Source organism: Frondihabitans cladoniiphilus (genome assembly GCF_039544345.1).
Classification (GTDB): Bacteria; Actinomycetota; Actinomycetes; order Actinomycetales; family Microbacteriaceae; genus Frondihabitans; species Frondihabitans cladoniiphilus.
In genome coordinates this window covers 1-223,148 of the sequence record NZ_BAABLM010000001.1, presented here as the reverse complement: position 1 = coordinate 223,148, position 223,148 = coordinate 1, and the positions used below count along the sequence as shown (strand labels likewise).

Genomic DNA, 223,148 nt, shown 5'->3' with positions numbered 1-223,148 from the left:
CGCTCGAGGTACCAGCCGGACTCGCCGACGGGTGTCGCGGGGACGGCCTCGAAGGCGACCGGTCCGCTCGGCACGTCCGGCAACCCGAGCGACGTCCACGTGGGATCGACGCGGACGCCGTCGTGCGCGAGTGCCACGGCGAACAGGCGACGCTCCGGGACGCTGCCGAAAGCGGGGGCGACCCACGCCGTGACCAGAGCGTGTGTGAGGGTGCCGGCCAGCGAGCACCAGGGTTTGGTGCCGTGGAGCCGCCAGCCGTCGCCGGTCTGCGTGGCGGTGACGCTCATCCCACCGCCCTCGGCGGCGAAGACGCCCCAGGTGCTTCGCGGGGGATGCACGTCCGAGCCCGGCGCCACGCCCGCCTGGTGCAGGATCGTGACGGCGTCGACGTGCGGCTCGACGGCTCGGGCCAGCGAGAGGTCGGCGGCGGCGAGGGTGGCCAGCATCTCCCAGAGGTCGAGGGTGGTGCTGGAACCGACAGCCGCTCGCTCGCCCAGAGAGACCCCGCCGACGAACGGGTCGAGCGACTCGAGTGCCCCACCGAGCGCGAGGGCGTCGGCGACCGTGGCGGGGCGGGCGTCCAGCGTGGCGCCCACGATCGGCCCGACCGCAGACGCGAGCACCACACGCCGGAGCGCCGACCCGCCCGTCACAGATTCACCGCCAGGTACTCGGCGTAGCCCCCGGGAGTCCGGCCCACCCGGCGCCCCGACGTGAGCACCTCGGCCTCGTCGGAGGCGACCAGGACGGCCCCCTCCGCGCGGAGGCGGTCGACGAGCCGGTTGTCCTCGTGCTCGGGAACGGCGTCGAACCCGCCGGCATTCAGGTACGCCGAGGCCCGCACCCCCAGGTTCGCCCCGTGCACGTGGCCGTTCGGCCGACCGCGCTCGTGCGTCGCGAGCCAGCGCTCGTCCTCCTCGACGCTGAGATCGGCGGGATCCGGCCGCACGGTGCCGATCATGCCGTCGGCGCCCTGCGCGGCGAGCGCCACCTGCACCGTCAACCAGTTCGACGGCACGGCGGAGTCGGCGTCGGTGTTGGCGATCCAGACGCGGTCCGGTTCGATCGTGCCGAGCGCCTGAAGGCCGTGCGACACGCCGAGCGCTCGCGCGGCACCGACCCGCCCGAGCCCGGAGACCACGAGGTCGAGGCCGGCGACGTCGCGGCAGAGGTCGACGGTGCTGTCGGTGCAGGCGTCCGCGACCACGACGAATCGCACGGCGACTCGGGGATGCTCGACCTCGAGTCTCCGGACCGCCGCCGCCATCGCCACCAGGCACCGCCCGATCAGACCCTCCTCGTTGCGGGCGGGCACGACGACGACCAGGGCCGAGACGGGCCCGTCGCCGGCCGGGGCAGAACCGCTCGAAGCGCTGCCCGAGGGTGCGTCGCTCACCGCAGTCCCGTCCGCGTCGCAACGGAACGGTCGTCGCGGGAGAAGACCTCGAGAACGAAGTCGGCTTCTTCGTGGCGGACGAGTCGGGTCCACGACGATGTCTCGGCGAGGCGCAGATGCACGGCGTCGGCCGGCTGCCGGAAGTCGCCCTCGGCGTAGCGCCAGTGGCAGGCCACGAGCGTGCCGCCCGGGGCGAGCACCTCGTCGACGCGCGTCACGACCCGGTCGAGGTCGGCGGGGGTCAAGTAGTAGGCGACCTCGGAGAGGACCACGAGGTCGAAACCGCTCGTCGGCGCGGCGGGGAAGGACTCGACCATGTCGCGCTGCTCGAGGGTGACGTTGTCCCGCCCCTGCAGTCGCGCGCGGGCACGCTCGACGGCGCGCTCGGACAGGTCCACGCCGACGACGGCGTCGGAGCGCAGGGCGAGTTCGCCGGTCAGCACTCCGACCGAGCAGCCCAGCTCCAGGGCCGTGCCATAGCGCTCGTCGGGCAGCGACGCGAGCAGCACGGCGCGCTTGCGGAGCTCGTACCACCGGCTCGTGGCACCCCAGGGGTCCTCGCGGGCCTCGTGGGTGGCGTCGAAGTGGCGCCGCGCATCCCCCGTGCTCGACTCCCTGTCGGCGATCGACTCCATCTCAGCCCGAGGGGTTCTCGACGGGCTTGTCCTCGGCATCGGTGCCCGTTTCGGGGTCGACTTCGGCAGGATGCGTGACGGCCGCCTCGTCGTCGTCCTTCCTGTCGTTGTCGCGAGCGTCGCTCATGCTCATTCGCCTTCCGGGTCGCCGCCGGACGCGTAGTCCGTGTCTTCCGAGCCGGAGTCGCCCGACGTGCTGCCGTCCGAGAGGTTCTCGGTGTACTCCTTCTTCGTCTCGGTCGTCTCGGTCGAGCCGTCGGGGCTCTCGGAGTGGGTGGTGTGCTCGGTCTCGTGCGTGTCGTCGCTCATGGGCGAGACGCTATGCCGCGGCCGTGCATCCCGCCCGATCTGCTTCGACGGGTTGACACGGGCCCGCGGCGGCGGCTCCGGAACGCCTCAGGCGGAGAGCTCCACCACCCGGAACTCCCACGGCCGCAGCGGCGTCGCGGCCCGGGCGTCGACGCGGTTGCCGATCACGACGGGACCGGCCACCCCGAACACCGCCGGGTCGAGCCCGTCGAGCGACAGCACCTCGCCCGAGAAGTTGCCCGTCACGAGAAGCCGCGACGCTCCGAGCGTTCGCGTGAAGGCGTAGAGCGTGGGATGCTCGGCCTCCAGCAACTCGAACCGCCCCTGCGCCACGACCGCCGACTCGTGCCGCAGCGCGATCAGCCGCCTGTAGAACTCGAACACCGACGCGTCGCCCCGAGCCCGGTCGTCGACGACGTTGATCTCGCTGTGGTTCGGGGTGATCGCCAGCCACGGGTCGCCGGTCGTGAAGCCGGCGAGGGGCGTGGCGTCCCACTGCATCGGAGTGCGGGCGTTGTCGCGGCTGCGGAACGCGAGCGAGTCGAGCACCGCCGCCGGAGACGCGCCTCGCCCGACCTCCTCGGCGTACCAGTTGAGCGACTCGAGGTCCTGGTACTGGTCGAGCGACGTGAAGCCGGCGTTCGTCATGCCGATCTCGTCGCCCTGATAGACGTACGGCGTGCCGCGGTGGAGGTGCAGGATGCCCGCCAGCATCGTCGCCGACTCGACCCGCCACTCGGTGTCGTCGCCGAAGCGCGAGACCGAGCGGGGCTGGTCGTGGTTGCCGAAGTACAGGCTGTTCCAGCCGCGGTCGGCGAGGCCGTCCTGCCAGCGGGCGAGCGAGGCCTTCAGGTCGACCAGCGACAGCGGCACGTTGTCGAACTTGGTCCGCGGGCCGTGGTCGAGGCCGACGTGCTCGAACTGGAACACCATGTCCAGCTCGCCGCGGGCCTGGTCGGTGAACAGCTCGGCCTCCTCGACGGTGGCCCCCGGCATCTCGCCGACCGTGATGAGGTCGGCGGTGCGGCCGGCGAACACCTCGCGATGCATCTCCTGCAGGTAGTCGTGGATCTGCGGGCCCATCGACGCCGACGTGCTGTCGCCTACGAGGTCGTCCTGCACCTTGGCGATGACGTTGATGACGTCCATCCGGAAGCCGTCCACCCCGCGGTCGAGCCACCAGTTCATCATCGCGTAGACGGCGGCTCGAAGGGACGGGCTCTCCCAGTTCAGGTCCGGCTGCTCGCGGGCGAAGATGTGCAGGTAGTACTGGCCCGTCGTCTCGTCGAGCTCCCACGCGGGGCCCGAGAACACGCTCCGCCAGAGGTTGGGCTCGCGGCCGTCGTAGCCGTCGCGCCAGAGGTACCAGTCCCGTTTCGGGTTGTCGAGCGAGCTCCGCGACTCCTCGAACCAGGCGTGCCGGTCGCTGGTGTGGTTCACCACGAGGTCCATCACGAGCTTGATGCCGCGCTCGTGCATCTCGGCCAGGAGCCGGTCGAACTGCTCGAGGGTGCCGAAGAGCGGATCGATGCTCTGGTAGTCGCTGATGTCGTAGCCGTTGTCGACCTGCGGCGACCGGTAGATCGGCGAGAGCCAGACGACGTCGACCCCGAGCTGCTGCAGGTGATCGAGGCGCGAGCGGATGCCCTCGAGGTCGCCGATGCCGTCGCCATCGGAATCGGCGAAGCTGCGGGGATAGATTTGATAGACCACTGCATCGGTCCACCACGGCACTTCGACTTCGACTCGGTCGTTCATCCGTCCAGCCTTGCACGACCGGCCCCGCCCGACGAGAGAGCACGCATGAAGAAGACCCCCACGGTCTACGACGTGGCCGCCGACGCCGGGGTGTCGATCGCCACCGTCTCGCGCGTCTTCCGACGGCCCGACGATGTACGCGCATCCACCCGCGAGACGGTCCTCGCCTCGGTTCGGGCCCTCGGCTACGTGCCCAGCGCGAGCGCACGGGGCCTGGCGGCGCGGCGCACCGGCGTGCTCGGGCTCTTCTTCCCGGACTTCGACGTGGTGGACGAGGGGGATGCCCCGTCCGACGACCTGTCGGGCAGTGCATCCCGCGTGGAAGTGGTCCGCGACATCCCCGACACCGGGGGCGCCCAACGGGCCGACCTCTACTTCGATGAGGTCCTCCGCGGCAGCGAGCTCCAGGCCTGGCACGACGGCTTCACGCTGATGATCGGCGTCGGGCGCGGCTCGAACCCCGTCGAGGTGGTCACCGACATCGCCGGGCGGGTCGACGGTCTCGCGCTCCTGGCGGGAAGCGTTCCCGATTCCCTGCTCGAGCACGTCTCGCGGCGCATCCCGATCGTGCTCATCGCCGGCGCGCGACGCGACGACGACTTCGACCACGTGATGGTGGCGAACGCGGACGGGATGCACGCGCTCACTCGGCACGTCGTCGACGACCTCGGGGTGCGCGACCCGGTGTTCGTGGCCGGACCCTCCGCGACGGCGGACGACGTCGAGCGGCACGAGGGCTTCCGACGCGCCCTCGCCGAGAGCGGGATCGACGCCGAGGCGCTGCCGGTGCTGCACGGCGACTTCACCCGGGCGGGCGGACGCCGTGTCGCCGCCGACCTGCTCGAGACGCTCGCCGGGGCGGCTCCCCCGCGGGCGATCATGTGCTCGAACGACCAGACCGCCCTCGGGCTGATGGAGGTCCTGATCGCTGCCGGCGTCCGCATCCCCCTCGACACGATCGTGACGGGGTTCGACGGCATCGCGGAGTCGCGCATGTCGTCGCCGCGCCTCACCACGGTGCAGCAGCCGATGATCGCTCTCGGCCGAGCAGCCGTGGCGACCATGCGCAGTCGGTTGGAGGATCCGGAGCAGCCGCCGATGGCCCGACGACTGCCGGTCAAGCTGCTGCTGCGCGAGAGCTCCGAGGGTTCCGCCTAGGCCTCCGGCACGAGCATTCCACGCTTGCGCTGTTCGATGTATGCGCTTACAGTGGAGCCACGCCTCGCGGTGCCGCGGGGCGCGTCCCGAACAGAAAGACCGGAAGCAACGATGCTCCACGCCAAAGCCGTCGTCAGACTCGCAGCGCTCACCGCCGCTGTCGCCCTCGTGGTCTCGGGCTGCAGCATCCAGATCAAGAGCCGGCCCGATGCCTCCATCGGCGCCGACACCATGCTGATCGCCGCCGACACCGGGTCGCCCACGCTGACCCGCAACTTCAACCCGTTCCTCACGAACGCCCGCACGGCGACGCCGTACATCTACGAGCCGCTGGTCGTCGTCAACAACCTCGACGGGGCCGAGCATCCGTGGTTGGCGAGCAAGTACGCCCAGCCCGACGCCCAGACCATCGACTACACGATCCGCACGGGCGTGAAATGGTCCGACGGGGTCGCGTTCACCCCCGCCGACGTCGCCTTCACGTTCGCGCTGCTGAAGAAGTACCCGACCCTCGACACGACCGGCATCTGGCAGTACATCCAGTCGGTGACCACGGCGGGCGACGTCGTCACCGTGCACCTGAAGGGGGCGGATGCCCCGGCCGCCACGATCATCTCGCAGCTGCTGATCGTGCCCCAGCACCTCTGGAAGAGCGTGAAGGACCCCAGCACGTTCCTCAACCCCGACCCGATCGGCACCGGGCCGTACAAGCTCGGCAACTTCTACCCGCAGCAGTACAGCCTCGACAAGAACCAGACCTACTGGCAGGCGTCGAAGGTCGCGGCGGAGCACCTCGTGATGCCGGGAGTGAACACGCAGCTCGACATCGTGACCAAGGGCTACGACTGGGCTTACTCGTTCATCAGCGACGTCAAGGGCACCTGGCTCGCCGCCAATGCCGACAACAAGTACTGGTTCCCGCCGGGGGGCACGATCGTGCTCTACCCGAACCTGACCAAGGCCCCCTTCAACGACGTGAACTTCCGCGAGGGCATCTCCGACTCGTTGAACCGCAAGGCGATCGGCGACTCGGCCGCCGAGGGCTACATGCAGCCCGCCGGTCAGAGCGGACTCCTCCTGCCCGCGCAGAAGAGCCTCCTCGACCCGTCCCTGGCGAACGAGGGCGCGATCACGCAGAACACGCAGGCGGCAACCGCCGCCTTCGCGAAGGCCGGCTACACGCTGCAGAACGGCAAGCTCGTCGACTCGGCCGGCAAGCAGGCCACCCTCTCGATCATGACCGCCAACGGCTACACCGACTGGCTGCGTGGCGTGCAGGAGGTCCAGAAGGAGCTGAGCGCCGTCGGCATCGCGGTCAAGGTCAACCAGCCGCAGCCCGCGGCTTACCAGCTCGCGCTCCAGAACGGCGACTTCGACCTCGCCATGGGCGGCTTCGGCGGCACCGGCTCGCTCTACCAGGACTTCAACGTCGCGCTGAACAGCTCGTTCGTGAAGCCGATCGAAAAAGCCGCCCCGAGCAACTTCGAGCGGTTCAACGACCCGGCGACCGATGCGCTCCTCGACCAGTTCAAATCGACCACCGACAAGGCGGCACAGCAGAAGATCGGCTACCAGCTCCAGCAGGTCGTCTACGACCAATTGCCGTTCATCTCGCTCTACTACGGCGGCTCGTGGGGCCTGTTCAACTCCCAGAAGTTCACCGGGTGGCCGAGCGCCTCCGACCCCTACGCCAGCCCGAAGAACTACCAGTCGACCCCGCTCCTGATCTTCACCCACCTCAAGAAGGCCCAGTCCTCCTCGAACACCGCGAAAGGCAAGTGATGGCGCTCCTGCGCAAGTTCGGGCTCTTCGTGCTCACCCTGTGGGCCGCGGTCACGATCAACTTCATCCTCCCCCGGCTGATGCCGGGCTCCCCCGCCGACGCCGCGATCGCGAAGCTCTCCCAGAGCGGACCGGTCACGGCGGCCACCAAGAAGGCCATCGAGGCCCAACTCGGCGTCCCGACCGGCAGCATCCTGTCCCAGTACGGCTCGTACCTCCACCAGGTGGTGACCCTCGACTTCGGCGTCAGCTACACCTTCTTCCCGCAGCCGGTCGCCGAACTGGTCGGGCAGGCCCTGCCCTACACGCTCATCCTCGTCGGCGTCGTCACGATCATCGCCTTCATCGGCGGCACGCTCCTCGGCATCCTCGCCGCCTGGAAGCGCGGCACCTGGATCGAGGCGCTGCCCACCCTGGGCGGCAGCTTCGCCAGCGCGTTCCCCTACTTCTGGACCGCGCTCCTGCTCCTGTTCTTCCTCGGCTACGTCGGGCACATCTTCCCGACGTCGGGCGCAGCGGGAGTCACGGCGGTGCCGGCCCTCACCGGGTCGTACGTCCTCGACGTGCTGTACCACGCGATCCTGCCGGCCCTCACGATCCTCATCACGTCCCTCGGCGGCTGGATCCTCGGCATGCGCAACACGATGATCAACACCCTCGGCGACGACTACGTCACCTTCGCCGAGGCCAACGGCCTGAAGAGCCGCACCGTCGCCATCCGCTACGCGGCCCGCAACGCGATCCTGCCGAACCTCACCTCGTTCGGCCTCGCGCTGGGCGGCGTGGTCGGCGGCTCGCTGCTCGTCGAATCGGTCTTCGGCTACCCGGGCATCGGCTACCTGCTGCTCAAGGCCGTCACCAACCAGGACTACCCGCTGATGCAGGCCCTGTTCCTGATGATCACGATCAGCGTGCTGGTCGCCAACTTCCTCGTCGACATCTTGTACGGCGCTCTCGACCCCAGGACACGACGATGACGACGATCCTCTCCCCCCAACAGCCCACGAACGCGCCCGACGCCCAGGCCGAGATCGCGGCCGCCCCCTCCCCCTGGCTGGTGGTGGCCCGGGTCGCGAAGACGATCTGGAGCAACCGCAAGGCGCGCATCGGTCTCGTCATGCTGGCCGTCTTCGTCCTCGTGGCGATCTTCGCCCCGCTCCTCACCCCCTACGACCCGAGCGCCAACACGTTCGGCGGCAGCAAGAACGCCAGCGCCGCCCACTGGTTCGGCACGACGGCGGCGGGCGAGGACGTCCTGAGCCAGCTCATCCAGGGTGCCCGGATCAGCGTCCTCGTCGGCTTCACGGCCGGCATCCTCTCGACGTTCATCGCCGTGGTGATCGGCCTGAGCTGGGGCTACACCCGGGGCTTCGTCGGCGACGTGATCAATTTCGTCGTGAACCTGTTCCTGGTCGTCCCGTCGCTGCCGCTGATGATCGTCATCGCCGCCTACCTCCAGAACGGCGGCATCGGCATGATCATCCTCGTCGTGGTCCTCACCGGCTGGGCCTTCGGCGCCCGCGTGCTGCGCAGCCAGACGCAGTCCCTCCGCTCCCGCGACTTCGTCACCGCGGCGATGTTCTCGGGCGACCGCTCGATCCGCATCGTGTTCCGCGAGATCCTGCCCAACATGACGTCTCTGATCGTCGGCAGCTTCTTCGGCGCCGCGACCAGCGCGATCCTCGCCGAGGCGGGGCTCGAGTTCCTCGGGCTCGGCGACTCCTCGACCGTGAGCTGGGGAACAATGCTCTTCTGGGCGCAGAACTCCAACGCCCTCCTCACCGGCCAGTGGGTGCTGCTCTTCGCCCCCGGCCTCTGCATCGCCCTGCTCGCCACCTCTCTCACCCTGATCAACTTCGGCGTCGACGGGCTCAGCAACCCGCGCCTCCGGGAAGGAAGCGGACGATGACCGACACCCTCGTGGCTCCCACCACTCGCACCGACGACTCCGACGTGCTCCTCGACGTGCGCGGCCTGTCGGTCGTCTACGGAGACGCCACCGAGCATCCCGCCGTCGACAACGTCTCGTTCACCCTGAAGCGCGGCGAGTTCATCGGGCTCGTCGGCGAGTCCGGCTCGGGCAAGTCGACGCTCGGCTTCGCACTCACGCGCCTCTCGAAGGCACCGGCCCGGATCAGTCAGGGCCGCATCCTGTTCGACGGCCACGACATCGCCGGCATCGAAGGCGAGCACCTGCGCGAGCAGCGGCACGGCGGCTTCGCGATGGTGCTGCAGTCGGGCATGAACGCGCTCAACCCGGTCCGGAGCATCCGCGACCACTTCCGCGACATCTACCGGGCTCACGGGCACGTGCCCCGCGAGCGCTGGGAGAAGCGCTCCATCGAGCTCGTCGGCAAGGTCGAGCTGCCGGCGACCGTCCTCGACCGGTTCCCGGGTGAGCTGTCAGGCGGGATGCGCCAGCGCGTCTCGATCGCGCTGGCACTGTCGCTCGAACCCCAGCTCCTGGTGTTCGACGAGCCGACCACGGCCCTCGACGTGCTCGTGCAGCACGCGGTGATGGACACGATCACGCAGTTGCAGGAGTCCGAGGGCTTCACGGCGATCCTGATCAGCCACGACCTCGGCGTCGTGCTCGAGGCGACCGCGCGCGTGCTCGTGATGCACGAGGGGCGCATCGTCGAAGACGCCTCCGCGCACGACATCCTGAACTCTCCCCAGGACGACTACACGCGCATGCTCCTCAGCCACTACGCCGACCCGCGCGCCGAGAACATCGAGCTGCCGGGCTTCGAGAACCGGGCCGTCGCACCGACGACGTCCACCGGCTCCCGCGCCAGTGTGAACCGGCTCGCGACGACATCGCTCGTGGTCGACTCGATCGGCATGATCTACCCGCCCCCGCGCCGCGGCGAGAAGCCGATCACGGCCGTCGACGACGTCTCCTTCACGCTCGACCCGGGTGAGGCGCTGGCCCTCGTCGGCGCCTCCGGCAGCGGCAAGTCCACCATCGCGAAGCTCATCACCGCGGTCGAGAAGCCGACCTCCGGCACGGTGACCTTCGGCGACCTCCGCATCGACCGGCTGAAGCGCCGCGAGTTCCACCGCCTCCACCGCGACGTGCAGATGGTGTTCCAGGACCCCTACGCCGCCCTCAACCCGCTGCACACGGTCGAGTACGCGCTGACTCGTCCGGTCGTGAACTTCACGGGCCTGAAAGGGCGGGATGCCCGGCGCCGCGTCCTCGAACTGCTCGACACCGTCGGGCTCTCCCCCGTCGAGGAGTACGCCGCCAAACTCCCGCACCAGCTCTCCGGTGGGCAGCGGCAGCGCGTGGTCATCGCCCGCGCGCTCGCCAGCGACCCGCAGGTGATCATCGCGGACGAGCCGGTCTCGATGCTCGACGTGTCGCTCCGCGCCGGGGTGCTCGCGCTGCTCGACGACCTCCGCGTGCAGCGCGGAGTGAGCATGCTCTACATCACCCACGACCTCTTGAGCGCCCGCGTGGTCACCGACAACATCCTCGTGCTCAACTCGGGCCGCGTGGTCGAGCGGGGCCGGACGGCCGACGTGCTGCGGAACCCGACCGACGACTACACGATCCGACTGCTCGACGCGATCCCGAACCCGGTGCGGGACGGGGTCGCGTGAGCGGTCGTCACGACCGGCCCCGCGCATCCCCCGTTCTCTCGCCTCTCTCTTCTTCTAGGAGTTCTCTGTGCTGACCTTCCCCGACGGCTTCCTCTGGGGTGCCGCGACCGCCGCCCACCAGATCGAGGGCAACAACGTCAACAGCAACTGGTGGGTGCACGAGCACGAGGCCGGCACGACGATCGTGGAACCCTCGGGCGATGCGGCCGACAGCTACCACCGGTTCCGCGACGACATGCGGCTGCTCGCCGACCTGGGGCTCAACTCGTACCGGTTCAGCGTCGAGTGGGCGCGGATCGAGCCGGAGCGCGGCTTCGTCTCGCGAGCCGAGATAGACCACTACCGGCGGATGGTCGACACGGCCCTCGAGTTCGGCCTGAACCCCGTCGTCACGCTGATGCACTTCACCGTGCCGCGCTGGTTCGAGCGGGACGGCTTCTGGCGGGCTCCCGATGCGGCCGACCTCTTCGCCCGGTACACCGAGATCGCGCTGCCGATCGTGTCGAGCGGCGTCGACTACGTCTGCACGATCAACGAGCCGAACATCGCGGCCATGCTCGCAGGCGGGGAGGACGCGTCGAACCTGGTCGCGTACGGCCTGCCCAACCCCGACCTCGACGTGGCGGATGCCCTGCTCTCGTCGCACCGGCGGTCCCGCGAGGTGCTCTCCTCCGTCTCCGGCCTCAAGACCGGCTGGACCGTCGCCACCCAGGCGTTCGCGTCGACCGGCGAGCCCGGCGCCGACGAGAAGCTGCGCGAATACGGCTACCCGCGCGACGACTGGTACCTCGAGAACGCCCAGGGCGACGACTTCGTCGGGGTGCAGGCGTACACGCGCACGTTCATCGGGCCGTCGGGGCCGCTGCCCGTGTCCCCGGACATCGAGACGACCCTCACCGGGTGGGAGTTCTTCCCGCCGGCCGCCGAGCTCGGCATCCGCAGCGCGTGGGAGCTGAGCGGCCACACGCCCGTCATGGTCACCGAGAACGGCATCGCGACGGCCGATGACACTCGGCGGATCGCCTACACGACGGGTGCCCTCGCCGGGATCCACGCGGCGATCTCGTCCGGCATCGAGGTGCTCGGCTACCAGCACTGGAGCGCCCTCGACAACTACGAGTGGGCGAGCGGTTTCGCGCCGACGTTCGGCCTGATCGGCTGGGACAAGCAGACGTTCGAGCGCACCCCCAAGCCGAGCGCGGCCTGGTACGGGGCGGTGGCGCGGGCGAACGGGCTGGAGGGGTAGCGGTAGCGGCCGGGGTGGTGGTGCGGCCGGGGGCTGCTGCGGCTGGTGGTGCTGCGGCGGCTACCCTCGCTTGCGGCGAGCACCCTCGCTTGCGGCGAGCGATCCAGTCCGCGGACTAGATCGCTCGCCGCATGCGAGGTGCCGTCGGCGGCGGTGGCGGCCGGCCGGGCTCACCAGGGGGTGCCGCGCAGGACGATGGGTCCGGCGGGCCAGTCGGCGACCGGCCGCGTCCCGCCGCGGATGAGCAGCGGACCGGTACTCACCACGGGAGTCACTCCGTCGAGGCGGGAGAGGCAGACCTCTTCGGCGTGGATGCGGGTCCACCCGCACGCCTCGGAGAACGGGACGATCGCTTCGCGGCAGCCGAGGTAGCCGAACTCGGCGTCGGCTCGTTCGACGGTGGCTCGCGCTGCCGCCTCGAGAAGAACCTCGCCGAGGCCGGTGCCCCGTGCATCCCGCGCTACGAGGACTCCGCCCGTACCCGCGATCACGGCTTCGGCCTCGCCCACCCGGATCCGGCGGCGTTGGATTCCGACGTGTCCCACGATCCGCTCACCCGCTGCGTCGGTCTGCCGTGCGACGACGTGGAAGTCGGCGGGCGAATAGCCGTAGGGCCGATCCGGGTTCCATTCGCCGAAGTCATCGTGGTACTTGGCGTCGAAGAGCGCGCGGAGCCCGGCGATGTCGGGGGCGGTCAGGCCGGCATGGTCGAGCATGTCGATCGTCGGGGGCATCCTCCGATGCTGGCACGGTCGGGTCGTTCGGCTGCCTGCCGCGGGCACCCTCGCATGCGGCGAGCACCCTCGCATGCGGCGAGCACCCTCGCATGCGGCGAGCACCCTCGCATGCGGCGAGCACCCTCGCATGCGGCGAGCACCCTCGCATGCGGCGAGCACCCTCGCGTGCGGCGAGCGATCTACTCCGCGGACTGGATCGCTCGCCGCACGCGAGGTGCCGTCAGCCGCGCTCGGGCGCGAGCGCAGCGGCGTCCGTCTTCGCCGCCTCGACGAGCTCCTGCACCAGCGCCACCTGACGCTCGCACTTCTTCCGGCTCGCCACCAAGCCCTCGAGTCGGATGTCCTGGGTCCGACCCTTCACCCGGACCTGCACCGCGACGACCTTCGAGAAGGGCGTTGCCGGTCATCCAGTCGGCCTGCCCGACGTAGCAGAAAATGACGTCGGCGGGACTCCAGCGCCGCGTGCGGAACCAGGTCACAGCCACGATCTGCCCGTCGAGGGAGAGCCCCATCCGCAGGCTGCGGGCTGCGAACGCCGCGGGAATGCCGACGAAGACGAGGGTGGCCACCGCCCACGTCGAGAGGTCCCGTCTGTCGGTGTCGGTCAGCGTAAGAAGTTGCACGGCCGCGAAGACTCCCGTGAAGCTGAATGCCAGCACACGCGCACGAAGACCCGAACCGGCAACGTGGGATGCCCGGGCCGGCCTCGAGCGAGAACTCCTCATCCGGCGATCCTGCCAGTCGCGACGCCCCCTCGCTGCCCCTCGATCGGGACGGCCACGGCGCCGCGGCCCGGCGGCTCGAGCGAGCCCAACGGCGCGAGCGAGCCCGACTGGGTCGCGCCGACTCCAGAATCCGCGGCCGCCGCGGAAGATGAGCGGCATGTTCTGGAGTCGACGCAGGCTCGGCCCCGCGCCGACTCCAGAATCTGCGGCCGCCGCAGAAGATGAGCGGCATGTTCTGGAGTCGACGCGGAGCGAGCAGGCGCGAGCGGGCGCGATGCGCGTCGGGTGAGCCCGCGACCCGGAGCCGGCTGTCGAGACCGTCGAGACCGGGCCACTCGTGTCGGATCGACGCCGAGCGGGCGCCAACGGCCGCAGCGCCCACGCCCGGCGGCATATTCCGCCCATTCGAGCCCGAGCCCAGAGCGAACTGGAGCGAGCCGGCGCGAGCGCGAGCCGGCGCGGGCGCGAGCCGGCGCCAACCACCGCGAGCTAGCGCCAACCGCCGCGCCGCTCAGAACAGCGTCGGGGCGACAGCGCTCTCGGGCGACGGGGGCGCGGGCCGCTTGCCGCGCAACTGGAACAGCTCGTGCGTGTCGCGGTTCGGGATCGGCAGGCCGTGCCGCACCAGCGCGTCGCGGAGCCGGCGGTAGATCCGCTTCTGGTAGTCGGCGTCGGCCTGCGTGCCGTTCGCGTAGAGACGCCGGTAGCCGGGGACGAGGTCGGGACGCTCGCGCTGCAGCCAGCCGAAGTACAGCTCTTTGACGCCGGGCTGCAGGTAGAGGAGCGTCGGAAGCACGTGGGTGGCGCCGGCCTCGGCGAGCGCCCCCACCAGGGCGTCGATCTGCTGCTCGCTGTCGGTGAGCCCCGGCAGGAGCGGTGCGGCGAAGACGGTGCAGTCGAGCCCAGCGGCCCGGATGGCCCTCAGCGTCTCGAGGCGCGCCGTAGCGGACGGCGTGCCGGGCTCGATCGAGTGCTGCAGGTCGTCGTCGAGGACGGCGATCGAGAGTCCGAGCTGTACGTCGACCTTCTCGGCGGCGCGACGCAGGCGGTCGATGTCGCGTCGGATGAGAGTGCCCTTGGTCAGGATGGAGAACGGGACGCGGGCATCCCCCAGCGCATCGATGATGCCGGGCATGAGCGAGTAGCGCCCCTCGGCCCGCTGGTAGGGGTCGGTGTTCGTGCCGAGGGCCACCCGCTCGGGCAGCACGCGCTTGCGGGCGAGCTCGCGCCGGAGCACTTCGGCGACGTTGGTCTTGACCACGATCTGCGTCTCGAAGTCGGCGCCGAGCCCCATGCCGAGGTGCTCGTGCGTCGGACGCGCGTAGCAGTAGACGCAGGCGTGCGAGCAGCCCCGGTAGGGGTTGATCGTGTACTCGCCCGGCATGACTCGCGCCGTCGCCGGGACGTGGTTGAGCGCCGACTTCGCGAGCACCTCGTGGAACGTGATGCCCTGGAACTCGGGCGTGCGAACACTGCGGACGAGACCCGCGACCTGCCCGAGCCCGGGCAGCGCGCCGCTGTCGAACGCGTCCACGCGTTGCCCCTGCCAGCGCATGCCCGCGCCCGCACCTGCGCTCGCGCCAGCGCCCGCGCCCGCGCCAGCGCCGCCAGCTGCACCCGTGCCGGTCGCCCGGAACCCAGTCGTGTCACTCATGATGCGGGAACCGTACCTCGCACCACCGACACCGCCGGGCCCGTCGCAGGGGTACGACACCCAGCCGCCACCACCACCGAGGAATACAAGGGAGAGACCGACTCTGAGGAGAAGCATGACCACCGTCAGCGAATTCGTGATCCAGCGCATCAAGGACTGGGGGGTCAGCCGCGTCTTCGGATTCCCGGGCGATGGCATCGGCGAGTTCGACGGGGCACTCGGCAAGACCGAACGCGACGGCACGGGGATCGAGTACGTCCGCCCGACCCACGAGGAGATCTGCTCCCTCATGGCCACGGCCCACGCGAAGTTCACCGGCGAGGTCGGAGTCTGCGTCGCGACCTCGAGTCCCGGCGCCTTTCACATGATCAACGGTCTGTACGACGCGCAGATGGACAATCAGCCCGTCGTCGCCATCGTCGGCCAGCAGGGCCTCGCCTCGATCGGCACCTTCACGCAGCAGACGTCCGACCTCGAGCGCGTCTTCGCCGACGTCGCCTGCTACGTCGAGACCGTCACGACTCCCGAGCAGGTCCAGGCGGTCGTCGACACGGCTTTCCGCACGGCCATCCTGCGCAAGCAGCCCGCCGTCGTGATCCTCCCCCACGACGTCCAGGGGATGAAGTTCGACGGCCCTCCCGTCGCCCACTGGGTCTCCCGCTCCAGCGGTGCCGCGCCCTCGACCCGCATCGTCCCCGAGGCGTCCGTCGTCCGGCGGATGGCCGACATCATCAACGCCGGCGAGAAGGTGACCTTCCTCGTCGGGGCCGGCGCGCAGGGCTCCACCGACGTCGTGCTCGAGGCCGCGAAACGGGCCGGGGCCGGCATCATCACGGCCCTCCGCGGCAAAGACGTGATCTCCGCCGACGTGCCGTTCCACACGCAGCAGGTGGGGCTTCTCGGCTCCCTGCCGAGCCTCCACCAGATCCAGCGCTGCGACACCATCGTGTTGCTCGGAACCAACTACCCGTACGGCGAATACCTGCCGAAGGACGGCCAGGCGCGGGGCGTCCAGGTCGACCTGAAACCGGAGTCGATGGGCATCCGGTACCCGACGGAACTCAACGTGTGGGGCGACGTCGGCGCCACCCTCGAAGCCGTCCTCCCCCTCCTCACGCAGAAGACCGACCTCTCGTGGCAGGAGGGCATCGCCGACGAGATGCGCGGCTGGGAGGACGAGATGCGCAAGCAGGCCGAGATCGTCTACGACGACGGGGTCAACCCGCGGCGCGTCATCCAGGCGGTCAACGACCACCTGCCCGAGGGCGTGACGGTCACGGCCGACGCGGGCACGACGGCCGATTGGTACGGCCACCACATCCGATTGAAGCGGGGGATGCGCGGAGACATGTCCGGCCGCCTCGCCACCATGCTCGCTGCGATGCCGTACGCCGTCGCCGCCAAGTTCGCCCGCCCCGATCGTCCCGTCGTCTGCACCATCGGCGACGGCGCGTTCCAGATGCTCGGCATGAACGAGCTGATCACCGTGAAGAAGTACCAGAAGCAATGGGCGAACAAGCAGTTCGTCGTCGTGATCATGCACAACGACGACCTCGGGCAGGTCTCGTGGGAGATGCGCACCGAGGACGGCAACCCCATGTGGCGCGGCTCGCAGGACGTCGAGACGATGGACTACGCCGGCTACGCCGAACTGCTGGGCTTCCGGGGCATCCAGGTCCACAGCGACGACGAGGTCGAGGCGGCCGTCACCGCCGCCTTCGCCTTCGACGGCCTCACCGTGATCGACGCCTACGTCAGCCGCAACGTGCCGCCTCTCCCGCCGCACATCACGGCCGAGTACGCCATCAACACCGCCAAGGCACTGCTGAAGGGCGACCCGGTGGAGCTCGACGTGGTGAAGGACACCGCCCAGGCGTTCGCCTCCGAGACGCTCGACCGCGTCAAGGGCGCGCTGCACCTCGGCGGCGACAGGCACGACGACACGAGGCACGACGACACGAAGCACGACGACACGAAGCACGTCGGCACGGACGAGAAGTAGGAGAACGACATGAGCGACGACAGAGACCAGTACACCTTCGACGACCCGCGCACCCGGTTCCCGGACATCTCCCCCGAGGTGCAGCAGCAGCCCGAGCCTGGCCTCCAGTCGGAGATGACGCCGGTGCCCGATCTGGGCGAATCGACGTACCGCGGCACCGACCGCCTCCGAGGGCGCAAGGCGCTCATCACCGGCGCCGACTCCGGCATCGGCGCGGCGGTCGCCATCGCCTACGCCCGCGAGGGGGCCGACATCGCCCTGTCGTACCTTCCGGAGGAGCAGAAGGACGCCCAGCACGTCATCGACGAGATCGAGAAAGCCGGCCGGGTGGCGATCGCCCTCCCGGGAGATATCACCGACCCGGCCCATTGCCGCGCGCTGGTCGCCGCTGCCGTCGACGGGCTCGGCGGCCTCGACGCCGTCGTCAACGTCGCCGGCAAGCAGGTCTGGAAGGAGAAGATCGAGGAGATCGACGACGAGCAGTTCGAACTCACGTTCAAGACGAACGTCTTCGCCCCGTTCTGGATCATCAAGGCGGCCCTCCCCCACCTGGGCCCGGGCTCGACGATCATCAACACGGCCTCCCTCGAGGCCTACAAGCCGGCTCCCGATCGGCTGGACTACGCGACCACGAAGGGCGCGATCAACAACTTCTCGAAGGGACTCGCCCAGCAGCTCGTGGGGCGCGGCATCCGCGTCAACGTCGTGGCTCCCGGGCCGACGTGGAGCGTGCTCCAGGTGACCGGAGGGGTGAATCCGGAATCGCTGCCCGAATTCGGCTCCAGCGAGTCCCCGATGGGTCGCGCCGCACAGCCGGCCGAACTCGCACCCGCCTACGTGTTCCTCGCCTCGGCCGAGTCGAGCTTCGTCGTCGGCGACACGCTCAACGTCAACGGCGGCATGGTCACGCCCTAGCGGCGGAACCGGGCGGCTCGGGAACCCTCAGGCGGCTTCGTCGATGAGGTGGAGATGACGCGACTCGTTGCCCGAGAGCACGAGCCCCACGATCCGCGAGTTCGGAGGAACCGAGTCCTCCAGCTCGCGGATCAGTCGTTTGCGCGAACTCCGTTGGCCGTCGAGTCGGAGGAGTCGATCGTCGGAACCCCGGTAGAGGATGTAGCCGATCATCGTCAGCTCCTTCCTCTTCGCTGCGTAGACCACCTGAACGCTACGCTCCAGGGCCCCCCGACAGGTCTCAGGGTGGGATGCACGGCCTGTACCCCGTCGGGTCCGTACTCAGGCGGATCCCCGGCTCCTCATAGTCGCGGAGCCTAGCGTCGATGACATGTCCTGGTTGACCGGTAGCCCCCGCCGAATCGGAGGGCTCGTGGCCGGCGTCATCGTCGTCGCCGGCGCCCTCGTGGCCGGCGGCGTCGTCCACCAGAGCGCGGTGCGCAAGGCCTCGGCCAGCGAGACGGTGCAGACGCCCTCTCTCATGGGCACGAAGCCGGTCGCGGTCGCCATCGGCGACTCGATCATGGACGGCCACGGGCTCACCGCCGCCCAGGCCTGGCCCGCCCTCGTGGCCAAGACCCAGGGCTGGAGCCTCGACAACCTCGCCAGCGACGGGACGGGGTACGTGCAGCTCGGCAACGACGACGACACGTTCCAGGCCCAGGCCGATCAGGCCGTCAAGCTCGACCCGTCGGTGGTCCTGCTCTCCGGCAGCACGAACGACCTCGGCGAGAGCCAGACCGAGGTCGACGCGGCGACCGACGAACTGGTGTCGACCGTGAGCAAATCGCTTCCGGGCGCCGTCATCGTGGGAGTGAACACGTTCTGGGGCGACACGACGCCTCCCGCCCAGGTCGCCGCCATCGACTCGCACTTCAAGGCGGCCGTGCTTGCCGCCGGCGGCACCTGGATCGACGTCGGACAACCGCTCGCCGGGCGTGCCGACCTCATGCAAAGCGACGACGTGCATCCCACGGCCGCAGGTCAGAAGATCCTGGCGGCGACGATCTCGGCGAAGCTGGCCGCCTGACGCTGCTCCGTCAGGCCCGGCCGTACTCCTGAGCCATGGCCGCCACGGCGGCGACCGTCGACCGGAGCCGCTCGGCGAGGGGAGCATCGGGATCCTCGCCGCCCTTCTCGAGGTGCACGGATTCGCCGAGGGACGTCATCACGAGCGTGACGGCGAGCCGGGCGGTCCGGGCATCCGCCCGCTGCTGGGCCAGTGCCACGAGCTCCTGGTGGAGTTCTGCCATGCCGTGCATGAACGCGGGTGCCAGCTCGGGTCGGAGAGCGACGAGCTCGCGGACGGCTCGACGGTCGATGGGGGCGTCGAGGGCACCCGCCACGAGGACGCAGAGGTCGTCGATGAGGTCGAGTTTCGCTCCGGTCAGGAACTGCGCCTGACGATCCTCGCCGATGTGAAGCCCGGCCAGGCCGACGGCGGCCGCCGACTTCGACCGGTAGTAGTTGAAGAAGGTCCGCTGCGAGACGTCCGCCTCGGCGCAGATGGCCTCGATGGTCACCCCTGCGAGGCCGTGCTCCGCCACCAGGCGGAGCGCGACCTCGTGGATGGCCTGACGCGTGCGGCGCTTCTTGCGCTCCCGCAGGGTGGAGTCCTCCGAGGAGGCGGACTCCACCGCTGCGTCGTGGATCGACAGGGTCACGAGCGTCAGACCGCTGCCGGTGCCGCTTCGTTGGCCTGCTGCTGGAGGGCCGAGTGCTTGCGCAGCGGCGGCACCTTGAAGAACCAGCTGAGGACGAACGCGAGCAGGATCACCGAGAGGCCGACCCAGTAGATCCGCACGGCCGAGACGTTGAACCCGGTGAGGAACGGCTTCGTGAGGCGGGCGTCGGCACCGTTGAGGAACGACGTGTCGCTGGCGTCGCTCGAGGAGGCGTTCGAGCCGGAGGTGCCCTTGTGGAGCTCCTTGATCAGGGTCGGCACGACCTCGTTCACCACGTTCTGACGCTGCGCGGTGTCGGTGTAGTCGACGGCGAGCTTGCCGTTCACGACGCTGGCGTGGGCCTTGGTCGCGGCCGCCTGGAGCGCCTGCTCCTGCCCGGCGGCGGGGACGCTCGACGTGATCTGCGCGGTCGCCTTGTCGAGGCCGGCCTGGACGTTCTTCTCGACCGGGGTGACGATCGGGGTCCAGATCTCCTTCATGACGCCGGTGTTCTTCGAGGCGGTGGCGACCGTCGGGTTCATCGCGGCGTCGAGGGCGCTGGTCAGGTCGGTCTTGTTCGCCATGGCCGCGCTGATGTTGCCCGGCAGCAGCGAGAAGAGCACCGAGAGGAGGATGGCCGTGCCCAGCGTTCCACCGATCTGACGGAAGAACGTGGACGAACTCGTCGCCACGCCCATGTCGCGCGGCTCGACGGAGTTCTGACTGGCCAGGGTGATCGTCTGCATCAGCTGACCGAGGCCGAGGCCGATGAGGAACATGCCGATCATGAGGAACCAGAGCGGCTTCTCGATGGTCATGAAGGTCAGGACGAAGAACCCGAGCGAGGTGAACGCGGTGCCGATGACTGGGAAGATCCGGTAGCGGCCGGTGCGGGAGACGATCTGACCGGAGGCGATCGAGGCGATCATCAGACCGCCGATCATCGGCAGCGTGGCGAAGCCGGACTCGGTCGGGGTCAGGCCGGTGACGATCTGCAGGTACAGCGGGATCGTCAGGAGGGCGCCGAACATGGCGAAGCCGACGAGGAAGCCCAGCAGCGTGGCCATCGAGAACACGCGCGAACGGAACAGCTTCAGGGGGATGATCGCGTCGTCCTTCATCAGCGTCTCGACCACCAGGAACCCGACGAGGCCGATGGCGCCGACGACGTAGCAGGCGATCGCCCCGATCGAGGTCCAGCCCCAGGTGCGGCCCTGTTCGGCGACGAGAAGGAGCGGGAGGAGCGTGACGATGACGCTGGTCGCGCCGAACCAGTCGATGCGCGGCTTCTTCTTGGCCCCGAAGGCCGGAAGGTGCAGGAACGCGATGACCATGAGGAGCGCCGCGATGCCGATCGGCACGTTGATGAGGAACACCCAGCGCCAGCCGGTGATGAAGAGCACCTGGTTCGCCCCGGCGAAGAGGCCGCCGATCAACGGGCCGATGACGGAGGAGATGCCGAAGACGGCCAGGAAGTAGCCCTGGTACTTGGCCCGTTCGCGCGGAGCGAGGATGTCGCCCATGATCGCCAGCGGCAGCGACATCAGAGCGCCGGCACCGATGCCCTGGAACGCACGGAAGGCCGCGAGCATGATCATCGACGTCGAGAACGACGAGAGCAGCGAGCCGACGATGAACACGCTGATGCCGAAGATGTAGAGCGGACGACGACCGAAGAGGTCGGAGAGCTTGCCGTAGATCGGCGTGGTGATCGTCGAGGCGATCAGGTACGCCGTCGTGACCCAGGCCTGCTGGTTCAGCCCGTGCAAGTCGTCGCCGATGGTGCGGATGGCGGTGCCGACGACCGTCTGGTCGAGCGCGGAGAGGAACATGCCGGCCATGAGGCCGTAGATCACGAGCAGGATCTGCTTGTGGCTCATGATCGGGGTCGATGCGGTGGCGGGGCTGCCGCCGGACTGCCCTCGTGCGGGGGCGGAGGTGGTCGTCATGGAGTCCTTCAGGGGGAGGTCGAGATCGTGCGCCGAAAGATGCAACTCAGAAAGATTACACACTCCGCACAATTTCGTCGAGTGCAAAACCACCCCTCTTCGTGGGGATGCGTCGGGCCCCTGTCGGAGGGGGCTGACATGATGTTGCAATGAAGTGGCGCAGGATCCTCAAAGCCTTCCCGACCGTGATCCTCGTCGTCGACGTGATCATCCGAATCGTGGCCGTGCTCGCCGTGCCGCGCAACCGGCGCCCCAGCTCTGCGATGGCCTGGCTCCTGGCGATCTTCGTCTCGCCGATCCCCGGCAGTCTGCTGTTCGGCATCCTCGGCAGCTCCAAGCTCCCCAAAGACCGGCGCGACCGCCAGCGCGAGATCAACGGCCTGATTCTCGACGCAACCGCCGCCATCGACACGAAGTCCGACAAGGTCACCAACCCGCCGTGGTTCGGCTCGGTCGTCACCCTCAACCGCACTCTCGGTGCCATGCCGCTCATTCCGGGCAACACCGTCGAGCTGCACCCCGACTACCAGGAGTCGATCGCGGCGATGACCGCTGCTATCGGCGAGGCGACGGAGTACGTCCACGTCGAGTTCTACATCCTCGGCCTCGACAAGTCGACTCGGGCGTTCTTCGACGCCCTGGCGGACGCCAAGGCGCGAGGCGTCGTGGTCCGGGTGCTGTACGACCACTTCGCGACGATCCGGAACCCTGCGGGGCCGGAGGCGCGACGCTGGCTGCGCGAGTCCGGCATCCCGTTCGAAGAGATGCTGCCCGTGCATCCCTTCAGCGGCAAATTCCGTCGGCCCGATCTGCGCAACCACCGCAAGATCCTCGTGATCGACGGCAAGGTGGCCTTCACCGGCTCGCAGAACATGGTCGACCCCAGCTACAACAAGAAGGGCAACATCCGCCGCGGCCTGCAGTGGAAGGACCTCATGATGCGGATCGACGGCCCCGCCGCGCTGGGCCTCGACGCGCTCTTCATCACCGACTGGTACAGCGAGACCGACGAGCTGCTCCGCCCGAGCGACGAGAACGCCCCGAGCCTTCGCAACATCTCGCAGTCACCCGGCGCCGTCGAAGGGCTCGAGTGCCAGGTCGTGCCGTCCGGGCCCGGGTTCGACGGTGAGAACAACCTTCGCCTGTTCAACGCCCTCGTCTACGGCGCGCAAGACAAGCTGATCATCGCGAGCCCGTACTTCGTGCCCGACGACTCCATGCTCTACGCGATCACGACTGCCGCCCAGCGGGGTGTCGACGTGCAGCTCTTCGCCTGCGAGGTGGCCGACCAGTTCCTCGTCTACCACGCCCAGCGCTCGTACTACGAGACGCTTCTTCGGGCCGGCGTGCGCATCTTCCTCTACCCGAAGCCGACCGTGCTGCACTCGAAGCACTTCACGATCGACAACCACGTCGCCGTCGTCGGATCGAGCAACATGGACATGCGCTCGTTCAGCCTGAACTTCGAGGTGTCGCTGCTGGTTCGCGGCTCGCGCTTCGTCAACAAGATGCGCGAGGTCGAGGAGCAGTACCGCTCCGTCTCGCGCGAGGTCACCCTCGAGAACTGGTTGGCGCGTCCCGCTCCGATCCAGGTGCTGGACAACATCGCGCGGCTGACGGCTTCGGTGCAGTAGGGCGGCTGCCGCGGCGCTGGTCGCTGCGGCTGCTGCGGTGGCGGCGGCGCGGGCCGCTGCGGCCGGGGCGTGAGGCGACGCGGTTCGGCCATGGTGCCAGCGCCGCGGACCTGGCGGTACGGCCGAACCGCGTCGGGCCGGGTGTCTGCGGTGGGGGGGGCGGATCCGCTCCGAGCAGCGACCGGAACGCTCATGCCTCTACCCGCACCCCCGCAAGCGCAGCCGACCCGGGCCGAGGGCGGTGCGCCGCCGCCGCACCGGCCACACCCGCACCTCCGAACCCGCAAAGGATCCCCTGTCGACCGGGGTGCGGCGGCACGGCAGGGGTGCGGGTCCGCGCGGTCTGGGTGCAGCTCGCCGCGAGCGGGGTGCGGCGGCACTGCAGGGGTGCGGGTCTGCGCGGGCAGGGTGCGGCTCCACGGGAGCGGGGTGCGGCCTCTCGCAGGCACCCGCGGCCGAGGTCCCGGGCCGCCGTTCCGCAGCAGTGCCCCTTCGAACCGGCACCATCCCCCCGGAAAGTCGACGGGGGCACGCCGAAAGGACGGGCGATCCGTGCCGATCCGATGGGCGCTGGCCGAATCGTGGGGTGCTGGCCGATCCGACGGGTTCGCGCCGAAGTCGAACGCCGCGAATGAGCGCGCCGCCGCACCGGCCACACCCGCACCCCCGAACCCGCGGAGGACCCCCTGTCGACCGGGGTGCGGTGGCGCCACAGGGGTGCAGTTCCGCGCGAGCAGGGTGCGGCTGCGCGCGAGAAGGGTGCAGCTCCGCGCGACCGGGGTGCAGCTCCGCACGGGCAGGGTGCAGCTCCGGACGAGCAGCGAGTGACACCGCCCGGCACTCCCCTATGACTACCGCCAGAAGACCCGCGGCCGCAGGAGCCGATGGTCGGGATCGTTCGCCGACCCGTCGGGGTCGAACGAATCGCCGCGCGGCCCGACGGCGCGGAACAGTTCCAGCGCCGCCCCGGCCGCCTGCTCCAGCGGCTGCTCGACGCTCGAGAGCTTGACCGCAGCGGCCACGGGTGTGTTGTCGTACCCGACGATGGGCACCGACGTGCCGAGCACCATCAGAGCACCCAGGGCGAGCGAGTCGCTGGCGCAGACGACCGCGTCGACCCGGACGCCCCGCGCGAGAAGGGCTCGCACTGCCGTGGAGCCCTGTTCGACCCCGTCCTCGCAGGCGATCTCCAGGGCGTCGAGGTCGGGCTCCCGGAGGCCGAGGCCGGGTGCGGCGAGCATCGTGTCGCGCCAGCCGAGGCGGCGCTCGTCACCCGTGCCGGAGGGCGGGGGCCAGCCCAGGTAGGCCACGTGAGAGACGCCGAGCTCGAGCATCCCCCGGGTCGCTTCGGCCACACCGTGGTGGCCGTCGACGTCGACCCACCGGTGGCGCGGGTCGTACACGTCGGCGGCTCCCCACGGCCGGCCGAAGGTGACGAAGGGGGCGTCGTGCTCGAGGAGCCACTCGGTGCGCGGATCCTCGTAGGTGGTCGAGGTGAGCACGAAGCCGTCCACGTCGGCCCCGTCGAGGAGTCGTTCGAACTGGGCGATCTCGTCGTCGGGGTCTCTGGCCGTGAACAGCAGCACCCGCAGGCCGAAGGCGTCGGCCTGCTCGGTCAACGCGTGGAGAAAGCGATCGAGCACCGACCCGGAGATGCCGTTCGTGACCGGGTCGAGACGGATCCCGATGGTCGAGCTCTTGCGCGTGCGCAGCCGCCGGGCCGACGCATGCGGTCGGTAACCGAGCTGCTTGATGGCCTCTTCGACGCGCTCGCGGGTGTCGGGGCGCACGATGTGCGGCGAATTGAGCACGTTCGAGACGGTCTGGCGGGACACGCCGGCGATCTCGGCGACGTCGAGCACGGTGGGTTGACGGGTCATGGCCGCCTCCTCGTCGTCGCCTGAACTTCTCCCGTACGTTACCCGACCCTCGAAGGGCCGAGAACAGAGCGGGGGATGCACCGCCCGCGTCTTGACACGTGCGCGGATCCGATTCTATTGTCAGGGTGTTTGATCGTTCAAACACCCTTAAGGTTGAACGATCGAATTCGTCGCAGAGTCGCGCAGCCCCGCACCGAACAGGAGAACCACCATGCAAAGACGCACCCCCTTCCGCCTCCTCGCCCTCGGGGCGGTGGTCACGGCGACGGCCGTCGGCCTCACCGCCTGCGGGTCCGGATTCTCGAGCTCCACTTCCGGCTCGTCCACCGGCGCCAGCGCCGGCGCCCTCACCCACCAGAACACGGCCCTGAGCGTGCTCATCGGGTCCAGCGGCCCGGCCGAGACGAAGGCCGTCACCGACGCCGTCTCGTCCTGGTCGAAGTCGAGCGGCACGAAGGCCAGCGTGACCCCGGCATCCGACCTCGACCAGCAGCTCGCCCAGGGCTTCGCCTCCGGCAAGCCGGCCGACGTCTTCTACGTGGCCAGCGGCGCGGTCGCCGGGCTCGCGAAGAACGGCTCGCTGCTGCCGTACGGCAACCTGCTGAAGAACAAGAGCGACTTCTACCCGACGCTCGTCAAGAGCTTCACGGTGAACGACACCTTCTACTGCGCGCCGAAGGACTTCTCGACGCTCGGTCTCGTGATCAACACGGACATGTGGAAGCAGGCCGGCCTCACCGACTCCGACATCCCGACCACCTGGGCAGAGCTGAAGACCGTCGCGGCCAAGCTGACCACGTCCGACCACGTCGGCCTCGCCGTCAGCCCGCAGTACGAGCGCCTCGGCGCGTTCATGCAGGAGGCCGGCGGCAGCGTCACCAACGCGGCCGGCACCGACGCGACGCTCGACTCCAGCGCCAACGCCAAGGGCCTGTCCTACGTCCAGGACCTGCTGAAGAGCGGCGACGCGAAGTTCTCCACCGACCAGGGCACCGGCTGGGGCGGCGAGTCGTTCGGCAAGGGCCTCGCGGCGATGACCGTCGAGGGCAACTGGATCACCGGCGCCCTGCAGACCGACTACCCGGGCATCCACTACAAGGTGGCCGAACTGCCCGCGGGCCCCGCCGGCAAGAGCACCATGCAGTTCACCAACTGCTGGGGCATCGCGAAGGCGAGCCCGAACCAGGCCGCGGCCCTGAAGCTCGTCGAGCAGCTCACGAGCACGCAACAGCAGCTCAGCTTCTCGAAGTCGTTCGGCGTCCTGCCGTCCGTGCAGTCGGCCGCCACCACGTGGAAGCAGCAGAACCCGGCCCTGGTGCCGTTCCTCGACTCGGTGAAGTTCGCCAAGGGCGTCCCCAACCAGGTCGGCGCCGCCGACGTGATCACGGCGTTCGACGCCCAACTCCCCTCGCTCGCGACCGCGGACCCGAAGACCCTCCTGGGCACGTTCCAGAAGAACTTCCAGGCCCTGCTGACCAGCAAATGACCCGGGCGCGCAGGGCGCCCCGGCGTGAGGGACTCGCCGGCTGGCTCTTCGTCTCGCCGACGCTCGTCGTCCTCGGACTGTTCCTCCTCATCCCCGTGCTGATGGCCCTCTGGGTCAGCTTCTCGGACTGGTCGGGCAACGGATCGCCGTTCTCGGCGGGAGTGAACTTCATCGGCACGAAGAACTACCAGCAGCTCCTGTCGGGCGGGAGTCTCGCCGAGACGAACTTCGGCGTGAGCATCCGCAACAACGCCTGGTACGTCGTCTTCGTCGTGCCGATCCAGACGGCGGTCTCCCTGTTCCTGGCCGTGCTGGTCAACCGGAGCATCCGGCGCGGCCGTGGCTTCTTCCGCACGGCGTTCTACTTCCCGTCGGTCACGAGCTCGGTGGCGATCACCGTGCTCTGGCTGTTCCTCTTCTCGACGACCGGTGCCGTCAACAAGGCGCTGTCGTACCTCGGGCTGCACGGCCCGAACTGGTTCAACGACCCCGACGGCATCGTGCACCTGTTCCTCGGTCTGTTCGGCCTGAAGACCGGGCCGACGGCCCTCACCCAGCACACGGCGCTCGGCGTCTCGTGGTGGGACTGGTTCGCCGGGCCGTCGGTGGCGATGAGCGCGTTCATCCTCATGGCGATCTTCACGACGAGCGGCACGTTCATGCTCCTGTTCCTCGCGGCGCTGCAGAACCTCGGCGGCGACGTGACGGAGGCCGCGATGATGGACGGCGCGAACGGGTGGCAGAGGTTCTGGCGAGTCACACTCCCCCAGCTCCGCCCGACCCTGTTCACCGTGCTGACCCTCGGCCTCATCGGCACCTGGCAGATCTTCGACCAGATCTACACGGGCACGAAGGGGGCTCCTCAGAACACGACGCTGACGCCCTCCTACCTCTCGTACCAGTCGGCCTTCGGCAACCAGCAATGGGGTCAGGGCGCCGCGATCGCGTTCATCCTGTTCGTCATCATCGTCGTGCTGACCATCGTCCAGCGCGCCGTCCTCCGCGAGCACAAGGTGTCGCGGCGACGGCTGCGCGCCTACGATCCGGCCCTTCACGGCCCGACCACCGCCCCGCAGAAGGAGGCCGTGCGATGAGCACCCTCGTCCCCCCGGGCGACGTCGACGCCGTCGTCCTGCCCGGCACGACCACCGACCCGAGCAGGCACGCCCCGACGCCGAAGCGCGCGGGTCGGGGCGGTCGGCTGATCGCGGGTTCCGTCGTGCTGTACCTCGTCCTGATCATCATCGCGGTGATCTACATCTTCCCGTTCCTCATCAACGTCGCCACCGCCTTCAAGACGGAGCCCGACGCAGCCGTCGACCCGCTGTCCCTGCTGCCGCAGAACTGGACGACGGCGGCCTTCCACACCCTGTTCCTCAACAGCGACTTCCCGGTCTGGATCAAGAACTCGGCCATCGTCGCTGTCTTCGTCACGGTGGGGCGGGTGTTCTTCGACTCGCTCGCCGGCTACGCCCTGGCCCGGCTCGACTTCCGCGGCCGCAACGTCATCTTCGCCGGGCTCGTGGCCGTCATGGCCGTGCCCAGCGTCGTGCTGATGATCCCGAAGTTCCTGGTCCTGAACCAGCTCGGCATGTACGACTCGTATCCGGGGATGATCGTCCCGCTCCTGGTCGACGCGGCGGGCGTGTTCATCATGAAGAACTTCTTCGAGTCGATCCCGAAGTCGGTCGAGGAGCAGGCGTCCATCGACGGCGCCGGCACGTTCCGCATCTTCTGGTCGATCGTCCTGCCGATGGCTCGCCCGGCCCTCGTGACGATCATCATCCTGTCGTTCCAGGGCTCGTGGAACGAGCTCTCGCAGTTCATCATCTCGACGCAGAACCCGGCACTCACCACGCTGACCAAGGGCGTCGCCGGCCTTGCGTCGGGCTCGCTGAGCCAGGGCACGCAGTATCCGCTCAAACTCGCCGCGGCCGCGATCATGACCATCCCGGTCGCCGTGATGTTCTTCGTCTTCCAGAAGCGCATCATGAACACCAGCGACGGGGCGGTCAAGGAGTGACCGCCGTCGCACCGACGATCCTCGCGACCTGCGGCGGGCTCAACCCCGGCACCTGGACCGACGCCGTCTACGGCCCTCTGCTGTTCGAGGCGATCCGGCTCGCCCGGGTGCCCGAGAGCCGGGCACCCCGCGTGCTGCACGTCAACACCGCCGGCGGCGATCAGCGCTTCGTCGAGGGGCAGGAACTCGAGGCGGCCCGCCTGGCCGGGGTCGAGGCATCCCACCTCCGGTTCTTCCCGCGCGTCAACACCGCCTCGCTCGCCACCGCGGTCGGCACGGCCGACGTGGTCTGGGTCTCCGGCGGAAGCCTCGTGAACCTGCTCGCCGTGTGGCGGGCGCACGGGCTGCCGCAGGTGCTGCACGACGCGTGGCGAGCGGGGGTGGTACTGGCCGGGGGCTCCGCGGGAGGCCTCTGCTGGCACACCGGCGGCGTCACGACCTCGTTCGGCCCCACCGCCGACGTGGTCGCCAACGGACTCGGGTTCGTCGAGGGCTCGCTCGCGGTCCACTACGACTCGGATCCCACCCGCGCTCCCGCCTACGAGGAGGGCGTGAGAGCGGGAGTACTGGCCGGCGGGATCGCGCTCGACGAGGGGACCGGAGTCGTCTATCGCGACGACGGCGCGGGACCCGCCCTGGTCGACGTCGTCTCGGAACGCCCCGAGGGCCGGGTCCTCCGCGTGAGGCGCGACGGCGACCGCGTCGTCACCGAGGCACTCGACCCCCGCGTCCTCCGCTCGCCCCCTTCTTCTCTCGACTCGATCCAGGAGCCCCGCGCATGACCCCCGAACCCCTCCTCCAGCCGCTGCTCGACCAGGAGACCGTGGTGCTGCGCGCTCCCGTGCAGGTGTGGTCGGCCTCCGACGGCACCCTCGGCGGCGCGCCCATCCACGGCATCTACTCCGGCGACCTGCGACTCGTCGCCGGGCTCGGCCTCACGGTCGGCGGCGTGCATCCCGAGCTCATCGCCACGGTCCCGGTCGACGCCTCGACCGCGCGGTTCGAGTCGCTCGCCCGCGGCCTCGACGCTCCGGGCGCCGACCCCGACGTCCGCCTGAGCCACCGCCGCACGGCCCGGGTGGACGGCGTCGACGAGCGCGTCACCGTCACCTCGAGGCTGGCCGAGCCCATCGAGACCACCGTCGAGATCACCCTGCGCCCCGACCTCACCACCATGGAGTCGATCAAGGCCGGTCAAGCGGGGGATGCGCATCCCACCGTCTCTCTGGACCCGGCCGTCGCCCCCGACGCCCCGACGGGTGCCGGGCCGTACGCCGCCTGGCGCTCCGACACCGCCACGGCCACGGTGGATGCCCGGGGCGCCGCCCTGACGCAGCGCGAGGGGCATCTCGTCCTGATGTGGCGCGTGACGGTCCCGGCCCACGGCTCGACGACGGTCGGCTTCGATCTGCATGCCGCGGTCGCCACCGCCGTCGTGGCCGGCGTCGTCTCCCCCGCCCGTTGGCGGCCCCTCGACCCGGCCCCCTCCGACGACCGGCTGGCCCGCTGGCTCGGCCGCGCCCTCGACGACCTCGACGCCCTCCGTCTGACGACGACGGGCCGTCCCGACGACGTCTTCCTCGCCGCCGGTGCCCCCTGGTTCTTCACGCTCTTCGGCCGCGACTCGATCTGGGCGGCTCGCTTCCTGCTCCCCCTCGACGATGGCCTGGAGATCGCCCGGGGCACCCTGCGCATCCTCGCCCATCTACAGGGCACGACGACTGTCGCCGCCACCGCCGAGCAGCCCGGCAAGATCATGCACGAGTTGCGCTCCGACACGCTGAACCTGCCCGGCGAGGGCATCAGCCTGCCGCCGCTGTACTACGGCACCGTCGACTCCACCGCCCTCTGGATCTGCCTGCTCCACGACGCCTGGGCCTGGGGCCTGGCCGACGACGAGGTCGAGGCCCTGCTCCCCCACCTCGAGTCCGCCCTGGCCTGGATGCGCGACTACGGCGACAGCGACGGCGACGGCCTGCTCGAATACGTCGACGAGACGGGACACGGACTCTCGAACCAGGGCTGGAAAGACAGCGGCGACAGCGTGCAGTGGCGCAGCGGCGCCCTCGCCGAGGGGCCCATCGCCCTGGTCGAGGTGCAGGCCTACGCCTACGAGGCCGCGATGCACGGCGCCGAGCTGCTCGATCGCTTCGGGCGCTCCGGGGCAGACGACTGGCGCGACTGGGCACTCCGCCTCCGAGAGCGCTTCACCGAGTCGTTCTGGCTGCGCGACGAAGAGGGCCCGTATCTGGCGATCGCGTTGGATGCACGGAAGCACCCGGTCGACACGGTCACGTCGAACCCCGGGCACGTGCTCGGGACGGGCATCCTCACCCCCGACGAAGCCGCCCTCGTAGCGGCGCGCCTCGTCTCGCCGACGATGTCGTCCGGCTTCGGGCTCCGGACGCTCTCAACCGACGCCGCCGGATACTGGCCCCTGAGCTACCACGGCGGCAGCGTGTGGACCCACGACACGGCGATCGCGATCCGCGGGTTGGCGCTCGACGGCTTCGATGACGAGGCGGGGATGCTCGCCTCCGGGCTGCTCGCAGCCGCCGCCACGTTCGGCTACCGCATGCCCGAGCTGCACTCCGGCGAGAGTGCGAGCGACACCCCGCAGCCCGTGCCGTACCCGGCCGCGTGCCGGCCGCAGGCGTGGTCGGCGGCCGCAGCGGTCACGGTGTGGGGGGCGCTGCACGGGGTCGCCGCTCCCGTGCCGGCTGTGGCGGACGCCTGACTCGCGGCCTGGGCGTGCTCCGCCGCGACTTTGCCTGCCGATCTCGCGCACGCCGCCTCGGCTCGTGACCCTCGTTGCTGAGATCCCGCCCGCCCCTCGCCCGTCTCGATGCCCCGTCGAATCGGCAGAAACCCGCCCGGAAAGCGGCGGGCCCCTGCCGGAACGGCGGGCGTGCTTCGCCCGCCCTGCGGGCTCCCGCCGAAACGAAGGGGGCCGGCCGAACGCTCGGGCGTCGCACGGGGTCACTGCCACCGATCCGACGGCGACCGACGCCTTACCGCCGGCACGGGCATCCCCCGTCGTGGGCATCCCCCGTCATGGCATCCCCCCGTCGAATCGGCAGATACCCGTCGGGAATGCGGCGGGCCTCCGCCGAAACGAAGGGCGCACTTTGCCCGCCCCGCGGGCCCCCGCCGAAACGAAGGGGGCCGGCCGAACGCGCGGGGTCACTGCCACCGAACCGACGGCGACGGAAGCCTCACCGCCGGCACGGGCATCCGCCGTCGTGGGCATCCCCCGTCATGGCATCCCCCGTCGTGGCATCCCCCGTCGAATCGGCAGAAACCCGTCGGGAATGCGACGGGCCTCCGCCGAAACGAAGGGCGCACTACGCCCGCCCCGCGGGCCCCCGCCGAAACGAAGGGGCCGGCCGAACGCGCGGGCGTCGCACGGGGTCACTACCACCGAACCGGCGGCGACAGAAGCCTCACCGCCGGCACGGGCATCCCCCGTCTCGATCCCCCGTCGAATCGGCAGGAACCCGCCGGGAAAGCGGCGGGGTGCTGCCGGAACGGAGGGCGTCCTTCGCCCGAACGCCGGGGCCTTGCCGAAAGTGAGGGGGGCCGCCGAAAGCAAGGGGGCCGACCGGAGACTCGGGGGCTGACCCGGAGTGCGGGCCCGGCCGGAAGTGCGGCGCCCGGCCGAAATTGCTGCCCCCGCCGAGGCCTCGGCCCGAGGCGTCAGGCGCAGCGCACGGACACCGTGCCGATGCCGCTGATGCGCACCGAGACGGGCGTCGTCGAGGTGGCCGTCCAGTTCGTGGCGACCGGCGCGGCGTCGGCCCGGACGTTCAGCGGGAAGGCCAGCAGCCCCAGCCCGAGGACGCTGCTCGTCGTCACCACCGCCGAGGTCGTGGTGCTCGACGCGATCACGGTCGAGCCGTTCAGCACGTCGTAGGTCGTGCCCGGCGAACTGGCCGAGGTCCACGAGATCGTGACGCTGACCGTGTCGGCGTTGTTGGCACAGGTCAGGCCGGTGGGGGTCCCCGCGAACGCGGCCGCCGTCGTGGAGGTCGGATTCGACGTCGTGGTCGAGAACGAGGCTGCGAGAGCCGCAGGCGGGACGACTGCGGAGAAGGCGGTCAGACCGAGCAGCAGCACGCCGAGGGCTCCGGCGTGGGCGAGGCGTCGGGCCCGCCGAGCCCGGCGGCGGATCTCGCGCCGGGTCGGGGGAAGGTGGTGCGGGCCGGAGTGGCGGGCCCGGGGCAGCTCCGCGGGGGCCGCGTCGGACGCGATCGGCCGGGCGCGGCGCAACGAGCGGTCGATCGTCGTGAGGAAGGCGACCACCGCGAGACCGGCGACGAGGCCGGCCACGAGCATCCCCCGCCCCTCGCGCAGCCAGAGGACCGGCAGCCCGGCCAACGGCACCCGGATGAACGCGACCCCGCGCACTGCGGCCCGGGCCACCCGCGTGGAGTCGTCCTGACGGTTGGCGTCGCCCTTGGTGATCAGGGTGCCGCCCGGACCGGTCCGGACGAAACGATGGAGGCGCAGCTCGCCCGGGTGGTCCGGGTCGTCGAACAGGAGCACGCGGCCGACCGTGAGCGACGCGGCGGTCACGGGGCGCGACACGACGACGTCACCCGGTACCAGCCGGGGCTCCATCGAACCGGTCATCACCGTCGTCGGATGCCAGCCGATCACGGCCGGTACCGCGGCCCAGAGGGCGAGTCCGAGGATGCTCGCGAGGACTCCCCGGGCGACGGTCGCGACGATCAGACGGGTCCAGTCACCCGCGTTCGAGCGCGTCATGACCGTCCCTTCCGTTCAGCCGCCGCTTCTCGTCGATCAGCTGTTCTGGGCCTCCCAGGTGAAGCCGAGGGCTGCGGTCCCTCCCATGACGGTCGGGAGCGCGGTGGGCGAGAGCGTGTACGAGAACTGGAAGACGCGGGTCTCGCTGGCGGTGCCGGTCGGGGCCCAGGATCCGACGCCCGTGGCGAAGGTCGTGGCGGCACCGCCGAAGCCGGCCACCGTGCCCGAGTAGACGCTCGACCCAGTGGCGAGCGGGGTGAAACCGGTGCAGGTGCCGAAACCGCCGCCGGTGCCCTGGGTGATGGTCAGGCTGAGCTGGGCGGCCAGACCGTTGGTCGTGGCGTAGTTGGAGCCGTAGAGCTTCACCGTCGACGGGAGGTTGCCCGTCGAGGTCACGGCGATGCAGTTCGTCCCCGTGGAACCGGGCTTGAGGGGAACGGTCGGCGACACCGTGAACAGGGCGACGCCGTTGTCGTCGTCGGTCAGGGCCACGGACCCCGCCTGCCAGTTGCTCGTGGGGTTCGACGTGGTCGCCGAGAACGCCGAGTACGAGGCGGCGGAGACGATGACGCCGGAGGCGATCAGAGCGGCGGGGATGGCGATCCAGGCCGCGATCTTGGCGGTGAACGGGGTGACGAAAGGCATGACTGTACTCCCGAGAGGGGCTGATCCTGGCGACCGGACGGTCGCTCTACAGGTGATGCACGACGCGTTGGTGAGACGCGCCCGACGAGGCGGAGCTAGTGAGGCTCCGGACCGTCTGGTTCTGTCCAAATTACGCGCCGCGGAGACGGGCCACAAGCGCGCCGATGTCCCCTCTTCGGAGGTCGTGGCATTCGGCCTGTGGACATTCGCCTGAAGAGAATGCGATGATCTGCCATCCTGATGCGTGACAAGGAGGCCGCCATGACTGACGACCCCGCTCGCACGAGCCATCCGGGCGACATCGACCCGACCACCGTCGAGCTCCTCATCGCCTGGCAGAGCCTCGAGGTCGCCTCGCGCCTCGTTCGAGAGCAGTTCGCCCACGTCGCCGGCCTCGGGCTGACCGACTTCCAGGCCCTCGTGTACCTCTCGGCCGGCGACGGCAGCCCGACCAAGGCGGTCGGCGACTCCCTCGGCCTCACCTCGGGTGCGATGACCGCTCTCATCGATCGCATCGAACGCGCCGGCTACGTGACGCGGGTGCCGCATCCCCTCGATCGCCGCAGCACGCTCCTCTACCTCACCGCGAGCGGGGTCGAGGCTGCGATGGGGGCCGGAGCGCTCTACGCCCGCATCGCCGAGACCGTCGTCGCCCCGGCCGACCGTGCCGCCGTCACGGCGTTGTTCCGCTCGCTGGCGGAGCGGCTCGAGGCCGAGGAGATCGCCGGGGCCTGAGCGCGGCGCCTCCCGTTCTCGACGGCGCCGAGCAGCGCGGCGGCCGTTCACGTCGGCGCCGAACGGTGCTGCGGCCGTTCTCGATTGGGCCGAGCGGCGCGCCGCTCGCGGATCCCGCCGGGTCGGAGAAGGATGTCTGCGTGACTCACGACCTGATGACCCCCGAGAAGAACGTCCAGCGAATCATGTGGATCGGAGCCGCGTGGTTCGCCGCCGCCGTCACGAGCATCGCGGTCGTGATGGGTCTCCTGCTCGCCTCGGGCTGGCGTCCGTCGCTCCTCTCCGGCGGCGACGAGGTGTTCTGGTGGATCTCCGCCGGCGTCGTCGCCCTGAGCATCGGCCTCATCGGCTGGTCGGGCTGCCCCATCCTCGAGGTGAGCGTGCCCGTCGCCGACCGCAACAAGACCCGCACCATGCAGCTCGGCACCCTCCTGTTCATCGTCGGCGGGGCGGCGTCGCTCCTCGCGATCATGCTCGGGCCGGCGCACTAGCCGACCCGTGCATCCCCCGGCTCTGCCCGGCCCTTCCTGCCCTGCCCTGCCATGCCCGCCCCGTCCCCGCCCCGTCTCCCCGCTCCTCCCGACCGGGAGGGGCAGAGCCAGAACGGAAGACGCAGGAGCAGAGGCGGGCTAAGCGGCGGCGCGCGCCGGGATCGCCCGATCGAGCAGCGTCATGAGCAGCACCGCGACCCCGATCACGCCGATGACCACCGCGATCACGTGGAACCCGGCGTCGGTCGCCTGCGACCCGAACGCGATACCGATCAGGCTCGACGAGAAGATCGCTCCGAAGTAGGCGAAGGTCCGGTAGAGCCCCGACGCGACGGCGACGTCCGAGGCGGGCGTCTGCAGGTACAGCGTGGCCTGGTTGGCGAAACCCGAGAACCCGTTGGCGAAGCCGAAGAGCAGAGACATGCCGATCAAGACGAGGATGCTCGACGAGTGGTTCGTGAGCGCGATCACGACGCCGGTCAGCACGAGGGCCACCCCCGTCAGCAGCAGGGGCCGACGGATCCACCCGCGCGACGACACGAAGCGCGCCACCACGATGCTGATGCCCGAGAGCGGCAGGAGGATCAGCCCCACCTGCGACGCCGTGTAGTGCGCCGCGCCCTCCATCCACTGGCTCGTGCCGTACAGGGCGATGTAGATGCCGAGACTCACGAGCGCCTGGCGGAGATACGTGCGGAAGAGCGCCTGGTTGCGGGCGAGCATCCTCACGTCGATCAGGGGGGTGCGACTGCGGCGCTCCCAGGCGATGAGCGCCGCCCCGAGCACGACGGCCGAGGCGAGCAACCACCACGTCGGCGAGGCGAGGCTCGACAGGAACAGCAGCAGACCGACGATGGTGCCGGCGAAGAGGAGGATGCCCGGCACGTCGATCGTCGAGAACAGCGAGCCGTGGCGTTCCGTCGCGGCGGGGGCGTCCTTCGCCACTCCGACGAGCGTGAAGACGAGGGTGACGAGGGCGAGCGGCACGTTCACGAAGAAGATCGCGCGCCAGCCGAACGCTCCGGCGAGGACTCCTCCGAGCGGCAGACCGATGACGGTGGTGACCTGCGAGGCGATGGAGAAGTTGCCGAGCACACGGCTGGGCACCCCCATGCCGAGCGAATCGGCTCGCTTGCGGACCAGCGCCATGGCCGTCGGATAGGCGGCCGACGTGCCGACGCCGATCAGGGCCCGTGACACCAGCAGGAAGCCGAAAGCCGGGGCGAGGGTGCCGACGAGGCCGGCGACGAGCAGGATCACGATGCCCGTGACGAAGATCCGCCGCGCGCCGAAGATCTGCGCCAGCTTGCCCATCGTCGGCTGCATCACGGCGCTGCAGAGGTAGAGCACCGAGATGAGCGACGCGGTGGTGCCGGGCCCCTTGTGGAAGTCGACGCCGATGCCGACGAGGCCCGTGGCGATCATCGAGCTGTTGATCGGGTTCAGGCTCGAGCCGAGGAGGAGCGGGCTGACGAAGCGCCAGCCGAAGGGCTTGGCCTTCTCCACGGGCGTGGGTGGCTCGCCCGGGCCGCTCGCGGCGGCCTGCGCGGCGGAGCTCGCGGCGGCATGCGCGGCGGAGCTCGCGGCGCCCTGCGCGGCCGTCTCCGGCCCGGCCGTCACGAGCGGCTGGCGGCGAGGGCGCGGAGCACGTCGTCGGTGGTTCCGGTCTCGGCGATGCGCGGGAACACTTCGGCGATCGAGTGGTCGTGCTTCGCGAGAGACATGTCGGTCATGGCGTCGACCGGAAGGGTGACGTGGAAGTTCTGCTCGTGGGCGTCGCGGGCGGTCGACTCGACGCCGCTGCCGGTGGCGATCCCGGTCACCACGACCTGAGTCACCCCGAGGCCCCGGAGTCGTTCTACCAGCCCGGTGCGGGCGAAGGCGCTCCGGGCGTGCTTCGTGACGAGGAGGTCGCCCGGCTGCACGTTCAATTCGGGGATGAGCACGTCGAACCCCTCGGGGAACGAGCGCGGGCTGCCGTCGCTCTGGTCGGTGCGCCCGGTCGGGGTCCCGGCCACGTTCACGAGCACGACGGGCAGGCCCGCTGCACGGAACGCGTCCGCGAGGGCGGCCGACCGCTCGATGACGCCGGCCACCGGGTGGGCGAGCGGGTAGGCCGTGATCCCGACCTGGAGGTCGATGACGATCAGAGCGGTGGTGGGATCGAGAGTGGTGATGGGCATGGGAATCCTTAAGTGAGGTGCTCGGAGGGAAAAAGCAGGCCGCACCAGGCGTGCGCGAGGCGCCGGCGGTGCGTCAGGCGGTGGCGATCCGCCGGAGGAGATCGATGCTGGAGGCCAGCTCGGCGATCTCGGCGGGCGTCAGGGTCGCTGTGAGCGCGCCGGTGATCCAGTCCTCTTTCGCCAGGCGACCCGAGCGGTAGTGCTCGCGGGCCGTGTCGGTGAGGCTGAGGATCGTCTTGCGGCCGTCGCGGGGGTCGGGCGCACCAGTCACGTAACCGGCCTGCTCGAGAGCCGTGACGATGGCGCCCATCGACTGGGGGCGGATGCCCTCGGCGTGGGCCAGAGCGGTCGCCGTGGTGGGCCCGTCGCGTTCGATGCGCCCGAGAACCGCCGACTGCGACTTCGTCAGGTCGTCGCCCGGGCTCTGCTGGCGCATCCGGCGAAGGAGCTGCCCGAGCACGACCCGGAGGTCGGTGACGACCGTCGACACGTCGACCGGGGGATGCTCGTGCTTCGTCATGCTGCGACTGTATCACTTAATCAGTCAACTGTGCAGTTGCCTTACTATCTCCGCGCCAGGCGCCCCGCTGGCGCCGCCCGGCCCCCCGTGACGACGAAAGGCCGCTCCCGGGGCTCCCCTCCGTGGAGGGGGCCCCGAAAACGACCAGTCGATCGGTGGTGCGGTGATGCGGTGGTGCGGTGATGCGGTGGTGCGGTACGTCAGGCCTTGTGCGACGGGTGGTCGCGGTGCTCGACGGTGTGCGCGGGATGCTCGGGGCCGGCGTGGGCCCCGGCTGCGACTCCGGCGGACGCGAGTTCACCCTCCGGCGCCGCGACCTCGCCCACGTGGCCTCGTTCGAGCTTGGCACCCTCGACGTCGACGTCCGGGAGGATCCGGTCGAGCCACTTCGGGAACCACCAGGCCGTCTTGCCGAGCAGGTGCATGGCCGCCGGGATGAGCAGCAACCGGACCACGAACGCGTCGACGAGGACACCGAACGCCAGCCCGAAGCCGATCGGCCGGATGGTCGACGAGTCGGAGAAGATGAAGCCGGCGAACACGCTCATCATGATGATCGCGGCGGCCATGACCACCGGACGACCGTTGCGGAGGCCCCGCTGCACGGCGATCTTGGCGGGGGCACCGTGCGCGAACGACTCCCGCATGCCCGACACGAGGAACAGCTGGTAGTCCATCGCCAGCCCGAACAGCACGCCCACCTCGATGATCGGCAAGAAGCTCAGGATGGGGCCCGGGTCGTGCGTTCCGAACACCGCCGACAGCCAGCCGAACTGGTAGATCGCGGTCAGGCCGCCGAAGGTCGCCAGGAGCGACAGCACGAACCCGGCCGTCGCAGTGACGGGCACGAGGATCGAGCGGAACACGATGATCAGGATGATCAGCGAGAGGCCGACGACCACGACCAGGTAGAGCGGAAGCACGGCCGAGAGCTTCTCGGAGACGTCGATCTGGGCGCTCGCGTTGCCGGCGACGCCGAGCGTGGCCGTGCCGCCGGTGACCTTCACGCCGGGCAGGTCGCGGAGGTCGTGCACCAGGTTCTCGGTCGAGACGCTGGACGGGCCTCCGGTCGGGATCACCTGGAAGGCCACGACCGTGCCGTCCTTCGAGGCGCCGATGGGGGCCAGCGCCGACACGTTGTCGAGCGAGGCGATCTTCTCGCCGATCGTGACCTCGACGGCGGTCAGCGAGTCGCCGCTCACCTTCGACGGCAGGTCGGCGACGACGAGCAGAGGCCCGTTCTGACCGGCGCCGAACCTGTTCTCGACGGTCTTGAACGCCTTGTACTGGCTCGAGTCGGTGGCCTCCGCGGAGCCGTCCGGAAGGCCGAGGCGCATCTGCATCGCCGGCAGCGCGATCGAGCCGAGGACGGCGATGCCGAGGACGACCGTGACGATGGCGCGGACGGTGTTCATGGGCTTGTTGGGAACGCGCGTGGAGGCCGTGTTGCCGATGGCGGCACGCTCTTTCCTGCGCAGGATCTTCATCCCGACGAGGCCCATCATCGCGGGCGTGAAGCTGACGGCGACGAGGATGGCGACGGCCACGGCGACGGCTCCGACGGTGCCCATCAGGCCCAGGAACGGGATACCCGTGATGTTGAGCGCGAGGAGGGCGACGATGACCGTCGTGCCGGCGAACACCACCGCGTTGCCCGAGGTGCCGTTCGCGAGGCCGATGGACTCGTGCAGCTTCATGCCCTGCTTCAACTGGTTGCGGTGCCGGTTGAGGATGAACAGCGAGTAGTCGATTCCGACCGCCAACCCCAGCATGATGCCGAGGACGGTGGTGACCGAGTTGAACTGCACGAGGCCCGAGAAGGCCATCGAGCCGAGCACCGAGGCGCCGAGTCCGACGAGTGCGCCGAGGAGCGGGAGCCCCGCGCCGATGACCGTGCCGAGCATGATGAGCAGCACGATGGCGGCCACGATGATGCCGACGACCTCACCCGGTCCGACGATGCTCGGGACCCCCTGCGCGATGTCGTTCGACACGTACACGTTCACGCCCGAGATGTTGGCGTCGTCGGACAGCTGGACGATCTTCGTCTTGAGGTCGGGGTCGACGTCGTAGATGCCCTTGGTGAACTGCACGGTCGAGACGGCGGACGAGCCGTCCTTCGAGACGAAGCGGATATTGGCGGCGAGGTCGAGCAGCTTCGAGCCCTGCTCGAGCGTGGCGCTCTGCGCATCGATCTTCTTCGTGCTCGCGTCGAGCGTCGCCTGCTGCTGGTCGAGCTGGGCCTGCGCCGCCGCCAGCTGACCGGCGGCCTGCGCCTGCGCCTTCGCCGCGTCGAGCTGCTCCTGGCCGGCCGCGATCTGGGCCTTGGCGGCCGTGATCTGGTCCCGACCGTCGGTCACCTTCTGCTTCTGGGCCGTCAGCTGGTCCTGGGTCGTGAAGGGGTTCGTGGCCGCCTTCACGCCGCTCTGTTCGGTGTACTTCTTCAGGGTCGACTCGACGCCCGCCTTCTCCGAAGCGGTGAAGGCCTTGCCGTCTTTCGTCTCGAAGACGACGGTGCCGCTGCCGCCCGAGGCGGAGGGGAACTTGGCGGCGAGCTCGTCGGTGACGGTGGCCGTTGGGGTGCCCGGAATGGTGATGGCCGACGAGACGGGGCCCTTGAACAGCGAGAACGCGACCCCGGCGAGCGCGATGATCACGAACCACGCCACGATCACGACCCAGTGGCGGCGGGCCGAGAATCGGCCGAGGCGGTAGAGGAGACCGGCCATGCGGTGCCCATTCCTTTCAGAGGTGCCCCGAGGGGCGGGTGGGAGGAGTGGGGTGCGCCGGTGGACCCCGATGGTGGTGGAGAAATTCAGGAGGTCGGACGATATCCGGAGCGTACGCTTTCGATCATCGTCGTGAGCAGGCCCTGCCAGGCGTCTCGACCCTCGTCGTCGAGGCGGATTCCGGTCGACCGGACCCAGTGGCCGGCGACGACGATGATCCCGTTGATCAGCGAGCCGACCAAGATCTCGGCCTCGAGGCGGTCCACGCCCGGGTTGCGGGGCACGACCTCGTCGAGGAGGCGGGCGGCGACGCGGGCAAAGGCCTCGTCGCTCAACGCCCGGCCGCGAGGGTCGTCGGGGTCGGGCGGGCCGAAGACGATGGTGATGGAGGCGATGGCTCCGGGCAGGTCGGTCGACCGGATCGACGAGGCGATGTCGTCGAAGAGCGAGGCGCGGGTGCCCTCGCCGACGGGCGCGGCCGCCACGGTCGCGACGAAGTCGTCGATCAGCACGTCGAGGGCGTCGCCGCAGAGCCGCAGGAGCACCTCGTCGAGCGAGGCGAAGTGGTTGAAAATCGTGCGGCGCGCGACGTCGGCCCGTTCGGCGAGTTCGTCGACGGTGAACTGAGGACCGCCCCTCTCGTCGACGAGCTCACGGGCCGCCGCCAGAATGGCGCTCCGGTGTCGGGCCTTCAGAGCAGCTCGGCGGTCGGGCGCGACGGTCGGCGCGGGGACGGCGGGGCTGGTCACTCGTTCACACTAAGTGCATCGATGCATCGAGTGCACGCTTGAGTCTCGATTGCCAGCAGGGTCTCAGCACCGGGTGGGCTTGGAGGATTCCGCAATCGGCCTCCCGAGCGGGGCCGGAAAGTTCGTGGCGCATCCACCACCGTTTTCTCGTCGCGGTCCGAGCGTCCTAACGTTCCCGGTGGGGTCGACGCCGACTCCGGGAGGAAGGATTCACCGACGATGACACGACTCGACGACCGCACCCAGACCCCGGCGAAGAACCGATCGGGGGATGCCCTGCCCGGCGCCTCGGCCGAAGCCCCCCGTCTCGACGTCGAGACGCTCGGTCGCGTGCTGCTCGGCCGCTGGTCCGAGGCGCGACTCGCCTCTCGGGCCCTCACCCGCGATCCCGCCCTGCACTTCGTCGACGGCCTCTCGCTCGACGAGCACCGCGCCCGCGTCACGGGCCAGCTGCACCACCTCCTCGAGCACGACGCGGTCCTCCGGGCGTTCCCGACCCGGCTCGGCGGCCACGACGACCACGGCGGCAACATCGCCGCCTTCGAAGAGCTCGTCACCGCCGACCCGTCCCTGCAGATCAAGGCGGGCGTGCAATGGGGCCTCTTCGGGTCGGCCGTCCTACACCTCGGCACCCAGACCCACCACGACGCCTTCCTGCCCGGCATCATGAGTCTCGACGTGCCCGGGGCCTTCGCCATGACCGAGACCGGCCACGGGTCCGACGTCGCGTCCATCGGCACGACGGCGACCTACGACCCGGAGACCGAGGAGTTCGTGATCCACACCCCGTTCCGGGCGGCGTGGAAGGACTACCTCGGCAACGCCGCGAAGGACGGCCTCGCGGCGACGGTCTTCGCGCAGCTGATCACGAACGGCGTCAGCCACGGCGTTCACTGCTTCTACGTGCCGATCCGCGACAAGAACGGCTTCCTGCCGGGCGTCGGCGGCGAGGACGACGGGCGCAAGGGCGGCCTCAACGGGATCGACAACGGGCGACTGCACTTCGACCACGTCCGGATCCCCCGCACCAATCTGCTGAACCGCTACGGCGACGTCGCTCCGGACGGCAGCTACACCTCGCCGATCCCGAGCCCGGGCCGCCGGTTCTTCACCATGCTCGGAACCCTCGTGCAGGGCCGCGTCTCGCTCGACGGCGCGGCCGTGGTCGCATCCAAGCTAGCTCTGACGATCGCCGTCCGCTACGGCTCGGAGCGGCGGCAGTTCACGGCTTCCGACCCCGAGCGCGAAGAGGTGCTGCTCGACTACCAGCGCCATCAGCGGCGGCTGCTCCCCCGGCTCGCCACGACCTACGCGATGGGGTTCGCCCATGAGCGCCTCCTGACCGCCTTCGACGGCGTGTTCTCGGGCGAGCACGCGACCGACGACGACCGCCAGGACCTCGAGACCCTCGCCGCCGCCCTCAAGCCACTCAGCACCTGGAACGCCCTCGACATCCTGCAGGAGGCCCGCGAAGCATGCGGGGGTGCGGGCTTCCTGGCCGAGAACCGGCTCACGCAGCTCCGCGCCGACCTCGACGTCTACGCGACGTTCGAGGGCGACAACACGGTCCTGCTCCAACTGGTCGCCAAGCGGCTGCTCGGCGACTACTCGAAGCGCTTCCGCGGTGTCGACGCGCGCACGAGGGCGGGCCTCGTGGCGGGCCAGGTCGGCCAGACGGGCGTCGACCGCTCGGGGTTGCGGCAGCTCGCCCAGACGGTGACGGATCTCGGATCCACCGGTCGCTCGGTCGGCCACGTGCGCGACGCCGAGTCGCAGCGACAGCTCCTGACCGGACGCGTCGAGACGATGGTCGCCGACGTGGCCCTTCGACTCCGTGCCGCAGCACACCTGTCGGCGAGCGACGCCGCCCGGCTCTTCGACGCGAACCAGGACGAGGTGATCGAGGCCGCGCGCGCACACGCCGAACTGCTGCAGTGGGAGGCCTTCACCGACGCCCTCGGTCGGATCGACGACCACGGCACGCGAAGCGTCCTCACCTGGCTGCGCGACCTGTTCGGCCTCGGCCTGATCGAGAAGCACCTGGCCTGGTACCTGATCCACGGGCGCCTCTCGACGAAGCGGGCGGTCTCGGTGACGGACTACATCGACGATCGGCTGCTGCCCCGACTGCGACCGCACGCCCTCGACCTGGTCGAGGCGTTCGGCTTCGCGCCGGAGCAGGTCCGAGCCCCCATCGCGACCGGAGCGGAACGAGCGCGGCAGGACGAGGCCTTCGCGTACGTGCGTGCGCAACACGAGTCGGGTGCGGCGCCGCGCCCCGAGAAGGCTCCGCACCGATAGCCTGGACTCCTCTAGGGGAGGAAGACGCTTGAGCACCAGCACCACGCCGCACGTGATCATCGTGGGAGGGGGGTTCGCCGGTGTCGCCGCGCTGCGGGCCCTCCGCCACGCCCCCGTGACCGTCACTCTGATCGACCGTCACATCTACAACACGTTCCAGCCGCTGCTCTACCAGGTGGCCACCAGCGGGCTGAACCCGGGCGACGTCACGTTCTTCCTGCGCAGCCTCCGTCGCACCCAGCCCAACGCGTCGTTCTACCACGGCCTCCTCACGCGGATCCACGCCGACAAGCGGGAGATCGAGCTCCACGACGGCGAGACGATGGCCTACGACTACCTCGTGCTGGCCAACGGCGTCGGCACGAACTTCTTCGGCACACCCGGGGCCGAGGAGTACTCGAAGTCGCTCTACTCCCGCTCGCAGGCCATGCGGATTCGTGACGAGCTCTTCACCCAGATGGAGAAGGCGGCGGCCTCCGAGGGCGACGCCGAGGTCCGGGTCGTCATCGCGGGCGGCGGCGCGACCGGCGTCGAGATGGCCGGGGCCCTCGCCGAGCTGCGCGACCAGGCGCTCCGCGACGCCTACCCCGAGCTGCGAGCCGACAGCGTCACGATCACGCTGGTGCACCGCGGGGCCGAGCTCCTGAAGCCGTTCGCCGGCCGGCTCCGCCGCTATGCCGCCAAGAGTCTCCGCAAGCGCAACGTCGTGCTGCGCTTCGGCGCGGGCGTCACCGAGGTCACCGAGACCGGCGTCTGCCTGTCCGACGGCAACACCATCCCCGCCGAACTCGTCATCTGGGCGACCGGCGTCACCGCGCACCCCGAAGTCGCCGAGTGGGGCGTGCCCCAGACGCAGGGCGGCCGCATCACGGTCGACGCGACCCTCGCCGTGACGGGCCGCGACCGCATCTACGCTGCCGGCGACATCGCGGCCTCCCCCGACGACCTCGCCCAGCTGGCGCAGCCCGCCATCCAGGGCGGCGACCACATCGGCCGACAGATCGCCCGCGACCTCGAGGGGCTGGAGCCCGAGACCTTCGTCTACCACGACAAGGGCACCATGGCCACGATCGGCCGCTACTCGGCGGTCGTGCAGCTCTCGAGCCGCACCACGATGACGGGCTTCCCCGCCTGGCTGCTCTGGGTGGGCATCCACATCTACAGCCTGCTCGGCAACGGCAACCGGGTCGCCACGATGGTGCGCTTCTTCCTGCACTACGGCGGCCCCTGGTACAAGCGCGCCGTGCCGATCGTCGGCGAGGTGCGGCCGGTGCGGCCGAACGGCGACCGCCCCTAGCCGCGGCTCGGCGCCTGGCCCGCGCGCACCCGCACCGAGCGTCCGAGCACGGGGAGGCCGCCTCCTCCCGGTAGACCGCTCTGTCCTCTAGGCTCGTGCCGATCACCTCCACCGAGCTCAAGGATCTCCGATGACGAACTTCCCCCCGCCGCCCGCCTACCAGCAGCCCGCGCAGCCGTTCCCGCCGAAGGGCGAGCCGCCGCTCTGGGCGCCGCACTACGGCATCTCGTTCATCCCCGGCTGGCGTCGGGCCATCGCGAAGTACGCCGACTTCACCGGGCGCGCCGCGCCGTCGGAGTTCTGGTTCTACGTGCTCGGCAACGTCGTCGTGGTCATCGGCATCGAGATCGTCTTCAGCATCATCGGCGCCGTCGTGGGGCTGGCGGGCGGTAGCAACGGCACTGCCGCCGCCGTCGTGTCGGCGATCGCCGGCGTCATCGTGGGCCTCTACTCGCTCGCCGTCCTCGTGCCGACCCTCGCCGTCACGGTGCGGCGCCTGCACGACGCCAACTACGCGTGGGGCTTCATCTTCTTCTACTTCATCTGGATCGTCCTGCTGATCCTGCTGCTGCAGTCGCCGAAGCCCGAGGGGCAGCGCTTCGACCGTCCGCGCGGCTGATCACTCCTAGCCGGCGAGCTCGGCTACCGACGGCGGATTCGCACCCGCCCGCGACACCGTGACCCGCGCGCTTCGGAGTGCCACCTCGGCGATCCTCCGCACGTCGGCCTCGGAGAGCGAACGATCGAGCATCCGGGCGCGGAGCCCCTGCGAGAGGATCGCGAAGATCGCCCCCGACATGAAGGAGTCCCCCGCGCCGATCGTGTCGACGACCGCCACCGGGAGCGACGGCTCGGAGACGAGGACGCCCGGCGCCGCCACCAGGCACCCGTCGCCTCCCCGCGTCACCGCCACGAGAGCCGCTCCCGCATCGAGATAGTGGGCGACGACCGCCTCGAGCGACAGCCCGGGATGCAGCCACGCGGCGTCCTCGTCGCTCATCTTCACCACGTGCGCGAGTCCTGCGAGGCGGTCGACGCGGGCGACGACGGCGGCACGATCGGGTGTCACACCCGGCCGGACGTTGGGATCGAACGTGAGGAGGGTGCCGGGGGCGGCATGCTCGAACAGACGGAGCACGTCGTCGGCGCCGGGAGCGAGAGCGGTGGCGATGGAGCCCGTGTGGACGACCCGGGCATCCCGCGGCGCTTCGATCTCGCCCGTGGTCCAGTCGATCTCGAACTCGTACTCGGCGTGCCCTTCGGCGTCGACCGTGGCCAGAGCCGTCGAGGTCGGCTCGGAGGTGAGCGAGGCCGGGTCGAGGGCGACGCCGGCCCGGTCGAGGTGCTCTCGGAGCGACCGACCGCGGGCGTCGCGGCCGAACCGGGTCCGCAGGGTGGTCGGGACCCCGAGACGGGCCAGGCCGTACGCGACGTTCAGAGGGCTGCCCCCGGGATGCTCGTGGTGGCCCTCGGCGTCGTCCACGATGTCGACCAGAGCCTCGCCCACCACGAACACGGGGTCGGTCGGGCTGGTGGGGGCTGCGTCGGCAGGGGGCATCGCGGGACTCCTCGGGCGGGTCGACCCCGGTCGCGGAGAGCGGCTAGGCCTGCTCCCAGATCGCGACCCAGTCGATCTGGACGTGTCCGTCGGCACCCGACGGAACGGGGCCAGCGTACAACCAGGTCTCGGCCTGGAGGGTGACGCGCATGGGCTTTGTCGGGACGCCCTCCGACGTGGTGGCGAGCAGGACCCCGTCCCAGTAGAAGAGCACCTGGCCGGCGATCCACTCGGTTGTGGCCACGTGCCAGTCGCTCTGGTCGGTCGGCGCGAAGTACTGGGTCTCGGGCGAGAACTGCGGCGAACCCGTGGCCGGATCGGTCACCCCGACGACCTCGGACGCCGGCCGGGGCTTGTCGACGAGGTTCGCCTCGGGCCAGTCGATCTCGCCGTCGGCCCAGGAGTTCGACGAGGGCCACAGCATCCCGACGAACTTGTAGCCGTTGATCGCGTCGGCTCGGTAGCGGATCGACACCCGGGCGTGCAGGTGCGGCTCGTAGCCGTCGGGGAGGACGGAGGCGACGAGCGCCTGGCCGCCGACCGAGTGGAGGTGGAAGTCGAGGACCGAGTTCGACACGCTGAGCACCTGGTTCGGGGCGTAGAGCCCGTAGCCGGAGGTGTCCTTCTGGCCGCTGTAGGCCTGCATCTGCGGGTAGGTGGACAGGACCCGCCCGAGAGCGGCGTCGCGGTCGAAGTCCTCGGCGAACACCTGCTTCCAGGTGATGCCCGCACTGGTCACCGTACCCACCGGCATGGCGGCGCCGGCGGTGGCCACCGGGGGTGCGACCGTCGCTTCGGGAATCGGGGCCTCGGTGGGGGTCTCCGTGGGCGTCGGCGTCGGCGTCGCGCTCGGAGTGGCCGAGGCCGACGGCGTCGCGCTCGGGGTCGAGGAGCGGCGCGGCGAGGCGGTGGGTGCGGCCGTCGGATCGGCTCGGGAGCCGTTCGAGAAGGGCCCGAACAGGCTGAACGCGGTACCGGCGGCCACGACGGCGCCTCCGCCCAGCGCGCCGAGGAAGGCACGTCGAGTGGTGCGCTTCTTGGCCTCGGCCTCGGCGATGGCGTACGCCTGGACCTCGGCGGACTCCTCCGGGGTGGGCGGCAGGTACGTCTCGCGATGGCGGACGGACTCGGGACCGGGTTCCGGGGTACGAGGAGGTCGAGAGAAAGGCATGGGCGGGCCTTCGGGTCGGCAGGGCTTCGGCGAGCGGGCGGGAGACGTGACTCGCTGGGGCGGGCGGGTCGCGCCGGTCGGGCGGGGCGGGTCGTGCGGGCGGATCGGGTCGTGCACGTGCGGGTGAAACGGATGATACCCCCCGACCGAGGGCCAGAGTCTGTGAACGGCGCCAGGCGGGCGCAGGACGCCGGCCCTGTCGGTGGATCCGAGGGGCCGCTAGCCTGACCGGATGCGGCGACTTCCGGGTGAGGCGGACGACGCGGGTTCCGCGTCGTCCTCTCCGGGGCTCCCCCGGGGAACGAAGATCGACCAGGCCACCACCCCGCAGGAGGCTAACCGTGCTTCGCACGGCACGCCCCCCGCACCGACGGACGAGTCACCCGGAAGCCGTCTGCAGGCCCGGTCCGTGCATCCCACGCCACCTCATGTCGCCGCAGCCCTCGCAGATGCGTTCCTCGCAGCCCCCTCCTGGAACGCCTCCGGGCTCCGCGAAGCCGCCGCCGTCTGCCTGGGCGGGCCCCGCCGGTTCGTCGTGCCGGTGGTCGGGCACGTGCTCCGAGCCCACCACCGGCCGCCGCGCGACGCTCCTCGCGAGCTGAGCCGCCGCATCCTCGACTCTCCGGGTTTCGCCGAAGCCGTCGAGCGCTCGGCACGTCGCCTGCCGCTGACGATCGCCTCGTGGCGCGTCGAGCCGCCGTCGTCGCGGAACCCCGACGATCGGGGGATGCTCGGGCTCGCCACCGTGACGGACCTCGCCCGGGCCCTCGGCACGGATTCCTCGCGGCTCGCCTGGTTCGCCGACACGAAACTGTGGAACCGCCGCGCCCCGGCCGGCCCCCTGCATCACTACCGCTACGAGTGGCGGGCGCGACCGGGGCGGGTCCCACGACTTCTCGAGGTGCCGCAGGGCCTCCTCAAGGGGATGCAGCGCACCGTGCTCGACGAGCTGCTCGACCGGCTGCCGCTGAACGACGCCGCCCACGGATTCGTCCCCGGCCGGAGCGCCGTGACCGGAGCCGCCCTGCACACCGGGCAAGAGGTCGTGATCGGGCTCGACCTGGTGTCGTTCTTCGCGCGGGTGCCGGCGCGGAAGGTGTACAGCGTGTTCCGGCAGGCGGGGCTCCCCGAGGCGGTGGCGCACACGCTGACCGGACTCTGCACGCATTCCGTCCCGCCTCGCATCCTCTCGCTCATGCCCCCGGGAGGCTCCCCCGACGAGCGCTTCGCCCTCCGCCGCGCGCTGGCTCTCCCGCACCTGCCGCAGGGCTCCCCCACCTCGCCGATGCTGGCGAACCTCGCGGTGCGGCGGCTCGACTCGCGCCTCGCGGGCTGGGCGACCTCGGTCGGCGCCGTCTACACGCGGTACGCCGACGACCTGGCGTTCAGCGGCGGGTCGGCGCTGGCGTCCCGCGTCGACGCGTTCGTGCGCGGCGTCGACCGCATCGTGACCGACGAGGGGTATTCGCTGAACGTCCGCAAGACGCGCGTGCGCCGACGGGGTGTGCGGCAGACGGTGACCGGCATCGTCGTGAACGAGACCACGGGGTTCGGGCGGCGCGAGTACGACGCGGTGAAGGCCGAGCTGCACAACTGCGTCGTGAAAGGGCCCGGTACGCAGGATGCCCGGGGTCACCCCGACTACCGCGCCCACCTCCTGGGACGCATCGCCTGGGTGACGGCGCTGAACCCGGGCCGCGGCGCGCGCCTGCGCCGCGAGTTCGACCGCATCCGCTGGTGACCCGCCTGCCTGCGGAGTCCGGGCTGCCGGCCCGGGTAACGTGACTGGCCGACGAAAGGGGCGGAATGAGCGAGCTCGACGAGGCCGTGGAGCGGTTCGCCCGCCCGAGACGCGGGGTGACGGCGCTGCCGGAGGAGACCGAGGAGGTCGCGGGGCGCTGGGCGTTCGAGTCGCTCCTCGCCGAGACCGCCATCGCCTTCCGCCGTCGGGGAATCGAGCCGGTCGACACGGTCATGGCCGGCCGTGGCTCGCACGGGGCCGAGGTCTTCAAGACGGTCGCGGCCTGCTGGCCCCTCGAGCTCTTCGCCCTGACGACCCGCGGCGTCGCGCTCCCGTACACGATGCTCACCACGCGTCCACCGGCCCTCGATGCCGACCCGCGGCCCGACGCCCCGCTCCTCTGCGTGATCCCGAACCCGATCGTCGTCGGTCCCGGCGCGAACGACGTCGAAGTGAACCGCCGCGGCCAGCTCCTGTGGCGCTGGTCCACGCCCTACTCGTCCGGAGGCGTCACGCAGCCCTGGACCGCCGGCTTCCGCGAGCGCTTCGAGGCGAACTGGTCGGAGCACCGCCCCGGCCCTCTCGTCGAGCCGCTCGCCTTCGCCCTGGTCGATCATCTCGACGGTCGGATCGAGCGTGGCGTCGTCCACTGAGGTCGTGTAACACCGCTGTCACATGCGTGAGGCAGAGTGGATCGCACAGGATGAACCGAACGGTTCATCGAGCGACGACGAGAGGCCCGTCATGCCCCAGCCCCTGACCATCGGCATGTTCCAGACGATGGGCCTGTCGGGCTCGTGGCGCCTGCCGGAGAACACCACGCCGACCTTCCTCACCCTCGACTACTGGACCGGCCTGGCGAAGCGCTCGGAGGCGGCGGGCGTCGACTTCCTCTTCATCGCCGACGACTTCGGCTATCCCCTCATCCACGGTGAGGTGTCGCCCACGGCCGTCGAGCACGCCCTCCTCTTCCCGCGCGGCGACCCGTCCATGGTGATGGGCGCCATGGCCGCCGTCACCGACTCGCTCGGCCTCGTCGTCACGATGTCGACGAGCGTCGAGCGTCCCCCGGCCCTCGCCCGCCGCATGGCGACGCTCGACCACCTCGCGAACGGCCGCATGGGCTGGAACGTCGTCACCGGTGCCGGCCAGAACGCGTCCGCCCGCCTCTTCGGCGAGCCGATGCGCAACCACGACGACCGCTACACCGCCGCCGAGGACTACCTCACCCTCACGATGACCCTGTGGGAGGGCTCCTGGGAGGACGACGCCCTCCGGGTCGACCGCGAGGCGGGCGTGTACGCCGACGGGTCGAAGGTGCACGAGATCCACCACGAAGGGCCGTTCTACACGGCCGACGGAGTGTTCACGACTCCCCCGTCGCCGCAGCGCACGCCCCTGCTGTTCCAGGCCGGCGCGTCGACGAAGGGCCGCGATCTCGCAGCCCGCTACGCCGAGGCCGTGTTCCTGGCCGCCGAGCCCGATGCCGTTCGCGACCAGATCGCCGACATCCGCGCGCGGGCCGTGGCCGCGGGTCGAGAGCCCGACGCGATCAAGTTCCTCGTCGCCGGCACCTTCATCGTCGCCCCGACGACGGCCGAGGCGACCGCGCTCCGGGAGCGGATCACGGCCTTCGTGACGACCGAGGACGCCGGCGTGCAGTACGCCTTCTTCACCGGACTCAACCTGCTCGACATGGATCCGTCGAAGCCCCTCGCCTCGACCGAGAGCGAGCAGGGCCGCACCAACATCGAGCGATTCACGGGCGACGGCGTGACGGCGGCGCCCACCGTCGCGGAGATCCTCGAGGAGTTCCGCGTCAACGGCGTCATGGGCGATCCGTTCATCGGCACGGCCGCCGAAGCCGTCGACCAGGTGGAGAGCCTGATGGCGCACACCGGCGCCGACGGCCTCCTCGTCCAGCCCGGCCCCACGGGCGACTCGGCCTCCTTCTTCGACCTCGTCGTCCCCGAGCTGCGCGAGCGGGGGCTGCTCGCACCCCTGCCCGATGCGGAGACGGGGGATGCGCATCCCCCGACCCTGCGCGAGCGCCTGTTCCCCGGCGGCGGTCCGCACCTGCCGGCGACGCACCCCGGTCACACGCTGCGGGTCGGGCGCTCCTAGCCCGCCCCTGCCCTGGACACACCGAAGCGGCACGAACGCCCCTCCGAGGAGTGGTGTTCGTGCCGCTTTCGTGTGCCCCGAGGCAGGCGTGCGGGAGCTAGCGCACCTTCTTGATCGGGATCACGCAGAGCGCACCGATCACCGCGGCGATGCCGGCACCCCAGAGCATGAGCGTGTAGTTCGTGCCGGTTGCGCTGCCGATGCCGAGGAGCAGAGCGGCGAAGGCGGGAGCCAGCGACTGCGGCAGGGCGTTGGCGATGTTGATGACGCCGAGGTCCTTGCCCGGCTTGTCGGCGTTCGGCAGCACGTCCACGACGAGGGCGTTGTCGATCGACGAGTAGATGCCGTATGCGAAGCCCATGATGATCTCGGCCACGTAGAACCAGCCGAGGGTCGAGGTGTGGGCGAGGAGCACGAGCCCGACCGCGGTGAGGAACGTGGATCCCCCGACGAAGATCTTGCGCTGGTGTAGACGGTCGGAGAGCGGACCCGAGAAGGAGGCGCTGACGACGAGAGCGATCGTGTAGAGGAGGACACCGAACGCGACCGCTTCGGTGGCCGACTGCGTCTTCAGTCCGATCTGGTGCTGCATGTAGAACAGCCGGTAGGTGGTGAACATGAAGGTGGAGAAGATGATCAAGAAGCGCGACCACCAGGCCCACGCGAAGTCCTGGTTCTTGATCGGGTTGGTCCAGAACGAACCGATGATGTTGAGGAACGTGAACCGCTTGATCGGCACCGTGGGCAGCTCGTCGCGGCAGACGATCGTGTAGACGACCACGAGGATGATGGCCAGCACACCGGGAGCGATGAACAGCACCGGAAGGTTGAACGCGAACAGCACGGCCAGGTAGGTGCCGAAGAGCACGGCGCCGTTCTGCGCCAAGGCGATGACGGTGGATGCCCGACCGCGCTGGAATTCGGGCACGTTGTCGGCGAAGCTCGCGGTCAGCGTGGACAGCGTCGCGTTGGCCGCCACCTGGCAGACCAGCCAGCCGATCGCCATGGTGAACGTGTTCGGCGCGTAGGCCACGATGGCGAGGCCGACCAGGAGGCCCACCGTGCCGCCGATCAGCCAGGGGCGCCGACGGCCCCACCGGGTGCGCGTGCGGTCGGAGAGGGCACCGGCCAGCGGGTTGGCGAAGAGCGCTCCCAGAGCACCGATCGGCAGGACCGCCCCGATGATCGACGTGGCGTTCGACGGGTCGAGCGCCTGGGCCTTGAGCTGCATGCTCACGTACACCGGCGACAGGAGCGCGATGAACAGACCGAGTTGCGCGAGACCGAGGCCCCAGAGGTAGGCCTTCGAGACCTTCACCGTACTCACCGCCTGCGTGAGTGGTTCGTTCGTTTTCATCGTCTCTGATGAGGACATGACGCCTCCTTGGGCCATCTCGGGTGAATACCAACCAACGGTTGCTATTCGTGACGGTAACGCTCCGGCGCCGTTGTCGCAAGACGTCGTCCGAACATTTCTCGTTCCTTTGCACCGGACCCGCGATCGGGCATAGGGTCGTTCCGTCGCCGATAGCGCGACTTTTGCCCGATCTTCAACAGAAGTCTCGAACCAGGAGTTCACATGGCCAACGAACCGTCCGTCCAGCTCTACACAGTGAGGGACGCCATCGCCGACGACCTCGCCGGTGCGATCGACCGCGTCGCCGCGATCGGCTTCACCCGGGTCGAGCCGTACGCCTTCGTCGAGCAGGCCTCGGCCTACGCGGCGGCCCTCAAGGCCTCCGGCCTCTCCGCCCCGTCCGGTCACGCTGCTGTGATCGACTCGGCGAACCCGACCGAGATCTTCGAAGCCGCGGTCACGCTCGGCATCGAGACCGTCATCGACCCGTTCATCCCCTCCGACCGCTGGCAGACCGCCGACGACGCCGCGCGCATCGCCGAGCGCGTCAACGAGCTCAGCGTGCAGGCGAAGGGCTTCGGCCTGCGCTTCGGCTACCACAACCACCAGTGGGAGTTCGGCAACAAGGTCGACGGGCGCTCGATCTACCACCTCTTCGTCGATGATCTCGCTCCCGAGGTCGTCCTCGAGCTCGACACCTTCTGGTCGACCGTCGGAGGCGCGAACACCGTCGAGCTCCTGAAGGAGCTCGGCGACCGCGTCCAGTTCATCCACGTCAAGGACGGCCAGGTCTCCGGCGACATCGCCGACGCCCTCCCCTCGAGCGACAGCGCTCTCGTCGTCCCCGACGAGCTCATGGCCGCCTTCAAGCTGCAGGTCCCGGCTGGAAGCGGCGACGTCGACGTCGCGGGCATCCTCGCCGCGGCCCCCCAGGCCCTCCGTGTCGTCGAGTTCGACGGCTACGCCGGAGACGTCTTCGAGGGCATCGCCGGCTCGTTCGCCTGGCTGCGCGAGAACGACACCGTCGCCGAGCCCGCCGCATGACGGCGACCGGCCCCGTCGGCATCGGATTCATCGGTGCCGGCAACATCTCCACGCAGTACTTCGACAACCTGACGAAGTTCGAGGACGTCCGCGTCCTCTTCGTCGCCGACCTCATCGCGGAGCGCGCCGAGGCCGCCGCCACGAAGTACGGCATCCCGGGCTGGGGCACGGTCGACGAGCTCCTCGCCATCGACGAGATCGAGATCGTCGTCAACCTGACGCTCCCGGCCTCGCACGCCGAGGTCGGCCGGCAGGTCATCGCGGCCGGCAAGAGCGTCTGGAGCGAGAAGCCCCTGGCCCTCGAGGCCGACGACGCGGCATCGCTGCTGAAGGCGGCGTCGGATGCGGGCGTCCGGGTCGCGTGCGCCCCCGACACCGTGCTCGGCGCCGGCATCCAGACGGCCCTCCGCGCGATCGCTCGCGGCGACATCGGCGAACCCCTCACGGCGACGACCCTCTTCCAGGTTCCCGGCCCGAACTCGTGGCACCCGGACCCGGAGTTCCTCTTCGCCTACGGCGCCGGCCCGCTGTTCGACATGGGCCCGTACTACGTCACCACCCTCGTGCACGCGTTCGGCTCGGCCGAGCGAGTGCAGGCGGTCTCGTCGAAGTCGCACGAGACCCGGGTGATCGGCTCGGGCCCCCGCGCCGGTACCGAGTTCCCGGTCGAGGTGCCGACGCACCACGCGGCGCTGATCTCGTTCGAAGCGGGGCAGTCGGCGGCGTCGACGTTCAGCTTCCAGCAGGCGCTCCCCCGGGCCGGCTTCGTGGAGATCACCGGCACCGACGGCACGCTCGTGCTGCCCGACCCGAACACCTTCGAGGGCGACTCGAAGCTGTGGCGTTTCGGCGAGGCCGAGCCGACGACGATCGCGGCCGAGGGCTCCACCTGGGGCCGCGGCACCGGCATCGTCGACCTGGCGCGTTCGATCCGCTCCGGCACCCCCGAACGGGCGACCGGCGCCATCGCATCCCACGTGCTCGACGTGCTCCTCGCGATCCGCGACTCCGCCGCGTCAGGCGACTCCGTCACGGTGGCCAGCTCGATCACGAAGCCGGAGCCGCTCGAGGCGTCGTTCGACCCGGCGGCGCGCACGCTGTAGCCCGGCGGTCGCACGCCTCCCGCACCGAAACACCCCTGTCCGGCACGACCACCTCTCCTAGGAGGGGTGTTCGTGCCGGACAGGGGTGTTCGTGCGTGGGCCCCGCTAGACCATGTCCTTCGACCCGCGCCGCGACAGGGCGAGGTTCACCAGCACCGCACCGACGATGATCACGCCGCTCACCACGCTCTGGAAGAACGGGTTCACGCCGAGCAGGATCAGGCCGTTGCCGATGATGGCGATGAACAGCACGCCGAGCAGGGTGCCGAGCATCGAGCCGCGGCCGCCCGAGAGCGAGGTGCCGCCGACCACGATGGCCGCGATCACGTCGAACTCCAGCCCGGAGGCGGCGGTCGCGTTGCCGCCCGACAGGCGCCCCGCGGTGACGATGCCGACGACGGCCGAGAGGAGGCCGGTGCCGACGAAGACCAGGATCCGCACACGGGAGACCTTGATGCCGCTGAGGAGCGCCGCCTTGGCGTTGCCGCCGACCGCGAAGACCGAGCGGCCGAAGCGGGTCCGGCGGGAGATGAACAGGTAGATCACGAACAGGATCAGCATCAGCACCGCGTTGACGGGGATGCCGCCGGGGAGCGTGCCGCCGAGGAAGTCGAGGAAGTTGCTGTCGTTGATCGGCACCGGCAGAGCGTTGGTCATGAACTCCGCCTGCCCTCGGAGGGCGAGCCAGAGGCCGAGCGTCACCACGAACGACGGCACTCCGAACCGGGCGCGCAACCAGCCGGCGAACGCGCCGATCACGGCACCGCCGACCAGGGTGAGGACGACGGCGAGGCCGATGCCGAGGTGCCAGGGGCCCGCCATCTCGGCGAGCATGACGGACCAGAACGCCACGGCCGGGCCGACGCTGATGTCGATCTCGCCCGCGACGATGACGAGGGTGCCCGCCCAGGCGATGGTCCCGACGTCCGCCGCCGACTGGAGGATGCTGAAGGCGTTCCGGGTCGTGCCGAAGTTCGGTGCGACGATCGACAGCACGACGTAGAGCACGACGATGCCGACGACCAGGCCGACGATGTTGATCTGCTGCGGTCCGAACTGGAAGCGGATCCGCGGGCCCTTGTCACGGGGAGCGGTGGTGGGACCGGCCGGAGCCAAGGTCTTGGAAGGCATGGTGCGTCCTCTTCCTGAGCCGTTGCTCAATGTTCTGCCATGGCCGTGGCCAGGAGGGTGTCGGTGGATATCTGGGGAGCGACGAACTCTTCGACGATCTCGCCGCCGCGGAGCACGAAGACCCGGTCGCAGACCGCGGGCAGCTCTTCGAGTTCGCTCGAGACGAAGACAACGACCCGGCCGGAGGCGGCGAGCTCGCGGATGATCCCGTAGATCTGCGCCTTGGCCTCGATGTCGACGCCGCGGGTCGGCTCGTCGAGCAAAAGGATCTTGCTGTCGGCGTGCAGCCAGCGGCCGATGACGGCCTTCTGCTGGTTCCCGCCGCTCAACGTGGCGAGCTCGTCGTGGGTGGACGACGACTTGATCGACATCTGGGCGACGATCTTGCGAGCCGCCGTGGTGATCTTCCGGGGGCTGAGCACACCCGAGACGCTGACCGACTTCCAGTCGGAGACGACGATGTTCTCGTCGATCCCGAGCAGGGGGAAGATGCCGTCCTCCTTGCGGTTCTCGGGAGTGAGGCCGATTCCGTGCTTGAGCGCCCGGGCGTTGCCCTTGCCCGCCAGGTCGACACCGTCGACCACGATCGAGCCGGAGTCCGGAGTCGTGATGCCGGCGATGGCCTGGAGCAGTTCGGTGCGTCCGGATCCGAGGATCCCGGCGATCCCCACCACCTCACCCGCTCGCAGATCGAGGTCGACCCGTTTGAGCTTGGGTTCGAAGGCGAGGCCCGAGACCGACACCATGACGGCGCCGTCGCCGGGCGGCGCCTGGTCGATGGGGTCCATCTCGCCGGCCGCGTCGCCGAGCATCATCTGCACGACCTCCTGGGTCGACAGCTCGCCGATGGGCCGGGTGTCGATCAGGCGGCCGTCGCGCATGACGGACGCCGTGGAGGCGACTCGGCGGATCTCGCTGAGGCGGTGGCTGACGTAGACGACCGAGACCCCCTCGCGGGAGAGCTGGTCGACGACCGCCAGGACGCGGGTGACCTCGCTCGCCGAGAGCGAGCTCGTCGGCTCGTCGAGGATGAGGAGCTTCAAGTCGTCCTTGAGGGCTCGGGCGATCTCGATCATCTGCTGGTCGGCGATGCCGAGCTCGGAGACCGTCTGCTGAGGCCGGAACGAGAGCCCGAGCCGGTCGAGCGCCCTCTCGGTCTCGGCGGCCATGGCTCGGTAGTCGATCCCCGTGCCGTTCCGGAGCCACCGACCCATGAACATGTTCTCGGCGATCGTCATGGACGGGATCAGCGAGAGCTCCTGATAGACCGTCCGGACCCCGAGGGCACGGGCACCGTCGATGCCGCCGGAGCCGAGGAGGGTGCCGCCGAGGTAGACCTCGCCGCTGTCGGGAGCCTCGGCCCCCGACAGCAGCCGGATCATCGTCGACTTGCCCGCCCCGTTCTTGCCGAGGAGCGCCCGGACCTCCCCCGGGCGGACTTGGAAGTCCGCCCGGGAGAGCGCCTGGACGTTCGGGTACTGCTTCGAGACGTCGCGGACGTCCGCTACGAATTCGGTGGCTGCGTCCGTGGTGGACATAGTCGTGTCTCCCTGCACTTCATCGTGAGTGGTGTCGCCGTCGAGTCGAAGGGTCAGTCGATCACGGGATTCCGTTGGCGTGGGCCGCGAGCCACTTCTTGCCGTCTTCGCTCCCCGTGTAGAGGTCGATCGGAGCGGCGACGTTGATGTTCGACGGCTTCTTCTTGCCGTTGGTGGCGTCGATGGCCGCCTTGATGGCGAGCTTGCCGACGGCCTGGCCGGAGACGTCGACCTCGGCCTTCAGAACGGTGCCCTCGACGAGGGCGTTGGCGAGGTCGGTCGTCATGTCGGAACCGAAGACGACGGTCTTGCCGACGCGGTTGTTCTGTTCGACGCTCTTCACGCCACCGATCGTGGCTCCGCCCGATTCGCCGAAGAAGGCGTCGAGGTCGGGGTGCGCGGTGAGGATGTTCGTGGCCGTGTCGATCGACTTGGTCGGGTCGGTCGCGAGCTGGTTCGCGACGATCTTGTAGCCGGGGACCTGCTTCTTCAGCACGTTCTCGAAGCCCTGACGACGCTGCACGCAGACCTGGACGAACTCGCAGTTGAGCACGCCGATCTGCGGCGAGGTGATCTTGTTGGCGATGAAGTACTTGGCCGCGGCCTCGCCGATCTGCTCGCCGAACTTGACCGGGTCGCCGTAGATGTACGAGTAGACGTACTTCGACGCCGAGGCGCTGGCGATGCAGGTGTTGTAGCAGATCACCGGGATGCCGGCGTTCGAGGCCTGCTTGATCGCGGGGATCGAGCTCTGCCCGGAGGCCGCCGAGAGGAGGATCGCGTTCACGTTCGCCGAGATGTACGTGTTCATGAACGTGCTCTCTTTCGAGGCGTCGTCCTGCGCGTTCGACTCGAGGATCTTGACCGACTTGCCGTTCTCCGTGGCGCCGTCCTGCACGCCCTTCTGGACTCCGCCGTAGAAGCCCTGCGTGTCGAGGTAGATGGCCCCGACCGTGATGTTCTTCGAGGAGGCTCCGCTCGAGGCCGTGCCGCTGCCGGAACACGCCGCGAGGATGCTGATCGTCGCCGCCGCCAGTGCAACGGCGGCGATCACTCTCTTGTTCTTCTTGAGATCCACTTTGACCTCTTCCTGGCCGACGCCGGAGCATCGAACCTGCTGTGTGTGGTTGTGCGTCGAGGGGGTGTCGACGGTTTCATCTAAAACGTATAAATCACGGACACGGCGACACCTTATGGGCGATCAGCCGCGACCGTCAAGAAAAGCGCGCCGTAAATTTAAACGATTAATGCCGCTTTCTCTTGCTCAAGGCTAAGCACTCCCACAAACTCCGTGAAGGGCGGATCCTCGGGTCAATCTGGACAAAACGACGAACGCGGCCCATGCTGTCGTCGTGCTCAAAGAAGAGGGCTTCCCCGGCCAACGCCTCCGCGTGCTGCCCTGGCCGCAGGTGGATCTCGCCCTGTCCCGGCCCGCGACCTCGCACCTGCTCGTCACCGACGCGGGCTACTTCCCGCAGGCGCGATCCCACGGCATGAGTCGCCAGGTCGGCCTCGGCCAGCTCATCGTGATCGTCTGCACCCGGGGCCGCGGCTGGTGCACCATCGGCCGGACGACCTACGACGTCGAGCCGGGCCAGGCCCTCCTGATCCCGCCGGGCGCACCCCACGAGTACGGCGCCGACCAGGACGACCCGTGGACCCTGTGGTTCATGCACGTCGCCGGCGCCGACCTCGACGAACTCATCGCCGCCGCGAGGCTCGACGTCGACGCGACCCCCGTCCGCCGCCTCCGCGACCCGTTCCGGATCAGCGAGCTCCTCGACGACGTCGTGCGGGCGCTCGAGCACGACCAGACCGCCATGAGCCAGCTCGCGGCTTCCGGCGCCGCCTGGCACTGCCTGGCCCTCCTGGCGTCGGAACGTCCCCCCGACACCCCCCGCGTCTCGTCCATCGATCTCGCTCGCGACCACATCCGCCGCAACTTCGCCGAGACCCTGTCGATCTCCGACCTCGCCGCCGTGGCCCTCCTGAGCCCCTCGCACTTCGCCGCCCTGTTCCGCCGCCACACGGGCACGAGCCCTTTGAAGTACCAGACCCAGCTGCGGATGGCGCGAGCCCGCGAGCTGCTGGACACGACCGACGCCCCGGTGTCGACCATCAGCGAGCAGGTGGGCTACGCCGACCCCTTCTACTTCTCCCGGCAGTTCAAACTCGTCAACGGGACGACACCGCTCCGCTACCGGGCCAAGGCGAAGGGATGACGTCTCGTCGTCGTTTCGTCCAGGTTCTCCACGCGAATGGTCGTTCCCGGCACCCGTCCGGCCTTCCTACGATTGCGGCATGCTCAGCGAAGAGTCGTCGATCGACCTCCCCCGTCCCCCTGCGGATCAGGCGCCCCTCCCGGTCAAGGCGTGGTCCGAACCGATCGAGATCGACACCTACGAGCCGGCCGCTCCCGACCGGTACCCGCAGTTCCTCGACAACCGCGTCTACCAGGGGTCCTCGGGCAAGGTGTTCCCGCTCCCGTTCCACGAGCGCATCGCCTCCGAGAAGCACCCGCACCTCTGGCAGGCCGTCCACCTCGAGAACGAGTGGATGCGCGTGGTGATCCTCCCCGAGCTCGGCGGCCGGATCCACATCGCCTATGACAAGTCGACCGACTACGACATCTTCTACCGCAACAACGTCATCAAGCCCGCCCTGGTCGGGCTGACCGGCCCCTGGATCTCCGGCGGAGTCGAGTTCAACTGGCCCCAGCACCACCGTCCGGCCACCTACCTGCCCACCGACGTCTCGATCGAGCGCGACGACGACGGCAGCGTGACCGTCTGGTGCTCCGACCACGATCCTTTCGACCGCATGAAGGGGATGCACGGCATCCGCCTCCGCCCCGACTCCTCGGCCGTCGAGGCCCGCGTCCGGCTCTTCAACCGGTCGGAGCAGACCCGGACGTTCCTCTGGTGGGCCAACGTCGCGGCAGCGGTCGGCGACGGCTACCAATCGTTCTTCCCCGGCGACGTGCACCACGTGGCCGACCACGCCAAGCGCGCGGTCGTCACGTTCCCGCAGGTCGAGGGGCTGTACTACGGCGTCGACTATCCGTCGAGGGTCGACTCCGAGCATCCCGACGCCGACCGTCTCGACTGGTACCGCAACATCCCGGTGCCCACGTCGTACATGGTGACCGCCTCCGAGGACTCCTTCTTCGGCGGCTACGACCACTCCCGGCAGGCGGGTTTCGTGCACTGGGCCGACCGGTCCATCGCGCCGGGCAAGAAGCAGTGGACCTGGGGCAACGCCCCCTTCGGGCACGCGTGGGATGCGAACCTCACCGACACCGACGGACCGTACGTCGAGCTGATGGCCGGCGTGTTCACCGACAACCAGCCGGACTTCTCTTTCCTCGCCCCGGGCGAGACCAAGACCTTCAGCCAGTTCTGGTACCCGATCTCCGAGATCGGCCCGGCCATGCAGGCCACCCGCGAGGCGGCGATCCGCGTCGACGTGCTGGACGCGGCGACACTCCGGGTGGGAGTCTCCCCCTCGATGCCCGCGCCGGGCAGCACGATCGAGTTCGTCGGGGCCGACGGTGCCGTGCTCGATCGACTGGTCCGCGATCTCGCGCCCGGCGCCCCGGTCGTCGTCGACTGGACGAGCCCGCAACCGGTCGACCTCACGACCCTCCGGGTCCGGGTCGAACACCGCGGAACGGTGCTCGTCGAGCACTCCTGGCGAGCCGCCGACGAAGAGGCGGCTGCCCCCGCACCGGCCGTCGCTCCCCCGGCCCCGGCCGAGGTGGACACGGTCGAGGAACTCCACCTCGTCGCCACCTATCTCCAGCAGTACCGGCACGCGACTCGGTCTCCGGAGCCCTACTGGGCCGAGGCGCTCACCCGCGACGCGTCGGACGTCCGCTCGAACGTGGCTCTCGGATCCCTCCGCTACGAGGAGGCCCGGTACGACGAGGCGATCGCCCACTTCCGTCGGGCCATCGCCCGCGAGACCCTCTGGGCGCCGAACCCGGGCGACGGCGAGGCGCACTACCGCCTCGGGCTCGCGCTTCGGCGTGCCGGCCGCGAGGACGAGGCGCGAGCCGCCTGGGGGAAGGCCACCTGGAACGCCGCCCAGGCGATCCCGGCCCACCTGGCGCTCGCACGGAGCCTCGCCGTCGTCGACCCGGCGACCGCCCTCGACCACGCCCGTCAGGTCGTCCGGCGCGATGCCGAGCACCTCCAGGGGCGCGACGTCGTGACCGTTCTGCTGCGTCGCCTCGGACGCGAGGAGGAGGCCGAACAGGTGCTTCGAGAGACCCTGGCGTTCGACCCGCTCGACCACTGGGCCCGCGACCTCGCCGGGCTCGCACCGACGGACGACGCTCCCACGCTCCTCGACGTGGCGCTCGAGTACCGGTCGATCGGCGACGACGCAGCCGCCCAGCGCCTGTTCGACGCGGCCGTCGAGGCCGCGCCCCGCCGAGCCGCCGGACAGGTCAACGTCGGACCCCTGGCCGCCTTCCACGCGGCCGCTCTCGACCTCGCCCACGGCGACGAGGCGGCTGCCCGCGCTCGCATCGCCCGGGCGACCGACGACGCGACGAACTCCCTCCCCTCCCGTCTCGACGACGTGGACGCCCTGGTGCGCATCGCCGCATTCGACGGCGAACCCGTGGTGCGAGCGATGCTCGGGAGCTGGTACTTCGCTCGAGGCCGCTACGCCGACGCGATCGACGCGTGGACGACGGCCCTCCACGAGACAGTCGGTCGTGAACGGACCTCGGACGCGCCGCTGCGGGCGCTGCTCGAACGCAATCTCGGCATCGCCGCCTACAACGTGCAGCACGATCCCGAGTCGGCCGCGGCGCATTTCGAAGCAGCTCGCCTCGCGATGCCGGACGATGCCCGGCTGCTCTTCGAGAGCGACCAGCTGGCTGCGCGCAGGGGCGTGGACTCGGCCGACCGACTGCGGATCCTCGAGGAACGCCTCGATCTCGTCCAGGAACGCGACGACCTGAGCGTCGAGCGGGCCCGGCTCCTGACCCGCGAGGGTCGCTCGCAGGAGGCCGTCGCAGAGCTGCGGGCCCGCCGGTTCCAGCCGTGGGAGGGCGGCGAGGGTGTCGTGCTGTCGGCCTGGGACGCCGTCGCCCTGGATCTCGCCCGGCTCGCGCTGGCGGACGACGATCCGGCCGAGGCCATCGCGTTCGTCTCGAGCGCCCTGCATCCCCCGCGCAGTCTCGGCGAAGCCCGCCACCCTTTGGCCACCACGGCCGATCTGCACCTGGCTCTCGGCGACGCTCTCGATCGCGCGGAGCGCACCGACGAGGCCCGCGAGGCCTGGGAGACGGCGGCCCGAGCGCAGGGCGACTTCTCGGACATGGCCACGGCCGCCTTCACCGAGCGAAGCGTGGCCGCCATCTCGGCGCTGCGGCGTCTCGGGCGAGCGGCCGAGGCGGACTCGGCGACCGCGGCGCTGGCGCAGTGGATCGACGACGAGGCCGCCCGGCCCGCCGAGATCGACTTCTTCGCCACCTCCCTGCCGACCCTTCTGCTGTTCCACGACGACCCCGCCGTCGAACGCGACCGGCGCCTCGATCGACTCCGAGCGCTGCACGGCGACCTCGTCGCCGAAGCGGCGTCGTCGGCCCTCTGATCTCCCCTTCCATCGGCCCCTCCGGGCCCCCTCAGAAAGGCTTCTCCATGCACGGAGTGTTCCTCCCCGGCGACGAGACCGCGGTCGTCAAAGAGTTCCCGAAGCCCGAGCCCGGCCCCGGCCAGGTGCTCGTCCAGGTGGGTGCCTCCGGCATCTGCGGCAGCGACATCGGCTTCATCTACCGCGGCTACAAGACGCACAAGGGCCTCGACGGAGCGCCCGCCTACAAGGGCGTGGTCGCGGGGCACGAGCCGAGCGGACGCATCGTGGCGGCCGGGACGGGAGTCACCCGGTTCGGCGTCGGCGACGACGTGATCGTCTACCACATCCAGGGCTGCGGCCGCTGTCGCAACTGCCGCTCCGGCTACTTCATCAGCTGCACCGACCAGCCGCACAAGGCGTCGTACGGGTGGCAGCGCGACGGCGGGCACGCGGAGTTCGTCCTCGTCGACGAGTCCACGTGCATCCCCCTGCTGGGCGACCTGACCTTCGTCGACGGCGCCCTCATCGCGTGCGGCTTCGGCACCGCGTACGAGGGGCTCCGACGTACGGGCATCCACGGCGGCGAAGACCTCCTCGTCGTGGGCCTCGGGCCGGTGGGACTCGCCGCCGCAATGCTCGGCAAGCTGCTGGGCGCCCGCCGCGTCATCGGCGTCGAGCGCAGCCCGGAGCGGATCGAGTTCGTGCGTTCCACCGGCCTCGTCGACGACATCGTGCTCGCCGACTCCGACGCCGTCGCGAACATCCTCGCGCTGACCGACGGTGTCGGCTGCCAGGTGGCGGTCGACTGCTCGGGCACGACGCCCGGTCGCTCGACCGCCGTCGAGGCCGCTGCCGAATGGGGCCGTGTCGGACTCATCGGTGAGGGCGGCCGTCTCGAGACCGAGGTCTCGGACGCCCTGCTCCACAAGCAGCTCACCCTCACCGCGTCGTGGGTGACGTCGCTCCAGGGCATGGAGGACGTCACGAGGATGCTCGCTGCCGAAGGCCTGCACCCCGAGATCGTGGTCTCGCACACGCTCGGGCTGCTCGACGCCGACGAGGGCTACCGTCTCGCGGCGGCCGGCGCCGAGGGCAAGGTCGTGCTGATCCCCGACGGCGCGCCCGTCCGCTGATGCCGGTGACGATCCGGGAGGCCGGATCGACGGACCTCCCCCTGCTGGTGGTCGAGGTCGGGGCGGCCGAGGTGCGGGTGGTCGAGGTCGGGGCGACCGGCGGGGGTCCGACGCCGATCGGCCCGATCACGGCCGTCTTCGCCCCGTCGCGCGGAGGGCGCCTGCTCGCTCTCCGCGCTGGCGCCGAAGAACTGCTCTGGCAGAACCCGCGGCTCGTCGGCCCGGACGGCTCGGCCGTCCTGCCGGTCGATCGGTGGCCGCTCGGCGACGGCGGCATGGGCACCTGGGCGAACGTCGGCGGGTCCAAGACCTGGCCGGCTCCCCAGGGCTGGAGCGGCCCCGACGAGTGGGCGGGCCCTCCCGACCAGGTGCTCGACAGCGGCGCCTGGACCGCGCGCATCACGGGCGGCACCCTCGTCCTGACGAGCCCGGACGATCCCCGGTCGGGGCTCCGCATCACCCGGACGTTCGCCTTCGCCGATCCGGCACCCTCCACCCCCGTCGTCTTCACCGAACGCATCGCGTTCGCGAACGTCGTCGACCGTCCGGTGCGGTGGTCGTCGTGGGAGGTCTGCCAGGTCGACACGGCGCCGGGCGGCACGGTGTCGATCGACGGCGCACGCCTCGGCGACCTGCTCGACCTCGGCGTCTACGAAGGCGACGCCCTCGCCACCGAGACGACGGCCGGGGTCGAGCTCGCCACCGGCCGCGGCGTCACGAAGCACGGCTCGACCGGAGGCAGCGGCGGGGTGTCGTACCGACGCCCGTCCGGGCTCGGGCTCAGGCTCCGGGCATCGGCCGAGGAGGGCGCCGTCTACCCGGACGGCGGCTGCCGCACCGAAGTGTGGCTGCAGCGTCCCACCGCGGAGCCCATCGCCTCGCTCGGCGATCTGCACCCGGATGCGCACGTCGCCGAGCTGGAGGTGCTCGGGCCGCTCCGCACGCTGGCGCCGGGCGCCACGAGCGAGCTCCTCGTCACCTGGACGATCGACCGGATCGACGGAGCGGGGGCGGTCAGCCCGCTTCGGTGACCCGGATCATCGTCTTGACCTCGGTGGGCAGCGGCGCCGTCCAGGCGTCCAGGGCATCACCGAAGGGGAGCGTTCGTGAGACGAGCCCGTCGGCGTCGAGGAGGCCCGCCTCGAGCATGGCGATGACCTTGGGCCACGTGAACGCGTAGCGCATGACACCGTGGATGGTGACCTCGCGCTCGATGACGGCCGGCATGGGCACGCTGGCGTCCTGTGCACCCACTCCGATGAACACGACCCGTCCGCCCGGACGGACCGTCAGGCAGCCGTCGTGGCGCACCGAGGCGACGCCGGTGCAGTCGATGAAGACGTCGTAGTCGTCTCCTGCGGCCGTCAGGTCGGCGACCGTCTCGGCACCGAGGCCGCGCGCGGTCTCGCGCCGCGCATCCTGCGGCTCCACCAGCACGATGCGCCCGGCCCCCTTCGCCCGCGCGAGCTGCAGCACGAACAGCCCCACGGGTCCGCCGCCGGCCACGAGCACCCGCGCGCCCATGGCGAGGTCGGCCTTCTCGATGCCGTTCAGGGCGACCGAGATCGTCTCGACCATCGCCGCGGCGTCGTCCGAGATCGAGTCGGGGATGTCGTGCGCGTTCTCGGCCGGGACGGCGAGGTACTCCTGGAGGGCCCCGTCGAGGTCGGGGACACCGAAGAAGCGCTGCGACGGGTCGATGTTGTAGCGGCCCTCGCGCGCCTCGCGGGAGGTCCAGTCGGGCACCAGCGGCTCGACCGACACCCGCCGGCCGACGCGGGCGACGTCGATTCCCCGGCCGACGGCCACGATGGTGCCGCCGAACTCGTGGCCCAGCACGACGGGTTCGGAGATGACGTCGCTCGAGGCGCGGCCCTCGAAGTAGAAGTGCTTGTCGGAACCGCAGACCCCCACGGATCCGATGCGGAGGAGGACTTCGCCCGGGCCGGCCGACGGAACGGGGCGCTCTTCGAGTCGCATGTCCTCCTTGCCGTGGAGGACCCAGGCTCGCATGGTCGTGGGGAGGTCGGTCATGGCTGTACCCGTTCGAAGTCGGCCCCGAGGAGGGCGGCGAGGAGTTCGATGTCGTCGGCGAGGTGTCCGCGCGCCATCGCCCAGTGGTGCGTCGAGCCCGACATGGCCCAGCGCTCGGTCCAGAGCCCGGGGTCGCAGCCGAAGTCGACCCGAGTCGTCGTGTTGCCGATCCGGATGTGCGGACCGTCGACGGCCGTGCCCTCCGAGACGATGAACTTCAGGCGGCCGTTGCCGAGCTCGCCGATGGAGAACTGCGTGACCGGACCGAGCGCGATGCCGCACTCGATCGAGACGCCGCCTCCGCCCTTGCCGTGGAAGACGGCCAGGCTGCGGAGGGTCGGCACCGAGTCGGTGATCGCCATGTCGGCGGCGTCGTTGTGGCCGAGTTCGACGACACCCGCTTCGAAGTCGAGGGCCTGGCCCTCGGTCAGGCTCCCGCCGCCGCCCAGCGCCCCGGTGATGAGCATCGCGATCGCGGCCCGGAGTTCGAACTCGGTCACGGTGGGGACGCCTCGGCTCGAGAGCAGCGTGGCGCCGATCGGGAACCCGGAGGCCAGCCGGTAGTAGATGTCGCTCGGCTGGCCGAAGTGGAAGTAGGCCAGGGTGTCGAGCGCCTTGTCGGCGACAAGCCGGTCGAGGGCCGCCGAGACGCGCGCCTGGAACCGGACGTTCTCTTCGTCGGCCCCCTCGGCGCGCTGGAAAGTCGCGTCGACCGTCCGCACCACGGCATCGACCTCGTCGTCGGTCACGGCCTCGTAGCGGACCCGGAGATCGTCGTACTCGAGCACCTCGACATGACCGCCGAGGGTCGCAAGCACCGAGGTGAGGTTGCTGGCGATGTCGTACATCCCCGGGTACAGGTGGCCCATCATCCCGTGGCGGGCCGACCGGAGCAGCCTCGTGGTGCGGGCGACGGCGACGAACGAGCCGATCCTCCCCCACGCGCGCTCGTCGTCGACGTGACCGGCGACGGCGCGCACGGGCTTGCCGAGACGCTCGAGCGCGACTCCGATCTCGGGAAGCCCCGCGGACCCGGCGTAGGCGAGCCACTCCCCGGTGCCGAACGTCGCGTGGTCCATCTTCGGCGACGGCTGCAACGACACGAGCACGATCGGCACGGCGACGTCGCGCAGAACGGGAAGGATCTGGCCGGACGTCATGTACGTGGAGACCAGCACGAGGAGCAGATCGAGGTCGGACCCCTTAATGCGTCGGGCGGCCTCGGCCCCCTGGGGCACGTCGGAGACGAGGCCGAAGTCGACGACCTCGGCCCCGAGGGATCCGAGACGCGAGCGGATCTCCTCGTTCGTCCGCTCCACCTGATCGAGGAGGCCGTCGAACTGCGGCCAGTAGGCGCCGAGCCCGCCTGCGACGACCCCGATGCGGGGCGCCTCCACGGCAACGCGCTCCAGCGGAGCAGGCGGTGTCCGCAGCGGTCGTTCACCGCTCACAGCAGGATCCCGCCCTCGAGCACCTGCGTGCCCCGCACCTCGCGGAAGGGGACGCCGAGCAGGTTCGCCGCGGCCCGGAAGGTCTGAGCGTTGTGCCCGACCGAGAGCGCCCAGTGGTGGTCGACCCCGGTCGCGCTCCACACGTCGACCCATTCGCCGGGGTGGCAGCCGAAGTCGACGCGCGAGGTGGTGTTGCCGATCTGCAGCAGCGGGCCGGGAACGACGGTGCCCTCCGAGGCGACGAGGACGTAGCTGCCGTCGCGCTCCTGCCCGAGACCGAGGGTCGTGACGGGGCCGGGCTGCACGTCGAACTCGACGCTGACGCCGTAGCCGCGCTTGCCGTGGAAGACGCCGAGGCCACGCAGGATCGGCCGCTCGTTGCTGATCGCGAGGTGCGCCGGACCGTCGTGGCCCATCTCGACCACCCCGTCGTCGAAGTTGATGCCCTGGATCTCGGTGAACGAGCCGCCCGCCCCGATGGCGTCGCTGATCAGCATCGCCAGGCTGTTGCGGAGTTCGTACTCGCCCGCGGCCGGGATCCCCCGCGCGGTGAGCAGCGAGGATCCGAGGATGAACCCGGCCCCGAGGCGCTCGTGGATCTCTCCCGCGAGACCGCGGTGGTAGTAGGCGAGCGAGTCGAGCTGGAAGTCGTCGACGAGCCGGTCGAGCCCGACCGAGACCTGCGCGGCCCAGTCGAAGTCGCCCTCGTCGACGCTGTCGTCGACGGTGAAGATCGACCGCGCGAGTTCCTTGCGCGCGGCGGTCTCCTCGGCCGTGACCTGCTCGACCCGCACCCGGAGGTCGTCGGGCTCCAGCACCTCGACGTGCGAGCCGAACGTGGTCGAGACGCGAGTCAGGTCGGTGGCGACGTCGAGCATCCCCGGGTAGAGGTGCCCCAGGAGCCCGTGACGGGCACCCCGGAACCGCGCCCGGACGCCGGCGGCGAGCACCCAGCGCTCGATGCGCTCCCACGCGCGGTCTTCGCGCAGATGGCCGGTCACCGAGCGGAACTCGACGCCGGCCCGCCGGAACAGGTTGCCGACCTCGGGCACGGAGCACTGGCCGCAGTAGGCGAGCCACTCCCCCGTCGTGAAGGTCGCGTGGTCCATCTTCTCGGTGGGCTGCAGGTCGATCACGAGGATCGGCGCGGCCACCTTCTGAGCGATCGGCAGGATCATCGACGACGTGAGATAGGTCGTCAGGAAGATGACGACGAGGTCGGGGTCGGCCACTCGGAGGGTCTCGGCCGCCGCGGCCGCCTCCTGCGCGTCGGAGACGAAACCGACGTCGACCACCTCGGCGTCCATCGTCTGGAACCGCTGGGTGACGTAGGCCGTCGACTCCTGCAACTGCGGAAGGAGCTGCGGGAACTGCGGCCAGTACGCGCCGAGGCCTCCCGCGACGAGGCCGAGTTTCGTGGGAGTCGCCCGGCGCGGGGGGAGCCCCGCGAATCCGGACGGGGAGGCTGGAACTGAAGACACCGTCGTCTTGCCCTTCGTTGGGAGGATCTGCTGTGGTTGGAACGGTAGCGCGGTTCTTTAAACGATTCAAGAGCAAGAGCCGAAACGTGGGATGCACGCCCCGGCGATCCTCGGAGAACCGGCACTCGGCCGACTGCTATCGTCTTGGAACGATTAGATGACGGCGAGGCACCGATGGAACGAAACCCCCCTCCGCGAGTCGGGCTGGCCGCCGTCGCCCGAGAGGCCGGCGTCTCGACGGCGACCGTCTCGAACACGCTCAACCGGCCCGAGATCGTGGCCGCCGCCACTCGGGCTCGAGTCCTCTCCGTCATCGAGCGACTGGACTTCGTCCCGAACACCACGGCGGCCTCGCTCCGCACCGGCACGAACCGCCTGATCGGCCTCGTGGTGCCCGACATCACCAACCCGTTCTACTCGGAGATCGCCAAGGGGGTGGCCGCCGCGGCCGACGAACAACGCCTGGGCGTCATCCTCTGCAACAGCCAGGACGACCCGGTGCGCGAGCTGTCGCAGCTGGAGATGCTCGCCGAGCAGCGCGCCGCGGGCGCCCTGGTCGTGCCGATCACGGCGGACGCCAAGCGGCTCGCCCGCCTCCGATCCCTCGGCACCCATCTGGTCCTGATCGACCGCGAGGCCGACGACGGCTGCTCCACCTCCATCGACGACGTGGCCGGCGGACGCCTCGCCGCGCAGCACCTGCTCAGCACCCGCGGCGACGACTTCGTCCTCGTCAACGGCTCTCATGCGATCCCCCAGTGCATCGATCGTCGCAGCGGTGCGCGGGCGGCCCTGTCGGCCGCAGGCCTCGAGCCCGACGACCTGGTCGAGTACGAGGTCACCGAGATGACGACGGAGGCGGGCGTCGGGGTGGCGAGGCTCCTGCTGACGGCCGCCGAGGCGGGAGCACCCCTGCCGAGCGGCGTCCTGTGCACGAACGACCAGCTCGCGATCGGCATCATCCGCGGCCTGACCCAGCACGGCGTCTCGGTGCCCGAGCAGGTCGCCGTGGTGGGCTACGGCGACCTGGCCATCGCCGCCGACGCGCCGATCCCGCTCACCACCGTGGAGCAGCCGAAGTACGCCCTCGGCCACGCCGCGGTCGAGATGCTGGTCGCCGAGATCCGGGGCGAGCAGTCCGGGCACCGCCACTCGACGAGCGTGTTCCGCCCCTCGCTCGTCGTGCGCGATTCGGCGCCCTGAACGGCTGTCCTTCTCGATCCCCGTGCGGCGGTCAGTCATCGGCCACTGATTCTTAAGCGTTTAACTCATCTCTTGCTTAAACGTTTAAATGACCCTACAGTCGCGGTGAAAGGTCGAACTGGCTGACTGACGAAGGAGTCACGAATGAGTTCCGTTGCACCTACCGCCCCCGGGGCGAGGCAGAAGATCCCCGGCCGCTACTGGCGGGTCGCCGCCCTCTCGGGAATGGCCTCCTACCTCGACTCCGGCATTCTCGTCGGGGTCTCCGTGTCGCTCGCGATCTGGGCGACGCACTACCACCTGTCCGTCTGGATGCTCGGATCCATGAGCGCCATCCTGACCGTCTGCATCGCCATCGGGTCGCTCGTCGGGGGCCGTCTCGCCGACGTCTTCGGTCGGCGCCTCGTGTACGGCTTCGACATCGCGTTCTACGCGATCGGTGCCGTCGTCATCGTCCTGGCCCCGAACGCCGCCGTGCTGTTCGTGGGCATCATCGTCGCCGGGCTGGCGGCCGGTGCCGACCTCCCGACGTCGTTGGCCGTGGTCTCCGACGCCGTGCCCACCTGGGCCCGTGGTCGCCTGATCAGCTTCACCCAAGTGATGTGGACCATCGGGATCCTGGTGGCGATCGGGCTCGGACTGGTCACGTCGACGATGGGCTTCGCGGGCACCAAGATCGTGATCGGCCAGTTGGCGGTCGTGGCGATCGCGACCTGGATCCTGCGTTCGCGCCTGAAGCTCGAAGACCACAGCTCCGAGCAGGAGCAGGCCGTGGCCGAGACCGTGGGGCTCGAAGTCGTCAAGGGCATCTCGCTCAAGAACCTGCTCACCCGCTCGGTCATGATCCCCATGATCGCCACGTTCGGCTTCTACGTGCTCTGGGGCATCGCCGCCAACACGTTCGGGCAGTTCGGCACCTACTTCCTGGTCACGGTCAGCGGCGCGACGCAGACCCTCGCCACCGCGATCGGTCTCGCCGTCGTGCCGCTGGGGATCATCACGTCGCTGATCTTCGTGCGATTCGCCGACTCCAAGTGGCGCGACCGCATCTTCTTCATCGCCGCCGCCCTGCAGATCGTCGCCTTCGCCATCGGCGCCGTCTCGGCCGGCGCGATCCTCGGAGCCGTGCTGATCTTCTACATCCTCTACAACATCGTGAACGCCTTCGCCGGTGAGGCCAACTACAAGGTCTGGTCTCAGCTGCTCTTCCCGCCGGACACCCGCGGAACGGCCCAGGGCCTCACCTACGCCATCGCGCGCGGAGTCTTCGCGGTGGTCGCGCTCTTCACGCCGGCGCTGCTGGCCTGGAACCCGTCGGTCCTCCTGTGGGGGCTGGTCGTCTGCATCGCCGGTTCGTCGATCATCGGCGGGTTCATCGTCCGTCGTCTCATCCCGAACGCCCCCGCCGTGGTCGTCGCCGAGCTCGAGGGCGGCTCCGGCCCCTCGCCGATCTCGAGCGTCGTCCCCGTGATCAAGGTCCCCCGTCGTCAGCGCAGCCACTCCGGCCGCTGACCCACCCCCGCACTCCTCCACCCCGAAAGGACATCGATGTCTCTCGACACCTTCACCCGCAAGCGAGCTCCGCAGCTCATCCCCCGCGTCACCATCGACTGGAACGCCGAGAGCGGCGTCTCGAAGACCACCGCCACCCTGCAGGTGGTCGTCAACGAGAAGCTGATGCCCGGCGAGACCGTCCGCGAGGGCGCCTACTCGGCGTTCCGCGAGCTCGACGCCGACTACGTCCGTTACGTGCCCTGGTTCCCCTACCCGCACCAGTCGGTCGCCGAACTCGAGCCGCCGACCGCGACGAGCACGTCGTGGGACTTCACCCACGTCGACCCGCCCACGATCGACTTCTTGGAGGCGACGAAGGGTCGCAACCCCATCCTGAACTTCTCGACGATCCCCGGCTGGATGTTCGTCGACGGGCAGCCCGACTACCCGGCCGACCCTCGCGAGATCTTCTTCCCGTACAACCTCGGCGTCGACCTCGTCGACCCCACCGGCAAGCAGCTCGGCGACTACTTCGAGCGCCTCGTGTCGTGGTACACGAAGGGCGGCCTCACCGACGAGAACGGTGTCTGGCACGAGTCGGGACACCACTACGAGCTGCCCTTCTGGGAGGTGCTGAACGAAGCCGACTTCGAACACGAGACGACTCCGGAGTCGTACACCGAGCGCTACGACATCATCGTCGAAGCGATCCGACGCGTCAGCCCCGAGACGAAGTTCGTCGGCCTCGGCCTTGCGCGGCCGGGAGCCGCACCGGAATACTTCGAGTACTTCCTCGATCCCGCGAACCACCGGAACGGGATCCCGATCGCCTGGATCTCGTATCACTTCTACGCGCATCCCGCGCTCTCGGAGACCTTCGACGAGTGGCAGCACAGCCTGTTCGCACAGGCCGACGGCTTCGTCACCACCGTCCGGTGGATCGAGTCGGTCCGCAAGCGCCTCTCGCCGACCACGAAGACCATGATCAACGAGGTCGGGATCATCCTGGCCGAAGACGAGTTGACGGCCCACGGCGCCGAAATGGGCGAACCCGACTTCCCCGACGCGTACTGGAACCTGGCCGGCGCGCTCTACGCCCACCTGGTCGTCGAACTGACGAAGCTCGAGATCGACGTGATCGGCGAGTCGCAGCTCGTGGGGTACCCCGGCCAGTTCCCCAGCGTCTCGATGGTCGACTGGAACACCGGCGAGCCGAACGCGCGCTTCCGCGTGCTGCAGCTCCTGCGCGAGTCGCTGGTGCCCGGCGACGTCCTCGTCGCGGACCCTCTCGTCGCCGCGACCGGCGGGCGGGGCGACGCGCTCGGAGTACCCGACCGGCTGCCGTTCGTCCACGACGGCGAGCGCCGTGTGCTGCTCGTCAACCGCACGGGAGAGCCGGTGACCACCGAGGTGCCGGGTGCCGTCGGCGGCTCGCTCCGCACGGTCGACGAGGAGAGCGCGGGTGGGCCGATCCGCAGTTCCGGCGTCGACTCGGACACGATCGAGCTCGCCCCGTACTCGGTGGCGTGCCTGCGTCTGCCGACCGTCTGACGCGGTAGCGACACACGAAGCGGCCCGGCGACGAGAAGTCGCCGGGCCGCTTCGCTGCGCCCGCCCGTCCGCGGGCGGGACTGCGCCCACCCGTCCGCGGGCGGGACTGCGCCCACCCGTCGTCGGGCGGGACTCAGCGGACCAGCGCCGCCGAGGCCGCCCGGTCCACGTGCACGGCCCCGTCGTCGAAGACGAGGCTCCAGGCTCCGGATCCGAGATCGAAGGCCTTTCCACCCGCCCACTCGAGGTCGACCGTCGCTGTGGTGTTCGCCGGCACTCGCAGCAGGCAGGTCCAGACGGTGCGGGCGGCGTCCCACGACCAGTCCGACTCGACGCGCCCGTGATCGGTGACGACGGTCGCTCGAGCCGACTGCAGTCGCCCCGCCGGAACGGGATGGAAGACGAAGTGCTGCATACCGACCCGGGCGGGGTTCCGGTCGATGCCGCCGACGCGGTTGAGGAGCCAGGCGCCGACCGCTCCGAGCGAGAAGTGGTTGAAGGAGTTCATGGCGTTGTTCCCGCCGAACCCCTCCTCGGCCGTATAGGAGTTCCACCGCTCCCAGGTCGAGGTCGCCCCCTGGGTCACCGGGTACAGCCACGACGGGAAGGCCGTGTTCTCGAGCATCCCGAACGCCAGGTCGGAGCGCCCGTGGTCGGAGAGCACGTGCGTGATCATCGGCGTGGTGAACATGCCGGTGGTGATGCCGAACGCGACCCCGTCGTGACCCGCCACGACCTTCTCGCAGAGCGAGGCGAAGACCGTCGGGACGAACTCGTCGAAGGGCAGCCCGTAGAAGAGCGCAATCGTCGTCGACGACTGCGAGATCGGCGCCGAGGCGTCTCCTCGCAGAGTGCCGGTCGCGGAGTCGATGAAGCGGTCGTTCCATTCCTGGCGGGCGAGGGCGTACTCACGGGCGTAGTCCTCGGCGACGTCGGTGCGGCCGATCGCCGCCGCCATCTCGCCGAACGCCCTCAGCAGGAAGACATAGATGGCGACGTCGGTGTAGTCCGACGGCGGCTTGTCGAGCGAGAGCCAGTCACCGCAGATCCCACCGTCGACGGAGAGGTGCTCCGATCCGGGCAGCCTCAGGGTCGCCATCGCCTCGAGATAGGCGAGCATCGAGTCGAACGACTCCTCGATGACGACGGTCGAGCCGTAGTGGCGGTAGAGGTCGTACGGCACCAGGACGCCCGCCGAACTCCACGGGGTGCCCCACGACAGCGCCGCATCGTATGAGGGCGCGTAGCTCGGGTACATGCCCACGACGTACTCGCCCCCGAACGGCTTGCGGCCACCGGTGTCGGCGTTGCCGACGTCAGCAGTGTCGACGTCGTAAAAACCCGTCATGTCGCTGCGGCCGACCAGGAGCTCGTCGGTGACCTGCGAGTCGCGGAGCACCGACAGCCACCGCTCGGTGAACGTCGACACGTCGGCGGTGAAGCTCGCGGTACGGGCGAACTCGGTCACGGCCTCGGTCCATCCCATGCGCTCGTTGCGCTGCGGGCAGTCGGTGGGGATCGAGAGGAAGTTGCCGAGCTGCGACCGGGTGATGTTGGCCATGAGCCGGTCGACCAGGGGGTTCGACGTCTCGAGGGTGCCGGTGACCTCGTCGATGGAGCTCAGCACGACGCCCGTGACGGCGGTGTCGGGCAGCGGCCCGCCGGTGCCCGAGATCTCGAGGTACTGGAATCCGTGGAACGTGAACCGCGGCGTGTAGGTCTGGGCGCCGTCGCGGCAGATGTACACGTCGGTGGAGAGCGCTTCGCGCAGGTTCTCGGTCATCGGCAGCCCGTCGACGTCGCGTTCGACGTACTCGGGCAGCGCGGGGTAGAGCACCTCGGCCGTGCGGATCACGATCTCCTGACCGGCCCGGCCCTCCAGGGTGATGCGCGGCACGCCCACCATGTTCACGCCGAGGTCGTAGAGCCACGAGTCGGATCCGGGACGCACCTCGCCGATCAGGCGGGCCGGGAGCGTCTCGTACGCCTGCACCGGACGATCGACCTTCGCCACGAGGGCGGGTCGCGCGTTGCGCTCGAGCGGGGGGATGCTCGTGGCCGGCACCCAACCCCGTGCATCCTCGTCGAGATTCGCCTCGAGGCGGGCGTCGTAGCGCTCGCCCTGGAAGAAGCTGCCGCTGCGGACGGGACCCGAGACCGAGACCTCCCACTCCCCCGGCTTCGAGACGACGAAGTCGGTGGCGCCGTCCTCGTTGTCGATCCGCAGGTGGCAGAGGAGCGCGGGCCGGTCGCCGTAGAAGCCGGTGTTCGTCTCCTGGAACGAGACCATGTCGGCCCACCAGCCGGGGGCGAGAGCCGCGGTGATCGTGTTCTCGCCGTCGCGGAGGAGGTCGGTGAGGTCGTACACGGAGTAGTCGATCGTGTGGCGGTAGTCGGAACTGCCGGGGTTGAACCAGTCCTCGCCGACCCGGACTCCGTTGACTCGCAGCTCGTAGACGCCCCGGGCGGTGATCGACGCGCGGGCGTTCCGCCAGCCGGGCCGCGTGACGACCGTGCGGCGCAGCACCGGGAGCGAGTCGCGGCTGGGGTCGACTGCGGCGAGCAGTCCGTCGGCTCCCCCGTCGACCCGGATCGTGCCGCCGTCGACGGTCACACCGGGCAGGCCCTCGAACACGCCGTGGTCGCGCTCGTCGAACAGCGCCGTCTGCGGCTCGCGGTAGGTGAGCACCTCGTAGCCGCGCACGGCGAAGGTCTGTCCGGGCGCGGCCTCGAAGCCGATCGAGCAGAGGTTGGGGAACGACGCCACGTCGTCGAGGCCTCGCGGGTTGACCTGGAACTCGGGCGACCCGTCGGCCACGAGCTCGACTCCGTTGATCAGCACGTGGAACGTCGACGACTCGCAGACGAGCTCGATCGCGTTCTCGAGGTGCGCTCGTTCCGGTGGCAGCAGCACGCCGATGTTCGTGGACCGGGAGTCGTCGACGGTCGTCAGGAGCGTCTCGTCCGCCTCGCCGGGCGCGTAACCGCGACGGTGGATGCGCAGGGCCGGTCGCGCGGGATCGGCCACGTCGATCTCGAACCGCACGTGGTTCGCGCCTCGGATCCGGAACTCGTTGAAGAGGTCGTTGCCTAGACGGAAGTCGTCGGCGCCCAGCACCAGCGAGGCGCCGCTGCTGCCCTCGGGGACGGTGAGGCGCCCGCGGATCCGATAGACCACGAGACTCGCGGCATCGAGCGGGGGCCTGTCGGCGCCGATCCATCGAGCACCCCGCCAGGCGTCGACGGTCGTGCCGAAGAACGCCGTCTCGAAGGTCGACTCGGCGCCGAGGAGCCGACCCCGGTCGTCTTCGATCTCGACGCGCCAGCGGTACGCGGTCTCCGGCTCCAGAGCGAGCGCCTCGGATCCGCCCTGGCCGAAAGCGATCGCCTGCGAGACGTCCGAGCGGACCTCGCCCGAGTCCCACGCGGGATGCCCGGCGGCGGTCTCGACTCGGATCCGGTAGGCGACCTGCCGGTGGTCGTACTCCTCGGACTCGAGCCGCCAGCCGAAGCGAGGCGAGCCGTCGCCCACGGCGAGCGGACGCTCGAGGCGGTTGACGCGGAGGTGGGTCAGGCGGGGAGTGGACATGAAGGGGTGCTTTCTCACGGGTGGGAGCGGAAGGGGCCGGGCGTGGGGCGGGGCTCGGGGCGGAGACGGACGATTAGTGTGGAGCTACGTTTTTTGTCGGATCGGAAAGGCCCCGCGGGTGCGCAGACCTCGAGAACGCGCCGCAGGCGGGCCGCCGAGCATGCACGACGTGGCCGCGGCCGCCGGCGTCTCCATCGCGACGGTGTCGAACGTCCTGAACCACCCGGAGAAGGTGCTCGAGGGCACGCGCACGACCGTGCACGAGGCGATCCGTGAGCTCGGCTTCGTCCGGAACGACGCGGCACGGTCGCTGGCGAGCGGACGGAACCTCACCATCGGCTTCGTGGCGACCGACCTCGCGAACACGTTCTTCGTCGACATCGCCCGCGGAGCCCAAGACGCGGCCCTCGAGGAGGATCGCCACGTGCTCATCGCCAACAGCGACGTGAAGGCCTCGCTGCAGGAGACCCATCTGGCGCTTTTCGACGAGGCCCGGGTCGCCGGCATCGTGCTGGCTCCGCTCGGCGGGCCGCCGCCCGGAGTGGAGAGCCTGCGGGCACACGGTCGCCCGATCGTCGTCGTCAACCACGCCTCGGTGCGCACCGACGTCTGCAGCGTGCTCATCGACAACGAGGAGGTCGGATTCATCGCCGCCGAGCACCTCATCGCGCTGGGCCGTCGACGTCTCGCCTTCTGCAGCGTCGCCGGCGACTCGGACCAGGCGATCCGCGAACGACGCGCGGGCGTCCGGAGGGCCGTCGCCGCGCATCCCGGAGTCGTCCTCGAAGACATCGACACGATCGACCTGGAGACGCCCGGAGGGATCCAGGCCGGGCACGAGATCGCGTCGCGGCCCGCCGCCGAGAGGCCGGACGGTGTGGTCGCGGTGGCCGACGCCGTCGGAAGCGCGATCACGCGCGTGCTGGTCGGCGAGGCGCACCTCCGCGTGCCGGAGGACGTCGCGGTGATCGGCTGCGACCACAACCTGAGCGGACGCGAGGGCGGGATCCCGCTGTCGTCGGTGAGTCAGCGCGGCTACGACATCGGCGTCGAGGCCGTCCGACTGCTGGCTCAGGAGATCGCCGACCAGGGCGGGGAGCACGTGCATCGAACGGTCGTGCTGCAGCCATCGGTCATCGCGGACGAGAGCACGATCGGGCGCGACCGGGCCATCGGCGGCTGAGCCGGGCGTGGGGTCCGCAAGGGGTGCGCGGCCCGGCGCGTCCGCTTCGGATGCGCGGCTCGTCGCGTCCGCCTCGGGTGCGCGGCCGTCCCCCGTCACAACAGCACTCGGTCGAGGAACGGCCCCCGGAACTTGCCGCCCGGGTCGTGCGCCGCGACCAGTCGGCGGAAGTCGCCGAGCCGCGGGTACAGCGCCGCGAGGTCGAACGTCTCGAACCGGGCGACCTTGCCCCAGTGCGGCCGGGCATCGAAGGGGCGGAGGGCGGCTTCGATGTCGGGCAGGAGCTCCCCGATCTCGTGCGGGTGGTTCTTCCAGGTGAAGTGGATGCAGAGGGAGTCGCGCCCCTGCGTCTCGCCGAGCCACAGCGAGTCGGCGGCCACGGCACGGAGCTCGGTGACGAGGAGGTGCGGCTGGATGCGGTCGGCGAGCTTTCGCACCTCGGCCAGGGCCGCGGCACCGTCGTCGATCGAGACGAAGTACTCGGTCTGGATCTCGTCGCCGCTCGACGGCGTCCGGTCGATGCGGAAGTGCGGCAGCCGGGTCGACCACGGTCCGACCGAGCCGTCCATCGGAGTCGTGTTGTCGTCGGGGCCGCCGCGGTCGGGCCGTTCGGGCACCCTCCGGGCGCCGAAGAGGTCGTCGGGCACCGGCGCGTCGGCTTCGCCCTCGGGGATCCGGGTCTTCACCCAGACCTGGGCGACGTCGGCACCGTAGACGGTGAAGAGGCTGACGCTGTAGCCCGCCGCCATGACCGCTCGGAGCCCATCGCCCTCGAGCGCCCGCCACGGCAGGTGCGCGTAGACGTCCTGCCGCACCCGATAGTGCGGTTGCACGTCGAGGGTCACGCGCGAGACGACGCCGAGCGCCCCCAGCGCCACCACCGAACCCGCGAACTCGGGGTCGGCCCGGGTCAGCCGACGGATCGAGCCGTCGGCTCCGACCAGATCGAGGCCGCTCACCGCCGTCGAGAGCGATCCGAGCGCCGTCCCCGAGCCGTGCGTGCCCGTGGCCGTGGCGCCGCCGACGGAGATGTGCGGGAGCGACCCCATGTTGTGCAGCGCGAGGCCCTCCTGTTCGAGAGCCTCCGCGAGCACCGCGTACCGGGTGCCCGATCCGACGGTGACGGAAAGACGGTCGGCGGCGACCGCGACATCGGGCGCGATCGCCGTCGTAGTGACGAGCACACCGGGGCCGTCGGCGACGTCGTTGAACGAGTGCCGGGTGCCGAGAGCCCTGATGCTCCCTTCGGCGGCGACGGTCTCCTGCAACTCGTCGATCGAAGCGGGGGTGAGGATGCGTTGGGCGCGATAGGCGTACGTGCCCGACCAGTTCTGCGTGCGAGCCTCGGCCTCGCCGGGTTGCCGACCCTGGTGCTGCTGCTCGTGCTGCGTGGTGAACTCCATCGTTCCCGCCCTTCGTAGTTAAACGCTTAAATCCTAACCCGCCTCCGGCTCCGTCCGCATCCCGCAACCCCCGCCCTCGCCCTCCCCTCGAGCACACCTCTCCGGCACGGACCACCCGCCTAGGAGTGGTGCTCTCGCCGGTGAGGTGTGCCCACGGCCCGGCAGACGAGCAGCAGCAGCACCGCGGCAGCCGAGCACCAGAGCATCGCGGCCACGACGTCCGACACGTAGTGCACGCCGAGGTAGACCCGGGAGGCGGCGACGACCAGCACGATCGCCACGGCGAGGGGCGCGAGCATCCCCCGTCTCGCCGCCGGCAGCACGGCGAGCGCCGCGATGACGAGCACCGTCGCGATGGCCGTGTGCCCGCTCGGGTACGAGAACGAGCCGGGGGCGGGATCGAAGGGGTGAGCGAGGGATGCGCGGTCCGGCCTCGGGCGCTCGACCAGATCCTTCACGACCTGGTTCGAGTACCACCCGACGCCCACGACCACGGCGAAGGTGAGGGTCGGCCGGAGGCGCCGGGTGGCGAGGGCGACGAATCCCGTCGCCACGATCGACACGACGAGCCCGACGGTGGGGCCGAGGAACCAGTCGATCGCCACGGCGACCGCGTCGAGGGATGCCGTGTGGTGCGCGCTGAGCCACTGGTCGATACGGAGGTCTCCGGCCGTGAACGCCGGGGACTTCACCACGACGAAGCCGCACGTCAGCACGACCGCGAGCACGACCACGGCCGCCACCGCCCACACCGCGACGGCCGTGGGGCTCGGGTTGGGGCTCGGGCGACCGCGGATGGCTCGTTCGAGATCGGCAGCGCGTGTCATGCACCCCACCTTGGTGTCCGCGGGGTCAGAAACCGCTAAGACCGGCCGCTCGGGTACACCCTGGCGGCGCGAACCCTTCGCCTAGGCGTGGTGTTCGTGCCGCTGGAGGGTGTTCGAGGCGAGCGGGGGGATGCCCGGGCTAACGTCGAGGCATGGATCTCCATCTCGCATCCCGCACAGTCCTCGTCGTCGGCGGCAACGGCTACATCGGCCGAGCCGTCGTCGACCACCTCCGAGCCGAAGGGGCCGACGTGATCGTCGCCTCGCGCAGCGGCGGAGGGGACGCCCTCACGCTGGACGCCCGCGACCCCGCCTCCGTCACCGACGGCATCGCCCGGGCGCATGCGCGGAACGGCCGCCTCGACGGGCTGGTCGTCACCGCCGCGCCCAGCGCTCAGACCCTCGATCCCGCCCGGAGCTCCGACCCCGAGCAGGTGCTCCAGGCGTTCGAGGGCAAGGCGCTGACCTTCCTCCGACTCGCGAACGCCGCGATCCCCCTGATGCGCGAAGCCGGATTCGGCCGCATCGTCGGCATCAGCGGCCAGAACGGGTTCCTGACCGCCAGCATCGCGGGATCGGTCCGCAACGCCGCCCTGGCGATCTCGGCGAAGAACCTCGCCGATCAGCTGGCCGGCACGGGTGTCACGGTCAACACGATCCACCCGGGGACCGTCACCGACACTCCGTCCAGCACCGTCGAGCGCGGATTCCCCGGCGAGTCGAGCCCCGACCAGATCGCCGACCTCGTGACCTTCTTCACGTCGCCGCTGGCCGTCACGAGCGGTGAGTCCATCGCGATCGGCCACCGGATCCGCGGCGCCGTGAACTACTGATCCGCCGGCACCCGCCGTCAGGACGACGAAGGCCCGGCTCCCTCGCGGGAGTCGGGCCTTCTTCATGTCGACGACCGTCGGGTCGTCAGAGGGAGGGGATCAGGCGCGGACCTTCTTGACGTTCTGCGTGTAGATCGCGCCGGTGGTGACGTCCTCTTCGAGCTTCTCCAGCGAGCGGCCCCGGGTCTCGGGGACGGCTCTCCAGACGAAGAGGAGCGCCAGGGCGTTCACCACCGCGAATCCGAAGAACGTCCCTGTGATGCCGAACGCACTGATGATCGTCGGGAAGTACAGACCGAGGAAGGCGTTGGCGATCCAGAGGAAGAACACCGAGACGCCGATGCCGAAACCGCGCATCTTCAGGGGGAAGATCTCCGACAGCGTCACCCAGACGGCGACGTTGAGGAAGGTCTGGACCGAGCCGACGAACAGGACGATCAGGATCAGCAGGACCCACGGGCGCGCTGCGTTGCCCTGAGGGAGGGCATTCGACAGGATGCCGATGAGGATGTGGATGATCGTGGTCGACGCGAATCCGATGATGAAGGTGCGACGACGGCTGAAGTGGTCCATCATGCGCAGGGCGATGACGGCACCGATGACACCGACGATGCCGGGGCCGATGTTCACGATGATCGCGACATTGGCGGCGAATCCGGCCTGGATCAGAACGGTCTGACCGTAGTACTGGATCGCATTGATGCCCGTGAGCTGCTGGGCGACGCCCAGGCCGATGCCGATGAGGAGAATACGGACCAGCCACTTGTTGCGGAGGATCTCGCCGATGCGCATGCCCTTCTGCTGGGCTTCCTCGGCGGTGACCTGGTCGATCTCCGCGAGTTCGGCCGTGGCGCGCTCCTTGGTACGGAGCGTCGAGAGCACCTTGAGGGCTTCTTCGTCGCGGCCCTTGCTGGCGAGCCAGCGGGGCGACTCGGGCATGCGGAGCATGCCGATGAACAGGGCGATGGCCGGAAGGGCCTCGACCGCCAGCATGATGCGCCACACGCCGTTGCCTTCACCGAAAGCACTCGAGATGATCGCGTTGATGATGAAGGCGGCGAGCTGGCCGGCGACGATCATGAGTTCGTTGCGACCGGCAAGCGAACCGCGGATCTCGAAAGGCGCCAGTTCGGCGAGGAACACGGGAACGATGGTCGAAGCAGCACCGACGGCGAGGCCGAGGATGATCCGGCCGACGAGCATGACGCCGAAGTTCGGGGCGACCACGCAGAGCATTGCGCCGACGAAGAACAGGATCGACATCAGGATGATCGACTTGCGACGACCCCATCCGTCGGAGAGACGGCCACCGAGGATCGCGCCGACTGCGGCACCGAAGAGGAGACCGCTGGTCACGCCGCCCTCGGTCAGCTTCGTCAGGTGGAGCTCCGCGACCATCGGGTTGAGAGCACCGTTGATGACTGCGGTGTCGTACCCGAAGAGGAGACCGCCGAACGTGGCGATCAGTGCGACCTGGCCGAGGCGCTTGGTGTGCGGACCGTTGGTCAGCGGGGGCAGTGGAACGCGACTGCCCGACGGGCCCGAACTCGACCGCTCAGTGGTTGCCGACATGTGAACTCCCTTGTTCTATCAATAAGACACATGGAAAGTAACACGCCCTTCGCCCGGATGCCAACGCCTCGTCCGAACCGCGCCGGAAAAAGTTCCGTGGAGGCCCCTATTCCGGCTCGACTTCGCCCGAACCGATCAACTGGGCGATGTCGATCTCGCCGAGAGTCAGCTTGCGGACGTAGGCCAGACGCACCCGGCTGCCGAGCCACGACGTCCGAGCGAACTCGGCCAGCTCCCCCGTGGCGGCCATCCGCGACCGGGCGTGCACGACGATGAGGGGGATGTCCAGGTAGGAGTCGAGCAGTTTCGCCTGGAGAGAGGTGGCGAAGCCCACCTCCGCGAAGCAGTCGGCGACGACTGCCTCGGAGGCGGAACGGGCGCGAGGTGAACCGACGCCTGCCACGCCCGCACCCGCGACCGCTGCGCGCCACCGCTCCGAGTGCCACGACTCCGTCACCCCGATCGGTATCCCGTCCACGACGTGCACGGTCAGAGCGAACGTCAGGGGCTCGGACGGAACGCGGCCGTCGAAGGTCCGAGCGACGTCGTCGGGGAGGTCGACGCCCCGTCGTGTCTCGACCAGCCGGACGCGCGCCTCGTGTCCGTCGGCGAGCAGTTGCTCCCGCCACGGCCTCGCGAGGTCGAGGTCGCACACCAGCGCGACGGTCCTGTCGGTCACGTAGGTGCCGGAGCCTCGGCGGGTGCGCAGGTAGCCGTCGTCGATGAGAGCGCTCAGCGCGCGTCGGATCGTGACGCGGCTCACGTCGTAATGAGCCATCAGATCGACCTCGGTGGGGATCCGGGCTCCGGGCCGGAACTCGCTCGAATCGATCCGACGGCGCAGGTCGCGATGGATCTGCCCCCACACGGTCAACGGGGAGTCGTGCTCGACGACGAACGCGGTCATGCCGACCATTCTCGCCGGTTCCGGGAACCGACCGCACCCCATCCTCTTTGGTATCGACTTCAATACAACTTCGAGTTGTATCTGTAGCAATACCTATTTAAAATTGCCACTTTTATGTATGAATCAGCCGCTTCGGGTGATATCGTCGCCCTCGACTCGCACCACGTTCGAATTTCTGCAAGGGAGCAGCCTTCATGTCTCAAGCCGATCCGGGAGCGGGGTCGCCGACCGTCGCGATCGTCGGAAGCGGCCCCTCCGGTTGCTACACCGCGCAGTTCCTGCGCAAGCACTGGCGGGACTCCGAGATCGTCGTCTTCGACCGCCTCGATCTGCCCTACGGCCTCGTCCGCTACGGCGTGGCCCCCGACCACCAGGGCACGAAGGCCGTGGCCAAGCAGTTCGACCGCCTGTTCGAACGAGACGGCGTGCGCTTCGTGGGCCGGACCGAGGTGGGCACCGACGTCACGCTGGAGGCCCTTCGCGAGGCGTTCGACGTGGTCGTGCTGGCGACGGGCCTGTCCGCCGACCGCCCACTCGACGGCGCGGCCGACGGCCTCGCCGGCGTCTACGGCGCCGGCACCCTGACCCGCCTGGTCAACGGCCACCCCGACGAACTCGTCGACGGTATCGAGCTGGGATCCGTCGTGACCATCGTGGGCCAGGGCAACGTCGCCCTCGACCTGGTGCGCTTGTTCCTGACCCCGGCCGCCGATCTCCTCGCCCTCGGGGTGGCCCCGGAGGTCGTCGAGACCCTCGGCCGCGGCCCGATCGAGCGGATCGAGATCGTCGGGCGATCTGCGGCACCGATGGCGAAGTTCGACGTCGCCATGGCGAAAGAGCTGAGCCGGCTCCCCGACGTGGCCTTCCTGGCCGACGGGCTCGAACTCGATCCCGAGGACGGCGCCGGCGCCGGCGACGAAGCCCGCCGCTCGGCGATCGCCGACCTCGTCGCCGGCTCCCCCGAGGACGCCTCCCGCACCGTCCACTTCCGCTTCGGCTGGTCCCCCGACCACGTGACCGGCACCGACTCCGTCGACGGCATCGTCTTCCGCTCCGCCGACGGCCGCGAGCTCGCGGTCCGGACCGACTCGGTCTGCACGGCGATCGGCTTCGCGGAGGCCGAGACGGCTCCGGTCCAGCGGACCGCCCACGAGGGTCCCGGAGCAGACATCGGCCGGGGCATCCTCGACGACGGGCTCTTCGTGGTGGGCTGGCTGCGCCGCGGCCCCCAGGGCACGATCCCCGCCAACCGCGCCGATTCGAAGATGGTCGCCGAGACCATCGCGACCGCCGTCGCCGGTGGCGACCTGCCGATCGGCAAGCCCGGATTCGCCGCGATCGCCCCGGCGCTCGAGACCCCCGCCGAAGCCCTTCCCACCCTCATCTAGACCCCCTCACCCCCAGGAGAACCAGAATGTCCAAGACCGTCATCCTCTACGGAACCGAGTCCGGCAACGCCGAGATGGTCGCCGACGACCTCGTCGACGAGATCAGCGGCGACCGCGAGGTGGAGGCGTTCGACATGAGCGACTTCGACCTCGCCGACTTCGACCCGGAGAACTACTACCTCGTCGTCTGCTCCACCCACGGCGACGGCGAGCTCCCCTCGAGCGCGCGCCCGTTCGGCGAGGCGCTCGACGAGGAGAAGCCGGATCTGACCGGCATCCGCTACTCGATCTTCGGCCTCGGCGACTCCAGCTACGAGACCTACAGCCACGGCAGCGAGATCATCGACGAGAAGCTGACCGCCTTGGGCGCCACCCGCGTCGGCGAGTACGGCCGGCACGACGCCAGCGACGGCTCGCTTCCGAACGACAACGCCCTCGCCTGGCTGCAGGGCGTGCTCGAGCCCGCCTAGCGCTCCTCGGTCGCGCGCCGGGCGAACCACGACGACGCGACGGCCACGAGCATCCCCACGACCGCCCCGCCGGTGGTCTCGATCGCCCGGTCGCGCAGCAGCGTGACCGGCGAGGCGGGATGCGCGAGCTGCGTCATGATCAGGATCAGCGGCGTGAACCACACCAGCGCGAGCCCGTAGTGCCGGGTCATGAAGTACTCGGTCGGGAACTGCAGCACGACCACCAGCAGCCCGAGCACCAGTGGATCCACGGGCCCCCACGGCACCAGCACGAGGCCCGCCACGACGAGCCCGGCCAGCGTGCCGACGATTCGATGGAGCCCACGGGTGATCCGGTGCGAGATCCCGACTGCGGCGAGCGGCACGGCGGCGGCGGCCATCGCCCAGTGCGGATGCCCGATGCCCGTGGCGACACTCAGCCCACCGGCGACCGCGACGGCGACCAGGTACGACACCGCGTCGACCCGGAAGCCCACGAAGCGGCGGGCCTCGTCGCGCACCCTCGCCGAAGGGTGAGCGGGGGATGCCCGGACCACCGCCTCGACGCGGACTCCGCCGTCACCGGGCCGACCCCGCACCCAGCCCGCCGCACCGACCAGCATCGAGAACACCGACGCCGCCGCCGCCAGTCCGATCGCCGTGCCTGCCGAGACCGAGAGCGGCACCGACGCGCACGCCCCCAGCGCGAACAGCCCGAAGAACGGACCGGCGGGGCGCAACTGCGATCGGCTGGAGTGCAGCGACATCACGCCGGCGAACAGCGCCTCGACGAGCACGAGGGTCCAGAGGTCGGCGCGGTGGGCCGATTGCGCGACCGACAGGCCGACGCCCACGGCGACTCCCCCGACGAGCATGACGGCGGCGAGGAGCTGATGCGTCAGGCGCCGCGGATGCGTCTCGGCCCGCCCATACATGCCGGTGAACGCGCCGAACACGACGTAGATCAGGAGGTCGGGGCGGCCCGCCGCCAGGAGCGCCAGCGACGGGACGGCCACGCTCGTGCCCACCCGCAGCGCCGCCCAGTGGTCGTCCTGCGCGGGGCCCAGCGTGACGAGACGGCGGGCCTGGTCGCGCAGGAGCCCGGAGCGGGTGCTAGCGGGCTCCGTCACGTACCAGACCGCCGAGCCACTCCACGAGATGATCGTAGAGGGCCGGGGCGAGGCCGAGGTCGGCACCGCGGGGGTCCGGACCGAAGACGCCCCAGAGCGGATGCGACGGATCGTGCCGCTGAGGGCCGGCGACGTCGCCGGAGGGATCGATCGCGGGATGCTCGGCGGCACTCGGCAGGAGGTCGAGGTGCACGAGTTCCGGGGCGATGGCGGCCAGCAGGGTCGTCTCGAAGACTCCCGCGTGGTCGGGGGCCAGCGGGGCGGTGTCGCAGCGGTTCACGCCGGACGCGAGTACGTGCATCCCCCGCTCGCCCTCGTTCCAGGTCGCCGCGAGGGCGTCGACCATCGCCAGCTGCTCGTCGGCGAAGTGGCCGGTGAAGACGACGGCCGTCTTCACGCCGAACTCCTCGAGGCGGGTGAGCGTCGTCGTCAGGTGCGCGACGACGCCGTAGGGGGCCTCGACCATGATGGTCCAGGGGTAGGCGGTGTGGCCGCCGCCGAGGCCCTGGTAGACCGTGGGCAGCACGATGCCGCCGAAGCGCTGGGCGGCGCCGACGCAGACGCCGTGCGCGTTGAGCGAGTCGAGGCCGATCGGCAGGTGCGGGCCGTGGAACTCGAGACTGCCGAGCGGCAGGTACGCCACCGGGGCCTCGGCGAGGGCGGCGTCGAGCTCGGACGGGGCCAGGAGCTCGGCCCGCACCTCGCGAGAGGCCGGGGCCGGGGTCGCGTCGCTCACTTGTAGTAGTTCCGCGGCCAGTTGTGCTCGGCCAACTGGTCGAGGAGCTCCTGCGGGAACGGTTCTCCGTCGGAGTACGACACGTTGCGCTGGACGTTCCGGCTGTTGCTCATGCCGGCGATGACCGTGGAGACCTCCGGGCTGGAGAGCACGTATTTGATGGCGGCCTCGGCGAGCGACGAGTAGAACGGCGCGACGAGCTTCTTGAGCGCCTCGACGCGCTCGAGCGTCTCGGTGAAGCGCTCGCCCCGGAACATCTCCTTCTGCTGCGAGCCGTCCTCCCACTGGTCGTAGGTCTCGGGGGTCCAGAGACCGCCGAGGGAGCCCGAGTCGAAGGCGACCCGGTCGATGAACGCCGTCTTGGAACGGGCGCCGGCCGGGAAGAGCTCGTCGCGGGGACGCTGCTCGAAGAGGTTGTAGATGACCTGGATCGAGTCGATGAGGCCCAGTTCGGCGATGTCGACGCCCTCGTCGGGGCGGTAGTCGCGAATGGAGACGCCGATCTTGTCGACCTTGCCTTCGACCCGCAGGGCGTTCAGGGTCTCGAGCCAGTCGAGTTCGTCCACGCCGGATCTGAACCAGCCGTGGAGCTGGAGCAGGTCGAGCCGCTCGACGCCGAGACGCTGGAGTGCCGCGTCGACGCCCTGGCGCAGGTGCCATTCGGGGTAGCGACCGCGCATCGTCGGGTCGTCCTCGTCGGCGCTCGGCCAGACGGTCGGCTGGATCTTCGTGGCCACGTAGACCTTGTCGCCCTGCCAGCGACGGAGCGACTCCCCCACGACCTCTTCACTGTGGCCGACGCCGTACATCTGCGCGGTGTCGACGAAGTTGATGCCGGCCTCGTAGGACTCCAGCAGGGTGGCGATCGACTCCTCGTCGTCGACGGCGCCCCATTGGCCGCCGAGCTGCCAGGCCCCGAACGAGATCTCGCTGACGTTCCAACCGGTGCGGCCGAAGCTGCGGTAGTGCATGTGGTTCCTTTTCTTTCGTGAGGTCGTGAGGGCGCGGTGCGCGAAGGGAGGGCGCGTGGTCAGGACGCGTGCGGATTGTGCACGTTGGCAAGGGTGAAGTGCTGGTGGACGACCCCGCTGCCGGGCTCGGCGAACTCCACCGGCAGCTTCGAGAAGCCGCGCACCATCTGCTTCACCCAGCGCTCGGGCTGGCCGACGATGCGGATGTCCGGCCCCTTCAGCAGCTCCTCCACCGTGACCTTGGCCGCGAGGCGGGCGAACGGTGCGCCCATGCAGGCGTGGATGCCCTCGCCGAACGACATGATGCGGTTCTTCGGCGTGAACTCGCGCCCGATGTCGAAGACGTCGGGGTCCGGGTACACCCGCTCGTCGCGGTTGGCCGAGCCCTGCAGGAAGACGACTCGGGAGTCCGCGGGGATGGTGACGCCCGCGATCGTGATCTCCTCCGTCGTCTGGCGGGAGAGGTTCTGCCCGGGGGTCTCGTAGCGGAGCGTCTCCTCGATGAAGGCCGGGATCCGGTCGGGGTTCTCGCGGAGATAGCCCTGCAGCTTCGGGAACTTGTCGAGCACGTAGACGATGTTCGACATGAGTGCCGCCGGAGCGTCGCTCGCCGCGGAGAGCACGAGGTGCGCGAGGCCGTCCTGCTCGGAGTCGTAGACCTTGCCCTTCTGCGAGGCCAGCAGGATCTGCGTGTAGGCGTCCGAGCTCGACGAGTCGGCACCGTTCTCGATCTCGGCGCGGCGCGCGGCGAACCGCTGGGCGATCAGCTCTTCCGTCTCGCCGTTGGCGGCCTCGGCGTCGGCCGGCACGCCGAACTTGCCGACCGTGCGCTCCATCGCCCGCCACATGTGCTCGACGAGCGCCGTGTTGTCCTCCCGCGGCGAGCCGATCAGCGAGATGCCCATGCCGAGCGACATCGGCAGCGCGTAGCCGCTCGTGAAGTCGCCCGACCCGGACTCGTGCAGGTCTTTCAGGAGCGACCGGGCGAACTCGCGGACGCCGTCCTCCTTCGCGATGATCTCGCGGGCGGCGAAGGTACGGCGGACGGCCGCCCGGAGGGCCGTGTGACGAGGGGGATCCTGCGCGACGAGGAGCCCCTCGCCGTACGAGTTGTGGCTGCCGTCGATGTCGTTGCCGAGACCGTTCACGAGCTGCGTGTCGTTGGCGAGGCCGGCTCGGACGTCGTCGTAGCGCGAGACCACGTAGATCTCGCGGTCGGCGTTGTAGTAGACGGGGGCCGAATCGCGCAGACGCTTGTAGGTGTCGTACGGGTGGTCGTAGACCGCGTACGACAGCGGGTCGTAGTAGAGCGTCAGGTCGAGGGGAGGTGTGGGGCGGGGTTCGTCGACCGGCTCGCCCGGTTCGCGGGGTGCGGTGGCGTCGTCGGCCGGCACGTCGGCGGCGGCGGACGCCCCACCCGTCTCGGCCTGCGGCGTCGTCACCCCGAGCGAGGCGTGCACCTCCGGCGTCGTCACCCCGAGCGAGGCGTGCGCCTGCATCATCGACGCGAAGACGGCGGGATCCATGGCCTTGCCACCGGCGGCGTTGACGAGCTCGTGATACGGGCAAGCGGGGCCGACGAGATCGCTCGCGTCGGTCGGAGCGGGGGTGTCGGTGGTCGTGGTCATCTGCCGTCGCCTTTCCTCATTGAAAACGGGGGCCGGCTCTCTCGAGCGTCGGCTGCCGAGAGCCATTCCACCGCTCGCAGATCGCTCCGGTCAAGCTCAAAGGCTAAATGAAAACGAACTTTTCTATATTCAGGCCCGGCCGGTATTGCATCGAATACCCGTTGAGGTTAATTGGTATTCGGTTCAATACATTTGCACGATATCGAGCACGGGAACGGACGTCACACCACCGCCGCCATCGACGGGCTTCCCGACGTCTCCAGCGTGCCGACTCGCCGCCAGGCCCGTTCGAGGGCGCCCACGAGGCGTTCCCGATCGGCCTGTCCACCGCTGAAGGGGAGCCGCAGGAACCGCTCGAACCCGCCCTCCGGCCCGAACACCCCGCCCGAGGCCAGGGCGACCCCCTCGGACCGGGTCGCCAGCACGAGTGCGCTCGACACGGGCCGGCCGAGATTCACCCACGTCGTCAGACCGCCCGCCGGCGACGGGACGTGCCACTCGGGCAGTCGGGACCGGAGCTCGCCCACGAGGTGGTCCCGGCCTTCGCGAAGGTGCCGACGCCGCTCCTCCAGGATCGCATCGGTCAGCGGGACGAGTTCGCGCACGATGAGCTGCTCGAGCACGGGGGTGCCCAGGTCGCCGGTCGGACGAGCGAGTACCAACCGCTGGAGCAGTGGCCGGTCGGCCCGGATCCAGCCGATCCGGAGACCACCCCAGAAGTTCTTGCCGGAGGAGCCGATCAGGACGGCCGGGCCGAGAGCGGCGAGGGGCGGCTGGATCCCGCCGTCGATGCGGAGCTCGCCCATCGTCTCGTCCGCGATGACGAGGGTTCCGGCATCCCCCGCCTCGCGCAGCAGCACCTCGCGACCCTGGGGCGTCATGGTGGCGCCGGTCGGGTTGTGCAGGTCGGGCATGACATAGGCGACGGCCGGCGCCGTCCGTCGGATGGCCGTGGTCAGGGCGGCGAGGTCCCAGCCGTGGTCGGCGTCGACCGGCACGGACACCATTCGGCCGCCCGCTGCCCGGAACGCCTCGTGGGCGTGCGGGTAGGTCGGCGACTCGATGAGCACGCCGTCGCCCCGGCCGATCAGGGTTCGGGCGAGCAGCGAGATGGCGTGCTGCGCGCCGAGCGTCACCATGATCTCGTCGGGCCGAGTGGGCAGGCCCCGCGCCGTGTACCGGTCGGCGATGGCGGCCCGCAGCCCCGGGTCGCCGACGGTGTCGTACCCGCTGTCGGCGAGCGCCGCCGGCAGGTGCCGCATCGCCCGCTCGGTGGCTTCGGCGACGCCGGAGGCCGCATGCAGAACGGCCTTGCGGAGGTCGAGCAACCCGGCCCCCTCGCTCACGGGCCCGGAGAGCGCGTCGGGGTCGGGACGTCCGGCGAGCGAGGCGGGGAGCCGGACCACGCTGCCCGAACCGCGGAGGCTCTCGAGGAAGCCGTCCTCCCGCAGCCGCGCGTAGGCGTTGGCGATCGTCGTGCGGCTGAGGCCGAGCGCGTCCGCGAGGGCCCTCTCGGCCGGAAGCCGCGCGCCGAGCGAGATGCGGCCGTCGATGACGAGCATGCGGATCGCGTCGGCGAGCGCGTCGTAGGCCGGCGACGAGAGGCGGCCTTCGCGCCAGTGCGCCAGGAGGAGGGCTGCGGCGCGGGCGCTGAGGGTGGGGGTGACGGAGGCCATGCGGCCACCGTAGCGGAATTGGCTCTCGACGGAAGGGCCAATAGCGCGATTGGATCGCCTCATGCACAAGGCGACGACATGACGGCGACGAGGATGCTCGAACCCACCCCGACCCGGACGACAGCCGTCCGCCGCGCCCACCTCGGCGCCCGCGTGCTGCAGTTGCTCGTCGGCGTCGGCCTCTACGGGGTCGCCACCGCCCTGATGGTGCGCGCGGTCGTGGGCGTCTCGTCGTGGACGGTCCTCACCGAGGGGTTGGAGCGGCTCCTGCCCTGGTCGTTCGGCACGATCACGCTGCTGTCGAGCTTCGTGATCCTCCTCGCCTGGATCCCGCTGCGGCAGAGGCCCGGAATCGGGACCCTGCTGAACACGCTGATCATCGGCCCGGCGGCCGACGCGACCCTGGCCGTGGTGCCGACGCCTGCGGGGCTCGGGGCGCGCATCCTCCTGTTCGTCGCCGGGTTGCTGCTGCTCGGGGTCGCGACGGCCTGCTACATCGGCGCCGGACTCGGCACGGGGGCTCGGGACGGCCTGATGGTCGGGCTGCACGAGCGCTTCGGCTGGCCGATCTGGGCGGCGCGGACCGCCATCGAGCTGTCCGTCGTCGCCGGCGGCTGGCTGCTCGGGGGCGACGTGGGGGTCGGCACGGTGGTGGCGGCGTTCGCCGTCGGTCCGATCGTCGGTCGGCTCATGCCCCTGTTCGTCCGGTTTCCGTGGAGCCCTCCGGCTCGGGCCGGAGACCGGGAGACGAGAGATCGAGAGACGGGCTCAAGGCCTGCCGGGTCGGACGGTGCCGGTACTCGCGCACCGTGAGCACCACGATGGCGGCGTCGAAGAGCGTCAGTATCAGCAGTCCGATCGAGTAATGCACCACGAGTTCGTAGGCCTGATAGCCGATGAACGCGATCAGGATGCCGATCGCCCAGGGGTAGACGCGGTAGCGCTCGGTGAGCACGGCGAGGAGGAGCCCGATCTTCACGAGGCCGTGGACCAGCAGGTAGACGGCGGCGAAGGTCATCGCCGATGCCGTCAGCCCCGCGACCAGGTGCACGAGGCTGTGGGACAGGAAGTCGTCGGGGTCCTGGCTCAACCGCTGCTGCGTCAGGAACGACGCCCAGCCCTGCACGGACGCCGGACTGACGACGATCAGGAACACGCCGGCCAGGACCTCGCCGAGGCCGTACACGCCCTTGGCCACCACGCCCCAGCGGAACACGAGGTCGAGCAGGCCCCGCTTCGGCGACGAGACGGGCGCCACCGCCGCGGGCGGCGTCTGCAGGCTGGTCACGGGGCGAGGACCCGGGAGGCCCTGCCGACCACGCGTCGCGCCCGCTGCACCGAGAGCACGGCCACCAGCGCGCCGATGACCACCAGCAGCACGAGGCTGACCGGCCCGGTCCCCCAGCCGAGACCGCCGCGGTTCGGCTCGACGCCCATCCAGTCGGCGAACGAGGCGCCGAGCGGGCGGGTGACGACGTAGGCGAACCAGAACGCGAAGACCGCGCCGAAGCGGCCGAGCGTGTACCCGACGAGGGGGATGCAGATCACCACGGCGAACAGGATCCCGGAGGCGAGGTACCCGACGTGGAGGGTCGACGCGGTGAGGTCGCCCGTCGCGGTGCCGAGCGCGAAGGTGGCGAGGACCGCCACCCAGTAGAAGACCTCGCGTCGTCGCGTGACGATGCTGTGGATCGAGAGCGTGCCCTCGCTTCGACGCCAGAGGACGAAGACGACGGCCAGGATCACGGCGAAGGCGGGCGCGGAGACGGCGTACGGCACGTCGAGCCCGACGTGGAGCACGTCGGCGCACATCGTGCCGAAGACGCTCACCATGACCACGGCGAACCAGTACACGGTGGGGATGTACCGTTTGGCGCGGAACTGGAGGGTCATCGCGACCACGAAGAGGACGAAGCCGACGCCGACGCCGAGCACCGGTTCGACGTGCGTGACCAGGAAGTCCGAGCTCGTCTCGCCCGCGCCGGTGGTGAGGACCTTGACGATCCAGAACAGGACGGAGACCTCGGGGACTTTGGAGGCCGGGGTCGGGAGCAGGGTCCGGGTCATGAGCCGAGCATCCCCGCTTCCTTCCAAGAAATCACCCAGACGCGGGCCTGCCACCGAAAATACCTACCAATGGTGGGCATTCTCCTCGGGGTGCCGAGTAGAACGAATCCATGAGCAGCTCCCCCGTGCATCCCTGGTCCGACCCCGCCCTCTCCCCCGACGACCGAGCCCGACTCGTCGTCGAGGCCATGACGGACGACGAGAAGTGGTCGTGGATCTCGGGGCCCATGGCGATCCCGATGCCGGGTGGCGCGCCGCTGCCCGCGGAGGCGATCGGTTCGGCCGCCTACTACCCGGCGATCGAGCGCCTCGGCATCCCCGCGATGCAGCAGAGCGACGCCAGCCTGGGCGTGAGCAACCTCGGCGAGGTCCGGCCCGGCGACAACGCCACCGCGCTGCCCTCGTCGCTGCTGCTCGGAGCCTCCTTCGACGTCGAGACCGCGCGTGAGACCGGAGCCGTCGTCGGGCGTCAGGCCCGAGCGAAGGGCTTCTCGGTGCAGCTGGCCGGCGGCGCGAACATCGTGCGGGAGGCGACCGGCGGTCGCAACTTCGAGTACGTCTCCGAAGACCCGCTGCTCACCGGCCTGATCGCGGGAGCCTCGGTGGCCGGCATCCAGTCGGAGGGCGTCGTCTCGACCATGAAGCACTTCGCCGTCAACTCGCAGGAGACCGGGCGCGTCATGGCGAACTCGGTGCTGGGCGAGGCCGCCCTCCGCGAATCCGACCTGCTGGCCTTCCAGATCGGCATCGAAGAGGGTCGGCCCGGCGCGATCATGCCCGGCTACAACCAGATCAACGGCCACTACGCCACCGAGAACGCGCACCTCATCAGCGACGTCCTGAAGGGCGACTGGGGCTTCCGGGGCTGGGTCATGGCGGACTGGGGTGCGACCCACAGCACCGAGGCGGCCGCGAACGCCGGTCTCGACGTGCAGTCGGGGGCGAACCTCGACCCCGAGCCGTTCTTCGGGCAGCCGCTCCGTGACGCCGTCGCAGCGGGCCGGGTCGACGCCGCTCGCGTCGACGACATGCTCCACCGCCAGCTCCGCACGCTCTTCGCCCTCGGGGTGATCGATGCGCCGCCGACGACCGACGGGGCCGTCGACTACTCGGCCGACGACCTGATCGCCCAGCGCTCGGCCGAACGCGGTCTCGTGCTGGTGAAGAACGACGGTGGGATGCTGCCGCTGCCCCAGGCTCTCCCGAAGATCCTCGTCGTCGGCCCCCACGCCGACGCCGGAGTCCTCTCCGGCGGCGGCTCGTCGTCCGTCACCCCGATCGGAAGCCTCGTCCTCGACGGAACCGACGTCATGGGCATGCAGACGCCCAAGGTGTACCAGCCGTCGTCGATCGTGCGGGCGATCCGGGCCGAGGCGCGCACCTCGGGCGTCACGTTCCAGGACGGCAGCGACAGGGATGCCACACTCGCGGCCGCGAGGGAAGCCGACGTCGTGATCCTGGTCGCCGACGAGTGGCGGAGCGAGGGCCTGGACGCGTCGGGCCTCGGCCTCCCCGACGGGCAGGAGGAGCTCATCTCCGCCGTCGCAGCCGTGAACTCCCACGTCGTCGTGGTCGTCGAGTCGGGCGGCCCGATCACGATGCCGTGGGCCGACGAGGTGCCCGCGATCATCGCTGCGTTCTACCCGGGATCGGGCGGTGGCCCGGCGATCGCGGGCGTGCTGTTCGGCCGGGTGAACCCCTCCGGGCACCTGCCGGTCTCGTTCCCGCGCAGCCAGAGCCAGCTCCCCCGCCCCGAGCAGAACGACCCCACGACCACCACGTCGAACCCCGGCGAGGAGCGACGGGGCGAGATCTTCGACGTCGACTACGACATCGAGGGCAGCGACGTCGGGTACCGCTGGTACGACCGCGAGGGGCTCGAGCCCCGGTTCGCCTTCGGTCACGGCCTGTCATACACGACCTTCGCCGTGTCGGACGTCGTGGCCCGGGTCGACAAGACCGCCGTGACGGTCGACGTGACGGTCACCAACACGGGCGCGCGAGCCGGCGCCGCCGTGCCGCAGCTGTACGTGTCGCGGGCGTCGGGCGCTTCGGGAGCCTCGGGCGACGACTTCGTCTGGCGGCTCGGCGCGTTCGCTCGCGTGGAGCTCGAAGCCGGCGAGCGTCGGTCGGTCCGGCTCGTCGTCGACCCGCGCTTGCTCGCGCGGTGGGACGTCTCCGCCGGGGCCTTCCGGATCGCCGGCGGCACGTACTCGCTCCGGATCGGGGCCGACGCTCGCGACGCGTCGGGCCCGGCCTTCACGGTCGAACTCGCCGCCGCTACCCTGGCCTGACCCGCAGAACCCCCGGAGGCGCGCATGACCACCGACGACTGGTCCACGAACGATCTCGCCGATGCCGAAGGCTTCGACGTCGCGTCGTGCGACCTCCAGCTCCGGCAGCTCGGCGGGCGGCGCGCCTTCACCGGCACGATCGTCACGATCGAGACGTTCGAGGACAACACGCTGCTGCGCGAAGCCCTGAACGAGCCGGGGGCGGGGCGAGTCGTGGTCGTGGACGGCAGCGGCTCGCTGCACGTCGCGCTGATGGGCGACGACATGGCCGGCCTCGCCGCCCGGAACGGCTGGGAGGGCATCGTGATCAACGGCTGCATGCGCGACGTCGCCGTACTCGCCACGATCGACATCGGGCTCAAGGCCCTGGGCAGCAACCCGCGGAAGAGCAAGAAGGAGCGGGTGGGCGCAAGAGACGTGCCGGTCACGTTCGGCGGCGTCACGTTCCGCCCCGGCGACACGCTCTACTCCGACGAGGACGGGATCGTGGTGCTGCCCGCCTGACGACGCCCGCACGGCTCCTCCGGGTCGACTCCGCGAGCTGTCAGGCTCCCGGCCGCCCGAGCACGTCGAGCGCCGTCCAGGCCAGCCCGACGGCGCCGTCGCGGAGGGCCGCGTTCGCCGACGCTCCCACGCACGCGGCCGCGAACTCCGGCTGGTGGTTGCTGGCGCCCCGCGTCTCGATTCCGACGTAGGGGTGGATCGCCCGCACGACCTGACTCACGTTGCCCATGTCGGTGGACGCCCGGGCCATCCTCGAGGCACTCTCGTCGGTCGACGACGGGCGTCCCAGCAGGACGGCGTTCCTCTCCCACGCCGCGAGGGCCGCCTCGTCGGTGCGGAACGCGTCGTAGGGTTCGCTCTCCGGCGTGATGGTCAGCGTCGTCCCGCTCGCCAGGGCGCCCGCCTCGAAGCAGTTCGCGACGCGGCGCTCGACGGCCTCGAGCTCGGTCAGCGACGCAGCGCGCACGTACCAGCGCCCCTCCGTCCGCGCCGGGATGGCGTTGGGGGCCGAGCCGCCGAGCGTCTGGATCCCGTGCACGCGCGTGTCCTCGGGCAGCTGCTGCCGAAGGAGTCCGATCGCGACCTGGGCCACGACGAACGCGTCGTTGGCGTTCACTCCGCGATCGGGGTAGGCCCCCGCGTGGGCGGACACCCCGTCGTAGGCGACATGCGAGTGCGTCACGGCGAAGGGTCGTGCTCGCGCCACGTCGACCGGCCCCGGGTGCGTCATCATGGCGAGGTCGAGGCCCGCGAAGGCCCCCTGCTCGAGCATCCGGATCTTCCCGCCCCCGCCCTCTTCCGCCGGGGTGCCGTACACCTCGACGGTGAGGTCGAACTCGTCCGCGACCGAAGCCAGGGCCCGAGCCGCCCCGACGGCGGTGGCAGCGATGAGGTTGTGGCCGCAGGCGTGGCCGAGGCCCGGCAGCGCGTCGTACTCCGCGACGAGCCCGACCCGGCGGGATCCACTGCCGACCGTGGCGTGGACGGAGGTCTCGAGCCCGAAGGCCCCGGTGCGCGCCTCGAACCCGGCTGTGGCCAGGGCGTCGGCGACCCAGGCCGCGGCGCGGTGCTCCTCCCACGCGGTCTCGGGATGCGCGTGGATGGTCTCCGAGAGGGCCACCAGCGAGTCCAGCTCCCCGTCGACCACGCCGGCGAGGTGCGCCCGCGCGCGACCGACTCCGGCCTGCGACGGGTCAGCGATCGTCACCGGGCACCCCGTAGCCCGGCGAACGGGCCGGATCGAGCGCCCGCAGGACGTAGTCGTCACGCTGCGGCAGCCAGACGTCGAGCAGGCGCCCCAGGTCGCCGACCGGATCCTCGCTCCAGTCGACCCGCAGATCGGTGACCCGCCAGCCGGCGTCGGTCACCACCGACAGGCCGGCCGAGTGGATCGGCCCGGCCTCGCCGCCTTCGGCGAGTGCGGCGGCGAGCCCGGCCAGCAGGCGTCGTTCGAGGGGCCCGGAAGCGGAATCGAACCCCTCGACGAGTCGACGGGGCACGGCGTCGGTGGCCAGCATGTTCCCTGCGGCCACCGCGTCGCCTGCGGACGGCCTCCAGGAGGCGACGATCCCGAGCGAACGCTCGCCCGAGTGCAGCGCCGTCCGCCCGGCCGAGTCGACGACGGTGAGCTGGCGGAACTCCGTGGCGGTCTCCGCGGCGAGGAGGGCGGCCAGGGCATCCCCCGCTTCGAGCCCCGACTCGAGGAGGTCGAGCAGCGCCGGCCCGAGCCGCGGATCGGTGACGTTCTGGGTGTGCACCACGCCCACACCGTCGCGCAGATGGACGCAGCGCGCTGCGACGGACGGCGACGACGACGCGATCACCGAGCCGAATGCCCCGGTCTCGGGATCTCGCACGCCGAGGGAGAAGGTCATGACAGGACGGCGGTCGCGTCGATCTCGACCAGCCACTCGGGCCGGGCGAGTGCCGACACGATGATGCCCGTGGAGACCGGGTGGACGCCCGTGAGCCATCGACCCATGACCCGGTAGACGATCTCGCGGTAGCGCACGTCGACGAGGTACACCGTCACCTTGACGATGTCGTCGAGGCTCGACCCGGCCTCGTCGAGGAGCATCGCGATGTTGGCCATGGCCTTCTCCGCCTGGGCCTCGACGTCGCCGATGCCGACGGACTCGCGGGTGTCGAGGTCCTGCCCGATCTGGCCGCGCAGGTAGACGACTCCCCCGGCGACGACGGCCTGGCAGAGGTCGTTGTCGAGGTTCTGCTCGGGGTAGGTATCGCGGGTGTTGAACGGGCGGATGCGGGTGTGCGTCGTCATGAGGTAACTCCTGTGGTGAGGGGGATGCCGGGCGCGATTCCGAGCTCGACGAGGTAGCCGCGCTGGATCGCGATCTGGTCGGCCAGGTACGTCGCGTCGTGCCAGACGCCCCAGATGAACGACGAGCCGCGACGGGACTGCCAGGGCAGCCCGAGGAAGTAGAGGCCCGACTCGGCCGAGACCCCGCGCTGGTGCTTCGGTCGTCCGCCGTCGTCGAGAGCGGAGGCGGGGAGCCAGCCGTAGTCACCGGTGTAGCCGGTGGCCCAGACGACGGTGCGGATCCCGGCGGCCTCGAGGTCCAGGGCGAGAGTCGGCTCGGTGACGCACGAGGGGTCGGGACCCAGCACGTGCGCTTCCGGCTCCTCGGGGAAGTCGAGGCCGTTCCGCTCGATCCAGGCGTCCGCCTCCTGCAGCAGGGCCAGGTAGTTCGCGTCGCCGCCCGCGATGTTCGCGGCGAGGTCCGAGCCGAAGCGGAGAAGTCCCGCCTCGAGACCGAGGGTGCGACCGACGAGGTGGATGCCGGAGGCGGCCAGGGCACGGAAGTCGACGGTCCGGCCGCCGTTTGCACCGCTCACCGCGATGGTCACGTGCTCGGCGCCCTGGGGAGGCGTCGACGCCTCCCACTTGCCGAGGACGCCCAGCCACCAGACGAAGTCCTGACCGCGATAGCTGCGCGGCGGCCGATCGTGCGGGCCCACCGAGAGGTAGACCTGGCGGCCGGACTTCTGGATCTCGTCGGCGATCTGGACCCCGGACGATCCGGCACCCACGACGAGGACGGCCCCCTCCGACAACTGCGCCGGACGGTGGTACGAGCTCGAGTGGATCTGCTCCATACCGACGGCGTCGGGCAGCACCGCAGGGATCACCGGTTTCTGGAAGGCGCCGGTGGCCGCGACGACCGATCGCGCCTCGATGGTCCCGTCGGAGGTGGTCACCGTGAAGCCGAGCCGTCCGACGTTCCGCTCGACGCTCAGCACCTCGACGCCGGTGCGGATGGGAGCCGAGGTCATGGCGGCGTACTCGACGAAGTAGTCGGCGACCTGCTCCTTGGTGGCGAACCCGGCCGGGTCGACCCCCGCGATCTCGAGGCCGGGGAACCGGTCGTGCCACGCGGGGCCGTTGGCCACCAGCGAGTCCCAGCGCTCGGAGCGCCACTTCTCGGCGATGCGGGCCCGCTCCAGCACGAGGTGCGGAATGCCGCGCTCGGTCAGCTGGGCGCTCATCGCCAGTCCGGCCTGTCCGGCTCCGACGACGAGCACCTCGATCTCTTCGCTCGACATCACGATCTCCAATGGGTAGGCAACAGGTACGCACTCACCCTGGTGACCCGTGAAGCGTCGATCAAATAGATAGCTCTGGTGAATCGAATCGCATTCGCAGATGCGACTCCGTGACGAAACACGCTCGAAACGCGGGATGCCCGCCACCCACCTCGGGAAAGAACTCCGGTGTCATCTGCCGAACAGATGCGAACCGCGCCTTCTACGTCAGTGAGCCAGGGCCTGCGAGCGCTCCGCCACGACCACCCGGATGATCTCGCCGACGGCCCGGGCGCGGGCCGTGGTGCGCACCGATTTGAGGGTGGCGAGCACCATCGAGAGGGCGGGGACCTCGTCGGCGATCGGCCGCGTGACGACGGTGTGCCCGTCGTAGGTCGTGTCGCTCACCGGCCGCTGATTCAGGATCGAGAACCCGTGCCCCTGCGCCACGAACGACCGCACGGTCTCGTAGCTCTCGGAGCGGTGACGGATGTCGGGCTCGACCCCGACGCCGGCGAGGATGGCCAGGAAGTACTCGCGGCTGTGCGGGAGGTCGAGCAGGATCATCCGCTCTCGCGCCAGTTCGCGCAACGGGATGCGGGAGCGCGCGGCCAGAGGGTGCCCGACCGGCAGGACGATGTGGGCCGGCGCCTCGCCCACGACCTCCTTGCGGATGTCGTCGCCGAACGCGAAGTCGTAGCCGACGGCGAGCTCCGCCCGTCCCGTCCGAAGCGCGTCGCGGGTCCCCTCGGAGTCGAGCTCCTCGACCTCGACCACGAGGTGCGGATACTCCTCCTGCACGCGCGACACGATGGCCGGCAGGATGAACGGCGCCAGGGTCACGAAGCAGGCCAGCCTGACCGTCCCGCGCACCTGGTTGTCGAGACCCCGGGCCGCGTCGAGCGCCTCGTCGAGATTGGCCATGAGCACCCGCGCATCCCCCACGAGCTGCTGTCCGGCCGCTGTCAGCACGAGGCCCTTCGAACGCTGGCGGATGAAGAGCTGGGCCCCCACCTGCGCCTCGAGCTGCGCCACCGCGGCCGAGACGGCCGACTGCGCCACCAACAGGTGCGCGGCGGCCTGGGTCATGCTGAGGCACTGGGCCGCCTCGATGAAGTAGCGCAGTTGCGTCAGCGTGATTTCTGGTCGTCGAGTCACGACTCTCCCCTCGTCGAAGTGGAGCTTACGGGCCGCTTCATCTGTTTTGCAGATGTTTTACGCGATCGAAACGCGCCGACCGCGACAGCCGTCGGTGGCTGCGGATCAGCGCCGAGAGCCACACAAGACGGGGCAAGCGAAGCCGATTGTTTCTGTCGTGTTGCCGTCAGATTTCCGAGGTCCGTGCATCCCCGATTTCGATGCCCTTCATCTGTTCGCTCTGTTTTGATTGTGCCGCCGGGCGCTTCTAGGCTCCGAGTCATCGAGCGGCCCACCCCGGGCCGTTCCCCTGAGGAGGCGACATGGACGAGACGACCGCACGCGGCACGGAGCCGCAGCGCTACGCCGTGGATCTGTTCGCGTTCTGGCACCCGTCCGTCTGGGGTCTCGAGACGGTCGCCGACATCAAGGAGCTCGGAGCCCGCGACCCTCGTCGGCTCTGGGACCGCCTCCTCACGCTCGTGACCGACAGCGGCGTCCAGGCCATCGAGGTGACGTTCGCCCCCTTCGACTGGAGGACCGCGGTCGCCGCCTACGGCTCGCTCTCCGGGCTCCTCGCCGAACTCGACGCTCGGGGCCTCGCCATCGTGAGCGGCTACCTCCCCTCGCTCGAAGACCCCGTGGCTCTGCTCCCCGAGAACCGGGCGTCGCTCCTCGAGGCGGTCGGCGGCTACGTCGACTTCCTCGCCGCCGTCGGCGCCACGGCCCTGGTGGGCAGCGCTCCTCTGCGGGGTACCAGGGGTGCGATCACCGCCTCGTTCGTCGACCTCGCCACCGCGAGTCGACTCGCCGTCCCCTTCCACGAGATCGGGGCGATCTGCCAGCGGGCCGGAATCCGGTTCGCCCTCCACACCGAATCGCACTCGCAGATGTGGACCGCGCGCGACATCGACCTCTTCATGCTCGCCACGGACCCGTTCTACGTCGGGCTCTGCCCCGACGCCGCGCACATCGTCCTCGGCGGCGGCGACCCCGTCGCCATCGCCGCCAAGCACTCCGACCGACTCGTCACCGCGCACTGGAAGGACGCCACCGGGCCGATGTCGTGGGACCTCCCCATCGACAAGAGCATCCACGTCGCCCATCGCGAGTTCTGCCGCGTGCCCGGCGAAGGAATCGTCGACTGGGCCGCCTGGGCGGCCGTCATGAAGTCCGCCGGCCTCCTCGATCCCGTCCTCCTCGAGATCGACGCCATCGACACCCCCGTCGAGTCGATCCGGCGAGCGATCCGTCATCTCGACGGCGTCCTCGCCACCGTCTGACCGCTCCACCGCACCCGCACCTCCTCCCCGTCCGACACAGCCCGTTCTCCCCTTTCTCCGGAAGGAACACCATGAACTCGTTCACCCGTCCCGTCGGCCGCCTGGCCCGGCGCCGCACCCTCCTCGGGGCGACCGCCCTCGTCGGTGCGCTCTCCGTCGCCCTCGTCGGCTGCGCCGACGCCGGCGCCAGCTCCACGAGCGGCTCCTCGTCCAGCTCGGCATCCGTCGCCGGCCTCTCGTCGACCCTCACCGCCGCCGCCTCCAAGCGCGCGAGCACCATCACGGGCGGCAAGAAGATCGGCGGGACAGTCACGATGGTCGGCACGCTCGGCGGCACCGAGAAGGAGCGCTTCCTCGCGACGCTCAAGCCGTTCGAGGACGCCACCGGCATCACGGTCGACTACACCGGCACCGAGGACTACACCACGGTGATCCAGTCGGGCGTCCAGGCCGGCAACCCGCCGGACGTCATGGCCGTCTCGAGCCTGAACATGGTCCAGCAGTACGCCAAGGAGGGCAAGCTCGTCGACATCGGCAGCCTGGTGGGCGACTCGACCATGTCCAAGAACTTCACCTCGGGTCTCCTCGACTCGACCACGGTGAACGGCAAGAACTACGGCATCTGGACCATGCTCGACAACTACGCGGTCTACTACAACGCGAAGACCTACAAGGGCCCGAAGACCGGATCGTGGGCCGACCTGATGGCCTATTCCAAGAAGGAGGCCGCGACCGGCACGACGCCCTGGTGCCTCGGCCTGAGCTCGGGCTCGACGACCGGCTGGCCGGGTGCGTACATGATCCTGAACCAGCTCCTGAAGCAGTCCGGCCCGACGGTCACGAACGCGCTGTCGAACGGCACCGGCACCTGGGACTCTCCCGAGGTGAAGAAGGCGTTCCAGGCGTTCGGCGCCATCGCCACCGACTCCACCATGGTCGCCGGCGGTGCATCCGGCGCTCTCTCCGCCGACATGGCGACCTCCGGCTCCGGCATGTACACGACCCCGCAGAAGTGCTCGCTCTTCGAGTGGGGCTCCTACGCCACGTCGATCCTGCTGTCGGCCGACACCTCGCTGAAGCCCGTCACCGACGTGGACTTCTTCTCGATCCCCGCGAGCGACGCGAAGTACGCCGACACCGAGGGCTACACCGGCACCATCACCGCCGCCTTCTCGAAGAGCGCCGCCACCAAGGCGTTCCTCCAGTACGAGGCCTCCTCCGAGGCGCAGTCGCTGATCGCCGCGACCGGCAACTGGACCGCGGCGAACACCGCCGTGGCAGCATCGTCGTACCCCAACGAGATCTCGAAGCGCGTCGCCACCCAGCTCCTCGAGAACAAGGACCTCGTCGCGCTGCCGGTCACGAGTATCGACCCGGCCGTGAAGGCGGCCCTCTACACGGCGGTCGCGAACTACGTGCAGAACCCGTCCACCCTCGACGCCGACCTCAAGGCGATCGACACCGCGCAGGCCGCGGTCAAGTAACACCTCTCCACCCCCTCCCGGCTGCCGGGGCCCCACGGCCCCGGCAGCCGGACGATCGGAGGCTCGAACATGTCGTCGTCCTACTTCCTCACGCTGGCCATCGGCGTCGTCGCGATCCCCGCGGTGATCCTGGCCTGGCTCTTCTTCGGCGAGCGCGTCGTCCGCCTGCTGCCGAACCGACGGCAGGAGCCCGTCCGCGCCTGGGTCTGGCTGGCCTTCCCCGTCGTGCTCGGTGGCGGCGTCCTGCTCTACCCGCTGGTGCAGACCGTCGTGAACTCGTTCCAGGACAAGTCGTCGCAGGGCTTCGTCGGCCTCGCCAACTTCGCCTGGGTGTTCAGCCCGACCGTGGTGCCGGTCCTGCTCAACAACCTCATCTGGGTCGTCGTCCTCCCCGCAGTGACTCTGCTGCTCGGTCTCGTCATCGCCGGCCTGGCCGACCGGGTGCGCTACGAGGCGGTCGTCCGCACGGTCATGATCCTGCCGATGGCGATCTCCTTCTCGGCCGCGGCGGTCATCTGGCGCCTGATGTACGCCTATCAGCCGAAGGGCTTCGCCCAGACCGGCACCATCGACGGCATCGTCAACCTCCTCGGCGGCACCCCGCTGGCCTTCCTCTCCGATCCGAAGATCACCACCTGGGCGCTCATCGCGATCGGCGTCTGGATGTCGGTCGGGACGGGGATGCTCATGCTCTCGGCCGCACTCAAGAACGTCGACGCGTCGACGCTCGAAGCGGCCCGCCTCGACGGCGCCAGCGAGCTCGGCGCCTTCTGGCACGTCGCCATCCCGCAGATCCTCCCGACGATCACCGTGGTCTACACGACGCAGATCATCTTCTCGCTGAAGGTCTTCGACATCGTCTACACGATGACCAACGGGGCGTTCAACACCGACGTCATCGCCAACCGCATGTACGCCGAGCTGTTCCGCACCCAGCAGTTCGGGCACGCGAGCGCCATCGCGGTGCTCCTCCTCGTCGCGGCGATCCCGATCGTGATCGTCAACCTCCGCCAATTCCGAGAGGAGCGAGTCGTCGCATGACCGAGACACTCCGCACCCCGACCGCTGCCGTCCGCCCCGCCGCCGGCACCTCCGCCGCCGGGCCGACACGGGTCGTCCCCGCCCGCCGCCGACGCCCGGGGGCCGCGCGCCGCATCCCCCTCCACGTGTTCCTCATCGCCATCTGCGCGATCTGGGTCGTTCCGCTCGTCGGCCTGATCGTCTACTCCCTGCGCACGATCGCCGACTCCGCGGTCTCGGGCTGGTGGCACGCCTTCACGGCGCCGCTGTTCACGATCACGAACTACACCTCGGCGTGGACGACGGGCGGCATCGGGCAGGCGCTCGGGAACAGCATCCTCATCGCCGTCCCCACCACCGTCATCACGATCACGGTCTGCGCCATCGGCGCCTACACGCTGGCCCGGATGAAGTTCCGCGGCCGCATCGTCGTGCTGACCATCGCGGTGGCCCTGCTCGTGGTGCCGCCGCAGCTGACGCTCGTCCCCCTCCTCCGCGTGTTCAACGTGCTGCACCTGACCGGGCACATCCCCGGTGTCTGGGTCTACCAGGTCGGCTTCGTGGTGCCGTTCGGCATCTACCTGCTGTTCGGTTTCTTCCGGGCCTTCCCCGACGAGCTGATCGAGGCGGCCTCCCTCGACGGCGCCTCGGTGCCGCGCATCTTCTTCAGCATCGTGCTGCCGACCGCCACGCCGATCCTCATCGCCCTGGCCATCATCCAGTTCATGTGGTCGTGGAACGACCTCCTCATCCCGCTCCTCTTCCTGGGCGGCGGCGCCTCGGTCGCACCGACGACGGTCCAGATCGCGGGCCTCGTGCAATCCACCGGCGGCGGGCTCAACCTGTTGACGGCGGCGGCGATCGTGTCGATGATCATCCCGGTGATCGTGACCGTGGTGCTCCAGCGCTACTTCGTCCGAGGCATCCTGGGCGGGGCCGTCAAGGGATGACGGACGCCGACGTCCTGGTGATCGGCGGCGGCCTGATCGGCGCCGTGCTGCTGCAGCGGCTTCGCGAGCAGGAGCGGGGCGCGCGCATCCTCGTCGTCGATGCCGGTCCGGCCATCGGTCCGGTGCCGGGCGAGCACCTCCACGGCGTCCGCGATCCCGAGCTGCACCGCGTCTACAACGCCCGGGTCGGCCTCGGCAACCAGGCCCTCTACGTCGGCGCGGCCTCCAGTCCCCCGCTGCCCCAGGGGGTGACCCGGGCCGCCGGGGGCATCTACGAGCTGACCGCGTTCGGGGAGGAGGCCGCCTCGTTCCCTGGCGGAGCGGTGGCGTGGAACGCCGGCGGCATGGGGGTCCACTGGACCGCAGCGACGCCGACCCCGACCGGAGCCGAGATCCCGTCGTTCCTTCCCCGGGCGGAATGGGACTCCGACGTCGAGACCGCGCGCCGCCTGCTGCTGGTGGACGACGATCCGTACGGTCCGGATCCCCTGCGCACCGCCGTGACGGCCGCGCTCGACATCGAGTTCCCCGTCACCGCCGACACCGACCGTCCCGTCCAACCCATGCCGATGGCCGTCACCGCGACCGCGTCCGGGGTCCTCCTGCGCTCGGGGCCCTCCCGCGTCTTCCCCGCCTCCGTCGACGGCAGCGACCCGCTCGTCGAGCGTCGGGCCGAGACGCTCTGCGTGCGACTCCTGCACGAGGCCGGCCGTGTGACGGGCGCGGTCCTGCGCCACGTGCCGAGCGGCGACGAGACCCTCGTGACCGCCGACCGTGTGGTGGTGGCCTGCGACGCCGTCCGCACCCCGCAGCTCCTGTGGGCGTCCGGCATCCGGCCCGCCGCTCTCGGCGGCAACCTCAACGAGCACGCCTTCCTCACCGGCCGCCTCCGCGTCGACCTCGACAGGCTCGGGCTCTCCGTCGACGACCTGACGCCTCGACGCGAGGGCGAGTGGTGCATCGGCTCGTACTGGATCCCCCGCAGTGGCGACCACCAGCCCTACCAGGGCCAGATCATGGCGGCGCCGATCTTCGACGAGGCCACGGGCGTGGTCGAGGGATGCACGGTCTCGCTGTCCTGGTACGTGCCCCTCGCGGGATCCCCCGCCAACCGCATCGACTTCTCCGACGACGCCACGGACGCGGCCGGCCTCCCCCGCGCCACCGTCCACTTCGAGCGCACGCCCGCGGATCGAGCCGCCATCGCACGAGGTCGTGCCGCGCAGGCCCGGGCGGGGCGGGCCCTCGGCGACTACGACCCGGTGGCCCACTCGGTGCTGCTCGAACCCGGCGCCTCGCTGCACTACACCGGCACGACCCGCATCGGGCCGGCGGGCGACGACACGTCGGTGTGCGACGAGGATGCACGGGTGCGGTCGTTCGACAACCTCTGGCTCGCCGGCAACGGCGTCGTCCCCACGGCGCTCACGGCCAATTCGACGCTGACGGCTGCGGCGTTGGCGGTCCGCACCGCTCGCGCCGTCGCGCGGGCCCGCTGACCGACCGCCGCCCCGAACGCGTCCGGGCGGCGCGAACATGCCGCCTCGGACGTCAGTCGAGGGGCAGCCGCACGGGTTCGGCCCGAAGGGCGGGACGGTCCGGATCGGGCCAGACGAGCCGCACGGTGGTGCCCTCACCGGGTCGCGACGAGATCTCCGCCACGCCGCCGATGTTCCGGATCCGCTCGACGATCGAGACCCGGACGCCGAGACGCCCCGGCGTCATCGTCTCGGTGTCGAAGCCGACGCCGTCGTCCCGGATCGTGACGACGACCCCTCCGGCTCGGAACTCCGCGAAGACCTGACGCGCGACCGGCCCCGGCCCCGCGTGCTGCACGCTGTTCGTCAGGGCCTGGAGCGCGGCGCCGATGAACGTCTCGACGACCGCGACGGGAAGTCGGTGCTCGGACGGGCCGGTCGTCGTCACCTCGACGTCGATGCCGAGCTCACGGCAGGCGTCCTCGAACCGCCCCCGGAGCGCGTCGATGGTCACGAGCGTCTCGACGCCCGGCAGCGCGTGGGTGGCGACGACCTCGCTGAGGGCATGGGTCGCCATCGCCACGGCGAACTGCCGGTCGGCTGCCGTGTCGGCGCGGGAGGCCGTGATGAACGTGGTCAGGACGCTGTCGTGCAGGATCGAGTCGACCTGCACCCGCTCGACCTCGTGCTCGTGGGCGCGGACCGCCGCCGTGTACTTCGCCGTCGCGGTCGCGTGCGCCAGGTCGACGGCCGCGGCGACGCGGCGCAGCATCGTCATCAGCAACAGGACCGCCGCTCCGAGCACGAAGGCGTACCCGGCGTCGACCAGGGCGTGCGGCACCGTGACTCCACCGCCCGGAGGAGTCGACCGGACGGCGACGAAGACCGCGGGGGTGGCGACGATGAAGACGATCGCCCACCGCAGACGGAAGCCGAACGAGGCGGCGGCGAGGAGGACGCTGCACAGGTACCACGGCCACGGCATCCGCCCGAGCATCCCCGCGGGATCCCCCACCAGGATCGGCCACGCGAGAAGGAGCACGAGGTAGACCAGCGAGCCCGCCTGGGCCCACCGACGAGTGGCTCCGACCCGGCCGAGCAGGCCCGCAACCGTCAGACCCGCCAGAGTGCCGAAGGTCAGAACGACGAGGACCCAGGACCAACCCGGGCGTGCGGCGGCGTGCTCGGCGACCGTGTACGGCACGGTCTGAGCGGTGAAGACGATGCAGAGGGCGCCGAGGAACCGGGCGAGGATGCGCTCGACGCGGGCGGCGCTCCTGTTCGTCGGCTCGAGCGTGCGCCAGCGGGCGGGGTCCAGGTCCACGCCGATATTCTGTCAGGCGCCGACGCGGATCAGCTTCTTGTTCACGAACTCCTCGGCCCCCAGGCGCCCCATCTCGCGCCCGAAGCCCGAGCGCTTCACCCCTCCGAACGAGAGTTCGGCGGCGTCGGCGAGCACCACGTTGACGAAGACCATGCCCGCCTCGATCTGGTCGGCGACGCGCGAGGCCTGCTCGGAGTCGGTCGTGAAGACGTACGACCCGAGGCCGAACGGGGTGTCGTTGGCGAGCCGGACGGCTTCGGCCTCGTCGGCGACGCGGTAGACGGTGGCGACCGGGCCGAAGAACTCCTCCTGCGATGCCGGGTTCTCGCGCGTGACGTCGGTCAGCACCGCCGGGGCGAAGAACGTGCCGTCCCGCGACCCGCCGGAGGCCAGGTGCGCTCCTGCCGCGAGGGCCCGCTCGAGCTGCTCGGCCAGACGGTCGGCGGCCGCGATCGACGACAGCGGGCCCAGTTCGGTGGCATCGAGCGTGGGATCCTCGGGCTCGACTGCGGACAGGGCCTCCGTGAACTTGGCCAGGAACGCTTCGTACAAATCGTCGACCACGATGAACCGCTTGGCCGCGTTGCAGCTCTGCCCGTTGTTGTCGAGGCGGGCCGAGACGGCGGCGGCCACGGTCGCGTCGAGGTCGTCGGTGCTGAACAGGAGGAACGGGTCGGAGCCGCCGAGCTCCAGCACCACCTTCTTCAGGTGACGTCCGGCGATCTCGGCCACGGCGGATCCCGCGCGCTCCGATCCCGTCAGCGAGACGCCCTGCACTCGCGGGTCGGCGATGACCGACTCGATCTGCTCGTTCGCCGCGAACACGTTCGTGTAGGCCCCCTCGGGGAAGCCCGCGTCGAGGAACAGCTGCTGCAGGGCCACGGCGGTCTCGGGGCACTGCGGCGCGTGCTTGAGCAGGATCGTGTTGCCGTTGACGAGGTTCGGGCCGGCGAAGCGGGCGACCTGGTACAGCGGGAAGTTCCACGGCATGATGCCGAGCAGGGGGCCGAGGGAGGCGCGGCGGATGAACGCGGACCCCTCGCCGCCGTTCAGCTCGATGGGCTGGTCGCGGAGGAAGAGCTCGGCGTTGTCGGCGTAGTACCGGTAGATGTCGGCACTGAAGTCGGCCTCGCCCAGCGCCTGCTCCTTCGGTTTGCCCATCTCGCGCACGGCCAGGTCGGCGAGCTCCTCACGACGCTCGACGTGCAGGTCGGCGACCCGACGGACGAGAGCCGCCCGCTCGGCGACGGTCGTGCTACGCGACCACTCCCGGTGCGCGACGTCGGCCCGACCGATGGCGGCTTCGAGGTCGGCGTCCGAGATCGTGGCGAACTCGGAGAGGGTCTCGCTGGTGGCGGGGTTGACGACGCTGTAGATGCTCATGATCTCTTTCCGAGGAACGGGCGGGACGGGGCTGCTGGACAGCATTCTCCCCGGCGCGCTCCACCGCGTGCGCCGTTCCGGCGCGCGTCGCTTCTGCCGCCGCCACACTGGCAGGCCGCCGGGGGTTTGCGGCGGGCGGCCGAGGCTCGTGGCGGGCGGCCGAGGCTCGTGGCGGGCGGCCGAGGCTCGTGGCGGGCGGCCGGGGCTTGCGGCGGACCGTTGGGGCGTGCGGTGGACCGTCAGGAGCGCAGCGGCGCCGGCGCGGGATCCGGGATGATCGGCAGGTCGCGCATCCGCCGGGTGCGCGCCCAGACGAAGAAGCCGGTCAGGGTGAATGCCCCGTAGACGATGTACATGATTCCCGAGGCCCAGTAACCGGCGCTCAACAGCAGCGGGACGCCCACGATGTCGACCGCCACCCAGATCAACCAGAACTCGACCCAGCCCTTGGCCATGCCGTAGGTGGCGAGCAGCGATCCCATGAAGATCCAGGCATCGGCCCACACGGGCGCGTACGAGCCGAGCGCGGTGAAGATCGGCGTGAGGATCGCGGTGCCCCCGACGAGCGCGACCACGAGGACGACGCGCGCCCGGAGACCCGCCCACCGCGGCTCGACCGCGCTGCCGCCACCGCCCTGGCTGCGCTTCCAGGCGTACCAGCCGTAGATCGACACGACGATGAACATGATCTGCCGGCCGGCCTGGCCGAGCAGGTTGACCGGGTTGGGCGTGTCGAACACGGCGCCCAGGAAGACGGTGAAGAGCAACGCGTTGCCGACGATGCCGATCGGCCAGGCCCAGACCTTGCGGCGCATGCCGCCGAGGGCGCTGATGAGGCCGAAGAGGTTGCCGATGACCTCGCGCCAGAGCACGGTCTGGTCGCCGACGTGGAAGGTGGCGTCGAACAACCAGTGGATGGCCTGCATGCAGACGAGCGTAGTTGCCGCGGGCCGCGAGGCCGAGGCGCTAGCGTTTCCTCATGACCGTCCACGTCACTCCCGTCACCCTGCCGACGCTCCAGTGGGGCGAGCCGGATGCACCGCGAACCGTCCTCCTCCTGCACGGGCTCACCTCCGCCGCCGGCACCTGGTGGCGGGTCGCCGACTCCCTCGCGGCCACCGGTGTCCGCGTCGTCGCCGCCGACCTGCGCGGGCACGGCCGAGCACCGCGGACCCTCTCGTACCCGATCGCCGGGTTCGCCGCCGACGTCCTGCAGCTCCACCCCGCGCCGGGTGCGCCCTGGGACGCCGTCGTCGGCCACTCGCTCGGCGGAGCCACCGCCGCGGCCGCTCTCGGCACGCTCGGCGACGCGGCATCCACCTGGGCCCGCTCCGCGGTGCTCGTCGACCCGGCCCTCCGCCGCCTCGAACCGGCATCGGAGGCCCTCCTCGCCGGCATGAGCGCCGAGGCGGAGGACCCCGACGCCGCCCGGATCGCTTCGGAGAACCCCGACTGGCATGCGGAAGACGTGCACCAGAAGGTGGTGGCGGCTCGCCTGATCAGCAAAGACACCGTGCGCCGGGTGCTGTCGGACCCGTGGGACGAGTCTCCGGCGATCGCCGGCACGGGCATCCCCGTCACGCTTCTCGGTGCCGACGCGACCGCCCCCGACCTCGCGCTGACCCCGGCCCTCGGAGCCGAGCTCGCCGCCAACCCTCGGGTCACCTACGAGGAGGTCGTCGGCGCGCACCACTCGATCCACCGCACGCACCCCGACGTGGTCGTGGCGGCGGTGGTGGCCGCGCTCGCTGCGCTTCCCGCCCGCTCACCCTCCCCCTCCCCCTCCGCCTGACGCCTGACGCCGAGTGCGCCGCGACGCGACGCGAGTCGGTCGACCCGACGCGCCGCGGACGTGGCGGCATGGCCAGACCGCGTCGCGTCACCACACGGCGGCGGCCGCGCGTCGCTACGCCCGACGCGGCAGGTGCAGCAGCATCGTGATGCCGACGACGATCAGGATGATCCCGGCGACGATCACGAAAGCCGACAGCGCGAGGATCGGCAGGAAGAGCATGACGATGCCGGCCACGATCGCGACGACGCCCGCGACCAGGCCGAGCCCGAGGCCACCCGAGCGGGCGTGGATCAGACCGGTGACGCCCTCGAAGATCCAGCCGACTCCGATCACGACGCCCAGCAGCGACAGGGACTGGAACGGGTCGAACAGGCAGAGCAGCGCCGCGATGATGATGAGAGCAGCCAGGACTCCCGTCAAGACCCGCACCCCTGTCGGGAGCGCGGTCGCCCGGATCGCCACGAAGAGGCGGAAGAGCCCGATCACGAGCAGCGAGATACCGAACAGGATCGCGATGGTGACGAGGGATGCACGGGGGAAGAAGAGGGCGATCGCACCGAGCACGATAGCGACGATCGCGGCGACGAGCACCGGGGTACGGGCGCCTCGAAGGCTGGTGGTTCCGAAGGGCGGCGTGCCGGTCATCCTGATCTCCTGCTGTGTAAGGGACGCCCAGCGCGTCCCGACGCCCACCTTAGCGACGGGGCGCGCGCACGGCCGGTCGTCCTCCGCTACGTCGTTTCGCCTCGGGTCTTGCGTTTCGCGCCGCGGCGCGAAACGACCTCCCCAAGGCGAAAGGAAGCGTGCGCGCGGCGTAGCCGCACCAGGTTCACGAACGGGTAGATCAAGAACACCAGCCCGAGCATGATCGGTGCCACGAGACCGGTGCCGGCCGCCGACCAGTGCGGGTCGGGCCCCGGATTCGCCGACAGCGCGGCGAGGTTCACGGCCGCACGCACCGCTGCGACGAACTCGACGACGGCGAGGGCGACGAAGATCGCGGTGACGACGATGCGGAAGACCTTGCTCATCGTCGGCAGCACCTCGACGCCCCGGTCGTGATAGTGCTCGACGCGGTCCGGCGGGAGGTACGGCACTCCCCCGTACACGTCGCTCTGTCGAACACGCGGGTTCCCCGCATACGGCTGCTTGTCGCTCATGAGACCCCCCTCGATTCGTCGCGAGTCTAAGCCCGGCAGAGGTCGATCGCCAGGGCAGCGAGCGGGTCGGCGAGCGGGGCGCCGTCCGGCCGGCGCCGCCCCGTGCATCCCCCGTTTCGGCCAGGATGGACGCATGGAATTCAGCGTGGAAGCGATCCTCTTCGACATCGACGGCACCCTGGTCGACTCGACGGCTGTGGTCGAGCGGGTCTGGCGGACCTGGGCCGTGAGCCGCGGTCTCGACGGCGAGGAGATCCTGAGCGTCTCGCACGGGCGCCGCACCGAAGACACGGTGGCACTGTTCCTGCCCGAGGCCGAGCGCGTCGGCGGCACCGCCGAGGTGGCGGAGCTCGAGCTGGCCGACCTCGACGACGTCCTGGCGCTGCCGGCCGCCGCGACCCTGCTCCAGTCGTTGCCGCCCGAGCGCTGGGCCGCCGTGACCTCGGGCACGCACCGCGTGATGCGAGCGCGCCTCGCCGGAGCCGGTCTGCCCGTGCCCGAGGTGCTGATCGCCGCCGAAGACGTCCGTGCTGGAAAGCCCGACCCCGAGGGGTACCGACGGGCTGCCGAACTCCTCGGTGTCGCGATCGACCGATGCCTGGTGATCGAGGATGCACCGGCCGGCCTCGAAGCAGGGCACGCGGCCGGCGCCCGCACGCTCGCGGTCGCCACCTCGCACGACCCCTCCGCCCTGACGGCGGCCGACGCCGTCGTGCCCGACCTCACCCATGTCTCGGCCCGGGTGACGCCGGCGGGGCTGACGGTCACGACCCGCTAGCGCGGTCTCGACCCGGTGGCGAGGAGCCGCGCGGCGTCGGGTCAGTCGAGCGCGTCCAGCTCGCGGAGGGCGGCCCGGGCATCCCCCAGCCTGTCGCTCTCGGGGCGTTCCCACCAGGGGTCGCCCCGCTCGCCGAGTCCGTGTTTCGCCACGCCGACCCGGTGCCGCGCGGCCGCCACGGCGTCGTCGTCGCCGGCCCGCTTCGCCGACCGGACCCCCGAGCGGCCTCGCCCCAGGTGCGACTTCAGAGCCTCGACGACGTCCTCCGGCAGCGACGGGTCCGTCTTGCGCCAGCGCCGACCGTCGACGACCAGCCACTTCTCGTCGTCGCTCGCCTGCCCTGCCGCCGCCGTCGGATCCACACGCCCACGATAGGCGCGGGCCGCAGTCGCTATGCCGTCGGCACGCCCGCCGCGAGCAGCCCGCGGTCGAGGTCGGCGAGGATGTCGCGCGCGCTCTCCAGGCCGATCGACAGGCGGACGAGCCCGGGGGTGATCCCCGCGGCGAGCTTCTCCTCGTCGGTCAGCTTCGCGTGGATCGTGCTGCCGAGGTGGATGGCCATGCTGCGCACGTCCCCGATGTGGGTCATCGGGCTGACCAGGCGCAGCGCGTCGATGAACCGGCGCGCCGCCTCGCGGCCTCCGGCGAGGTCGATCGTGACGACCGCTCCGGCACCGTTCGGCAGGTACTTCTTCGCCCGCTCGTGGAACGGGTCCGACGGCAGCCCCGGGTACAGCACGGCCTTCACCTCGGGGCGGATGCTCAACGCCTCGGCCACCTCCTGCGAGTTGGCGACCTGCTGCGCCAGACGGACCGAGAGGGTCTCGATGCCGTGGAGGAGGAGGAAGGTGCTGTTCGCCGCGACGGTCGGCCCGTACTCGAGCACGACGACCGAGCGGAGGTACGCGAGGTACGCCCCGGCCCCGAACCGGTCGACGAACGACGTGGGGCCCTCGGAGAGCTGGGGGAACCGACCCGAGGCCTTCCAGTCGAACCGACCGCCGTCGACGATCGCGCCGCCGATCACCGAGCCGTGGCCGGCCAGCCACTTCGACGTCGAGTGGATGACGATGTCGGCGCCCCACTCGATCGGGCGACAGAGGTACGGCGTGGCCACGGTGCTGTCGACGACCAGGGGGATGCCCGCGGCATGGGCGATGCGGGCCAGCCTCTCGAGATCGGCGACCTGGTTGAGCGGGTTCGGGATCGTCTCGGTGTAGATCGCCTTGGTGCGGTCGGTGATCCGCGCCGTCCACTCCTCGTCGGTGGCGTCGTCGGGCACGTACTCGATCGTCAGGCCCTGCCGACGCAGGGAGCCCTTGAACATGTCGCGCGTGCCCTCGTACAACGACGAGGTCGCGAGGATGTGGTCTCCCGTCTCCGCCAGCGCGAAGAGCGCCACGGCGATCGCGGCCTGGCCGCTCGAGACGACGATGCCGTCGACCCCGCCCTCGAGATCGGCCAGGCGCTGGCCCGCCACCGCGTTGGTCGGGTTCTCGTTGCGCGAGTAGGCCCGGAAGCCGCTGCGCCCGGCGAAGCGGTCCTCGCCGTCGTCGAAGTCGTCGAAGACGTAGCCGGCCGTCTGATAGATCGGGGTGACACGGGCCTTCGTCTGGGAGTCGACGACGGCACCGGCGTGGATCTGACGGGTGGCGAAGTCCAGTGCCTCGGGGGCCGGCTGCTCGGGAACGGGGGCGGGATGTTCGGACATGGTCACAGGGTATTGGTCGGGGGTCATCCGACGTCATTCGTGTGTCGTCGTCTTGCGCCGTGCTACGTCTCGAGAGGGTTGCGCTACCGCTCGAGAGGGTCGCGCTACCGCTCGAGAGGGTCGCGCTACCGCTCGAGAGGGTCGCGCTATCGCTCGAGAGGGTCGCGCTGCCGCTCGAGCGGGTTGTCGCGCAGCTTCGCGGCGATGCCGCCGAGCACGAGGCGGTGCGCGGCGGTGGTCGGCTTCCGCTCGGCCTGGTCGGTGACGGCGGCGGTGAACTCGTCCGCGAGGGCCTGGCGCGGGTACGCCTGGAGCACCTCGGCGACGAACTCCGCCGGGAGCACGTCGGGGCGAGCGCCGGAGATGTCGAGGCCGGTCGCGATCTCGAGGAGGTAGCCCTCGACGTCCTGCTCCGGATCGACCGACGGCCAGTTGTGGCGGATGATCACGTCCAGCACCCGCTGGCGTCGTGCCGCCGGCCATCCCGCACCGGCCGTGAGAGCGACGGCGACGTGGCCTCCCGCCTCCTCGTACGACAGGGCGACGTTGTCGAACGCCGGGGCCACGCCGATGTCGTGCAACAGCGCGGCCACGTAGACCAGTTCGTGGTCGACGTCCGTGCGGCCTTCGACCTCGGCGAACGCCTCCGCCCAGAGCCACGAGCGGGTCACGTGATTCAGCAGCGACGGGGTCGAGTACGCCTCGGCCAGCTCTCGGGCGGCGGCGGCGGCAGGCGTGTTCGGGGCGGCGAAGTCGGCGAGGTGCATCCCGCCATCATCGCGCACGCGACGCGTCGGCCGCGGCGGCGCTGCCATCGCTGTGAACGATGCCGCCGTGGAGAGGGGTGGGAGGCCGCGTGATGCGGCCCGGGGTCAGAGGCGATGCTCGATGAGCACGTCCTCTGTGAGGGCGAGGTGGGCGTCGCTGGACTCGCTGCGACGGGAGAGGCTGACGAAGAGGGCGTCGAGCACGGAGAGGTGGACGATGCGGCTGGCCATCGCCTCGACGCGGTAGGACGTCTCGGCGCTGCCGGCGACGATCGACCGGTCGCTGATCTCGGTGAGAGGGGAACGGGAGAAGCTGGTCAGGGCGACGGTGGTCGCCCCGGCCGCCTTCGCGGCGCGGGCCGTGGCCAACGTCTCGAACGTGGATCCGGTGTGGCTGATGGCGAAGAAGACGTCGCCCGGGCGCATCATCCTGGCGGTGACGTGCTGGGTGTGGACGTCGGGCGCGAACGTCGCGTCGACGCCGATCGTCGCGAGCCGGTAGGCCGTGTCGAGTGCGAGAGGGGCCGAGGTTCCCACGGCTCCGAAGACGACGCGACGGGCGGTGAGGAGGGCGTCCACGATGCTCTCGAGTGCCGCTCCGTCGATGGTCCGCGAGGCCTGCGAGACCGCCCGCGCCGTTCCGTCCATCACCTTGTGGGCGATGTCCACGACGCTGTCGTCGGCTGTGATGTCGCCGAGAACTCTGCGGTCGCTGGGGATGGACTCGCTCGCCAGCGTGATCTTCAGGTCCTGGTAACCACGGAGTCCGACGCTGACGCAGAGCCGCACGACGGTCGCCGGAGACGAGTCGGCGATGGCCGCGAGTTCCGAGACGGAGAGGTGGATGACGGCCATCGGATCGTGCAGGACGGCCTCGGCCACGCGCCGTTCGGCCGGGCTGAACGACGGGAGCGCGGCTCGGATCCGCTCTCTGATGCCGATCGCACCCGGCATGGTCGACGGTGCCGTCGGCGCCTCGATCTCGGAAGGATTTTTCATCACGGAAGGCAAGTTACGGATGCCCCGTGAACGAGGGGGCGCAGCCAGGTTAACGACGGATGTTGGTTTCATGACGGGCCGCCTCCTGGAATTTTCTTCCACTGCACAGAGGGCCGTCCGGCGCCAGCCCCTTGCGGAGATCGGTGATTTGCGCAGGGCCGTTCGGGGGCCAGAATGAGCACGTGACCAAGAAAATCGACGCCGCCCTGAAAGATCTCACCAAGGCTCTCGAGCACCACGCGCAAGTGGTCAGCCTCAAACCCGTCCCGCAGAAGAAGGCCGGCCGGGCCGCCGCCGAACTGCGTGCCGCCGCCACCGCCTACGCCGCCATCGTCGAGAAGAAGACCGGTCAGACGAACCCCTTCATCGACTTCCTCGACAAGGCCACGATCGACTCCCTGATGCACGAGCGCGACGCCCTCGCGAAGAAGACGGCCAAGGAGGAGAAGGCCGCGGCCCTCAAGACCGCGTCCGCCGCCGAGGTCGCCAAGGAGGGCACGATCGAGACGCACGAGGCCTAGCGGCCCGGCCCGAGGGAGACTGAGGGCATGGGCACCCTGATGTGGCTGGTCGACCTCGATGCGGAGGGCGGCGACGAGGCCGCCGCGAGCGCCGCACACCCGTGGCTCGACGAGGCGGAGCGCGCCCGGGCCGCCGCGCTGACCGAGGCCGACGACCGGCGACGGTACGTCCAGGCGCACCTCGTGCTGCGTCGGCTGCTCGGCGAAGCGCGGGGCGTGCTGCCCGCCGAGGTGCGCATCCCCCGCTCGCCCTGCCTCGCCTGCGGCGACCTCCACGGCCGACCCGTCGTGCCGGGTGGGCCGCACTTCAGCCTCTCCCGCAGTGGGCGGTGGGCCGCCATCGCGATCGACGAGGATGCCCGGGTCGGCATCGACATCGAGATCGCGCAGGCGGCGTCCCGGCTCGAGCCGCTGCGGTCCGAGCTCCTCTCGGACGGCGAGACGGCCGGGCCGGACGGACTGCTGCGGCTCTGGGTGCGGAAAGAGGCGTACCTCAAGGCGACCGGCGCCGGCCTCACGCGGCCGATGAGCACGGTCGGTGCCGACGAGCTGCGGGCCGTCGTCGATCTCGAGCTGCCCGACGGGCTCGTCGGCGCCCTGGCGACCCTGCCGACCGGGACAGGTCGATGACGCCCGACGTCGCCCGGTTCACCGGCGCGACACCCGGCCCCGGTAGGGTGCGGCCGCCGTGGATCCTCCGGCACGATTCCCGAACGCCGCTCGAAAGGGCCTCATGACCCCGCCTCCCGCCGACTCCACCGAACCCGACGGCCGCATCCTCGGCTCTCAGCGCACTCCCGAGCCGCGCACGCTGGTCGACATGCTCCGCGCGACCGTCTCCGACAATCCCGACGCGTCGGCGCTCGAGGACGAGGCCGGCGCCTTGAGCTACCGCGAGCTCGCCGTCCGGGTGCGGGCGGCGGCGGCGGCGCTCACCGCTGCCGGCGTCGAGCGCGGCGACCGGGTCGGAGTGCGGATGCCGTCGGGCGACCGCGAACTGTACATCGCGATCCTGGCCGTGCTGACAGCCGGCGCCGCCTACGTACCGGTCGACGCCGACGACCCCGAGGAACGCGCGGCCCTGGTCTTCGGCGAGGCCGGGGTCGTCGGGGTGATCGGGGCCGGGGGCGTGCTCACGCCAGTCGTCCCCCGAGTCGCCGCCACGGGCATCCTCGTCGCCGCCCCGCACCCCAGCCGCTCGGACGCCGTGCCCCCGCAGGCCGACGCCACGAGCCCGCGACTCGACGACGACGCGTGGATCATCTTCACCTCGGGATCGACCGGCACCCCGAAGGGCGTCGCCGCCAGTCACCGGTCGGCGGCAGCGTTCGTCGACGCCGAGGCGCGGATGTTCCTGGCCGCGGCGGACGAGGGGCCGCTCGGTCCGGGCGACCGCGTGCTCGCCGGCCTCAGCGTCGCCTTCGACGCCTCGTGCGAGGAGATGTGGCTGGCCTGGCGGAGCGGCGCCTGCCTCGTGCCGGCGCCGCGCAGCCTCGTCCGGACCGGCGCCGACCTCGGCCCCTGGCTCGTGCTGAAGGGCATCACCGTGGTCAGCACGGTGCCGACCCTGGCGGCCCTGTGGCCGTCCGAAGCGCTCGAGAACGTCCGCCTGCTGATCTTCGGCGGCGAGGCGCTGCCGCCCGAGATCGTGGACCGGGTCGCCGGCGGCAGCGGCACCGGCGCGGGCACGGCCGAAGGCACGGGCACCGGCTCCGGCACCGGCGAGAGCCGCGAGGTCTGGAACACCTACGGCCCGACCGAGGCCACGGTCGTCACGACGGGCTCCCGGGTCGAGAGGGGGCAGCCGGTCAGGATCGGCCTGCCGCTCGACGGCTGGGACGTCGCGGTCGTCGACGAGACCGGCCGCCCGGTCGCCGACGGCGAGGTCGGCGAGCTGATCATCGGTGGGGTCGGGCTCGCCCACTACCTCGACCCGGCCAAGGATGCCGAGAAGTACGCCCCGCACGCGGGCCTCGGCTGGGAGCGCGCCTACCGGTCGGGCGACCTCGTGCGCTTCGAGCGCGAGGGCCTCGTCTTCCAGGGCCGCGCCGACGATCAGGTCAAGGTCGGTGGCCGCCGGATCGAGCTCGGGGAGATCGAGGCGGCGCTGCTCGGTCTCGACGGTGTCGCCGGTGCCGCGGCCTCGGTGCGGAAGACCGCCGCAGGCAACCAGGTCATCGTCGGCTACCTCGCCGTGCCCGACGCGGCCGCCTTCGCGAAGGCCCCGGCTCTCGCCCGCCTCCGAGAGGAGCTCCCAGCCGCCCTCGTCCCCCTCCTCGCGCTGATCGAGGGCGACCTGCCCACGAAGACGTCGGGCAAGATCGACCGCGACGCCCTGCCGTGGCCGTTGCCGGCGGACCCGGTGGATGCGACCGCCGGGGGCATGAGCGCCGACGAACTCGTCCTCGCCGCCGACTGGCAGGCCGTCCTCGGGCTCCCCGTCGCCGACGCCGACGCCGACTTCTTCGACCTGGGCGGCGGGTCGCTCGCCGCGGCGCAGTTGGTGGCCCGGATACGGATGCGCGATCCCGAGTTCACCGTGGCCGAGATCTACTCGCACCCCCGCCTCGGAGCCCTTGCCGACGCCCTCCGCGTCCGGGCCACGACGAACGTCCCCGCGCGCGACGACTACCACCGCGCGGCACCGACGCCCGTGCGGATGCAGTGGCTGCAGACCGTGCTCGGCCTGCCGCTCCACGTGCTGAGCGGGTTCCGCTGGCTCACCTACGCGGTGACGGCCTCGACGATCCTCCACTGGTCGACGGGCTTCGACGCCCTGCCCTCCGTGAACGGCTGGCTCGTCGTCGCACTGCTGATCGTCTTCGTCACGCCGCCCGGGCGGATGGCCCTCTCCGTCGTGGCGGCCCGGCTGCTGCTGGCCGGGGTGAAGGCCGGCGACTACCCGCGCGGTGGCGGGGTGCATCTGCGGCTCTGGCTCGCCGACCAGGTCGCCCACCAGATCGGGGCGGTCGGCCTGGCCGGAGCCCCGTGGATCAGCTACTACGCCCGGGCTCTCGGCGCGCGCATCGCGGCCGACGTCGACCTCCACGCGCTCCCTCCCGTCACCGGCATGCTCCGGATCGGCCGGGGCGCCGCCATTGAGCCCGAGGTCGACCTCTCGGGCTACTGGATCGACGGCGACGTCGTGCGCATCGGCGCCATCCGCATCGGAGCCGGCTCCACGGTCGGGATGCGCTCGACCCTCCTGCCCGGCACCCGCATCGGCAAGAACGCATCGGTCGCCCCGGGCTCGGCCGTCTTCGGACGGATCCCGGCCGGGCAGGACTGGGCCGGCTCCCCCGCAGCCCGGGTCGGCAAGTCGCGCGCCTGGTGGCCGGCCGACCGTCCGCTCCCCCACCGCGGCTGGCTCGTCGCCTACGGTGTGTCGGCGACGGTGCTCGGGCTCGTGCCCCTCGCCTCGCTGGCGGCCGGCGGCGCGGTGCTGGCGCTGGGCGTGCACGGGGCGACGTCCCTCGGGGACGCGCTCCGGGCATCCCTCGCTCTCGCGGTTCCGGCCGTGCTCGTGGCCGGCGCTGTCGCGGCCCTCCTGGTCGTCGCGTTCGTGCGGCTCCTCGCGATCGGCGTGACGGAGGGCACCTTCGCGGTCCGCTCCCGGGCCGGCTGGCAGGTCTGGAGCACCGAACGCCTCCTCGACCTCGCCCGCACCTTCCTGTTCCCGCTCTACTCGAGCCTCTTCACCCCCGTGTGGCTCCGGATGCTCGGAGCCCGGGTCGGGCGCGACGTGGAGGCCTCGACGGTCCTGCTCCTGCCCGCCATGACCACGATCCGCGACGGCGCCTTCCTCGCCGACGACACCCTGGTGGCCTCCTACGAGCTCGGCGGCGGGTACCTGCGGGTCGCGCGGGCGGAGATCGGGCAGCGCGCGTTCCTCGGCAACTCGGGCATGACCGGCGCCGGGCACAAGGTCCCGCGCGACGGGCTCGTGGCCGTCCTCTCGTCCGCACCCCGCAAATCGAAGGCGGGATCCTCGTGGCTGGGTTCACCGGCCGTGCGACTCCGACGCACCGTCGCCGTCGCGGACGAGGCCCGTACGTTCCGTCCTCCCGCCCGGCTCCGCGTCGCCCGCGTCCTCTGGGAGCTCGGGCGGATCGTGCCCGTGATCGGCACCTGCCTGATCGGGCTGGGCGTCGTGTTCGGGCTGTACTGGTCGGTCTCCGCCGTCGGGTTCGGCTGGAGCATCCCCCTGTCCGCCGTGGTGATGCTCGGTGCGGGCGCCGTCGCAGCGGCCCTTGCCACCGCCGCCAAGTGGGCCCTGATCGGACGGATCAAGGTCGCCGAGAAACCCCTCTGGTCGTCGTTCGTGTGGCGGAGCGAGGTCGCCGACACGTTCACCGAGATGTGCGCCGCCCCGTGGTTCGCGCAGCCGGCCGCCGGCACGCCCGCCCTCGTCTGGTGGCTGCGGTCGCTCGGCGCCTCGATCGGGAAGGGCGTCTGGACCGACAGCTACTGGCTTCCCGAAGCGGATCTCGTGCGTCTCGGCGACGGAAGCTGCGTCAATCGGGGCTGCGTCGTGCAGACGCACCTCTTTCATGATCGAATCATGAGCATGGACACCGTCACGCTCGACGCCGGTGCGACCCTCGGGCCGCACAGCGTCGTCCTGCCCGCCGCCGTCATCGGATCCCACGCCACCGTGGGGCCCGCCTCGCTCGTGATGCGCGGAGAAGCCGTGCCGGTGGGCAGCCGCTGGTCGGGCAACCCGATCGGGCCGTGGCGCGAGGTCCGGTTCGCCGACTATCACGCGGTGGCCTCCGCCTGATGGGGTCGTCCCCGCTGCCGGCTCCGTCCTCGTCGCCCTCGTACACGCCCGACTCCGGCAACTCGGGGTACCGGTCGCTCGCCTACGACCTCGACATCGCCTATCGCGTGGCCACCAACCGGCTCGACGGCACCGCCACGATCCGGTTGATCGCCACGGCCGATCTGACGCGCATCCCCCTCGATCTCGCCCGACTCCGCGTCTCCAAAGTGCGCGTCGACGGCACCAAGGCCGTGCGCTTCGTGCAGTCGGCGGCCAAGGTCGTCATCACGCCGGCGGCGCCGATCCCGGCCGGCGAGGAGTTCGTCGTGACGATCGAGTACGCGGGCGCGCCGACACCGCGGAACAGCACCTGGGGCACCGTCGGCTGGGAGGAGCTGACCGACGGGGCGATCGTCGCGTCGCAGCCGAGCGGGGCGCCGTCGTGGTTCCCGTGCAACGACGATCCGTCCGACAAGGCCTCGTACCGCATCCGCGTCACCACCGAGCAGCCCTACGCCGTCGTGTGCAACGGGGTGCTGGTGCGGCGGTCGACGCGGTCGGGCCGGACCACGTGGGAGTACGAGCAGACTCAGCCGACCTCGACCTACCTCGCCACCGTGCAGATCGGGCGCTACGAGCTCGTCCCGTTCACCGCCGGCGCCGTCCCCGGCGTGCTCGCCGGCCCGCCTGCGCTTCGGTCGCGGATCGGGCACGACTTCGGCGAGCTGCCGTCGATGATGGCCTGCTTCGAGGAGCGGTTCGGACCGTACCCCTTCGACGGCTACACGATCGTCGTCACAGAAGACGACCTCGAGATCCCGCTCGAAGCGCAGGGGCTCGCCATCTTCGGCGCCAACCACGCCGACGGGCACGGCTCGGCCGAGCGCCTCGTCGCGCACGAACTGGCGCACCAGTGGTTCGGCAACAGCGTCGGCGTCGCGTCGTGGCAGTACATCTGGCTGAACGAGGGGTTCGCCTGCTACTCCGAGTGGCTCTGGTCGGAGTATTCGGGCTCGCAATCCGCGGCGTCGCTCGCCGCGGCGACGCACGAGAGGCTCTCGAAGCTGCCGCAGGACATCGTCGTCGGCGACCCCGGCCCGAAGCTGATGTTCGACGACCGGCTCTACAAGCGCGGCGCCCTGACGCTGCACGCCCTGCGGCTCGAACTCGGAGACGACGCGTTCTTCGGGCTGTTGCGGTCGTGGACCGCCGAGCACCGGCACGGCGTCGTGAGCACGGCCGACTTCGTGGCGGCGGCGGGGGCTGCGGCCGGGGCTGGTGCGGGTGCTGGTGCTGGCGCTTCTCGCGTCACGGCGCTGCTGTCCGCCTGGCTCGACCGGCGGGTGCTGCCGCCGCTCTGACGGGCGTTACGCGTGCGTGCATGCATGCGCTCGCGCTGTTGCTCCTTCCCGCAAGGCGTCGCGTTTTCCGCACGGTATCGCGCCGCGTCGCGATGCCTTGCGTGAATGGCGCTGCCTCGTGGATGGAAGACCCGCGCGGACCGGCGACGTGCGACCCTTGTGCGCATGGACCTGGAGGTGTCGCCCGCGCTCACGATTCCGGCAGCCGAGCTCGGCTGGCGGTTCTCGCGCTCGTCGGGCCCCGGTGGCCAGCACGTCAACACGTCCGACAGCCGGGTGCAGCTCTCGTGGAACGTCGCGGAGTCGGTGGTGCTCTCCGACGATCAGCGACTCCTGCTGCTCGCGCGACTCGAGCGCCGCCTCGTCGACGGGGTGCTGACCGTCACGGCCGCCGAACAACGCTCTCAGCTCCGCAACCGCGAGATCGCTCTCGACAAGCTCGCCGAGCTGGTGGCCGAGGGCCTCGCACCGGCGGCGCCGAACCGACGGCCGACCCGGCGCACCCGCGGGTCGAACCGTCGCCGCCTCGCCGCGAAGGGCGCCCGGTCCGAGACGAAGCGGCAGCGGCGGCGGCCCGACGCCGAATAGCACCGAGGCCGCCGACGGGAACCGTCGTCGACGCCGAGGTCACCCGGTCAGCGACGCACCGTTCGTGGCGATGACTTCTCTAAACCAGTCGAAGGACTTCTTGCGAAACCGATCCAGCGTGCCCGAGCCGTCGTCGTTGCGATCCACGTAGATGAAGCCGTACCGCTTGCTCATCTGCGCCGTGGACGCGCTCACCAGATCGATGGGACCCCACATCGTGTAGCCGAGGACCTCCGCTCCACTCTCGACGGCCTCACCCACCTGATACAGGTGGTCGTTGAGATAGGCGATGCGGTAATCGTCGACGACGGTCCGGGTGCCGTCGACCTCGACGAGGGAGTCCTTGGCGCCGAGACCGTTCTCGACGACGAAGAGCGGTTTGCCCCACCGCTCCCAGAAGCTCTCGATGACGAGGCGCAGACCCACGGGATCGATCTGCCACCCCCACTCGGACGCCGGGAGGGTGGGATTCACGACGCCGCCGATCAGGTTGCCCGGGCCCACCTCCCGGTCGGGACCCGCCGTCTCGCACAGGCTCATGTAGTAGCTGAAGGAGACGAAATCGACCGTATGGGTGAGGTCCTGTCGATCCTGCTCGGTGACGTCGAGCTCCACCCCTTTCTCCCGGAGCATGCGGATGTAATAGCCCGGATAGCGGCCTTGCACGTGGATGTCGCCGAAGGCCAGGTTCTCGTGCTCGCGCTGCCGGACGGCGAGCGCATCTGCCGGTGACGGAGTCAGCGGGTACACCGGAGCAGCGATGACCATGCATCCGACGCGCACCTCCTCGACCAGCTCGTGCGCCAACCGGGTGACGCGCGCGCTGGCGACGAGTTCGTGGTGGATCGCCTGGTAGAGGACGCGCTCCGGGAGCTGCTCCTTCGGAGTCCAGATGGCACCCGACAGGAGCGGCTGATGCAGCACCGCGTTGATCTCGTTGAACGTCAGCCACCGTTTGACGCGTGTGCCGTAGCGCTCGAACAGCGCCCGACTGAAGGTTTCGTAGAAACCGATCATCTCCCGCGACGCCCACCCGTCGTACGTCCGCGCCAGGTGGAGCGGCGTCTCGTAGTGGCTGATCGTGACGAGGGGCTCGATTCCGAACCTCTCGAGCTCGTCGAGCACCCGGTCGTAGAACGCCAGCCCTTCCTCGTTCGGCTCGGCCTCGTCGCCGCGAGGGAAGATACGACTCCAGGCGATCGAGAACCGGTAGACGCGGAACCCCATCTCGGCGAAGAGAGCGATGTCCTCGGCGTAGCGATGGAAGAAGTCGATCCCCACCTGCTTGAGATTGGCCGGAGTGGGTTCCTCCGTGGGCGGACGAGAGACGCCCGAGGGCATGACGTCCTGGATCGACACGCCCTTGCCGCCTTCATCGAAGCCACCCTCGATCTGGTTCGCCGCGGTGGCTCCGCCCCAGAGGAACCCGTCCGGAAACCTCATACCGAGACCGACGAGTCGTGCACCGTGTAGCCCAGCGCTCGCAGTTCGCCGGCGGTCGAAGCCATGGTCTCGTTCCAGGTCTCGGAGAGCGCGTAGTCGATGGGGGTGTCCCCCGAGTACCACGTGCCGAACACGTTGCTCCAACCGGCCGGCTCGCCCTTCGGGTGGTCGGTGAAGCGTCGACTCCCCCATTTGCCGGTGAAGTGGATCTCTTTGTCCGCGAACCGCCAGGTGATGTTCTTGAACGCGCAGGTGGTGTCCCCCTCGTCGACCCAGCCGAGCGGGAAGTACTCCACCTCGATCTCGGACTGCTCGGTGACGATCGGCTCCTCGCCCTCGAGCCAGTAGACCGCTGTGCCGTAGCCGTTGGCCTTCCGCATGAAGCCGTAGAAGAACTCGCGTCGTCCGTCCTTCCTGATGCCGCAGTAGACACTGCTCGCCACGTAGTTGTAGATGAGTTCCATTCGTCCGTCGACGTCGTCGGCCGTGGCGAAGCAGTGGTCGAACTGTCCGATTCCGGTCACCGGTTTGCCCTCGTACGTGCCCGAGAAGGTGAACGGCTGCCAGATGTAGCCGCCGCCGAGTGCCGAGTTCTTGCCCGAGAACATGCCGACCGGCCAGTATTCACCGGTGATGTCGAGGACGTCGCCCTCCTTGATGACGATCCGATCGGCCGTCTTGCTCTGAAGGAGGTACGGCTCGGTCGTCTCACTGGCGTACGTCACCGGGGCGTCCGACACCTCCTCGTATCCCTTGAGGGGCACGCCCTCCTGGGCGAGGTCGCGGTAGTGGCCCTGACCGGGCTGTTGGGGCTCGAGCGGACCGTCGCCGAGTTTGACGATGCCGCCCCAGCGGATGGCACCGGGCTTGAAGTTCCGCATGTAGTAGTGCGGCTGCTCGTCGCCTTCCACGAGGAACTGCAGGTACACGTAGTGCTTGCACAACTCGTAGGGCGAGTCCCCTTCCACCTGGAAGATCTCGGGCCGGAAGCCGAGGTCGTCGTCGACCATGTGACGGACGACGTAATTGGTCTCGGCGAGCTGCTGCTGGTCTTTCGTCATGGGGTGTCCTTCTGTGTTTCGAGGGTGGGAGGGGTGTGTATGGGAATGAGGGGGCGGAGGCGGACCTGGTGGCGGGGCCCGGAATGCCCCACTGTCGGCCCCGTCCGCGCGGACGACCGCGCCGGCCGGTCCGTTCCCCGCTCTCAGGCGGCTCGCTCGGCCTCCTCCGCCCGCTCCTGGACTGCTTTCCGCGAGAACAGGAAGAATCGGGTGACGATGGCGCCGAGGACGAGGCCGCCGACGGCGAGGATCGCGAAGAGGAGGGTGCTTCCGTTCGCGGTCAACAGGGGCAGGGCGAAGAGGCTCAGGAGGGCGAAGCCATGGGCCTCGGCGTTGAAGAAACCGAAAGCGGCACCGATTGTCGCACCGGTGATGACCAACGGGGCGACGAAGCGCTTGTTGCGCAGCACGTAGCCGAACATGATCGGTTCCGTCACGCCCGAGAAGATGGCCGTGAAGAGCAAGCCGCCGGCAATGGTCCGTTCTCGAGCGACCTTTGTCCAGAGGAGGATGCCCAGGGGAAGGGAGATGGCGGCCAGGTTCGATGCACCCGCCAGAACGAAGAGCGAGCTGACGCCCGTCGTGGCGATCGCCGTGATCATGATGGGGATGAAGGCCCAGTGGATGCCGAACAGGACGAGGAACGAGAACACCGCTCCGATGACCAGGCCGGTGAGGATCGGGCTGAAATCGAACATCGCCGTGTAGCCCACCGAGATGCCCTGCGAGATGTAATAGGCGAGCGGCCCCAGGACGAGGAGCGTGAACGGAACGAAGACGACGAGGCCCACGAAGGGGATCACCAGCATCTTGAAGTCCTTGTGCACGACACGGTTGAGCCACTTGTCGGCGTAGCTGTAGACCCAGATCGCGACCAACGACGGGAACAGCGTGCTCGAGTAGTCGAACATGTGCGCCGGGATCCCGAGGAAGTCGACCACTTTCCCCGGAGACGTCACCAGGGCGGTGATCGTCGGAGCCATCAGCGCCGCCCCGATGGTGGCGGCGATGTACTCGTTGACGCCGAGGGTCCGCGCGGCGGTGAACGCGACGAGGATCGGGAGGAACGTGAACACCGCGCTCGAGATCCCCGCGAAGATGACGTAGGTGGACGACTTCGCGTCGAGGAGGCCGATGGCCACCGCGACGGCGAGGAAGCCCTTGAGGATGCCCGAGCCGACGAGGGCCGGGAGCAGTGGCGACATCGCGCCTGCGATGTAGTTCAGGACGGCGCTCGCGACGCTCTTCGCCCGCGACGCCCCCGACACCCTCTCTTTCATGAGTTCGGCGTCGACCCTCCTCTCCTCCAGGGTTCTCACCGCCTGGGGAGGGACGGCTCCACCGGCGAAGTCGACGCCGTGAGCGGCGGCGTATCGCACGACCTCCTGCCGGTACTTGGGCACGTCGTTGCCGATGACGATGTGATATTGACGGCCCGTGTTGACCGTGCCCAGCACCTCGGGCATGGCCTCGAGGCCGGCCGCGTCGACAGCGGTCAGGTCTTTCAGGGTGAGGCGGAGGCGGGTGGCGCAGTTCTGCACCTGCGTGACGTTCGGCAGGCCACCCACTTTCGCGAGGATCTCTTCGGTTGCGGTTTCGTAGGACATCGTGGTGCCTTTCTTCGAGGACCCCGAGGCGTCACTGCCTCGAGGGTCGGCTACCGGTTCCACGCCTTCGCGGAACCCGATGGTGCGGGGGGTGTCGTTTCGGACGAACTGCTGACGAGGGTGCCGTGGATGACACGCTCGATGTGGAGAGCGAGGTAGGCCGTCTCCTCGTCGGTGACCGCGGTCGGCTGCTGCCTCGACACGTGTCGCCGGATGCGCTCCGCCAGGGCCATTGCCCGAGGAGCCTGCTCGGCGAGCTGCGGATACAGGTGCGTCCCCTCGAGGAGCCGGCCCGTGAAGAGTCGCTCGACGAAGAACTGCACGTGCACGAGGAGGCGCCGGTGGTCGAGATCGCTGTGGGCTTCGAACTCGGGATGCTCGTCCCGGATGATCTCGACGATCTCCGCCATGAGGCCGGCCGCTGCGAATGCGTCGAAGGCGCCGTCCTGGTGCGTTCGGGCGTTGACGAGGTGATACGCGATGTTCGCTGCCTCGTCGTCGGAGAGGCGGACACTCACTCGATCGGCGATCATCTCGAGTGCCTCGCACCCGATCTGGTATTCGACCGGATAGTAGGTCCGGATCTCCCAGGCCAGCGAGTTACCGGGTCGGATGCCCTGCGACTCGCGTTCGACGGCGAACTGGATGTGGTCGGTCAGCACCAGGAGGAGATGGGGATTGAGCTCCACCTCGAGGCGCCGTTGGGCCAGCCCGACGATGTCCCGCGTGAGGATGGCGTACTCCGGAGCGATGTCGGACAGGAGGTCGAAGAGCGCCTGTTTGTCGGAGTCGCCCGATGGCAGGAAGACCCTGTTGACTTCGTCCTCGGACACCTGGTCGCCCGGCTTTCGCGCGTACCCGATACCCCGTCCGATCAGGATCACTTCTTTGCCGGACTCGTCGATTGCGAGCACCACGCTCGAGTTCAGGACCTTGACGATCCGGTGGCGCGGATTCATCTCGCCTTCCGCCTCAACTCGCCGCTTGGCGCGCCAGGGACGCGTCGACCGGCGTGCGGCGGCGAAGCGTGAACATCGGCTCCCCTGCCCTGATGGCTCCCATGGGCCGAGCCATGTCGAAGTCGAATTCGTCGGTGTTGGTGACGACGACCGGAATGACCGTGCTGAAACCGGCCTCCTCGATCTGCGCGAGATCGGCTTCGATCACGAGGTCGCCTGCGGAGACGTCTTCGCCGACCGCAAGCCTCGCCCGGAACGCCGATCCGTTCAGCTCGACGGTGTCGAGGCCGATGTGCACCAGGACCTCCGCCTGATCGCGACCGACCACGCCGATCGCATGCCCTGTCGGGAACGCGACCGCCACTTTGCCGCTGATGGGGCTGCGGACTTCACCATTCGTCGGGCTGATCGCGCAGCCCTTGCCCAACATGCCCCGGGCGAAGACGGGATCAGGGACCAGCTCGAGCGGCATCATGATGCCATCCACAGGACTCAGAACCTCGAAGACTTCTTCAGAATCACTCATCGCACACCTTTGTCGATTGTTGGAGAACCGGAAGAGGGCACAAAAAAAGGACCTAGCGGAAGGAATCGCACTTGCGATTCGCTCTGCCAGATCCTGCCCGCACTACCGGTTACATGTCCGTTGGAAGGAACGTACGCCCAGGTCCATTCCCCTGTCAACTACTGGCTCCATCCCCAGGCTCGGCCGACCACTCGCAATCCGCGTCGCAGTGCAGCAGGGTGGAGACATGCCCGAGCAGAAGAGCAGCAGCACACGACCGCGAAGCGCCGACGGCAGCGCAGGCGACGCCGACTACGGGGTCATCGCCTCCGACTACGCCCGGTACCGGCAGCCGGAGCAGGCCTTCGTCGCGGCGATCCAGAACGCCTTGGCAGACGCGAGGACGCTGATCAACATCGGTGCCGGCGCCGGCTCCTACGAGCCCACCGGCCTCGACGTCACCGCGATCGAGCCCAGTGCCGCGATGCGCGCTCAGCGCCCCGCCGGATCCGTCCCCGCGATCGACGCCGTCGCGGAGCACCTCCCATTCGCCGACGGCGCCTTCGACGCTGCCCTCGCGTCCTTCACCGTCCACCAGTGGCGAGACCTTCGGGCGGGCCTTGGCGAGGCGCGTCGCGTCACGCGCGGCCCCGTCGTCATCCTCACCTGCGATCCGAGCGGCCTGCAGGCCTCCTGGCTGAACGAGTACGCCCCCGAGGTCATCGCGACCGAAGCTCGACGCTATCCGGCCGTCGCCGACATCGAGTCCGGCCTGGGCGGCTCCGTCACGGTCACGCCCCTCCCCATCCCTCTGCAGTGCACCGACGGGTTCTCCGAGGCCTACTACGGCCGTCCGGAGGCGCTCCTCGACCCCGGCGCCCGCCTCGCGAACTCGGCGTGGAGCTTCGTCGATCCCTCGGTCGGCGCCCGGTTCGATGAGTCTCTCCGAGCCGATCTCGCCTCGGGCACGTGGGATGCACGGCACGGCCACCTGCGAACGCAGCCCACCTTCGCCGGCTCCCTCCGCCTGATCGTGGCCCGTCCCGCATGACCCGCCGCCCGAAGTGACCCTTCGGCGCTGAGTCGGGTGCCTGATGCGCTCAGCCGAGGGCGAGCGCGCCCCGAGCCGCCTTGGCCGTGCCACTCGAGCCCGTGAAGGCCGCGAGCCAGACGCGGAGTGCGGGATCGCTCACGGCTCGGTGGTGACGCAGGCTCTCGTCGAGGAGGAGCCCCACGAGGGCGCCGATCCCTCGAGCGGCGCGAGGGAGCCTCGGCAGCAAGTGGGTGAGCAGATCGACGACCGCGTCCGGCGCGAGCATGGCGGCGTCCGAGAGCGACGACGCCCAGCGACTGAGAGCGATGGCCGGTTGGCATCCCGCGAACCCGATCGCCGCTTGCTGCGGCGAAATGCGCGAAGGGATGGCTGCCGCGAAGAGCTCCGCGGCGTGGGTGCGATGCTCGGCACGAAGAGCCGCCATCCCGAGTGCGAGGACCTGCGCGGTCTCCGAGGTCCAGACTCCGGGGTGCGACGCGAGCGTGCTGAGACTCGTGCCGGCCGACAGATTCACCTCCGACGTGGCCGAATGCATGACGGGCACGGCGACTGCCGCGAACGGAAGGGTCGACGAGGGATCGACGAGCCCCAGAGCCCCCGCCACCAGCGGGCTCACCTGCCGTCGTTCGAGGTCCCATCGCGAGGTCGTGATCGACGGGATCAAGGCGGGCTGAAGCGGAGACGGGTCCGTGACGGGGTCCGCGACGATGACGGGGCTCCACCAGATCCACTTGGGAGAGCCGCTCGGGCGCACCGCGGACGACACTCTCGAGGTCCACTCGATCGACATCGCCTCGGTGATCACGGGCCTTTCTGCACCGAGGGCGCGAGTGATCCGATCTCGATCGGCCGGTCGGATCCGCAGGATCGCCTGAGTGAGGTCGACGGGCAGCGGGACCGGACCGGAGTCGAAGCGCTCGAGCAGGACGTCGGGATCGATCCATCCCTGCGTGTCGGTCGGTGTGGCGAGCAGGCGACGGCGGGGCGTGCGTCCTTGCAGGATCGAAGCGACTTCCCGAAGCCGAGTGACGAGACTGGGCAGTGCCGTCCTCTCCTCCTCGGTGCGAAGCGGCGTCGGTTGCCCGTCCGGACGTTCGACGTACACGCCGTCGACGAGCACCATTCTGGTCCGCTGCCAGATCGGGCGAGGAAGAAAGATCGTCTCGGGATCGACGGCCACCTGCACGAGCGGGCCGAGCCACTGATCGCCGCCGTCGGGTTGACTCCTGAGGGCACGCTTCAGGAGGGGCGTGAGAGTGGAAGCCGCGTTCTCCGTGATCGCCAGCCACGCCAGAGCGAGTTCGAGGTCGAGGGCGCTCGTCCGGAACTCGAGGAACTCGGCGAACCGCTCCCGTGCATCCTCGTCGCTCCAGGGCTGGACGGGCGCGGCAGCGAGCGACCGCCCTGGCGTCGCATCGCTGAGCCGAGCAACGGCGGCGACCGGGGCCGCACTCGGCAAGAGCTCGGCGACCACTGCGGGTGCGAGATCACCGGACGAATCCCGCGCGATGTCTTCGCGGCCCAGCCTCTGCAGGAGGCGGATCGAGGCCCGCTGAACGTCGACGTGCGGATGGGCGAGCCCCGAGGACGCAGCCGAGACCACCGCGTCGACCGAGACCGCATCGTCGCCGGCGATCGTCTCGAGGATTCGGAGGATGCCGACGGCGGCGGCCTTGGGTCCGGAAAGCGCGGCGGCGCACGCCTCCACGAACTGCGGCGCTTCCAGAAGGCCCTGCTTGTGGATGAGCGCGAGGTGCGTGGCTGCGAGCGAGACCGTCGCCGTGACCGACGAGCCGAGGCACTGCCTGAGCAGAGCTTGATCCGCCGCCGCTTCCGACGCGTCCGGCACCAGGGCGTTGTACGTCTTCGAGAACCAGCCGGCTCGGTACGAGGCGAAGTCGCGATTCAGGGCTTCGAGGCACGAGCGCAGCACACGCGCACGGTTGATCGTGCCCTCGTCGACGAGTCGAATGACGGTCCTGTGCCAATCGAGGTCGCGGCTCGAGTACTTGTCGACATTGGCGAGCGATATACCGGCATTACCCTCGACCTCGAAGATCCGCCAGAAGAGGTCGTCCCTCAGCTGGGAGTCGTGACGCAAGAGGTGCAGGCGCACCTCCTGCTCGTGCCTCCCGCCGAGGTGGCCCACCATGGCCAGCACGTAGTCCTCGCCGTGCGGCACCTCGAGACCCTCGAAGAGTTCGCGGAGTCGGATGGGCACGAAGGACGGCGACTGCGACCACCACTGACTCAACGACTGCAGCTCGGCCGGAGAGCCGTCCTCTCGTTGTCTCTCGTCCGCAGGAACCATGAGCAGGGCTTCGTAGAGGTCTCGGAGTGTCGCGCCCTCGCCAAGGAGACGCGACAGGTCGCGGTAGAAGTCCCAGAGGTGTTTGTACTCCGTCACGCGGTACACGCCGCCTCGGGCGCGTGACCCGCCCACGTCCGCGCAGCGAGCACGTGCTTGCACGGTCCGCGGGTACCCCGATGCCTGGTGTACCAGAGGCACGTGCATCGATCCTCGTCGACGCCGAGGACGACGCGGTATTGCGCCTCGGCGGAACGCACGACGTAGGAACTGTCGCCCCCGTCCGACACGCAGCCGTCTTCGACGAGCTTCCGAGCGTCCGAGAAACGGGGATGCAGGTCGTCGAGCAGTTCGGTCCGCATCGGAAGCGGCCGGTGGAAGTAGGCCTCGGCGCGGAAGTCGAACCCGAGCTGCCCGAACGAGGCCAGCGCCCCCAGAATCGGCGCGATGTCGTTCTCGGGAAGCCCGACGTCTGCGGCGAGGCGGCCCGGCTGGATTCGGGACTGGAAGGCCAAACGGTTCGAGACGAGGCGGAGGGCTTCCGGTTCGACGTCTGCCGCGAGTGAGGTGAGCAGCGCACCCTCCCCGGAGAAACCCCGCGACTTCTCGGGGCTGAGCCCGATCGTCACGCGCGCCCCCGGCATCTCCAGGACCCAGGCGCTCGACATCGGGAGCGAATCGGAATGCGCATCCGGCCCGTAGGCGCGGAGCCCCGTCGCGAACCGGAGAAGCGGTTCGAGGACCCGCAGCCGTTCCGGGCCCGCGACGCAGACGGCTCCGGGCGTCGGTCGCGAGGCCAGGCGCAGGGCGCGCCCTGCGTGGGTGGCCCACAACGCCGACTTCGTCGACGACGCCCGTGGCAGGGATTGGATGAACCGGGAGACGGCGATACCACTCAGTTCGTGTCGGAGCGACATGCCGGCGAAGAGCACCTGAGTCTCGGCGAACCCCTTGAGCCACCGTGTCGGAAGCGGGACGGATTCCTCGACGAGCTCGTCGTCGAGGGTGGCGACCCGAAGCTCCTCCTCCCCCACCCTCAGGTGCAACGGTTCACTGGGTCGCAGACCCGCGAGAGCCTGACGGAGGGGCGGGTTCACGTCGACGTTCGTCACCCCGGCCGCGAGGTGAGCGATGTCGAGGGCGCCGGCGTCGATGTCCAGACGCGCGTAGACACCGCAGCAGACGCTGAACGCCTCGAACCGAAGACCGTCGGGCGTCGCCGTGATCACCGGATCGGCGGCACGGAGAACCGCCGCCAGGGCGTTCGGGGGAACGTAGAACCGTGTTCGGGCGACGCGGGCCAGCAGCAGGAGAGCCTGGGCGACCACTGCCGGCCGTTCGACGAAACCCTGGAAGAAGTAGGGACTGTCCACCTCGCCGGCAGGGGTGCTGCCGCCACTCGTCGCCAATGACAGGCGCGAGCCGGTGCCATCGCTCGACAGGGCCGAGGGCGAGGCGTATCGGTAGCTGACGGACGGCGCTGCGATCATGCGCCCCGACCCGACCCCGACACGATGAGGTGATGATCCGTCATGAAGTCATCGTAGCCAGCGCTGAAAGACGACCCGTGTCGGCCGCCCGGGACGCGGTCAGCGAGCGGCGGGCCCGGCGTCGGGCGCGACGGGAGCAGGCTCGGCGGCGGGCACGACGGGAGCGGGCTCGGCGTCGGCCTCGTCGAAGTCGGCCTCGTCGAAGTCGGCAGGGGCGAAGTCGGCGGCCCGGGCATCCCCCGCGATCGGCGACGCCATGTGGCGCGTGATGGCCATCGAGGTCAGAGCGAGCAGGGCACCGATCACGCCGGCGGCGATGAGCAGCCCGCCGATGGTGCTGCCGGACTGCGCCGCGAAGAGCTTCGGGTAGTCGGCCTTGCCGGAGACGTACAGGGCGGCCTCCTTGCTGTTCGAGGTGGTCATGAGGAAGTATCCGACGACCGCGACGACGAGGGACGCCAGCCACAGCACCATGCGCGGGATGTTGATCTTCGAGGGACGGCTTGCAGTGGTGATCGACATAGACGCTTTCGGTTGGGAGGACGGCCCGGAACGGACCTCCGGCAGCCTAGGGAGGCGACCTCTCCATTCCCTATGATTCGACCCCGCACCTCCCGTTCACCCGCCGTTGGCCCGGCCGACCTACTCTCGCCGACATGGCCAAGAACATGGATCAGATCGTCGACGTGGCGATCGTCGGCGCCGGCATCGTCGGTCTCGGGCACGCCCTTGCGGCGATCGACCGGGGGATGCGCGTGCTCGTCATCGATCGGGGCGCCGAACAGACCGGGTCGTCGATCCGCAACTTCGGCCACTGCTGCATCACCGTCCAGTCGGGCGCGGCGCAGGTCCACGCCGAACGCACCCGCGAGCTCTGGCTGCGTCTCGCCGAGGAGACCGGCCTGTGGCTGCGCGAGGGCGCCTTCGTGGTCGCTCGCGCCGACGACGAGCTGGCCGCACTCCGGGAGTTCGCCGCCCGCCGCCCCGCGCAGGTCGAGGAGATCGACGCCGACGAGGTCACCGCGAGGACCGGCGTCGGCGCGGGCATCGCCACCGGTGGTGTGCGCCTTCTCGACGACGTCCAGGTGAATCCGCGGGATGCCCTGGCGAAGATCACGGCGTACCTCCGGTCGCGAGGCGTCGAGTTCCAGTTCCAGACCGCCGTCCGCACGATCCGCACCGGGCGCCTCCACACCACCCGCGGCCGCGTCGGCGCCGACACGATCGTCGTCGCCGTGAACCACGACCTCGACCAGCTCTTCCCCGACCTCGCCGCCCAGTACGAGGTGCGCCGCTGCGGCCTCGACATGCTGCGGGTGTCGATCCCGGGGCTCCGGGCACCACTCGAGGGTCCGGTGCTGACCGGCTGGTCGATGCTCCGCTACTCCGGGTTCGCGGGCTCCCCCTCGTTGGCGGGGGTGCGGGACCGGCTGTGGTCCGTGCATCCCACGCTCGCGGCTCTCGATCTGAACCAGATGTACACGCAGCTGCCCGACGGCACTGTGATCGTCGGCGACACGCACTACCGCGGCGACGCGATCGCGCCGTTCCAGCAGGAGGCAGCGTTCGACGAGCTGCTGCGGCTGGCGGCCGAGTTCTTCGGTCAGGCCCCGGACGGCATCCGGGTCGTCGAGCGGTGGCAGGGCGTCTACGCGTCGGCGCCAGCCGAGTTCCTGGTCGAGTCGCCCGTCGAGGGCGTGCACGTGGTCGGCGTCACGACCGGCATCGGCATGACCACCGGGCTCGGACTCGCGGACCGGGTGATGGCCGAGATCTACGAGCCGGTCGGGGCGTGACGGCGACCCCTGTCGCGGCGGGCGCGAACACTCACCGGCTGATCCGGTCGACGACGGCGGGCGAGGTGCTCGGGGTCGCCGAGCGCGGCGTGCTCGCCTGGCGCGGGATGCCCTTCGCCGCCCCGCCGATCGGGCCGCTCCGGTTCCGCGCGCCTCGGCCCGCACGCCCGTGGCACGGAGTGCGCGCGAGTCGCGAGTTCGGGCCTGCGGCGCCCCAGGACCGCGGCCAGTTCGTGGGCATCGACACTACGACGCCGCAGAACGAGGACTGCCTGACGATCAACGTGGTCGCGCCCGAGGGGTCCGCGCCGGGCGACGAGCTGCCGGTGCTCGTGTTCGTGCACGGCGGGGCGTACGCCGTCGGCTCCTCGCGGGAGTTCCCGCGACAGGGCGAAGGGCTCGTGCGGCAGGGCGGCATCGTCTACGTCAGCTTCAACTACCGACTCGGGGCCCTCGGGTACCTCGACTTCAGCGCCTGGGCCGACCCCGCGCATCCCCTCGACTCGAATCTGGGCCTTCGCGACCAGGTGCAGGCCCTCGAGTGGGTCCGCGACAACATCCGGGCCTTCGGCGGGGATCCTGCAGCGGTCACGCTCGCGGGCGAGAGCAGCGGTGCCAACGCGGTCACGACCCTGATGGCGGTGCCGCGGGCGCGCGGGCTGTTCGCGCGGGCGATCGCCCAGAGCTCGCCGACGAACGCGATCTACCCGCCCGACGTGACCGAGAGATGGGCGCAGGACTTCCTCGAGGACCTGAGTCACCTCGTCTCCGACGACGACCTCGAGTCGACTTCGCGCGAAGACGCCGCCGCTCTGCTGCTCTCCGCGCCGACGTCCGCCCTGGTCCGGGCGACGGCGCGCCTCAGCCTCCGGACCCCGGACGCCGAGCCCGGAGCGATCTGCCTGGCGCCGGTGATCGACGGGGAGTTCCTGCCCGAACGCCCCCTCGACGCGTTCAAGGCCGGGCGCGCGCATCCCGTGCCCCTGATCATCGGCACGAACGACCGCGAGGCGTCCGTGTTCACCGGGCGACGGGACATCCTGGCCACGACGCCCCCGCGCATCCGGGCGATCTTCCGCAAGACGCCGAAGAAGTCGCGCAAGGCGATCAAGCGGCAGTACCCGGGGCTGCCGGAGAAACGGGCCGCGGCCGACTTCGCCGGCGACTTCGCGTTCTGGTTCCCGTCCATCAAGGTGGCCGAACGCCACTCGGCCCACCAGCCCGTCTACTTCTACCGCTTCGACGCGGCCCCGCGCATGCTCCGCGTGGCCGGCGTTGACGCGTTCCACGGCCTCGACCTCTGGGCCCTGTTCGACGACCGCCACCACTCTCCGATCGGCCTCGGGCTCGGGCTGCTCGGCGGGCGCAGCGCGTTCTACAAGGCGGCGGGCCGGATGAGGATGCGCTGGCTCGAGTTCATCCGGACGGGCGCGGTCCGCGAGTGGCCGAAGTACGAGCGGCCCCTGCGGCGCACGCTGATCATCGACTTCCGCGACCGGATCGAGTCGGACCCGCGCCGGAGCCGTCGGAAAGCGTGGCAGGAGTTCGTGCCGCACCTGTGACCCCGGCGCGCTGCCTCGGCGGAGAGACCGCCAGACCCACCACGGCCGCGTAGTGCCCGAGGAGCTCGTCGCAGACGTGCTCCCAGGTTCGGTCGAGCACCACCCGCCGCCCGGCCTCGCCGAAGCGCGCGCGCAGGGCCGGATCCGCGACGAGCGTCCGCACGGCTCGCCTCAACGAGTGGTCGTGGCGCGGGTCGAACAAGAACCCGTCGACGCCATGCCGCACGAGGTCGAGGGGTCCGCCGGCGGCCGGTGCGACCACCGGCAGGCCCGCCGCGTGGGCCTCCTGCAGCGTCTGTCCGAAGGTCTCCAGGGTGCCCGGATGCACGAACACGTCGAGTGCCGCGTAGGCGGTGGCGAGGTCGTCGCCGTGGAGGGCGCCGAGGAAGGTGGGATCCAGGGCCGCGAGACGTCGGCCGAGCATCCGCCGGTCCGGGCCGTCCCCGACCACGACGAGACGGATGCCCCGCTGACCTCGGAGGGCGGCGAGACGGGTGAGCTCCTTCTCGGCGGCGAGCCGGCCGACGTAGCCCACGATGACCTCGGAGGGCAGCGCGAGCTGATCGCGCAGTTCGAGGGCCGCGGGGGACGAGCGCCTGTTCGGGTGGTACCGCACCGAGTCGACGCCGCGCCCCCAGCGGGCGAGTCGGTCGACGCCGGCCCGCTCGAGGTCGCGCCGGGACGCCTCGGACGGCACGAGGGTGAGGGTGGCTCCGGCGTGCACACGGCGGACGATCTTCCAGACGAGGGCCGCCGAGGCCGCGCCGAAGCCGTTGCGCGCGGCGTACCGGGCCATGTCGGTCTGGAACACCGCCACCGACGGGATCCCGAGCCGCTCGGCCACGACGATCGCCTGGGCCCCGAGCACGAACGGCGAGGCGGCGTGGACGACGTCGGGGGCGAACGCGGCGATCAGGCTGGTCATCTGCGGGCCGGGGATGCCCACGGGGAACTGCCGGTAGGCGACCGCCGGCATGCGGTGGACGGGGAAGCCGGCGTAGTGCGAGGGCCCGTCGCCGGCGGGGGCGATGACCATGGCCTCGTGGCCGCGGAGGGCGAGGTGGTCGAGGATCCGGAGCACGCTGGTGGTGACTCCGCTGACGGTGGGGAGAAAGCTCTCGGTCACGATCGCGACACGCATGGATTGCCCTTCGTCGAGGTGCTCTCGACGCTACGGACCCCCGGCGAACGGGCGGAGGCTACCGGGCGACGGCGGCCTGGCGGTCGGGTGAACCCTGCGCTTCGGGGGCGGCTTGTGCTTCAGGTGCGCCCTGTGCTTCGGGGGCGGCCTGTGCTTCGCGGGCGGCCTGGCACTCGGGCAGGCCCACGAGGTCGATGACGCCGTCGAGCACGTGGTCGTGCGGCAGCGCCTCGAGCGTCTCCCGGCCGACGGCGCCGGTCAGCACGCCGACGGCGATCACCCCGGCGTTCCGCGCCGCGAGCACGTCGACCGCGGTGTCGCCGGCCGCGAGAACGAGCCGCACGTCCTGCACGCCGGTCAACTCCATCGCGTGATGGATCAAGTAGGGAGCCGGTCGCCCGGCGGGCACCTCCGACGTCGTGACGAGGGCGTCGATCGTGTCGGCGGCGGAGGAGCCGACCGTCCACCCGAGGGTGTCGAGGATCCCCGTGGCGACCTCGCGGTCGAACCCGGTGGAGAGGGCGACGAGGATGCCCCGCCGACGCAGCTCGGCCAGGGCATCCCCCACGCCCGGCAGCGCCACGGGCGGCTCGGCGGCATACGTCGCTGCCAGAACCGCCTTGAAGCGGGCGAACCCCGCCTCGACGACGGCCGCCGTGGGCTCCACTCCCCCGAGCCGCAGCAGGTTCGTGATCGCGGTCACCTTGTCGGTGCCCATCCAGGTCTGGAGGTCGTCGGCGGTGAGCGAGGCGCCCGCGTCGCGGACGGCCTGCTCGAGGGCGCGGTACACGGCGCCCCCGTCGTCGATCGTCGTTCCGGCCATGTCGAGGACAGCGAGTTCAATCATGCTGCCGAGCGTAGGGCGGGCATCCCCCTTCGCTACACCCGGTGCGGGCCCTGCCGCGCGACGTCCTCCGAACGTTCTCGAACCATTCACCGATGAGGCGTGTCCCCGTAACGGGGGACGGCAACCATTGCCCCGATCGACCTGCGGATCCCCCTGTCCGGCACCACGGACTCCCGCTGTCGTTCCTGGAGGAAATACGTGAAGAGATCACGCATCGTCGCCGGCGTCGCATTCAGCGCCGCCGTCGTCGCCGTTCTGGCCGGCTGCTCGACCAGCTCGACCGCCGGTTCGTCGACGTCGAGCACCAGCAAGGTCGACGCCGCCACCGCAACGAGCGCAGCCGCTTTCGGCGGCATGGACGGCCTCGTCGCCGCGGCGAACGCCGAGGGCGCACTGAACGTCATCACCCTGCCCCCGTCGTGGGCCAACTACGGCAAGATCATCGCCGGCTTCGAGAAGAAATACCCCAAGATCAAGATCACCTCGGCCAACCCCAACGGCTCGAGTGCCGACGAGGTCGCCGCCGCCAAGTCGCTCAAGGGTCAGTCGACCGCTCCCGACGTCTTCGACCTCGGCACCGCCGTGCTGAACGCCAACACCGATCTGCTCGCGAACTACAAGGTCGCGAACTGGTCCGACATCCCCACCGACTTCAAGAGCGCCGACGGCACCTGGTACTACGACTACACCGGCCTCATGTCGATCGGCTACGACTCGTCGAAGATCAAGACGGCGCCGAAGTCGATCAACGACCTGCTCGGCTCGAGCTACAAGAACGAGGTGGCGATCAAGGGCGACCCGACGCAGGCCAACGAGGCCGCTTCCGCCGTCTACCTCGCGGCCCTCGGCAACGGCGGCTCCGCCGACGACATCCAGCCCGGCATCGACTTCTTCCAGAAGTTGAAGGCGAACGGCAACTTCATCTCGACGCTGCCGACGCAGGCCACCGTCAACTCCGGCGAGACGCCCGTCGTCCTCCAGTGGAGCTACAACAACCTCGCCTGGGGACCCGCCGCCGGCGGCGCCGGAAACCCGAACTGGAAGACCGTCGTCCTCCCCGGAACGGCCCTCGGCTCCTACTACAACCAGGCCATCAACAAGGACGCCCCGCACCCCGCGGCCGCCCGCCTCTGGGAGGAGTACCTCTACACGCCCGCCGTGCAGAACCTCTTCCTCGCCTCCGGCGCCTACCCGTCGACCCTCGCCGCCATGGAGAAGGCCGGCACCGTCGACAAGGCCACGCTGGCCAAGGTCGGCGGCGCCCCGTCCGACTTCGTCCAGCTGACGAGCGACCAGGCCACGAAGGCCGCCACCCTCCTCACGGCCGGCTGGGCCAAGGCGGTCAACTAGCACCATGACGACGCAGACGGTTCCGGACACGGCCTCCAGCGATCCCGCCTCGGGGTCGACCGGAACCACTGTGTCGTCACACCCCTCGGCGGGTCCCGGGCCCGCTTCGACCAGCTCGAAGCGGCCCCGGCGCCTGAGCCTCGCCTTCCTCGGCTTCACGCCCTTCGCGGCCTACGTCGTGCTCTTCCTCGCGATCCCCGCCGTCATCGCCGTGGCCAGCGGCTTCTTCAGCGGCACGGGCGCCTTCACGTTCGCGAACCTCAGGGCGTTCACCGACCCGACGATCCTCTCGGCGTTCCGCGGGTCGTTCCTGGTCTCCGCGATCAGCGCCCTCCTCGGCGCGATCATCGGCGCCGTCGTCTGCTTCGCCCTCCTCGGCACGCGCTCCGACGGCTTCCTCCGCACCACCATCGACGCCGCCTCGAGCGTGCTGGCGCAGTTCGGCGGCATCATGCTCGCCTTCGCCTTCATCGCCACGATCGGGTTCCAGGGCCTCGTCACGCTGTTTCTCAAAGACCACTTCGGCTTCGACCTCAACGCCCACGGCGGTCTGCTCTACAGCGTCGGCGGGCTGGTCATCCCCTACACCTACTTCGAGGTTCCACTCATGGTGCTCACGTTCATGCCCGCCATGGAGGGCCTGAAGGCCACCTGGGGCGAGGCCGCCGCCACCCTCGGCGCCACCCGCCGCTCCTACTGGCTGAAGATCGCCATGCCGGTCCTCGCGCCGGCGTTCTGGGGCAGCGTCCTGCTCCTGTTCGCCAACGCCTTCTCGTCGTTCGCGACCGCGGCGGCCCTGCTCAGCCAGGGCGGCATCGTGCCCCTGACGATCAAGCAGCAGCTCACCAGCGAGACGGTCGTCGGCGTCTCCAACACCGCAGGCGTCCTGGCCCTGGGGATGCTCGTCATCATGGTCGTCGTGATGGGCGCGTACTCGCTGCTCCAGCGTCGCGCGGCACGGTGGCAGCGATGAGCGCCGTGCCCCTGACTTCCGTCTCGGTCGAGCCGACCGACTCCGCCACGGCACCGCGCGCGCCGAAGAGTGGACGGCAGCCCCGCTTCGGCGCCGAGCCCTCCCCCACTGCCCGCCGCATCATCCTCATCATCGTCGTCGGCGTGTTCATTGTCCCCCTCGCCGCCATGTTCGAGTTCACTCTCCGGGTCACCGGCAAGTCGACGCTGGACTTCTCGCACTACGTCTCCATCGCGCATCCGGACGCCGCTACCGGAGTCGACTACAGCCCCCTCTTCCAGGGCATCGCCAACTCCCTGACGATCACCGTCCTCACCGTGGCGATCGTGCTGCTGATCCTCCTGCCGACCATGCTCCTGGTCGAACTGCGATATCCGAGGATGCGCCGCCTCCTCGAGTTCGTCTGCATCCTCCCCATCACGATCCCCTCGATCGTGCTCGTCGTCGGCTTCGTGCCGGTGTACCAGACGGTCGCGGCGATCTTCGGCAGCAGCCCCTGGACCCTCGCCTTCGCGGTCGGGATTATCGTCCTGCCCTACGCCTACCGGCCGATCGCCACGAACATCTCCGCGTTCGACCTCGTCACGCTGAGCGAGGCCGCCCGGTCGCTCGGGGGCAACTGGCTCACCGTGATCTGGCGGATCATCCTGCCGAACATGCGCCGCGGCATCGTGTCGGCGATCTTCCTCACCGTCGCCGTCGTGCTCGGCGAATACACGATCGCGTCCTTCCTCAGCCAGAACACGTTCCAGACGGCGCTGCTGCTGATCAGCCAGACCGACCCGTACGTGTCGACGATCTTCGCGCTGGCCGCCCTGATCTTCGCGTTCATCCTGCTGGTCGTCATCGGCCGCCTCGGCAACCGCAGCCCCGGAGCCGCGACCGCGCGCCGCGAACGCCGGGCCGCCCGCTCCGCCGCCGGCAGCGCATCCCCCACTCCCCTCACTCCCCTCACCCCCGGAGAGACCGCATGACCGTCACCAGCCCCGCCCCCACGCTCGCCCGACTCGGTGAGGGAGCCGTCGTCGAGCTCGACCGCGTGGTCAAGGAGTACGCGGGATCCCGCGCGCTCAACGAGCTGTCGCTGACGATCCGCCCGGGCGAGTTCATCGCCCTGCTCGGCCCCTCGGGCTGCGGCAAGACCACCGCGCTCCGGTCGTTGGCCGGCCTGGAGCAGATCGACGGCGGCTCGATCCGCATCGACGGCAAGGACGTCGCGTCGACGCCAGTCAACAAGCGCGACATCGGAATGGTCTTCCAGCAGTACTCGCTGTTCCCGCATCTGACGGTGCGGCAGAACGTCGAATTCGGGCTCGAGATGCGCCGCGTCGCCGGGCCCGAGCGCCGCGCGCGCGCCCTGGAGGCCCTCGAGATGGTCAGCCTCGACCACCTCGCCGACCGGTACGCGCACCAGCTCTCGGGCGGACAGCAGCAGCGCGTCGCCCTGGCCCGGGCGCTCGTCACCCGTCCGCGCGTGCTCCTCCTCGACGAGCCCCTCTCCGCGCTGGACGCCAAAGTGCGAGTCTCGCTGCGCGAGGAGATCCGCCGGATCCAGACCGAGCTCGGAATCACCACACTGTTCGTCACACACGACCAGGAGGAGGCGCTGGCCGTCGCCGACCGCGTCGCCGTCATGCGGGCCGGCGAGATCGAGCAGATCGGGAGCCCCGAGGAGCTCTACCTCACCCCCGCCACACCGTTCGTGGCCGACTTCGTCGGGGTGAGCAACCGGATGCTCGGGGTCAAGGAGGCCGGGACGGTGATCGTCCGCGGCATCCACCTCTCCGCCCTCGATCCGACGGCTCCGGACGGCCCGGTGCTCGCCTACGTGCGGCCGGAAGACGTCGAGCTCGAGGCGGCCTCCTCGGGAGCGGCGTCCGCCCTCTCGTCCGGCGGCGTGCACGGCTCGGTCGTCTCCACGAGCTTCCTCGGATCGCTGCGCCGCACGAGCGTCCGGCTCGACGACGACACGATCGTCGTGGTCCAGCACGACGTCTCGGTCGTCCACCGCCCCGGCGATTCCGTGCGTCTGACCTTGCGCGGTCGCCCGGTATCGGTCGCGCCCGCCCCCTGACACGACCGGTCACGCAAATCTCCGCGTGACGAAATCGCCGCTCGAACCGTCTCAGAAGGGAGTGAGAATTCTCCCCTCTGAAAGGAACCTGCGATGCGCGCCTCCGAGTTCGAGGCCTCCGACGACTCCCCGACGGACGCCTCGGCGGCCGTCACGACTGGCGAACCGTCGGGCTTCGGCGGTGAGGACGGCCCCGAGACCCTGCGTCCCGTCGTGCACCTCCGATCGCGCGCCCGGAACGTGACCCCGCTGGAGCTGAGCTACGAGGACCTGATCCGAGGCGCGAAGCCCACCTCCGACCCGCTGGACTCGTAGGGGTCGTTCACTCGCGACGCGGGTGCGCGCGGGGAGGTGTGACTGCGACGACGCTCACCGCACCAGACCCGCGAGCACGACATCGAGCATCCGCGCCGACCGCTCGTCGCGCCCCTCGGTCAGGTCGAGGCGCCACAGGAAACCGACGAGCAACAACAGCTCCTCGCCGGTGACGTCGGCACGGTAGAGGCCGTCGGCCTTGCCCGCGTCCAGCAGGGCGTCGATCGCACCGACGACCGGGGCGTAGCCCTCGCCGGCCAACTGCTCGTGCATGGCCGAGTGGATGGCCGAGCCGAGGCCCTTCTTGATGCGGCCGTATTCGGCGAGTCGGCCCAGCCAGATGCGCAGGGCATCCCGCGGGCTGTGGGTCTCCAGCAGTTCGGGAACCATGTCGACCAGCTCGCCGACGTCGGTGCGGTGGACGGCCAGGACGAGGTCGTCCCACGTGGGGAAGTGGCGATAGAGGGTTCCTTGGCCCACGCCGGCCGCACGGGCCACGGCGGCCATGGTCGGTGGCGGCTCGATCTCGAGCGCCTGCCGTGCGACGTCGATGAGCCGCTCGCGGTTCTGGAGGGCGTCGGTGCGCATCGGGAAACCTCTCGGTAGACAAGCGGACAGGTGTCCGTTACGGTGGATGTCGGATGCGGACAGCTGTCCATATCCTATCGTCGACGCGGCGTGATCGCGGCGGCGCACCGAGAAGGAGACCCCCGTGCACGAGAAGATCGACGGAACCGTCATCGCCATCACCGGCGCCAGCAGCGGCATCGGAGCAGCGACCGCGTACCACCTCGCCTCTCGCGGCGCGAGACTCGTGCTCGGGGCGCGTCGCCAGGACCGCCTCGACGAGGTGGTCGCCGCCATCGAGGCCGAAGGCGGCGAGGCCGTCGGAGTCGTCGTCGACGTCACCCGGCGCGACGACCTGGCGCGTCTGGTCGACACGGCCGTGACGACGTACGGCCGACTCGACGTGCTGGTCTCGAACGCCGGCACCATGGCCGTCTCCCCGTTCGACGCACTCGACCAGGACGGCTGGGACTCGATGGTCGCGACCCACATCACCGGCTTCCTCAACGGCATCGCCGCGGCCCTGCCGGTCTTCCGTCGGCAGGAGTCCGGGCAGTTCGTGACCGTGGGGTCGACGGCCGCCTATCGGATCATGAGCCCCCAGGGGGTGTACGCCGCGACGAAGACCGCAGTCACGGTGCTGAGCGAGGCCCTGCGCCAAGAGTCCGGACCCGATCTGCGCGTCACGCTCGTCTCCCCCGGCTTCACGCACACCGAGGGTGTCGGCAAGGGCACCACCGGTGCGATCCTCGAGTCGATGACGGCACAGCGGGACGCGATCGCCATGCCGCCGTCGGCCATCGCGACCGCGATCGGGTTCGCCATCGAGCAGCCGGACGGCGTCGACATCAACGAGGTGGTGGTGCGGCCGACCGTGCAGGGCTGATACCAGGCGCGGATCCTGAACGTCGACGGTGCGCGCCCTGGGAGACCTGCGGCGCGACCGTAACGGCAAGGTCACGTGGGTAGAGTGAGGCCAGGTTGCCCCAGTCCCTGGTCGCCTCGTCGACCGGAGCGTCACCGCTCCCCCGCAGATTGTGCAGCCTCATGACCAGCTTGGAATCACGCCCCCCGACGACGTCGGCGCCCATCACGTTCGCAACAGCTCCGGTCCGCAACCACAAGGAGCTTCCCGCCGGTTTCCGCGGGACCACCTCCGGCGAGACGTCGAAGCCCATCAGCACCTACACGGCCCTGCTGGCCAAGGTGCGCGATGCCGGCCTGCTCAAGCGCCGGACCGGGTTCTACATCACGATGTTCGTGGTCATCACCTCGCTCCTCGCTGCCGCCGTGACCGGGTCGTACCTCCTCGGGCCGTCCTGGTTCCAGCTGCTCATCGCGGCAGGCATCGGCCTCATCTTCACGCAGTACGGCTTCCTCGCGCACGAGACGGCGCATCGTCAGGTGTTCGAGTCCGGCAAGATGAGCGACCGCTACGGCCGGATCCTCGCCTCGGGTTTCGTCGGCATGTCGTACGACTGGTGGACCTCCAAGCACACCAAGCACCACGGCAACCCGAACACCATCGGCCGCGACAGCGACATCGCGCCCGGCCCCATCGCCTTCATCGAGGAGAACGCCGCGACGCGCGGCCCGATCACCCGCTGGCTCCGCGAACGGCAGGGCTACGGCTTCTTCCCGATCCTGCTTCTCGAGGGCCTGAACCTCCACGTCACGTCGTACAAGACGATGTTCGGCCGCAAGAAGGTCGACAAGCGCGCCTGGGAGATCGGTCTCGTCACCGTCCGCTTCGCCGTCTACCTGGGCGTCGTCTTCTCGTTCCTGCCCCTCGGCATGGCGTTCGCCTTCGTCGGCGTGCAGCTCGCCGTCTTCGGCTTCTACCTCGGGGCCGCATTCGCGCCGAACCACATCGGCATGCCGATCATCCCCGAGAAGTCGCGCGTCGACTTCCTGTCGAAGCAGGTCCTGACCTCGCGGAACATCCGGGGCCATGGGATGACGTTCGCGATGGGCGGCCTCAACTACCAGGTCGAGCACCACCTGTTCCCGAACATGGCCCGACCGAACCTGCGGGCCGCGTCGAAGCTGGTGCAGGAGCACTGCGGCGAGAACCTCGTGCCGTACACCGTGACGACCCTTCCGAACGCGTTCGGCATCGTCGTCCGGTACCTGAACACGGTGGGGCTCGCTGCGCGGACCTCGTTCGACTGCCCCATGGCCGCGGAGTACCGGCCGCGCTGAGGGGCGTGTGCACTGAGGACCGGCGCGGGCAGCCTGCGTGAGCGGGACATCCTGCGTGGGTGTCGGTGGCCGGAGCGATAATCGACGGGATCGATCCAGCACCGGCCGCGACGAAAGGGCACGCCGAATGACCGCACTCGAAGACGCTCTGCGCAGCCCGCACTCTTCCGCACGTCTGCAGGCCGTGATGGCGGCCGGCGTGAGGGCGGAGGCGAGCGACCTCGACGCCCTGATCGCCCGGTGCGCGATCGAGCCCGACTTCTCGGTGCGCGACACGCTGACCTGGGCGCTGACTCGCATCCCCCGCTCTCTGGCCGTGCCGGCGGTCGTCGCCGAGTTGGCTCGCCCCGAGGCGCAGGCCCGCAGCCAGGCGCTGCACACCCTCTCGAAGATCGGCGATCCCGCTGCTTGGCCGGCCGTGTCGGAATCCCTCTCCGACACCGACGACGGCGTGGCCCGCGCGGCCTGGCGAGCGGCCGTGATCCTGGCGCCCGGCGACGAACGGCCCGCTCTGGCCACTCGCCTGGCGAAGCAACTCGGGCACGGCAGCCGTGAGACGCAAGCGAGTCTGAGCCGGGCCCTCGTGGCCCTCGGCGCCGATCTGGTCGAGCCGCTGCTCGCGCGGGCCGCTGCGAGCAGGGTCGACACGGTGCGCGACCACGCCGAGGCCACCCTCCAGCTGCTGCGCGACCCCGACGTCGGGTCGAGTCTCGCCGTCGCCTATGCCCGTCGCGAGGTCGCGCTCGGGCGCACCCGTAGCGCCCGGGGCTGACTCGCGCCGTCTTGTCCGTGCGCTGACCTCTCCCAGCGCCGTCTTATCCGGGCGCTGACCTCTCCCGCGCCGTCTTCTCCGCGCGGCGCCCTCTCCCCGCGCCGTCCTCTAGCCGGCCGACACCGCCCGGATCGCGTCCACGATCCGCGTGACTCCGAAGTCCCATGCCGCGTCGACGTCGCCGCCGAGGTTGAAGCCGCCGTTCAGCTCCATGCTGACGAAGCCGGCCGCCCACGCGGTGAGGGTCCGGGCCGCCTCCAGCGCAGTGGCCTTGCCGGCAAGTTCCTCGGCGAGCTGCAGGATCGGGCGGCTCGCCGCGACCCCGAACTCGAGCCCGGGCGTCGGCACGCCCGGCCCCGGAGTCATGACCAACTGGAAGGCCGCCGGCCGCTCATGGCCGAAAGCCCGAAACGCATCCGCGAGCGCACGAGCGTGGGATGCCCCGCCCAGCCGCTCGCCGAGGTCGCTGAGCGTCGCCTCCGCCACCCGTCGGATCAGTTCGTCGCGCCCCTGCACGCGCTTGTAGAGGGACGGCGCCCGCACCCCGACGGCCTGCGCCACCGCCTGCATCGTCAACCCGGCCAGCCCCTCCGTCTCGAGGAGGTCGCGAGCGGCGGAGACGATGGCGTCGAGGGAGGTCCGATCCGGTGTGGGCATGAATCGAGTATAGCTATTGACCGTAGCCATGATGGCTAAGTACCATAGCCATCATGGAAATCACCTCGTCTCTCCACCGCATCGGCAACGACATCGTCGCGGCCTACCTCGTCGTCACCCCCGAGGGTGTGACCATCGTCGACGCAGGCCTGGCCGGTCACTGGTCCGACCTGCTCGCCGAACTGAAGGCCCTCGGCCTCAGCCTGGCCGACGTCCGAGGGCTGATCCTCACCCACGGCGACGGCGACCACGTCGGGTTCGCCGAACGGCTCCGCCGCGAGACCGGCGTGCCGATCTTCGTCCACGAGGCCGACGCCGCTCGAGCCAAGGGCGGAAAGAAGCCGGCCAACGCCAAGCAGACGATGAAGCTCGGCCCGATGCTCGGGTTCCTCGCGTACACCGTGCGCAAGGGCGGGCTGCGCACCACCTGGCTCACCGAGGTCGTCCCGGTCCACGGCGGCGAGACGCTCGACCTGCCGGGTTCGCCGCAGATCATCCCCCTTCCCGGCCACTCCGAGGGCAGCATCGCCGTGTTCGTCTCGGCTGTCGACGCCGTGTTCGTGGGCGACGGCCTCACGACGCGCGACGTCCTCACCGGCGCGACGGGCCCGGCGCCGGCACCCTTCACCGACGAGCCGGCCGAGGCCGTCGAGTCCCTCCGGGCCCTGGTCGCCACCGGCGCGAAATGGGTCCTGCCCGGCCACGGCGCGCCCTGGGGCGGCGGCGTGGAGGCTGCGGTGGCCGCGGTCGAGGCCGCCGCTCGCGCCCGGCGGTAGCCGCGCGTCGCCGCCGGTGAGGCGACGCGGTTCGGCCATGCAGCCAGGGCCGCGGCGCTGGCGCCATGGCCGAACCCCGTCGCCTTGCGAGGTGCCCGGGCCGAGCTGAGGCGTCGACGATGCGCCCGCTTCGGCGAACGCCGCGTCCGGTCAGGAGAGGTGCTGTGTAGTCCCGTCGACTCCGCCCATGGATTCGGGTGCGGCGTTCCGGATGCGAAGAGCGAGCACGATGCCTCTAACCGTGGTCACGATGAAGACGATCACGCCGGCCAGCAGGAGGCCGCCCATGATGTTGAAGAAGAGACCGCTGGGCCCGTCGCCGATCAGCAGGACGACTCCGACCGTCGTCCACAGGGCGAGGAGCAGGAAGAGCAGGAAGTCGCCACCGTCGAGAAGCGGGGTGGGCGTCGGGCCGTCTGAGGACATGGCACGAGCATAGGGCGATCCTCCGCCGCTGCGGCCCGGATCTCCTCGCGCCCGGCGGTAGCCGCGCGTCGCCGGCGGTGGGGCGACGCGGTTCGGCCATGCAGCCAGGGCCGCGGCGCTGGCACGATGGCCGAACCGCGTCGCGTCGCTGGGTGCCCGGGCGGAGGTCAGCGCCGCAGAGGCACCACGGCCCGCGTGCGGATGTGCTCGTAGACGACCGAGGTGCGCACGTCGGCCACCTCCCGCCGCTGCGTCAACTGATCGATCACGAACGCGTAGAGATCCTCGTTGTCGCGCACGCCCACGTGGACGATGAAGTCCTCGTTGCCCGTGGTGACGAACACCCCGAGCGTCTGCGGCAGCCCGCTCACCCAGTCGCGGAACGCCTCGATCACCTCGCGCGAGGGCGGCCGGATGCGCACCGCCACGAGCGCCTGCACCCCGCGACCGATCGACGGCAGGTCGACGTCGAGACTCGTGCCCCGGATCACCCCCCGAGCACGCAGACCTCGAGTGCGCTCCAGCGCGGTCGTGGGCGAGACGCCCACGGCCGCCGCGAGGTCTCGATTCGTCATCCGTGCATCCGACTGCAATTCGCGCAGGATCGCGCTGTCGAGTTCGTCCATGTCCGCCATTCTTTCGCTTTTCTGGTCACTAATGCGGCGAACGAGCAGCAGAGGAACCACATCTCCTAGTGTCGTGACGATCCCTGCACACATCACAGCGACACGAACCACCGAGGAGAACGATGAGCGACACGCAGCCGGCAGCCGTGGGTTTCGACCCCGAGGAGATCGACACGGCGGCTTCGACCCGATCGGCCCGCCTCAAGTGGGTCGTGGTCGTCGACGAGGCGCTTCCGGCCGGCCGAGCGGCGAACGCGGCGATCTGCGTGGCGGGCGCCACAGTGGCCGGGGTGTCGGGTCTGCTCGGGCCCGACGCCGTCGATGCCGAGGGGTTCGTGCATCCCGGGCTGCCCTGGGCCGGTTGCTCGGTGCTGGCGGCCGATGCGGCCACCCTCCGGGCGATCCGGGCGAAGGGCGAAGCCCACGAGGGCACGTTCGTCGCCGACATGCCCCGGCTCGCCCAAGAGACGCGCGTCTACGACGAGTGGCTGACGGGGATGCACGACAGCGCCCCCGACACGATCGAGTACCTCGCCGTCAGCCTCGTCGGCCCGAAGAACCGCATCGACAAGATCGTCGGGCGGCTGCCGCTGCTGCCCTGACGAGCCGGACGCCAGCTACACGAGACTTCTGAGAGCCCCCCGAAGGTTCAGCATGCGCCTCCTGCCGGTCAGTACCTTGCTGCCTCGTCGAGACCCGCGCAAAGCCGATCGACCGAGTCAAGCAAGGCCTTCCGGTGTCCCAAAACCGACGGCGAACACGCAAATTCGAGCAGACGCTTGAGGCGCAGGGTTTTGGGAGTTCGGCGTGGCGGAAATCCGGTCGTCGGTGTTGGCGAAACTCGGCACCCAAGGGACATCCCATATCCGTAGGGATATGAGACGCGAGTGTGGTCTTCTATCTACCCGCCCTGACCCTGCGCCGACCACGAACGCGCGATGACATCGATCTCTCATGAAGCAATTAAGAAGTGGTCATCTATTCGGGGTGCAGAACAGCGTCCAGGATCGCGGCAAGCTCTGGGGCAAGCCCATCAGGAACGAGGCGAATGAGGTGGCGCCGCACCGCTTCGGCATGAACCGCCCTGGATCTTTCGATGGCCTCGGTTCCGGCCGGCAGGATCGAGACCTCGACTCCGTCGCCGGAGGGTCCCCTGACAACCAGTCCCCGCTCCTCCATACGGGTCAAGTGCTTCGACAAGCGGCTCCGATGCCAGTGCATCGAACTGGCGAGCTCGTTCTGTCGTAGACAGCCACCGCCGAGATCGACCAGCCGACTAAGCACACCGAAGTCCCCGTCCGAGAGTCCTGTCTCAGCCAGCAGGTCGCCGGCGATCCGGCTGCGGACCGTCTCGGACGCCTGCTTCCAGAGATGCCACAGGTGCTTCTCGACATCGGTCAGTTCGCTCGTCATTAGCTCAGATTACGGGCAGGCTGTTGACATGGCAACAGCCCTGGCTCATGCTGTTGCCATGACAACACCAAATCAGTCACGTGTGGCATTGGTCACCGGCGGCAACAAAGGAATCGGATACGCGGTCGTGAAGGCTCTGGCGGCGGAGGGCTTGACCGTCTACCTGGGCGCCCGCGACCTGGATCAAGGTCGTGCTGCCGCGGCCACCGTCTTGGGTGACATCCGCCCGCTGCGGCTCGACGTCACCAACGAGTCAGAGGTCGACGCCGTCGCTCGACTCCTTGAAGACGAGGTCGGTCATCTGAGCGTGCTCGTGAACAACGCCGGCGCCAACACTCTGACGTTCCACCCCATGGACCACCTCCCGGTGCCCACCGAAGAGACGGCGGACGACATCCGGAACGTCTACGAGGTCAACGTGTTTGGCGTCGTCCGCATGACTCGGGCCTTCTTGCCCCTCCTGATGCGAGCTGAGTCTCCCCGGATCGTGAACGTGACGAGCAAGCGCGGGTCCATCGGCGAAGAGGGAGCCTGGGTGGGGCAGCCGTCGATGGCCTACTCCAGCTCGAAGACGGCACTCAACGCCATCACCGTGCACTACGCGCGGGAATTCGCCGACACAAAACTTCGAATCAACGGCGCCGCCCCCGGCCACGTCGCCACCGACTTCAACGGCTTCCGCGGCACCCGCACTCCCGAGGAGGCAGCACGAGGCATCGTGCGCCTGGCGACCATTCCCGACGACGGGCCAACCGGGCTCGTCTTCGAAGACGACGTCAGGCTCGCCTGGTGATCCCGGCAGGCCAGGCTCGCCAGCTCGACAACCCGGTCTGGTACTCCCTGACCGGTCGGCATCGGCGCTTCGCCGTCGGATCTTCGTCGGCGCTCCGCTACCCGGCGGACATGTCCCCGTTCTTCGCTCTCCCCGACGCGATGACCCCCGAGTCGTGGAACGCGGCAGCAGAACTTCTCGACGACCAGCCGCCCGGGCTCTTCCACCAAGACGTCGAGATCCCCGCCGGCTGGACGATCGACTCCACACTCGACGTGGTGCAGATGATCACCGAGAACCCCATTGGCGTCATTGACGCCCGCGCCACGCTCCTGACCGGTGACGACTTGCCGCCCATGCTGCGTCTGGCCGACGAGGCCAAGCCCGGACCATTCGGCCCTCGGACCCCACTGCTCGGCGACTTCCACGGCATCTTCCTCGACGGCGTGCTCGCAGCCATGGCCGGCGAGCGATTCCACGTCGACGGCTGGACCGAGATCAGCGCCGTCGCAACCTCGCCCCGACACCGAGGACAAGGTCTGGCCTCAGCGCTCATCAGACACGTCGCTGCCACAATCGAGACCCGACACGAGAGGGCCTTCCTGCACGTCGTCGAGTCCAACCCAGCCCTTGGCCTCTACGAGCACATCGGATTCACCCAGCGCCGCACCGCCCCGGTCCGCCGCCTCGCTCCACCCCGAACCTCCTGACAAGACCCAATTCCTTCACGGACATGTCCGTCCCCTCGGCCGGTCAAACGAACAGGACTGACGGTTCTCGTAGTCCACCCTTTTGTCGCTCTTTCTCTAGGCCCTGGGGCAGATGTGTTGCAAAGCAATCCATGGGGCCTTAAAACGACAGAAGCCCCGTTACAGCCGGACTGTCGCGCTGGGCTGTACCCCAGAGCAACAGCCTTGGTCTCGAGCGACCTTGGCCGGCGTTCACGCTATCCGAGGTGGACACGCGACGATCACGCACAGTTGGTTGTGTCCGTGTAGGCGAGCGGAATGCTTGTGCTTTGTGTCCCCGACGTGACCTGTCAGGCTCTTCAGCCAGCCGGCGGCGCCAGCAGAGCCGTTATCACGTCGCGCAGTGGACCTTCGAGGTCACCGGCCCCGGCGGACGTCAGCGGTTCGAGCCCAGTAGAGGACGCCCGCAAGAGGGCGATCCCGAGCATCGTCGAGAGGGCGATCTGAGCGCGGAGCATGAGGTCGTCGCTTTGGGCGCTGCCCGGTGCCCAGCCGGCCGCGGCGGACATCTGCTCGGCGAACGATCGAAGCGTGTTCCGCCGAATCCGGTCTGCGCCCTCGTCGCCGGACGACCTCAGAAGCAGAAGCATCATCAGCGTGCGTTCGCCGCTCGGCGGCCCGGAGATCTGCCTCGTGGTTTTCTCGACCAGGTCGCCCAACGAGGACGTGGCGTCGTCGGTTCGACCCAGCTCGTCGCGAGCGGTAGCCAGACAGGCTTCGAACAGCCCCTCCTTCGAGCCAAAATACCGATTGATGAGCGCGACGTTGACGCCGGCGTCCGAAGCAATGTCTCGAACCTTGGTCGAGGAGTAGCCGTCTTGAGCGAATCGACGGCGGCCGGCGGTCAGGAGATGTCGCCGGGTGGCCCCAGCGTCTCGAGACCGGACTGTGGTCTCCGAGTCGTCGTCAGTGACGACCGGGAATGGCGAGTCGGGTGACATCGATCTCCTTTCGTTGTGCGTCACGCTACAGGTCGATTCTGACAGAGGTAAACGGGCATTGACTTTGAGTAAAAACCCTCTAGAGTTTGCAAGTCAGCAATCGTTTACATTGACCGGAGACGACACATGTCGCACACACTTCAGGAGCCCGCCACCGGCTCCGTCCCCGCGACCAGCGGGCACAAGCCGAACACGACGCTCCTCGTCGTCTACCTCGCACTCGGCGGTCTCGCCTACGCCGTGCTGCAGTCGCTCGTCGCGCCGGCCCTGTCGACCATCGGCAAAGACCTCAACGCGACCACGTCGAGCGTCAGCTGGCTCATCACGGCCTACCTCCTGTCGGCCTCCGTGTTGACGCCGATTTTCGGCAAGCTGGGCGACATGATGGGCAAGCGCAGGATCCTCATCGTCGTCATGAGCCTCCTGCTCGTCGGAACGGTCGTCGCCGGGCTCGCCCCGAATCTCGGCGTGCTGATTATCGCCCGCATCTTCCAGGGCGCCGCAGGTGCGGTCCTCCCGCTCTCGATCGGCATCGTCCGCGACGAACTGCCCAAGGAGCGCGTCAGCGTCACCATCGGAATCCTCTCCGGCATCTTCGGTATCGGGGCGGGCGTCGGGATCGTTGCCGCTGGGCCCATCGTGCAACACCTCAACTACCACTGGCTCTTCTGGTTCCCCCTTGTGCTCGTGGTCATCGCCCTGGCCGGCATCATCTTCGGCATGAAAGAGTCGCCGATCCGGACCCCCGGCAAGCTCGACCTCGCCGGCACCGGCATCCTCACCATCTCACTCGTCTCGCTGCTGCTCGCCATCAGCGAGGGCGAGACCTGGGGCTGGAGCGACTTCAAGACCATCGGCCTGCTCGCCCTCGGGGCCGTCGCGATGGTCGTGTTCGTCTTCGTCGAACTGCGCGTCAAGAGCCCGCTGATCGACGTCCGCCTGTTCAAGATCCGCGGCGTCTGGACGGCCCACGTCGTCGCCCTCGTCTTCGGTTTCGCCATGTACGGCACCTTCGTGCTCGTGCCGACCCTGCTCCAGCTGCCGGCCTTCACCGGCTACGGCTTCGGCAAGACTGCCACCGTCTCGGGGCTGTTCCTGCTGCCGACCGTGCTGATGATGGTCGTCGTCTCCCCGGTGTCCGGCAGTATCGTGCGCAAGTACGGCCCCAAGCCTGCTCTCGTCATCGGCGCGATCCTCCTCACGGCTGCGTTCGTCCTGCCGGCGCTGTCTCACGCTCACACCTGGCAGATCCTCGTCTCGGGCATCCTGACCGGCGCCGGAATCGGATTCGGTCTCGCCGCCGCCTCGAACGCCATCATCGAAAGTGTCCCGATGACGCAAACCGGTGAAGCCATCAGCGCCAACACCATCGCCCGCACCATCGGCTCGAGCGTCGGAACGGCTGTCATCGCCGCCCTGATCTCGTCGCACACGAAGCTGTTCACCCTGCCCACCGGGAAGATCGCGCTGCCTTCCGATGACACCTTCATGATCGGCTTCTGGGCCTGCGCCGGCGTCGCAGCCCTTGCGATCGTGATCGCCCTCGCCGCCCCGTCGCTCAAGAACCGCATGGCTGCCGCGAAGAAGCTCGGCGTCGAAGACACCGACTCCATCGTCGTCGTCAAGTAAGCAGCACTATTGACACGAAGAAGGACCGTTCCCCTGAGGGATCGGTCCTTCTTTGTGGTGCGATTTGCGCAAGACCTTCTCGACCGTGAGGATTTGACCCATGGCAGGAGACCGTCCGGGGCGGAAGCGGAGTGAGGCGTCTCGGGCGGCGATCCTCGAGGCCACCCGAGACGAGCTCACTGCTGAAGGGTACGACCGGCTCTCCATCGACCGGATCGCGACAGCAGCCGGCGTCGGAAAGCAGACGATCTACCGCTGGTATCCGTCCAAGAGCGAACTCGTGGCGGACTGCATCCTGGCCGGCTACATCGTGCGTCCCGTCATCATGACGCCCGATACGGGTGATGTTCGTCGCGACATCGCCGCCTGGATCCGATCATTCGCGAAGGAGAGCAGGACGCCGTCGGCGGCATCGCTGACGCGAGCGATCACGGCCGCGGCCGCCGAGGACAACGCTGTTGCGGCGCATTTTCAGGACCAGGTCACAATCACACAGGAGACCCTCGTCACGCGGCTCCGCGCAGGTGTCGATGCCGGCCAGCTCCGCAAAGACACCGGGGTGTCCACCGTTGCGGAGACGGTCGTCGGAGCTCTGCTCTACCGGATCCTGACCCGGCAAGAACTCGATGATGTCTTCGTCGACGAGCTCGTGGAATTAATCTTCAGCGGAATCGCCGGCGACCAGGCACCCTGAACTGACAGCATTTATCGAGACTATTTGTCTCGTTTTATGAAAGGCTCGTTCTTTGGAACGGGATCGACACTCGTCGGTCTCCTGATCAAAGGACAGGTACATGACAAGTCGTCTCGCGGGTCGCACCGCACTCGTCACAGGCAGCGGAAACGGAATCGGCCGGGAGGTCGCACTCCGGCTCGCGGCCGAAGGAGCCAATGTCGTCGTCAACGACCTCGGCACCAGCGCGTTCGGCGAAGGCGTGAGCTCGGAAGCAGCCGACACCACCGTGGCCGACATCATCGCGGCCGGTGGCACGGCCGTCGCCAACTACGACTCCGTCGCCGACGCCGCGGGTTGTGAGAAAGCGGTCGACACGGCTGTGCAGAGCTTCGGAGCCTGCGACATCGTCGTCGCCAACGCGGGTGCGCTGGTCAAGGGAGCCCTAGCCGGCGTCCAGGCCGACGACGCATCGTGGGAGCTGATGCTGAATCTGTACCTCGGCCAGAAGTTCTGGCTGACGCGGGCGGCCCTTCCTGCCATGCTCGAGCGTGGCTGGGGTCGCATGCTGTTCGCCACCTCCGAGATCGCCCGCGGCACGCAGGCCAGCCCCCTCGGGGCCGTCGTCATGAATGGCAGCATCGGCCTGTCGCACGATCTCGCGAACACCCACCGCGGCTCGGGCGTGACGTTCAACTCCTACGCCCCCTCCGCCGGCACCCGCACCTTCGACCTCTACAAGGACGACATGGAGGAAGCCCTCCGCGCACAGGGTGTTCCGGAGGACGAGATGGGTGGGTTCTCCCTCCCGCCGGCCGAGCTGATTGCGCCCATGCTCGCCTGGCTCTGCTCCGACGCCGCCTCCGACGTCACGGGCGAAGTTTTCGGTGTCACCGGGTCGCAGGTGACCCGCTGGAAGGAACCCGTCGACGGGGCGTCCATCATGAAGAACGACGACCTGCGGGCGCTCTGGACGCTTGACGAGCTCGACAGCGCCGTTCCGTCGGGCCTCTTCCAGTAGCGGAGAGGCACGAAGAGGAGGAGGTCAGCAGCTACGTCGCTGACCTCCTCCTCTCTGTCACCCGCGCCTCAGCGGCGGCTGTGCCGCTCCAGGAAGAGCTGCAGCTCGGCATCCAGTTCGTGATCCTCTGGTGCACCCGCGAAGCCACCGTGCGGCATCGCCTCGCCGACATGCAGGACGGCTTCGACTCCTGCATTCCGGAGCTTCCGGTGCATGCGGACCGTGTTCGACAGGAACAGGTCGCGCGTCCCGGTCTTGAGGAACGTCGGAGGGAAGTGGCTCACGTCGCCGAAGAGCGGCGACAGATAGGGCTCGTCGAGTGCGTGTCCTGCCGCATACAAGACGTTGACCTCTTTCAGGGAACCGAGGATGTTGTCGAACTGGGCATTGGTGTGGAACGAGTCGCCCGATTCCGTCAGGTCGATTTCGGGGGTATTGAGCACGAGCGCCGCCGGCATCGGCAGCCCCTCGTCGTGCGCGCGGAGCATAAGGGCCGCGGCGATGTTGCCACCGGCAGACCCGCCACCGACGAAGACGTCGGCAGGATCGTGGTCTTCGAGGGCGTGGCGATAGACCGTCATGGCGTCGTCGAGGCCGGCCGGGTAGGGGTGCAGCGGAGGCATTCGGTAGTCGACGCCCCACGTCGTCAGACCACCCGACAGGGCGGCCATGCCGGTCATCGTCCGGGCAACTGCACCCCCGCCGGTGATCAGGCCACCGCCGTGAAAGTCGATGTAGATGCGGCGATCGTTTTCGGCGACGCCCGGACCGCGGACGACGAAGACGGGCACGCCGTCGACGGTGACGTCATCGGTCGTCACGGGGAGCTCGACGCTTAGGAACTGCTGAACGACGGCGGTGTCGGTCTGCTCGATCATCGAGAGCCACGCGGCCGTGTCGTCGGTGGGCGGATACGTCGGCGTCTGCTTGGGGATCTGGAGCCACTGCTGCGCCTGGGCGCTGACGGATTTCGGAACGTAGCCGGCTGATTCGTCGGTCATCTTCTTCTCCTTGTTTTCTTCTTGGTGAGGTTCGAGGGGTGGGGTGGGTCAGTCGTCGGAGACCGTGATGGTGACCTCGATGTTGCCCCGGGTGGCGTTCGAGTAGGGACAGACCTGATGGGCCGCGTCGGTAAGGGCCTGGGCCTGGGCGTGGTCCAGCTCGGGGATGACGACTTCGAGGTCGACTCCTAGGACGAAGCCGCCCTCGCCATTCGGGATGACATGGACGCGGCTCCCGACGGACGTGTCCGCGACCTTGATCTTCTGCACCCGCGCGACGCTCTGCAGTGCGGAGTGGAAGCAGGCGGCGTAGCCGGCGGCGAAGAGTTCTTCTGGGTTCGCGCCGGCGCCCGAGCCGCCCATCTCTTTGGGGATGGCCATGTCGAGGTCGACGTGACCCGAGACCGATGAGACATGACCGTTTCGGCCGGCTCCGGTCGAGAGCGCTTCGGCGGTATAGATGACGTCCATGGGGTGCCTTTCTTAATCGAGTGTGCGCGTGATGATGTTCAGGCGTTGAAGAGGTGGCCGGCGGAGGAGAGCAGCGCTCCGTAGCCGCCGTCGACGACGAGGTCTGCCCCGTTGATGTAAGACGCCTCGGAACTATTGAGGAACAGCAGGGGCGGGACCTGCTCTTCGGCGGTCGAAGCTCGACCGATCGGCTGCTCCGTCGCCGCGGACAGCTCTTTCGGGTAGGTCTTCTCGATGACGTCGAGCATCGGGGTGCGGACCGATCCTGGCGTCGTCGCGTTGATGCGGATACCGCGCTGGATCAAAGCGGCGGACTGCTGCATGGTCCAGAGGTCGAGCGCTTCCTTGCCGAAGGCGTAGGCGTGTCCGGCGACCTCTTCGTTCTGCTCGTACCAGGCTGCGCCGTCCTCGAACGACTCGACGTTCAGGAACTCCGTGAGCAGGGGCACGCGCTTGCGCCATGCAGCGCCGCCGTCCGACGAGGTGCTCACGACGGCGCCCCCGTCGGTCATGTTCGTCGCCACGAGCTCCGTGAGCAGTCGAGTGCCGAGGAAGTTGACCTTCAGAACGTCCATGGGCGGGAACATGGGCGCCAGGCCGGCGCAGTTGAAGAGCGCGTCGACGTGCTCGTCGCGGTTGCCGTAGGCGGCGCGAATCGCCTCCGGGTCACCGAGATCGACGGAGTCGAAGCCGGCGAGGTCGAGGCCCTCGGGCTTGCGTCGACTCACGCCGTGGACCTCAGCACCGAGGTCGATCAGGGCGCGAGCAGTCGCTTCGCCGATTCCCGAGGAGACACCCGTGACGACGACCCGCTTGCCCTCGTATTCCGTGAAGTTCATTGCCATCCTCTTCGATTCAAAAGACGAGACGGTTCGTCTCGTTTGCTGACGTTACCCCTGGGCTTCTGGCAAGTAGGGTCATTCCTCGACAATTCTCAGCGGCGCTCGTCCGAATCATGCATGGACGAATGGCCGGCTCAGCGGACGATGGTTGACGGTGGCACGATGGCGTCGTGTCCATCTCAGAGAAAGCCCCAGTCGCCGTGATCGCCGCCCTCGGAAGCTCCTTCGCGGCTGGTCCCGGCATCGAGCCGGTCGCCGATGCCGCCGCCATGCGGTCAGCGAAGAACTACGCGCATCAGCTCGCCGACCGACTCTCGGCCGAGCTCGTCGACCTCACCGTCTCGGGCGCGACGACGGCGAACGTCATCGACACTCCTCAGCAGAGCCCGGCCGGTTCCTCCTACCCGCCGCAGGTCGACGGAGTCCCGGCGAATGCCGACGCCATCACGGTGACGGCAGGCGGGAACGATCTTCAGTTCGCCGGCGCGATGCTTTACGTCGCGTGGCGGCGCCTCGAGCCGGAATCGCCCATGGTTCCCATGCTCGGGGCGATGTTCTCCGAAGGCATTCCCGCGCCGACCGACGAGGCCGTCGAGGCGGCGACGGCCGGCCTCGTCCGGGTTGTCGAGAAGGCCCGCGAGAAGGCGCCGGACGCTCGCATCCTGCTCGTCGACTACCTGACCGTCCTCGATGCGGACTCCCTCGACCAGACCCCGTTCGACCAGGACGAGCTCGAGCAGTTCTTGGTCATTCAGACGGCCATCGGCACGGTGTTCCGAGATGCGGCCGCCCGCACGGGCGCGGACCTGATCCTGGCGTCGGCCCTGAGCGAGGGCCACGCTCTCGGTTCGACCGAGCCTTGGGTGCAGCCTTTCCACCAGGACATGGCAACAACGGCTGGGTCGTTCCACCCGAACGAGGCCGGCATGACGGCGATCGCCGCCGAACTCGAACGCATTCTGACGGCCTGAGAAGAAGCAGGATCACTCGAGAACGTCTGCCCAGCCCGGGTATTTTCGGGTCAGTTCTTTCGTGAATTCAATGAGCGCTGCCGCAGTGGGCGAGGTGTGTTCCTTGCTCCATGCGAGGCCGACGGCGCGCGTCGCGTTCGCGTCGGCCAAGCGCACACTGACCGTGCGCGGGCTCAGCGTCGCGTCGGCGGGCAGGATCGCAATGCCAAGGCCCGCCGCCACGTAACCGCGGACCGTGGTCAGGTTGTCCGCCTCGAGCACGACGCGAGGCGTGAAGCCCGCGGCCGCGCACAGGGCGTCAGCGCGTTGTCGTGCGTCGAAACGACGATCGAGCACGAGGAACGATTCATCGCGAACATCGGCGAGATCCACCGTCTTGGCCTGCGCCGCGTCGTGTCCCTTCGGCACCACGAGGACGAACGACTGAGTTCCGACGGGGAGCCACCCGAAGCGATCTGGAGCCTTGGGAGCCGTGATCGCCACGTCGACGCGTCCCTCGTCGAGTCCGTCGAGAAGTTCGACGCTGGAACCCTCGACGTGCGTGATCAGGGTTCCGTCGACGGTTCCAAGGAACGAGGCGATCAGTTCTCCCGCCACGGTCGGACCGAGCGAGCGCAGGAAGCCCACCGCGACCATCTTTTCTGCTCGCCTGCCTCGGATGCGCTGAAGGGCGACATCGAGCCGTTCGAGAGCATCCGCTGCTGCCGCTGCGAGGATCCTGCCCTCGTCCGTCAAGACGACGGTGCGTCCGTGTCGCACGAGGATGTCGATTCCAAGGCCGAGTTCCCATGCTCGAAGCGACCGGCTCAGCGTCGGCTGGCTCGTTCCCGTCCGTTCGGCGACCCGGGTGATATTCGGGTCGAGAGCGAGAGCCGCTAACTGCGCCAAAGCCGGGGCCAGATTCGAGGCCGACGATTCATTCATCCCTGAATGGAACACCTCGGGGCTGGTGGACGCAATCCCGACCGAAGCGGAGAGTGGCACCCATGGCAGATACGGACACCCGCTGGACCACACGCCGGCGCGAGAAGAAGCGCCGACTCGACGCACTGGGCCTCTCGGACACGACCAAGAGCGTCGACGCCGACCGCATCGACACCCTCCTCACCACCCTCATCCAGCCCCACGACCGCGTCTCGCTCGAGGGAGACAACCAGAAGCAGGCCGACTTCCTGGCGCAGTCCCTGGCCGAAGCCGACCCGGCGCTGCTCCACGACCTGCACCTGCTCATCTCCTCCGTGAGCCTGCCCGCGCATCTCGACGTCTTCGAGCGCGGCATCGCCTCCCGCCTCGACCTCGCCTTCGCCGGGCCTCAGAGCCTTCGCCTCGCGCAGCTCGTCGAAGATCGGGTCGTCACGATCGGCGCCATCCACACCTACGTCGAGCTGTACGCACGGATGTTCGTCGACCTGCCGCCGAACGTCGCACTCCTCTGCGCCGAGGCGGCGGACGAGCACGGGAACCTCTACACGGGGCCGAACACGGAAGACACCCCGACCATCGCCGAGGCCACCGCGTTCCACGACGGCATTGTCATCGTCCAGGTCAACCGGATCCTCGACACCCTCCCCCGGGTCGACATCCCGGGCGACTGGGTCGACGTGGTCGTCGTCAGCCCACGGCCGTACAAGCTCGAGCCGCTGTTCACCCGCGATCCTGCAAAGATCGGCCGCGTCGAGATCCTGAAGGCCATGCTCGCAATCCGCGGCGTCTACGAGCGCCACGAGGTCGTCTCACTCAACCACGGCATAGGTTTCGACACCGCCGCCATCGAACTGATCCTGCCGACCTACGGGGAGGAGCTCGGGCTGCGGGGGCGCATCGCGAAGCACTGGGTGCTCAATCCGCACCCGACGCTGATCCCCGCGATCGAGAGCGGCTGGGTCGAGTCGGTGCACTGCTTCGGCGGCGAACCGGGCATGGAACGGTACGTCGCCGCGAGACCCGACGTGTTCTTCACCGGCCGCGACGGCAGCCTCCGCTCGAACCGCGTGCTGGCGCAGCTCGCCGGGCAGTACGCCATCGACATGTTCATCGGCTCCTCACTGCAGATCGACGGTGAAGGGAACTCCTCGACCGTGACCGCTGGACGTTTGGCCGGATTCGGCGGGGCACCGAACATGGGCCACGACCCGCACGGGCGCCGTCACGGCAGCGCCGCGTGGCTCGACCTCGCCTCGGGCGAAGGGGCGAGCCGCCGCGGGAAGAAGCTCGTCGTCCAGCTCGTCGAGACGTTCAAAGCGGGTGGCACGCCCACCTTCGTGGATCGCCTCGACGCCGTCGACGTCGGCACCCAGGCCGGCATGGCGCTGCCGCCGGTCATGATCTACGGCGACGACGTCAGCCACATCGTCACCGAGGAAGGCGTCGCCTACCTCTACAAAGCGAACAGCCTCGACGAACGCCGCGCCGCCATCGCGGCGGTGGCCGGAGCGACACCGATCGGACTCCGCCACGACCCCGAGGTCACCGAGCGGCTACGCCGAGACGGCGTCATCGCCTTCCCGGAAGACCTGGGCGTCGACGTGCGCCGCGCCGACCGCACTCTCCTCGCCGCGAAGAGCATCGGCGACCTCGAGGCGTGGTCGGGCGGCCTCTACGACCCGCCCGCGCGCTTCCGGAACTTCTGACGCCATGACACTCACACCGGACACCATCGCTGCGTTGGCCGTCAGCGCCCTCCGTGAGGAGGCACTGCTTACCCCCAAGCCAGGACTCGTCGACCGCAACGGGCGGGGCAGCCACCCGGACATGACCCTGGCCATGCTCCTCGACTCGGCCGACTCCCTCTTCGACACGTTCGCCGACCTCGCCCGGGCGGGCTCCGAAGAACCTGTCGGTCAGAGTCTCCGGAACCGGGTGGGCCTCCTTGGACGGGCCGGCGAGACCCAGATGCTGCAAACCACCGGCGGGGTGAACACCCACCGCGGGGCACTCTGGACCCTTGGACTGCTGGCGACCGCAGCCGGCGCAGCACGAGCGGAGACCGACATCTTCAGGATCGCAGGTGCACTCGCGGCCATCCCCGACTCCGCCGGCGCACCGTCGTCCTCCTCCCACGGGCAGCTCGCCATCCGGACGTACGGCGTCTCCGGAGCTGTCGGCGAGGCGGCCGCCGGATTCCCCCACATCCGTCTGAATGCCCTCCCCACACTCCGGTCGAGCCTGGCCTGGGGTGAGACCGTGGAACGGGCACAGCTCCGAGCGCTCTTGGCACTCGTGGCGACCCTCGATGACACCTGCGTCCTTCACCGAGGCGGCGCGGCTGGTCTCAGCTGGATGCAGGCATCAGCCCGCGCGGTCCAGCGGGCCGGACGCTTCGACAGCGCACTGAGTCGATTCGTCGCCCGCGTGCAGCGTCGACGCCTCTCCCCCGGAGGAAGCGCCGACCTGCTGTCGGGCGCGATCTTCGTCGACACCCTCTCCCTTCCCACGACCGTCTCTGCCGAGGAGCACGCCCATGCAGACGCTTGAATTCGATTTCCCGGGCGACCGACCGGCGATCCAGCGTGCCCACGTCGGCGTCGTGGCTTCGGCTGACCTCGAAGTCTTGGTCGTTCCGTCCGACGGAGACTCGGCGTCGGTGCGGATCCGCACCAGCGTCGACGGGTTCGACGACGTCTGGCGGAACGTCCTGGAGCGTTTCTTCACCCGCTACGGCCTGACCGGCTCCATCGAGATCAACGACTTCGGGGCGACACCGGGCGTGGTCTCCATCCGACTCCTGCAGGCGCTCGACCAGTCCACCGACGAACCGACCCGAGAGGTTCGAGCATGACAACGGAAACCGACGTCGAGCCCCTGGTACCCGAGAGTGCCTACGTCCGCCGCGACAGCTTCATCGAGCGCGACGCCCGCTCACGGGCGTTCGCGCTGGTCGACGAGGGATCGGGCCGTGAGCTCCTGGACCCGTTCGACCACCTCGAGTCGCCCTGGCTCGAACAGCAGGGAGTCGTCCCCGAAGCAGACGACGGCGTCGTCATCGTCAAAGGCACCGTGGCCGGCAAAGCGACAGTCGTCATCGGCATCGAACAGGGCTTCCAGGGCGGCGGCATCGGCGAGGTGTCCGGGGCGAAGATCGCAGCTGCACTCGGGCTGGCAGCCCGAGACAGCCGTGCCGGGACACCGACCTCGGCCGTCCTGCTCCTGGAGACCGGAGGCGTTCGACTCCAAGAGGCGAACCTCGGCCTGGCGGCGGTCGCCGAAGCCTGCTCCGGCGTGCTCGAACTCCGCGCACTTCAACCCGTCATTGCCGTCATCGCCGGCGGTCTCGGCAGCTTCGGCGGGATGAGCATCGTCGCCGGCCTCTGCTCGACGGTCGTCATGACCCGTGAGGCGCGGCTGGGGCTGAACGGCCCGGAGGTCATCGAGTCCGAAGGAGGGATCGCCGAGTTCGACTCCGGCGACCACGCCCTCGTCTGGTCGATCGACGGCGGAGTCCAGCGCCACGCGCTCGGCCAGGCCGACGTGCTCGTCAAGGACGACACCGACGAGATCGTCGGGGCGGTTCGCGGGGCAGTGTCCGGAGAGGCTCCCGCAGCACCCGCCTCCCGTGACCTGGCCCGACTCCGGGCACACCTGACGTCCCTCGATCCCAGCTCGCCGCCGACGCCGGCCGAGCTTCCGGCGCTGTTCGCGACACCCGTGGCCCCGGGGACGACGGAAGAGGCTCCCCGACCGGCCGAGTCCGCATCCACAGTCGAATCGACCGGCCGAGGGACCGCCTGGACGACCGCCCTGGCCGACACAGCCCCCAATGCGGTCGAGTCGACCGTCATCGAGGCGACGATGGCAATGCACGGGCTCTCGGCGATCCTGCTGACTGTCGTTCCCGACGCCGCCAGCCCCTACCGCCGGGCCCGCAACGGAGAGGTCGGGCTCCTGGAAGGCCTGGCCCTCGCCGAACGGGTCACCGCGATCGTGACCGAGGACGCCGATCTGGAGCCCGAGCGGAAGCGTCCCATCATCGCCGTCGTCGACCTCCCCAGCCAGGCCTACGGCCGTCTCGAAGAGATGGTCGGGATCCATCTGCACCTCGCGGCAGCCGCAGACGCCTACGCCACCGCGCGCACGCAGGGGCACCCGGTCGTCGCTCTCGTGGTGGGGACGGCTCTGTCCGGCGGATTCCTCGCCCACGGGCTCCAGGCCGACCAGATCCTCGCGCTGAACGACCCGGACGTCGAGATCCACGCCATGCACAAGCCCGCAGCCGCACGGATCACGCGTCGGACGGTCGCCGAACTCGACGAACTGGCCACCAGGATCCCACCACTCTCCTACGACGTCCGCGACTGGGCGACGCTCGGGCTCTGCAACGGCCTGCTGGAGGTCGCCGACGCCGACCACCCGACGGCCGACGACGTGGCGACCGTGAAGGAGCAGCTCCGGGCGGCGGTTTCTCGCGCCCGCGCCGGTGACTCCGGGCTGAGCGGACGCTGGTCGGTCGAGACGTCGGGCGACAACCGGGCCGCCACCCGGCGCGTGTGGGCGGCGATGACCGCGCAGTGGCAGTGACCGACGGGCGGATCCTCCGCGTCCACGATCTGGTCCGCTTCCGGGCCGACGACGACACCGGGCTGCCCCCGTGGGTCACGCGCGAGGGCACCACCGTCTGGGGTGTCGTCCGCCGCTCACCCGCGACGACGCCCGGCACGACCGCGCTGGGCCTCCGAGGCCCGCAGCGATCCGAACGCCTGCCCCTCGAGGTGAGAGTCCATGACATCGTCGAGGTCGTCGCCCCCGAAGATTTAGCGGGCCGCGCACTCGAAAGCACGGTGAGTCCCGAGCTCGCTCCGTCCCTAGCGATCCTCTCGAGCGCCAGTTCGGAGACCTTCGGCGGATTGCCGTGGGGCCCGACGGGTTCGGCGGGTTTCGAACTCGCCACGCGGCTTCCTGCGGTGCGAGCGACGAGCGACCTCGACTTGATCCTGCGCGCCGACCAACGCCTGGCTCGCGAGGACGCCGGCGCGATCCTGCGATTCCTCCGGACGCTTCCCTGCCTGGTCGACTGCTTGCTGGAAACCCCGCGCGGCGCCGTCGCGCTGGCAGAGTGGGCCGGCCCGGCCGGCGGGTCCGTGCTGCTCCGGACGCCGGCAGGTCCCGTCCTGACCCGCGACCCGTGGCAGGATGACGCCCGATGATCGCCTTCCTCTACCCCGGCCAGGGCTCGCAGCACGCCGGCATGATCGCCGCCCTGCCGTCGGAGCGGGCGGTGACCGAGACCCTCGACGCGCTGGGCGAGGCACTGGGGCGGGATCCTCGGGAACTCGACACGGCCGAAGCCCTGACCGACACCGTCGCCGCTCAGCTCGCCCTCTTCACCGTCGGCGTCGCGTGCACGCGCCTCCTGGCCGAGCGCGACGTCAGGCCGGACGCCGTCCTCGGGCACTCCATCGGTGCCTTCCCGGCGGCCGTCGCAGCGGGGGTCCTCACCTTCGACGAGGCCGTGGCGGCTGTACGCATCCGAGCCCGAGCCATGCGCGAGCTCTATCCCCGAGGCTTCGGACTCCTGGCGGTGCTCGGGAGTCCGCTCGCCGAGGTGCGCCGACTCGTCGCCGCGGTGCGTGCAGACGACGACCTGTTCGTCGCGATGGAGAACGCGGAAGACCAGATCGTCCTCGCTGGAAGCGACGCCGCCTTCGAGCGCGTCGCCTCGGCTGCGCCCCGATTCGGTGTCCGCGAGCTGCGGCGCCTGGACGTCGCCGTCCCGTCGCACTGCCCCTCATGAGCCCAGTAGCGGAAGCCGTACGGCGGCAGCTCGAATCGGCGTCCGCCCGGCGCCCGCAGGTTCGATACCTCTCGGCAATGACGGCTCGATCGGCAGCCACGGCCGAGACGGTCGTCGACGATCTCGCGGGAGGGGTCGAGCGGATGGTCCGGTGGCACGACGCCACCGACCTCCTCGCCGAACTCGGCACGACCGCCGTCGTTCAGATGGCGCCGGGACGCGCGACGGCCGATCTGTTCCGGACTGCCCATCCGGACGTCCCGGTCGTGTCGCTCGGCGACTCGTCGTTCGCCGACTCGCTCGTTCGCGCGCAGCGACTCGCGTCGCGAGCGTAGGAGGCCGTCAGGAGTTTCGGCGATCTCCGCGGAGACCGTTCAACAGAGTGTCGATGAGGCCGTCGGCCAGCTCCGGCCCCACATCCAAGCGGCTCAGAATCCGATACACGATGGTGCCGAAGAGCATCTCGATCACGGCGGTCGACGTGAGCGTGGAGTCGATCTCGCCGCCCGCCTCGGCGCGACGAAGGCGTTCAGCCATGGTCGCTTCCTGTGGGCCGGTCAGACGCTCGTAGAGCACCGCCGCAAGGTCCGGGTCATCTGCGGCGGCCGATACGAGGCCCCGAAGCAGGCTGGCGTTCGCAGGATCGCCGAGATCCTGCAGGGCCCGCCGCAACCAGCCGAGCAGGTCCTCCCGGAGGTCGCCGGTGTCTTCAGGCACGTCCTGCGACGGCAGGATCAGCCCCTCCAGTACGCACTCGGCCAGAATGGCGCTCTTCGAACGCCACCAGCGATAGATCGTCTGCTTGCCCACATGAGCTCGTGCTGCGATGCCCTCGATGCTCATCTGTTCGTAGCCGACCTCCGACACGAGATCGCGGGTCGCCGACAGGATCGCTGTTCGAGCCCGCTCGCTGCGCGGTCTCGTCGAACTCGGCTCACTCATAGGAGCAACGCTAGTCGAGGCGTATGCTCGCAGTATGCGAGACGGACCGTCTCGTCTCATATCCGTCGTATTGGAGCCACCATGTCCAAGCAAGTCGTCGTCGTCATCGGAGCGGGCGGGATGGGCGAGCAGATCGCCCGCCGTCAGGGCGCCGGAAAGCACCTGATCCTCGCGGACTTCAACGAAGAGATGCTGGCGAGCAAAGCCGCGGCCCTGCAGATCGACGGTTTCGAGGTCACGACGCACACGGTCGACGTCTCGTCGCGCGAGTCCGTCAAGGCACTCGCGGAAGCCGCTGCTGCGGCCGGACCCGTCGTCGAGGTCGTCGACACCGCCGGTCTCTCGCCGACGCAGGCCCCGATCGGCGCCATCTTGAATGTCGACCTCCTCGGCGTCGCGATCGTCCTCGAGGAGTTCGCCACCGTCATCGCCGACGGCGGGGCTGGCGTCGTGATCGCCAGCATGGCCGGTCAGACCTACCCGGGCCTGACGCCCGAGCAGGAGTTCGCCCTCGCCACCACCGACACGGACGCTCTTCTCGATCTCCCCTTCGTCGCAGAGGGCATCGCCGACCCCGGCGCCGCCTACGGCCTGTCCAAACGTGCCAACCAGCTGCGAGTGAAGTACGCCAGCATCGCCTGGGGCCAGCGGGGCGGCCGCGTCAACTCCGTCAGCCCCGGCATCATCTCCACCCCGATGGGCCAGCAGGAGCTCGAAGGGCCCTCCGGCGTGTATATGAAGGCCATGATCGAGGGCTCCGGTACTAAGCGCATCGGCACTCCCGCCGACATCGCCAACACCGTGTCGTTCCTCCTCAGCTCCGAGGCGTCGTTCATCACCGGCATCGACGTCCTCGTCGACGGCGGCGTGATCGCTTCGGTCACGACCAACCCGCCGGCGTTCCTCACGCAGGGCGCCTAAGCGATCTCGCAGACCCTCGGGCCGCTCACCAAGGGGTGAGCGGCCCTTGGTCCGTCGGACGCATGATCTGCCCTGGTTAGTCGGACTTGCGATCATGGCGTGGCCCTAGCCAGCATGCCTGCCCCGACTTGTGAACATTCGACAGGTACCGCTCGCACCACGTAATGGTCTTGCTCGAAAAGGGTTCCATGCGGCGTTTGATCCGGGATCGGCCTAGGGCGCTCCGGTGGTTGCGGTAAGGCCTCGACTCCGTCGCGCAAAGGAGCCGACCTCAAAGCCGCCCTGCCCCGTCAGCGCCGCGCCAGTTCGTCGGCGGATCAGCCGCCGACGAGCTCCAGCGTCAGCCGATAGTCGGCCTCGTCGTACGCCGAAGCCGTGTCAAATACCAGAGCGCCCGTGGGATGCACGGCGACGCTCGGCCACGCAGCCCGCCCCTCGGTCACGAACCGCACCCACGCCGAGTGCATCGCGTCGGCCAGCGCACGAGGCGGCGTCGCCCCGAGCTGCGCCTCCACTCCCTCGGCGTCGAGGAGGTCGAACACGAACGGGAGCTCGTGGCAGTGCGCGGCGTTGCCCGTGGCCGGGGAGACGTGCGCGTAGTCGTAGAGCCAGGTGCGGTCGCCCGCTCCGGCAGCGGACCGGACTGCGGCGAGGTGGAGCGCCGGGCCGCGGAACATCTGCTCGACGACGAGCTGGCTGTTCGCGTAGCCGCGTCCGACGACGTCGACCCGCTCGCGGTAGTCGCGCCGTGCATCCCGCGAGACGCCCGCGGCAGCGAGGTCGGACTCGATCGAGTCGGCCGTGAGGCGCGACGGGAACGTGAACTCGTTGCGGGTCGTGCCGAGCAGGAGCGGCAGTCCCGACGACGCACCGGCAGCCAGCGACGACGCGACGTCGAGAACGGTCTCGCCGTCGACGACCGGGGCGAACGCGACGGCAAGCGAGCCCGCGCCTTGCGACCGGGTCGCCGCGATGAGGTCCGTCGGCGGCGACTGCATCGTCACTCCGGTGTCGGCCGTGTTGAAGTCGCGCTCGTGATCGAGCACCCGGTCTTCGGCGATCTCGCGCCACGCGTCGAGAGTGGGCTCGATGCCGAGGGCGGACGCGAACCGGCGGCCGACCTCCTCGGCGTCGGCGGCGGTCGAGCGCCCGACCACTCCCGACTCCGAGATCGCCCCGTGGAACAGCCCCCGCGCACCCGGCGCCGCGAGCAGCGTGAGCACGCTGCCGCCGCCGGCCGACTGCCCCGCGATGGTCACGCGATCGGGGTCGCCGCCGAACGCCCGGATGTTCTCCTGCACCCACTCGAGGGCGGCGATCTGGTCGAGCACTCCGCGGTTCAGCGGGGCCCCGGCCATCCATCCGAACCCGTCGAAGCCGAGCCGGTACGAGACCGTCACCGTCACGACGCCGTCGCGGTTGAACGACCGGCCGTCGTACCAGGGGCTGGCGGGCGAGCCGGCGAAGTAGCCGCCGCCGTGGATCCACACGAGCACCGGGAGCCGTGCATCCCCCTGGCCCGCGGCCGGCGTGAACACGTTCACATTGAGGGTCGAGGGGCCGGGGATGCTCGGCTCGGGCACCGTCGTGAGGGCACCGAACGGTCGCCGCTGCGGTGTGGCGCCGTACGCCGTCGCCGGGCGCACGCCCTCGAACGCGGCGGCCCGCACCGGCGCACGGAAGCGTCGTTCGCCCACCGGCGCCTCGGCGAACGGGATGCCGAGGAAGGCGGTGGAGCCGGGGCGGACGAGGCCGGAGTAACGGCCTGCGGTGGTCGCGACGACCGGAGCGTCGCCCGCGGCTGCGGCGGCTGCAGCGGCTGCAGCGGCCGAGGCGGCCGCAGCCCCCGCGCTCACGAGAACAGCCCCTGACCGATGTACTGCCCCTCTTTCGGCGCCGGCGGCACCGCGAAGACGGCCGACCCGATGTGCGAGATGTACTCGTTCAGGCGATCGGACGCACCGAGCTTCGTCTGGATCCGGGTGAAATGCTCCGGGTCGTTCATGAAGGCGGTGAAGAGGAGCCCGGCGTCGAGCTGCCCGTATTGGTTCAGGCCGTCCGTGTAGTTGTAGGGCCGGCGATGGATCTTCACGCCGCCGTTGTTCTCGTGCGCGGCCAGGGCGATGTGCGACCGGGCGTCGATCTTCGTGTCGCCGTTCGAGGCCTTCGCGTGGAAGTCGGGCGTGGTGTGCTCGGTGCCGCCCGAGAGCGGGGCGCCCTCGACCTTCGTCCGTCCGAAGACGGACTGCTGGTCGCCCACGAAGTCGGCGTCCCAGATCTCGATGTTGATCTCGATCTTGCGCACGACCTGGTAGGTGCCGCCCGCCATCCAGCCCGCGTCGTCGCCGAGCCAGACGAACTTCTCGAACTCGGCTTCCGTCTCGATGTTGCGGGTTCCGTCTTTGAAGCCCATCAGGTTGCGCGGGGTCGTCTGATCCTTGCCGGCGGAGGCCCGGCCGAAGCCGAGCACGGTCCAGCGCACGGTCGCGGTGCCCCGGGCCATCCGGGCGAGGTCGCGGATCGCGTGGTAGGCCACCTGCGGGTCGTCGGCGCAGGCCTGCAGGCACAGGTCGCCGCCCGTCGTCGCCGCCTGGAGGTTGTCGCTCGGCAGGGTGGGGATCTGAGCCAGGTGCGCCGGCTTCTTCGACGCGAGGCCGAAGCGCTGGTCGAAGATGCCGGGGCCGAGGCCGACCGTCACGGTGAGCGACGCCGGGCCGAGATCGAGCGCCTCGCCGGTGTCGTCGCCGACGCCCGCCTTCGGATCCACCGAACCGACGGTCTTGCCCGCCTGCAACTGCGCGATCGCTGCCGACCAGCGCGCCAGGAGCACCTGGAGCTGGGTGGTCAGGGTCGTCGACATGTCGAAGGTCATGAGCACGCAGTAGCGCTGCGGCGAGGTCTGGATCCCGCCCTGCGGCTGCTTGGCGGCCGTCGCGTAGAAGGGGTGACTGTCGGAGAGGTCGATGGCCTCGTCGGCGGGAGGAGCTGCGGCGGCCTGGGCGGCGAGGGAGCCGCCGATGCCGGCCAGGGCTCCGGCGCCTGCGGCCGCGGCGGCGATCCCGCCACCGAACAGGGCACGACGAGACAGTCGGGGCGCGCCGGACGGCGCCGACTCGGTGGAGTCGACGCCGTCGTGGTGGTGCTGGTCGGTCACGCCGTGGCGACCTTTTCGGCCAGCTGCGACAGCGGGTCCTGGAGGGCCTGGACCTGCTGCGACAGGGTGTTGGCGTCGCTCGCCTTGAGTGCGTCGGTGTACGAGACGTAGCCGCCGAGGGCGTTCGCGTCGCGGTACTTGTCGAGCAGCGCGTCCGTCGCCTGGAACTGCGCGACGATCGACTTGGTGAGCGTGGGGTCGAGCTTGGTCAGGCCGGGCCGCAGGTAGGCGAACGCCTCCTCGGCGCCCTCGACGTTGGCGGCGAGGTCGACGAGGTCGATGTGGCTGAACGCCTCCTCCTCGCCGGTGACCTTCTCCGACTGCACCTCTTCGAGGAGCGAGGCAGCGCCGTTGGCGAGGTCCTCCGGCTTGTACGAGAGGGTCGGCGCGAGCTTCTTCAGCTCGGTGACGTTGGCGGTCAGCTCGGCCGCGAGCGATTTCGTCGAGTCGGTGATCGCCCCGGCCTGGAAGAGGTCGCGCTCGACGGCGTGGTAGCCGTGCCAGCCGACGGCGGGGTCGAGGTTCGACGCGCGCATGTCGATCAGGTAGTCGAGGTTGCCCGAGTTGTCGGTCGCCTTGAAGCCGGGCTTGATGAAGCCGTCGACGTCGCTCTCGATGCGCTCGTAGTAGGGGCGGGCCTTGGCGTAGGCGGTCTGCGCCGCGGTGAGGTCGCCGGAGTCGATGGCCGTCTGCAGAGCCGTGGTGGTGTCGACCATGGTGCTCACCTGGTCGTCGACGTAGGTGGCGTACTGCTTCGACCCGGTCTTGAGCAGGGTGGCGGCCGAGCTGTTCGAGGCCGACGCGGCCTTGCCCGTGACCGTGAAGTCCGTCAGCTCCTTCGACGCGTTGGGGCAGTACACCTGATATTTGCCGCCACCGAGGGTGACGGTGAACGACGCCGCGGCAAGGCCCGGCGCGAGGTTCTCCTTCTCGCCGAGGATCTTCTGGTCCTGCAGCAGCTCGACCTCGGAGATGCCGGTCGAGGACTTGTTCGTCACGGTGAACGTGACCGGGCCCGCCGGCACGGACGTCGTGGACACGGCGCAGGCATCGCTGCCGCCGCCGGTCAACGTGATGGCGACCTTGTTCACGCCGCTCGACGAGGTCGAGGCGGACGAGGCGGACGTGTTCGTCGCGCAACCGGCGAGGGCGAGGGCCGTCGCTGCGGCGAGAGCGGCGACGGTGACGAGCGATCGGGCCCTGCGGGGCCTCAGGTCACTGGACTGCATACGTGGAACTCCTAGCGGGTTCACCCTGCTCGACGTTCTGGCCGTCAGGGGTCGGGGTGGGGAGGGGGGTCGGAGGGGTCGAGAGAGCGTGGGATGCACGGCGCCGGTCACGCAGGGCGAGAGCCGCCTGCCACAGAGCCGCGATGCCGAGGGCGATCGGCAGCCAGGCGTTCCAGACGCGCAGCTCGGTGGCGGCCGACGTGGCGCTCAGGATGCTCGTGGCCGAGGCCTGCACGCGGCCGGCCGGAACGCTCCACGGCGTCTCGGCCATCGTGTACGTGCGCGAGGTGGTGAGCCCGCCGCCGGAGATCGTCAGCACCGTCGCGGTCGTCCGACGGGTGTCGAGCACTCCCCCGCCGACGGTCCAGAGCGTCGTCGTCGCGCTCTCCGACCAGCGGGCGGTGTAGGGCCCCGGCGTCGTGTCCGGCGAGATGCCGACGGGGATCCGGCCGAACAGCGAGACCAGGTCGTCGACGGTGAGGCTGGTCTTCTGCGACGCGGTGGAGACCGGCGTCTTCGTCTGCCAGCGGTCGGCTGTGACGCCGTCGCGGGTGACCATGCGGTGGGCCGATTCCGGGAACTCGACCCGGGCATCCCGCGCTCCGGAGATCGTGAGGACGGCTCGCGAGCCGGTCACCGCGGCCCGGGCGGTGCCGGCCGAGTTCGCGAGGGCGACGTTCTGCGGTGCGGTCGCGGCGGGAGCATGCACGCCGAGGGCCAGGACCAGCGCGGCGACGGCGAGGCCGCCCGCGAGGACGAGACGGACCCGGGGGATGCGCGCCCCGGTCGGACGCCACGCCCGCGGCCACACGGAGAGCAGCAGCACGGGCACGAGGTAGCAGAACCAGCCGAGGACCTCGATCACCCGCGGGTCGGGCTGGATGCCCAGCACGCCCGTGATGAGCGCGCCCAGAACGGTGCCGTTCGGGGCGAGCCACGAGAGGTCGACGGTGCGCTGCTGGCCGACGAGGATCCAGCCGGCCTCGTGGGCGGTACGGAGGGCGGTCATGACGAGGCCCGCCGCGACGAAGACCAGGAAGATGCCCGTGCCGGTGAAGAACTTCGCGAGGTTGAGCTTCACCCCGCCGGTGTAGAGGCCGAAGCCGATCACGATCGCGCCCGCGACCCCGATGACGGCGCCGAGGGCCGCGAGACCCGTGTTCGACGAGGCCTGAAAGGTCGCGAGGAGGAAGACGGAGGTCTCGAAGCCCTCTTTGAGGACCGCGAGGAAGGCCATGCCGGCGAGCGCCCAGGCGGTGCCCCGACCGGCGGCCGCGGTGGCCTCGGCCTCGAGGTCGCCCTTCAGGTCGCGGGCGTGCTTGCGCATCCAGACGATCATCGTCGTGACGAACACGACGGCGACGGCGCCGATGATCGCCTCCATGCCCTCCTGCTCCGCCTGGGGCAGTGCCTGCTCGACGAGGTCGAGCACGACGCCCACGGCGACGCTGAGGAAGACGGCCACGCCGACGCCGAGCCACATGGGCCACATCGGGATCCGGTTGCGCTTGAGGAACGCGGCGATGATGCCCACGATGAGCGTGGCTTCGAGGCCTTCGCGGAGGCCGATGACGAGGGTTGCGAGCATGACGATTCTCTTGCCGGGGTCGGGTGCTTCGCACGCCGAAACCACGGACCGCGGAGGCGCGGATCCAGACGAATGAAGGTAAGGCAAACCTTACCATGTGGGTCGGACGCGCCCGCTAGAGGTGAATCCGGCGATGTCTCGGGGCCGAGAGATACCGCTTCGATCGCCGGGGGATCGCCGCGTTGTCGGCGATTGGGGGGACTGTCTAGCGAACCCGTCGTGCCCTATTCTTTCGAGAAGGCTCCAACCAGGCCTCGACGACGACTCACCACCGGCGTCCGTCCGCCGCCACCCGGCGGCCCTTCCGATCAGGCGGGATCCTCGTGCTCGACTTCCTTCGCCGTACCTTCACGCGACCCCTCGTCGCCCTCTGGCTGGCCGGCAGCCGGCACTCGTGGAAGCGACGACTCCTCCCCCGCGACTCGCCCCACGTCCTCGCGCCCGGCACCAACCCGGAGCGCGTGCTCATCGTCGGAGACGGCGCCGCGTCGGGCCGCGGCGTCGTGACGCACGATCTGGGTCTCCCCGGATTCCTCGCTCGCAGCCTCAGTGCGCGGACCGACCGTGCGACCGAAGTGGACATCCTGGTGGACGACGCCATGACCGCCGACGAGTGCACGGAGGCGCTGGCCTCGCAGGACCTCCGCCGGTACGACATCGTCCTCGTCTCGTGCGGCGCGAACGAGGCCCTCGCGCTCCAGTCGCCGCGCGAATGGCAGCTCGCCATCCGCACCCTGCTCACGACGGCCCGGCTGAAGACCTCGCGCGACGCGAAGATCTTCGTGCTGGCGGCGCCGCAGTTCGGCGTGAACCCGCACTTCCCCCGCGCGTTGGCCAACGCCGTCGACTTCCACGGGGGCGTCCTGAACACCATCACGGAACGCATGACGGAGGAGCACCAGGGCGTCGTCTACGTGCCCGAGAGTCGGGACCAGATCTTCGAGGAGGCCGGGGCGGTGCGCTACCAGGCCTGGGCCGAGCTCATCGCCGATCGGATCGTGCGGAATCTCGACCCGCACCGACCGCAGGCGCCGAGCATGGCCGACGAGTACGAGCAGGCTCGGCAGCGGGCGTTCGAGCACCTCGAGTCGCTGGGCACCGCGAACGACGCGATCGTCGATCGGCTCACCGACAAAGCGCGCGACCGCTTCGGAGCCAAGATCGCGGCCGTGACGTTCCTCCACGCCGACACCGAGCACGTCCGGGCGGTCAGCGGCCTCGAGGTCGACGCCGTGTACCCGCGATCCGATGCGATCTGCGACGTCGCGATCCGACGGCGCGGCCCTCTCGTCATCGAGGACGCACGGCGCGATCACCGCTACACGGGCTTCTCCGTCGTCGCGGGCGAGCTGGGCATCCGCTTCTACGCCGGGTTCCCGATCGAGTCGCCCGACGGCTTCCGAGTCGGCGCGCTCTGCGTCATGGACGACCGTTCACGGCGCTTCTCCGGCAGCGACGCGATCGCCCTGCGCGACCTCGCCGCCGAGATCCAACGGCACCTGTACAGCCGCGAGGGGGTCGGGGTCGGCTGAACCCGTCGGCTCCGGTGCGAACTCCGCGTCAGGCGCGAGCGCGACGCCTGAGCTGCGCCGACTGGACGGACAGGTAGATCGCCAGTCCGTAGATGACGAAGGCGAGCACCACGTGCCACGGCGTGATCCAATCCATGCCGAGCCCGGAGATCGCGTGCCCGCTGAGCCATTGAGCGACCGTCGCGACGAAGAGCACAACTGCGAAGATCCGAACCCGTCCCGCGGCCCGCAGGCGTGCGACCGCGATGATCGCGGAGATCAGGGCGAACACCATGATCGGGTACGCGAGGACCCCGTGGATGTCCGTCCAGGTCTGCTTGGCGGAGTCCGGGATCCCGTCCTCGATGAAGTTCCCGGCGGTGATCGACTGCAGGAAGATGAAGAGGACGGTCACCCCGGTGAAGATCGCGTAGCTGCGTCGCGCCGAGGGGTCGATCTCGGGATACGCCGGAACGGGAGTGCTGCCGGTGGCAGTGTTCGAGGTGGTCATAGGTCGTGACGCTATGCCGCGTCGAGTGCCGGATGCGCGGTCTGCCACGTTCGAAAGCTCACATGTTCGAGAGGCCTCCCTCGTGTTCACGGGGCAGGCACGGTCAGGCATGCCGGCCCACGAACCCGTCGCGGCGATCGTCGTCGGAAGCGCCGTGGCCCTGACGGCGACGTTCGACATCGGTATGCTCCTGCACACCGGTGGCGTCGCGTCACGACACCCCGCCGCGACGACCAGCCGATCTGGAGGCACTCCCCTGGCGAAGATCCTCGTCGTGGACGACGACCCCGAGATGCTCGACCTCGTCCGCTCGAGCCTCGTCGACGCCGGTCACGAGGTCACGGCGGTCTCCGACGGGGTGGCGGCCCTCATCGCAGCGGGCGGGACCGAGTTCGACGCTGCGGCCATCGACGTCATGCTGCCGGAGATGACCGGCTTCGAGATCTGCCGACGCCTCCGTGAGTCGGGCCGGACGTTCCCCGTGATCCTCGTGACCGCTCGCGACGCCGTCGACGACCGGATCTTCGGTCTCGACTCCGGCGCCGACGACTACCTCACCAAGCCGTTCTCGCTGGCCGAGCTCCAGGCTCGGCTCCGAGCGCAACTCCGTCGGCAGGCGACTCCCACGACAGCGGCGCCCCTCGTCGAAGCCGGCGACCTCCGACTCGACACGACGGCCGTCCGCGCCCGGATCGCCGGCCACGTGGTCGCGTTCAGCGTCAAGGAGTTCTCGCTCCTCCGCTACCTCCTCCAGAGCATCCCCGAGACCGTCAGCCGGTCCGAGATCCTCGCCGAGGTGTGGGGGCCTCCCGAACACTTCGATCCCACCATCGTGGACCAGTACGTCAGCTACGTGAGAAAGAAGCTCGCCGCGGCCGGCTCGATCGTGACGATCGTCACCGTGCGGGGCGTCGGGTACCGCGCCGACGTGCCGGATCCGGCATGAGGCGCCTCCGATCGCTGCCGATCCAGCTCCGGATCACCCTCGGCAGTCTCCTCGTGTCCGGGCTCGTCCTCGTCGGCGTCGCCGGGCTCCTGGCCTTCCAGATCCGCTCCACGACGGCTGCCAGTGAGCAGACCCTGGCCGAGAGCGACCTCGCGCCGTTCATCTCCGACCTGCAGAACAATCCCGACGAGACGCCCGACAAACCGGCCGCGGGCATCCTCGTCGCCATTCGCGAGCAGTCGGGCGCGTTCCTCCGCAACACCCTCCCCGACGAACTCCAGGCCCATCTGGCCGACCGCGACCTGCACGACCACGCCTTCGTCGAGGCCGGCGATCCGGATCGCGACTCCCAGGCCCCGACGCGCCGCGTCACGAGCGCGGGCACCACCTACGTCGTCGTCGAGGAGCACATCACGACGCGCGAAGGCCAGTTCACCCTGTGGGCGGCCCGCAGCACGGCGTCGGGCGACCTCACGATCATGGCTCTCGACCGCTCCCTCGTCGTGGGTCTCGTCGTGGCGTTCCTGGCGTTCGGAGGGGCGTCGTGGCTCCTCTCGAGCCTCTCGCTCCGGCCCGTGCGGCGCCTCGCCGATTCTGCCCTTCAGATCAGTCGAGACGATTCCCGGGATGCTCTGCCCGTCTCCCGCGCCGGCGACGAGTTGTCCGTTCTCGCCGAGACCCTCAACGCCTTCATCGCCCGTCTCCGATCGAGCGCCGACCACGAGCGGCAGATCGTCTCCGACGCCAGCCACGAGCTGCGGACTCCCATCGCGGCTCTGACCGCCCGCCTGGAGCTGGCTCATCGCTCCTTCGGGGACGCCGACGCCCTCGAGCGGGAGATCGTCGCCGCCGAAGCGTCGGTCGCCCGACTGTCCGATCTGGCGACGACGCTGCTCGAACTATCACGCCTCGACCAGCGCGTCGGCGAGAGCGGGGAGCGGCCTCGATCGACCGCCGGGGAGTTGACACGCGAACTCCTCGACGCCGTCGACCGCACTCGCATCAGCCCGACCGCCTCCGGCATCGGCATCGACTTCGTCGTGGACGACATCGCGGATCCGGAGTCGGCGTATCCGATATCGGCCGCATCGTTCGGGCGGATCTGCGACAACCTCCTCGTGAACGCCGTCACCTTCAGCCCTTCGGGCGGAACGGTCCGCGCGACCTTCGAACAGGAGGGTGCCGAGGAAGACGATCCGCTCCTCCTCACCGTCACCGACGAAGGCCCCGGTCTGCCGGCGGACTTCATCGCCCACGCCTTCGACCGGTTCTCGCGAGCCGACGATTCGCGGCGGAGGGTGCGCGGTGGCAGCGGGCTCGGACTGGCCCTGGTCCGCGGGCTCGCCGAACAGGCCGGAGGCACCGCCGAGATCGACAACCGGGACACCACCGGTGCGGTGGCCACGGTGCGCATCCCGAAGATGTGAGATCTCGAACGACACGAGGGCTTTTCGAGAAGCTTCCGCATAGCCGGGGATCCCACTCTGGAGGCACGCCATCGCACCGCCCGTGCGAGCCGGCTTGCCGAGGAGACCATCATGACGAGCACGATCGAGCTGCACACCACGGTGCGGCTCCCCCCTGCGCCGGCCCCCCGCATCGAGGTGGCCACCCGGCTCCGCAGGCGTGACCGTCGCCGCCGCAACGCGGCCGTCGACGCCCTCGCCATTATCGTCTGGGTGTCCGCCGCCCTCGCCGCCGCACTGTACCTGGCGTCGCCGGGGGCACACATCCTCTCGGGCGGTGCCGCCTTCGTGACAGCGGCGGGCATCGTGGCCGGTCTCGTCGCCACCGACCTCGTCCTCGTGATGATCGTGCTCGCGGCGCGGGTGCCCCTGATCGACAGGGTCTTCGGGACGGACCGCGCCATCGCCGTCCACCGATCCCTCGGCAAGCCCGTGCTGTACCTGATCCTCGTGCACGGACTCCTGATCACGATCGGCTACGGACTGTCCGACCGGACCAATCCGGTCGCAGAGACGATCTCGCTCTTCACCACTCTGCCGGACATGCCCCTCGCCTATCTCTCGCTGGGCCTGTTCGTCGCCGTGGTCGTCACCAGCCTGGTCGCAGTCCGCCGTCGCCTTCCCTACGAGGCCTGGCACGTCATCCACCTGCTCAGCTATGCCGCGGTGGCAGTCGCCCTGCCGCACCAGCTCAGCGTCGGGAGCGTGCTCGCGTCGGGCACCTGGCAACGGGTCTACTGGATCGCCCTTTACGTGCTCGCTCTGGGCGCCATCGTCGTCTACCGATTCCTGCTGCCGATCCTGGTGACGTTCCAGCACCGGATCCGGGTGGTCGCCGTGGAGCCGATCGCCCCGGGCGTGGTGTCGATCCACCTCTCCGGCCGCGACCTGACCCGTCTCGGCGTGCAAGGCGGCCAATACGGTGTCTGGCGGTTCTGGACCACCGGCACCTGGTGGCACGCGCACCCTGTCTCGTTCTCGGCCGTTCCGAGCGAGAACCACGCCCGGATCACGGTCCGAGACCTTGGGGCCGGCTCGCGCCGCCTCAGTCGGATCCGCGCGGGCGCCTTCGTCTCGCTCGAGGGACCCTACGGTCTCTTCACCGCCAAGGCGCGGACGGCGCCCTACCTGACGCTCATCGCCTCGGGCATCGGGATCACCCCCATCCGCTCGCTGCTGGAGGACTCCGTGCTCCGCGAGGGCGAGGCGACAGTGCTCCTTCGCGGCTCCGACCCCGACCAGCGCTACCTCTGGAACGAGGTCGCCGACCTGGCCACCGTCACGAGGAGCGAGATCTTCGCGATGATCGGTCCGCGCCCCTCCGGAGCCGACGCCTGGCAGTCGGCCGAGGACTGGAACCGCGGCGTCACCCTCACCTCGACGTTCCCCCACCTCCTCGAGTCGGACCTCTACATCTGCGGGCCGCAGCCCTGGACGGACCTCGTCGTCCGAGACGCCCGACTGGCCGGAGTGCCCGAACATCAGATCCATCAGGAGAGGTTCAGTTCATGAGACCACGCGCCGTCGCCGGAGGCGTCTTCGCCTCCGCCTCCGTCCTCCTCATCGGCTGGCAGATCGGGGCCGCTCAGGTCTCCGCCACGACATCGACGAGCACGCCCGCCACCGGTTCGACGTCCGGGTCGAGCGGGTCGGCATCCACCGGATCGGGATCCACCGGATCGGCGTCCGGGTCGACCGGGACGTCCTCGGGGTCGTCGGCGTCCACGGCGACGCCCTCGGCGTCCGCGACCGCCACTCCGGCAGCGGGCTCATCCGTCTCCGGCACCTTCGACGGCGCCACGACCGAGACGCGCTTCGGGCCGGTCCAGGTCGAGATCGTCGTGTCGGCCGGAAAGATCACCGACGTCGTTGCGCTCCAGCTCACGAACGAGGGGGGCCGGTCCGTCGAGATCAGCAACTACGCGGCCCCGATCCTCCGAACGGAAGCCCTCAGTGCGCAGTCGGCGAAGATCCAGTCCGTGAGCGGGGCGACGTACACCAGCGAGGGGTACGTCACGTCGCTGCAGTCCGCTCTCGACAAGGCGGGACTGTGAGCGTCCACGTCTTCGAGACCATGGGCACCGTGGTGAGCCTGCGTGCGGACGACCTCTCGGCTGCTGCCGACGTCGAAGCGGTCTTCCGCGAGTACGACCGGACCTACAGCCTCTACGACGACGCCTCGCCGCTGTCACGGGTGGCCCGCGGCGAACTGCTCCTCGCCGAGACGTCGACGGCCGTCCGCGAGACGTACGCCGAGGCGCTCGCCTGGAGGGAGAGGACGGGTGGGCTCTTCACTCCGCACCGCCCGGACGGCGCCGTCGACCTCTCCGGCATCGTCAAGTCCCTCGCCATCCGCGACGCCGGGGCGATCCTCGACGATTCCTGCCCTTCTTGGCTCCTGTCCGTGGGCGGCGACGCCCTCAGCCGTTCAGGCGACAGCACGCCGGAGTGGCGGACCGGTGTCGTCGATCCGGACGACACCTCCCACCTTCTCGGCGTGGTACCTGTCGGCCGGAGTCGACGGGCCATCGCCACCTCCGGGTCCGCCGAACGGGGCGACCACATCTGGTCCCGCTTCGGACGAGCGCACTTCGTGCAGGCGACGGTGGTGGCCGACGACATCGTCACCGCGGACGTCCTCGCCACCGCCGTCATCGCCGGACGAGAAGAGGACCTCGACCGCATCACGAGCACGTGGGACGTCGACGTGCTCACCGTCGATCGGGACGGCGCCCTCCGGGCCACGCCCGGCGCCAGGTCGTGGCTCTCCGACACGCCCGTCCCGAGCATCTGAGAGGTTTCTTGGAGCGGGGACGCCAGGGTGGCGGCATGGCACGAACGACCGACGACGCACGCAGCACCCACCGACTCCCTGGAATGCTGCGCCCCACCAGCGGCCGTCGCCCCGACACGACCGCCTTCAGCATCACGGCCATCGTCGTCGTGGTCGCCTTCGGCTTCGTCCTCTCGAAGACGCACGGCGTGGTCCACCTCGACCTGCAGGGGGTGAAGGCGCTGAACCGCCTCCACACGGGTGCGCTCGGCACCCTCGGAGCGACCGTCTACAAAGTCTTCAGCCCCGCCGAGGCGATCATCCTCACCGTCGTCATCGTGGCAGTGATCTGGGCGGTCAGCAGAAATCTCCGGCTCGCCGCCACCTTCGCGGTCACCGTCGCCGTGACCTGGCTGTCGAGCGACATCGTGAAGCTGCTCGTCCACCGGGCCCGGCCCGACCGGTCGGCCTTCGCCCACCACATCACGGAGCACCCGACCGACCCGTCCTTCCCGAGCGGACACATGGTGTTCGTCGCCACCCTCGCCATGGCCTTCGTCTTCCTCACGCGCGACAAGCCGTACCGCGGCTGGGTCGTCGCCGCCGGGATCGTGGCCGTCCTCGTCGTCGCCTTCTCGCTGATCTCCGACGGGGTGCACTACCCGAGCGACGTCACCGCCTCAGTCGTCTGGTCGGTGGGCGTGGCCCCGCTCGTGCTCGGGCTCTGGAACCGGTACGTTCTGCCTCTCACCTACCGCACGCCGTCGAGCGTCGAGGCTCCCGCCTAGTCGACGCCAAACCCGATCGAAGAGGACCCCCATGACCGAGCCGCCGCGAGTCCTGTTCGTCTGCATCCACAACGCCGGACGCTCCCAGATGGCCGCCGGTTATCTGACGACGCTCTCCGGCGGGCGCGTCGTCGTCCGCTCGGGCGGATCGGAGCCCGGCCACGAGATCAATCCGATCGCCGTCCTCGCCATGGCGGAAGAGGGCATCGACATCTCGAGCGGGGTTCCGCAGTTGATGACGACCGAGCAGGTCCACGACTCGGACGTGGTCGTCACGATGGGATGCGGGGACGTCTGCCCGGTCTTCCCCGGAAAACGCTACGAGGACTGGGATCTCGCGGATCCTGCCGGGAAGGCACTCGAGGACGTCCGACCGATTCGAGACGACATCAGACGCCGCGTCGAGCAGCTCCTCGGCGAACTCGTGCCCGTCGGCGACTGATCCGTCGACGCCTGATCCGCCGAATCGTGGCGCCGTGGCCCGACAGACCCCGGTTGCTCAGGCCGGGAGGCGCCGGCCGTCGGCGTCGAGGTAGTCGCGCCACGATCGCTTGGGGGTCCAGCCGAGCATCCCCCGTGCCTTCGAGGTGTCGATGCCCGAGGCGTCGACGCGCGAGAGGGGGCGGAGCTCGATGGCGTCGCCGTAGTTCTCGTGCAGGAGCGCCGCGAAGTCGTGGCCACCGGCGTTGTCGGGTGAGGCGATGTAGAACACCTCGTGCCCGGGGAGGTCGGACTCGGCGGCCAGCACGAGCGCGTCGGCCAGGTCGTAGACGTCGATGTAGCTCCCGAAGTTCGCGCTCGACGGGTCGGGGGTGCGCACCATCGCGCCGAGGTTCGACTCGTAGTTGTCCTCGTTGTGGACGGTGCTGGGGCGGATCGAGATGGCACGGATGTCCGAGCGCCGCACCGCTGCGTCCATGAGCTGCTCGCCGAACGATTTCGAGAGCGCGTAGGGATCCTGCGGGTGCAGCGGGTGCTTCTCGTCGACGGGCAGGTAGTCGGGCAGGAACGGCCGCTCGGGGAAGAAGTTGCCCACGATGCTCTCGCTCGAGACGTTGACGAACCGCTTCACGCCGAAGCGGACGGCCGCTTCGATCAGGTTGAAGGTCGACATCAGGTTGGTCTGGAAGACCACGTGCGGCGGGTTGCCCGTCGGCTGCGGGATCGCCGCGACATGGACGACCGCATCGACGCCCGCGACGACGGCGTAGGCGGAGCCAGCGTCGGTGAGGTCGGCCTGCTGGTACCGGCCGGGCACGACGACGCCCGCATCGAAGACGGGCCGCACGAGGTCGACGCCGAGGACGTCGTGCCCTGCGTCGACGAACGCCTGGACGGCGGCGCGCCCCACTTTGCCTCGGGAGCCGGTGACGAGGACCTTCATGGCGTTCTCCTTCGAACCCGAAGGCGCGGCTGCGCGGACGGCTTCGTCGACCGTACTCGGGTGGGGCCGCTGTCGGTTCTAGAGGGCGACCGTCATCACGAGCAGGGCGGCGGACATCGTCGCGACCTCGACACCGGCGAAGGTCCCGGCCGACGTGCGAGCCCGGAACGCCGCCCGCGCGGTCCAAGCGGAGAAGCCGAGGTAGGCCACAGCGAGGGCGGAGAGGACGACCTCCACCCCGGTGGCGCTCGGCCCGACGGCGACCATCCGCATGCCGGACATCGTGCCGCCGGCCGCGAGGGCGTGACCTGCGCCACCGGCGCCACCGGCCGAGAGCCCCAGCCCGACGACGATGAAGGCCGCCATCAGAAGCGCCGAGAGGGCCCGGTGCACCTGCATGGCCGACGACGACACCTGCTCACGCGGACGGGAGACGCTGAGCGGCATCGTCACGACCAACAGGAGAGCCGCGATCAGGAGCGGTCCGCTCGCGACGCCGGGAACGGCCTGCAGGATCATCGCCGCCATCATCACGGCGGGCGCGACCCAGGTGCGCTTGAGGCGACGATGCTCCGTACCGGCCAGGCAGCAGACGGAGGTGCCGGACAAGCCGATTATCGCCGCCATGACGAGCGGGTTCATGGTCGTGCCGCTCCGTCAGTCGATGCTGCGCCCGATGCGGGCGTAGGTCTCGGGCCGGGTGCGCTTGTAGATCGCGGCGAGCACGATCCCCAGGGCGAGGACGAAGAAGCAGAGCCCGATGAGTACGGCAGCGAGCGCCGTCGATCCTGCCACCAGGAGACTGAGGTTCATGCTGGCGATGACGAGACAGGTGCCGATGGCCAGGGTCGCGATCACGGGGGCGACGACGGTGGTCCAGATGCCGACAGGGTGCTCCGGGTGCCGACGGAAGTACACGATGACCGCGATCGAGACGAGCACCAGCATGAGCAGGAGCCCGTAGAAGCCGAGGCTCGAGACGGCGCCGTAGAGAGCCACGCTGTCGACTCGCGTGAGAGCGGCACCGACGATGACGACGAGGAAGATCGCCGACACCACCATCGAGGCCCGCGAGGGCGAGCCGTGCTTGGGGTGCGTGACGCCGACCGCACGGGGGAAGACCCCGTCGACGCCGAGCGAGTGGGTGTAGCGGGCGAGGATGTTCTGGCCCGACAGGATCAGCGCCAGGATGCTCGTGACGAGCAGGACCGAGACGATGTCGCCGGTGACCTTGCCGAGGTAGGCGTTGAGGGAGATCCCGAACATGCCGGCCGGGTTGCTGGTCGCGTCGGCGACGGCCTTCGAGGCGCCGTGAGCGGTGACCAGGGCGTAGCAGGTGATGGCGTAGAAGACGCCGAGGAAGATGATGGCGCCATAGGTGGCACGGGGGACGGTCTTTTCCGGATTCTTGACCTCGTCTCGGTAGACGACGGTCGCCTCGAAGCCGACGAAGAGTCCGATGGCGAAGAGGAACAGGAGTCCGGTCGAGCCGTGGCCGAGCTGGCCGAAGCTCCAGGGAGTCGACGAGAGCCCTTCGGGGCCGCCCTTGGCCAGCACGACGGCGTCGAACACGATGATGATGACCATCTCGCAGGCCATCAGCACGAGGAGGAGCTTCGCCGACACCTCGATGTTGAAGTACGAGACGACCGAGACGACGGCCCACATGATCAAGGCGCAGATCCACCACGGCAGCGCCGACAGATGGAAGATCGTGCCGAGGAAGTTGTTCAGCGCCGTCGCGGAGAAGGCATACGAGCTGATCAGCGCGAAGAGGTAGGTGTACAGCGCGACGAATGCACCGCCGAGGCCCAAGGGCTTTCCCAGACCCTCGGCGATGTACGTGTAGAAGCCGCCGGCCCTGGGGACGAAGCGAGTCATCCGGGTGAAACCGAGGGCGAAGAGGAGGATCACGAGCGCTGCGATGACGAAGGCGAGGGGTGCCGCCACGTTGAAGCTCAGGTCGAAGGAGATGTAGCCGAAGGCGGCGACAAGGGGCCCGACGAACGCGAGCACCGTGAACATCAGCCCGAGCGTGCCCATCTTGCCCCGGAGCTTGAACGGGTCGCCTTCGGCGCCCGCGGTCACCGGAGACATCTCCGGGAGCTTGGTATCGGTCATTGTCGTCTGCCTTTCGCAGTGGGAACAGGATCGCAGGATCCGGGAAAAAAGTGAGTTGGTTGACCAACTTGTTGAGAGAGTACGGGCTGCATGTAACAGCTGTGTTGCCGCGGCGTGACGGTTTGCACACCGGTCGATCCGTAGAATCGAGTTGGTCGAGAGACCGGATTAGACGAAAGAGGCAGCGCGTGGCGTATGTGAAGACCGAGGTGCGATCGCAGCAGTTCGTGGAGGCGGCGCGGCGCGTCGCCGAGCGGGACGGAGTCGCCAAGCTCACGCTGCGGTCCGTCGCCAGCGAAGCCGGCGCCAGCCTCGGAATCCTGCACTACACGTTCCCGAGCAAGGAGGAACTGCTCGCATCCCTCCTCCAGGACGTCATCGACGAGGCGACCTTCGCGTTCCGCGACAATGCCGCCGACCCGAAAGACCTGGCCGCGACGATTCGCGCCGGCCTCGGAAGCTTTTGGAACGGCGTGATCCAGAGCCGCGACCAGCTCCAGACGATGCAGTACGAGCTCACGACGCACGCCCTGCGCACCGAGGGGCTGCGACCGCTCGCGAGGGAGCAGTACGAGCAGTATTCGGGGCTTCTGCGGTCCTGGTTGGTCGACGTCCTCGCGGCGTCGGCTCGCACTTCGCAGACCCCGGTCGACGTGGTGTCGAGGGTGCTGCTCGCGGCCCTCGACGGGCTGATCATCCAGTACCTGTGCGATCCCGATCCCGTGAGGTCCGTCGGCGACCTGAACGTGATCGCCGACGTGACCGTCCACATGCTGGGCGCGTAGCGGAGGCTAGGCGTCCAGGTACTCGCCCTTGAACTCCCGCTTCGGCCAGAAGTAGCTCAGACGGTACTGATTGATCTTCCAGCCCTCAGTGGTCTTGAGATAACGCAGCTCGTACAGACCGAGCAGGCACACCGGATTGGTGGGGCCGCCGGGGGTGACGAGGAGGGGCGAGTCCTCCTGGCGGTTCGAGAAGTCGACGAAGTTCCAGCGGCCGTGGGCTGTCGTGGGGCTGTCGAGCTTCACGCGCGGGTTCGTCATGAGATACAGGGAGTTGTAATTCTCTCCGGCCTCCTCGAACCACGCCGTGAACTCTTTGCGGATCTGATCACGACCCTGCCAGGTGCCGCCCCAGTCCTCGCCGACCTCCAAGTAGGCGTCCTCGGTGAAGAGGTTCACGAGCCCCTCGACGTCGTGCATGTCGTTGAACTCGGCGTAGTCGAGCTGGATGTTCTTGATCTCTTCGATCTCGAGCAGTTCTTCGATGGTCATGGTGGTCTCCGTCTCAGTTGTGGTCGTGGTCGCAGGTGCAGGTCGCGCCGTGGGCGCAGTGGTTCTTGAGCGTCGGCTTCGGCAGGTCCAGAGTGGGGTTCCGCTCGAAGAAGTTCACCGGCTTCAGCGTGAAACCGGCGTACTCGACCGGCATGATCGGCCAGTCCTCGGTACGCGGAACGTGCGTCGTGCCGAACGTGTGCCAGAGCACGACGTCTTCTTGCACCAGGTTCCGGTCAGCCGCCTGGAAGGCCGGGATGCCGGAACCGCCCGCATGCTGATTGGGATACTCGCCCGCCGCGTACCGCTCGGCGGGGTCGTACTGCGTGACCCAGAGGTGCTTGGTCGCGAAGGCGGCACGGTCGCGGACGGAGGCCCCGTCGGCGGCGAGCAGCACCGGACTCGCATGGGGCACCAGTTTGTACGACGCCGGCTGGCCGAGGCGGTTGGTGGATTCGGGGTTCACGACCTTCCAGGTGCGGGAGATCAGCGGGTCGGCCATGCGCCCCGCGTCCGCTTCCGACGTGATGGCGGTCGACTTCACCGTGAACGCGTTGCCGAAGGGGTTCTCGTCCGACCGCGGGAGACGGACGACCTCCGATTCTTCGACCGTGTTGGCGACGCCGTCGACGGTCATGTCCAGGCGCACGTTGAACAGGTGCTGATGGAACGGCGCGACGAGACCGGGTGCGATCTGTGTGGCGTAGGGGTTCTCCGTGCCCTCGAGCTGCGCGTTGGCGAAGACGATGCCGGTGAGCTTGGCCTCGTACTCGATGGTGCCATCCTGGTACAGGTACCAGAAGAAGCCGTAGTCGTAGTTGCCGATGGCGGTCCAGAAGGAGATCACCAGGCGCCGGGAGCGCCGGGTCTCGTCGTGCATGTCGTCGTAGAGCTCGGAGTGCTTCCACAGCACGCCGTAGTCCTCCTCGTGCAGGCAGACCACGTTCTTCGCCGTGTACGGCGCCCCGTTGTCGTCCGCCAGGACGGCGTCGAAGTAGTGGATCTCCCCCAGGCAGTCGCAGCCGTTCTGCAGGCTCGTCGTCAGCTTGCCCAAGCCGTACTCACCGATGTCGAAGTAGTTGATCCAGAACCGCATCGGGTTGGGATCGGCATAGGGCACGACCATCTCCGACAGCGAGCCGCGGTACATGATCGGGCGCTCCCGGTCGCCGTCCCGGAAGGAGAGCTGGTGCAGGACGAGGCCTTCCCGCTGATCGAAGCCGACACGGAACTTCCAGTTCTGCCACTCGACCAGGCGGCCGTCGACCCGGAAGCTGGGGCCCTCGGGCTGCACGATCTCCAGCGGCTTGAGGTCGGTGCGGCTCGGGCCCCAGTCGCCCTCGCGGAAGTTGCCGTGCTCGCTCGGCAGCGGCACGACGCCGTAGTCGAACAGCTCCACGACCTTCGCCGCAGTGAGGTCCACGTAGGCGATGAGCCCTTCGAGGGGATTGGCCCACGGGCTGTCCGTCTGCTTCTCGCGGAAGAGAGTGAAGGCCCGCATGATGCGCTTGCCCTTCTCGTTCTCGAAGCCGAAGTAGCCGGGAGCGAGCGGCAGGATGATCAGCTTGTCGTGATCGAGGAAGCCTCGCTCGGCCACGGCCTTCTGCCACCGGGCGTCCGACTTCACCGCGACGTCGATGCGCTCGAACTCCTCCATGATGACGGCGGGCTGACCGTACGGATGCGTCTCGGTGGGGATTCGGTGGAACGATTCGACTTCGGCCGCCGTCGCATTGACGACGGCCTCGTGAACGTCGCCGGCAGCGAGGTCCAACAGGACCACGAGAGCGCGGCGGTCGACCGCATCGCCCTCCTTGAACTCCAGAACCTCGCGCTTGTGCGGCTCGTGCAGCTGGACGGACGCGAACCGAGTGGTCTCTCCGATCCTGCCCGCTGCGACCAGGGCCTCGCGGACGGCGTCGACTTCTGCTGCCGAGATCGGGTCGAGCGGGTGCGCCGCGCGCCCGACGTGCGTCGAATCGACGTGACCTTCTGTGGTTGTCATGAGCGTTCCTTCCTCGGCAGCGGGACTGCCCGAGCATCCCGCCAAATGTTTGTCGGTTGACCAACTTGAACCAAGATATCGAACGAATGTGACGCGCGTGTTACAACCATGGGCCGCCCCTCGAGTCAACACACCTCCTAAGCAACAAAGGTTGACAAAAGCCTATTAAGCAACCAGGGTTGCTCCCATGAACCCGGTCACTCCCCCACCCGTCGGCGGCCCCGCCGACGGTCTCGCCGCGGTCGTGGCCCTCCGCGAGCTCGCCGACCAGATGGAAGACGCCGAGGTCGAGCGCGCCATGCGCGAAGGCTGGTCGTGGTCGCAGGTCGCGCAAGCGCTCGGCGTCACCCGCCAGGCCGTCCACAAGAAGCACCTGCGCCGCATCGCCGACGCCGGCATCGAACTCAGGAGACGAAATGGCTGACGCAGCCGACACGAACGACGCCGCGAACCTCGTCGGCGAACCCGCGGGGCCCCGCGCCGCCTGGTGGAAGGCCGCCCTGAAAGAGGCCGGCGAGCGTGGCTCGGCCACCGTCGAGAGCGAACACCTGCTCCTCGGCATCGCCTCGCACTCGAAGGGCAAAGCCGCTTCGGCCCTCGAGCGCCACGGCCTCGACTACGCAAGCATCGACGCCGCCCTCGCGGCCGAGCGGCAGCAGAGCCTCGCCGCCGCGGGGCTTCCGGCGATCACGTTCCCCGGCGCCTCCCCCAAGGTGCACCGCGGCCGCCCGAACGCGGGCGCCTCGCTGAAGGACGCCATGGCCCGACTGCGCCGCGCCCACCGGGACCGCCGGGGTCGGGTCACCGAGGTCGAGGTCGTGCAGAGCATCCTCGGTGCCGAACTCGGCCGGGTGCCTCGGCTCCTCACCCTCGCCCACGTCGATCGCGAGGCTCTGCTCGCCGAACTCGCGACGCTCTGACCGCGCGCCCGCGCATCCCCCGTTTCTCACCCGACCTGCAGAAAGCAGAACCCATGACCCCCACCACCCCGCCCGAATGGGCGATCGAGGCCGACGGTCTCGTCAAGACCTACGGCGCGATGCGGGCCGTCGACGGCGTCGACCTGCGCGTGCGCACCGGCTCCGTCTACGGCGTGCTCGGCCCGAACGGCGCCGGCAAGACGACCACGGTCAGCATGCTCGCGACGCTGCTGCGCCCCGACGGCGGAACGGCCCGCGTGTTCGGCCACGACGTCGTCCACGAGGCCCAGATCGTCCGGCAGCTGATCGGCGTCACGGCCCAGTTCGCCTCCGTCGACGAGAAGCTCAGCGCCACCGAGAACCTCGTCATCTTCGGTCGCCTGCTCGGTCTCGGCCGTGGCGAGGCCCGCCGCAAGTCGACCGAGCTGCTCGAGGAGTTCGACCTGACCGAGGCCGCCAAGCGCCCCCTGTCGAAGTTCTCGGGCGGGATGCGGCGCCGCCTCGACCTCGCTGCCAGCCTCATCGCCCAGCCGCCGCTCATCTTCCTCGACGAGCCGACCACGGGCCTCGACCCCCGCACCCGCGCCCAGATGTGGGAGACCATCCGCCGTCTCGTCGACAGCGGCTCCACGATCCTGCTCACCACGCAGATGCTCGACGAGGCCGACCAGTTGGCCGAGCGCATCGCCGTCATCGACCGCGGTCGCGTCGTGGCCGAGGGCACCCCCGACGAGCTCAAGGCCTCGGTGGGCAACTCGTCGCTCACCCTCCGTTTCGAAGGGCGGACCGAGACGCAGGATGCACGGCGCATCATCACCGAGAACCTCCACCTCTCTGCGACCGTCTCGCCCGAGGCCTCGCGCCTCACGGTCCCGATGGAAGACGTCGATCGCGTCGCCGACCTGCTGCTCGCCCTGCGCGAAGGCGGGGTCCGCGTCACCGAGATGAGCGTGCAGAAGCCGACGCTCGACGAGGTCTTCCTCACCATCACCGGCCACTCGGCCGAGGACTCGTCCTCGTCCGAGCCGTCGTCCGATTCCGACTCCCCCGCCTCGAAGGGCAAGGTCCGCGCATGACCACCACGATCGTCCCCGGCATCGACCGGCACCTGAAGAACCACACCAGCCTCGGCCAGACGATCCGCAACTCGCTGACCATGGCGTACCGCGGTCTGCTCAAGGTGCGCCGCACCCCCGAGCAGCTGATCGACGTCACGCTGCAGCCGATCATCTTCACGGTCATGTTCACCTACCTCTTCGGCGGGGCCATCTCGGGGAACGTCGCGAGCTACCTGCCGGTGATCATCCCGGGCATCCTCGTGCAGACGGTCATCACGGGCTCCGTCACGACCGGGGTGCAGTTGCGAGAAGACATGGACAAGGGCGTGTTCGACCGGTTCAAGTCGCTGCCCATCGCCCGCATCGCGCCGCTGGCCGGAGCGCTTCTCGCCGACACGGTCCGCTACGCGATCGCCACGACGATCACCTTCGTGGTCGGCTTCATCATCGGCTGGCGCCCCGACGGCGGCTTCGGCCTCGTCGTCGTCGCCGGGCTCCTGGTGATCGTCTGCGCCTGGGCGCTCAGCTGGATCTTCGCGTTCTTCGGGGTCATCGCCCGCAGCGCATCGAGCGTGCAGGGCATCTCGTTCCTGGTGCTCTTCCCGCTGACGTTCCTCTCCAACGCCTTCGTGCCGACCAAGACGCTGCCTTCGTGGCTCCGCGACTTCGCGCAGGCGAACCCGGTCTCGCATTTGATCACCGCCGTGCGCGACCTCACGAACAGCGGCCAGTGGACCAGCGACATCCTCTTCGCCCTGATCGGAGCCGCCGTGATCGTCGCGGTCTTCGCTCCGCTCACGGTGCGGGCCTACATGCGCCGCGCCTGAGGCGCCGGCCCGGAGAGCGCGCGATTTCACGGAAAGCGCGCCCTTTAACGGGCGCGTTCTCCGTGAAATCGCGCGTTCTTCGCGCTCTCGGGCGTGTACGCTCACGCGGCATGAACGGATGCGCCCGATGACCGACCTGCCGCCGCCGGCGACGCCGCCCGGCTGGTACCCCGACGGGGTCGCCGGGCAGGTGCGCTGGTGGAACGGCGAGCAGTGGACCGAGCGCGTCGCCCCCGCCGCCGCGGCCCCGCCGACCGCGGACGACGGGCCGCTCCTCGTCCGCGGCACGACCGGCTACGCCGAGCTGGCCGGCGGCCACCTGCTCTACCGGCCGAAGCCCGATCGGCCGCCGCTCCAACGGATCGACCTGCACACGGTCCAGGCCCTCCTCGTGTCGAAGAACGGCCAGACCTTCGACGTCGCGCTGGTCGGGAGTCGGGCCGCGAACCGCACCGGGTCGCGGCCCGGCCTGCTCTCCGAAACGTCGTTGCGCCGCGACCCGCGCACGCCCGCCGCCGACTGGCAGGCCTTCGTGACGCGACTGGAGGCGGCCGTCGTCGCCGCGGTCCCGAAGTTCGCAGGCGGACCGGGGCCGGTCTGAGCATCCCCCGTTCTCGGTCTGAAACCGACCGGGAGTAGGTCGCGACAGTTACCGAAAAGTGATCCGAGGGGTTTCTTTTCGGTCGATCGGTGCTCTACTGTTGCCCAAGTTGTTAGCGCTCACATAACCACCGCGGGCGCCGACGGAAGTACCACGAGACACCCAGCACGATCACATCCAACGAAGGATTCCCATGAAGACGAAGAAGTACTTCACCGGCGTCGCCGTCCTCGGCCTCGCACTGACCCTCTCGCTCAGCGCCTGCTCCGGCGGCCGCGCGGGCACCTCTGCCGGGGGCACCGCTGCCGCCGGCTCGAACAAGGGCGCTCTCATCGGCGTCGCCATGCCGACCAAGGTCTCCGAGCGCTGGATCAAGGACGGCAACGCCGTCAAGAGCGACCTCGTGAAAAAGGGCTACAAGGTCGACCTCGAGTACGCCGACAACAAGATCCCCACCCAGGCGCAGCAGGTCAGCAACATGATCACCAAGGGCGCCAAGGTGCTCATCATCGCCTCGATCGACGGCGGCTCGCTGAGCGACCAGCTCGACGCCGCCGCCAAGGCCGGCATCAAGGTCATCTCCTACGACCGCCTCCTCACCGGCGACAAGAACGTCGACTACTACGTGTCGTTCGACAACTACAAGGTCGGCGTCGACCAGGCCAACAGCCTCCTCACCGGCATGGGCGTCATCGACTCCTCCGGTAAGGCGACCGGTGCCAAGAAGGGCCTGAACATCGAGCTCTTCGCCGGCAGCCCCGACGACAACAACGCCACGTTCTTCTTCAACGGCGCGATGGCGACGCTCAAGCCCTACATCGACGACGGCACGCTCATCGTCGCCTCCGGTCAGACCGGCTTCACCCAGGCCGCCACCCTGCAGTGGGACCCGGCGACCGCCAAGGCCCGCATGCAGAACCTGATCGCCAAGTCGTACTCCGGCGGCGCCGAGCTCAGCGGCGTGCTCTCGCCCTACGACGGCATGTCGATCGGCATCATCTCGGCTCTCCAGGGCGCCGGCTACGGCACGGCCTCCAAGCCGCTGCCGACCATCACCGGCCAGGACGCCGAGGCCGCCTCGGTCAAGTCGATCATCGCCGGCCAGCAGTACTCGACCATCTACAAGGACACCCGCAAGCTCGCGACCGAGTCCGTCACGATGGCCGACGACCTGCTGAACGGCAAGACGCCGACCGTCAACGACACCAAGAGCTACAACAACAAGGTCAAGGTCGTCCCGACCTTCCTGTTCCAGCCGACCGTCGTCACGAAGGACAACTACAAGAGCGTCCTGATCGACAGCGGCTACTACACCGAGGCCGACCTCAAGTAGCTCAGCGTCACCGGGAGCGGGCGGCCGAGCGCCGCCCGCCTCCCCCTCCCCTGTCATGACCAACGAAGGTAAGGACACTTCCGTGGCGAACACCATCCTCGAGATGCGTGACATCACCAAGACCTTCCCGGGCGTCAAGGCTCTCCAGAACGTGTCCCTCGAGGTCGAACGCGGCCAGGTACACGCCATCTGCGGAGAGAACGGCGCCGGGAAGTCGACCCTCATGAAGGTGCTGTCGGGCGTCTACCCCGCCGGCAGCTTCGACGGCCAGATCCTGCTCGACGGGCAGCCCGTCGATTTCAAGAACATCAACGACTCCGAGGATGCGGGGGTCGTCATCATCCACCAGGAGCTGGCCCTCAGCCCGTTCCTCTCGATCGCCGAGAACATCTTCCTGGGCAACGAGCGCTCCAAGCGCGGCTTCATCGACTGGAACGCCACCAACCTCGAGGCCGCGAAGCTGCTGGCCCGGGTGGGCCTGCGCGACAACCCGGTCACGAAGATCACCGACATCGGCGTCGGCAAGCAGCAGCTCGTCGAGATCGCCAAGGCGCTCTCGAAGCGAGTGAAGCTGCTGATCCTCGACGAGCCGACGGCGGCCCTCAACGACGACGACTCCGCCCACCTGCTCGACCTGATCAAGAGCCTCCAGGGGCAGGGCATCACGTCGATCATCATCAGCCACAAGCTGAACGAGATCAAGGCGATCGCCGACAAGGTCACCATCATCCGCGACGGCAAGACCATCGAGACCCTCGACATGCACGCCGACGAGGTGTCGGAAGATCGGATCATCAAGGCGATGGTCGGACGCGACCTCGAGAGCCGCTACCCGGAGCACATGCCGTCGATCGGCGAGGAACTCCTGCGCATCGAGGACTGGACCGTCCACCACCCCCTCGACGCGACGCGCGAGATCGTCCACCAGGCGAACCTCAACGTCCGCGCCGGCGAGATCGTCGGGATCGCGGGCCTCATGGGTGCCGGGCGGACCGAACTCGCGATGAGCGTCTTCGGGCACAGCTACGGCACGAACATCTCGGGCACCGTCTACAAGCGGGGCGTGCCGATCAAGACGAACACCGTCTCGCGCGCGATCGAGAACGGTCTCGCGTACGCCACCGAAGACCGCAAGCGCTACGGCCTGAACCTCATCGACGACATCAAGCGGAACATCTCGGGCGCCGCCCTCGGCAAGCTCGAGCACCTCGGCTTCGTCGACGGCTCGAAGGAGACCACCGTCGCCGACGGCTACCGCAAGAGCATGAACATCAAGGCGCCGAACGTGTCGGTGCTGACGGGCAAGCTCTCCGGCGGCAACCAGCAGAAGGTCGTGCTGTCGAAGTGGATGTACTCGGATCCCGACGTCCTGATCCTCGACGAACCGACCCGCGGCATCGACGTCGGCGCAAAGTACGAGATCTACACGATCATCAACGCGCTCGCCGACCAGGGGAAGGGCGTCATCGTCATCTCCTCCGAACTTCCGGAGCTCCTCGGCATCTGCGACCGCATCTACACCCTCTCGGAGGGACGCATCACGGCCGACGTGCCTCGTGACCAAGCGACCCCCGAGTCCCTGCTCAAATTCATGACCCTAGAACGAGAGGCTCCCGTCAATGAGCGCTCCGAGTGACCTCAAGCCCACCCAGTCCCTCCCCGACCCGACGAACCCGGGTGCCGGCGGGCCCATCGGCACAGCCCTCAACTACCTGACCGGGCAGCTGCGGCAGATCGGGCTCTTCATCGCCCTGATCGTCATCGTGCTGTTCTTCCAGATCACGACGCACGGCATCACGCTGGCACCGATCAACGTGTCGAACCTGGTGATCCAGAACAGCTACATCCTGATCCTCGCCATCGGCATGGTGATGATCATCATCGCCGGCCACATCGACCTGTCGGTCGGCTCGGTCGTGGCCTTCATCGGCGCGATGAGCGGCGTGATGATCACGCAGTGGGGCCTGCCCTGGTGGCTGGCGATCATCCTCTGCCTGATCCTCGGCGGTCTCGTCGGCGCCTGGCAGGGTTTCTGGGTCGCGTACTTCGGCATCCCCGCATTCATCGTCACGCTGGCCGGCATGCTCGCGTTCCGCGGTGCGGCCCAGATCGCCCTCCAGAACCAGCAGATCTCGCCGTTCCCCGACGCGTTCCGCGCACTGGGCTCGGGGTTCCTGCCGTCGTTCGGCACCTCCGGCTACGAGCCGCTGACGCTCGTGATCGGTGCCGTCGCCGCCGTCGCCATCGTCCTCTCCGGGTTCCGGGGCCGTGCGGTTCGCCGCAAGTACGAGCTGGAGGACGAGCCGTTCGCCTGGTTCATCGTCAAGATGGCCTTCACCGTGGCCCTCGTGGTCTACGTGGCCTTCCTGCTCGCCAGCTACAGCGGCACGCCGATCGTCCTGGTCGTGCTCGGCGCCCTCGTCGTCATCTACGCCTCGGTGATGCGCAACTCGGTGTTCGGACGCCACGTCTACGCCATCGGCGGCAACCTGCAGGCGGCCTCGCTCTCCGGCGTCAAGACCAAGCGCGTGACCTTCCTCCTGTTCGTGAACATGGGCGTGATCTCTGCCCTCGCCGGCCTGGTGTTCACCGGCCAGCTCAACCTCGCCAGCCCGAGCGCCGGCTCCGGCTTCGAGCTGGACGCCATCGCCGCAGTCTTCATCGGCGGCGCGGCCGTCACCGGCGGCATCGGCACGGTGCCGGGCGCCATCATCGGTGGTCTGATCATCGGCATCCTCAACAACGGCATGTCGATCCTCGGCGTGGGCACGGAGTACCAGTCGCTGATCAAGGGCCTCGTGCTGCTGGCAGCGGTGGCGTTCGACGTGTTCAACAAGCGTCGCGCCGCATCCTCGCTCAAATAGCCCGCTTCACACCGTGACTGCGGTGGAGGGAGGCGGACGTCATGTCCGCCTCCCTTCCTCGTTCCGAGACCTAGGATCAGGCTGTGACGAACATCTTCGACGTGGCCGCCGAGGCCGGCGTCTCGCACCAGACGGTCTCGCGGGTGCTGAACGGCGACAAGAACGTCCGCCCGACGACCAAGGCCCGTGTCGAAGACGCGATCGCCAAGCTCAACTACCGGCCGAGCGCCGCCGCCCGAGCCCTCGCCGGCCGTCGGGCTCGGTCGCTGGGCCTCATCTCGACGGGGGGCCCGCTGTTCGGCCCGTCGAGCATCATGCAGGGCTTCGACGTGGCGGCGCGACTCGCCGGCTACCAGGTGTCGACGGCGACCCTCGGCCAGTCCGAGCCCGGGGCGATGCGAATCGCGGTGGATGCCCTGCTCGGCCAGAACGTCGAGGCCATCGTCTTGATCGCCCCCGATGCGGCGGCGATCGAGGCGATCCAGGCGGTCGACGTCCAGGTGCCCCTGGTGGTCGCGGACAGCGGCGACTACGAGGGCTTCCTCGGCGTCTCGCTGGACCAGTTCGGCGGCGCGGTCGCCGCCACCGAGCACCTCGTCTCCCTCGGCCACCGGTCGATCGTCCATCTGGCCGGCCCGGCGTCGTGGACGGATGCACGCGCCCGCGAGGAGGGCTGGCGATCGGTCGTCTCGCGCCTCGGATCCCCCGTTCCCCACGTCCTCCGAGGCGATTGGACGCCCGACAGCGGCTACCGGGTCGGGCTCGAGCTCGCCGACCGCGACGACTTCACCGCGGTCTTCTGCGGCAATGACCAGATGGCGCTCGGAGTGCTGCACGCCTTCGTCGAGAAGGGGGTCGACGTGCCCGGGCGGATCAGCGTCATCGGGTTCGACGACATCCCCGAGGCGGCGCACTTCCACCCGCCGCTGACCACCATGCGGCAGGACTTCGAAGGCCTCGGCCGCGACCTGATGCGCGCGGTCGAGGCCGTGATCCGGGGGGACGACCCGACGGTCGGCGACCCGGGGCAGCGGGTGCCCGACCTGATCGTGCGGTCGTCCACGCGGTCGCTGGCCGACTGAGCGGCCCGGGCATCCCCCGCTATCGCTACCGCACCAGCGGCGGATCGAAGGCGTGGAGATACGACCGGAAGGCCTCGACGGGATCGCGACCCTCCTGAGTCGCTGCAAGGAGGGCGAGCCGCGACGACGCCACGAGGGCGACTGCGGTGACGTCGGCGGCCAGGGAGAGGTCTGCCGCCGCCTGAGCATCCGCCGCAGCGGGGTCGCTCGGTGTCCGGTGTCGAAGCGACTCGGCGAACTCCCGCTCGCCGTCTTCGACCACCTCGAGGAACACCGACCAGAATTCGGCGTCGGCGCGGACGAGTTCGAACAGGCGCAGGCTCCGCGAGGGGTCGGGGCCCAGGACCACCGCCGCCCAGGCATGAGTCCAGGACTCGACCGAGTCGAGCCGCTCGGCCGCCAGGCTCTCGGCGAAGTTCGCCGTCATGGCCGCGTAGTGCGGACGGATCGCCTGCGCCTTGTAGGGGAAGTACCGGTGGAAGGTTCGCTTCGAGATTCCGGCCGCCGCCCGCAGATCGTCGACCGAGAGCCGCGTCGATCCCGCGGCGAGGATCGCTGCGACACAGGCCTCACCGGCGGCCTGCTGTCGCGCGTCGAGAATCTGCCCCATTCCTGAACGGTATCCGATTCATCGGCCGACAAGTGGCACTTTGTGCCAGAAAGCGTAAGGTGAGACCCGGCCGATGCAGAAGCCCGGCCGTGGACTCGAAGAAGAGGAGCCGTCATGGCCGCCCCCGTTGGATACGAAAAAGTCGACCTCACCGGCAAGAGCCTGATCGTGACGGGAGGCGGAAGCGGCATGGGCCTCGAGGCCTCGCTGCTGCTCGCCTCTCGCGGCGCCAAGGTGACGGTCGTCGATCTCGCCGAGGAGAACGGCCGGAAGACGGTCGCCCGGATCACCGAGGCCGGGGGCACAGCCCAGTTCGTCAAGGCCGACATCACGAACGAAGACGACGCGGCCGCGATGGTCGAGGCGGCCGTCACGGCCTACGGCGGACTCGACGGAGCCTTCAACAACGCCGGCATCATCGGAGCAGGCGGCAAGATCAGCGACTACTCGCTCGCCGACTGGAACAAGACCCTCACCATCAACCTCACCGGAGCGTTCGTCAGCCTGCGGGCCGAGCTCCGCTACATGGAGAAGCAGGGGTACGGCTCGATCGTCAACACGGCCTCCACCGCCGGCCTCATCGCCTACCCCAACCTCCCCGCCTACGTGGCGAGCAAGCACGGAGTCGTCGGCCTCACCAAGCAGGTGGCCGTGGACTACGCGCCGCTGGGTATCCGCGTGAACGCGATCCTGCCCGGGTCGACCATGACGCCGCTCGCCGAGGAGTCGTTCGCCGACCCCGAGTTGAAGGCCAAGGCGGAGTCGGCCCAGCCCATCGGTCGCCTGGGGCAGCCCGAGGAAATCGCCGAGATGGCCGCCTGGCTGCTCTCCGATGCCTCGTCGTTCGTCGTCGGCGGCATCTTCACGGTCGACGGCGGCGTGACGGCCGCCTGATCGAACCCCGGTGATCCGGACCCCGCTCGAGAGACTGCCGTCGTCCTGATCACCGAGGGCGGCGCGCAGTCCGCCCAGAGGGTGACGTTTCGCCACCGCCCGTTTTTGTGCCCTCGCGTCAGCGACTCCTGACGGGCCGGCTGCGCTCGATCTCGCCCGTGCGCTCCTCACGGAGTGCGCGGAGGTGGACGGCGGCCCAGCTGCGATAGGGCCGCCACTGATCGGTGATCTCGGCGACGGAACGCGCGACCCCGTACTGCTCCTCGATCTCGGCCGTGAGCCTCTTCTCGTTGCGGGGCAGTACGTCGGGAGAGTTCGCGCCGCGGATCACCACGAGCTCGGCGGCGAACGGGCCGAGGCCCAGGACGCCCTGCACCTCGTCGAGAGCCGTCTCGGGCGCGAGGCCGCGGAGCCGCTCACCCGACAGGACCCCGTCGAGGGCTGCTTCGGCGACGGCGTGCAGGTACTCGTTCTTGCGTCCGGGCAGGTCGAGCTCGAGGCCGCGGATCACGGCGGGGGCCGGGAAGGCGCCGCCTTCGCCGTGCTCGTCGGTGAGCCGCTGCTTGATCGCGGCGGCCTGCCTCATCTGGATGCGCTGCGACAGCACCGACCAGGCTGCGGCCTCGTAGGGCGAGTAGAAGCCGCAGGGTCGGAAGCCGGGGAGCCGCCGTTGCGCATCGGCGATGACGGGATCGCGGTCGGCGACGTCGCGCCACCCGCGCCCGTCGATGTCGATCGACAGGAAGCGGCGCACCTGCGACGTCGCGGCCGTCAGATCACCCGCTCCGGTCACGCGGATGCGCGCCGAGTCGCCCTCCTGGACGATCGTCGCCTCGACTCGATGCCAGTCGGTGTCGGACAGGAACACGGCCCTGATCTCGTCGGAGACCTCGCTCACCGCGAGGGCGGACGGGGAGAACCCCTCCCAGAAGCGGCGGCTCGTCGCGAGTGACCACGGCCCCTCGACCCAGTGCACGGACTCGAGAGTCGGCGGGGTGGTTTCGGTCGTCATGAGAGGCTCAGGCGCGGCTGTGCAGGGTGATGAGGTAGCCGTCGGGATCGGCGAAGGTGAAGGTGCGACCGAACGGCCCGTCGATCGGCGACTGGGTGATGGTCACGCCGTCGGCGAGGAGGGTGTCGTGGATGCCCTGGGCGTCGGGTGCATGCAGCCAGATGCCCACGCCGAATCCGAGCTGGTCGACGGAATCGAGGTCGACGCCGGGCAGCGGAGAGCGGACGGCGAACGACGCCGGCGTGGTGTCGAACACGATCGCGTGCGGCGGTCCGTCCTGACGATCGAACCCGAGGTACTTCTCATAGAAGGCCGCAGAGGCCTTCTCGTCGCGGACCTGAAGTGAGATGAATCCGGGGCCGGATGCGTGTGCCATGGTGTGTCTCCTCGTCGTGACGCGATGCGTCGGTGTCAGTTAGTTGACATGCAGAAGCGTATGTCAGACTATTGACATGAGTCAAGTGGAGTCGCAGATCGATTTGAGCACGTCGCTGGGGTACCTGCTGAAGGAGGCGTCCAGCACGCTCCATGCGTCGATGGACTCGGTGCTGCGACCCCTCGGGATGACCATCACGCACTACTCCTGCCTCGAGCTGCTGTCTCAGCGCCCGGGCCTGTCCAATTCCGAGCTCGCTCGCGGGGCCTTCGTCTCGCGGCAATCGATGAACGTGCTCCTCCAGTCGCTCGTCAAGGACGGCATCGTGACACGAGCCGAACGGCCCGAGTCGGGACGCGTGCTCCCCACCGCCCTGACGCCGAAGGGCCGGCGTCAACTCGCCGAGGCGAGCGCTGCGGTGAAGGCCGTCGAGGACCGCATGAAGTCGAACCTGAGCGACTCCAGCCGGTCGAGCCTCGCGGCCATGCTCCGCGCGTGCGTCGACTCCCTCGCCGACACCGACCCGAGCACGCCTCCCGCTCACCTCCGGTAGGCGCTGAGATCGGCCGTGTGAATCGCGGTGGGATCCGAAAGGAGCCGGTACCCGTAGGCGGCACAGTCACCGAAGGTGGCGATGCTGACTCGGCGCTTCGACCGCTCGAGCACTCCCTTCGACGGTCCGTCCGAGCCGATCCCCGCGCGGTGCACCATCCACTCGATGTCGCCGGCGTCGTCGGCCAGGTACCGCATCACGGCCTCGTTGTCCTCGTGCTGGCCGATGTAGCCACGCGCCAGCGTGTTGCGGATCGCCCAGAGCGCCGGCGAGAGTCGACGGTCGGGCGGAGCACTGAGGCCGCCCGCCTGGTACAGGAAGCGCGTCACGCCGTGCCGGCGCATCGCGGGGACGAGGTCGCGGACGAATGCGGTGTTGATCTTCCGATCGCGCTGCAGCCGGGCATCCCCCAGAAGCGACACGACGAAGTCGACGCCGTCGACGAGACCGTCGAGATCCGGGGAGTCGGTGATGGAGCCCCGATGGATCTCGAGGTCCGGGCTCGTGACGTCGAGCTTGGCAGGGTTCCGGGCCAGGACCCGGACACGGTGGCCGTCCGCGAGGGCCAGCCTGGTGAAGTGCTTGCCGGTCTGGCCCGTCGCGCCGAAGACGAGATAGGTGCTCACTGGTCGCGCTCCTGCTCCGCGGCATCGGCGGAGACGGCGTCGGCAGGGACGGCGTAGGGAGCGGGGGCGGGGTCGATCGCGACCACGATCTTGGTGGCCGAGACCCCCTCGCGGAGGGTCGCCAGAGCCCCGGGGATCGCCGCGAGCCCCGTTCCGACCACCCGCGGCTCGGGAGCGGGTCGGAACCGCCCATCGGCCAACGCCTGGGGCAGGAAATCGCGGTAGACCGCAGGCCCGACCGGCGACACCACCGGTGTGCCGCCCCAGATGCTCGAGATGCGGATTCCGCGAGGCCTCTCGACGAGCGACCGCAGGCGGGTGATCGGATCGGGGTAGGCGGAGGCGATCCCCTTCGTGCCTGCCGAGCGACGCACGATGCGAACGGCGTGAGCGAGGGATCCACGACCGATCGCGAGAGTGCCGACCAGCTGTCGGCTTCCCACCGCCCGGACGATCTGCTCGTCGACGTCGGCGTCGCGATAGTCGACCACCGTCTCGGCTCCGAGCGAGCGGGCGAAGTCGTGGTTCTTCCGGCCCGCGGTCGCGATCACCGTGTATCCGCTGGCTCGGGCGAGCTGCACGGCGTTGCTGCCGACGCTCGTCGAGGCGCCCCAGACGAGGACGACGCCGTCGCGCGATCCCCCGTCGCGAGGTTCACCGTCGCGCGACGTCCCCGGGGCGGTCGGGAACGGCAGGGCGAGCTGATCCGCCTCGTACAGCCCGGCCGCGGCGGTCGAGAGGCCGAGCGGCAGAACCGCGGCGCGCTCGAACGTCAGGTCGCCGGGCAGCTCGGAACAGACGCGCTCGAGGAGGGTGACGTGGTTCCGGAACGCCCCCTCCGCCGGAGTGTTGCGCACCCTCTCCTGCCCGGCCGCGTGGCCGACGACCCGGTCGCCCGGGCTGAAGCGGGTGACGCCGGCGCCCGTGGCCACGATCTCTCCGGCGACGTCGCTGCCGAGGACGGTCGGGTACCGCACCCAGGGCGTGACGAACCGCCGGACCGGGCCGGTCAGGGCATCCACCGGATTCACGGCCACCGCGCGGACGCGGACGACGACCTCACCCTCCCGGGGCGTCGGGCGCGAGGTCGATCGGACCTCGAACCGCCCGCGGGAGTCCAGGAGCCAGAGAGCTTCGTTCATTCGGGAGTCCTTCTCGTCGATGACATGTCGTGTCATCGTACAGCCGCATGTCATCTCGTGTCATCACCTACACTGAGACGATGCGATGGGCTCCGGATGCACGTGGTCGGCTCGTGGGCGCGGCGTTGGAGCTGTTCTCGGAACAGGGCTTCGGCGCGACCACCGTGCCGCAGATCGCAGCGCGCGCGGGGCTGACCACGCGCACGTTCTTCCGGTACTTCGTCGACAAGCGCGAAGTCGTGTTCGGCGGCGACGAGATCCCGGAGCGGGCCACCCGACTCATCGCCGACGCCCCGGCCGAGCTCGCGCCGATGGAGGTCGTGCGGCTCGTCCTGCACCGCGTCGCCACCGACCAGTTCGAAGGGCACCGCGAGCAGACCTCGGCCGTGCGCCGCCTCATCCACGCCAACGACCCCCTCCGCGACCGCGACGCTCGCAAGCGCGACGACCTGGTCCGGGCCGCGCGGGCCGCCTTCCTCGAGCGCGGCGAATCGCCCCTCCAGGCCACCGTCGTCGCCGAGCTCGGCATCCTCGTCTTCCAGGTCGCCCTCGACGAGTGGGCATTGGGCGACGGGGCGGGGCCGATGGTCTCCGTCATCGACGACGTGATGGCCCTGCTCGCCGCGGAGTCGCCGGTCCGGCGCACCCGCAGCTAGTCGACCCGGCCCCGACCGCCGACGCCGCAGCATGCTTGAACGACGCGGAGTAGCGAATGTGAGCGCTCACATGCCATGATGTGAGCGCTCACCTGATCTAGACGAGGACGTCCGATGACAGAGAATCCCGACCCGCCCCGCCCGGCCGACCCCGCCGCAGCCACCGCCGCGATCGCCGAAGGCCGCACCACGCTCGGCATCGAGCTCGGCTCCACCCGCATCAAGCTCTGCCTGATCGACGACGACTTCACCACGCTCGCGTCCGGCTCGCACGAGTGGGAGAACGAGTTCGTCGACGGCCGCTGGACCTACTCGGTCGACGCGATCCGCACGGGGCTCCAGGCCGCCTATGCCGACCTCGTCACCGAGGTGAGCGCCGACTTCGAGCTCGTCCCGACGACCTTCCGCGCCATCGGCGTCTCGGCCATGATGCACGGCTACCTCGCCTGCGACGCGGCCGGCGAGCTCCTCGTGCCGTTCCGCACCTGGCGCAACACGTCCACGGGGCCGGCCGCGAGCATCCTCACCGACGCCCTCGGCTTCGCCATCCCGCTCCGCTGGTCGATCGCGCACCTCTACCAGGCCGTGCTCGACGACGAACCGCACGTCGCCCGGATCGCCTCGCTCACCACCCTGGCCGGCTACGTCCACCGGGCGCTCACGGGCGAGAACGTCCTCGGGGTCGGCGACGCCTCGGGCATGTTCCCCATAGGCACAGGCCCGATCGGCACGGGCCCGACCAGCGCAGGCCCGACCGGCACACAGGCGAAGACCTACGACGGCGGGATGCTCGCCCGCACCCAGTCCCTCCTCGACGAGCACTCCCCCGGCCTCGACCTCGGCGCACTCCTGCCGACCGTCCTCGTCGCCGGCGACGACGCCGGTGCCCTCACCCCGGCAGGCGCGGCACTTCTCGATCCGACGGGCCACCTCGCCCCGGGCATCCCCTTCTGCCCTCCCGAAGGAGACGCCGGCACGGGCATGGTGGCGACCGCCTCGGTCGCGCCCCGGACCGGCAATGTGAGCGTGGGCACCAGCGTGTTCGCCATGGTCGTGCTGGACGGCCCCCTCGGCCGCGTGCATCCCGAGCTCGACGTCGTCACGACCCCGGCCGGCGACGCCGTCGCCATGGTCCACTGCAACAACGGTGCGAGCGAACTCGCCGCCTGGGCCCGCGTGTTCGGCCGGTTCGCCGAGGCGACGGGCACCCCCCTCGCCGCGGACGACGTTTACGCCGCCCTGTTCGCCGAAGCCCTCGCGGGTGAGGCGGATGCAGGCGGTCTCCTCTCGTACAACTACCTCTCCGGCGAACCGGTGACGGGCGTCGAGGACGGCCGCCCCCTCCTGATCCGCTCGGCGGAGAGCCGCTTCACCCTCGGCAACCTGATCCGCTCGGAGGTGTACGCCGCCTTCGCCACCCTCAGCATCGGCATGGAGACGCTCGCGGCCGAGGACGTCCGCGTCGAACAGCTCCTCGCGCACGGCGGCCCCTTCCGCACGCCGGGGGCGGCCCAGCAGTTGCTGGCCGCGGCCCTCGACGTGCCGATCGCCGTCGAGCAGACCGCGAGCGAGGGCGGAGCGTGGGGCATCGCCGTCCTCGCGGCGTACCTGGGTCGGGCGTCGGCCGTCTCACTGACGGACTTCCTCCGCGACGAGGTCTTCACCGGCGGAGCCGCCGTCGTCGTCGAGCCTTCCGCGGCCGACGTCACCGGCTTCGCCGCGTACCTCGAGCGGTTCCGCGCGGGCCTCCCCCTTCAGCGGGCGGCGGCAGCGGCCACGCCGGCCACGTCTCTCCAGGAGGTCTCCGCATGACGTCACCCCGCGCATCCCTCTCGCCCGACATCGACTCGGCGATCGCCCGCACCCGGGCCGACGTCGCAGCGCTGCACGCCGAGCTCACGCGCTACGGCCTCGTGATCTGGACGGGCGGCAACGTCTCGGGCCGCGTCCCCGGGGCCGACCTGTTCGTGATCAAGCCGAGCGGCGTGGGCTATGACGACCTCACGCCCGAGAACCAGATCCTCTGCGACCTCGACGGCAACGTCGTCGCCGGCAGCCCGGGCAGCGACAAGTCGCCCTCGTCCGACACGGCCGCGCACGCCTACGTGTACCGGCACATGCCCGAGGTCGGCGGCGTCGTCCACACGCACTCGACCTACGCCACCGCCTGGGCGGCCCGGGGCGAGAGCATCCCCTGCGTCATCACGGCGATGGCCGACGAGTTCGGCGGGCCGATCCCCGTCGGCCCCTTCGCCATCATCGGCGACGAGTCGATCGGCGAGGGGATCGTCGCCACGCTCACCGGCCATCGCTCGCGCGCGGTGCTGATGCAGAACCACGGCGTCTTCACGATCGGCCGCGACGCCCGCGACGCCGTGAAGGCCGCGGTCATGGCCGAAGACGTCGCCCGCACCGTCCACATCGCCCGCCAGCTCGGCGACCCCCTCCCCATCCCGGAAGAGAGCATCGACGCCCTCTTCGATCGCTATCAAAACGTCTACGGTCAAGCACCAGAACAGGAAATCCCCCGATGAGCACCCTCGACACCACCTTCGACTCCTACGAGGTCTGGTTCCTCACCGGCAGCCAGGGCCTCTACGGCGAAGACACGCTCCGGCAGGTGGCGGAGCAGTCGACGGAGATCGCGAGGCAGCTCGACGTCGCCCCGGGCATCCCCGTCCGCGTCGTCTGGAAGCCGGTGCTGACCGACTCCGACGCCATCCGCCGTCTGATCCTCGAGGCCAACGCCGACGACCGGGTCATCGGCGTAACGGCCTGGATGCACACGTTCAGCCCCGCCAAGATGTGGATCGCCGGCCTCGACGCGCTGCAGAAGCCGCTGCTGCACCTGCACACGCAGGCCAACGTTCGCCTGCCCTGGAGCGAGATCGACTTCGACTTCATGAACCTCAACCAGGCCGCCCACGGCGACCGCGAGTTCGGCTACATCCAGTCGCGCCTCGGCGTCGCGCGCAAGACGGTCGTCGGGCACGTGTCCGACCCCCGCGTCGTCGGCCAGGTGGGCACGTGGATGCGCGCCGCCGCCGGGTTCGCCGCGGTGCGCTCGCTCAAGTTGGCCCGCTTCGGCGACAACATGCGCAACGTCGCCGTCACCGAGGGCGACAAGACCGAGGCCGAGCTCGTCTTCGGCGTGAGCGTCAACACCTGGGGCGTGAACGATCTGACGGCCGCGGTCGACGCGGTCGACGAGAGCGCGGTGGATGCCCTGGTCGCCGTCTACGAAGAGCAGTACGACGTCGTCCCGGCCCTTCGGAAGGGCGGCGAGCGCCACCAGTCCCTCCGCGACGGCGCGGCGATCGAGCTGGGCCTCCGATCCTTCCTCGAGGAGGGCGGATTCGGTGCGTTCACCACGAACTTCGAGGACCTCGGCTCGTTGAAGCAGCTGCCCGGCCTCGCCGTCCAGCGCCTGATGGCCGAGGGCTACGGCTTCGGCGCCGAGGGCGACTGGAAGACGGCCGTGCTGGTGCGGGCGGCGAACGTGATGGGGTCCGGCCTGCCCGGCGGTGCATCCCTCATGGAGGACTACACCTACAACCTCGTGCCCGGGGCCGAGAAGATCCTCGGCGCGCACATGCTGGAGGTCTCGCCGACGCTCACCTCCGCCAAGCCCTCGCTCGAGATCCACGCCCTCGGCATCGGCGGCAAGGACGACCCGGTGCGCCTGGTCTTCACGGCCGACCCCGGGCCCGCGATCGTCGTCGCCCTGAGCGACCAGCGCGACCGGTTCCGGCTCACGGCCAACGTGGTCGACGTGGTCGTCCCGGACGCCGACCTGCCGAACCTTCCCGTCGGCCGCGCCGTCTGGGAGCCGCGGCCGTCGTTCGCCGTCTCCGCCGAGGCCTGGCTCACGGCGGGCGCCGCGCACCACACGGTGATGTCGACCGCCGTCGGCCTGGAGGCGTTCGAGGACTTCGCGCTCATGGCCGGCACCGAGCTGCTCGTCATCGACGAAAACACGCGTCTTCGCGACTTCCGGCGCGAGGTGCAGTGGAACGCGGCGTACCACCGTCTGGCCCGAGGGCTCTGACCGGTCGGGGGCGGCGCGACTCGATGCTCCGCCCCCACGCCGTCGCAACGAGGATCAGCGCGACGCCCGCCCAGCCGCCCGGGTCGAGGACGTCGTGAGCGAGGGATGCACCGACCACCGCCGCCCAGACCGGCTCGGTGCCCAGCAGCAGACTCACTCGCGTGGGCGAGGTCCGGCGGACGGCCCACATCTGCACGAAGAACGCGAAGACCGTGCAGACGACCGCGAGATAGAGGAGGAGCGCGACGTCTCTCGGAGTCAGCTGCCGCAGGTAGTCGGGGATCGACTCCCCCACGAAGGCCGACCCGACGGTGAAGACGACGGCGCAGGTCGCGAGCTGCACGGCGGTGAGGGTCGACGTGTCGAGGGGTCGGGCGGGGGCATCCCCCTCTCCTCGACTCCTTTTCGACGTCAGCCGGTGCATCACCGTGACGTGCACCGCCCGGACCACGGCCGCGCCGAGCACGAGCCCGTCGCCGAGGCTGGGCGTCGAGACGGCGCCGCCGCTGGTCAGCAGCACCGCCCCGAGCAGCGCGCCCGCCGCGGCCGCATAGAAGCGGACCGGCAGCGCCCTCCTCGTCACCGCGGCTTCGAGCAGCGGTGTGAAGACGATGGTGAGGCTGATGATCACGCCCGCGTTGGTCGCCGAGGTGTGGGCGATGCCGAAGGTCTCGAGCAGGAACACGGCCGACAGCAGTCCGCCGAGCAGGAGCCCGACGGCCCACTCGGGTCGCGTCGGCCCGCGGCGGCCTGCTCGCCTGGCGTCGGCGCGAGCGCCCCCGCCACCGTGGGCTCGACGGCCACGGCGCGACAGCGCCACGACCCCGACCATCAGCGGCGCCGCGACGAGCATCCGCACGGCCAGCAGCGCGAGCACCGAGCCGGGCCCGACGAGGTCCTTCGCGACGAGGTATGTCGTCCCCCACGAGATTGCCACGAGCAGGAGGAGACCGTCGACACGGAAGGCGAGCAGGCGAACGAGCATGCTCCGATGGTGGATGCTCGGCACACGATGGACAAGACCCGGGTTTCTCGCGTATTGCATTAGTTTCAACTAATGGAACTCGCTCACCTCCGCGCCTTGCGGGCTCTCGGCGACCGCGGCAGTATCGCCGCCGTGGCCGCCTCGCTGCGGGTCACCCCGTCGTCCGTCTCGCAGCAGATCGCGGCTCTGCAGCGCACCACGCGCATCCCCCTGACCGAGAAGGTCGGCCGTCGGACGACATTGACGGCCGCCGGACGGGCATTGGCCGATGCGGTGGCCGAGGTCGAGGTCGCGCTGGAGAAGGCGAACGAGGCGGTCGAGCGCTTTCACGAGGAGGCCACCGGCGAGGTGACGGTGGCCGCCTTCACGAGTGCGGCCCTGGCGGTGTTCGGGCCGCTGCTCGAGGCGACCGCCGGCACTGCTGTGGGAGTCTCGGTGAGCGACCACGACGTGCGGCAGGACGCGTTCCCCGGCCTCGTCCTCGACCACGACCTCGTGATCGCGCACCGGCTGCGGAACAGTGCGCCGTGGCCCGAGACGGTGGCCGTGGTTCCGCTGCTCGAGGAGCCCCTCGACGTGGCGATGCGGCCCGGGCATCCCCTCGCTCAGTTCTCGTCTCTGTCGGCCGACCGGCTGCGCGAGGCCGAGTGGGTGGCCGTGCACGACGGTTTTCCGCTGGAGGGGGCGATCGAGACCCTCTCGACGGTGGCGGGGATCGACGCCCGCGTGCGCCACCGGGTGAACGACTTCGTCGTGGCGGCGGCGGTCGTGGCGGCCACCGACTGCGTGGCGCTGATCCCGCGGCACCTCGGGGCGGACGCCCTGTCGCCCGGCGTCGTGCTGCGTCCGACCGAGGGCTTCTCGATCGCCCGGCACATCGACGTGCTCGCTCGCCCCGAGGCGTTGCACCGTCGCACCGTGCAGCGCGTGCTGTCGGAGTTGCGCCCCCTCTTCGCCCGCCCGTGACTGTCCCCGATCTGCTGATCGCAGCGCCTCACCATCAGCAGATCGGGGACAGTCACCGCACTCGCGGGGAGGCTAGAACTCCTCGTGCTCGTCGGGGTCCTGCCCCCAGATGCGGCCGCGGTCGAGAGCGGAGATGGCGGCGACCTCGTCGGACGAGAGCTCGAAGCCGCTCAGCTCGAGGTTCGCGCGGCGACGCTCGGGGCTCGACGACATCGGGATCGGCACGATCCCCTGCTGCACGTGCCAGCGCAGCACGATCTGGCCGGTGGTCACGCCGTACTTCTCCGCCGCCTCCGTGATGGGCTTCTCGTCGAGCAGGCCGGTGCCGCGACCGAGCGGGCTCCAGGCCTCGGTCACGATGCCGAGCTCGGCGTGGACCTTGCGCAGCTCCTCCTGCGTGAACATCGGGTGCAGTTCCACCTGGTTCACGGCCGGCGTGACCCCGGTCGCGTCGACGATCTTCTCGAGGTGCTCGGGGGTGAAGTTCGAGACCCCGATCGACCCGAGGACGCCCTCGTCGCGCAACTCGACCAGCGTCTTCCAGGTGTCGACGTACTTGCCTTGCTTCGGCAGCGGCCAGTGGATCAGGAAGAGGTCGATCTTCTCCAGGCCCAGGTTGGCCAGCGACAGACGCACCCCTTCGCGCGCCTCCTGGCGTCCGTGGTGCCGCCCGGCGAGCTTCGAGGTCACGACGATCTCGTCACGAGGCACGCGGGATGCCCGGACCGCGCTCCCGACCTCCTTCTCGTTCTCGTACCGGAACGCCGTGTCGATCAGCCGGTAGCCGAGGTCGAGGGCGTTCGTCACCATCTCGTCGGAGTCCTCGCCGTGGTGCGGGAAGCTGCCGAAGCCGATGGCGGGGATGCTCCGCCCGTCGTTCAGAGTGCGGCTCTCGAGTGCGGTGGCGGGCTGGATGTCGGGCATGTCTCCTCCTGAGGTCTTCGGCCGAGCCGAAGCGAATCGTCGGGCGGGCCGAAACCGAGCCCTCCCGAGACTTCACAGTAGGCAGCGGATGCCCGGTCCGTCACGTCTTCCGAGCAAATGTCCTGTCAACCGCACCTCACAGCCAGCGGCGTCGCTTGAACACGAGGTAGAGGCCTCCGCCGAACACGAGCATCAGGGCGAGCGCGAACGGATAGCCGAACTTCCACTGGAGTTCGGGCATGTTCGTGAAGTTCATCCCGTAGATCGAGGCGATGAGCGTCGGCGTGAACAGGATCGCCGCCCACGAGGAGATCTTCTTCACCTCCTCGTTCTGCTGGATCCCCTGATCGGTCTGACGCCTCGTCACGATGGTCGCGTGCACGGTCAGCGCGTTGTCGAGGATCGCGCGGAACGAACCGACCCGCTCGACGATCAGAAGCGTGTGGTCGAGCACGTCGCGGAGGCTGCGCTGCAGTTCGAGGTCGACCCCGTACTTCTCCGAGCCGCGCTGGAGCCCCTCCAGCATCTTGACCAGCGGCCCCACCGCCCGCTGGAAGTTGATGACCTCGCGCGACAGGTTGTAGATGCGCTCCGACAGCCCCGGGCCGGCGTCCATGTCGAAGAGGGTGTCCTCGATCTCGTCGATGTCGTTCTCGAGACCCGCGATGACGGGCTCGTACTCGTCCACGACCTGGTCGAGGATCGCGTAAAGGACGGACTCGGGGCCCTGGGTGAGCAGGTCGGGGGCCGCCTCCATGCGCTTGCGGACCTTCATCAGGTCGGGAGACTCCGCGTGCCGCACGGTCACGACGAAGTCCGGCCCCACGAACAGGTGGAGCTCGCCGAACTCGACGGTCTCCTCACGATCCACGTATCGCGCCGGTCGCAGCACCGCGAACAGCGTCGACCCGTAGCGCTCGAGTTTCGACCGCTGGTGGCCGAGCATCGTGTCCTCGACCGCGAGGGGATGCAGGTCGAACTCCGCGGCGACGGAGCGGATCTCCTCCGGGCTCGGCCGGTAGAGGCCGATCCACGCCATTCCGTGGTGCTCGTCCATGAGCCGGTAGGTCTCGTCGAGGCTCGTCGGGTCGTCGATGCGGTGGCCGGCGACGTAGACGCCGTTGTCGATCAGGGGCATGAAGGCAGGATGCCCGGCGGCGGTGAACTCGAGGTGACGCGATCGAGCCTCAGTGCTGATGGAACAGCGGCACGACCAGGTAGATCCCGTAGAGGACCGCAGCCCCGCCGACGCCGACGCACAGGTAGCCGAGGAGCGTGGCCCCGACCGGCCGCGACGAGAGCGTCCCCGCCGTCGCAGTCTCGCCGCCGTCGTCGGGCGAGCCGATCGAGAGGAGGCGGAGCCCGACCGAGAAGACGGTCACGATCACGACCGTCGCGACGAGGGTGACGATGCAGACCTCGGCGATCGAGGACCAGTTAACCCCGAGGAATCCGGTGGCGGGGGTGGAGGCGGCCGCGGCCGCGGCGAGAAGCGATGTGCTCATGAGGAGAGTCCTTTCACCGAGCTGATCGGGTCACGAGGCGGCGGAAGCCGAGGCGGCGACCACGGGCCGTCCCGTGGCCGTGGCCGAGTCGTCGTTGACCGTGTGCTGGCTGACCGGGTGGCGCCGGGCGAGCATCACGAAGGTGCCGCCGCCGCCGATCGCGAGGACCACGACGATTACGAGGCCGATCGGCCCCGTTCCGGCGAGCCAGGCCGCGACTCCCCCGGCCAGCGCCGCCGCGGGCAGGGTCACGATCCACCCGACCGCGATCTTGCTGACCGTGTTCCAGTGCACCGAGGCGAGCCGTTTGCCGAGACCGGCTCCGACGACGGCGCCCGAGGTGATCTGGGTCGTGGAGAGGGGGAAGCCGAGGTTCGACGAGATGAGCAGCGTGGCCGCCGAGCTGGTCTCGGCCGCGAAGCCCTGGGGCGACTCGACGTCGGTGATGTTCTTGCCGACGGTCCGCATGATCCGCCAGCCGCCCGTGTACGTGCCCGCCGCGATGGCCAGGCCGCAGATCAGGATCACCCAGAGCTGCGGACCGGTGTTCGTCGCCTGGTAGCCGCTCACGATCAGGGTCAGGGTGACGACGCCCATGGTCTTCTGTGCGTCGTTCGTGCCGTGCGCGAGCGAGACGAGGGAGGCGGACACCGTCTGCGCGTGCCGGAAGCCGCGCTTCGCGCCGTGCACCTCGGCCAGCTTCGTCACCTTGTAGGCGACGTAGGTGGCGATGAGTGCGACCGCGCCGGCGATGAACGGCGACAGGACGGCAGGCAGGACGATCTTCGACAGGACGCCGGAGAAGTCGACCGCGCTGAGTCCGGACCCGATGATCGCCGCTCCGATGAGGCCGCCGAAGAGGGCGTGGGTGGAGCTGGACGGAAGCCCCAGCCACCAGGTGCCGAGGTTCCAGAGAACCGCGCCGACCAGGCCCGCGAAGATCAGCACGGGGGTGATGTGCGGGAGCCCCTTGCCGTCCTCGGTGAGGATCCCCGACGACACGGTCTTGGCGACCTGCGTCGAGAGGAAGGCCCCGACGAGGTTGAGGACCGCCGAGATCAGCACGGCCACCCGGGGCTTGAGCGCTCCTGTGGCGACCGAGGTCGCCATGGCGTTCGCCGTGTCGTGGAACCCGTTGGTGAAATCGAAGATCAGTGCGATGGCGATGACCATCAGCACGACGATGAGAACGCTCATTCCGGATGACTCCAAGCTTCGTGGAGGCTCCGGCGTCGGTGTCGGAGCGGATGCCGCGACCGTACGCGTGGCCCGTGAACGGGGGGTGAATCATTCCAGGTGGGCGAGCAGGACCCCGGCGACCTCGTCCGGGCGGATCCGCTGGCGCGAGACCAGGGCCGTGGGATGCACGGACCCACCCCGCACGAAACGCCCCAGTGCCAGGAACGAAGCCGTGACGACCTCGTCGGCGCCGCCGTGCCCGCCCGCGTCCACGTGGCCGTGGTCGCTCGTGACGCCGATCAGCCAGTCCTCGTCGTGGGTCTCGGCTCGAGCCGCCACGGCGGCCACGATGCCGGCGAGATGCGCGTCGACCCGGCGGAGCGCTGCCGCGTACTCGGGCGAGGTGCCGCCGTACAGATGCCCGGCCTCGTCGACCTCCCCGAGGTACACGAAGCTCGCGTCGGGACCGGCGTCGCGAAGGGCGAGCCTCGAGAACGCCGCGATCTCGCCGTCGCCCGCGCGGTAGCCATACGTTTCGCCGTCCCGGATCACGAGGCGGTGCATCCCGGAACGCTGTTGATCCGATCGGGTGGCGATGACCGGGCCCGGGCCCGCGGGGTCGGCCAGAGGTGGCCAACTCACGGCGGCGAAGGTGCCCCTCGTCGGATCGGCGAAGAAGGCGCGGCTGAGGAGGTCGGCGTTCGCCGAGAGGGTGTTGCCGTGGAAGGTGTTGTCGAAGACGCCGTGCTGGGCGTGCGTCGTGCCGGTCAGGATCGACGACCAGCCGGGGCCCGACCAGGTCGGCACCTCCATCGTCATCGGGTGGAGGCTGCCGGCCTCGATCAGAGCGGCGAGCGCGGGGGCGGCACCCGGTCGGAGGGCGTCGGCGACGCGGAGGCCGTCGATGCCGACGAGGAGGAACTTGCGGCGGGTCACGCGCGGACGGTAGCACTACCGAGTGACGCGGCAGTGACGCCGGTGGCTCAGGCCTCGACGACGGCCTCCTGCGGAAGCTTCCGCAGCTTCGCTCGTCGACGGCGCCGCTCCGGCATCATCGAGCGCATCTCCTCCAGCTTGCCGAAGCAGAGCAGCCGGTCTCCCGCCTCCAACAGCACGCCGCTCCGGGGGTTCGGGATGACGGTGGCGCCGCGATGCAACGTCAGCACTGTGATGTCGCGATCCCAGAGCCCGGACTCCTTGATCGTCTTGCCGACCAGGTCGGCGTTGGAGTGCACGAGGAGCTCGGCGACCCCGTATCCGGTCGAGACGCTGAGGCGCTGCCGCACGTCGATCTCGGGGAACGCGACCTGGCTGTCGATGTAGTCGATGATCTCGCCCGCGACGTCGAGGCCGGTCGCCCGCTCGATGCCCTCGAGGCCGGGTGACGAGTTGACCTCCATGACGAGCGGGCCGTCGTTGCCCTCCAGCATGTCGACGCCGGCGACCCGGAGGCCCATGATCTGCGCCGAGCGCACGGCCGCCTCCTCGTAGGCGGCGTCGAGGGACACCTTCTCGACGGTGCCGCCGCGGTGGACGTTCGAGCGGAACTCGTCGCCGGTGGCCGTCCGGCGCATGGCCGCGACGACGCGGTCGCCGACGACGAGCGCGCGGATGTCGCGGCCTCGGCTCTCCGAGACGAAGCTCTGGATGAGCACGTTCTGCTTGGTCGACTGCAGCGTCTCGACGATCGACTCGGCGATCTTCGCTTCGGGCGCGAGGATGACGCCGATGCCCTGCGTGCCCTCGAGCAGCTTGATGACGACGGGCGCCCCGCCGACGCGCTCGATCGCCATCCGCACGTCGGCGCGACCGTTGACGAAGGCCGTGGCCGGCATGCCGATGTGGTGCCGCGAGAGGATCTGGTTCGCGCGCAGCTTGTCGCGCGAGTTGGTGATGCCGTTGGCGGTATTCGGCGTGTAGACGTCCATCTGCTCGAACTGCCGGACGACGGCGGTGCCGAAGTAGGTGATCGAGTTGCCGATGCGCGGCAGGATCGCGTCGTAGTCGGAGAGCAGACGCCCGCGGTACTGCAGATCGGGCTCGTCGCCCGAGAGGTCGATCGCGAACCGCAGAGTATTGAGCACCTTGACGGTGTGCCCGCGGTCGAGAGCGGCTGCCTGCAGTCTCTGCGTCGAGTACGCCTGCGGCGCGCGCGACAGGATGGCGAGTTTCACACTGCCAAGATAAGGGCATGGCCGACGAAACGAAGACCGCCGAGCCCTTCGTGGCCGGCTGGCGCGAATGGGCCGGGCTGCCCGGGCTCGGAGTGCCGTACATCAAGGTCAAGCTCGACACCGGCGCCCGCAGCTCGGCGCTGCACGCGTTCGACCTCGAAGAGCTCCCCGGCGACCGGGTGCGCTTCTCCGTGCATCCGTGGCAGGAGTCCGAGGCCGACGCCGTCACCGTCGAGCACGCCATCCACGACCGGCGCGTCGTCCGCAGTTCGTCCGGACACACCGAGGAGCGGATCGTCATCCTGACCGAGATCCGGCTCGCCAAGCGGACGATCCAGGCCGAGACGACCCTCAGCAACCGCACGCAGATGGGCTTCCGGATGCTGGTCGGCCGGGAAGCCCTCCGGCAGGGCTTCCTTGTCGATCCTGCGGGGTCGTTCCTCGCCGGGCGGGCGCCCCGCGAGGTCCGTCGCCGGAACCGCGGTCGGACGGCCTGACCGGCCCGGAGTCCGCCCGAGACCCCGTCAGACGATCGGGATCTCGACCGTCGGCGATGGCTCGAGACGCACGCCGCCCGCGAGCCGATCCGCGACGGTGAGCGACGTCGAACTCGGCCCGACGAGCAGCTCGCACAGCCGGAGGTCGCGCCGCAGAGCCGCCAGTCGCCGCGGGTCGCTCCCCCGCAGCTCGTCCCACTCGGCGAGCGTCATCCCCTCGGCCAGCGTCAGCCTCGTCCACGGCAGGCCCGGCCAGGAGAGCACGTCCGCGAGGCCGTGACCCGTGCGCTGGAAGGCCTCGAACCGGCCCAGCTCTCGACGGACGTCCCGGAAGACCAGGTCCTCGACGACCGACCCGCGGCGATCGACGTTCCGGGTCAGCTGCCCCAGCCAGCCGAGACGACGGTCGAGCCGGTCGGCGACGGCTTCGGAGGCGCAGGCGAATCCCACGACGCGGGCCGTCTGAGCGATGTCGCCCAGACCCCGCCATCCCTCGGTCCGCCACTGGTGCTTCCGGCTCGTCATGGGTCCGCTCCCGTCCTCGCTCGCAGTCCGCGAGCCTCTCGAGACCATTGGAGAGCAAATTGGACTGCCGGGAAAGATCCAATCCGAGGCAGGTGGATCCGAGGGCTCTCGGGGCGTGCATCCCCCGGCTTTCAGGTGTCCGACGACACCCGGTCGGACGCGGTCCGGCTCGCCTCCAGCAGCGCCGTCAACTCGTCGCGGACCCGCTCGAGCTGGTCGACCGAGACGCCGAGCCGTTCGACGATGCGCCCGGGCACCGCGAGCGCCTTCTGGCGGAGCGCCGCCCCCTCGTCGGTGAGGCGGATGTCGAGGGAGCGTTCGTCGACGGCGTTGCGCGAGCGCGTCAGGAGACCGAGCGACTCGAGGCGCTTGAGGAGCGGGCTGAGCGTGGCCGGGTCGAGGAAGAGCTGGTCGCCGAGGTCGCGGACCCGGAGCGGGCTCGCCTGCCAGAGCGCCAGCATGACCAGGTACTGCGGATGCGTGAGACCGAGGGGCTCGAGAACGGGCCGGTAGAGAGAGATGACGCTGCGGCTCGTGGCAGCGAGGGCGAAGCAGACCTGGCGGTCGAGGGCGAGGGGATCTTCCATGCACCCAATCTAGCGGGTACACTAACTGTTCGTGCGCAAAGTAAAAGCAGCGACCCCCTTCGACGACACTCCCGGCCTCGTCGGGCGGCTCAATCGGTTCCTCTACCCGATCGCCGGGCCGGCCTCCCTCGGCGCCGGGCACCCCGAAGAGCCTTACCGTGCGCCGGTCGACCCGGTCTGCCCGGTCTGCGCGAAGCCGCTCGCGGCGCACGCCATCGAGCGCGGCTCGGGGTCGAGCCGCACCTTCTTGAACTGCCCTCGCTAGCTCGAACCGCCCTCGATCGGTCGCCGCTCACTCGGAGAGCAGCGCCCGCATCGCCGCCTTGAGGGACTCGTTGCCCTGCCGGAGTCGAGCGATCTCGGATTCGAGGGATGCACGGCGGTCGTCGAGGGCGGCGGCGGTGTGCTCGGGCTCGGGAGTCGGCGCGGGTTCCGGGGTCGACGCTGGTGCGGGCTCGGGCGCAGGCTCGGCCGCCCCCTCGGAGGCGACGGCGGGCTCGACCCTGGTCCGGACCACGGGCGAGAACCGGGGGCGTGGTGCCCGGCGGGACCGCGCATCCCCCGCCGGCGTCGCCGCCTCGACCCAGCCCCGCAGGAGCCTCTCGCCCACCCCGAACTCGTCGGAGACGACACGGAACACGTTGCGGTCGCCCGGGTTGGTGAAGAGCCGTTGGACGACGCGCGCGGTGGCCGCCTCGCGGGTGGCGTCGTCGGTCTCGGTCTCGTGCGGCACGGCGCCCCTCTCCTGCGGCTCGTGGCCGCTGCTTGCGAGAACTATGGCACGTCGGCCCCTGCTCCCCGTCCCTCTCGAATTCGAGAAGGGGAGCTGGATCGGACTTGTCGACACCTGTCGAAAAGAGTAGGTTCATCTCGGTCCCACCGCTGCGACGCCAGCTCCGATGGCGCCTTCGACGACTCCCGTCGGCGGTCCCATTTCCGAGAAAGGCACTTCCATGTCCACTTCCGCACACGCAGCGGTCCTGCACGGCGTCAACTCCGACTTCGTCTTCGAAGACATCACCCTGGGCGACATCCGGCCCTCCGAGATGCTGGTCAAGATCGTCGCGACCGGCCTCTGCCACACCGACCTCGCCGTCCAGCACGGCGACCTGCCCGGCGTCTTCCCCCAGGTGCTCGGGCACGAGGGCGCCGGCATCGTCGAGCAGGTCGGCTCCAGCGTCACCGACTTCGCCGTCGGAGACCACATCGCCGTCTCGTTCGCCGCCTGCGGCCACTGCGCCAACTGCCTCGCCGGTCGCGAGGCCTACTGCCTCAAGTTCCTGCAGCTCAACATCGCGGGCACTCGCGAAGACGGCACCGGCACCATGACGGCGGCCGACGGCGGCCCGATGACCGGGTCGTTCTTCGGCCAGTCGTCGTTCGCCACCCACGCCATCGTCAGCGAGCGCAACGCCGTCAAGATCGCCGACGACATCTCGCTCGAGCTCGTCGGCCCCCTCGGCTGCGGCATCCAGACCGGCGCCGGCACCGTGCTCAACTCGCTGAACATCTCCACCGGCACGAGCATCGTCGTCTCCGGCACCGGAGCCGTCGGTCTCTCGGCGATCATGGCCGCCAAGGCCGCCGGCGCGACCACGATCATCGCCGTCGACGTGATCCAGGAACGCCTCGACTTCGCGCTCAAGCTCGGTGCGACGCACGCGATCGACGGCAAGTCCGACGACGTCGTCGAGCAGATCCAGAAGATCACCGATGGCCTCGGAGCCGCCTACGGCGTCGACACGACCGGCGTGCCCGCCGTCGTCACCAACCTCATCAACGCCACTCGATTCGGGGCGCAGATCGCCCTCGTGGGTGTGCCGAAGGCGACGGCCACGCTTCCCCTCGGGCTCGTCTCCGGCGCCGGCAAGACCCTCATCGGCGCCGTCGAGGGCGACTCGGTGCCGCAGAACTTCATCCCGCGCCTGCTCTCGATGTACCAGGCCGGCACGTTCCCGTTCGACCAGCTGATCACGACCTACCCGTTCGACCAGATCGAGAAGGCCATCGCCGACACCGCCTCGGGGGCCGCCGTCAAGGCCGTCCTCGTCATGCCGTAGCGCGTCGCCCGAATGACCGATCGCTCACAGGACCCGCGAAGTCTCCGCACCGTCGCCACGCTGCGGGCGGCGCTTCGCACGGCCCTGAGCGATCGGTCGCTCGACGAGATCAACGTCAGCGAGCTGTGTCGGATCGCGGGCGTCCGTCGCACGACGTTCTACACGCACTACCCCAGCGTCTCCGGCCTTCTGACCGAGATGCTGACCGCCGAGATCGACGAGCTGCTGGACGTCCCCGTCGGCCTCGACCAGTCGGTGTCGGAGATCTCCGCCGAGTTCCAGAAGACACTGGTCGAGGCGTTCGGTCTCGTGACGCGCGACCGGCCCCTGTTCCGCGCGGGCCTCGAGTCGTCGGTCGGCGCTCCGCTCCGACGAGCCCTGCTCCGGATGTTCGCCGACCGCCTCGAGATCGCCATCGGCGTCTGGCGGCGGTTGGGAGTCGAGGTGCCGACCGACGTCACGGTCGCGATCGCCTTCTCGGCCGGAGGCCTCTGCACCTCCGTCGAGGCGTGGGCGCTGTCGTGCGACACCGACTCGGTGGCGTGGGCCGACGCCGTCCGCGACCAGATGCCGCCGTGGTGGCCGCGGTACGCCTGAACGCACCGCGGCCCACCGGGCATCAGGCCCGCCGCACCGCGGCCCGCTTCTACTTCGCGAGGAACTCCAGCACGACGCGGTTCCACTCCTCCGGGTGGCTGACGGTGACACCGTGCGGCGCGCCCTCGACGACGTACAGCTCGGAACCGGGGATCGCCGCATGCGTCCGCGCACCCGACCCCTCGAACGGAACCGTCGCATCCCCGTCGCCGTGGATCACCAGGGTCGGCACGGTGACCTTCGTGAGGTCGTCACGGAAGTCCGTGTTGGCGAACGACGCCATCGCCTCGAGGGCGGCGAGCTTCGAGGCTTGCTTCGCGAGCCCGAGCGCCTCTTCGCGATCCGCCTCGCTGACCTTCAGCTCGCCGTCGACGGACAAGAACTGCGTGATGAAGTCGGCGTAGAAGGCGTCCTCGTCCTTCGTGAGCTGCGCGGTCATCTCGGCGGCCTGCTTCTTGGGCAGCGGGCCGTCAGGATTGTCGGAGCCTTCGAGGAGGTACGGCGGGACGGCCGAGGCGAAGACGACGCTGTGCAGTCGCTCCGTGCCGTACTTCGAGAACCAGCGCGCGACCTCACCGCCGCCCATCGAGAATCCGACGAGGGTGACGTCGTCGAGGTCGAGCTCGGTGACGATCGTGTGCAGGTCTTCGGTGAGGTGGTCGTAGTCGTACCCGGTCTTGGGCTTGTCGCTCCGACCGAAGCCGCGGCGGTCGTACGTGACGACGCGGTAGCCGGCGTCGACCAACGCGGGCACCTGCTTCTTCCAGGATTCGCCGGAGAGGGGCCAACCGTGGATGAGGACGATCGGACGACCGGACCCGCCGGTGTCGTCGACGTGCAGGTTCGTGTTCTTGAACAGACCGTGATGGGCAGTGATCTCGGGCATGGTGCTCCTTTCGGTCGCTGCATCTGCAGCGACCCCCATTCGTACCCGGATCGTCCCGAGCCCGCCCGGCCCGGGCATCCCCCGCTCTCGGATGGCGTCGTTTCGCCCTGGGTGCTCGCTTTCGCGCCGCGGCGCGAAACCACTCCCCCAAGGCGAAACCACGCCGGCGCCCACTCCGCGCGAAGCCCCGAACGCAGAGAAGCCCGCCGCGCCTTTCGGCGTGACGGGCCCCATCGGGCGCTCGGGGCTTCCAATCCCCGGGCTCCGTCTCTCGCGGCTGAGCCGTGGGAGACGTGTGGGGGCGGTGAGCCGGCGGGTGCTCCGGTGTCCCTGCTGGCTATTCCTGGATCTGGGCGGTGATGGTGGCGGTGCCGACGAGGAGCTGGCTCTTGACGGCGGTGGTGC

208 protein-coding genes and 1 pseudogene (1 of these 209 running past the window's edge) are annotated in these 223,148 nt (G+C 69.7%); 107 read left to right on the top strand and 102 right to left on the bottom strand.

The window, feature by feature from the left end:
• The 6 genes from ABEA39_RS01045 to ABEA39_RS01020 all read right to left on the bottom strand — a co-directional run.
• On the bottom strand, positions 1-596 hold the 5' portion of the coding sequence (locus tag ABEA39_RS01045; RefSeq protein WP_345372190.1) for an acyl-CoA dehydrogenase family protein. 439 nt of this gene lie to the left of the window's left edge; 596 of the gene's 1,035 nt are visible here — the first part of the coding sequence; its start codon is at positions 594-596; its stop codon lies off the left edge, out of view.
• 53 nt (positions 597-649) lie between these two features.
• On the bottom strand, positions 650-1,396 hold the full coding sequence (locus ABEA39_RS01040; protein WP_345372188.1) for a glycosyltransferase family 2 protein: 747 nt from the start codon (positions 1,394-1,396) through the stop codon (positions 650-652).
• Complete coding sequence (locus ABEA39_RS01035; RefSeq protein ID WP_345372186.1) at positions 1,393-2,031, bottom strand: class I SAM-dependent DNA methyltransferase; 639 nt, start codon at positions 2,029-2,031, stop codon at positions 1,393-1,395. Before ABEA39_RS01035 ends, ABEA39_RS01040 begins: the two co-directional genes overlap by 4 nt.
• Position 2,032: 1 nt before the next feature.
• Entirely contained in the window at positions 2,033-2,158 is a 126-nt protein-coding gene (locus ABEA39_RS01030; protein ID WP_345372184.1) for a hypothetical protein, read from the bottom strand.
• A gap of 2 nt (positions 2,159-2,160) precedes the next feature.
• Positions 2,161-2,340: a hypothetical protein gene (locus ABEA39_RS01025; RefSeq protein ID WP_345372182.1), complete on the bottom strand. Its 180-nt coding sequence runs from the start codon at positions 2,338-2,340 to the stop codon at positions 2,161-2,163.
• A gap of 87 nt (positions 2,341-2,427) precedes the next feature.
• Complete coding sequence (locus tag ABEA39_RS01020; RefSeq protein ID WP_345372180.1) at positions 2,428-4,098, bottom strand: glycoside hydrolase family 13 protein; 1,671 nt, start codon at positions 4,096-4,098, stop codon at positions 2,428-2,430.
• Positions 4,099-4,143: 45 nt separating this feature from the next.
• On the opposite strand from ABEA39_RS01020, the gene ABEA39_RS01015 reads away from it, so the two are divergent.
• The 6 genes from ABEA39_RS01015 (at position 4,144) to ABEA39_RS00990 (ending at position 11,893) form a co-directional block, all read left to right on the top strand.
• The gene (locus tag ABEA39_RS01015; RefSeq protein ID WP_345372178.1) at positions 4,144-5,256 is read left to right on the top strand and encodes a LacI family DNA-binding transcriptional regulator; all 1,113 of its coding nucleotides are present in this window, start codon (positions 4,144-4,146) and stop codon (positions 5,254-5,256) included.
• A gap of 111 nt (positions 5,257-5,367) precedes the next feature.
• On the top strand, positions 5,368-7,038 hold the full coding sequence (locus tag ABEA39_RS01010; RefSeq protein ID WP_345372176.1) for an ABC transporter substrate-binding protein: 1,671 nt from the start codon (positions 5,368-5,370) through the stop codon (positions 7,036-7,038).
• Positions 7,038-8,015 (top strand): ABC transporter permease, encoded by a 978-nt coding sequence (locus ABEA39_RS01005; protein WP_345372174.1) that lies wholly within the window; start codon positions 7,038-7,040, stop codon positions 8,013-8,015. Before ABEA39_RS01010 ends, ABEA39_RS01005 begins: the two co-directional genes overlap by 1 nt.
• Complete coding sequence (locus ABEA39_RS01000) at positions 8,012-8,947, top strand: ABC transporter permease (RefSeq protein ID WP_345372172.1); 936 nt, start codon at positions 8,012-8,014, stop codon at positions 8,945-8,947. The genes ABEA39_RS01005 and ABEA39_RS01000 overlap by 4 nt, the downstream gene beginning before the upstream one ends.
• On the top strand, positions 8,944-10,647 hold the full coding sequence (locus ABEA39_RS00995; RefSeq protein WP_345372170.1) for an ABC transporter ATP-binding protein: 1,704 nt from the start codon (positions 8,944-8,946) through the stop codon (positions 10,645-10,647). Before ABEA39_RS01000 ends, ABEA39_RS00995 begins: the two co-directional genes overlap by 4 nt.
• Before the next feature lie 67 nt (positions 10,648-10,714).
• Positions 10,715-11,893, top strand: coding sequence for a glycoside hydrolase family 1 protein (locus tag ABEA39_RS00990; RefSeq protein ID WP_345372168.1), 1,179 nt, complete (start codon positions 10,715-10,717; stop codon positions 11,891-11,893).
• A 170-nt stretch (positions 11,894-12,063) separates the two neighbouring features.
• On the opposite strand, the gene ABEA39_RS00985 is transcribed toward ABEA39_RS00990, so the two are convergent.
• From ABEA39_RS00985 to ABEA39_RS00975, 3 genes are all read right to left on the bottom strand, one after another.
• Positions 12,064-12,627, bottom strand: a complete 564-nt coding sequence (locus tag ABEA39_RS00985) for a GNAT family N-acetyltransferase (protein WP_345372166.1) — start codon at positions 12,625-12,627, stop codon at positions 12,064-12,066.
• A 223-nt stretch (positions 12,628-12,850) separates the two neighbouring features.
• Positions 12,851-12,991 (bottom strand): hypothetical protein, encoded by a 141-nt coding sequence (locus ABEA39_RS00980; protein WP_345372164.1) that lies wholly within the window; start codon positions 12,989-12,991, stop codon positions 12,851-12,853.
• A gap of 875 nt (positions 12,992-13,866) precedes the next feature.
• Positions 13,867-14,910 (bottom strand): Rv2578c family radical SAM protein, encoded by a 1,044-nt coding sequence (locus ABEA39_RS00975; RefSeq protein WP_425556910.1) that lies wholly within the window; start codon positions 14,908-14,910, stop codon positions 13,867-13,869.
• A 214-nt stretch (positions 14,911-15,124) separates the two neighbouring features.
• On the opposite strand from ABEA39_RS00975, the gene ABEA39_RS00970 reads away from it, so the two are divergent.
• Both ABEA39_RS00970 and ABEA39_RS00965 read left to right on the top strand, forming a co-directional pair.
• Entirely contained in the window at positions 15,125-17,011 is a 1,887-nt protein-coding gene (locus tag ABEA39_RS00970; protein WP_345372160.1) for a thiamine pyrophosphate-requiring protein, read from the top strand.
• Between the two features lie 9 nt (positions 17,012-17,020).
• A complete protein-coding gene (locus tag ABEA39_RS00965; protein ID WP_345372158.1) occupies positions 17,021-17,926 on the top strand; it encodes an SDR family oxidoreductase in 906 nt (301 codons plus the stop codon).
• 27 nt (positions 17,927-17,953) lie between these two features.
• On the opposite strand, the gene ABEA39_RS00960 is transcribed toward ABEA39_RS00965, so the two are convergent.
• Positions 17,954-18,139, bottom strand: a complete 186-nt coding sequence (locus ABEA39_RS00960; RefSeq protein WP_345372156.1) for a hypothetical protein — start codon at positions 18,137-18,139, stop codon at positions 17,954-17,956.
• A gap of 157 nt (positions 18,140-18,296) precedes the next feature.
• Between ABEA39_RS00960 and ABEA39_RS00955 the strand changes: the two genes are divergently transcribed.
• Entirely contained in the window at positions 18,297-18,995 is a 699-nt protein-coding gene (locus tag ABEA39_RS00955; protein WP_345372154.1) for an SGNH/GDSL hydrolase family protein, read from the top strand.
• Positions 18,996-19,005: 10 nt separating this feature from the next.
• On the opposite strand, the gene ABEA39_RS00950 is transcribed toward ABEA39_RS00955, so the two are convergent.
• Positions 19,006-19,629 carry a TetR/AcrR family transcriptional regulator gene (locus ABEA39_RS00950; protein WP_345372152.1) on the bottom strand — a complete coding sequence of 208 codons (624 nt, stop codon included), beginning with the start codon at positions 19,627-19,629 and terminating at the stop codon, positions 19,006-19,008.
• A 5-nt stretch (positions 19,630-19,634) separates the two neighbouring features.
• Positions 19,635-21,578, bottom strand: a complete 1,944-nt coding sequence (locus ABEA39_RS00945) for an MDR family MFS transporter (protein ID WP_345372150.1) — start codon at positions 21,576-21,578, stop codon at positions 19,635-19,637.
• A 149-nt stretch (positions 21,579-21,727) separates the two neighbouring features.
• Between ABEA39_RS00945 and cls the strand changes: the two genes are divergently transcribed.
• Positions 21,728-23,212, top strand: coding sequence for a cardiolipin synthase (cls, locus tag ABEA39_RS00940; RefSeq protein ID WP_345372148.1), 1,485 nt, complete (start codon positions 21,728-21,730; stop codon positions 23,210-23,212).
• Between the two features lie 851 nt (positions 23,213-24,063).
• On the opposite strand, the gene ABEA39_RS00935 is transcribed toward cls, so the two are convergent.
• A complete protein-coding gene (locus ABEA39_RS00935; RefSeq protein ID WP_345372146.1) occupies positions 24,064-25,092 on the bottom strand; it encodes a LacI family DNA-binding transcriptional regulator in 1,029 nt (342 codons plus the stop codon).
• A gap of 211 nt (positions 25,093-25,303) precedes the next feature.
• Here ABEA39_RS00935 and ABEA39_RS00930 point away from each other — a divergent pair, with 211 nt between their 5' ends.
• From ABEA39_RS00930 to ABEA39_RS00910, 5 genes are read left to right on the top strand one after another with little or no spacing between them, the layout of a single operon-like run.
• Positions 25,304-26,578: a sugar ABC transporter substrate-binding protein gene (locus ABEA39_RS00930; RefSeq protein ID WP_345372143.1), complete on the top strand. Its 1,275-nt coding sequence runs from the start codon at positions 25,304-25,306 to the stop codon at positions 26,576-26,578.
• Positions 26,575-27,672: a carbohydrate ABC transporter permease gene (locus ABEA39_RS00925; protein ID WP_345372142.1), complete on the top strand. Its 1,098-nt coding sequence runs from the start codon at positions 26,575-26,577 to the stop codon at positions 27,670-27,672. Before ABEA39_RS00930 ends, ABEA39_RS00925 begins: the two co-directional genes overlap by 4 nt.
• Complete coding sequence (locus ABEA39_RS00920) at positions 27,669-28,601, top strand: carbohydrate ABC transporter permease (protein ID WP_345372140.1); 933 nt, start codon at positions 27,669-27,671, stop codon at positions 28,599-28,601. The genes ABEA39_RS00925 and ABEA39_RS00920 overlap by 4 nt, the downstream gene beginning before the upstream one ends.
• Entirely contained in the window at positions 28,598-29,383 is a 786-nt protein-coding gene (locus ABEA39_RS00915) for a Type 1 glutamine amidotransferase-like domain-containing protein (protein ID WP_345372138.1), read from the top strand. The genes ABEA39_RS00920 and ABEA39_RS00915 overlap by 4 nt, the downstream gene beginning before the upstream one ends.
• Positions 29,380-31,338, top strand: coding sequence for a glycogen debranching N-terminal domain-containing protein (locus ABEA39_RS00910; protein ID WP_345372136.1), 1,959 nt, complete (start codon positions 29,380-29,382; stop codon positions 31,336-31,338). The genes ABEA39_RS00915 and ABEA39_RS00910 overlap by 4 nt, the downstream gene beginning before the upstream one ends.
• Positions 31,339-32,297: 959 nt before the next feature.
• On the opposite strand, the gene ABEA39_RS00905 is transcribed toward ABEA39_RS00910, so the two are convergent.
• Both ABEA39_RS00905 and ABEA39_RS00900 read right to left on the bottom strand, forming a co-directional pair.
• Positions 32,298-33,368 carry a S24/S26 family peptidase gene (locus ABEA39_RS00905; protein ID WP_345372134.1) on the bottom strand — a complete coding sequence of 357 codons (1,071 nt, stop codon included), beginning with the start codon at positions 33,366-33,368 and terminating at the stop codon, positions 32,298-32,300.
• A gap of 36 nt (positions 33,369-33,404) precedes the next feature.
• Entirely contained in the window at positions 33,405-34,013 is a 609-nt protein-coding gene (locus ABEA39_RS00900) for a hypothetical protein (RefSeq protein WP_345372132.1), read from the bottom strand.
• A gap of 261 nt (positions 34,014-34,274) precedes the next feature.
• Between ABEA39_RS00900 and ABEA39_RS00895 the strand changes: the two genes are divergently transcribed.
• Together ABEA39_RS00895 and ABEA39_RS00890 are read left to right on the top strand one after the other, a co-directional pair.
• Positions 34,275-34,748: a MarR family winged helix-turn-helix transcriptional regulator gene (locus ABEA39_RS00895; RefSeq protein WP_345372130.1), complete on the top strand. Its 474-nt coding sequence runs from the start codon at positions 34,275-34,277 to the stop codon at positions 34,746-34,748.
• A 140-nt stretch (positions 34,749-34,888) separates the two neighbouring features.
• Positions 34,889-35,239 (top strand): hypothetical protein, encoded by a 351-nt coding sequence (locus ABEA39_RS00890; protein WP_345372128.1) that lies wholly within the window; start codon positions 34,889-34,891, stop codon positions 35,237-35,239.
• Between the two features lie 138 nt (positions 35,240-35,377).
• On the opposite strand, the gene ABEA39_RS00885 is transcribed toward ABEA39_RS00890, so the two are convergent.
• The 5 genes from ABEA39_RS00885 to ABEA39_RS00865 form a co-directional block, all read right to left on the bottom strand.
• Complete coding sequence (locus ABEA39_RS00885; RefSeq protein ID WP_345372126.1) at positions 35,378-36,859, bottom strand: MFS transporter; 1,482 nt, start codon at positions 36,857-36,859, stop codon at positions 35,378-35,380.
• On the bottom strand, positions 36,856-37,422 hold the full coding sequence (locus ABEA39_RS00880) for a cysteine hydrolase family protein (protein WP_345372124.1): 567 nt from the start codon (positions 37,420-37,422) through the stop codon (positions 36,856-36,858). The genes ABEA39_RS00885 and ABEA39_RS00880 overlap by 4 nt, the downstream gene beginning before the upstream one ends.
• A gap of 73 nt (positions 37,423-37,495) precedes the next feature.
• On the bottom strand, positions 37,496-37,942 hold the full coding sequence (locus ABEA39_RS00875; protein WP_345372122.1) for a MarR family winged helix-turn-helix transcriptional regulator: 447 nt from the start codon (positions 37,940-37,942) through the stop codon (positions 37,496-37,498).
• Positions 37,943-38,142: 200 nt separating this feature from the next.
• Positions 38,143-40,671: an MMPL family transporter gene (locus ABEA39_RS00870; RefSeq protein WP_345372120.1), complete on the bottom strand. Its 2,529-nt coding sequence runs from the start codon at positions 40,669-40,671 to the stop codon at positions 38,143-38,145.
• An 86-nt stretch (positions 40,672-40,757) separates the two neighbouring features.
• Positions 40,758-41,420: a TetR/AcrR family transcriptional regulator gene (locus tag ABEA39_RS00865; protein ID WP_345372118.1), complete on the bottom strand. Its 663-nt coding sequence runs from the start codon at positions 41,418-41,420 to the stop codon at positions 40,758-40,760.
• A gap of 219 nt (positions 41,421-41,639) precedes the next feature.
• On the opposite strand from ABEA39_RS00865, the gene ABEA39_RS00860 reads away from it, so the two are divergent.
• From ABEA39_RS00860 to ABEA39_RS00850, 3 genes are all read left to right on the top strand, one after another.
• Positions 41,640-43,721, top strand: a complete 2,082-nt coding sequence (locus tag ABEA39_RS00860; protein ID WP_345372116.1) for an acyl-CoA dehydrogenase family protein — start codon at positions 41,640-41,642, stop codon at positions 43,719-43,721.
• Positions 43,722-43,749: 28 nt separating this feature from the next.
• Complete coding sequence (locus ABEA39_RS00855; protein WP_345372114.1) at positions 43,750-45,018, top strand: NAD(P)/FAD-dependent oxidoreductase; 1,269 nt, start codon at positions 43,750-43,752, stop codon at positions 45,016-45,018.
• A 130-nt stretch (positions 45,019-45,148) separates the two neighbouring features.
• Positions 45,149-45,637 (top strand): DUF805 domain-containing protein, encoded by a 489-nt coding sequence (locus tag ABEA39_RS00850; RefSeq protein ID WP_345372111.1) that lies wholly within the window; start codon positions 45,149-45,151, stop codon positions 45,635-45,637.
• A 6-nt stretch (positions 45,638-45,643) separates the two neighbouring features.
• Here the strand turns inward: ABEA39_RS00850 and ABEA39_RS00845 are convergent, their stop codons facing one another.
• Both ABEA39_RS00845 and ABEA39_RS00840 read right to left on the bottom strand, forming a co-directional pair.
• Positions 45,644-46,576 carry a carbohydrate kinase family protein gene (locus ABEA39_RS00845; protein ID WP_345372109.1) on the bottom strand — a complete coding sequence of 311 codons (933 nt, stop codon included), beginning with the start codon at positions 46,574-46,576 and terminating at the stop codon, positions 45,644-45,646.
• Positions 46,577-46,619: 43 nt separating this feature from the next.
• Entirely contained in the window at positions 46,620-47,747 is a 1,128-nt protein-coding gene (locus ABEA39_RS00840; protein WP_345372106.1) for a glycoside hydrolase family 16 protein, read from the bottom strand.
• 232 nt (positions 47,748-47,979) lie between these two features.
• On the opposite strand from ABEA39_RS00840, the gene ABEA39_RS00835 reads away from it, so the two are divergent.
• From ABEA39_RS00835 to ABEA39_RS00825, 3 genes are all read left to right on the top strand, one after another.
• A complete protein-coding gene (locus ABEA39_RS00835; RefSeq protein WP_345372104.1) occupies positions 47,980-49,488 on the top strand; it encodes a reverse transcriptase family protein in 1,509 nt (502 codons plus the stop codon).
• A gap of 65 nt (positions 49,489-49,553) precedes the next feature.
• Positions 49,554-50,141: a hypothetical protein gene (locus ABEA39_RS00830; RefSeq protein WP_345372102.1), complete on the top strand. Its 588-nt coding sequence runs from the start codon at positions 49,554-49,556 to the stop codon at positions 50,139-50,141.
• A gap of 91 nt (positions 50,142-50,232) precedes the next feature.
• On the top strand, positions 50,233-51,612 hold the full coding sequence (locus tag ABEA39_RS00825) for an NtaA/DmoA family FMN-dependent monooxygenase (protein ID WP_345372100.1): 1,380 nt from the start codon (positions 50,233-50,235) through the stop codon (positions 51,610-51,612).
• A 97-nt stretch (positions 51,613-51,709) separates the two neighbouring features.
• On the opposite strand, the gene ABEA39_RS00820 is transcribed toward ABEA39_RS00825, so the two are convergent.
• Entirely contained in the window at positions 51,710-52,987 is a 1,278-nt protein-coding gene (locus ABEA39_RS00820) for an MFS transporter (protein WP_345372098.1), read from the bottom strand.
• Positions 52,988-53,191: 204 nt separating this feature from the next.
• On the opposite strand from ABEA39_RS00820, the gene ABEA39_RS00815 reads away from it, so the two are divergent.
• Positions 53,192-54,013 (top strand): sugar phosphate isomerase/epimerase family protein, encoded by an 822-nt coding sequence (locus ABEA39_RS00815; protein ID WP_345372096.1) that lies wholly within the window; start codon positions 53,192-53,194, stop codon positions 54,011-54,013.
• The gene (locus ABEA39_RS00810) at positions 54,010-55,116 is read left to right on the top strand and encodes a Gfo/Idh/MocA family protein (protein ID WP_345372094.1); all 1,107 of its coding nucleotides are present in this window, start codon (positions 54,010-54,012) and stop codon (positions 55,114-55,116) included. Before ABEA39_RS00815 ends, ABEA39_RS00810 begins: the two co-directional genes overlap by 4 nt.
• Before the next feature lie 105 nt (positions 55,117-55,221).
• On the opposite strand, the gene ABEA39_RS00805 is transcribed toward ABEA39_RS00810, so the two are convergent.
• From ABEA39_RS00805 to ABEA39_RS00795, 3 genes are all read right to left on the bottom strand, one after another.
• Positions 55,222-56,247: an ABC transporter permease gene (locus ABEA39_RS00805; RefSeq protein ID WP_345372092.1), complete on the bottom strand. Its 1,026-nt coding sequence runs from the start codon at positions 56,245-56,247 to the stop codon at positions 55,222-55,224.
• A 26-nt stretch (positions 56,248-56,273) separates the two neighbouring features.
• Positions 56,274-57,785, bottom strand: coding sequence for a sugar ABC transporter ATP-binding protein (locus tag ABEA39_RS00800; protein WP_345372090.1), 1,512 nt, complete (start codon positions 57,783-57,785; stop codon positions 56,274-56,276).
• A gap of 61 nt (positions 57,786-57,846) precedes the next feature.
• Positions 57,847-58,863: a substrate-binding domain-containing protein gene (locus tag ABEA39_RS00795; protein WP_345372088.1), complete on the bottom strand. Its 1,017-nt coding sequence runs from the start codon at positions 58,861-58,863 to the stop codon at positions 57,847-57,849.
• A 274-nt stretch (positions 58,864-59,137) separates the two neighbouring features.
• Here ABEA39_RS00795 and ABEA39_RS00790 point away from each other — a divergent pair, with 274 nt between their 5' ends.
• The 4 genes from ABEA39_RS00790 to ABEA39_RS00775 all read left to right on the top strand — a co-directional run bounded on the left by ABEA39_RS00790 (position 59,138) and on the right by ABEA39_RS00775 (position 65,538).
• On the top strand, positions 59,138-60,007 hold the full coding sequence (locus tag ABEA39_RS00790; RefSeq protein WP_345372086.1) for a helix-turn-helix domain-containing protein: 870 nt from the start codon (positions 59,138-59,140) through the stop codon (positions 60,005-60,007).
• Positions 60,008-60,086: 79 nt separating this feature from the next.
• Positions 60,087-63,392: a DUF5107 domain-containing protein gene (locus ABEA39_RS00785; protein WP_345372084.1), complete on the top strand. Its 3,306-nt coding sequence runs from the start codon at positions 60,087-60,089 to the stop codon at positions 63,390-63,392.
• Positions 63,393-63,439: 47 nt separating this feature from the next.
• Positions 63,440-64,507: a zinc-dependent alcohol dehydrogenase family protein gene (locus ABEA39_RS00780; protein ID WP_345372082.1), complete on the top strand. Its 1,068-nt coding sequence runs from the start codon at positions 63,440-63,442 to the stop codon at positions 64,505-64,507.
• Complete coding sequence (locus ABEA39_RS00775) at positions 64,507-65,538, top strand: hypothetical protein (protein ID WP_345372080.1); 1,032 nt, start codon at positions 64,507-64,509, stop codon at positions 65,536-65,538. The genes ABEA39_RS00780 and ABEA39_RS00775 overlap by 1 nt, the downstream gene beginning before the upstream one ends.
• Here ABEA39_RS00775 and ABEA39_RS00770 read toward each other — a convergent pair.
• Genes ABEA39_RS00770 through ABEA39_RS00760 form a run of 3 tightly spaced genes read right to left on the bottom strand, consistent with a single transcriptional unit; the run spans position 65,522 to position 69,473 of the window.
• Entirely contained in the window at positions 65,522-66,541 is a 1,020-nt protein-coding gene (locus tag ABEA39_RS00770) for an alcohol dehydrogenase catalytic domain-containing protein (protein WP_345372078.1), read from the bottom strand. The genes ABEA39_RS00775 and ABEA39_RS00770 overlap by 17 nt on opposite strands.
• The gene (locus tag ABEA39_RS00765; RefSeq protein ID WP_345372076.1) at positions 66,538-67,992 is read right to left on the bottom strand and encodes an L-fucose/L-arabinose isomerase family protein; all 1,455 of its coding nucleotides are present in this window, start codon (positions 67,990-67,992) and stop codon (positions 66,538-66,540) included. The genes ABEA39_RS00770 and ABEA39_RS00765 overlap by 4 nt, the downstream gene beginning before the upstream one ends.
• Positions 67,989-69,473, bottom strand: coding sequence for an L-fucose/L-arabinose isomerase family protein (locus ABEA39_RS00760; protein WP_345372074.1), 1,485 nt, complete (start codon positions 69,471-69,473; stop codon positions 67,989-67,991). Before ABEA39_RS00760 ends, ABEA39_RS00765 begins: the two co-directional genes overlap by 4 nt.
• 174 nt (positions 69,474-69,647) lie before the next feature.
• Here ABEA39_RS00760 and ABEA39_RS00755 point away from each other — a divergent pair, with 174 nt between their 5' ends.
• The 3 genes from ABEA39_RS00755 to ABEA39_RS00745 all read left to right on the top strand — a co-directional run bounded on the left by ABEA39_RS00755 (position 69,648) and on the right by ABEA39_RS00745 (position 73,721).
• Complete coding sequence (locus tag ABEA39_RS00755) at positions 69,648-70,676, top strand: LacI family DNA-binding transcriptional regulator (protein WP_345372072.1); 1,029 nt, start codon at positions 69,648-69,650, stop codon at positions 70,674-70,676.
• Between the two features lie 144 nt (positions 70,677-70,820).
• Positions 70,821-72,188, top strand: a complete 1,368-nt coding sequence (locus ABEA39_RS00750) for an MFS transporter (protein ID WP_345372070.1) — start codon at positions 70,821-70,823, stop codon at positions 72,186-72,188.
• Positions 72,189-72,224: 36 nt separating this feature from the next.
• The gene (locus ABEA39_RS00745; protein WP_345372069.1) at positions 72,225-73,721 is read left to right on the top strand and encodes a hypothetical protein; all 1,497 of its coding nucleotides are present in this window, start codon (positions 72,225-72,227) and stop codon (positions 73,719-73,721) included.
• Positions 73,722-73,854: 133 nt separating this feature from the next.
• Here ABEA39_RS00745 and ABEA39_RS00740 read toward each other — a convergent pair whose 3' ends face one another.
• Positions 73,855-77,310, bottom strand: coding sequence for a family 78 glycoside hydrolase catalytic domain (locus ABEA39_RS00740; RefSeq protein ID WP_345372067.1), 3,456 nt, complete (start codon positions 77,308-77,310; stop codon positions 73,855-73,857).
• Between the two features lie 169 nt (positions 77,311-77,479).
• Between ABEA39_RS00740 and ABEA39_RS00735 the strand changes: the two genes are divergently transcribed.
• On the top strand, positions 77,480-78,493 hold the full coding sequence (locus tag ABEA39_RS00735; protein WP_345372065.1) for a LacI family DNA-binding transcriptional regulator: 1,014 nt from the start codon (positions 77,480-77,482) through the stop codon (positions 78,491-78,493).
• 95 nt (positions 78,494-78,588) lie between these two features.
• Here the strand turns inward: ABEA39_RS00735 and ABEA39_RS00730 are convergent, their stop codons facing one another.
• A complete protein-coding gene (locus ABEA39_RS00730; RefSeq protein WP_345372063.1) occupies positions 78,589-79,896 on the bottom strand; it encodes an FAD-binding protein in 1,308 nt (435 codons plus the stop codon).
• A gap of 119 nt (positions 79,897-80,015) precedes the next feature.
• Positions 80,016-80,723, bottom strand: coding sequence for a phosphatase PAP2 family protein (locus tag ABEA39_RS00725; protein ID WP_345372061.1), 708 nt, complete (start codon positions 80,721-80,723; stop codon positions 80,016-80,018).
• A 152-nt stretch (positions 80,724-80,875) separates the two neighbouring features.
• Between ABEA39_RS00725 and ABEA39_RS00720 the strand changes: the two genes are divergently transcribed.
• Positions 80,876-81,556, top strand: a complete 681-nt coding sequence (locus ABEA39_RS00720; RefSeq protein WP_345372059.1) for an SDR family NAD(P)-dependent oxidoreductase — start codon at positions 80,876-80,878, stop codon at positions 81,554-81,556.
• 99 nt (positions 81,557-81,655) lie between these two features.
• Here ABEA39_RS00720 and ABEA39_RS00715 read toward each other — a convergent pair whose 3' ends face one another.
• A complete protein-coding gene (locus ABEA39_RS00715; RefSeq protein ID WP_345372057.1) occupies positions 81,656-83,128 on the bottom strand; it encodes a sugar porter family MFS transporter in 1,473 nt (490 codons plus the stop codon).
• 106 nt (positions 83,129-83,234) lie between these two features.
• A complete protein-coding gene (locus ABEA39_RS00710; RefSeq protein WP_345372055.1) occupies positions 83,235-84,035 on the bottom strand; it encodes a GntR family transcriptional regulator in 801 nt (266 codons plus the stop codon).
• Positions 84,036-84,229: 194 nt separating this feature from the next.
• Between ABEA39_RS00710 and ABEA39_RS00705 the strand changes: the two genes are divergently transcribed.
• On the top strand, positions 84,230-85,423 hold the full coding sequence (locus ABEA39_RS00705) for an FAD-dependent oxidoreductase (protein WP_345372053.1): 1,194 nt from the start codon (positions 84,230-84,232) through the stop codon (positions 85,421-85,423).
• Positions 85,424-85,449: 26 nt separating this feature from the next.
• On the top strand, positions 85,450-85,893 hold the full coding sequence (locus tag ABEA39_RS00700; protein WP_345372051.1) for a flavodoxin domain-containing protein: 444 nt from the start codon (positions 85,450-85,452) through the stop codon (positions 85,891-85,893).
• Here ABEA39_RS00700 and ABEA39_RS00695 read toward each other — a convergent pair.
• From ABEA39_RS00695 to yczR, 5 genes are all read right to left on the bottom strand, one after another.
• Positions 85,890-87,002: an FUSC family protein gene (locus tag ABEA39_RS00695; protein ID WP_345372049.1), complete on the bottom strand. Its 1,113-nt coding sequence runs from the start codon at positions 87,000-87,002 to the stop codon at positions 85,890-85,892. The two genes, ABEA39_RS00700 and ABEA39_RS00695, sit on opposite strands and share 4 nt — an antisense overlap.
• On the bottom strand, positions 86,986-87,738 hold the full coding sequence (locus tag ABEA39_RS00690; protein ID WP_345372047.1) for a creatininase family protein: 753 nt from the start codon (positions 87,736-87,738) through the stop codon (positions 86,986-86,988). Before ABEA39_RS00690 ends, ABEA39_RS00695 begins: the two co-directional genes overlap by 17 nt.
• Positions 87,735-88,709 (bottom strand): aldo/keto reductase, encoded by a 975-nt coding sequence (locus ABEA39_RS00685; RefSeq protein WP_345372045.1) that lies wholly within the window; start codon positions 88,707-88,709, stop codon positions 87,735-87,737. The genes ABEA39_RS00690 and ABEA39_RS00685 overlap by 4 nt, the downstream gene beginning before the upstream one ends.
• Before the next feature lie 59 nt (positions 88,710-88,768).
• Positions 88,769-90,337, bottom strand: a complete 1,569-nt coding sequence (locus tag ABEA39_RS00680) for a cytochrome P450 (RefSeq protein ID WP_345372043.1) — start codon at positions 90,335-90,337, stop codon at positions 88,769-88,771.
• A 221-nt stretch (positions 90,338-90,558) separates the two neighbouring features.
• Positions 90,559-92,013, bottom strand: a complete 1,455-nt coding sequence (gene yczR, locus ABEA39_RS00675; RefSeq protein ID WP_345372041.1) for a MocR-like transcription factor YczR — start codon at positions 92,011-92,013, stop codon at positions 90,559-90,561.
• Between the two features lie 78 nt (positions 92,014-92,091).
• Between yczR and yczE the strand changes: the two genes are divergently transcribed.
• Positions 92,092-92,826, top strand: coding sequence for a membrane protein YczE (yczE, locus tag ABEA39_RS00670; RefSeq protein WP_345372039.1), 735 nt, complete (start codon positions 92,092-92,094; stop codon positions 92,824-92,826).
• 43 nt (positions 92,827-92,869) lie between these two features.
• Here the strand turns inward: yczE and ABEA39_RS00665 are convergent.
• Both ABEA39_RS00665 and ABEA39_RS00660 read right to left on the bottom strand, forming a co-directional pair.
• Positions 92,870-93,169: pseudogene (locus tag ABEA39_RS00665) on the bottom strand (DUF2127 domain-containing protein); the annotation flags it as partial.
• 128 nt (positions 93,170-93,297) lie between these two features.
• Complete coding sequence (locus tag ABEA39_RS00660; RefSeq protein WP_345372037.1) at positions 93,298-94,080, bottom strand: COG4705 family protein; 783 nt, start codon at positions 94,078-94,080, stop codon at positions 93,298-93,300.
• 110 nt (positions 94,081-94,190) lie between these two features.
• Here ABEA39_RS00660 and ABEA39_RS00655 point away from each other — a divergent pair, with 110 nt between their 5' ends.
• The gene (locus ABEA39_RS00655) at positions 94,191-96,374 is read left to right on the top strand and encodes a beta-glucosidase (protein ID WP_345372035.1); all 2,184 of its coding nucleotides are present in this window, start codon (positions 94,191-94,193) and stop codon (positions 96,372-96,374) included.
• A gap of 24 nt (positions 96,375-96,398) precedes the next feature.
• Positions 96,399-96,878 carry a ribonuclease E activity regulator RraA gene (gene rraA / locus ABEA39_RS00650; RefSeq protein ID WP_345372033.1) on the top strand — a complete coding sequence of 160 codons (480 nt, stop codon included), beginning with the start codon at positions 96,399-96,401 and terminating at the stop codon, positions 96,876-96,878.
• A gap of 40 nt (positions 96,879-96,918) precedes the next feature.
• Here the strand turns inward: rraA and ABEA39_RS00645 are convergent, their stop codons facing one another.
• The 5 genes from ABEA39_RS00645 to ABEA39_RS00625 form a co-directional block, all read right to left on the bottom strand.
• Positions 96,919-98,079: an amidohydrolase gene (locus tag ABEA39_RS00645; protein ID WP_425556909.1), complete on the bottom strand. Its 1,161-nt coding sequence runs from the start codon at positions 98,077-98,079 to the stop codon at positions 96,919-96,921.
• Positions 98,072-98,752, bottom strand: a complete 681-nt coding sequence (locus ABEA39_RS00640; protein WP_345372031.1) for a DUF1028 domain-containing protein — start codon at positions 98,750-98,752, stop codon at positions 98,072-98,074. The genes ABEA39_RS00645 and ABEA39_RS00640 overlap by 8 nt, the downstream gene beginning before the upstream one ends.
• Positions 98,749-99,159 (bottom strand): RidA family protein, encoded by a 411-nt coding sequence (locus ABEA39_RS00635; protein ID WP_345372029.1) that lies wholly within the window; start codon positions 99,157-99,159, stop codon positions 98,749-98,751. The genes ABEA39_RS00640 and ABEA39_RS00635 overlap by 4 nt, the downstream gene beginning before the upstream one ends.
• The gene (locus tag ABEA39_RS00630) at positions 99,156-100,442 is read right to left on the bottom strand and encodes a flavin-containing monooxygenase (protein ID WP_345372027.1); all 1,287 of its coding nucleotides are present in this window, start codon (positions 100,440-100,442) and stop codon (positions 99,156-99,158) included. Before ABEA39_RS00630 ends, ABEA39_RS00635 begins: the two co-directional genes overlap by 4 nt.
• Positions 100,443-100,649: 207 nt before the next feature.
• Positions 100,650-101,579 (bottom strand): LysR family transcriptional regulator, encoded by a 930-nt coding sequence (locus ABEA39_RS00625; protein WP_345372025.1) that lies wholly within the window; start codon positions 101,577-101,579, stop codon positions 100,650-100,652.
• 302 nt (positions 101,580-101,881) lie between these two features.
• On the opposite strand from ABEA39_RS00625, the gene ABEA39_RS00620 reads away from it, so the two are divergent.
• The 5 genes from ABEA39_RS00620 (at position 101,882) to ABEA39_RS00600 (ending at position 107,794) form a co-directional block, all read left to right on the top strand.
• The gene (locus tag ABEA39_RS00620) at positions 101,882-102,841 is read left to right on the top strand and encodes a sugar phosphate isomerase/epimerase family protein (protein ID WP_345372023.1); all 960 of its coding nucleotides are present in this window, start codon (positions 101,882-101,884) and stop codon (positions 102,839-102,841) included.
• Between the two features lie 71 nt (positions 102,842-102,912).
• Positions 102,913-104,325, top strand: a complete 1,413-nt coding sequence (locus ABEA39_RS00615) for an ABC transporter substrate-binding protein (RefSeq protein ID WP_345372021.1) — start codon at positions 102,913-102,915, stop codon at positions 104,323-104,325.
• A 69-nt stretch (positions 104,326-104,394) separates the two neighbouring features.
• A complete protein-coding gene (locus ABEA39_RS00610; RefSeq protein WP_345372019.1) occupies positions 104,395-105,366 on the top strand; it encodes a carbohydrate ABC transporter permease in 972 nt (323 codons plus the stop codon).
• A complete protein-coding gene (locus ABEA39_RS00605) occupies positions 105,363-106,295 on the top strand; it encodes a carbohydrate ABC transporter permease (RefSeq protein ID WP_345372017.1) in 933 nt (310 codons plus the stop codon). Before ABEA39_RS00610 ends, ABEA39_RS00605 begins: the two co-directional genes overlap by 4 nt.
• Entirely contained in the window at positions 106,292-107,794 is a 1,503-nt protein-coding gene (locus ABEA39_RS00600) for a GMC oxidoreductase (protein ID WP_345372015.1), read from the top strand. Before ABEA39_RS00605 ends, ABEA39_RS00600 begins: the two co-directional genes overlap by 4 nt.
• Before the next feature lie 52 nt (positions 107,795-107,846).
• Here the strand turns inward: ABEA39_RS00600 and ABEA39_RS00595 are convergent, their stop codons facing one another.
• The 3 genes from ABEA39_RS00595 to pnuC all read right to left on the bottom strand — a co-directional run bounded on the left by ABEA39_RS00595 (position 107,847) and on the right by pnuC (position 111,406).
• Positions 107,847-109,097 carry a sensor histidine kinase gene (locus tag ABEA39_RS00595; protein ID WP_345372013.1) on the bottom strand — a complete coding sequence of 417 codons (1,251 nt, stop codon included), beginning with the start codon at positions 109,095-109,097 and terminating at the stop codon, positions 107,847-107,849.
• Between the two features lie 12 nt (positions 109,098-109,109).
• Complete coding sequence (locus ABEA39_RS00590; protein ID WP_345372011.1) at positions 109,110-110,480, bottom strand: NAD-dependent succinate-semialdehyde dehydrogenase; 1,371 nt, start codon at positions 110,478-110,480, stop codon at positions 109,110-109,112.
• 239 nt (positions 110,481-110,719) lie between these two features.
• Complete coding sequence (gene pnuC, locus ABEA39_RS00585; RefSeq protein ID WP_345372009.1) at positions 110,720-111,406, bottom strand: nicotinamide riboside transporter PnuC; 687 nt, start codon at positions 111,404-111,406, stop codon at positions 110,720-110,722.
• A 53-nt stretch (positions 111,407-111,459) separates the two neighbouring features.
• Between pnuC and ABEA39_RS00580 the strand changes: the two genes are divergently transcribed.
• Positions 111,460-112,272, top strand: coding sequence for an alpha/beta hydrolase (locus ABEA39_RS00580; protein ID WP_345372007.1), 813 nt, complete (start codon positions 111,460-111,462; stop codon positions 112,270-112,272).
• Between the two features lie 114 nt (positions 112,273-112,386).
• Here ABEA39_RS00580 and ABEA39_RS00575 read toward each other — a convergent pair whose 3' ends face one another.
• Positions 112,387-112,920, bottom strand: coding sequence for an HdeD family acid-resistance protein (locus tag ABEA39_RS00575; RefSeq protein ID WP_345372005.1), 534 nt, complete (start codon positions 112,918-112,920; stop codon positions 112,387-112,389).
• A gap of 86 nt (positions 112,921-113,006) precedes the next feature.
• On the bottom strand, positions 113,007-113,435 hold the full coding sequence (locus tag ABEA39_RS00570) for a hypothetical protein (RefSeq protein WP_345372003.1): 429 nt from the start codon (positions 113,433-113,435) through the stop codon (positions 113,007-113,009).
• A 133-nt stretch (positions 113,436-113,568) separates the two neighbouring features.
• Here ABEA39_RS00570 and ABEA39_RS00565 point away from each other — a divergent pair, with 133 nt between their 5' ends.
• Positions 113,569-114,213, top strand: coding sequence for an HAD-IA family hydrolase (locus ABEA39_RS00565; protein WP_345372001.1), 645 nt, complete (start codon positions 113,569-113,571; stop codon positions 114,211-114,213).
• 41 nt (positions 114,214-114,254) lie between these two features.
• Here ABEA39_RS00565 and ABEA39_RS00560 read toward each other — a convergent pair whose 3' ends face one another.
• The 4 genes from ABEA39_RS00560 to ABEA39_RS00545 all read right to left on the bottom strand — a co-directional run bounded on the left by ABEA39_RS00560 (position 114,255) and on the right by ABEA39_RS00545 (position 117,690).
• Complete coding sequence (locus ABEA39_RS00560) at positions 114,255-114,575, bottom strand: biopolymer transporter Tol (protein WP_345371999.1); 321 nt, start codon at positions 114,573-114,575, stop codon at positions 114,255-114,257.
• 29 nt (positions 114,576-114,604) lie between these two features.
• A complete protein-coding gene (locus tag ABEA39_RS00555; protein WP_345371997.1) occupies positions 114,605-115,924 on the bottom strand; it encodes an O-acetylhomoserine aminocarboxypropyltransferase/cysteine synthase family protein in 1,320 nt (439 codons plus the stop codon).
• A 146-nt stretch (positions 115,925-116,070) separates the two neighbouring features.
• A complete protein-coding gene (locus ABEA39_RS00550; RefSeq protein ID WP_345371995.1) occupies positions 116,071-116,691 on the bottom strand; it encodes an HD domain-containing protein in 621 nt (206 codons plus the stop codon).
• Positions 116,692-116,796: 105 nt separating this feature from the next.
• Positions 116,797-117,690, bottom strand: a complete 894-nt coding sequence (locus ABEA39_RS00545; protein WP_345371993.1) for a MurR/RpiR family transcriptional regulator — start codon at positions 117,688-117,690, stop codon at positions 116,797-116,799.
• 182 nt (positions 117,691-117,872) lie between these two features.
• Here ABEA39_RS00545 and ABEA39_RS00540 point away from each other — a divergent pair, with 182 nt between their 5' ends.
• From ABEA39_RS00540 to arfB, 5 genes are all read left to right on the top strand, one after another.
• A complete protein-coding gene (locus ABEA39_RS00540) occupies positions 117,873-118,211 on the top strand; it encodes a hypothetical protein (RefSeq protein WP_345371991.1) in 339 nt (112 codons plus the stop codon).
• 27 nt (positions 118,212-118,238) lie between these two features.
• Entirely contained in the window at positions 118,239-118,841 is a 603-nt protein-coding gene (locus ABEA39_RS00535) for a 4'-phosphopantetheinyl transferase family protein (protein ID WP_345371989.1), read from the top strand.
• A 103-nt stretch (positions 118,842-118,944) separates the two neighbouring features.
• Entirely contained in the window at positions 118,945-122,991 is a 4,047-nt protein-coding gene (locus tag ABEA39_RS00530) for a Pls/PosA family non-ribosomal peptide synthetase (protein WP_345371987.1), read from the top strand.
• Positions 122,991-124,334 carry a M1 family metallopeptidase gene (locus ABEA39_RS00525; protein ID WP_345371985.1) on the top strand — a complete coding sequence of 448 codons (1,344 nt, stop codon included), beginning with the start codon at positions 122,991-122,993 and terminating at the stop codon, positions 124,332-124,334. Before ABEA39_RS00530 ends, ABEA39_RS00525 begins: the two co-directional genes overlap by 1 nt.
• A gap of 165 nt (positions 124,335-124,499) precedes the next feature.
• Positions 124,500-124,922, top strand: coding sequence for an alternative ribosome rescue aminoacyl-tRNA hydrolase ArfB (arfB, locus tag ABEA39_RS00520; RefSeq protein ID WP_345371983.1), 423 nt, complete (start codon positions 124,500-124,502; stop codon positions 124,920-124,922).
• 39 nt (positions 124,923-124,961) lie between these two features.
• Here arfB and ABEA39_RS00515 read toward each other — a convergent pair whose 3' ends face one another.
• From ABEA39_RS00515 to ABEA39_RS00495, 5 genes are all read right to left on the bottom strand, one after another.
• Positions 124,962-126,365 carry a glycoside hydrolase family 1 protein gene (locus ABEA39_RS00515; protein WP_345371981.1) on the bottom strand — a complete coding sequence of 468 codons (1,404 nt, stop codon included), beginning with the start codon at positions 126,363-126,365 and terminating at the stop codon, positions 124,962-124,964.
• On the bottom strand, positions 126,362-127,426 hold the full coding sequence (locus tag ABEA39_RS00510) for a hypothetical protein (protein ID WP_345371980.1): 1,065 nt from the start codon (positions 127,424-127,426) through the stop codon (positions 126,362-126,364). The genes ABEA39_RS00515 and ABEA39_RS00510 overlap by 4 nt, the downstream gene beginning before the upstream one ends.
• A gap of 143 nt (positions 127,427-127,569) precedes the next feature.
• The gene (locus ABEA39_RS00505; protein ID WP_345371978.1) at positions 127,570-129,033 is read right to left on the bottom strand and encodes a PTS transporter subunit EIIC; all 1,464 of its coding nucleotides are present in this window, start codon (positions 129,031-129,033) and stop codon (positions 127,570-127,572) included.
• Between the two features lie 50 nt (positions 129,034-129,083).
• Positions 129,084-129,992, bottom strand: a complete 909-nt coding sequence (locus ABEA39_RS00500) for a PRD domain-containing protein (protein ID WP_345371976.1) — start codon at positions 129,990-129,992, stop codon at positions 129,084-129,086.
• 13 nt (positions 129,993-130,005) lie between these two features.
• Positions 130,006-130,518 carry a PTS sugar transporter subunit IIA gene (locus ABEA39_RS00495; RefSeq protein WP_345371974.1) on the bottom strand — a complete coding sequence of 171 codons (513 nt, stop codon included), beginning with the start codon at positions 130,516-130,518 and terminating at the stop codon, positions 130,006-130,008.
• Between the two features lie 226 nt (positions 130,519-130,744).
• On the opposite strand from ABEA39_RS00495, the gene ABEA39_RS00490 reads away from it, so the two are divergent.
• Complete coding sequence (locus tag ABEA39_RS00490) at positions 130,745-131,548, top strand: class I SAM-dependent methyltransferase (protein ID WP_345371972.1); 804 nt, start codon at positions 130,745-130,747, stop codon at positions 131,546-131,548.
• Positions 131,549-131,597: 49 nt separating this feature from the next.
• Here ABEA39_RS00490 and ABEA39_RS00485 read toward each other — a convergent pair whose 3' ends face one another.
• The 3 genes from ABEA39_RS00485 to ABEA39_RS00475 all read right to left on the bottom strand — a co-directional run bounded on the left by ABEA39_RS00485 (position 131,598) and on the right by ABEA39_RS00475 (position 135,871).
• On the bottom strand, positions 131,598-133,967 hold the full coding sequence (locus ABEA39_RS00485) for a DUF6493 family protein (protein WP_345371970.1): 2,370 nt from the start codon (positions 133,965-133,967) through the stop codon (positions 131,598-131,600).
• On the bottom strand, positions 133,955-135,349 hold the full coding sequence (locus ABEA39_RS00480; protein WP_345371968.1) for an SWIM zinc finger family protein: 1,395 nt from the start codon (positions 135,347-135,349) through the stop codon (positions 133,955-133,957). Before ABEA39_RS00480 ends, ABEA39_RS00485 begins: the two co-directional genes overlap by 13 nt.
• A gap of 99 nt (positions 135,350-135,448) precedes the next feature.
• The gene (locus ABEA39_RS00475) at positions 135,449-135,871 is read right to left on the bottom strand and encodes a hypothetical protein (RefSeq protein WP_345371966.1); all 423 of its coding nucleotides are present in this window, start codon (positions 135,869-135,871) and stop codon (positions 135,449-135,451) included.
• A gap of 134 nt (positions 135,872-136,005) precedes the next feature.
• Between ABEA39_RS00475 and ABEA39_RS00470 the strand changes: the two genes are divergently transcribed.
• Positions 136,006-137,145 (top strand): TIGR03364 family FAD-dependent oxidoreductase, encoded by a 1,140-nt coding sequence (locus tag ABEA39_RS00470; protein WP_345371964.1) that lies wholly within the window; start codon positions 136,006-136,008, stop codon positions 137,143-137,145.
• The gene (locus ABEA39_RS00465; protein WP_345371962.1) at positions 137,142-138,707 is read left to right on the top strand and encodes a carboxylesterase/lipase family protein; all 1,566 of its coding nucleotides are present in this window, start codon (positions 137,142-137,144) and stop codon (positions 138,705-138,707) included. Before ABEA39_RS00470 ends, ABEA39_RS00465 begins: the two co-directional genes overlap by 4 nt.
• On the opposite strand, the gene ABEA39_RS00460 is transcribed toward ABEA39_RS00465, so the two are convergent.
• Both ABEA39_RS00460 and ABEA39_RS00455 read right to left on the bottom strand, forming a co-directional pair.
• Positions 138,625-139,848, bottom strand: a complete 1,224-nt coding sequence (locus ABEA39_RS00460; protein ID WP_345371960.1) for a glycosyltransferase family 4 protein — start codon at positions 139,846-139,848, stop codon at positions 138,625-138,627. The two genes, ABEA39_RS00465 and ABEA39_RS00460, sit on opposite strands and share 83 nt — an antisense overlap.
• 58 nt (positions 139,849-139,906) lie before the next feature.
• On the bottom strand, positions 139,907-140,695 hold the full coding sequence (locus ABEA39_RS00455; protein ID WP_345371958.1) for a phosphonatase-like hydrolase: 789 nt from the start codon (positions 140,693-140,695) through the stop codon (positions 139,907-139,909).
• A gap of 198 nt (positions 140,696-140,893) precedes the next feature.
• On the opposite strand from ABEA39_RS00455, the gene ABEA39_RS00450 reads away from it, so the two are divergent.
• The 5 genes from ABEA39_RS00450 (at position 140,894) to ABEA39_RS00430 (ending at position 145,407) form a co-directional block, all read left to right on the top strand.
• Positions 140,894-142,045 (top strand): ABC transporter substrate-binding protein, encoded by a 1,152-nt coding sequence (locus ABEA39_RS00450; RefSeq protein ID WP_345371956.1) that lies wholly within the window; start codon positions 140,894-140,896, stop codon positions 142,043-142,045.
• Positions 142,046-142,049: 4 nt separating this feature from the next.
• Positions 142,050-143,018 carry an ABC transporter permease gene (locus tag ABEA39_RS00445; RefSeq protein ID WP_345371954.1) on the top strand — a complete coding sequence of 323 codons (969 nt, stop codon included), beginning with the start codon at positions 142,050-142,052 and terminating at the stop codon, positions 143,016-143,018.
• Positions 143,015-143,992, top strand: coding sequence for an ABC transporter permease (locus tag ABEA39_RS00440; protein ID WP_345371952.1), 978 nt, complete (start codon positions 143,015-143,017; stop codon positions 143,990-143,992). Before ABEA39_RS00445 ends, ABEA39_RS00440 begins: the two co-directional genes overlap by 4 nt.
• Entirely contained in the window at positions 143,989-145,092 is a 1,104-nt protein-coding gene (locus tag ABEA39_RS00435) for an ABC transporter ATP-binding protein (protein ID WP_345371950.1), read from the top strand. The genes ABEA39_RS00440 and ABEA39_RS00435 overlap by 4 nt, the downstream gene beginning before the upstream one ends.
• A 93-nt stretch (positions 145,093-145,185) precedes the next feature.
• Entirely contained in the window at positions 145,186-145,407 is a 222-nt protein-coding gene (locus ABEA39_RS00430; RefSeq protein ID WP_345371948.1) for a hypothetical protein, read from the top strand.
• Between the two features lie 54 nt (positions 145,408-145,461).
• Here ABEA39_RS00430 and ABEA39_RS00425 read toward each other — a convergent pair whose 3' ends face one another.
• Positions 145,462-145,995 carry a TetR/AcrR family transcriptional regulator gene (locus ABEA39_RS00425; protein ID WP_345371946.1) on the bottom strand — a complete coding sequence of 178 codons (534 nt, stop codon included), beginning with the start codon at positions 145,993-145,995 and terminating at the stop codon, positions 145,462-145,464.
• A 124-nt stretch (positions 145,996-146,119) separates the two neighbouring features.
• Between ABEA39_RS00425 and ABEA39_RS00420 the strand changes: the two genes are divergently transcribed.
• From ABEA39_RS00420 to ABEA39_RS00410, 3 genes are all read left to right on the top strand, one after another.
• A complete protein-coding gene (locus ABEA39_RS00420) occupies positions 146,120-146,860 on the top strand; it encodes an SDR family oxidoreductase (protein WP_345371944.1) in 741 nt (246 codons plus the stop codon).
• A 161-nt stretch (positions 146,861-147,021) separates the two neighbouring features.
• Entirely contained in the window at positions 147,022-148,176 is a 1,155-nt protein-coding gene (locus tag ABEA39_RS00415; protein ID WP_345371942.1) for a fatty acid desaturase family protein, read from the top strand.
• A 127-nt stretch (positions 148,177-148,303) separates the two neighbouring features.
• Positions 148,304-148,948, top strand: a complete 645-nt coding sequence (locus ABEA39_RS00410) for a HEAT repeat domain-containing protein (protein ID WP_345371940.1) — start codon at positions 148,304-148,306, stop codon at positions 148,946-148,948.
• 108 nt (positions 148,949-149,056) lie between these two features.
• On the opposite strand, the gene ABEA39_RS00405 is transcribed toward ABEA39_RS00410, so the two are convergent.
• Positions 149,057-149,605 (bottom strand): TetR/AcrR family transcriptional regulator, encoded by a 549-nt coding sequence (locus tag ABEA39_RS00405; protein ID WP_345371938.1) that lies wholly within the window; start codon positions 149,603-149,605, stop codon positions 149,057-149,059.
• Between the two features lie 53 nt (positions 149,606-149,658).
• Between ABEA39_RS00405 and ABEA39_RS00400 the strand changes: the two genes are divergently transcribed.
• Complete coding sequence (locus ABEA39_RS00400; RefSeq protein WP_345371936.1) at positions 149,659-150,381, top strand: MBL fold metallo-hydrolase; 723 nt, start codon at positions 149,659-149,661, stop codon at positions 150,379-150,381.
• A 150-nt stretch (positions 150,382-150,531) separates the two neighbouring features.
• Here the strand turns inward: ABEA39_RS00400 and ABEA39_RS00395 are convergent, their stop codons facing one another.
• Both ABEA39_RS00395 and ABEA39_RS00390 read right to left on the bottom strand, forming a co-directional pair.
• Complete coding sequence (locus ABEA39_RS00395; protein WP_345371934.1) at positions 150,532-150,807, bottom strand: hypothetical protein; 276 nt, start codon at positions 150,805-150,807, stop codon at positions 150,532-150,534.
• Positions 150,808-150,974: 167 nt separating this feature from the next.
• Positions 150,975-151,433 (bottom strand): Lrp/AsnC family transcriptional regulator, encoded by a 459-nt coding sequence (locus ABEA39_RS00390; protein WP_345371932.1) that lies wholly within the window; start codon positions 151,431-151,433, stop codon positions 150,975-150,977.
• A 122-nt stretch (positions 151,434-151,555) separates the two neighbouring features.
• Here ABEA39_RS00390 and ABEA39_RS00385 point away from each other — a divergent pair, with 122 nt between their 5' ends.
• Positions 151,556-152,035 carry a DUF2000 domain-containing protein gene (locus ABEA39_RS00385; protein ID WP_345371930.1) on the top strand — a complete coding sequence of 160 codons (480 nt, stop codon included), beginning with the start codon at positions 151,556-151,558 and terminating at the stop codon, positions 152,033-152,035.
• 376 nt (positions 152,036-152,411) lie between these two features.
• Here ABEA39_RS00385 and ABEA39_RS00380 read toward each other — a convergent pair whose 3' ends face one another.
• Entirely contained in the window at positions 152,412-152,846 is a 435-nt protein-coding gene (locus ABEA39_RS00380) for a MarR family winged helix-turn-helix transcriptional regulator (protein ID WP_345371928.1), read from the bottom strand.
• An 82-nt stretch (positions 152,847-152,928) separates the two neighbouring features.
• Between ABEA39_RS00380 and ABEA39_RS00375 the strand changes: the two genes are divergently transcribed.
• Together ABEA39_RS00375 and ABEA39_RS00370 are read left to right on the top strand one after the other, a co-directional pair.
• Complete coding sequence (locus ABEA39_RS00375; RefSeq protein ID WP_345371926.1) at positions 152,929-153,639, top strand: SDR family NAD(P)-dependent oxidoreductase; 711 nt, start codon at positions 152,929-152,931, stop codon at positions 153,637-153,639.
• On the top strand, positions 153,636-154,328 hold the full coding sequence (locus ABEA39_RS00370) for a GNAT family N-acetyltransferase (RefSeq protein ID WP_345371924.1): 693 nt from the start codon (positions 153,636-153,638) through the stop codon (positions 154,326-154,328). The genes ABEA39_RS00375 and ABEA39_RS00370 overlap by 4 nt, the downstream gene beginning before the upstream one ends.
• A gap of 338 nt (positions 154,329-154,666) precedes the next feature.
• Here ABEA39_RS00370 and ABEA39_RS00365 read toward each other — a convergent pair whose 3' ends face one another.
• Positions 154,667-155,308: a TetR/AcrR family transcriptional regulator gene (locus tag ABEA39_RS00365; RefSeq protein WP_345371922.1), complete on the bottom strand. Its 642-nt coding sequence runs from the start codon at positions 155,306-155,308 to the stop codon at positions 154,667-154,669.
• 126 nt (positions 155,309-155,434) lie between these two features.
• Between ABEA39_RS00365 and ABEA39_RS00360 the strand changes: the two genes are divergently transcribed.
• The 3 genes from ABEA39_RS00360 (at position 155,435) to ABEA39_RS00350 (ending at position 158,631) form a co-directional block, all read left to right on the top strand.
• The gene (locus tag ABEA39_RS00360; RefSeq protein ID WP_345371920.1) at positions 155,435-156,937 is read left to right on the top strand and encodes an MFS transporter; all 1,503 of its coding nucleotides are present in this window, start codon (positions 155,435-155,437) and stop codon (positions 156,935-156,937) included.
• Between the two features lie 100 nt (positions 156,938-157,037).
• Positions 157,038-157,631 (top strand): TetR/AcrR family transcriptional regulator, encoded by a 594-nt coding sequence (locus tag ABEA39_RS00355; RefSeq protein WP_345371918.1) that lies wholly within the window; start codon positions 157,038-157,040, stop codon positions 157,629-157,631.
• A gap of 100 nt (positions 157,632-157,731) precedes the next feature.
• Complete coding sequence (locus ABEA39_RS00350; protein ID WP_345371915.1) at positions 157,732-158,631, top strand: SDR family NAD(P)-dependent oxidoreductase; 900 nt, start codon at positions 157,732-157,734, stop codon at positions 158,629-158,631.
• 68 nt (positions 158,632-158,699) lie between these two features.
• Here the strand turns inward: ABEA39_RS00350 and ABEA39_RS00345 are convergent, their stop codons facing one another.
• From ABEA39_RS00345 to ABEA39_RS00335, 3 genes are read right to left on the bottom strand one after another with little or no spacing between them, the layout of a single operon-like run.
• Positions 158,700-159,632: an alpha/beta hydrolase gene (locus ABEA39_RS00345; protein WP_345371913.1), complete on the bottom strand. Its 933-nt coding sequence runs from the start codon at positions 159,630-159,632 to the stop codon at positions 158,700-158,702.
• Between the two features lie 48 nt (positions 159,633-159,680).
• Positions 159,681-160,103 (bottom strand): organic hydroperoxide resistance protein, encoded by a 423-nt coding sequence (locus tag ABEA39_RS00340; RefSeq protein ID WP_345371911.1) that lies wholly within the window; start codon positions 160,101-160,103, stop codon positions 159,681-159,683.
• A gap of 38 nt (positions 160,104-160,141) precedes the next feature.
• Positions 160,142-160,942 carry a coniferyl-alcohol dehydrogenase gene (locus ABEA39_RS00335; RefSeq protein ID WP_345371909.1) on the bottom strand — a complete coding sequence of 267 codons (801 nt, stop codon included), beginning with the start codon at positions 160,940-160,942 and terminating at the stop codon, positions 160,142-160,144.
• Between the two features lie 173 nt (positions 160,943-161,115).
• Here ABEA39_RS00335 and ABEA39_RS00330 point away from each other — a divergent pair, with 173 nt between their 5' ends.
• Positions 161,116-161,916 carry an SGNH/GDSL hydrolase family protein gene (locus ABEA39_RS00330; RefSeq protein ID WP_345371907.1) on the top strand — a complete coding sequence of 267 codons (801 nt, stop codon included), beginning with the start codon at positions 161,116-161,118 and terminating at the stop codon, positions 161,914-161,916.
• Positions 161,917-161,928: 12 nt separating this feature from the next.
• On the opposite strand, the gene ABEA39_RS00325 is transcribed toward ABEA39_RS00330, so the two are convergent.
• Positions 161,929-162,840 carry a LysR family transcriptional regulator gene (locus ABEA39_RS00325; protein ID WP_345371905.1) on the bottom strand — a complete coding sequence of 304 codons (912 nt, stop codon included), beginning with the start codon at positions 162,838-162,840 and terminating at the stop codon, positions 161,929-161,931.
• A 62-nt stretch (positions 162,841-162,902) separates the two neighbouring features.
• Here ABEA39_RS00325 and mdcA point away from each other — a divergent pair, with 62 nt between their 5' ends.
• From mdcA to ABEA39_RS00290, 7 genes are all read left to right on the top strand, one after another.
• On the top strand, positions 162,903-164,546 hold the full coding sequence (gene mdcA, locus ABEA39_RS00320) for a malonate decarboxylase subunit alpha (protein ID WP_345371903.1): 1,644 nt from the start codon (positions 162,903-162,905) through the stop codon (positions 164,544-164,546).
• A gap of 4 nt (positions 164,547-164,550) precedes the next feature.
• Positions 164,551-165,390 (top strand): triphosphoribosyl-dephospho-CoA synthase, encoded by an 840-nt coding sequence (locus ABEA39_RS00315; protein ID WP_345371901.1) that lies wholly within the window; start codon positions 164,551-164,553, stop codon positions 165,388-165,390.
• Complete coding sequence (locus tag ABEA39_RS00310) at positions 165,377-165,694, top strand: malonate decarboxylase subunit delta (RefSeq protein ID WP_345371899.1); 318 nt, start codon at positions 165,377-165,379, stop codon at positions 165,692-165,694. The genes ABEA39_RS00315 and ABEA39_RS00310 overlap by 14 nt, the downstream gene beginning before the upstream one ends.
• A complete protein-coding gene (gene mdcD, locus ABEA39_RS00305) occupies positions 165,691-167,430 on the top strand; it encodes a biotin-independent malonate decarboxylase subunit beta (RefSeq protein WP_345371897.1) in 1,740 nt (579 codons plus the stop codon). Before ABEA39_RS00310 ends, mdcD begins: the two co-directional genes overlap by 4 nt.
• Entirely contained in the window at positions 167,421-168,056 is a 636-nt protein-coding gene (locus ABEA39_RS00300; RefSeq protein WP_345371895.1) for a malonate decarboxylase holo-ACP synthase, read from the top strand. Before mdcD ends, ABEA39_RS00300 begins: the two co-directional genes overlap by 10 nt.
• Positions 168,053-168,643, top strand: a complete 591-nt coding sequence (locus ABEA39_RS00295; protein ID WP_345371893.1) for an ACP S-malonyltransferase — start codon at positions 168,053-168,055, stop codon at positions 168,641-168,643. The genes ABEA39_RS00300 and ABEA39_RS00295 overlap by 4 nt, the downstream gene beginning before the upstream one ends.
• A gap of 77 nt (positions 168,644-168,720) precedes the next feature.
• On the top strand, positions 168,721-168,978 hold the full coding sequence (locus ABEA39_RS00290; protein WP_345371891.1) for an ACP S-malonyltransferase: 258 nt from the start codon (positions 168,721-168,723) through the stop codon (positions 168,976-168,978).
• 7 nt (positions 168,979-168,985) lie between these two features.
• On the opposite strand, the gene ABEA39_RS00285 is transcribed toward ABEA39_RS00290, so the two are convergent.
• Positions 168,986-169,585: a TetR/AcrR family transcriptional regulator gene (locus ABEA39_RS00285; RefSeq protein ID WP_345371889.1), complete on the bottom strand. Its 600-nt coding sequence runs from the start codon at positions 169,583-169,585 to the stop codon at positions 168,986-168,988.
• A gap of 81 nt (positions 169,586-169,666) precedes the next feature.
• Here ABEA39_RS00285 and ABEA39_RS00280 point away from each other — a divergent pair, with 81 nt between their 5' ends.
• Positions 169,667-170,506 carry an SDR family oxidoreductase gene (locus ABEA39_RS00280; protein ID WP_345371887.1) on the top strand — a complete coding sequence of 280 codons (840 nt, stop codon included), beginning with the start codon at positions 169,667-169,669 and terminating at the stop codon, positions 170,504-170,506.
• A 317-nt stretch (positions 170,507-170,823) separates the two neighbouring features.
• On the opposite strand, the gene ABEA39_RS00275 is transcribed toward ABEA39_RS00280, so the two are convergent.
• From ABEA39_RS00275 to efeU, 4 genes are read right to left on the bottom strand one after another with little or no spacing between them, the layout of a single operon-like run.
• Positions 170,824-172,362: a carboxylesterase/lipase family protein gene (locus ABEA39_RS00275; protein WP_345371885.1), complete on the bottom strand. Its 1,539-nt coding sequence runs from the start codon at positions 172,360-172,362 to the stop codon at positions 170,824-170,826.
• On the bottom strand, positions 172,359-173,660 hold the full coding sequence (gene efeB, locus ABEA39_RS00270; RefSeq protein WP_345371883.1) for an iron uptake transporter deferrochelatase/peroxidase subunit: 1,302 nt from the start codon (positions 173,658-173,660) through the stop codon (positions 172,359-172,361). The genes ABEA39_RS00275 and efeB overlap by 4 nt, the downstream gene beginning before the upstream one ends.
• The gene (gene efeO / locus ABEA39_RS00265; protein ID WP_345371881.1) at positions 173,657-174,889 is read right to left on the bottom strand and encodes an iron uptake system protein EfeO; all 1,233 of its coding nucleotides are present in this window, start codon (positions 174,887-174,889) and stop codon (positions 173,657-173,659) included. Before efeO ends, efeB begins: the two co-directional genes overlap by 4 nt.
• Positions 174,876-176,477 (bottom strand): iron uptake transporter permease EfeU, encoded by a 1,602-nt coding sequence (gene efeU, locus ABEA39_RS00260; protein ID WP_345371879.1) that lies wholly within the window; start codon positions 176,475-176,477, stop codon positions 174,876-174,878. The genes efeO and efeU overlap by 14 nt, the downstream gene beginning before the upstream one ends.
• Before the next feature lie 323 nt (positions 176,478-176,800).
• Here efeU and ABEA39_RS00255 point away from each other — a divergent pair, with 323 nt between their 5' ends.
• On the top strand, positions 176,801-178,009 hold the full coding sequence (locus tag ABEA39_RS00255) for a GAF domain-containing protein (RefSeq protein ID WP_345371877.1): 1,209 nt from the start codon (positions 176,801-176,803) through the stop codon (positions 178,007-178,009).
• Between the two features lie 28 nt (positions 178,010-178,037).
• Here the strand turns inward: ABEA39_RS00255 and ABEA39_RS00250 are convergent, their stop codons facing one another.
• Complete coding sequence (locus ABEA39_RS00250) at positions 178,038-178,499, bottom strand: COX15/CtaA family protein (RefSeq protein ID WP_345371875.1); 462 nt, start codon at positions 178,497-178,499, stop codon at positions 178,038-178,040.
• 109 nt (positions 178,500-178,608) lie between these two features.
• On the opposite strand from ABEA39_RS00250, the gene ABEA39_RS00245 reads away from it, so the two are divergent.
• The 7 genes from ABEA39_RS00245 to ABEA39_RS00215 all read left to right on the top strand — a co-directional run bounded on the left by ABEA39_RS00245 (position 178,609) and on the right by ABEA39_RS00215 (position 184,914).
• Entirely contained in the window at positions 178,609-179,445 is an 837-nt protein-coding gene (locus ABEA39_RS00245) for a response regulator transcription factor (protein WP_345371873.1), read from the top strand.
• Positions 179,442-180,872 (top strand): HAMP domain-containing sensor histidine kinase, encoded by a 1,431-nt coding sequence (locus ABEA39_RS00240; protein ID WP_345371871.1) that lies wholly within the window; start codon positions 179,442-179,444, stop codon positions 180,870-180,872. Before ABEA39_RS00245 ends, ABEA39_RS00240 begins: the two co-directional genes overlap by 4 nt.
• Positions 180,873-180,983: 111 nt before the next feature.
• Complete coding sequence (locus tag ABEA39_RS00235; RefSeq protein WP_345371869.1) at positions 180,984-182,423, top strand: ferredoxin reductase family protein; 1,440 nt, start codon at positions 180,984-180,986, stop codon at positions 182,421-182,423.
• Positions 182,420-182,965 carry an FMN-binding protein gene (locus tag ABEA39_RS00230; protein WP_345371867.1) on the top strand — a complete coding sequence of 182 codons (546 nt, stop codon included), beginning with the start codon at positions 182,420-182,422 and terminating at the stop codon, positions 182,963-182,965. Before ABEA39_RS00235 ends, ABEA39_RS00230 begins: the two co-directional genes overlap by 4 nt.
• Positions 182,962-183,705 carry an FAD:protein FMN transferase gene (locus ABEA39_RS00225; protein WP_345371865.1) on the top strand — a complete coding sequence of 248 codons (744 nt, stop codon included), beginning with the start codon at positions 182,962-182,964 and terminating at the stop codon, positions 183,703-183,705. Before ABEA39_RS00230 ends, ABEA39_RS00225 begins: the two co-directional genes overlap by 4 nt.
• Positions 183,706-183,740: 35 nt before the next feature.
• Positions 183,741-184,472 carry a phosphatase PAP2 family protein gene (locus ABEA39_RS00220; protein WP_345371863.1) on the top strand — a complete coding sequence of 244 codons (732 nt, stop codon included), beginning with the start codon at positions 183,741-183,743 and terminating at the stop codon, positions 184,470-184,472.
• Positions 184,473-184,503: 31 nt separating this feature from the next.
• Positions 184,504-184,914, top strand: a complete 411-nt coding sequence (locus tag ABEA39_RS00215) for an arsenate reductase ArsC (RefSeq protein WP_345371861.1) — start codon at positions 184,504-184,506, stop codon at positions 184,912-184,914.
• 57 nt (positions 184,915-184,971) lie between these two features.
• Here ABEA39_RS00215 and ABEA39_RS00210 read toward each other — a convergent pair whose 3' ends face one another.
• The 3 genes from ABEA39_RS00210 to ABEA39_RS00200 all read right to left on the bottom strand — a co-directional run bounded on the left by ABEA39_RS00210 (position 184,972) and on the right by ABEA39_RS00200 (position 187,977).
• The gene (locus tag ABEA39_RS00210; protein ID WP_345371859.1) at positions 184,972-185,856 is read right to left on the bottom strand and encodes an NAD-dependent epimerase/dehydratase family protein; all 885 of its coding nucleotides are present in this window, start codon (positions 185,854-185,856) and stop codon (positions 184,972-184,974) included.
• A gap of 78 nt (positions 185,857-185,934) precedes the next feature.
• Entirely contained in the window at positions 185,935-186,498 is a 564-nt protein-coding gene (locus ABEA39_RS00205; protein ID WP_345371857.1) for a hypothetical protein, read from the bottom strand.
• A gap of 15 nt (positions 186,499-186,513) precedes the next feature.
• On the bottom strand, positions 186,514-187,977 hold the full coding sequence (locus ABEA39_RS00200; protein ID WP_345371855.1) for an APC family permease: 1,464 nt from the start codon (positions 187,975-187,977) through the stop codon (positions 186,514-186,516).
• A 188-nt stretch (positions 187,978-188,165) separates the two neighbouring features.
• Between ABEA39_RS00200 and ABEA39_RS00195 the strand changes: the two genes are divergently transcribed.
• Positions 188,166-188,762, top strand: a complete 597-nt coding sequence (locus ABEA39_RS00195) for a TetR/AcrR family transcriptional regulator (RefSeq protein WP_345371853.1) — start codon at positions 188,166-188,168, stop codon at positions 188,760-188,762.
• A gap of 6 nt (positions 188,763-188,768) precedes the next feature.
• Here the strand turns inward: ABEA39_RS00195 and ABEA39_RS00190 are convergent, their stop codons facing one another.
• Together ABEA39_RS00190 and ABEA39_RS00185 are read right to left on the bottom strand one after the other, a co-directional pair.
• Complete coding sequence (locus tag ABEA39_RS00190) at positions 188,769-189,251, bottom strand: nuclear transport factor 2 family protein (protein ID WP_345371851.1); 483 nt, start codon at positions 189,249-189,251, stop codon at positions 188,769-188,771.
• Between the two features lie 13 nt (positions 189,252-189,264).
• Positions 189,265-191,256: a primary-amine oxidase gene (locus ABEA39_RS00185; protein ID WP_345371849.1), complete on the bottom strand. Its 1,992-nt coding sequence runs from the start codon at positions 191,254-191,256 to the stop codon at positions 189,265-189,267.
• A 187-nt stretch (positions 191,257-191,443) separates the two neighbouring features.
• Between ABEA39_RS00185 and ABEA39_RS00180 the strand changes: the two genes are divergently transcribed.
• The 9 genes from ABEA39_RS00180 to ABEA39_RS00140 all read left to right on the top strand — a co-directional run bounded on the left by ABEA39_RS00180 (position 191,444) and on the right by ABEA39_RS00140 (position 199,941).
• A complete protein-coding gene (locus ABEA39_RS00180) occupies positions 191,444-191,680 on the top strand; it encodes a helix-turn-helix domain-containing protein (RefSeq protein ID WP_345371847.1) in 237 nt (78 codons plus the stop codon).
• Complete coding sequence (locus ABEA39_RS00175) at positions 191,673-192,176, top strand: Clp protease N-terminal domain-containing protein (RefSeq protein WP_345371845.1); 504 nt, start codon at positions 191,673-191,675, stop codon at positions 192,174-192,176. Before ABEA39_RS00180 ends, ABEA39_RS00175 begins: the two co-directional genes overlap by 8 nt.
• Before the next feature lie 53 nt (positions 192,177-192,229).
• Positions 192,230-193,252, top strand: a complete 1,023-nt coding sequence (locus ABEA39_RS00170; RefSeq protein ID WP_345371843.1) for an ATP-binding cassette domain-containing protein — start codon at positions 192,230-192,232, stop codon at positions 193,250-193,252.
• The gene (locus ABEA39_RS00165; RefSeq protein WP_345371840.1) at positions 193,249-194,061 is read left to right on the top strand and encodes an ABC transporter permease; all 813 of its coding nucleotides are present in this window, start codon (positions 193,249-193,251) and stop codon (positions 194,059-194,061) included. Before ABEA39_RS00170 ends, ABEA39_RS00165 begins: the two co-directional genes overlap by 4 nt.
• 127 nt (positions 194,062-194,188) lie before the next feature.
• On the top strand, positions 194,189-194,662 hold the full coding sequence (locus ABEA39_RS00160) for a DUF2510 domain-containing protein (protein WP_345371838.1): 474 nt from the start codon (positions 194,189-194,191) through the stop codon (positions 194,660-194,662).
• A 193-nt stretch (positions 194,663-194,855) separates the two neighbouring features.
• Complete coding sequence (chvE, locus tag ABEA39_RS00155) at positions 194,856-195,995, top strand: multiple monosaccharide ABC transporter substrate-binding protein (protein WP_345371836.1); 1,140 nt, start codon at positions 194,856-194,858, stop codon at positions 195,993-195,995.
• An 82-nt stretch (positions 195,996-196,077) separates the two neighbouring features.
• The gene (gene mmsA, locus ABEA39_RS00150; protein ID WP_345371834.1) at positions 196,078-197,631 is read left to right on the top strand and encodes a multiple monosaccharide ABC transporter ATP-binding protein; all 1,554 of its coding nucleotides are present in this window, start codon (positions 196,078-196,080) and stop codon (positions 197,629-197,631) included.
• Positions 197,615-198,859, top strand: a complete 1,245-nt coding sequence (gene mmsB / locus ABEA39_RS00145; protein WP_345371832.1) for a multiple monosaccharide ABC transporter permease — start codon at positions 197,615-197,617, stop codon at positions 198,857-198,859. Before mmsA ends, mmsB begins: the two co-directional genes overlap by 17 nt.
• Before the next feature lie 83 nt (positions 198,860-198,942).
• A complete protein-coding gene (locus ABEA39_RS00140; protein ID WP_345371830.1) occupies positions 198,943-199,941 on the top strand; it encodes a substrate-binding domain-containing protein in 999 nt (332 codons plus the stop codon).
• Positions 199,942-199,966: 25 nt separating this feature from the next.
• On the opposite strand, the gene ABEA39_RS00135 is transcribed toward ABEA39_RS00140, so the two are convergent.
• Positions 199,967-200,551, bottom strand: a complete 585-nt coding sequence (locus ABEA39_RS00135; RefSeq protein ID WP_345371828.1) for a hypothetical protein — start codon at positions 200,549-200,551, stop codon at positions 199,967-199,969.
• Positions 200,552-200,665: 114 nt separating this feature from the next.
• Here ABEA39_RS00135 and ABEA39_RS00130 point away from each other — a divergent pair, with 114 nt between their 5' ends.
• Positions 200,666-201,445, top strand: a complete 780-nt coding sequence (locus tag ABEA39_RS00130) for an SDR family NAD(P)-dependent oxidoreductase (protein WP_345371826.1) — start codon at positions 200,666-200,668, stop codon at positions 201,443-201,445.
• Between the two features lie 118 nt (positions 201,446-201,563).
• Here the strand turns inward: ABEA39_RS00130 and ABEA39_RS00125 are convergent, their stop codons facing one another.
• Positions 201,564-202,457 (bottom strand): DNA-3-methyladenine glycosylase family protein, encoded by an 894-nt coding sequence (locus ABEA39_RS00125; protein WP_345371824.1) that lies wholly within the window; start codon positions 202,455-202,457, stop codon positions 201,564-201,566.
• Positions 202,458-202,464: 7 nt separating this feature from the next.
• The gene (locus tag ABEA39_RS00120; RefSeq protein ID WP_345371822.1) at positions 202,465-202,833 is read right to left on the bottom strand and encodes a VOC family protein; all 369 of its coding nucleotides are present in this window, start codon (positions 202,831-202,833) and stop codon (positions 202,465-202,467) included.
• Positions 202,834-202,909: 76 nt separating this feature from the next.
• Here ABEA39_RS00120 and ABEA39_RS00115 point away from each other — a divergent pair, with 76 nt between their 5' ends.
• A complete protein-coding gene (locus tag ABEA39_RS00115) occupies positions 202,910-203,386 on the top strand; it encodes a MarR family winged helix-turn-helix transcriptional regulator (protein ID WP_345371820.1) in 477 nt (158 codons plus the stop codon).
• Here ABEA39_RS00115 and ABEA39_RS00110 read toward each other — a convergent pair.
• Positions 203,374-204,012, bottom strand: coding sequence for an NAD(P)-dependent oxidoreductase (locus ABEA39_RS00110; protein ID WP_345371818.1), 639 nt, complete (start codon positions 204,010-204,012; stop codon positions 203,374-203,376). The genes ABEA39_RS00115 and ABEA39_RS00110 overlap by 13 nt on opposite strands.
• Positions 204,009-205,154 carry a zinc-binding alcohol dehydrogenase family protein gene (locus ABEA39_RS00105; RefSeq protein WP_345371816.1) on the bottom strand — a complete coding sequence of 382 codons (1,146 nt, stop codon included), beginning with the start codon at positions 205,152-205,154 and terminating at the stop codon, positions 204,009-204,011. The genes ABEA39_RS00110 and ABEA39_RS00105 overlap by 4 nt, the downstream gene beginning before the upstream one ends.
• A gap of 80 nt (positions 205,155-205,234) precedes the next feature.
• On the opposite strand from ABEA39_RS00105, the gene ABEA39_RS00100 reads away from it, so the two are divergent.
• From ABEA39_RS00100 to araA, 4 genes are all read left to right on the top strand, one after another.
• Positions 205,235-205,810, top strand: a complete 576-nt coding sequence (locus tag ABEA39_RS00100; protein ID WP_345371814.1) for a TetR family transcriptional regulator — start codon at positions 205,235-205,237, stop codon at positions 205,808-205,810.
• 114 nt (positions 205,811-205,924) lie between these two features.
• Positions 205,925-207,622: an FGGY-family carbohydrate kinase gene (locus ABEA39_RS00095; RefSeq protein ID WP_345371812.1), complete on the top strand. Its 1,698-nt coding sequence runs from the start codon at positions 205,925-205,927 to the stop codon at positions 207,620-207,622.
• Positions 207,619-208,344 carry an L-ribulose-5-phosphate 4-epimerase gene (locus ABEA39_RS00090; protein WP_345371810.1) on the top strand — a complete coding sequence of 242 codons (726 nt, stop codon included), beginning with the start codon at positions 207,619-207,621 and terminating at the stop codon, positions 208,342-208,344. Before ABEA39_RS00095 ends, ABEA39_RS00090 begins: the two co-directional genes overlap by 4 nt.
• On the top strand, positions 208,341-209,858 hold the full coding sequence (gene araA, locus ABEA39_RS00085; protein ID WP_345371808.1) for an L-arabinose isomerase: 1,518 nt from the start codon (positions 208,341-208,343) through the stop codon (positions 209,856-209,858). Before ABEA39_RS00090 ends, araA begins: the two co-directional genes overlap by 4 nt.
• Here araA and ABEA39_RS00080 read toward each other — a convergent pair.
• On the bottom strand, positions 209,773-210,843 hold the full coding sequence (locus ABEA39_RS00080; protein WP_345371806.1) for a DMT family transporter: 1,071 nt from the start codon (positions 210,841-210,843) through the stop codon (positions 209,773-209,775). The two genes, araA and ABEA39_RS00080, sit on opposite strands and share 86 nt — an antisense overlap.
• Before the next feature lie 72 nt (positions 210,844-210,915).
• On the opposite strand from ABEA39_RS00080, the gene ABEA39_RS00075 reads away from it, so the two are divergent.
• Complete coding sequence (locus tag ABEA39_RS00075; RefSeq protein ID WP_345371804.1) at positions 210,916-211,809, top strand: LysR family transcriptional regulator; 894 nt, start codon at positions 210,916-210,918, stop codon at positions 211,807-211,809.
• 72 nt (positions 211,810-211,881) lie between these two features.
• Here the strand turns inward: ABEA39_RS00075 and ABEA39_RS00070 are convergent, their stop codons facing one another.
• The 6 genes from ABEA39_RS00070 to ABEA39_RS00045 all read right to left on the bottom strand — a co-directional run bounded on the left by ABEA39_RS00070 (position 211,882) and on the right by ABEA39_RS00045 (position 217,591).
• Positions 211,882-212,733, bottom strand: a complete 852-nt coding sequence (locus ABEA39_RS00070) for an aldo/keto reductase (RefSeq protein ID WP_345371802.1) — start codon at positions 212,731-212,733, stop codon at positions 211,882-211,884.
• 136 nt (positions 212,734-212,869) lie between these two features.
• Positions 212,870-213,871, bottom strand: coding sequence for a magnesium/cobalt transporter CorA (gene corA / locus ABEA39_RS00065; protein WP_345371800.1), 1,002 nt, complete (start codon positions 213,869-213,871; stop codon positions 212,870-212,872).
• A 49-nt stretch (positions 213,872-213,920) separates the two neighbouring features.
• Positions 213,921-214,238, bottom strand: a complete 318-nt coding sequence (locus ABEA39_RS00060; RefSeq protein ID WP_345371798.1) for a hypothetical protein — start codon at positions 214,236-214,238, stop codon at positions 213,921-213,923.
• A gap of 30 nt (positions 214,239-214,268) precedes the next feature.
• The gene (locus tag ABEA39_RS00055; RefSeq protein ID WP_345371796.1) at positions 214,269-215,435 is read right to left on the bottom strand and encodes an inorganic phosphate transporter; all 1,167 of its coding nucleotides are present in this window, start codon (positions 215,433-215,435) and stop codon (positions 214,269-214,271) included.
• A gap of 90 nt (positions 215,436-215,525) precedes the next feature.
• Complete coding sequence (locus ABEA39_RS00050; RefSeq protein WP_345371794.1) at positions 215,526-216,353, bottom strand: alkaline phosphatase family protein; 828 nt, start codon at positions 216,351-216,353, stop codon at positions 215,526-215,528.
• A 47-nt stretch (positions 216,354-216,400) separates the two neighbouring features.
• On the bottom strand, positions 216,401-217,591 hold the full coding sequence (locus ABEA39_RS00045; protein ID WP_345371792.1) for a RimK family alpha-L-glutamate ligase: 1,191 nt from the start codon (positions 217,589-217,591) through the stop codon (positions 216,401-216,403).
• A gap of 17 nt (positions 217,592-217,608) precedes the next feature.
• Between ABEA39_RS00045 and ABEA39_RS00040 the strand changes: the two genes are divergently transcribed.
• Complete coding sequence (locus ABEA39_RS00040) at positions 217,609-218,088, top strand: ATP-dependent zinc protease family protein (RefSeq protein WP_345371790.1); 480 nt, start codon at positions 217,609-217,611, stop codon at positions 218,086-218,088.
• A gap of 27 nt (positions 218,089-218,115) precedes the next feature.
• On the opposite strand, the gene ABEA39_RS00035 is transcribed toward ABEA39_RS00040, so the two are convergent.
• Complete coding sequence (locus tag ABEA39_RS00035) at positions 218,116-218,613, bottom strand: hypothetical protein (RefSeq protein WP_345371788.1); 498 nt, start codon at positions 218,611-218,613, stop codon at positions 218,116-218,118.
• Between the two features lie 131 nt (positions 218,614-218,744).
• Positions 218,745-219,200, bottom strand: a complete 456-nt coding sequence (locus ABEA39_RS00030) for a MarR family winged helix-turn-helix transcriptional regulator (protein ID WP_345371786.1) — start codon at positions 219,198-219,200, stop codon at positions 218,745-218,747.
• 31 nt (positions 219,201-219,231) lie between these two features.
• On the opposite strand from ABEA39_RS00030, the gene ABEA39_RS00025 reads away from it, so the two are divergent.
• Positions 219,232-219,465 (top strand): hypothetical protein, encoded by a 234-nt coding sequence (locus ABEA39_RS00025; RefSeq protein WP_345371784.1) that lies wholly within the window; start codon positions 219,232-219,234, stop codon positions 219,463-219,465.
• A gap of 27 nt (positions 219,466-219,492) precedes the next feature.
• Here the strand turns inward: ABEA39_RS00025 and ABEA39_RS00020 are convergent, their stop codons facing one another.
• Complete coding sequence (locus ABEA39_RS00020; RefSeq protein ID WP_345371782.1) at positions 219,493-219,933, bottom strand: hypothetical protein; 441 nt, start codon at positions 219,931-219,933, stop codon at positions 219,493-219,495.
• 220 nt (positions 219,934-220,153) lie between these two features.
• Here ABEA39_RS00020 and ABEA39_RS00015 point away from each other — a divergent pair, with 220 nt between their 5' ends.
• Together ABEA39_RS00015 and ABEA39_RS00010 are read left to right on the top strand one after the other, a co-directional pair.
• A complete protein-coding gene (locus tag ABEA39_RS00015; RefSeq protein WP_345371780.1) occupies positions 220,154-221,260 on the top strand; it encodes an NAD(P)-dependent alcohol dehydrogenase in 1,107 nt (368 codons plus the stop codon).
• A gap of 12 nt (positions 221,261-221,272) precedes the next feature.
• Positions 221,273-221,857 (top strand): TetR/AcrR family transcriptional regulator, encoded by a 585-nt coding sequence (locus tag ABEA39_RS00010; RefSeq protein ID WP_345371778.1) that lies wholly within the window; start codon positions 221,273-221,275, stop codon positions 221,855-221,857.
• Positions 221,858-221,906: 49 nt separating this feature from the next.
• Here the strand turns inward: ABEA39_RS00010 and ABEA39_RS00005 are convergent, their stop codons facing one another.
• Positions 221,907-222,743: an alpha/beta fold hydrolase gene (locus ABEA39_RS00005; protein WP_345371776.1), complete on the bottom strand. Its 837-nt coding sequence runs from the start codon at positions 222,741-222,743 to the stop codon at positions 221,907-221,909.
• Between the last annotated feature and the right edge of the window lie 405 nt (positions 222,744-223,148).

Excerpts from the sequence above, each read along its gene's own strand:
- ABEA39_RS00160 (WP_345371838.1), top strand. The coding sequence starts at position 194,189 with ATGACCGACCTGCCGCCGCCGGCGACGCCGCCCGGCTGGTACCCCGAC.
- ABEA39_RS00680 (WP_345372043.1), bottom strand. The coding sequence starts at position 90,337 with ATGACCACGACCACCGACACCCCCGCTCCGACCGACGCGAGCGATCTC.
- ABEA39_RS00575 (WP_345372005.1), bottom strand. The coding sequence starts at position 112,920 with ATGACCGGCACGCCGCCCTTCGGAACCACCAGCCTTCGAGGCGCCCGT.
- ABEA39_RS00295 (WP_345371893.1), top strand. The coding sequence starts at position 168,053 with ATGATCGCCTTCCTCTACCCCGGCCAGGGCTCGCAGCACGCCGGCATG.
- ABEA39_RS00205 (WP_345371857.1), bottom strand. The coding sequence starts at position 186,498 with ATGAACCCGCTCGTCATGGCGGCGATAATCGGCTTGTCCGGCACCTCC.
- yczR (WP_345372041.1), bottom strand. The coding sequence starts at position 92,013 with ATGGCCTCCGTCACCCCCACCCTCAGCGCCCGCGCCGCAGCCCTCCTC.
- ABEA39_RS00250 (WP_345371875.1), bottom strand. The coding sequence starts at position 178,499 with ATGACCACCTCGAACACTGCCACCGGCAGCACTCCCGTTCCGGCGTAT.
- ABEA39_RS00785 (WP_345372084.1), top strand. The coding sequence starts at position 60,087 with ATGCTCAGCGAAGAGTCGTCGATCGACCTCCCCCGTCCCCCTGCGGAT.
- ABEA39_RS00750 (WP_345372070.1), top strand. The coding sequence starts at position 70,821 with ATGAGTTCCGTTGCACCTACCGCCCCCGGGGCGAGGCAGAAGATCCCC.
- cls (WP_345372148.1), top strand. The coding sequence starts at position 21,728 with ATGAAGTGGCGCAGGATCCTCAAAGCCTTCCCGACCGTGATCCTCGTC.
- ABEA39_RS00970 (WP_345372160.1), top strand. The coding sequence starts at position 15,125 with ATGACCACCGTCAGCGAATTCGTGATCCAGCGCATCAAGGACTGGGGG.
- ABEA39_RS00770 (WP_345372078.1), bottom strand. The coding sequence starts at position 66,541 with ATGACCGACCTCCCCACGACCATGCGAGCCTGGGTCCTCCACGGCAAG.
- ABEA39_RS00390 (WP_345371932.1), bottom strand. The coding sequence starts at position 151,433 with ATGGACGAACTCGACAGCGCGATCCTGCGCGAATTGCAGTCGGATGCA.
- ABEA39_RS01035 (WP_345372186.1), bottom strand. The coding sequence starts at position 2,031 with ATGGAGTCGATCGCCGACAGGGAGTCGAGCACGGGGGATGCGCGGCGC.
- ABEA39_RS00965 (WP_345372158.1), top strand. The coding sequence starts at position 17,021 with ATGAGCGACGACAGAGACCAGTACACCTTCGACGACCCGCGCACCCGG.
- ABEA39_RS00130 (WP_345371826.1), top strand. The coding sequence starts at position 200,666 with ATGGCCGCCCCCGTTGGATACGAAAAAGTCGACCTCACCGGCAAGAGC.
- ABEA39_RS00550 (WP_345371995.1), bottom strand. The coding sequence starts at position 116,691 with ATGCACCTCGCCGACTTCGCCGCCCCGAACACGCCTGCCGCCGCCGCC.
- ABEA39_RS00630 (WP_345372027.1), bottom strand. The coding sequence starts at position 100,442 with ATGTCGAGCGAAGAGATCGAGGTGCTCGTCGTCGGAGCCGGACAGGCC.
- ABEA39_RS00135 (WP_345371828.1), bottom strand. The coding sequence starts at position 200,551 with ATGGGGCAGATTCTCGACGCGCGACAGCAGGCCGCCGGTGAGGCCTGT.
- ABEA39_RS00070 (WP_345371802.1), bottom strand. The coding sequence starts at position 212,733 with ATGCCCGACATCCAGCCCGCCACCGCACTCGAGAGCCGCACTCTGAAC.
- ABEA39_RS00705 (WP_345372053.1), top strand. The coding sequence starts at position 84,230 with ATGTCTCAAGCCGATCCGGGAGCGGGGTCGCCGACCGTCGCGATCGTC.
- ABEA39_RS00350 (WP_345371915.1), top strand. The coding sequence starts at position 157,732 with ATGACAAGTCGTCTCGCGGGTCGCACCGCACTCGTCACAGGCAGCGGA.
- ABEA39_RS01030 (WP_345372184.1), bottom strand. The coding sequence starts at position 2,158 with ATGAGCGACGCTCGCGACAACGACAGGAAGGACGACGACGAGGCGGCC.
- ABEA39_RS00240 (WP_345371871.1), top strand. The coding sequence starts at position 179,442 with ATGAGGCGCCTCCGATCGCTGCCGATCCAGCTCCGGATCACCCTCGGC.
- ABEA39_RS00780 (WP_345372082.1), top strand. The coding sequence starts at position 63,440 with ATGCACGGAGTGTTCCTCCCCGGCGACGAGACCGCGGTCGTCAAAGAG.
- ABEA39_RS00835 (WP_345372104.1), top strand. The coding sequence starts at position 47,980 with ATGCGGCGACTTCCGGGTGAGGCGGACGACGCGGGTTCCGCGTCGTCC.
- ABEA39_RS00455 (WP_345371958.1), bottom strand. The coding sequence starts at position 140,695 with ATGATTGAACTCGCTGTCCTCGACATGGCCGGAACGACGATCGACGAC.
- ABEA39_RS00640 (WP_345372031.1), bottom strand. The coding sequence starts at position 98,752 with ATGACCTTCTCCCTCGGCGTGCGAGATCCCGAGACCGGGGCATTCGGC.
- ABEA39_RS00820 (WP_345372098.1), bottom strand. The coding sequence starts at position 52,987 with ATGTCCTCATCAGAGACGATGAAAACGAACGAACCACTCACGCAGGCG.
- ABEA39_RS00815 (WP_345372096.1), top strand. The coding sequence starts at position 53,192 with ATGGCCAACGAACCGTCCGTCCAGCTCTACACAGTGAGGGACGCCATC.
- ABEA39_RS00180 (WP_345371847.1), top strand. The coding sequence starts at position 191,444 with ATGAACCCGGTCACTCCCCCACCCGTCGGCGGCCCCGCCGACGGTCTC.
- ABEA39_RS00355 (WP_345371918.1), top strand. The coding sequence starts at position 157,038 with ATGGCAGGAGACCGTCCGGGGCGGAAGCGGAGTGAGGCGTCTCGGGCG.
- ABEA39_RS00610 (WP_345372019.1), top strand. The coding sequence starts at position 104,395 with ATGTCGTCGTCCTACTTCCTCACGCTGGCCATCGGCGTCGTCGCGATC.
- ABEA39_RS00440 (WP_345371952.1), top strand. The coding sequence starts at position 143,015 with ATGAGCGCCGTGCCCCTGACTTCCGTCTCGGTCGAGCCGACCGACTCC.
- ABEA39_RS00655 (WP_345372035.1), top strand. The coding sequence starts at position 94,191 with ATGAGCAGCTCCCCCGTGCATCCCTGGTCCGACCCCGCCCTCTCCCCC.
- ABEA39_RS00395 (WP_345371934.1), bottom strand. The coding sequence starts at position 150,807 with ATGTCCTCAGACGGCCCGACGCCCACCCCGCTTCTCGACGGTGGCGAC.
- ABEA39_RS00105 (WP_345371816.1), bottom strand. The coding sequence starts at position 205,154 with ATGAACGAAGCTCTCTGGCTCCTGGACTCCCGCGGGCGGTTCGAGGTC.
- ABEA39_RS00555 (WP_345371997.1), bottom strand. The coding sequence starts at position 115,924 with ATGTCCGAACATCCCGCCCCCGTTCCCGAGCAGCCGGCCCCCGAGGCA.
- ABEA39_RS00955 (WP_345372154.1), top strand. The coding sequence starts at position 18,297 with ATGTCCTGGTTGACCGGTAGCCCCCGCCGAATCGGAGGGCTCGTGGCC.
- ABEA39_RS00620 (WP_345372023.1), top strand. The coding sequence starts at position 101,882 with ATGGACGAGACGACCGCACGCGGCACGGAGCCGCAGCGCTACGCCGTG.
- ABEA39_RS00230 (WP_345371867.1), top strand. The coding sequence starts at position 182,420 with ATGAGACCACGCGCCGTCGCCGGAGGCGTCTTCGCCTCCGCCTCCGTC.
- efeU (WP_345371879.1), bottom strand. The coding sequence starts at position 176,477 with ATGCTCGCAACCCTCGTCATCGGCCTCCGCGAAGGCCTCGAAGCCACG.
- ABEA39_RS00925 (WP_345372142.1), top strand. The coding sequence starts at position 26,575 with ATGACCCGGGCGCGCAGGGCGCCCCGGCGTGAGGGACTCGCCGGCTGG.
- ABEA39_RS00930 (WP_345372143.1), top strand. The coding sequence starts at position 25,304 with ATGCAAAGACGCACCCCCTTCCGCCTCCTCGCCCTCGGGGCGGTGGTC.
- ABEA39_RS00570 (WP_345372003.1), bottom strand. The coding sequence starts at position 113,435 with ATGAGCGACAAGCAGCCGTATGCGGGGAACCCGCGTGTTCGACAGAGC.
- ABEA39_RS00365 (WP_345371922.1), bottom strand. The coding sequence starts at position 155,308 with ATGTCACCCGACTCGCCATTCCCGGTCGTCACTGACGACGACTCGGAG.
- ABEA39_RS00615 (WP_345372021.1), top strand. The coding sequence starts at position 102,913 with ATGAACTCGTTCACCCGTCCCGTCGGCCGCCTGGCCCGGCGCCGCACC.
- ABEA39_RS00880 (WP_345372124.1), bottom strand. The coding sequence starts at position 37,422 with ATGCCCATCACCACTCTCGATCCCACCACCGCTCTGATCGTCATCGAC.
- corA (WP_345371800.1), bottom strand. The coding sequence starts at position 213,871 with ATGCCCCTGATCGACAACGGCGTCTACGTCGCCGGCCACCGCATCGAC.
- ABEA39_RS00115 (WP_345371820.1), top strand. The coding sequence starts at position 202,910 with ATGAGTCAAGTGGAGTCGCAGATCGATTTGAGCACGTCGCTGGGGTAC.
- ABEA39_RS00500 (WP_345371976.1), bottom strand. The coding sequence starts at position 129,992 with ATGAATCCGCGCCACCGGATCGTCAAGGTCCTGAACTCGAGCGTGGTG.
- ABEA39_RS00740 (WP_345372067.1), bottom strand. The coding sequence starts at position 77,310 with ATGTCCACTCCCCGCCTGACCCACCTCCGCGTCAACCGCCTCGAGCGT.
- ABEA39_RS00535 (WP_345371989.1), top strand. The coding sequence starts at position 118,239 with ATGGGCACCCTGATGTGGCTGGTCGACCTCGATGCGGAGGGCGGCGAC.
- ABEA39_RS00995 (WP_345372170.1), top strand. The coding sequence starts at position 8,944 with ATGACCGACACCCTCGTGGCTCCCACCACTCGCACCGACGACTCCGAC.
- ABEA39_RS00090 (WP_345371810.1), top strand. The coding sequence starts at position 207,619 with ATGACGTCACCCCGCGCATCCCTCTCGCCCGACATCGACTCGGCGATC.
- ABEA39_RS00490 (WP_345371972.1), top strand. The coding sequence starts at position 130,745 with ATGCCCGAGCAGAAGAGCAGCAGCACACGACCGCGAAGCGCCGACGGC.
- ABEA39_RS00310 (WP_345371899.1), top strand. The coding sequence starts at position 165,377 with ATGCAGACGCTTGAATTCGATTTCCCGGGCGACCGACCGGCGATCCAG.
- ABEA39_RS00840 (WP_345372106.1), bottom strand. The coding sequence starts at position 47,747 with ATGCCTTTCTCTCGACCTCCTCGTACCCCGGAACCCGGTCCCGAGTCC.
- ABEA39_RS00600 (WP_345372015.1), top strand. The coding sequence starts at position 106,292 with ATGACGGACGCCGACGTCCTGGTGATCGGCGGCGGCCTGATCGGCGCC.
- ABEA39_RS00210 (WP_345371859.1), bottom strand. The coding sequence starts at position 185,856 with ATGAAGGTCCTCGTCACCGGCTCCCGAGGCAAAGTGGGGCGCGCCGCC.
- ABEA39_RS00460 (WP_345371960.1), bottom strand. The coding sequence starts at position 139,848 with ATGCGTGTCGCGATCGTGACCGAGAGCTTTCTCCCCACCGTCAGCGGA.
- ABEA39_RS00035 (WP_345371788.1), bottom strand. The coding sequence starts at position 218,613 with ATGACGAGCCGGAAGCACCAGTGGCGGACCGAGGGATGGCGGGGTCTG.
- ABEA39_RS00360 (WP_345371920.1), top strand. The coding sequence starts at position 155,435 with ATGTCGCACACACTTCAGGAGCCCGCCACCGGCTCCGTCCCCGCGACC.
- ABEA39_RS00850 (WP_345372111.1), top strand. The coding sequence starts at position 45,149 with ATGACGAACTTCCCCCCGCCGCCCGCCTACCAGCAGCCCGCGCAGCCG.
- ABEA39_RS00515 (WP_345371981.1), bottom strand. The coding sequence starts at position 126,365 with ATGAGGTTTCCGGACGGGTTCCTCTGGGGCGGAGCCACCGCGGCGAAC.
- mmsB (WP_345371832.1), top strand. The coding sequence starts at position 197,615 with ATGAGCGCTCCGAGTGACCTCAAGCCCACCCAGTCCCTCCCCGACCCG.
- ABEA39_RS00215 (WP_345371861.1), top strand. The coding sequence starts at position 184,504 with ATGACCGAGCCGCCGCGAGTCCTGTTCGTCTGCATCCACAACGCCGGA.
- ABEA39_RS00125 (WP_345371824.1), bottom strand. The coding sequence starts at position 202,457 with ATGACGACCGAAACCACCCCGCCGACTCTCGAGTCCGTGCACTGGGTC.
- ABEA39_RS00920 (WP_345372140.1), top strand. The coding sequence starts at position 27,669 with ATGAGCACCCTCGTCCCCCCGGGCGACGTCGACGCCGTCGTCCTGCCC.
- ABEA39_RS00530 (WP_345371987.1), top strand. The coding sequence starts at position 118,945 with ATGACCCCGCCTCCCGCCGACTCCACCGAACCCGACGGCCGCATCCTC.
- ABEA39_RS00200 (WP_345371855.1), bottom strand. The coding sequence starts at position 187,977 with ATGACCGATACCAAGCTCCCGGAGATGTCTCCGGTGACCGCGGGCGCC.
- ABEA39_RS01025 (WP_345372182.1), bottom strand. The coding sequence starts at position 2,340 with ATGAGCGACGACACGCACGAGACCGAGCACACCACCCACTCCGAGAGC.
- ABEA39_RS00005 (WP_345371776.1), bottom strand. The coding sequence starts at position 222,743 with ATGCCCGAGATCACTGCCCATCACGGTCTGTTCAAGAACACGAACCTG.
- ABEA39_RS00475 (WP_345371966.1), bottom strand. The coding sequence starts at position 135,871 with ATGTCGATCACCACTGCAAGCCGTCCCTCGAAGATCAACATCCCGCGC.
- ABEA39_RS00700 (WP_345372051.1), top strand. The coding sequence starts at position 85,450 with ATGTCCAAGACCGTCATCCTCTACGGAACCGAGTCCGGCAACGCCGAG.
- ABEA39_RS00730 (WP_345372063.1), bottom strand. The coding sequence starts at position 79,896 with ATGGAGTTCACCACGCAGCACGAGCAGCAGCACCAGGGTCGGCAACCC.
- ABEA39_RS00015 (WP_345371780.1), top strand. The coding sequence starts at position 220,154 with ATGTCCACTTCCGCACACGCAGCGGTCCTGCACGGCGTCAACTCCGAC.
- ABEA39_RS00875 (WP_345372122.1), bottom strand. The coding sequence starts at position 37,942 with ATGACGAAGCACGAGCATCCCCCGGTCGACGTGTCGACGGTCGTCACC.
- ABEA39_RS00975 (WP_425556910.1), bottom strand. The coding sequence starts at position 14,910 with ATGCGCTGGCAGGGGCAACGCGTGGACGCGTTCGACAGCGGCGCGCTG.
- ABEA39_RS00590 (WP_345372011.1), bottom strand. The coding sequence starts at position 110,480 with ATGAGCATCTACAGCGTCGTCAACCCCGCCACCAGCGAGACCCTCTCC.
- ABEA39_RS00845 (WP_345372109.1), bottom strand. The coding sequence starts at position 46,576 with ATGCCCCCTGCCGACGCAGCCCCCACCAGCCCGACCGACCCCGTGTTC.
- rraA (WP_345372033.1), top strand. The coding sequence starts at position 96,399 with ATGACCACCGACGACTGGTCCACGAACGATCTCGCCGATGCCGAAGGC.
- araA (WP_345371808.1), top strand. The coding sequence starts at position 208,341 with ATGAGCACCCTCGACACCACCTTCGACTCCTACGAGGTCTGGTTCCTC.
- ABEA39_RS00430 (WP_345371948.1), top strand. The coding sequence starts at position 145,186 with ATGCGCGCCTCCGAGTTCGAGGCCTCCGACGACTCCCCGACGGACGCC.
- ABEA39_RS00245 (WP_345371873.1), top strand. The coding sequence starts at position 178,609 with ATGCCGGCCCACGAACCCGTCGCGGCGATCGTCGTCGGAAGCGCCGTG.
- ABEA39_RS00075 (WP_345371804.1), top strand. The coding sequence starts at position 210,916 with ATGGAACTCGCTCACCTCCGCGCCTTGCGGGCTCTCGGCGACCGCGGC.
- arfB (WP_345371983.1), top strand. The coding sequence starts at position 124,500 with ATGGACCTGGAGGTGTCGCCCGCGCTCACGATTCCGGCAGCCGAGCTC.
- efeO (WP_345371881.1), bottom strand. The coding sequence starts at position 174,889 with ATGCAGTCCAGTGACCTGAGGCCCCGCAGGGCCCGATCGCTCGTCACC.
- ABEA39_RS00060 (WP_345371798.1), bottom strand. The coding sequence starts at position 214,238 with ATGAGCACATCGCTTCTCGCCGCGGCCGCGGCCGCCTCCACCCCCGCC.
- ABEA39_RS00495 (WP_345371974.1), bottom strand. The coding sequence starts at position 130,518 with ATGAGTGATTCTGAAGAAGTCTTCGAGGTTCTGAGTCCTGTGGATGGC.
- ABEA39_RS00340 (WP_345371911.1), bottom strand. The coding sequence starts at position 160,103 with ATGGACGTCATCTATACCGCCGAAGCGCTCTCGACCGGAGCCGGCCGA.
- ABEA39_RS00635 (WP_345372029.1), bottom strand. The coding sequence starts at position 99,159 with ATGACGACGCACACCCGCATCCGCCCGTTCAACACCCGCGATACCTAC.
- ABEA39_RS01005 (WP_345372174.1), top strand. The coding sequence starts at position 7,038 with ATGGCGCTCCTGCGCAAGTTCGGGCTCTTCGTGCTCACCCTGTGGGCC.
- ABEA39_RS00605 (WP_345372017.1), top strand. The coding sequence starts at position 105,363 with ATGACCGAGACACTCCGCACCCCGACCGCTGCCGTCCGCCCCGCCGCC.
- ABEA39_RS00285 (WP_345371889.1), bottom strand. The coding sequence starts at position 169,585 with ATGAGTGAGCCGAGTTCGACGAGACCGCGCAGCGAGCGGGCTCGAACA.
- ABEA39_RS00910 (WP_345372136.1), top strand. The coding sequence starts at position 29,380 with ATGACCCCCGAACCCCTCCTCCAGCCGCTGCTCGACCAGGAGACCGTG.
- ABEA39_RS00095 (WP_345371812.1), top strand. The coding sequence starts at position 205,925 with ATGACAGAGAATCCCGACCCGCCCCGCCCGGCCGACCCCGCCGCAGCC.
- ABEA39_RS00290 (WP_345371891.1), top strand. The coding sequence starts at position 168,721 with ATGACGGCTCGATCGGCAGCCACGGCCGAGACGGTCGTCGACGATCTC.
- ABEA39_RS00745 (WP_345372069.1), top strand. The coding sequence starts at position 72,225 with ATGTCTCTCGACACCTTCACCCGCAAGCGAGCTCCGCAGCTCATCCCC.
- ABEA39_RS00825 (WP_345372100.1), top strand. The coding sequence starts at position 50,233 with ATGCCCCAGCCCCTGACCATCGGCATGTTCCAGACGATGGGCCTGTCG.
- ABEA39_RS00830 (WP_345372102.1), top strand. The coding sequence starts at position 49,554 with ATGAGCGAGCTCGACGAGGCCGTGGAGCGGTTCGCCCGCCCGAGACGC.
- ABEA39_RS01015 (WP_345372178.1), top strand. The coding sequence starts at position 4,144 with ATGAAGAAGACCCCCACGGTCTACGACGTGGCCGCCGACGCCGGGGTG.
- ABEA39_RS00190 (WP_345371851.1), bottom strand. The coding sequence starts at position 189,251 with ATGACCATCGAAGAACTGCTCGAGATCGAAGAGATCAAGAACATCCAG.
- ABEA39_RS00415 (WP_345371942.1), top strand. The coding sequence starts at position 147,022 with ATGACCAGCTTGGAATCACGCCCCCCGACGACGTCGGCGCCCATCACG.
- ABEA39_RS00010 (WP_345371778.1), top strand. The coding sequence starts at position 221,273 with ATGACCGATCGCTCACAGGACCCGCGAAGTCTCCGCACCGTCGCCACG.
- ABEA39_RS00580 (WP_345372007.1), top strand. The coding sequence starts at position 111,460 with ATGACCGTCCACGTCACTCCCGTCACCCTGCCGACGCTCCAGTGGGGC.
- ABEA39_RS00900 (WP_345372132.1), bottom strand. The coding sequence starts at position 34,013 with ATGCCTTTCGTCACCCCGTTCACCGCCAAGATCGCGGCCTGGATCGCC.
- ABEA39_RS00325 (WP_345371905.1), bottom strand. The coding sequence starts at position 162,840 with ATGAATGAATCGTCGGCCTCGAATCTGGCCCCGGCTTTGGCGCAGTTA.
- mdcD (WP_345371897.1), top strand. The coding sequence starts at position 165,691 with ATGACAACGGAAACCGACGTCGAGCCCCTGGTACCCGAGAGTGCCTAC.
- ABEA39_RS00280 (WP_345371887.1), top strand. The coding sequence starts at position 169,667 with ATGTCCAAGCAAGTCGTCGTCGTCATCGGAGCGGGCGGGATGGGCGAG.
- chvE (WP_345371836.1), top strand. The coding sequence starts at position 194,856 with ATGAAGACGAAGAAGTACTTCACCGGCGTCGCCGTCCTCGGCCTCGCA.
- ABEA39_RS00405 (WP_345371938.1), bottom strand. The coding sequence starts at position 149,605 with ATGCCCACACCGGATCGGACCTCCCTCGACGCCATCGTCTCCGCCGCT.
- ABEA39_RS00220 (WP_345371863.1), top strand. The coding sequence starts at position 183,741 with ATGGCACGAACGACCGACGACGCACGCAGCACCCACCGACTCCCTGGA.
- ABEA39_RS00710 (WP_345372055.1), bottom strand. The coding sequence starts at position 84,035 with ATGACCGCGTTCGTCGTCGAGCACGACTCCCCGTTGACCGTGTGGGGG.
- ABEA39_RS00055 (WP_345371796.1), bottom strand. The coding sequence starts at position 215,435 with ATGAGCGTTCTCATCGTCGTGCTGATGGTCATCGCCATCGCACTGATC.
- ABEA39_RS00410 (WP_345371940.1), top strand. The coding sequence starts at position 148,304 with ATGACCGCACTCGAAGACGCTCTGCGCAGCCCGCACTCTTCCGCACGT.
- ABEA39_RS00510 (WP_345371980.1), bottom strand. The coding sequence starts at position 127,426 with ATGACGAAAGACCAGCAGCAGCTCGCCGAGACCAATTACGTCGTCCGT.
- ABEA39_RS00565 (WP_345372001.1), top strand. The coding sequence starts at position 113,569 with ATGGAATTCAGCGTGGAAGCGATCCTCTTCGACATCGACGGCACCCTG.
- ABEA39_RS00805 (WP_345372092.1), bottom strand. The coding sequence starts at position 56,247 with ATGCCTTCCAAGACCTTGGCTCCGGCCGGTCCCACCACCGCTCCCCGT.
- ABEA39_RS00755 (WP_345372072.1), top strand. The coding sequence starts at position 69,648 with ATGGAACGAAACCCCCCTCCGCGAGTCGGGCTGGCCGCCGTCGCCCGA.
- ABEA39_RS00870 (WP_345372120.1), bottom strand. The coding sequence starts at position 40,671 with ATGGCCGGTCTCCTCTACCGCCTCGGCCGATTCTCGGCCCGCCGCCAC.
- ABEA39_RS00400 (WP_345371936.1), top strand. The coding sequence starts at position 149,659 with ATGGAAATCACCTCGTCTCTCCACCGCATCGGCAACGACATCGTCGCG.
- ABEA39_RS00435 (WP_345371950.1), top strand. The coding sequence starts at position 143,989 with ATGACCGTCACCAGCCCCGCCCCCACGCTCGCCCGACTCGGTGAGGGA.
- ABEA39_RS00165 (WP_345371840.1), top strand. The coding sequence starts at position 193,249 with ATGACCACCACGATCGTCCCCGGCATCGACCGGCACCTGAAGAACCAC.
- ABEA39_RS00175 (WP_345371845.1), top strand. The coding sequence starts at position 191,673 with ATGGCTGACGCAGCCGACACGAACGACGCCGCGAACCTCGTCGGCGAA.
- ABEA39_RS00810 (WP_345372094.1), top strand. The coding sequence starts at position 54,010 with ATGACGGCGACCGGCCCCGTCGGCATCGGATTCATCGGTGCCGGCAAC.
- ABEA39_RS01010 (WP_345372176.1), top strand. The coding sequence starts at position 5,368 with ATGCTCCACGCCAAAGCCGTCGTCAGACTCGCAGCGCTCACCGCCGCT.
- ABEA39_RS00470 (WP_345371964.1), top strand. The coding sequence starts at position 136,006 with ATGGCCAAGAACATGGATCAGATCGTCGACGTGGCGATCGTCGGCGCC.
- pnuC (WP_345372009.1), bottom strand. The coding sequence starts at position 111,406 with ATGCAGGCCATCCACTGGTTGTTCGACGCCACCTTCCACGTCGGCGAC.
- ABEA39_RS00725 (WP_345372061.1), bottom strand. The coding sequence starts at position 80,723 with ATGACACGCGCTGCCGATCTCGAACGAGCCATCCGCGGTCGCCCGAGC.
- ABEA39_RS00895 (WP_345372130.1), top strand. The coding sequence starts at position 34,275 with ATGACTGACGACCCCGCTCGCACGAGCCATCCGGGCGACATCGACCCG.
- ABEA39_RS00480 (WP_345371968.1), bottom strand. The coding sequence starts at position 135,349 with ATGATCGCAGCGCCGTCCGTCAGCTACCGATACGCCTCGCCCTCGGCC.
- ABEA39_RS00170 (WP_345371843.1), top strand. The coding sequence starts at position 192,230 with ATGACCCCCACCACCCCGCCCGAATGGGCGATCGAGGCCGACGGTCTC.
- ABEA39_RS00040 (WP_345371790.1), top strand. The coding sequence starts at position 217,609 with ATGGCCGACGAAACGAAGACCGCCGAGCCCTTCGTGGCCGGCTGGCGC.
- ABEA39_RS00080 (WP_345371806.1), bottom strand. The coding sequence starts at position 210,843 with ATGCTCGTTCGCCTGCTCGCCTTCCGTGTCGACGGTCTCCTCCTGCTC.
- ABEA39_RS00030 (WP_345371786.1), bottom strand. The coding sequence starts at position 219,200 with ATGGAAGATCCCCTCGCCCTCGACCGCCAGGTCTGCTTCGCCCTCGCT.
- ABEA39_RS00380 (WP_345371928.1), bottom strand. The coding sequence starts at position 152,846 with ATGACGAGCGAACTGACCGATGTCGAGAAGCACCTGTGGCATCTCTGG.
- yczE (WP_345372039.1), top strand. The coding sequence starts at position 92,092 with ATGACGGCGACGAGGATGCTCGAACCCACCCCGACCCGGACGACAGCC.
- ABEA39_RS01020 (WP_345372180.1), bottom strand. The coding sequence starts at position 4,098 with ATGAACGACCGAGTCGAAGTCGAAGTGCCGTGGTGGACCGATGCAGTG.
- ABEA39_RS01000 (WP_345372172.1), top strand. The coding sequence starts at position 8,012 with ATGACGACGATCCTCTCCCCCCAACAGCCCACGAACGCGCCCGACGCC.
- ABEA39_RS00860 (WP_345372116.1), top strand. The coding sequence starts at position 41,640 with ATGACACGACTCGACGACCGCACCCAGACCCCGGCGAAGAACCGATCG.
- ABEA39_RS00445 (WP_345371954.1), top strand. The coding sequence starts at position 142,050 with ATGACGACGCAGACGGTTCCGGACACGGCCTCCAGCGATCCCGCCTCG.
- ABEA39_RS00960 (WP_345372156.1), bottom strand. The coding sequence starts at position 18,139 with ATGATCGGCTACATCCTCTACCGGGGTTCCGACGATCGACTCCTCCGA.
- ABEA39_RS00905 (WP_345372134.1), bottom strand. The coding sequence starts at position 33,368 with ATGACGCGCTCGAACGCGGGTGACTGGACCCGTCTGATCGTCGCGACC.
- ABEA39_RS00935 (WP_345372146.1), bottom strand. The coding sequence starts at position 25,092 with ATGACCCGTCAACCCACCGTGCTCGACGTCGCCGAGATCGCCGGCGTG.
- ABEA39_RS00120 (WP_345371822.1), bottom strand. The coding sequence starts at position 202,833 with ATGGCACACGCATCCGGCCCCGGATTCATCTCACTTCAGGTCCGCGAC.
- ABEA39_RS00800 (WP_345372090.1), bottom strand. The coding sequence starts at position 57,785 with ATGTCCACCACGGACGCAGCCACCGAATTCGTAGCGGACGTCCGCGAC.
- ABEA39_RS00715 (WP_345372057.1), bottom strand. The coding sequence starts at position 83,128 with ATGTCGGCAACCACTGAGCGGTCGAGTTCGGGCCCGTCGGGCAGTCGC.
- ABEA39_RS00235 (WP_345371869.1), top strand. The coding sequence starts at position 180,984 with ATGACGAGCACGATCGAGCTGCACACCACGGTGCGGCTCCCCCCTGCG.
- mdcA (WP_345371903.1), top strand. The coding sequence starts at position 162,903 with ATGGCAGATACGGACACCCGCTGGACCACACGCCGGCGCGAGAAGAAG.
- ABEA39_RS00545 (WP_345371993.1), bottom strand. The coding sequence starts at position 117,690 with ATGAAAAATCCTTCCGAGATCGAGGCGCCGACGGCACCGTCGACCATG.
- ABEA39_RS00185 (WP_345371849.1), bottom strand. The coding sequence starts at position 191,256 with ATGACAACCACAGAAGGTCACGTCGATTCGACGCACGTCGGGCGCGCG.
- ABEA39_RS00775 (WP_345372080.1), top strand. The coding sequence starts at position 64,507 with ATGCCGGTGACGATCCGGGAGGCCGGATCGACGGACCTCCCCCTGCTG.
- ABEA39_RS00525 (WP_345371985.1), top strand. The coding sequence starts at position 122,991 with ATGGGGTCGTCCCCGCTGCCGGCTCCGTCCTCGTCGCCCTCGTACACG.
- ABEA39_RS00660 (WP_345372037.1), bottom strand. The coding sequence starts at position 94,080 with ATGACCCGGACCCTGCTCCCGACCCCGGCCTCCAAAGTCCCCGAGGTC.
- ABEA39_RS00505 (WP_345371978.1), bottom strand. The coding sequence starts at position 129,033 with ATGTCCTACGAAACCGCAACCGAAGAGATCCTCGCGAAAGTGGGTGGC.
- ABEA39_RS00685 (WP_345372045.1), bottom strand. The coding sequence starts at position 88,709 with ATGCACTACCGCAGCTTCGGCCGCACCGGTTGGAACGTCAGCGAGATC.
- ABEA39_RS00345 (WP_345371913.1), bottom strand. The coding sequence starts at position 159,632 with ATGACCGACGAATCAGCCGGCTACGTTCCGAAATCCGTCAGCGCCCAG.
- ABEA39_RS00315 (WP_345371901.1), top strand. The coding sequence starts at position 164,551 with ATGACACTCACACCGGACACCATCGCTGCGTTGGCCGTCAGCGCCCTC.
- ABEA39_RS00945 (WP_345372150.1), bottom strand. The coding sequence starts at position 21,578 with ATGACGACCACCTCCGCCCCCGCACGAGGGCAGTCCGGCGGCAGCCCC.
- ABEA39_RS00425 (WP_345371946.1), bottom strand. The coding sequence starts at position 145,995 with ATGCGCACCGACGCCCTCCAGAACCGCGAGCGGCTCATCGACGTCGCA.
- ABEA39_RS00100 (WP_345371814.1), top strand. The coding sequence starts at position 205,235 with ATGCGATGGGCTCCGGATGCACGTGGTCGGCTCGTGGGCGCGGCGTTG.
- ABEA39_RS00335 (WP_345371909.1), bottom strand. The coding sequence starts at position 160,942 with ATGAACTTCACGGAATACGAGGGCAAGCGGGTCGTCGTCACGGGTGTC.
- ABEA39_RS00385 (WP_345371930.1), top strand. The coding sequence starts at position 151,556 with ATGAGCGACACGCAGCCGGCAGCCGTGGGTTTCGACCCCGAGGAGATC.
- ABEA39_RS00985 (WP_345372166.1), bottom strand. The coding sequence starts at position 12,627 with ATGCCCCCGACGATCGACATGCTCGACCATGCCGGCCTGACCGCCCCC.
- ABEA39_RS00720 (WP_345372059.1), top strand. The coding sequence starts at position 80,876 with ATGGATCTCCATCTCGCATCCCGCACAGTCCTCGTCGTCGGCGGCAAC.